Consider the following 227230-nt stretch of genomic DNA (forward strand, 5'->3'; position numbering starts at 1 on the left):
CTCTCCAACGGCACGCGGTTTAAATATATGGGATGCTCCGCCTGCCGAGACTATGACTGCCTTAGCACGGAAAACATAAAAATCACCGGTTCGGACGTTAAAACCGACCGCACCAGAAACCCTATTTCCATTATTTTTATCTTTCAGAAGGTGCGTAACCATAATGCGGTTGTAAACCTCATCCGCAGCCTTACGGGCTGCCTCGGCAACAATTGGCTTGTAACTTTCACCATGGATCATAATCTGCCATTTACCCTCACGCTGGTAGCGTCCAGTCTCGGGGTCACGCATAATTGGCAATCCCCATTCATCAAATTTATGGACAGTTGAGTCCACATGGCGAGCAATGTCATAACTGAGGTCTTCACGGGTTAAACCCATCAAGTCGTTTCGGGCATACCGAACGAAATCTTCTGGTTGGTTCTCATCCCATTGCATTCCCATGTAGCAATTTATTGCATATAAGCCCTGAGCCACCGCACCACTACGTTCTATATTAGCCTTTTCTACCGTGACAACCTTGAGGTCACGGCCCCAAAAACGAGACTCATAAGTCGCTCCACAGCCAGCCATTCCTCCACCGATTATCAATATATCAGTATCAACAGTGATAGTTTTTCTACCTCCAAACAGCCCCATCAAACTGCCTCCTGCTTGAATTGTTTTGATTTGGAGTTATGGCCAACGGCATTCGGCACGCTGTATTTCTCAAGCTGATCTGGCGCCAAGGCCGGCAAGCCATCTTCAAGGTTAAGCGCGTCAGGCTCATGTGATAGTTCCTGGGTTTTATATTCGTTTGATTTCGGTGCGTTGTATGTCTCCGCGGACGGGATTGAGCCCCATTCAGTTGTCCGAATAGGAGACACAAACTCTTTTACGGTACCGTCGCGAAATTTTAATTTCCATGAAATCGTTCCTTTTTCAGGTTCGCGAAGGACGCGAACACTATGTCCCATGGGAGCAAAGTCAGCGTACCCTCGATCATCAATCGCGTTCTGCGGACAAGCCTTGACACAAGAGTAGCACTCCCAACACATATTGGGCTCAATGTTGTATGCACGTCGGTATGTTTTATCGATGTGCATGATATCCGACGGACATATATCAACACAGTGTCCACAACCATCACAGCGGGTCATATATACGAAAGTTGGCATGGGTTTAACTTTCTCCTGATTGAAATAACGAGGCTAATTAATAGTTTGAGGGGTGGCGTCGTGGGTCACCCAGAAGCGCTGGCTTATCAGCTGGCTCCGGAAGATTACTGCGTGATCCATCTGCAATAGCCACACGTTTTTGCAAAGCAGCCGCGGGTTTGAAGAACATATGCGCAAATTTTGTCCAGGGCACCGATCCAAAAAGAGCCGTTGTGAGGATTAAGTATAGTCCGAGAGCTACATTAGCCCATGTACTCTCTATCCCCTGCAAATAGGCCCATATCAAAGCTACCGTGCAGCTCGTCACTAAGAGAACAACAAACAAGTCTGCCCTCATCAAACGGAATGGCGAACCGCCCTCGGCCAATACATCGACACGGATGAAAAACCAAAACCAATATCCACCAACACAAACCATAGCAGCACCTACCCACCAAAGTTGTGGAATGATTGCCGGTGTAGGAGTTGTTGGCGTCGGATACTGAAACACCATAACTGCGGTTGCCACCGCATAAACAGTAAAACCCCACATGCCTAACAAGTGGGCTATGCGACGCTTCTGATTGCAAAACTCACTGGACAGAGCAACATTTGCAACAGCGGTCCTAACAACGTGCCCCACCATTTCTCCACCGCCCAGTGCCCGAGAACTGGATTTTTTGGCTTTTACCCAATTAGAAAAGAAATACTTGGCGCTTCCACGATGTATTGTATCGTAAATGGTCCCCAATGCGACTAAGAGAACCATTATCACAACATAACTCTGCATGACGACGGGCGCTACGGATGATGACAACGCAGCAAATGGATTTATTGAAAACATATACCCCCTCCGAACTAGATACCGCTTATCGTCGACAGCTAATTCCGGTTGACAGATGCTGGTATCGTTTTGCACTCAGAATGGCCTAGGGTCAAGGGGAGATCGCATACGGCCCCATGCTTTGATCCCCTTTAACAGTGCATTCAACTTTTTCTGGGCTTAATTTTTGCTAAATTTTTCGTTAGACCTTAGGACACTGGAGCATATTTTCCGCGCTGGATATTGATTGAGCAAAACTCCCTCCCACTAACGATAATTAAAATTTCTGGTCAGCCTGCCAAATGCTTTGCTAGAAGTGGTCGTGCATGGAAATTTTGGAGTTTGTCGATGGTAACCTTAGTCACACCACATGGGGGTAATAGCCTAAAAGCATTACTACTTGCTGAAAGCGATCGCAGGGCCGCGAGCAAAAGGGCAGACAATCTAATCAAAGTTCCAATGTCTAGCCGTGAAACATCCGATGTGCTCATGTTAGCGATGGGTGCTTATACCCCATTAGAGGGCTTTATGTGTGAAGCTGATTGGTATGGAACCTGTGCCGAAATGAAACTACAAAATGGATTGTTCTGGCCAATCCCAATAACGCTGTCTGTCGACCGGAGTTTGGCAAACCAAATTAAAATCGATGAAGATGTGGCTTTATTTGATGAGAAGACTGGCAAGACTATGGCGATTATGAATGTTTCTGAGAAATTTGAAATCGATAAGGATTTTGAAAATAGGAACATATTTGGGACTACCGATACAAACCATCCCGGTGTCAAAAAAGTCCTAGAACAAGCTGATGTAAACTTGGGCGGATCGGTTAAAGTATTTGACGAGGGTGACATGCCCAATGATTACAAGGACCTTTATCTCAGACCTGCTGAGACAAGAGCACTTTTTAACAAATTAGGCTGGTCTAAAGTGACCGCTTTTCAAACCAGAAATCCCATGCATCGGAGCCATGAGCATCTTGTAAAAATAGCAATTGAGATCACGGATGGGGTTCTCATACACCAAGTGCTCGGAAAACTAAAAGAAGGGGATATACCTGCTGAAACTCGAACGGAAGCAATCGCTGCAATGATCGACAACTATTTTGTTCCTGGGACAGCCGTACAAGGCGGGTATCCAATAGAAATGCGATACGCCGGTCCACGAGAGGCCCTCTTTCACGCATTAATCCGGCAAAACTTTGGTTGTGCCTATCTCATTGTTGGGCGCGATCATGCCGGCGTCGGAGATTATTATGGACCATACGACGCGCAAAACATTTTTGATGAGCTTTGGGAAGGGGCGCTAGAAACCCAACCACTTAAAATCGACATAACCTTCTATTGTAAAAAATGCCAGGGAATGGCAACGGAGAAGACAAGTCCGAGCAAGCCAGAAGATCGCGTTCATATTTCTGGCACCAAATTTCGTGAGATGTTGGAAAATGGTGACGATATTCCTGTCGAGTTTAGTCGCCCAGAAGTTGTAGCGGTGTTGAGAGAATATTATTCCACCTCAAAATAGTCAGCCATCAGAAATGCATACTTCCTCCGGTCGTAGCGATAGGATGATCATAGCTCAGATATCGGACATCCATCTGCGCGACAATGGTATGCTTCTCAAACAAAAAATTAATACCGAAGTAGCTCTTGAAAAGACTATTGATCACATAAATTCTTGGGAAACACCCCCTCATGCAATTTTAGTTACAGGTGATTTAGTTCAACGAGCTAAACGTCAAAATTATGCCAACTTACGTAAAAAACTCGACCAACTTCCCTCGCCGTATTATGTCATACCGGGTAATCATGATAATCGTACTTTAATGTGCGAGCATTTCTCTGATTTGGGGTACTTGCCCAACAGTGGAACATTTCTGCAATACTCGGTTGATACCAATCCACTGCGCCTTATCGGCATTGACACACTAATACCGGGTAAGAATGAGGGCGAAATATGTAGCGACCGCTGCGAATGGCTGCAAAATGTTCTTAATCAAAAACCCGACCAACCTACACTTATATTCATGCATCATCCCCCGTTCAAAACGGGCGTCAACTTTCTTGACAGGCATCATTTTCAAGGAAGTGAACTCTTAGCTAATGTCATTGAACAAAATCCACAGGTTATCAGGATTGTTTGCGGTCATCTCCACCAACAACTACAGGTTACTTGGGCCGGCACAATAGCGTCCGTTTCACCCAGCATTGCATTTCAGTTACCTATGCCGTTGGAGAAAGATGCCGAAAAGGGTTTCAGTCTCGAACCACCTGCTTGCCCGGTCTTTATCTGGCAACGTGATATCGGGCTTATCGCTCATATGAGTTTGATCGGCGATTTTGGCGGCTTACAGCCTTTCGTCGGTGACCCTATTGTTTAAAAAACTATTAGAAAATCACTAGCTACGACTGTGCCCCGAGAATTCACGTAGTTTTTTTGGATCTCAATTATCACAAGTGCTCATTTTATGGTGTTAGTACCGTTCACTTTCCTGCGACGTTTAAGGAACGGGCAAAGGATCAAGGCCAAATCTGCGAGATAGAGCAACCCCGGCATATATCAGTGGCGTATCAATTGCCGCAATTAGTATTTTGAAGAGATACGCCGCGATAATGATTTGTATTACCAGCTGCCACTCAAGTCCCATACCCCATTTGAGAAAAATTGAATTGACAATTATCGTATCTATCAGCTGAGAGAACATGGTTGAGGCGTTGTTCCTAAGCCATAAATGGCGTCCTGATGTAACACGCTTCCAAAAATGGTATAACCGCACATCAATAAGCTGAGCGATCAGATATGCAGTCATGGATGCAAAAATTAAAACGCCTGGCAACGTAAAGACTGACTCATAAGCAATCTGCATTTCCCTGATGGTTCTGAAATCTTCATGACCTGATGACCAAGCAGGGGCGCCAGGCAAGGCTAGAGCAACTTGAATAAATAATAATGTCAGTATACTAAGCCCGAAACCCGTAAAAACCATTAAGTTCGCGCGTCTTCGACCATAGACTTCACAAACAAAGTCAGTGAGAAGAAATGTCAACGGATATGTGATTAACCCAGTAGTGAGCGTTATTGGTTCACCGAAAAGTCCATTGGGCATTGCTGTCGGGAATGCTAAGAATAGTTTGACCCCAATGATGTTTGTAACGACCAACAAAACCACAAAGGTCGAAATTAAGACGCAATAAAGCGTTTCTGAGCGCAACTGTATTTTAGGTTCCATACTCATACATATCCGTTGGCGTTAGAAATTCACGCCAACACGTCCACCATCTGCACGGAGAACAGAGCCATTAATATAACCAGCTGGCATGCCACACAGCATTGCGGCCAAAGCACCCATTTCCTCAATTTTACCATCTCGCCCCATTGGAGCATTCCTAACCATCTGCTTTCGTGCTTCGTCCGCTGAGATGCCGAGGTGTTTTCCACGCACTTCATCACCGGCCTTAACTCGCTCGGTATAAATACGCCCCGGCACCAGGCAATTAACCGTAATACCATCTTTAGCAACTTCCTTGCATAGTGCTTTTGACCAACCAACAAGTGCCATGCGCAACGAACTTGAAAGTACATTCACAACTGACGCGTTGTAGATATTGGAAGACGTCATCGTTAGGACTCGACCCCAACCTTGTTTTTGCATGCCGGGAAGCGCATAACCTGTAGCTTTAATTGCTGCCATCACTATCACATCAAACCAGTCATGCCAGAGTTTTTCATCCGCTTCAGACGGCAACAATCTGGGCGGCCCGCCGCAATTATTAAATTGAATATCAATTCCGCCAAACTTGCTATATGCATCGTCAAGCATCGCCTCTAGCTCACCCGATTTAAGAAGGTCACAGGTGCCGAATTCGACTTGAACACCGAATTCCTTTGAAATATTTTTAGCCTGCTCAGCAAGGAGATCTCCGCTGCGCGCGGTAAGATAAATGTGTACCCCTTCCGCTGCCAAAGCCCGGGCAATGCCATTCCCCATTCCATAGCTTCCGCCCATAACTAATGCACGTTTATCTTCGATGCCAAGATCCATTACGTTTCCTATTTTAGTGTTTACGAGCACATTCAATTAATTCCAATAGTCGAGGTGGGGTAAGGGGAGCCTCTGAAATACGAACACCAAACGGCTCTAACGCATTTTCGATGGCACCAATTATGGCCGCAATAGCTGGAATAGTACCACCCTCTCCAGCACCCTTAACACCCAGTGGATTCTGCGGTGTTGGAATTTCTTGGTGGACTTGCTGAACATCGGGCATATCGCTCGCTAACGGAAGTAAATATTCTCCATAGTTCACTGTAACGGGCTGAGCATTCTCGTCATAACGCATCCATTCAAACAAGGCATTGCCAAGCCCATGCGCAACTCCACCTAACACCTGCCCCTCGACCGTCATTGGATTGATCATCTTTCCACAATCATGTCCCGACCAATATCGCAGAACCTTTGCATAACCAGTTTCAACATCCACCTCTACCTCCGCTAAGTGCGTTCCATTAGCGTAGGCCGCCTGTTTAGGTGTAAAATAACTTAATTCCTGCAATCCCGGCTCGATGCCGACAGGCAACGTAAAGCCCGGTTTGCCATTAACAAATTCAGCAACCTCTCCTAATGTTCTGGACATTTCGGGAACACCTTTCACAAACACAGAACCTTCAGCGAGGTCCATGTCCTCCTCAGCAGCTTCCATCATATACGCAGCCGCTTTAATGATTTTCCGTCTAACAGCTCCAGATGCCTCGTGAACCGCATTACCCGCATTAACAATAGCTCTGCTCGCAAAGGTACCTATTCCGTATGGGCAGCCTTGCGAGTCACCGCCGATGACCGTTATATCAGCCAAATCAACACCTAGCTGATCTGCAGCAATTTGAGCAAAGACGGTTTGATGTCCCTGCCCTTGTGCGGAGGCACCATAATGGATGGTAACTTTTCCCGATGGAGAAACCCGAATATTTGCACCCTCAAAGGGTCCTAGTCCTGTTCCTTCGACATAAGAGGCAATTCCTATTCCTATAAATCGACCTTCTGAACGCGCCACCTTTTGCCTCTCTTTAAACCTGTCATATCCAGATAATTCGATTGCTTTATCGTGACACGCAGGATAGTCCCCGCTGTCATAGGTTATTGGGCTCCCATCTCGGAATATAAGTCCCATTTTGTACGGCATTTGATCGGCAGGAATATAATTTTGACGGCGGAGGCTCGCAGGGTCCCGGCCTAATTCTAGGGCCGCCATATCCATCATGCGCTCCATTGTAAAAGCAGCTTGAGGACGACCGGCTCCCCTTACAGGTGTGACGGCCACTTTATTGGTAAGAACACAGGTAACCTTCATTTCATAAGCGGGCAGAAGATACGGACCAGGCACCGTTGATGCCGCGATATACGGTGTGATAATGCCCCATGGCACGTATGCCCCAGAATCATGAAGGAGGGTTCCACGAAACCCGAGAAGTTTGCCATCATCATTAAAAGCAATTTCAGCTGTCCAAAACTGATCACGCTCATGATGAGTGGCTGTAAAATTTTCACGCCTGTCTTCCATATATTTCACCGGCCGCCGCAGCACCCTAGCAGCGGCAGCAACAGAAAAATACTCAGGATAAGTTTGCCCCTTCGCCCCAAATCCCCCACCAATATCAGGAACAATAACACGCACCTGATTGTCATCCACTCCACGTAATTTAGCATAGATTTCCCGTACACGGTGTGGCGACTGACTTGCTGCATAAAATGTCAGATGATCTGACAATTCATCATAACTAGCCATCATTGCTCGTGTTTCGAGGGGATGGGCTGCCCCACGGTGCTGAAAAAATGTATTTTTAAAAATGTGAGGAGCATTCGCAAAAACTTTATCTACATTACCAAATGACTGAACAAATTCTGCGCATATGTTATCCTCGATCTCGTGATGAGCTGTGGCAGCATTTTTCTTTACAGCCTCACGAAAGTCGCTAGCTACAGGCAATGGCTCATAATCGACTATAACCTTTTCCAAAGCATCCTCAGCTATGTACCGATCTTCAGCCACAATCAAGGCAACAGGTTCACCAACATACCTTACATAATCCTTCGCCAACATATGAGGTGTCACGGGTTTGGTGATTAGAGGGTTTGGCACCATCAATGGCAGCTCTGTAGTCGTGTACTCAAGCGCAAGATCCGAATTTTTCAAAATAAGGTGAACACCATCCAATTCTAGAGCTGTTGCAGTATCAATAGACTTTATACGGGCATGCGCATAAGGGCTGCGCAGCATCGCAGCAGTTAGCAAGCCCGGCAAATGAATATCATCCGTAAACTTGCCCTCTCCCCTCAAAAGTACCGGGTCCTCTACACGTTTAGCTGAAGATCCGAATGATGACATGTGCGGCCTTTTATTTGTAAGTGCTGTGGCGAGACTTAATTGTTGCCATAGTGTATCCCGCTAAATCAGATGCGATGTCAGCTGGCAATCCAGGGGCGGCAGCAATATATTTTTTTACGGTGGCAATATCGATTTGGTCAAAATTTCCTAGTGTTTCCAGAAATCCAGAGACCGTTTCCTCTAATTTTTCATGTAAAACAACTTGACTTATTAAGCCAGATGCTAACGCATGCTGAGCATCAATTTCCTCAGCAGAAAAGATCAAGTGCGCAACGGTTTTTGGGGCAACTTTGGTATGTGCAGAAATCGCTAGTGTAGGCGGCGTCCCATGAAGCATTTCTGGAAGCGCAAAGGTTGCCCTTTCGCTTGCAATAGCAACATCCGAGCCGGCAACAAGTGCGCACGCAAAGCCAAGCGCCTTGCCCTGCACCACAGTAATTATTGGCGAAGGGAACTTCCGGAACGATGCATATACATCCAGAATACGGCTCATAAAACGAGTTTTTGCATCATAAGCATTTACTGGAGGGCCCTCGGATCCAATCGCCTGTTCGCGACCATGGCTAAAATCAGTGCCACTGCCCCTCAAAATAATTCCATTTAGCCCGCCATGTGCGGTTGCTTCATCGACTTTTGCAGCTAGCAAAACAAGCATATCATCAAGAAATTTGTTTCCATCGTCAGGCCTATTTATAGTTACGTGAAGGAATGGTGTTTTTTCTTCAAATATCAAATACTCATCACTCATTAAACTTAGCCTCGATAAATTTTAACAATCTCGCTGTTCTGCAACGGCAAGAGCTGCCGCGACAATACCCTGATAGCCAGTGCATCTACAGATGTTGCCAGATATTGCGTCGCGCACATCCTGTTCTTTCGGGTGGGGGTTTTCCTGCAGTAATTCTGTTAATGTCATCAGCATGCCAGGCGTACAAAAACCACATTGTAGAGCATGATGCTCCATGAATGCCTGCTGCAAATCATTTAACTCACCATTAACTGCTAATCCTTCAACCGTGGTAATTTCAGTTTCATCTGCTTGTACTGCTAACATCAAACAACCACGTGCCGTCTTGCCGTTAACCAATACTGTACATGCTCCACAAACACCATGCTCGCAGCCAAGGTGAGTGCCTGTGAGATTAATGTGATGTCGTAGGAAGTCGGCCAGAGTCAGCCTTCCCTCAACCTCGCAGGCATAGTCTACGCCATTAACTTTTACCGTAATCTCATGCATTGCAGTCATGCAGCTAATGCTCTGATTTTACGCCGATTAGAAGCTTGCTCTAATGCCCGCCTTGCCATTACTACCGCCACCTTTTTGCGATATGACGCAGATGCGTGGACATCATCGATGCCAGCGACTACGGTTGCGTGCTCGGCCGCCTCACGAAACAATTCGTCGCTTGGCATCTCCCCCACCAATAAGTTTTCTGCGTCATTCATACGAACGGGACCCACTTCCACGCCCATGAGAGCTAATGCTGCACGTGATATTACGTCACCATCAAAATCGAGTAGCACTGCCGCGCCCGCCAGCGCAAAGTCACCTTTGCGACGCGCCAACTCGGCAAATCCGTATACATGCTTTGCAGGCCATGTGGCCACCGTAATATCAGTGAGCATTTCATCCTCTGCAAGATTAGGGGCCATGAAACCTTGAGACCATTCAAGTATCGGCACATCGCGCTCACCAGAGCTGCTTTGCACATGTAATGTTGCATCATAAACAGCAAGAAGAGCCGGCCATTCAGCTGATGGGTCCAAGTGAGCCATAGAGCCTCCTATGGTTCCTCGATTTCGTATCTGCGCATGGGCAACATATTCCATGCCAGCAGCAATAAGCGGGCAGTGCTCAAGGACAATTTCTGATTTCTTTGCTTGATCATGTCGAGCCATTGCACCAAAAATTATCCCGTCATGGACTCTTTTAATTTCAGCCAGCTCTTTCAACCGATTAATGTCGACAATGTGCTCCGGCATTACATAACGGAAATTCATCATTGGCATCAATGATTGCCCGCCCGCCAAAATTTTCACATTTCTTAATGTTGCTAAAAGCTCGAGTGCCTCTCTCAGACTTTCTGGTCTATGATATTCAAAAACGGGGGGCTTCATTGGGACAACCTAGCATTGAGAATTTTGGAAATCCATCGTTTCAAGGCACCGATAAATATCGTTACACCTGATGCGCTAGCATCGGTTTGCTTTGCCAATTCGACTTTTTTCCCGCTAATCACGCGCTCCTCAAGACATTTAGAAAATTGACCTACCATCTCTTCCGATACTGCCACTATTATCCCCTGACCTCTGCCGTATTGAGCAACCGGACCGATTAAATTTAAATCGGTCGTTACCCTCACATTTGATCCTCCGTCCGTTTCATCCAAGCTAAACTTTATATTCGCCTCGGCACCCCCGCGGCCTCGCGCTTCACGGCCATCAGCTTTGAGAACTGCAAAATATTTCTCATCGTCCCGTTCAACAAACCTCACATTACCATCAAAAGTTAAGCTGACAGGACCAAGCTTTACGTCAACTTTGCCCCTATAGGCGTTGTCATCCATAACTTCAGTCAGCTTCGCCCCTGGCAAACATGGAGCGATACGCTCAACATCAACAAGGATGGACCACGCCTTCTCTGGAGCAGCAGCAACAGAGAAGTTATTTTCTAATTTCACTGCCTAGCCCTCCAAGAAAAAAACAACGCCCGAAATGTAAACGGTGCATAATTCTCCTGCCAGAAAATAAGAATGTATTTGCGATTTTAGTACGCATTGTAAGTTTTATCATTGTTATTTTTGAAATCACTCAACCTTCGTTGTTTCTACCTCTCAAAATTTTTAGCGCTGGCGCCAATATCCATGGATTCGAATATGGCATGTAAAATGGGCTCATCTAGCATATGTGTCCGCTTCAGAACATTACGGTTAAATTTGTTAGAACATCCTATTTCCTTTTTAAGTTTTTTCCGGCAGCCTTGTCACATGACGGGGCCGACCCCAATTGGAAGCCGTAATGAGAGCCTGAGCGATATCTTCCTCAATCATGTAGCCATCGGCAACAAGGCGTTCACAGGCAACCTTAATTGCAGCAATATATTCATCTGCTGTGGCATAACGCTCAAGTATTGACGACCTAGGATCACGTGTGAAGACCCGCTCCTCGGGAGAGTCAGGGAATGGAATATAACTGCCATTGAATTCATAAGTTGCTCCATAACCGTGCCCCCTCCCCCGAATGTTCCATCCAACGTAAGTTCCCATCGGTGCTTGCACCATCGGCGCACGAATGCCGGGAACATCATTTCCGTCCTCATCGGATGACGGGACTAATATCGTATACCCATCATTATCAATAATTTTTGGTGGAAATGACAGTATTCCCTCGTCTTCTCCGGGACCAAAATCTAACAACTTAAGGCTTGCAGGCTCAGTTGGAACCATATTTGCCGGAATATGGGGAAATTGCGCACGCCATTCCTCGTAGGAAATAAGCGTCCCATCTTTTCGAGTTGGGATTTGTGAGTCAGGTGGTCGTTTCCCGTTGGTTGACCATGCATCCATTGCATCAAGCATGGCACGAAAAATCATTGAAGTGGTCACTATGTTTGAATAGTTAGTACAAATGCCTTTTTCAGGCGCACTATCGATGGGTGACGAACTATGCTGCGAGCTTGCCCAAAGGTAAATCCGAACCGTTTCTGGCTGAGGGAGGTCGTTACCTCGCGTGTCGGTATGAACAAGTGAGCCACGCCGCTGCCAATATTCAGTGGCAGTCTGCGAATGCATAACGAGAGGGTCTGTGTCGGGCCGTGTCAAAATAGCATCCGTTTTCCCTGTTAAATGATCCTCACATTCAGCGTATGAAAATGGAAATCTATCAGCATAAATATAGTGATCTTCGTACTGCTGACCTGCCATCGAAACTGCATTTGCAAACCGATGGTTAAGCCACATCCGTCCAGCGCCAGATACATGGGGCAGCAAACCATCGAAAACTTGGCGACCACTGGAGTCACAATTGAAACCACGATAGATGAAATCTCTAATGCAACGGCCGGTCTGAGAACGTCCCCATCCATAAGCTTTTTTTATTTTCACGGGATTATGATTTCCCTGTGAGTCTTTGTTGCCATATTTCAAAAAACTTACGAGATCGCGAACTGCAACGTGCCCCAACCCCATTATCAAGGGGTCCTTCGCCTCGTAGACAAGATCGTAAATCCAGCCTGGCTGAAAACCACCGTGTAAGTGTATAAATTCATCGGAAGGTAAAATCGCCGTTTCAGAGGACCCGCGTGTGGTCTCACCAGATACTCCTGTGCCACTTATGACCTGCGCATACTCCCAGTCCTCTTCTGGGATAGTAATTCTTTCGCCCTCTGCATAACGCCTTTTAGTCAAGAGTGCCTGTCCAGTATCACGGGAAACAGTCGGATGGCTTCGTGTCGCGGCACGTCCTGACAGAGCAAAACATGCTGTGGGGCTGCCGGGAATAAATTCCTGATGCACTACCCCCGTAATTGGATTTCCCTTTTCGGTAGCTATGGGTATCTTCATTGTTATCCGGCCGTCACCCGGCAAAATATCGCCCTGCCAAGCCCCCCAGATGAAGCTGTACCCTCGACGCATCAAATAACCGTTCCCAGCATCAGTAGCTGATATGGGATCGTTGGAGTGCGGGGCATCATTAAAAAACTGGAGAGCACGAACATTACCGCGATTACCCCAATCGAAAAAAAGTCTCTCGTTACCCCTATCGGGATCAACTGGTAGGAGCATCAAAAACTCGGCTGAAAATTCTACTAATCCCTCTTCGTTTAGTGCTGCTTTGTCGATATCGACGATCGACTTTTGAGCATCGCCTTTGGGATCTACGGCAAAGTGTGCCCAGCCTTTTAGTTTTTCGTAGGGACCAGTCGTCCCAAATTCATATCCGTTTGCAAATGGCACACGGTCAATAATTTCTAAGTTGATCTGATTTTTCAACATGTTCTCCTATTTAGTAAAATCCGCGGCGTCAGCAAAAATAGCCAAATCTAGGATTAAATAGATGTTAGAAATGCTTGCAAATAAAGACCTAACGCAATCCTAATTTTACGGGAAAGAAAACATAAGTTTTTATGTTTTGACATCAATTATAAAGTTGGAGTAGATCCAATTTACTGCACTTTAAATCAAACAAATGTCAGAACCACAGCCAAGTTCCCTGTCCGCATCATCTAGTAATTCATCAAAACCGTCCGGTGTCTTAATTTTTCTACCTACCACCGATGGAGAATTGGCCTGAAACCAGAAATTATGAGTTGGATGCCCTCCACCAGCTACCACAAGTGAAATGTTATCAGGCTCTGCAGTGATAGGCCATGGATCAACGCTGCATGAGTTCTTTACAACTGAGTTAGCATCCATCTCCAGCCACTGTGATAATCCACACAAATCAATATCTTTTTTTGGAATACGACTTCTGCTCCAAAGCTCTTTCTTAAGTCGGTCCTGACCAAACCCGAGCTCTGCAAACTGTTCCACAAGAACACTTGATAGCATCAATATGCCTGGCGTGCCCTTTTCGTATCCCGCAAGATAATGGAAAGTAGCTTGAGATAAATAGCGTGCAACACGATTAAGACTTTGCTCTACCTCTTCTTCAGCAGTCTCCTTGCCAGTTCCACGCCGCATAATATTCATGGCGCCTGAACATGCTACAACTGACACCGCATTGCAAGTTGATGCGAAACCATGTCGGTCAGATGCAAAACACTTCCATCCCTTTGGCAGGTTTTCATCGTCCTCAGCAAACACAACGTTTGTCGTACGCATAGGTCCAAAAATTGCCATAGTTCCAACGCCTGGCACTGCACCACCAACATTTTGCTGCAGGAAGCGAATTGCCCTGCCAATTGATACTCCTGCAGGCCTTTGCGGATTTGACCCCAAAAGGCCGAACCCAGAATTTAGCCGGATTTGTCGACTAATTGGCCCATTCACAATGACAACCGGAAATTGACTGCCGGAGGATGCTTGCCAACTAGCATGCTTTAATGCAGGATCCAGAATTGCCTCGAGCGCCGCCAACAAAAGAGATAGGTACTCTGGTCGACCTCCGGCCATTGCAAGCGCAACCGATGCCGCCTCCACCGTAACCAATCCGCCACGGGGCATAAACTTACCAATCACATGCTCGCGGTCAAGGTCGGTACCACGTAGCATATTGTTTACTAACTTTTTGGTTGGAGGATTTATGGGCAATCCATCTCCCCAATTATTGATCATGAACCAGTTATTAATTTGGGCTGCAACATCCTCAAAATCTTCGCCAGCCAACTTCACGCTAGGGGCTTTATTAACCCCAACAGCAGAGACACTTGGCTCCCATGTTGTTAGGCCTGAAATAAAACCCTCAAAAACCGAATGGATTGAGGACAGATCACTTTCAGCCATGAATAATTCTATTGGGAAACTGACAAGCGCCGCATCGGCATCGAACCCAAATCCAGACATAGTGTTTTTTATCACTCCCACAAACTCGTCCCTAGCAAGCAAGACAGTGGGGATGCCAGCGATCTCTAATCTAGCGGCAGCACGGCCGCATGCAGAAGCGCACCGCCCTCAGGCGGCATTGCCTACTATGATTGCATCTACTTCGAGCTCCTGCGCAACCCTCACAAGCTCTTCTGTGTCAATCAGATCATTTCCTAATGGGAACTTGTCCGGAGCGAGAATTTCAATATCTTTGCACTTTGATTGCAATAAATCTCCAACTAGTGGCAACGTACGATGAGCTTGCCATTCATCATTCGACACAAGTCCAATCTTTTTGCCATTCAGGCTTGCAAAACGAGCAGCATGCAGCTGTTCAATTTCTATTGCCCCAGTGGGATCGAATACTTCAAACTCAGGCATATACTTTCCTCCATTCTTACAGCTCCATTAGACAAGACAAACATTGTCGGCGCAACCAAGATCACGGTCGGCCTGCTCAAGCAGTTCTGACCAATTAGAGGGCGTTTCGACGATTTTCTTGCCAACAGTCAAAGCATTTCCTTGCAGCCAGAAATTATGGGTGGGATGTGCCCCTCCAGCTACTAAGACCATTATACCATCGGGCCTCTGGCAAATAGGCCATGGGTCGATTGAGGCAGCCTGAGCCACAGGGTCAGTTGAAGCTCTTATCCATTGTTCGAGGCCAGATGAAATAACTATTTCCTTTTGGATCTTGGTATTCTCCCACAGAAATTCTTTAATCTTTGTCTTGGTCCAACCCAAACGTGCTAATTGTTTTGCTACCACAGGTGAAATTATCACCGCACCAGCTGTTCCACCAGTCCATCCCCTTATGTAATGCGGATTAGCCGTCTGCATATATGTAGAGATACGCCGAAGACTATCCTCGGCCTCGACAATCAAAGTTTCTTTCCCTGTGCCACGTCGAATAATATTAGCACCACCGGTAGCAATGAACACAGAGACACTGTTGGTGCCGCGCGGCACACCATGCCACTCAGTAGCATGCGTTTCCCAATCATCGGGAAATGTTTCTTCGGCCTCCGCAATTACAGCGTTGGTATATCTCATGGCTCCAAATATCGCCATTGTCCCAACCCCGGGCAATGCCCCGCCGACATTTTGCTGCATCAGTCTTACCGCACGCCCTATAATTCCACCTGCTGGAGCCTGCGGGTTTGGTCCCATTAAACCAAACCCGGAGTTTATCCGAATGTCCGAAGCGACCGGCCCATTCACTATTATAACGGGAAATGTCATACCAGACGTCGACTGCCATTTATCATGATCCATAGACGGATGAAGGATAGCCTCGACCGCGGCAATAAGTATTGATAAATACTCCGGGCGTCCACCCGCCATCGCGAGTGAGATAGCAATGGTTTCGATAGTCACTATGCCCCCACGAGGCATAAATTTCCCTATTTTTTCATCGCGGGCTCTGTCTGTACCTTTGAGAATCCATTCAACCTTATCTGGGGTGGGTGGTATAATTGGGAGCCCATCTGACCAGAGATTCTTTATAAACAAGTTATTAACCGCAACCAGTGCTTTTGCATAATCTCCACCGTCGAGATTTATCATTTCGGCATTGCGCAACCCCAATTTACTAACTGCTGAATTCCAATTGATAAATCCATCGATGAATTTCTTTTTTGCTTTTTTTACGGGAGAGAGGTCACTTTCAATTAAAAATACATCTATAGGAAACTCTACCATAGGTGTATCGCGGGCAAACCCGAGACCCGCTACCGCATTTCTTACCACTCCCGCAAAATCTTCACGTGCGAAAATAGTCGTTGGTATTTTGGAGGCTTCTAGTCTGGCGGCAGCACGGCCGCATGCAGTAGAACAATTACCTCAGGCAGCGTTCCCTATTAGAACGCCGTCAACGGCAAGCTCTTTTGCCCTTATAACGGTAGCATCTGAGTCGATAACAGCATTGCCAATAGGAAATTCCTCATATGGTATTATTTCAATAGAAGGATACTCAGCCTTAAGCATTTCGCCTACCAACGGCAATGTCCGATGGGCCTGCCAACTATCATTCGAAAGTAAAGCAATTTTCTTTCCATCCAGACTATTAAAACGCGGTGAATGTAGTTCGGTTATTTCCGTTGCACCCGAGGGATCATAGATGTCCATTGCGAGTCCTCCCCTCTACCTAAACCAGAAAAAGATCAAAAGTAGCACGCCAGAAGCTGAAGCGAAAAGCCCCCTAGTTTTGCAATCAACCCAAAAAACGTTTTCAACCTGATATTAACAACCAGATTATTCTCCAGATCGAAATCTCTTCAGAAAATAGCATCTAAATCACCCGCACGGCGCCTCCATCCGTCGCAATGCACTGACCAGTGACATAGCTGCCCCGAGGTGATGCAAGAAAATAGATCGCTTCTGCCACCTCTTCTGCCGTTCCTAATCGCTGAAGAGGGACATTTTGTGTCCGTGGTAGAAAGTATTCATCTTCACTCATACCTTTGCCCCAACGTTGATACGCGCTCATCAGATTTGGTGTAACTATCCCACCGACGGATACGATATTAATACGAATATTCTCGGGTCCAAGCTCGAGCGATAGCCCTTGGGTCCAATTCATACATGCTGCCCAAGCTATTGCTGATGTAGCTGTGCGTGGCCCCGGCTGAATACCTTTTGTAGAGGTGATGTTCACAATGCTTCCTGATTGCGCTTTTCTCATCCAGGGAAGTGCTGATTGGGTTACACGCAACATTCCAAAAAATTTACGCTCAAAGGCAACTTGAAATTCTGTTTCGCCCATTTCAGAAAACCGGCTGGTGGGCAAGTAAGAAGCCCCAACAGGGTCTTCCGATAAAACTGGGCGAACAATCTTATCACTTTTATGTTGTTCGGACTCGCCCGCATTATTGACAAGCATATCTATTCGTCCGAACGTCTTGCCAACTTCAGCAGTAAATGAATCCACCGATTTCCGGTCCATAATGTCAGCCACAATAGGCAAAACCGTCGCGCCATATCGTTCCCGCAATTCTTTCGCTGCACGATCAAGAGTGTCGGCGGTGCGCCCGCACATAGCAATTGCCGCACCCTCTTTTGCAAATAATTCGACTGCGGCTCGGCCAATGCCTTTACTACCTCCGGTCAATACCAAGATTTTTCCGTTGAGTTCTCCCATACGTTCCTCTCGATTTAGTTTCAGGTTTTATGTCATAATCAAATTGTTTGGAAAACCTAGAAGGTTGATATGAATCCACAGCGCTTAGCTCCATGGGTTACGCTTTTTGCAGCATTATTGCTGTTCATGCAGTTCGTGTGGCTCATGCATTTAGCCGTTATATCCGGTGGCAAATACGTGTTCCGAGAGATCTATTGCGGCGCGATAATATTGCCAATGTGGCTTTTTGCCCGTGCAGGGTGGGGCCTTCTTTGTGGACATACGAATAAAAAGAATTGTTTGCGTGCGGGATCCATAATCTCAATATTGATTGGTCTCGGGCTCATGATGTTTGGTTCAATGACCTCAATTGCAGTAACTTTGACCACCTTGTTCTGTTTTTTTGCAGCAATTACGGGATGCCTTGCTTTGATATTAATGACGCGGGAACCCAGAAAAGAAAATAATAAATGAGTGTTACAATTACTCAATTGCATCCGAAATTCGCGGCACGAATTGAAGGAATTAATATTGCGGGCCATGTGTCAGAAACTGATTTTACCGATGTCAGAACCGCATTTGAAAAGTATTCCGTAATCGTAATTCACGATCAGGATATTGATGACGAACAACAAATGGAATTCTCAAAACGCTTCGGCGACTTGGAGATGATGGCGCCGCACCTAGGGAATGATGGGAAACCACGCCATGTCTCTGTGATGCATAATGAGGATAGAACTGGGAAGATCATTCCACCGGATGATGAGCGTATGATCTATCAATCGGCAAATATGATCTGGCACTCGGATAGCTCCTTTAAAATCGTGCCATCGCTTTGTTCGATGCTTCACGCACGTGTACTTCCTCCGAAAGGAGGTGAAACCGAGTTTGCAAGCATGAGGGCTGCTTACGATTCTCTGGAACCAGACATGAAAAATTACCTTGAAAACAAGGTAGCAATTCACGACTTCGCAAATACACGCAAAATGGTTGGAGGACAACTCTCCGACTGGCAAAAAAAGAACCTTCCGCCGGTGCGTCAGGCCCTCATCCGAAAAAATCCTGTCACAAATCGCAAGGCAATGTTCATTGGAGGACACGCAACTTCTATCGAAGGAATGGATGAAGAAAATGGAAAATCACTTCTCGCCCAATTGCTAAAGCATGCAACACAAAAAACATTTGTTTATTCCCATCATTGGAAAGTGGGAGACCTAGTCATATGGGACAATAGGGCCGTGCTACATCGCGGTCGAACTTGGGACATCGCGAATTATAAAAGGATTTTGCACCGTACAACCGTCGCTGGCGACGGTCCCACCGTTTAGCCTTCAATGTGCATAGATGGATCAGAAATAACGGCAAACGATGGACGCTTTTTAATATCAGCGTAATATCGCTCCAGGTTTTGCATTTCAGGGCGCTTTATATCCAATAGATTCCAGCGATGGCAGCGTATTGTCATAGGTATGTCAGCCATTGTCCAATGATCCGCCGCTAGAAATCTTGTTTCCGCAAGCTGTTTCTCGATAATGTTAAATTGTTCGATTAACTTAAGCCGCATCTCATCAGCCTTGGCAGCGCTGCGCTCGCTCGCTGGTAATCGTATGAGATGCATCACCAAGTCATGCATTGGAGGGATGAGTTGATTATTCTCCCACATTAGCCAACGAGCAGCAGAAGCAAAAAGCCTCGTATCGTTATTATAAAATAGTACGGGATCATACTGCATACCTAGATACTGTATTATTGCGTTCGATTCCCAGAGCACGTAGCCATTATCATTTATAGTAGGCACTGTGCCGTTTGGATTCATCTGACGGTATTCCAATGTATTTACGATACCGAACGGTGTCCCACCTTTTGCAACGGACCCATTGGGACCCATAGTTGCGCTAGCAAGCACATATTCATACTCAATGCCGAGCTCCGCCAATGCCAACATAACTTTTTGGGTCCGGGCTGAGCTTGGGCGCCCCCATAGCTTGAACTTCATGAAAGCCTCCGTCATTTGAACTTGGACATTATCAACGCAATGAGAATGTCACCAACAACAGCGCGTTATTTTCAAAACTATTTTCTGAAAGGTCGCCACGTCAACATTTCAAGAAATCTTATTTCACTTTACGACGTTTGGAATATGTTGGTTTGCAGGATGAGGATTAATGTAGGAACAAAAACCTACCGTTATAATAATCGCGTTGAAAGTGAAGTATGTACACCAAGTTGCCCAAGATATCATTCGTCAATAGTACTCGTTGCCTAGCATTATGTGGGATTTAGGCTATGTGGGGCAAATAAAATTCAATTCACAGCACTCCGAGGCAATTATCTCGGGCATCTATTGCGGGAGTTGTATTGATTGACTTTACCTAAGAAATTAGTTCAGATTCTTAGTTGAGATAATTTTTGAGGAGGTGGCTATGGGAAGAGAGATCCGTGTTGCAGCAGCTCAAATGGGCCCAAATCAACCAACAGATAAACGATCAGTCATCATCGACCGAATGATAAATTTGATTGAAAAAGGCGCGGCTGAGAAGGCTAACCTCGTGGTATTTCCTGAACTTGCCTTCACTACCTTTTTTCCTCGATATCTCATTGAAGATGAGGCAGTACTAGATAAATATTTTGAAATCGATATGCCTAACAAGGATAATGAGAACCTGTTCAGGGTGGCGAAAGATGCAAAAGTTGGGTTTTATGTGGGCTATGCCGAATTGAGTGTCGAGAGAAATACTAAGCGCCGATACAATACTGCTATTTTAGTGAGCCCTGAAGGTCATATCATCAATAAGTATAGAAAAATTCACCTACCAGGGACCCCTTCTCCTGTGCAGGGATATGCTCGGCAGCAGCTCGAAAAAAAATATTTTTCTATTGGGAATTTAGGCTTTCCAGTCGTAGAGGCTTTCGGGGCAAAAATTGGGATGGCTATATGTAATGATCGTCGCTGGCCCGAGACTTTCAGAGTCCTTGCTCTTAAAGGTGCAGAAATTGTTCTGATCGGCTACAATTCTGTCGCATTGAATAGGCACACTGGAGAAAATGAGGAAGAGCTCTACACGTATCATAGTAATCTTACGGTCCAAGCCGGTGCTTATCAAAATGCGAATTGGGTAGTATCTGTCGCAAAGGCGGGTACTGAGGACGGTTCGCCGATGGTTGGCTCAAGCGTCATCGTTGACCCTAACGGAAAACTCGCCGCACAAACAAAGACGCTCGCCGACGAGATTGTTACGCACACGGTTGACCTTGATGCCGCTGAGGAGTCTAGACGCTTAATGTTTAATTTCGAAAAAAATCGGCGCATAGAAGAGTATGGAATTATTGCAACACAGCGCGGTGCAAATAAATAAAAGTTATTATTCTTATTCCCCAGAAAATAGAGAAGAATTTTAGATATTTTTTAATCCCAACTATTTTTTATTATTTTGTTCTTGGGTTTTAGCACTCATGCCTAATCTTCTTGGCATGATGTCAGGCCTTCGGAGGCATTCTTCCAGACCGATTCTTCAAATGGCCAATGATCTACTGATTATAAGAGTGGTCAGGGACGTCTCCGCCAATTGTTCTTAATATCGCAGGATTGCATTTATTAGGGCTGATTTAAACAAGCCATAAGAAAGAAGAACGCCCGCATCTATGCAGGCGGAACTGCTTGAGTTAGGCTTACTCGAAGTTTTCAACAAAGGAGAGCCGTCATGTCTAACCCGCTTCATGCATCAGCTGCAAAAAACGACTTACCGATGTCCGATCTTGTTGTGCTCGATTTGACACGCGCCCGCGCCGGGCCCACTTGCGTTCGTATGCTAGCTGATTGGGGGGCGCACGTTATAAAAGTTGAAGCCACAGCCAAGGCGGACCCACGCATGAAAGGCCAGAATACTCAACGAAATCAACCCGACTTCTTTAACCTACATAGAAACAAGCGCAGTGTCACTTTGAACCTGAAAAAACCTGAGGGACACGCTATTTTTATGAAAATGGTTGCCAAAGCCGATATCATCGTTGAAAACTTCCGTGCCGATGTTAAGAATCGACTCAAGATTAGTTACCGAGAATGTGAAAAAATTAACCCCAGAATTATTTATGGTTCAATCTCAGGCTTCGGGCAGACCGGTCCTTACGCTCCACGTCCGGGCGTGGACCAAATCGCCCAAGGCATGGGTGGTTTGCAATCAATTACCGGTGAAGCGGATCGAAGTCCGATGCGTGTGGGTATCCCAATTTGCGATTTGACCGCCGGCATGTATCTTGCCATCGGCGTGTTGACAGCCTTGCATGAGCGTCATCGCACTGGCAAGGGACGTTGGGTGCACACTTCACTTTTAGAAGCAATGATTGGCATGCTCGACTACCAGCTGGCTCGCTGGACTATGGTTGGAGATCTACCGCCACAAGTTGGTAATGAGCACCCCATAAATGTACCTACTAATCTTTTCCCAACAAAAGACGGTCATGTGAACTTGGCAGCCGGCGGTGATCATATGTTTAAACGGTTTTGCAAAGCGCTTGACTGCGAAGAGTTATTAGAGGTCGAGAATTTTCGGACTAACGACCTCAGATTTAAGAATAGGATCGCTGTGAATGAAGCAGTCTCTGAGGTCACGAGGCGTTTTTCCACAGCAGAGGTGGTGGAAAAATTGAATGAGATTGGTGTACCCTGCGGCCCACAGTACAATATTGCAGAGCTAGTCGAAGATCCGCAGGTAAAGCACCTTGGTGTTACTTGGAAAGTCGAACACCCAGAACTGGGCGAAACCGAAATTAATGGCAATGCTATCAACATCCAGGGGCACGAAAAAGGTGCTCGGTTAAAGACACCAGAATACGGTGAATATAATGAGGAGGTACTTAAATCGCTAGGTTATGATGATGAGGAAATAATTGAGTTACGCGATAGAGAAGTAATCGTTTGAGCCTCAGCAAGCCAAGCAGATTTAGACCTATATTATTGAAATTATTTTTTTCTGAGAACAACCGAATTAGGTATCATTGAAACGTCTAAACCTAGGCCTTACGATAGTTTTGGTACTTTAGCGAAGGGTATAAAAAATGAATAAACCGCTCACAGGGAAAGTTGCCCTACTTACAGGGGCGGTACGACGTTCTGGCCGCGACGCAGCCATTCGTCTTGCTGAAGATGGTGCCAAAATTGTTATTAATGCCAAAAACTCCAGAGCACTTGCCGAAAATGTTGTCGCTGAGATAAATGATGCTGGAGGCACAGCGATGGTTCATATGGCTGACATAACAGACGAAGCGCAGGTGGAAGAAATGATCGGTCATGTGGCTAGCGAGTATGGAGGTCTCGATATTCTAGTGAATAATGCAGCGAATAGAGGTCACAACAAAATAGTCGATATGTCGTTCACAGAATGGAAAGAGATCACATCTATAGTGTTAGATGGTTCTTTTCTTTGCACTCGATCAGCTGTGAAATATATGATTGACAAAAGATGGGGCCGCATAATTTTCCTAGGGGGTATAGGCCCCCACCTAGGGTACCCAGACCGATGTCATGTATCCACTAGCAAGATGGGATTGGTTGGACTTATGCATTGCCTGACCAATGAACTAGCCGCTGATGGTATCACGGTAAATGTAGTTGCTCCTGGGCGTATTGGCGGCGAGAGAGCGCCCAGTGCCGGAGAACCCTCTGGAAATGTTCCCCCTGTGGGATTTGTTGGCGAGCCCACCGACGTCGGTCGGACCATCCAGTTTCTCTGTAGTCCGGATGCGCGATTTATTTCCGGTCAAACAATACACGTTAATGGGGGGGGCTTTTTAACCTAAATATTATTCGGCTGCACAAATTAAATCTGCGCTCCCATTTTCTACGAGTGAAGAAAAAGTACGAATGCTATCGCACTCTTTGATAGCTTGAATCGCGTCGTACAATGCGTCTGCTTGCTCAGAGGGCAATACCCTTGCTGCACAAGTATGAAATTTGGCTCTCATTTTTTCTGCTGAAATAGGATCAGAAGTTGAACGCCCTCGAGCGGCTTTTGTGGCTCGAACAACCACCGTACCGTCTTCTTTTTCAACACGCACCTCCGCACCAAAATGATCGTAAGATTCAGGATCCATATTCGGATGAGGTGCTGCTTTTAGCCGTCCCATAAGCAATCGCACTGTTGAATCATTGTATGCCTCGTTCTCAAAATGCTCGAGAATAACTCGCCCCTCCAATAAGCATCGGGACACTACATACTGGACTGAAAATTTTGCATCGAGTACTCCCTGAGGATTGGGTTTATTGGTGTGTTTCAAACGACGCGGATGTGTCCAAACATCCACGTGCTTGATTTCGTCAATAGGTATCTTTTCATCTTCGTAAAGCTCTATTGCAACGTCAGCAGCAGAATGTGTTGAGCCGCAACAGGGATATTGCTTAATAGCTATACCTGGGTCCAAAATGTCGAGAGGATCGCCAAAACCATCAAAGGCCTTATCGATATTGTAGTTGCCACTGCCATTGTATACCTCAAAAAACCCCTGACTATGTTCAAAGGCGTCAGGAGCCCCCATGAAACCGGCCTGGGCTAGGCACGCAGCCTGAATTCCATTACGACAGGCAAGTCCCGCATGAAGCGGTTTAGTCATAGTGCCAAAGTTAGACTTAATACCTGATGCCATTGAAGCTGCGATTGCTATCGCATTTTCAATTTGAGCCGGCGCCATTTTAAGGAGAGTGCAACATGCTGCTGTAGCGCCAAATGTCCCCATAGTAGAAGTAGGATGCCACCCCTTCTCATAATGGTGCATATGAACAGCTTTGCCTAACCGAGCTTGCGTCTCAAAACCGACTACGTACGCATGCATCACCTCTTTACCTGTCGCATTAGTATCTTCACCAAGTGCCAGAATTGCTGGGAACAAAACTGCCGATGGATGGCCACCCATCGAATTATTCATATCGTCAAAATCATGAGCATGCGAAGCTGTCCCATTTACAAGTGCCGCATCGAGAGCACTCAGTCTATCCGCTTTACCATAAATGAGAGATTTACCCACTGACCCTCGCCCAAATACTTTGCGCGCAATCTCCGTGCACGGTTCATTTGAGCCCGCCAAAGTTACCGCAACGTAGTCGAGTAACCCGTATGTCACCCAACGATTTACTGCTTCGTTTAAAATATCCGGCCCTAGACTGCCAATACTTTCCGCAAATCTTTTAGCAAATCCCATAATTGCCCCTTTCTTGAAAGAAACTATGACACTATTCGGTTAAAGCCACCCAGTCACATGCTTATTTCAGCAACTTCTAAAACCATGCCATATTAATCCCCGTCATGCACTCGCGATAGCAAAACCCACCGTGCCTTACCTAAGCCCTATTAAATAGATCCAGCAGAGCTGGTGCCATCATAAATGAGACCATGCCGCTTGAGGAGAAACACCTTTTATTTGTGCACGATGCATTCTGCGACGCTCGTTATTATTGAATGACTCTCGATAATGCATGCAACAACGATTATCCCAGATTAGCAAATCACCCACCTGCCATTCGTGTCTACACGAAAATGAACTGGCATCACAGTGGTCCCAAAGCTTATCGAATAACTCTGTATCGGTTTCTCCAATAATATTTGATGCACCTGATTTCCGGCCTAAGAACAAAGCTCGTCTCTCCGTTTCTGGATGAGACACTACCAGAGGATGATGTGCACCGGGAGCTTTCTCGGGGTCTGTGTTGCCATCAAACTCCTCATAAATCTTGCGCACTTCACCAGCACTAGTGTACGTAGCGTCGTGCACGGCTGACTTTCCCCAAATTTTTCCTTTAATATCATTTGGCAGGTTTTCATAGACCTTATACATATCCATAAAATGAGTGCCGCCGCCAGCGCTTGGAATTTCCAAAGCGTAGAGCATGCTCGCCGTTGGCGGGTTATCTATATATGACATATCTGTATGCCAAATTGCTTCACCGTTGCCCAAGCTACCAATAGGCTTTCCATCCTCTTTGATATTAGAAATACAAGTTAACTCGGGAAATTCAGCCAGCCAGGTATTCCCGGACTTGTTGGGTGGAGAGTGTTCTGGCTCTCCAAAATACTCTGCTACGGCCACAAGATTTCTATTGCTGAGTTGTTGGTTGCGAAAAAAAATAACCAAATGATCATACCAAGCTTCTAAAATGCTATGGATCGTATCATCTGATAATGGTTTACTGAGGTCGATACCAACAATCTCAGCGCCTAATGGTGCATCCAAGGGGACGACCCTCATATCATCTTTTGTATTGCCCATTTTCCATTCTCCCTTAAACTCCTTGCGATTCTTCCTATTATAAGGACTACATTTTTGTATCAATAAAACCAGACCATGACATTTACAATCCTGCCAAATCATCATTGGCTTTGAGTGGGCAATATAACGGATTTTTTTGGTTAAAAACCAAATCTTGATGGTTCTGTGACTTACAGGTAGTACTTACGTATTTTGATGCCACTTATTTTCGGAGAGGCGATGTTTAGACCTAATGTTTTTATTATGCGGTGGGTTTGTGTCGCTATATTTCTTACCTCGATGCATATGGTGAATGATACTGCTAGGGCAGCTACTGTCCCTGGTGACGCTAAGCAGTATATGGATAAACTTGCAACAAAGACCCTTAGCATTTTAGCCAACAAGGACATTCCACTCACCGAGCGCGAACAAAAAGTTCGCATACTTTTAGGCGAGAATCTTGCAATTGAAGCAATTGGCCGATTTGTTGTCGGACGAGCCTGGCGCAGCGCCTCTGATGAGCAAAAAAGTGTGTACCGAGACCTTTTTGAAAAATTTATTACAATAACATATGCAAAGAGATTAGGAGGTTACGCTGGAGAAAGGTTTACAATCACCTCCTCTAAAAGTGTTGGGAAAAAAGGTGACGCACTCGTTACGACCGAAATTCAGCGCCCCAGTGGTCCCCCCTTAAAAGCGAGTTGGCGCATTCGCTACTCGAAAGGCGCATTTCTGATACTGGATGTCATGGTTGAGGGAATAAGCATGGTTGTGGCTCAGCGTGCCGAGTTTACCACCATAATAAAGAAAAGCGGCATGCACGGCCTTATAGAAACGCTGCGCGCAAAGGCCTCCTCATTCGGCGTGAGGGCTCCCAAATGACAGGAAGGGAAAGGATGATGATAAGCAAAAGAAGAGCCCGAAATTCTAATGGAACCCACAAGCGTGGGAGATACTCATTTATGCTAACAGCAATGGTAGTAACGATAATAATCGTAACTTCTGAAGTCATTGCGGGTGCTAAAGCTGATTTCAAAGCTGGATGGAATGCATATCAAAATGGTAATTTTATTAGTGCCCTCAAAATCTGGAGGCCTCTGGCTGAGAAAGGAGACACCCGAGCTCAATTCAATATCGGCGTAATGTTTGCAGAGGGAAAAGGGAGAGCGCAAAGTTATAAGCGCGCGGTTCAATGGTGGGAGAAAGCAGCAGAAAATGGAGATGCGGAGGCCCAACATAATATTGCCATGGCTTACATTGTGGGCAACGGTGTGGAAAAAAACTATAAACAAGCCGTTAACTGGTTAAAAAAAGCTTCCAATCTTGGTCTGGTGCGCTCACAGTATGCCCTCGGTAGAATGTATGACTACGGTTTCGGTATCCCCCGGGATCAAGTAGAGGCTGCGAAATACGTTTCTTTGGCAGCCCAAAAAGGCTTCGACAAGGCACAATATAACTTAGGTAAGCGATACCGAGACGGCAAAGGAGTTTCAAGAAGTCTTAAGCTCTCGGCAAAATGGTTTTTAGCGGCGGCAGAGCAGGGTCACGTTAGAGCACAAAATCATATAGGTGTGAGACTTATCCGTGGGGACGGAATAGAAAAAAATCCTGCGAAGGGCCTGATGTACCTTATTTTGGCTTCGGAAAAAGGACACATAAAAGCAGCCGAGCATAAAGCTAAACTCAGCGCGGATATTGCGATCAGAGATAAGGAGATGGCGGAAGAAATGGCCGCCAGTTGGAAACCCATTCGGTAATCATTGTTTTCGTCTAAGATGAGGTTTTTTTATCGGGGGGGGGTCGAACGACCAAGTATCCACGCAGGACATATGGCGATAACGTAGACTACACTGATAATCAGAAATCCGTCTTTAAACCCGAGTGTACTAGCCTGAGCCGAAATTATATCACCCAAATAATGTAAAGCCCCTGGACCACGAATAGCCTCTGGAACTCCAAATTCCCCGAGAAGTTGTCCCACTTGATCCAACAAACCTCTGCTTATCAGGTTTTCAGGAGTTTGAGTCGCTACTAATGCATCTGCATGAAATTGAGTTCGTTGTTCCATAGCCACTACCAAGCCACAGACTCCAAAGGCTCCACCGAGCTGGCGAAGAAAATTCATTGTACCAGAACCCTTATTCAATTCCTCAGAAGAGAGCGCTCTCAAAGCGGCTGTATTAAGAGCAGGTAGTATCATCGACATCCCGAACCGACTGATCATAACGAAGATAGCAAAAGTCCAAAAAGCTGTGTTAACATCGGACCCGTTCATAAGGAGACTGCCGAGCGCAAACATCCCAAGCCCAATCATTACCATATAATGAGGAGACACGAGGTCGGTAAGCCTTCCCATAAAAGAAACTAAGCATACAACCATAATACCCGCGGGAAGTAACACTAAGCCCGACAGCGTAGCGGAAAAATTCTGTACCTCTTGAACAAACACTGGAATTATGTAGTTCGAAGCAAAATTACCCATTCCAAAAACGAAATAAACGATCACTGCAGCACTAAACTGCGCATTATAGAATAGAGAAAAGTCTAATAAAGGCGCCGCACTTCGTAATTGTAGGCGAATAAACCAACCACCCACTATCAATGCCAAGAAGAATAACGTGAGGATATAGTTTGACGACCAGCCATAGCGCTGTCCATTGCTGAGAGCTGTTAACAATAGGAATACTGCCGCTACTAAAAGGATGTAACTTGACCAGTCAAATCGCGGTAGATGACGAACTTTCCATGACCCGGGAAGGAAAAAGAACCCCAAAGCCAAAGCCGCAGCACAAAATGGCAAAGGAAACAGAAAAATATGACGCCAACTCAGTTCGTCTATAATGTACCCACCCGCTACAGGTCCAAGCATCGGGGACATCATGAGGCCGGTGCTATAAATTCCCATCGCCAAACCTCGCTTTTCAGGAGGGAAAGCCCGATAGATCACAGACATCATTAAGGGTTGTATTATACCTGCCGGAATGCCCTGTATCACCCGCCCCAGTATCAAAAAATCCATACTTGGACTAAAGTAGCAAAGCCAACTCCCAAAAAGGAAGACAACTGCAATGACCGTGTAGGTTAACCGTTCTCCCAAAGCATCTATAAACCACGCCGCCAGCAATTGACTAGCAACCATGGTCGCTATGAAGGCAGTTGCCATCCATTGTGCCTGGTCTTGACCAACACCAAATGCGCCCATCGCGCTTGGCACCGCAACATTTACTATAGTTGCTGAAAGCACCATTGATATGGTCCCCGTTACCCCTGCAGCCGCGACTAACCATCGAAACTTTGGGCCATACCGAGCCTCAAGCTCTGCCATATCTCCAGCTGCCATCTTTATTCCTCCGTATGCCGCGGGCGCTCGCGCATGGCATATGCTGGCAGTAATGCCAAAAGGAAAAATAAGGCAAGAACTAGGAAACCGTCTTTAAAACCAAATGTATAGGCTTGCGCATAGATAATTTCGCCAAGATAATGCAAAGCTCCCGGTGTATGTAGTGTGTCTGGCAGGCCGTGTTGCCCCATTATATTGCTAACGGCACCCAACAGTTCGCGGCTAACATTGTTACCAGGCGTCTGAGTAGCGGTCAGACTCGTGCCATGGAACTGAGCTCGATTCTCCATTGTGATAACAAGTATTGAAATACCAGATGCACCACCGAGTTGCCGAAGAAAGTTCAAGGCACCGGCACCTTGATTTAGTTCCTCCGGCTCAAGTGCATCGAAAGCCGCAGTGGTGAGGGAGGGCAAAATAAATGCAAGACCAAATCTACTTATGATTATAAAAATCATGAGACTCAAGAAAGAAGTGTTCACATCTGCTCCGCTCATAAGAATAGCTCCAGCGGCAAATAGTATTAGACCCGACATAACCATGATGTGTGCCGGCACATGATCCGAGAGCCTTCCAGTAAAAGGAAGAGCTGCCGACAGAAGAATTCCGGCCGGCATCATCACAAGACCTGCATTACTAGGTGTAAACCCCTGAACCACCTGGGAAAATACTGGGACCATATAACTTGAGGCAAAGTTACCCATACCAAAGACGAAAGATACCGCCACTGCCGCACTGAAACGTCCGTGGCGGAAAAGAGAAAAGTCTAACATTGGAAGCGTTGCCTGAGTTTGTATCTTTATGAACCATATACCGGTGGCCAAGCCTATTAGAATAGTGTAAATCATGACGTTAGAGTCCCAACCCCATCTCTGACCATTAGATAACATCGAAATGATGCAACACAAAGTTACGCACAGAAGTATGTAACTTGACCAATCAAATCTTGGCAAAGGTCCTCTTGGGCGATCTCCGGGTATGAAAATAGGCCCAAAAATCAGTCCTACAATTGCTAGGGGTACTGGTGCATAAAAGATTGTTCTCCATGAAAAATAGTCGATTACGTACCCACCGAGTAACGGACCGAAGGTCGGCGCTAGAGTTGCTACCATGCCGTATATACCCATTCCGAAACCACGTTTATCAGCAGGGTAGACTTTAAACACCAGCACCATAACTAGGGGTTGCATAACTCCCGCCCCCATGCCTTGAAGCACCCGACCTAAAACCAAAAAATCTAGAGTAGTTGTTGTGGTGCAAACAAGAGTACCAAACAACCAAATACATATTATGATGACGTAGGCAAGCCGCGTACCAAAAGCTCTAACAAACCAATGGCTGAGAAGTTGGCTCGCAACCATAGTCGCAAGATAAGCCGTAGCTACCCATTGGGCCTGGTCTTGACCAACTCCGAAAGCTCCCATAACACTTGGGATCGCTACGTTGACAATGGTTGCCGAAATGAACATGCAAAATGTACCGGACATCGCAACGATGGTTATTATCCAGCGTTCAGTAGGAGTGTATTCCTCTACACGTCCACTATCATCGATCTCGGATATCAATATTGACCTCGACCATCATGCCTGGACGTAGCAGTCCCTTCTGCTGCTCTACCTTTATTCGAACTGGCAACCGCTGCGTAATTTTAGTAAAATTACCGCTGGGATTTGGCGTGGGAAGGAGCGCGAATTCGCTTGTTGTAGAATTGCCTATCGCTTCTACCCTCCCTACAATCTCGAGATCAGGGAAAGCATCAACAGAAATGTCTACGGATTGGCCAATCCTTAGTTTGCGAACCTCGGTTTCTTTGATGTTGGCTTCAACCCAAATCTTATTTGGGTCATGTATGATGGCGAGACGTTGCGCAGGTGTCACATACTCCCCAACATCAACAAAAATTTTATCGACCACACCCTCAATTTTACTCTTAATTGTACGATCCATAAGATCGATTTTCTGACGCTCTAGTTTTGCTCCTAGCTGTTCTATACGTTGTCGTAGGACTTGGCCTTCTTCATCTAATACCTGGACTCGATTGAGATTTGCCGCCGCCTCATCCAACCGGGCCTCTAAAGATTGAAGACTTGCTAATGCTTTTTGGTATTCAACATTGACTTGCTGCGCCCGTGTCATGGCCTGCTCTAATTGAATACGCGGGATAACTTTCTTCTTAAACAACGTCTTTGTACGCTGCAATTCAGCCCGCGCTACCTCACGATGAACCTTCAATGCCTGTACAACTGACTTAGCCCCGTTTAATGACGATACTGCTGTCTGATATTGACTTTCAGATTGTTTCGCCACTAGGTCGCGACGAGCATGCAGACGGTTAAGAGATGCATCGGTAGCCTTAACTTCAGACCCTAGCTGGCGAACTAACAGCTCAGATTCTTGTTTATCTATAACCGTCAGGACGTCGCCCACGCCAATGATTTGTCCCTCACGCACTGGGATTTCAGTAATCCAACCTGGTACACGGCTTGAGATTGTGATGAGATTTCCGGTTATGCGAGCATCATATTCGTAAACATGAGTCATTCGAGAACGTATCTCGAATCCACCCCAGATTAGGCCGAGCATAACTAAGACTGCCGCGGCTAAGTGTTGTGGTTTTAACCTTGGCAACCACTTGTGGACCGATACAAGCGGGGAGAATCTACCCAGACTGGTAGATGAACTTGCCTGGGATTTTTTCTCTTCCTTTTTTGTCACCTCGATATCCTTACTTGCTATTTCATACGCCAAACCAGTCACAGGCGAGATCAATTTGTTTTTTGTTCGTTTCTTAGTTCAGAAAAAATGTTAAACTGACAGGCGCTGGCACAGCGCTAATTAACCCTATTCAAATCTTTTGTCCTACAAGTCGTCTGCAACCTGTCTTCCCAATTTATTTGATTGCCTAAGTAGAATATTAAGTGTCAATATCGTATCTCAGCCAAACCGCATTTCTGAAATCATAGCCGTTGCTCCATCTGGGTCAGCCACCCACATAGTTGCACCATCACCAGCGGAGTTCGGTTTGCCCGACAAACTAAAGGGCGCAAAATCATAAAGTGGCCGAATAAATTTAGTAGCTACTTCTGTCAGAGACCTGCCATTGTTTTTTTCCAAACAAAAATCTATCAAGAGACTAGTTGTTAGCCGTGCATTCACTATCAGTCCTGGATAGCCTTCAATTTCGGTAACATATTTGTAATCATAATGGATTCGAGATGCATTGAAGGTAAGGGCTGAAAACCGAAACATCTGTACGGGGTCAGCTTGGTGAACTTTTTTCCAAACTGCATCGTCTCGCGGAGGCGCGGGCTCTCGTTTTGTATCGCTTGGCTTAGCCGCTTCTCGATAAACTATCGTCCTATCATCTATTAGCGCTGGCCCATCCTCACCTGAAATGGTATTGCGAGTTATAATAAAAACGAGTTGGCCGGTACCACCCATCTTTGGCGTTATATCGTGAATTTCAGTTTTCCGATGTATTTTTTCCCCAACATGGAGCGGCTTCAAATACTCAAGACGGTTGCCTGCGTGCATGCGACGAGCGAGCTGCACAGGAGGCAGGAATTCGCCCCTTTTAGGTAATCCAACCTTACCAAGCTCTGAGTGACGGGTACGGTCATGGAAGAAAAACCAATGAGCGCCGGGTGGAATTTCATCGCCATCCTTAACTTCTGGCACCTCCCAATCCATGGTTGCAGCATAATTCATGATCGGTGCTGCAGTAACTACATCCTCTTCTTCAATGCTACGCCCGATCCAACTTCGCAATTCTTCAGCACTGAGCCCTATTTCTTCACTCATTCCTCATACTCCACATCTACCGTGTAGGCTAATCCACCAGTTGGATTGACCGCCCACAAACTGGCAGTCCCAGGCTCTTCCCCTTCCTTGCCATTAACAGTAAAGGGGGCAATGTCATACAGTGCAGAGCGCGCCATTACTTTAATTTTTTTCAAGATCGCTTTGGGCTTATTTTCATGAAAAAGCTCTAGAAGCATAATCATTGTTAGTCCACCATTAAAAACGAGGCCCGGGTACCCCTCGACCTCAGTCACGTAAGACCGGTCGTAATGTATGCGGTGGCTATTCATTGTCAGTGCCGAAAACCTAAATAACAAAACCGGAGATGGTTCAATTTCTTTAACCCACTGTGCCCCTTCTGGGGGCTGAGCTGGCTTATGACTTGCGGTTGACCCAGCCACGGCTTCTCCGCGATATATTTGCATGCGATCATCTGTAATAGCCACCCCGTCTTTGTCAGCAATCTCTTGACGAACCGTGACAAACATTAAATCCCCAGAACGGCCTTCTTTTGCGGTCACATCTGCTATGCTCATGATCTTGGTTATTGGCTCACCAACCCTAACTGGACGATTAAACGTCATCGTCGTTCCACCGTACATTCGTCGCGGCAACGGACTCGGGGGCATAAATTCCCCGAGTGCCGGATGGCCGTCACGGCCACAGGCAGACAACGGGGACAGTTCAGGAAATCCGAGCCTGTACCACACGAATGGGACATCGTCACCATTCTGGAATTCGAAATTCTTCCGGTCTAACGTCGCCGCCATACAGCTAGCAGCGTACGGTGTCACGATGCCTTCAAGGGTCTTAGACCTTCCTATCCATGCTCTGGCCTCTTCCAAACTTTTTTCATCAATCATAGATTTTCTCCACAATTACGCCCTTTTTTATAATCTATTACGCTTACCACTTTTCGTCGAGAGCCAACATCATTGACGCACACTTATTTCGAGACCATACATTCGGTTCTTACATTAGTGAGTAATTTGGCATGAAGATATGTATATTTGGAGCCGGTGCAGTTGGTGGTATACTTGCTGGCCGAATGATTAGAGGCGGTGCTGCTATTACAATAGTTGCCCGTGGCCGCCATTTGGAGGCGATCCAAAAAAAAGGACTCAAAATCTGCGACAGAAATGGAGAGTGGAAAGTTAAAGTAGAAGCTACCTACAACACTCAATCACTTGGCCAACAAGACCTCTTAATTTTAGGGGTCAAAGCGCATACACTGACGCCGGCACTTGCTCAAATTGAACCTTTGATCGGTGCACATACTACAGTCATGCATATCGTAAATGGCATTCCGTGGTGGTTCTTCCATGGTATCAACAATGATCCGACAGCCGACTATTTGGAAAGTGTTGATCCTGGTGGAATCGTACTAAAAACGTTGGGTCCCGAGAAGGCTTTGGGCTGTGTAGTTCACATTGCAAGCAATATTATAAAACCCGGTGTAGTTGAACATAACGCAGGTGGTACGTTCCTTATTGGTGAGCCAAATAATAGCGAAAGCGACAGAGTGAAGCGTGTAGTCGCTGCTCTCTCTCCAAGCGAACTGAGAATCCAGTCTACAACAGATATACGCTCCGAAATTTGGTCTAAACTATATTCAAATATTACAGGCAACCCCTTGAGCGTGCTGCTGGAAGCAGGATTTGAAGGCGTCTTCGGTGCACCAGGCATGCGGGATGTCTTACACAACATAATTAAAGAAGCCTCCTCGGTGGCTATGGCCTTCGGCTCCAATGCTTGTCCTGACATAGACAAACGCTTGGACGGCCTTGCCACTCTTGGTAACGCCAAATCATCCACACTCCAAGACTTCGAAGCTGGAAAATCACTCGAACTCGATGCGCTTGTTGGCTCCGTATCAGAATTAGGTAAGCTCGCCCAAATAGCAACCCCAACCATTGACTTAGTCTATGCGCTTACCTGTCAAAAAGCTCTGCTGGCTGGGCTTTACTCACCCACGAAAAACAAAGCGACTAGCGTATGAAAGCGATACGGGTACCAGAATATGGCGACTCAACCACTCTCTCTTACGACGAGATTCCAATTCCCGTCCTACAGGAAGATGAAGTCTTAGTTGATATCGAAATAGCAGGTGTAAATTTCATTGATATCTATAATCGAAAAGGGCTTTACGCGAAATCACAAACCTATTCACAAAGTTTACCAATGACGCTTGGGATGGAGGGGGGCGGAATTGTTAAGGCTCTTGGCAAAAGTGTAAAAAACCTTAACCTGGGGAATCGTGTTGCCTATCGCACAGAACTCGGCTCTTATGCCGAATTCGCCAAAGTTGCTGCTTGGAAAATAATTCCGGTATCAGAGGATATTCCTTTAGATATCGCCAACGCATTGATGTTGCAAGGATCAACAGCCCATTATCTCTCCCATTCACTATTCCCTGTAGACCCTCGCCATCGATACCTTATTCATGCCGCGTCAGGCGGAGTCGGACAGCTATTGGTACAACTCGCAAAAGCTCGTGGAGCCGAAGTTTTTGCATTAGTTAGTAGTCAAGAAAAAGCTGACTTAGCTATAGTCAATGGCGCCGACCACACCACTTTGTACAAAAAAGAAAATTTTGCTGAGTCAGTGCTTGAACTAACCAATGGAGAGGGTGTGCATGTGGTCTATGGCTCCATTGGAAAGATGACTATTGCTGAAAGTCTACGGGCCACTAAAAACGAGGGACTTGTGTTAACTATGGGGCTGCATCCGGGGCTGTCGAAGCTATTAGCCCATTAGATCTTGCCGAAGCTGGGTCAGTATTTTTCACTAGCCCACATCTAGCTGACTATATATCAAACCGCGAGGAAAGATTGATGCGATCTGGAGATCTTTTTGAGTTATATTAGGAAAGATAAGCTAAGAGTAAATATCGACAAAATCTTGCCATTAATCATGACAAGAGAGACGCATCAAATCATGGAAGCCGGGTTAACTAGAGGGAAGCTATTGCTGAAAAACAGCTAAGCTTGCAGTGCGCAAGAAGTATGGAATATAAAAAAGCCGTCAATGAGCAAGGCGTTAGATCTACTTTGCTGTCTGCAACTGTGCTGTCTTTGGCATTATTGGGTGATGTACTGATCTATGTCATATTGCCGGTAAATGCGGAGTTGTTTGGCGTTACCATATTTTGGGTAGGAGTTCTCTTAGCTGCAAACCGATTGATACGCATTTTCGCGTATGGCGCTATTGCCGCCTTTGCGGAGCGCATTGGACCCCGTAACCTCGCCATAATATCAGCTATAGCGGCTTCCCTCTCAACTTTTGCCTATGGACTAACAACTGGCTGGCCAATCTTGCTTATTGCAAGGGTTACATGGGGGCTTTGTTTTGCGTCTTTAACGCTCGTAGTTTTTGCATATGCTATTAAGGATAGATCCAAGGCTGGAACAAGAGTAGGTTTTAGCCGCGCAGTCCAGCAAATCTGCCCAGCAGCCGTCCTGTTTCTAGGTCCACTTGGTGCAATAGCCATTGGGCCAACTGAGATATTTGTTGTGCTTGGCGTTATAAGTGCAGTTGCTATTCCGGTCGCCCTACTTTTACCAAAGGAATGGCGGAAACAAAAACCAAAAAAAACCCAGTGGCTTCCCATACCAAACCGCTTTGATTGGTTCATGTTTATTGCTGGTTTTACTGTTGATGGCATATTTGCCATGGCCATAACTTTGAGTATCGCAGAGGTGAGCTCAATTAATTCGGCCATGATTTCTGGGGGTGTTCTGCTGGGGATCCGCCGCGGTTCAGAAGCTTTATTAGCGCCACTCGGTGGTATTTTGGGTGATAAATATGGCACAAATTTACTTCTTTTCTGGTCAACTTTAATTACCGCTGTTGGGTTTGCATTCCTAGCGTATGGCTTTTTGTATGTGGGAGGACTTTTAGCTGTATTAGGACGCTCTTTTATTGCAGCACTCTGGCCCGCAGAAATAGCACTTCGTAATTCTAATAAGACGGCCCTTCGCCGCGTAGCTATAGGTCAAACCTGGCGTGATGTAGGGGCGGCTGGTGGGCCACTCATAGCTGGTAGCCTTATAACGACAGTATCACTAGACCTTATTTATTGGTCGATGAGTGTATTAGTAGTATTGGGCCTTTGGCTGCAACGCCGATGAATAAGATGGTTGGTGCTATGGGTTGAATTCAAAAAGTCCTCTGTTCTTTTGGTTTCTTTACGATTGTTTTTATAAGGGATCCGCTACTTAGGCCAAATATTTGATATTCTTTCTAACTCTAAAATGCATCAAAAATTTTCATTGGGCATAACTTCATTCCCGTTTTTCCAAACGAGCAACAGAATGAGTTAAGGAAAGCCTTGCAGAGCTAAAACAGTCTAATGAAAGGGAAAACTTTTTCTTCAAATAAGAACAAAAAAAGAACACTTTTGAAATTTATTTTATGATACATTGCGACTGAAAGACAAATAATTATAGAAAAATTTACATGTTCATACTCTGTTCTAGGTGACAGAATTGCAATATATGGTATGGTGAATAAATTAAATTACGAAATATAGTGTTTTATGCACAGTTTGTTCTTTCCACAGCTGTGGATAGGAGGGGTTATGAGTGACGCAACCGATACATACATAGGGGAAGAGACCCTTGAAGACACGGTTGTGGATAACTTTTTAGATTTAAACGTAGAGGAAGCCATAAATGGGGCTTTGAAAAAAACCACACAACTGTCACCTGATCAGATTACTGACACAAACTGTGAATTAGATGGGCAACTGACTGAAGACGTTCGAGATACTGTTCAGAATGAGCGTGGTAATCGTATCACCTTAGATCGCGGTCGTGATCAATTGCTAACAACTTTTGGCAAGGAAACGTTATCAGATCGATATTTAATGCCAGGTGAAAGTTTCCAAGATCTTTTTGGTCGAGTTGCACTGCATTATGGAGACGACTCAGCACATGCACAACGACTGTACGATTACTTAAGTAAGTTATGGCTTACTCCATCTACCCCAATCCTATCAAATGGTGGCACAAATAGAGGGCTGCCAATTTCATGCTTTTTAAACGAAGCAGGCGATAGTTTGGATGGTATTGTAGACCTTTGGAATGAAAATGTTTGGCTCGCAGCGCGGGGCGGTGGAATAGGAAGTTACTGGGGTAATTTGCGCTCAATCGGAGAGCAAGTTGGTGCTAACGGGAAAACGTCAGGTATTGTGCCATTTATTCGAGTTATGGATTCTATGACACTTGCTATCAGCCAAGGTTCGCTCCGCAGAGGTTCAGCGGCTGTTTATGTTCCAGTAAGCCATCCTGAAATTGAAGAATTTATTGAAATTAGACGTCCGACGGGAGGTGATCCCAATCGAAAAGCTCTTAATTTGCACCACGGTATTGTAATACCTGATTCATTCATGCGTGCTGTAGAAAATGATGAGGAATGGGGTCTTACAAGCCCTAAAGATGGCACTGTTTTACGGAAGGTGTCTGCGAGAGACCTTTGGATTCGAATTCTGACTGCACGGGTAGAGACGGGCGAACCATATTTAATTTTTATTGATCATGTAAATCGTGCTATTCCCGAACATCACAAGCTTGCTGGATTACATGTTAAAATGTCCAATCTTTGCACCGAAATTACTCTGCCGACTGGCCGGGATAAAAATGGTGGCGAACGAACTGCTGTGTGTTGTATCAGCTCAGTTAACTTGGAACGGTTTGCCGAGTGGGAACATCATCCAAGTTTCATAGAGGACTCAATGAGATTCCTCGACAACGTCTTGAGTGATTTCATAGATAATGCTCATGATGATTTTAAAAAAGCGACTTACTCGGCTATGCGTGAGCGCTCAGTTGGGCTGGGCGTAATGGGCTTTCATTCTTTCTTGCAATCAAAGATGATTCCTTTTGAGAGCGCTATGGCAAAGGTCTGGAATAAACGCATGTTTACTCATATTCGGGATCAAGCTAACAAAGCTTCAGTTAAGCTTGGCAAAGAACGCGGCGCATGCCCAGATGCTGCAGAATTCAATATAATGGAACGTTTTTCATCAAAGATGACCGTGGCTCCCAATGCGTCAACATCCATTATTTGCGGAGGGACATCTCCGGGTATTGAGCCTGTGGCAGCTAATAGTTTTACTCATAAAACTCTATCCGGCTCTTTTAACGTTCGTAACAAACATCTCAAACAATTACTTGCGAAAAAAGGAAAGGATACCGAAGAGGTATGGACCTCAATCACAACCAATGAGGGTTCGGTCCAACATCTGGACTTTTTTAGTCAAGATGAAAAGGATGTTTTTCGTACCGCATTTGAGTTAGATCAACGTTGGATAATTGAGCATGCAGCGGACCGTGCGCCTAAAATTTGCCAATCACAATCAGTGAATCTGTTTCTTACAGCAGACGTTCATAAGCGAGACCTTCATCAGTTACACCTTCAAGCCTGGAAAAAAGGCGTAAAAACACTCTACTACTGCCGGTCTAAATCAATCCAGCGAGCAGAAGTTGTTGCTACGCAAGCGACTAAAGACGAAGCAAATTCCCCGCGTCTTGAAAACACAAATGGCAGCTCTGACGTTAACCAGATTGACTATGAGGAATGTTTGGCCTGTCAATAGAAAGGCCTTAAATAGGTGCCCTTGAGCGCCAAAACCGAGGACTAAGTGAAAAAATGTCGTTATTAAACGCTGACCCAATATATAAACCATTTCAATACCCATGGGCTTACGATGCTTGGCTAACTCAGCAACGAGTCCACTGGCTTCCTGAAGAAGTGCCGCTCGCCGATGACGTTAAAGATTGGCATAATAAGTTATCGGATGCAGAGCGTAACCTGCTGACGCAAATTTTTAGATTTTTCACGCAATCTGATGTTGAAGTCAATAATTGCTATATGAAAAATTATTCACGTGTATTTCAGCCAACAGAAATACAGATGATGCTTGCGGCCTTTTCAAATATCGAAACTATCCACATTGCGGCTTACTCTCATCTATTGGATACCTTGGGTATGCCAGAAAATGAATATCAAGCCTTCTTAAAATATAAAGAGATGAAAGATAAGTATGACTATATGCAGCAATGGGGCGTAGAGACAAAAGAGGATATTGCAAAAACACTGGCAGTATTTGGAGCATTTACAGAAGGTTTGCAACTATTTGCTAGTTTTGCGATCCTCATGAATTTTCCAAGATTTAATAAAATGAAGGGCATGGGGCAAATTGTTTCGTGGTCGGTAAGAGACGAAAGTTTGCATACCGCCTCAATTATCAGACTTTTCCGTACCTTCATTAAAGAAAATAATGAAGTATGGAATGAAAAATTGCAGCAGGACTTATACGTGAATTGCTCAACAGTCGTGAACCACGAGGATGCCTTTATAGATTTAGCCTTTGAACTTGGGGGAGTAGAAGGTATCGATGCCGACGGTGTTAAAAGTTATATAAGATACATTGCTGATCGCAGATTAATGCAACTTGGCTTGCAGCCAATGCATCATATTGAGAAAAATCCATTCCCATGGCTCGACGAAATGTTAAACGGTGTTGAGCATGCAAATTTCTTTGAAAACCGTGCCACTGAATACTCTAAGGCCGCAACTCGCGGCACGTGGGACGAAGCTTTCGACTAGTTCCTCCCTGGAAGAAGCCCTTACTCTTTTTAAGGGCTACTAGCCCCCCAGCTCAATGTCCCGAGCTGGGGGGGCTTTTTAAAAGTTGGGACCCGAGAAATAAAAAATACTCAGCACACTCATTAGCTACACTTTGGTTCCCATGTTAGATGGTTCTTAGGTCTCGAGAACAAAAAGCATTGCGTCCGAAAGCATCAGAAATCTTTTCTGTATTAGACGTGGATTTTTCCGAGATTATAAAACCTTTAAGAATTAAAAAGTTTACCTAGCTTTTTCTGTATTACTCAGTATGAGAGGTACGGCTTGTTCGAGGCTTGCAGCCCTCATTGTGGGCATTAGGTCTTGTTCCAAATCAAAGATAGGATTTCCGGATTCCACAAGAATGGAGCGCAACCCCGCACTCCTAGCACCGGCGATATCTGTCTCCAAAGTGTCACCAATCATAACAATGGAGTCCCGCGAAACGCCGGCGCGCTCAATTGCCAAATCAAAAATCGCTTTCTGAGGCTTACCAAAATTATACGCCTGCTGCCCGCTTGCAGCCTCTAGAAAAGCCACTACTGGACCTGATTCAGGCTCGGGGCCACCTTGAGCGGGAATTATAGCATCGGTGTTTGTAGCAAGAAGTTTAGCTCCGTTAATGAGGTGCCGAACAGCAACCGTCAAATCCCCCACATTGAGACCTAGATCAATCCCTGCGATCACATACTCCGCTTCATCGCTCTCCACAGCTCCTGCAGCAAGAACTAATTCGCGCAAAGCTGTGCTTCCAATGACATGAACTTTTGGAGGAGCATCAAGCTCCCTGACAAAGTTTTCCACTGCCACCCCTGATGTTATAATGTTTTCTGGCTCTATCGTTATCCCAAGTCGTTTGAGTTTCCGAACATACCCATCAGGAGACAGGCGAGCATTATTTGTTAAAAATATGATTTCAATACCTCGTTCTTGAATCAAGCGAATAGCCTCAGGCGAGCCAGGGATAGCTTCTTCCCCGGTATAAATCACGCCGTCCATATCAATCAGCAGGCCCTTGATAGTTTCGTTAACACCAGCGACTGATCCCTTTTTTATTTTTCTAACCGCAGGCCTTGGTGAAATCCAACGTGAATAGAGCTTCTTGCTTGCCACTTTATGAAGCATCCTATCATTCCCATGAACCACACAATGGAGCATCTCGTCTATTGTCAGTTCCGCCCAAGCCTCTGAAGCCATGCCCGCAGTTGTGAAACTTTCGCTTAATGATTGAATGGTCAAATAATGAATCCCATCAATAGTGCTCAATTTGTTCCAATGAGTATGACCAGCAATGCAGAGAATAACCTTGCCCGAGGCCTCTATAATTTCCCGGGCACGGTCAGTATTTTTTAACGATGCCCCATCTACGTTATTTTCAAACCAGAAGTTTCCCACCATGGATGCATTATCGAGTGGTATGTGTGTGAAAATTATTGTTGGCAGCTCAGTGTGATTAAGATCGGTTTTGAGCCATAAAAGATCACTGTCACTTGGAATTTGATTATCAGCATAAGTGTTTGACAAATCGATATTCCAGAAAACTAGATGCTTACCCTTCACATCTATGCTATTGCTGGAAAGGTTCGATCCAAGCAACTTCTCGTTTTCTCTCACCGTCAAATAATGTAAGTCATGATTGCCTAATAAGTGGTGTATAGGGACTTTGATATTTCGAAAAACATCAGCGACTTCATTTGTAAGATCTCCATCTGTTATTTTATCCACATTTGTGATTCGATCGCCCAAATCCACTACAGCATCAAAATTCCCAGCAGAAATCTCGTTCACAAAGGATTCCAACAGAGGTAATGCTTCAGCGCCTTTTTTGGTATAGCGAGGTGGGCCATGATGGATGTCAGTTATGATTGCAAGCTTCAATGATTTCATGGTTTTTTTATTACTGAGCTATTTGACGAAAATGTTACTCACACGGGTTTTGTCTACTTGCGATAAATGAAAACTGTAAAGTCCTGAGGGAGGTAATCGTGCCTCATTTTGACGTTTGCAGTTAGTGTCTTACAAAAGGCTTCCACTTCGAATGGGTCGGCAAACATGAAAGTATTTGGATACTTGCGCGGCGCCAGGGAAGACAAGCAATTGAAAGCAACTCCTCGTTCCGCAACGTAAAACATTTCAGTCACAGTTCTCCTTAGAAGGCTCATATCGGCTAACGAAAATATGCCACTTGCAAATACATATTGTGCTCTGAATTTCTCCGCCACATTCAAAAAATCATTACACTCAAACATGGCATTAGGAAACTTTGACAAAGGATGCTGGGTTCGGGCCAGTTCAATCATTTTTTCTTGAAAATCAATGCCAGTGTAACGACCCTTGTAACCACGTTCAGTCAGCCAATCAAGAAATCCGGCGGCTCCACAACCTATATCAAGTATAGAAGAGTCACTAATGTCGGCGACCGCATACATTGCTTCAAACCGAATGCTCTGAAGGTTATTACTAACCCAACCCATCCCACGATATGACCCACCATGTTTGCGCAACAAAGGGTCATAATAGTCCTTCAATCGAACGTGATGTTGTTCCATATTCATTTGAATTATATACGAGATTTAAGTTAATTTTCCGTGCTTTTTTCTGGTGGGAGTATTTATGGCAATCTATTTTGTACTTTCCTCCACGATTTGTGTTTTCTTCCAATATATGAGCAAATTCTGGTGGTGACCATGTATTTAAGGTTTTACTATACGTTGAGTTTCTTGTTTATGTGAGGCCATGTGACAGAATATTTTTCATTATTGCCCGAGATCGCAAAACTTGCTGATGACGCGGGTGAAGCAATTATGGCGATTTACCGTACAGATTTTGAAACAAAAATTAAAAATGACCAATCTCCCGTAACTGAAGCCGATATTATTGCTGAAAAAATAATTTTAGAGGGGCTTTCTCAATTAACCCCCAATCTGCCCGTCGTAGCCGAAGAACAAGTGGCTGATGGAAAAACACCTATTTTAAGTAGCCCTTATTATTGGCTTGTAGATCCGCTCGACGGCACCAAGGAATTTGTGCGGCGGAATGACGAATTTACCGTAAATATTGCACTGATCAGGACCAAGTCTCCAATACTCGGTGTTGTTTGTGCTCCAGCATTAAAATCAAGTTATTGGGGAGCCGCTGGACATGGCGCTTTTTGCCGTGAAAATGGAAACATTGTGCCGATCGCTGTAAATGTGCCAAAAGATGATGGCGTAAGCATTATCAGTAGTCGACACCATGGTAGCAATCACGAGCTACAAGATTTTCTTGCTACTTTCAACGTTGTTCAAACACTTGAGGCAGGAAGTTCACTCAAATTTTGTATGGTCGCAAAGGGTGATGCAGATCTTTATCCGCGCTTTGGTCCAACATGCGAATGGGATACTGCAGCTGGCCACGCAATACTTGATGCAGCTGGCGGTCAGGTCACAAATGTAGACGGAAGTCCTTTTCTTTACCGAAAAAAGCACTTCCGTAATTCAAACTTCATCGCATGGGGAGGAATCAATCCTTCCTAATTAATTTTGTGCTCGTTTAACCCTTCCCAGCTTAACATAGCACGTTTACGGCTCTGCCCCCAGCGGTAACCAAAAATATCGCCACTTGAGCTGATGATCCTATGGCAAGGGATTAGCCAAGAGATTTGGTTTTTGGCAAGAGCACCACCGACCGCACGGGCGCTTCTGCTTTCGCCAGCCATAGAAGAAAGTTTTTGATAACTTACAACAGCCGCTAAGGGTACTTTGAGTAATGCCTTCCATATTTTTATTTGGAATTGAGTCCCTATCGCTAAAACCTCAGTTTTGTGGCAAGTATCCACATGGTCAATAGCATATGGTTCTGTCTTAGCATGACTCTCTTTTATAACTGCTCTTTTCCAAGAAGCGAAAAGGTTTCTTTCCGTTAAGGACCTATCACCATCTAATTCAAATGCTAATCCACAGATACCCTGATTAGTTACAGCAATAAGATAATTCCCAAATATATTTTCCCGCCAAGCATAGAATATATTAAGTCCTTGCCCTTTATACCCAAACCCTCCCGGCACAGCGACCTCAAATCTGATGCTCAAATTACTCCCAGAAAGCGGCTGCCCCAATGACCTTCCTTCTGATTTATTGCAACAAGCGCGATTTTTCAAAAACCGTTTTCCCAATTGTTCAAGCTTAAGGGATTCCAAAAATTTCTCTACGTCTGTTCCGCCCCAACGATAACAAATCATCTCTAATTCACCATTGGCTAACTTTAGCTCATGCTCTATTACGCGTGGTAGGATATTAGATGGCTCGTTCACATCAATCCAACTCATTACCCTCAAAATTTTTTCATAGAATCCAAGATTTGATTTGTTATTATTCAACCTTCAAATCCTCAGTTAATAGTCGAAGTTTCTAATTTTGAACTATTGATTAAGTCAGATATTTCGAGAGATCAAAGACTGTAATTGGATAAAATGACCCGCCGATGACGTGAAGAAAAAGGCTAATCACTTGAATATTTCTCCGGGAAAAATAACCACCATGGGTGACCCAATTATTTTTTTGGTGGAAATATTGATGCTGTGTGACTATGACCCAAGGGACCATGCCCTGCACCAAACCCAGGAGCCGTCCGGATTGCTTTAAGGACATATTCTCTAGCTCGAAATACCGCCTTATCCAGCACCAATCCTTGTGCAAGGCCGGTCGCAATTGCAGATGCTAAGGTGCAACCTGTGCCATGCGTGTGCCGAGTGTCTATGCGCTCTGTTTCAAACCATTCTGATCCCAGAGACGTAACAAGCACATCATGAAGTTGAGAACCCTTGAGATGTCCACCTTTGAGCAATACCGAACCAGGCCCGAACCCTAGTATTTTTTTTGCTACTGCTTCCATTTGGTCTGGCCCGTCAATACGCATGTTTGTCAGCACCTGAGCTTCCGGGATATTAGGTGTAACGAGGTCTGCTAGTGGAAGCAGTCGCTTCTTTAAAGCGTCAACAGCGCTAATGTCCAGCAAGCTGTGTCCTCCTTTAGCAATCATTACCGGGTCAAGCACGTAGACCATGTCCGCCGACATCATTCGATACACCCCTGCTACAGCTTCTATTACCGGAGCCGAGTGAAGCATACCCGTTTTCAAGACATCGGCACCGATGTCCTCTAAAACAACCTTCATTTGATGAGCAACAAATGCAGGCTCTACCGGCTGAACACTAGCTACACCTGTTGTATTTTGAGCTGTTAACGCAGTAATAGCTGTTGCCGCATACCCCCCGAGAGCCGTAATGGTTTTGATATCGGCCTGGATCCCCGCCCCACCACTAGAGTCTGAACCAGCAACGACAAGCACCCTTCCATTTTTTTTTAAAGACATTAGCTAGCCGCCTTTTTGATTATAGCCGATACATTGTTTACGACCTTACATATAAGTTCCTCATTGTCACCTTGAGCCATAACCCGAACTACAGGTTCTGTTCCCGAAGAACGAATTACTAAGCGACCACTCCTGCCCAATTGGGTTTCCCCGTCCCTAATCGCTTTTTGTACTAATTCATCATTTAAAGAGAAAATACCGCTGCATTTTATATTTTCTAGTTTCTGCGGTACCGGCTCGAAAGCGTGCCCAATATCGCTGAGTGATTTATTTTTTCTTACGAGCACGGCTAAAACCTGTAGTGCAGCTATTAATGCGTCACCGGTCGTAACATAGTCCCTGAGAATGATATGGCCTGATTGCTCTCCTCCAACATTTAAGTCTCGCTTCCGCATTTCTTCGACAACATATCTATCCCCAACGGCGGTTCGAATTAGAGTGAGACCCAACCCGTCGAGAAACCTTTCTAATCCAAGATTGGACATCACGGTTGCCACAATTCCACCACCGCACAAACGCCCTTGTGTTTGCAAGCTTTCTGCAATAATTGCCATCAACTGATCACCGTCAAGTATAACACCTTTCTCATTTGCAATGATAACTCTGTCGGCATCACCGTCTAAGGCAATGCCTATATCAGCTTTTTTCTCACGGACGTGATCACACATATAGCTTGGGTTAGTAGCCCCCAGCCCTTTGTTGATGTTAGTGCCATCGGGCGATATGCCGACCGGTATGACATCAGCTCCCAGCTCCCAAAAAACGCTAGGGGCAACTTTGTAAGCAGCGCCATTAGCACAGTCGACTACAATTCTTAGCCCATCAAGGCGGCTCCCTTTAGGAAAAGTTTGCTTAACAAATTCGATATATCTTCCCGGCGCATCATCAAGACGACGTGCCCTACCAAGCGCTTCGGGTGCTGCTAGTCCTTTACTGCGATCCGCCATCGTCGCTTCAATGGCAAGCTCATCTTTGTCTGAGAGCTTATAACCATCCGGGCCAAAGAGTTTAATACCATTATATTGATGTGGATTATGAGATGCCGAAATAACAACCCCGATATCCGCACGAAGGGAACGCGTTAGCATTGCAACAGCTGGTGTCGGCATTGGACCCACCATCGTTACATCCACCCCCATCGATGTAAATCCTGCTGTCAACGAGGGTTCTAGCATATATCCAGATAAACGTGTATCCTTGCCAATCACCGCTGAATGATTGCCTTTACCACAACAAATATGGCGAGCTGCTGCCATCGCAAGCTGCAACACCATTTCCGGTGTTATTGGCTCGCTGTTGGCGACGCCCCGCACGCCATCGGTGCCGAAAAATCTGCGCCCCATACTCTTTTTCCAAAAGTAAATAGCTGTTTAATTCGCTAAGTCTTAGAGAAGCACAAAGAATGGGGCAAGTGTCTATTAAAACACATTTTATTGCAATTTATTAACTATTTTGTGGTTCAGGAGCGGGACCCACACCACCCGTATTAGGCACAGAAGAGCGAACATTGTCAGCCACAGATTGCTCGTCGTCGGCACGTATTACCGGGTCACCGCGCAAAGCAACCGGGATTTCATCGCCAGTTAATGTTTCATACTCTAGTAAAGCATTAGCCAAATTATGAAGCTCATTTATTCTCTCTGAAACGATTTTACGAGCGGTAGTTTCGCCTTCCTCAACAAACTTCCGAACCTCTTTGTCTATTATGCTCGCTGTCTCATCGGACATGTTTTGCCTCTGGGTAACGGAGTGACCGAGAAAGACTTCCTCTTCATTTTCTGAATACCTGAGTGGCCCGAGTGCATCGGAAAAACCAAATTCAGTCACCATCCGGCGCGCTAGGGAAGTTGCTTGATGTATATCATTGGAGGCACCGGTAGTAATCTTATCTTCACCAAATATCAGCTCCTCAGCAACGCGGCCGCCGAATAGACTAGCCAAGTTCGCCTTGAGTTCCAAAATGGATTGGCTCAACTTATCGCGCTCTGGCAAAAACATCGTAACCCCCAGAGCCCTTCCACGTGGAATAATGGTTACTTTATGAACAGGATCATGGCCCGGAACTTCCAACATGACCAAGGCATGCCCTGCTTCGTGATATGCTGTTAGCTTTTTTTCGTCTTCAGTCATTACCATTGACCGTCGCTCAGCACCCATCATCACTTTATCTTTTGCTTCTTCAAGCTGAGACATAGATACAGCTCGGCGATTTTTGCGTGCTGCCAAAAGCGCTGCCTCGTTCACTAGATTTGCTAGATCCGCACCTGAGAACCCAGGTGTTCCTCGCGCAATAACCTTCGGGTCCACGTCTGGAGTCAATGGTACTTTTCGCATATGGACCCTAAGAATTCGTTCTCGCCCTAGAATGTCGGGGTTTGGAACAACAACCTGCCGGTCGAACCTTCCAGGCCGCAATAAAGCCGGATCTAAAACATCTGGACGGTTAGTAGCTGCGATCAAAATAACACCTTCGTTCGCCTCGAATCCATCCATCTCAACGAGAAGCTGGTTTAAAGTCTGCTCCCGTTCATCATTTCCACCGCCTAAGCCCGCACCACGATGTCGCCCGACTGCATCAATTTCATCAATAAATACTAAGCATGGTGCGTTTTTCTTAGCCTGTTCGAACATATCGCGAACCCGCGATGCGCCGACTCCTACAAACATTTCTACAAATTCTGATCCAGAGATGGTGAAAAATGGGACATTAGCTTCACCAGCTATTGCTCTCGCAAGTAACGTTTTTCCAGTCCCCGGCGGGCCAACAAGAAGCATACCTTTTGGAATGCGCCCCCCTAGGCGTTGAAATTTGTGAGGGTCCTTCAAAAAATCGACGATTTCCTCTAATTCTTGTTTAGCCTCTTCAATGCCAGCAACGTCTTCAAACGTCACCCGCCCGCTCCGCTCCGTAAGCATTCGCGCTTTTGACTTTCCAAATCCCATTGCACGACCACCACCAGACTGCATTTGGCGCATGAAGAAAATCCAAACACCTATCAACAGGAGCATTGGGAACCAATTAAGTAAAACAGCAAAAAGCGTGGGCATGCCTTCCTCAGGAGGCTTCGCTTCAACTGTAACACCATTTTTTATCAGCCTGTTTATTAATCCGGGATCTTCGGGCGCTATAGATGTAAACAAACTGTTGGAGTTTTTGTAAGTTCCGAATATTTTATTTTCTTGAATTGTGACCTTTGCAACTTGCCCCTTGTCTACATCACTGAGGAATGCAGAATATGGAACATCAGTTGTAGTGTTCCCTCCCTGCGGACGCTGGAACAGGTTAAAAAGTCCGAACAATACCACTAAAATAACAGCCCAAAGAGCTACATTACGACCAAACAGCGCATCGTCTCCTTATGAAATAACAAAGAACTAGATTAACAATCTTCAAAACAAACCTCAGTTAGTACCACCACCCGCCACAATTGTCACGGCAACGTGTTGTTTCGGGTAAACGCATTCACCGCATTTACACCGACGATGCCTTTGGTGCCGAAGGACGCTTCAGAGAGTGGCCTTCTAGGCTGAAAAGACGCCTCAAAAGAAATTCCCTCTGATTCTGTCGTTTGCAGTAGCGTTCCTATAACATTGGGCACTAAAGCCTCCCCGTCAAGGCCTGTCAATAACGGTAATGCTTGCCAGAAAGGAATTGGTATTCGCTCTTTTATGTAAGCGCCAAGATTAGGCGGTTTTTGACCATCAGCCAGAAAAAACTTTGATATTCGATTAGGCGGTCCTGTCATTAGAAACCTGCCATCCCACAGCCATTTCTGACCAATTTCAGAAATTTCAGCTCTATTAATTTGCTCGCGATATATGAAAATAGAGCCATCTTTTTCACGCATTTGACAACCACAAAGCGTGCGACAAAACTTCCTTTCGCCTTTCTGGCTCATCACCAAAGACTCGTAACAGTCAACTAATTGTTCGCCACGAGGCGCGTAAAGTTTTCCGCCGACTGTACGCAACACCCGCCCCAAGGCTCTTAGTGCTACTTCGCGAGAGCTTTTCAGGATGGGTTGCGGATTTAGCCGTGCATATCCCTCAGGGAGCACAACAACTGACTCTGCCATAAGAACAGCTGTTTCATCCTCTAATGCTGCTCGTGCTTCCGCCATGCGCGTCGCTACCTTAAACAACCTCTGAGTATTTCCGCCCTCCCGCGCAAGCTCCGGCAATAAAGCCCGAATCCGAACTCGCTTGAAAGCCATGTCTTCGTTTGAGGGGTCTTTCACATAGGTTTGCCGTTCCGACCTTAAATAGGCAATGAGACGAGATTTGGGAACAGACAATAATGGTCTCAATATCCGGCACGCCTCACGCTCTGCAATCGGAGCCATACTCGCCAGACCATCGATGCCACTACCACGCATTAAATTTAGAATAAGGGTTTCAGCCTGATCTTCTTTTTGATGACCCACACAAAGATGCAAAACACCCCTTTCTCTGCACCAATCCCCCATCAGACGATATCGTTCGGAACGAGCCACATTTTGTAACGATGGAGTGGACTTTGTGATATTAGCGCACAAAATTTCACTTTCGAGCCCTCTTTCTGCAAGCCAACTTTTTACTGTAAATGCTTCATCGTGTGACTCTTCTCGAATACCATGATCGACTATTAAAGCAGTTACTCTTCCACCGTTGACCTTGGTCCATTTATCGAGCAATAGAACCAGCGCTAAGCTATCTGCACCGCCTGAACACCCCACGGCTAGATGCGGTGAATGTTCGAAAGGTCCGACCGCCGTCATAAGCGCCTCGAACTCATCCGAAGAAACCTCCGAGTGAAAATTAGGACTAGACCCGACATTCATCGATTAATTACATTTATTCTGTTTAACGGCATCTTTTGCGTTACGTGTCAGACGTGAACCCGAATTGGGATAATCTTTCAGCAACTTCAACCAAGTAGCGCAAGCTGATTTCTTCTCTCCTACCGAATTAAGAGCTTTACCCAATTTTAAGAGATTATCCGGCGCTTTTTTACTCTTCGGGTAACGACGATACCCATCAAGGAATACCCTTGCTGCCTCAGCATATTGTTTTTGATCATAATATGTCTCTCCCAGCCAGTACATCGCGTTTCCCGCAAGCGTATGTTTTGGATTTTTCCGAATGAAGGCTTTGAGTGACCGCGCAGCATTTTCGAAATCGCGTTTTTTTAAAAGACCAAAAGCGTATGCATACTGTTGACTTGGAGTGCCATCTGGTAAAAGCTCTAGATTAGTGGAATTTGCAGGCGTGAGAACCTTAAGAGGCCGTTGCACCCCGGCCGATGATTGAATTTTTGGCTTTTCTTTAAGTCTAGCTGGACTATTGGCCATATCACCCGACGAGATAGTTCCAAGGGTTTTCTGACCGGGTTTCAAACCGCGCGTCGAGGAAACAACATGCTCCGGGGCAACAGGTGGTTTTGATTCTCCAAAGGACTGGCTCACACCAGTTTTTATTTCGATGGCGCGAAGGCGCAAATCCACATCGGAAATAAGACGTTGCAACCTATCTTCATCACGGCCTTGACTATTTTCGATTTCTTCTAACTTCCCAGTCAACGTCATAATTTGTGATTCTAAAGACTGCAGCTTTAAATGCAGCCGAGATACTGCATCAGCAGGCAAAGAATTCGAAGGTCCTACTTCCCCGGGTTTATTGGGTTGGCCACCGCCGGATCCTGAGTAAACATATCGTTGCAGGTCACGTATATCTTGCACCAAGCGGCGCAAATCGTCGGCGTAATCTTTATTCTCTTGTGCTCCCGCTGTGTAACCAGATACCAGTATAAAACCCACAGCGAGCGTAAAAACTGCCTTAAACATCTTCCCGCTCCATCGACCACAGAATGATATTGAGCAATTAAGGCCGTTTTATGGCATGGGAGGGCGCAGAGCAACGTGGCGCTGCACGCCCTCTGCACCAAACCTCAAGCCTATGCTAGTTCGAAGAAGCACCTTTTACCGAGGATACAGACCTTCTATTCTGCGACCAAGCCCAATCGGTTGACCCTGGCACTGCAGGACGAGATTTACCGTAACTTATGGTTTTAACTCTGTTCGCAGCGACACCGACGCTAATGAGATAATCTTTGACAGCGTTAGCACGGCGCTCACCCAAACCCAAATTATACTCGGTCGTGCCGCGCTCGTCACAATGGCCTTCAATGACAAGATTGACACTATTGTGTTTTTTCATCCACGCCGCCTGTTTCTTAAGTGTTGATATACTTTCAGAGTTTAAATCGGCTTTATTTGTACCGAAAAATACCCTATCACCAACGTTCACAACAAAATCTTGCTGCGACCCTGGCACTGCTGCAGGGGCAGGCGCGGTCCCTCCACTAGGCGACGACGTGGCGGCGTCCCCGGAGCCTGCCGTAGAGCCCGTTCCCTCCGACGGCGTTTCACAGCCGGCGACTATGGATAGGGCGGCTAAAAGACTTAAGACTTTAAGTTTCATTTTCAAAACCCCCTGAGTGTGATGGTAAGACGATATGCCTACCATATAGCACATGACGCTAATATTACTATTTATCTAAGAGCAGTTCTATCTCTTAACAGCTTAAACCACGTAGCTCTACGAAGAAACCCCAAGATGAACTTTTTTATGGTAGCAATGGTGACCACGCAGGATGCGCAGCCTCACCTGGCGTTACTACCCTTCGAAGATTATGGCCTGTAAGATCGACAGAGTAGATATAGCTCTCACCGCCGCCACCGCCGCGTTCAGTTCTTTTTTTCCGAAAAAACATCAACACACGACCATTGGGAGACCAAGTCGGACCTTCGTCTAAGAAACTCTCACTTAGCATACGCTCACCAGATCCATCAGGCCTCATTACGCCAATGAAAAAACGACCTTTGTACTGCCGCGTAAATGCTATTAGGTCTCCTCGAGGCGACCAAACTGGGGTTGAATACCTGCCCTTACCAAAACTTATACGTTTTGCATCGCTATCGCTTTTGCTCATGATGTAGATTTGAGGGGAACCACCGCGGTCGGAATTAAACACTATGCGCTTGCCATCCGGGGAAGCACTAGGCGATGTATCGATGGCCGGGTGCCGTGTTATTCGCCGCGCACGCCGAGTACGCAAATCCATCAGATAAATATCCGAATTACCATTTTCGGCATGTGACATTAGCACTTCATTACCATCTGGCGTAAAGCGCGGAGCAAAGGTCATACCTTTAAAAGTGCCGAGAATTTCTTGTCTGCCTGTTTCGATATTAAAAAGATACACGCGTGGAACGTCATTGAAAAATGAAAGATAAGTGATTTCTTGTGTCGTTGGCGAAAACCTTGGAGTCAGCACCAATGCTTGCCCATCTGTTAAAAATCTCTGGTTAGCACCGTCCTGATCCATAATTGCTAACCGCGTAATTCGCCGTGTCTGGGGACCACTTTCCGCTATGTAAACAATCCTTGTGTCGAATATACCGGTCTCACCCGTAATCCGCTTGTAGATTGCATCAGCAATGATGTGGGAAACACGGCGCCAGTTATCTATCTTGGTAAAGTATGCAAGACCAGTCATTTGCGTTTCAGCGACTACATCCCAAAGTCTAAATTCAACACGAAGTCTACCATCATCTTGACGCTTCACATTTCCACTTACAAGCGCCTGCGCGTTGATCACCCGCCAATCATTAAATTCAATCTTTGAACTCAAAGACTCCGGTTGTTGCAAAAAAGCCTTTCTGTCTATTGGCTTAAAAAGACCCGAGCTCTCAAGATCAGACGTTAACACCTGAGCTATATCAGCCCCAACCTGGCGTTCTTGGCCGGATGAACCATGAAATTGAGTGATTGCTATAGGTATTGGGGAAACAACGCCCTGGGTGATATCAATCCGTACTTCGGCGGCGGCAAAAAAGCCATAAAATGTAAAAGCCACGAAAATTTTACTCGCAATACAAAAAGTTAATCTATTCGTAATATTTTTCATCGTCCGAGCATCTCTCTTGGGTCAAAGACTATTGTCATGGTTTTGAATTGTTCATACTTGTCGAGTGGAAATTTTAGTTGACGGCAACGCGGATTGAGGACAGCACGATACGCGCTCTCGACTGCCGCCCTGAAATAAGGATCCGATGCTGCACGCGCCTTGTCTATAACATTTACCGTTTGAACCGTGCCGTCGGGTGTTACGTACAAACGCAGCTCGACAGTTAATTCTTCCGCATTCTTTGCGCCAACCGGCGGATTCCAGCACCGCTCGATTTGCCGACGTATAGCATCTTTGTCGTTTTGTGTGACCCTCCCCAAAATACTTGCAAGCTGGTTCGGTTTTCGGTTTGCGGCCACAGACTTGTGTTTCTCCAATACATTCAGAATATTTTTGTCGAACGCTTTCACCTGTTTTTTCTTCTCCGCTGGTTTTTTCTTCTCTAATTTTTCGACAGACTTCAACACCGATGCAAATAGGTCTCGTGGAGGCGCCTTTGGCTTCATGCGTGGGCGAGGGGGGGACTTTGGCTGTGACCGTTCCTCTGCTTTTTGTCTTGGGGCTGGTTGCACTGGTTTTTTTGAAGCTTTCTTTTCCACCATATTTGAGGGCAAAGGCACAGCAGCTGCCTCGGCGGAGGACGGAGGAAGTGATGGCCGAGGGGCAGCAGACACCGTGGACCGCTTCTTGGGCAATTCTTTTTCTACCCCCGGTTTCTTGGCCTCCAACTCGCTTACAACCTCTATTTCGATAATCTGTTCTGGCTCGATAATCGGTCGGTCGACTGCAGGCAGACCTGCCCAGCCCAATAAAACTACTGATAGATGCAGAAGAACAGAGATGATAATGGGTGTACGCATTAGGGTGGTTCATTTCTTTCGCTTTTTATTTCGGTTCATATTTTTTCTTCTGGTCGGCAGCTGCGCAAGAAGTGAAACTTTTTTAAAACCCGCAGCACTTACAGCACCCATAATTTCCATAACATGACCATATTCTAGGGATTTATCACCTCTTACAAAAATCCTAATTTCCGGATTGGCGTCTGTGACAGCAATGAGACGTGGAATAAATTTTTCTTTCGAGACCTTAGCTTTTTGAACGAAAATTTCGCCCTTCGAATTTACAGATATTACCAACGGTTCATCTGTCTTGTTTAAGACTGCTGCTTTGGTTTTTGGCAAATCGACAGGTACACCCACCGTCAACAGAGGCGCCGTCACCATAAATATTATAAGCAACACAAGCATGACATCAACGAACGGTGTCACATTAATTTCCGCCATTGGCGAACGCCTAAATCGAGATCCGGATCTTGAAAAGCGACTGGTGTCTTGCAGAGATGCGCCCACTTAGCTTTTCCCCTCATCCAAACGACGGGACAGAATAGCACTGAATTCCCCTGCAAATGCCTCAAGCCGGCTGCCATAGGTGCCAAGCTCAGATGTGATTTTGTTGTAGCCAACAACTGCTGGAATCGCCGCAACAAGACCTAATGCAGTGGCTAGCAGAGCCTCAGCAATTCCAGGCGCAACCACAGCAAGGCTTGTTTGCTTGGTAACAGCTATTGCTTGGAAACTATTCATTATACCCCAAACTGTTCCAAACAGGCCCACGAATGGCGCAGTGGAGCCTACTGACGCAAGAAACGTCATATATCGTTCCAATCTTTCCATTTCGCGTCCTAATGTAACTTGCATTACGCGATCAATGCGTTGGCGCAAAGCCTCAGCTACCGATTGTTCAATCTTTCCCTTTGATAACGCCCTACGCCATTCACGCATCGCTGATGAGAAAACTGCCGCCATTGGATCATGAGGATTTTGTCCTATCCGCTCGTAAAGATCGTCTAGTGAACCGCCAGACCAGAAAGCATCTTCAAACTTAAAGGCCCTTTTTTCAAGGTTGCGCATTCGCAAAATCTTTTCGATTATGATAGCCCAAGTCCATACCGAAGCAGCTATGAGCGCAACCATTACTGCTTTAACTACCCAATGAGCACGCCAAAACAGGCTCATTATCGAAAGGTCGGCCGCCTCTCTGGAGCCGGGCAAGGTCACAGCATCAATTACGGTTTGTTCCAATTTTTGTGCTCCTTTCACTTCGCTAGGTTAAGCCAAACGAACTGACCGATTCTCGGATTAGTTTTGGCAAACGGGTTGGCCGTCCAGCCTTGTTGAGGCATGCCATTTGGACGTTCATCTCAACCAGTCTATCGCTCTCCCTATATACCTCTTGGATCATGGTCATTGTGGCACCGCCAATTTTGGCTACGCCAGTGCGCACCTCGAGCATATCGTCAAGTTTAGCAGGAAGTCTGTATTTTATCGCGCAACTACTAACCGCAAACGAAACACCGAATTCAACCATCACTTCAATATTCCCGGAGCCAATCGAGCGTAATAACTCACTACGAGCCCGTTCTGCGAACTTAAGATAATTGGCATAATAAACGATGCCGCCAGCGTCGGTATCTTCGTAGTAGACTCGGGTTGTGTAGATATGCGGCAGGCTACCCATCACCACCCCCCTGCGTATCTAGTAAACTCAATTGCTCGATTGCTTTTGACGGCGCCTCTAAGCCAAGACGCTGCCATGTTTGACTTGTAAGCATACGCCCGCGTGGGGTGCGTTGCAGCAATCCTTTTTGAATAAGGTAAGGCTCTATTACTTCCTCGAGAACATCACGCTGCTCCGCCAAGGCAGCAGCTAAGGTCTCAACCCCGACCGGCCCACCGCCATAATGCTCAGCGATAGCCGTAAGATATCGATGATCCATCCGATCTAATCCCGCAGAATCCACACCCAGCTTTTCCAATGCAGAATCTGCAGCATCTGCATCTACTGTTTTTGCCTCGGCAACCATCGCAAAATCCCGAACTCGGCGCAATAACCTGCCGGCAACACGCGGCGTACCGCGACTTCGTTTTGCAATCTCACTAGCCCCATCGATAGTCAGGTCCATCTGCAGAAGACTAGCGCCACGTTCTACAATTTTAAGTAATTCTGACTCCTCATAGAAATTCATCCGCATCTGTATGCCAAATCTTTCGCGTAAAGGCGTTGTGATCAATCCAGATCGGGTTGTTGCCCCAACCAAAGTGAACTTTGGCAGATCAATGCGAATGGATCTTGCTGCAGGGCCCTCGCCAATCATCAAATCGAGTTGGAAATCCTCCATTGCCGGGTAGAGGACTTCCTCAATTGCCGGGTTGAGTCGATGAATCTCATCTATGAATAAAACATCGTGGGGCTGCAAATTCGTCAGAATGGCGGCCAGATCGCCCGCCTTCGCTATAACTGGGCCGGATGTGGCTCGAAACCCTGCGCCCAACTCGCGAGCAACTATTTGTGCTAATGTCGTTTTACCCAAACCGGGCGGGCCAAAGAGCAAGGTGTGATCGAGTGCCTCGCGGCGTTTTTTAGCAGCATTTATAAAGACCGAGAGATTTTCTCGTACAGTCTGTTGCCCTATGAATTCGCTAAGTTCCTGCGGACGCATTGTATTTTCGGACCGGTCCTCGGTGGCAAAATCAGTGGTTACGGCGCGGTCTGCCGTGTCGCTCATTGACTAAGCTCCTTTAAGCCAGATTTAATTAGATCATCTAAACCAATATCTGCCCCTAATGTTTGCGAAGCACGTGATACCGCTTCAATCGCCTGCATGCGCGAAAACCCAAGGTTCACGAGTGCAGACACCGCCTCCCTGTCAAAACTATTAATGCTTTTCTCCGACAGTGCAAAGTCCGAGATTTGCCCATCAACCGCAAGCTTGCCTATTTTATCATGAAGTTCAGCAACTATACGCTGCGCGAGTTTCGGGCCGATTCCGTTAGCCTGTCCTACGATTGCTTTATCTTTAGCTACCACTGCATCCGTCAGTTCCTTGCAAGTGAGAGTAGTCATGATAGACAGTGCTACTTTAGCACCAACGCCTTGCACTGTTGTTAGCATCCGGAACCAATCACGTTCGGTAACATCGTTAAACCCGTAGAGATGAATGTGGTCTTCCCGCACGTGAGTTTCGATCTGCAGTGTTACCATTTGGCCAAGTGGTGGTAATCCAGACAAAGTACGTCCAGAACAAAAAACAATATAGCCAACGCCACTAACATCTATGGTTGCCCAATTTTCACCCAATGTATCGAGGAGCCCTGTAAGCTTGCCAATCATGTTAATACTCTCTGCAAAGTCATATTCTTTTCCCAACTCATCTCGGTCTCTCGGGTGTTAGCGTGACAGATTGCGACCGCCAACGCATCAGCTGCATCTGCGCTAGAAAATTGACATCCGGGTAAGATCCGCCCAACCATCATTTGAATTTGTTCTTTGCTAGCGTGCCCTGCCCCTACGACCGACTTTTTAATACGATTTGCAGAATATTCTGCTACGGTCAGACCCGCCAACGCAGGCGTTAAGACAACCACGCCTCGCGCCTCGCCCAACTTGATTGTAGATCGCGGGTTCTTATTTAGAAAAGTTTCTTCTACCGCCGCTTCGCTTGGTTTATGGCGGCAGATTGCTTCTAAAAGCCCATCGTGAAGTACACGTAAACGTTCGCCCAACCCATCTTTAGGGCGAGGTCGTACCGTACCATCGGCAACATAAGTTAGATGATTAACCTCAACATCGATGACTCCCCAACCTGTATTTCTAAGACCAGGATCCAAACCAATAATACGCATATTCCTTAAAGCCCTATGCTGTTAATTTTTCAATGACATCATCGGCAATTTCAAAATTTGCTGAAACGGTTTGAACATCATCATTATCATCAAGTGCTTCAAAGAAATTGAGCAGCTTTGGCACATCGTTGTCATCGACTTGAACGGTATTTTGTGGCCGCCAGACCAGCTTCGCCGATTGTGGCTCACCAAAATTAGTCTCCAAAGCGTTTGAAATAGCGTGTAGTTCAGTTGCTGTGCAAATTATCTCATGGCTTTCATCGTTCGTAATAACATCTTCCGCACCGGCTTCTAGAGCCGCCTCAAACATGGTGTCAGAATCTGCTTCACTCAACGCGTAACGAATCTCACCTACATGGTCGAAAAGAAAACTTACGGCGCCCGTCTCAGCAAGTGACCCTCCATGCTTGGAAAAAATCGCGCGCACCTCAGATGCAGTCCTGTTACGATTATCTGTGAGGGCTTCGATAACAATTGCAATACCGCTTGGACCATAGCCTTCATACCGGATTTCCTCAAAATCATCACCCTCACCGCCTCCAGCACCTTTTTTTATGGCTCTTTCCATGTTGTCTTTCGGCATGTTACCGCTGCGGGCGGACGCAATAGCTGCACGTAAACGTGGATTGGAAGATGGATCATCTCCACCCATTTTTGCTGCAACTGTTAGCTCCCGCCCTAACTTAGCGAATAGCTTGGCGCGTTTTTTATCCTGCGCTCCTTTGCGATACATGATGTTTTTAAATTGTGAGTGACCTGCCATGCTTCAAATTCCACTTAAAAAATCGTGTATAACAACATACAGAGATTAACCCCTTCATCTATACCAAATATGGATATAAAAGGCATATTATTTAACTTGGGTAGAAGTTTATTGTGTCAATAATGAGGTGGTTGAGATGCGATTTTGGATTTTAAGGGGTTACGGAACGGCCAAACTCCGCTGCAAGGCTAACTTCTGAATGCCGTGGGCTTGGGCCCCAGACTAATAACATGAACTTTTTCTTATCCCTTACTAGATGCGCCGACTTCTTTTTCTAACCAAGACCACCAAGAGCGTCTTGTTTCGACTGAAAACAACTGGCATCCTGAACTCACAACTGTAATGGACTCAATTAATGCTTTTTGCTCATTCAACACAGCATAGAAACAAAAAGCCACGAGAAGCCCTGTAAATCGCATTGCGACTACTTTTGGCAGACCTAGGTCAAAGAGTAGGTATATGGTTTTGCAATCTACCTCCAATTCGGACGGGTTCTATGCGAGAAGCAAGTCCGGTGGATGGATCAGTCTCAAAGAAAGTTCCGCACAAGGTGGCCTCCCCATTCGCTGGAGATAATCGAACTCTCGGGAATCTTCGATAAAAATTGGCTATTGAACCATCTTTTTGCATGCCAATTACAGAATCATAGTCACCGCACATCCCCGCATCAGCTTGAAATGCCGTACCACCTACTAAAACATGGGAATCGGCCGTCGGCACATGAGTATGCGTGCCAACAACCAAACTAGCATGCCCATCAGCAACGTGTCCCAGAGCCATTTTTTCACTGGTTGCCTCTCCATGCACATCGACAATAATTGCTTCAAAACCCGCTGATTTTGGTGTTCCCAAGGGCAGTTCGCCCTCTAAAGCCGAGAAGGGATCGTCTAGCAGCTCCATAAATAATCGGGCCATAATGTTTATGACCTTGATTTTCCGACCTGACCCGTCAGTATAGATGCCCATCCCTCGACCAGGCGTCTCTGCAGGAAGGTTTAATGGGCGCAATAAACGTTTTTCTTGTGCAATGTAAGGAATGATTTCAGGTTTATCCCAACTGTGGTTGCCGCCCGTTATAACATCCACTCCGATTTCGAAAAGTTCTCCACAAATCTTTTCGGTTATGCCGAAGCCGTGAGCCGCGTTTTCTGCATTAGCGACAACAAAATCCAGTTTTAAGGCACGCCTTAAACTAGGCAACTCTCTCGAAACCACGGCGCGACCGCTTCTAGCTACGATATCGCCTAAAAACAAGACCCTCATTACAACCTACCCATTACTAGACCCTTACTTTTCTATTGTTAGCCTCAGTTACTATCCAATCAAGCCTTTGATCACTTGAACATGTCGGAACTTCGTTTATCTCTTGGCCAGCATAAGCTATCCCAACAGCTGTGACTTTTTTTTCTTTTCGAAGCTCCGCGAGCGTACGATCATAATAACCACCCCCGTAACCCAATCGCCCTCCTGCAGAATCGAACGCTAGAAGCGGTATCATCAATATATCTGGCGCAATAAGAGCGGAGCTTCCAGCAGGTTGCAGGGTGCCGTATGGGCCCTTTACTAATTGCATATTTTCTGACCAGCCTTGAAACACAAGCCTCTTTTGGTCGGAAATAACAGCTGGCAATGAAACTGCGATCCCAGCACACGATAATTTTTGCAAAAGAGGCTTAACATCAAATTCAGTAGAAATTGGCCAATAACCCGCAATGCTACCATCGCCAATGATAGTCAACGCCTCCATGAAATTTTCTGCAAGGTCCGCGGCAGCGCTGGTGGCACTGGCTGATAACAGAGCTCTTTTTTTCTTTGAATAAGCCCTTATTCGGATTTTCTGAGCCGCTACATCGATCATTACCAAGAAAAACACCGCCGCGACGGCCGTTGATCGAGTACATCCTCATGGGACCTGGATAACCAGGTGGGTACCATATGCTGGAGCCACGACCCCAACAGGGACAGTTCCCTGAGAAATGTTATCGCCCCCGGGATATTCGAGACCTCACGAACCGCGCAGCGGATAAACATTCTATACCTCGGTATCTTCGAGCTTGCTAGCAAGAGCTTCAATACGCTCTAAACATAATTCCAAAGAATCAATTGTTTTTATATCCTCACCAGAGGGTGTTTGCTGCCCCTCGAGTCTGGTGAGCAGGTCAACATCTGCCTCTCCTCGTTCGGCTGATAGCGCGGCGTATGCATCACCCAGTTCATCAGCAACTAACAAACTTGCCATCAAAAGCAACCTATTCTCACCTACCTGACCTACTGACCCCGCAATCTCAATCACACGCTTATCGATATATTCAGCCAGGCGAGCTAAATGCTCCTCTTGGCCATCTTCACAGGCAATAACGTACTTTCTGCCATTAATCGTGATCGATAAATCACTCATACTTTCTCTTATTCCGCTCAGATTAATTTCAGCCGTCGTTTGTCAGAATACAGTTCAATCGCTTAATGATAATCCCTACTCGATCGGCCATCTTTTCGTTCTGCAATCGCAGCTGCGCGCATTCTTCCCGAGCTTCGTCTAACTGACGCACACAATGCTCCTGATTAGAAACGACTGATACAACATCCGACTTTTTCAAAGCTACCTGCTCAAGGCGTTCCGTTACATTTTCTAATCTATCGCGTATTTCAGCCAGACGTGACATTGATTAACCCATAGTTTATTGATTGGTTCTTCGACACAGCTACATTGGAGCAATAAGAAAAAGCTACTAGCAATTAATTGCAAGTGTTTTTGCACTAATTGTTTTGTCAAGTTCAACTTAAGATAGTTTTCACAAATAAACCTCACTTCACCAAGCAAGAATTGTTGACGGTTCTTAGGCAACGCGGCATGCTGTAAAAATCAAATAAGATATTAATCATAAGCCACACAGCATACAACATATGACAGATAACTTAGCTATTAATGAAGCTGAACCAAGCCACACGGAAATGGCAAATGCTATCCGAGTGCTATCGATGGACGCCGTTCAGGCAGCGAATTCCGGGCACCCCGGAGCGCCAATGGGAATGGCTGATATCGCTACCGTATTGTTCACTCGCTTTTTAAAGTTCGACCCTAGCAATCCGGACTGGGCTGATCGAGATCGTTTCGTTCTTTCGAATGGCCATGCGTCAATGCTGCTTTACAGCTTACTGCATTTAACAGGCTACGAGGACATGGGCGTTGATCAATTACGCACGTTTCGTCAACTCGGTAGTCGCACAGCTGGCCATCCTGAGTTTGGCCATGCGGCAGGTGTGGAAACCACGACCGGGCCACTAGGACAAGGCATCGCAAATGCAGTCGGAATGGCAATTGCCGAACGACTTTTAAATGCGCGCTTTGGTGATGAAATTGTCAACCATCGCACATATGTATTCGCCGGAGACGGTTGCCTCATGGAAGGCGTGAGCCACGAGGCTATATCACTTGCTGGACATCTCAAGTTAAACAAATTGATTTTACTTTTTGATGACAACCAAATTTCTATAGATGGCCAGACCTCAATCGCCGTAAGCGATGATCAACAAAGGCGGTTTGATGCTGTTGGATGGCACACACAAGCTGTTGACGGCCACGACCCAGAAGCGATCGCAGAAGCAATCGATAATGCCCAAAAAGAGGATCGACCATCGATGATAGCGTGTAAAACAGTAATAGGGTACGGGGCGCCCAATAAACAAGGAAGCGAAGTCACACATGGTGCGCCGTTGGGTAATGAAGAGATTGCGGCAACGCGAGAGCACCTAAACTGGCAATATGACCCTTTTGTTATTCCTGAGGCAGTTTCGAACGCATGGAGTCGTGCCGGCGCGAGATGCCAACAAGAATTCCAATCATGGAGCATGCGCCTAGATGAGCTAGACGAGAAAACAAGAGATCAATTTGAATGTCGAATGGCTGGAGACTTGCCCGAGCAATGGACTGAAGCAATAATAGATTTCAAAAAAGAAGCAGCAGCCAAGCAAGACCGGCTGGCGACCCGGCAGGCGTCTAAGCTTACACTTGATGCACTCAGCCCAGTGATTCCCGAATTAATAGGTGGTTCAGCTGATTTAACTGGGTCCAACCTCACTAAGGCCAATGATATGAAGCCCATCAGCCCTCATGATTTCTCGGGCAACTACATTTATTACGGAGTACGGGAACATGGCATGGCGGCAGCAATGAACGGCATGGCACTTCATGGAGGCGTTATTCCTTATGGAGGTACTTTTCTGATATTCACTGATTATTGCCGTCCTTCAATTCGCCTCTCAGGGCTCATGGGGCAAAGAGTCATTTACGTAATGACACACGATTCTATTGGACTGGGCGAAGATGGCCCTACTCATCAACCAGTAGAACATTTGGCTGCGTTGCGAGCTATTCCAAACGTAAGAGTATTCCGACCAGCTGACGCAACTGAAACGGCTGAATGTTGGGAGCTAGCATTAAAGTGTGCAGCAGGCCCGTCTATAATCGCATTAACCCGACAGGGTGTTGCGTCGGTCCGCAATCGATTCTCCTCAGATAATTTAGCCAGCAAGGGTGCGTATATTCTTAGAGAACCAGATGGTGATCGTCAGGCTACAATAATAGCTACTGGATCAGAAGTTGAGATTGCGTGTGCAGCTCGAAAAAAATTACAAAACGATGGGATTGCAACGGCTGTAGTTTCCGCACCCTGCCTTGAATTATTTGACCAACAGGATGAAAAATATAAAGAGGCGATACTCGGGGTGGGGCACCCCAAAGTCGCCGTTGAAGCGGCGGTGGGATTCGGCTGGGAACGCTATGTAGGCTCAGATGGTATATTCGTTGGAATGACGTCATTTGGGGCCTCAGGGCCAGCCGAAGACCTATACACCCATTTTGGCATTACACCCGAGGCAATTGTTGGTGCAGTGAAAAGTCGCATTTAATTATGGCTGTATCCTCTATGCTTGAACCTCGCCGTCATTCAGTTTACATCAGCGCCACAGTTTAAATAAAGTAGCAGGATCCATCAGTAAAAGGCCGGCTAGTAAATTTGGGGGAGTTCCTATGGTAGTGAAAGTAGCAATAAATGGATTTGGCCGCATTGGCCGTCTGGTTTTGCGTGCTGCTTATGAAGCGGATCGCAATGATATAGAATTTGTAGGAATAAATGATCTGGGTTCGGTCAAAGCCAACGCTCATTTGCTCAAATATGACACGGTGCACGGTATCTTCCCCGGAGACATTACTACAGGAGATGATTGGATTGATTTAGGTAAAGGCAAGATCAAGGTCACAGCTGAACGTGACCCTAAAAAACTGCCTTGGGGAGAATTGGGTGTTGATGTAGCCCTTGAATGTACCGGTATTTTTGTCAGCAAAGAAGATGCATCAATGCACATAGAAGCTGGTGCCAAAAAAGTCCTCATATCCGCACCAGCGAGCGGCGTTGATCTGACGTTGGTGTATGGAGTAAATAATGATCAGCTTTCTGCTGAACATAGCGTGATTTCAAATGCTTCATGTACTACTAACTGCCTAGCACCTGTTGCCTACGTTCTGAATAATGCAATTGGCATTGAACAGGGTTATATGACAACTATTCATTCGTTTACCGGGGATCAGCGGACTGTTGACACACTACACAGTGACCTCCGCCGGGCACGTTCCGCCTCAGAGGCCATGATCCCAACTTCAACGGGTGCAGCAAAAGCCGTCGGATTGGTGTTGCCCGAACTGGACGGGAAACTTGATGGAACGGCCATACGTGTCCCAACTCCGAACGTTTCACTAATTGATTTCAAATTCAACGCAAGCCGCACTACAACTGTTGAAGAAATTAACGATGCCATTGTAAAAGAAGCAAATGGCAAGCTTAAAGGCGTTCTGGCAACTAACGAAGCGCCTCTAGTCTCGGTTGATTTCAACCATAATCCCGCAAGTTCAGTGTTTGATTTAACACAAACCCAAGTTATTGAGGGATCTTTGGTCAGAGTTTTATCGTGGTATGATAACGAGTGGGGTTTCTCAAACCGTATGTCTGATACAGCAGTTGCACTGGGGTCATTAGACTGAGCGGACTTCATAAAGCCGTAACTATTCATAGCCTGGCACATGTGAGGCTGGCATTGAGTGTAGCATCAGCTATTCCAAGACCAATTTTATTATTGAGTGCGCTTGGTGCGGCCGGAACAGTTGGCCCAGGTTGGTTCCAAGCTGTTATAAGAAAGGGTAAGAGCGAATTTCCGGATGTGATCGTGAAGGCAATGCTCGATTGCGGAGACAGCCCCGGGCACGCTCTAGCAGCTTTGCGGCAGGGAGTTGATTATATTCGCTTTGATGGTATTAGTGCCGATAAAGTTGCAGATATCGCCCTTCAAACTGATTCCAAGCTTATTCGCACCCGCCCCGAATCACTCGACTTCTATCACTTAGAGTTAACCGGCCAAAAAATTGACACGGCGTGTCGAACATGGCTTTTGGACGCGAATTGAATACCTTAGCAAGGATTACTCTGACAAGTTGAAAATACTCTCTGGCTCTTGTATTGCTCAATCAGAAAATTGAATCATAATCGATAGGGAATGAGCATGAAAGTTACTCAACGTGTCAAAAAAATACTGGCCAATTATGAAAGCGATTGCGCCGGAACGAAAGCCAACCTAGCGCGTATTCTCATGCATGGACGTCTTGGAGGAACCGGCAAATTACTCATTTTGCCCGTCGATCAGGGGTTTGAGCATGGCCCTGCTCGAAGCTTTGAAAAGAATCCGCCGGCATACGACCCTCATTATCATTTTCAATTGGCCGTAGATGCCGGGCTTTCGGCATATGCCGCGCCACTCGGAATGATAGAAGCAGGAGCTGACAGCTTTGCTGGTGCAATTCCAACTATTTTGAAACTCAATAGCTCAAACAGTCACGCCACGTCTAAGGACCAAGCCGTTTATGGCAGTGTAAATGATGCCTTAAGACTTGGCTGTTCCGCTATCGGTTTTACTATTTATCCAGGTTCAGATGACCAATTCGAATTAATGGAAGAATTTCGGGAGCTTGCAGAGGAGGCTAAGGCGGTTGGCCTTGCTTGTGTATTGTGGTCGTATCCGCGAGGTGGAGATCTTACGCGCGAGGGAGAAACAGCCATAGATGTTTGTGCGTACGCTGCACATCTAGCTGCCGAATTGGGCGCACACGTGATAAAAGTGAAACCACCTACTGGTGTGCTTTTTCAAGCAGAAGCTAAGAAAGTATACGAAGACAACGGAGTGGACATCTCAACGTTGGCTTTGCGCATAGCGCATGTAATTAAAGCGACTTTCAATGGCCGGAGGATAGTAGTCTTTTCAGGAGGTGAGGCTAAAGATTTGGATGGCGTTCTCAAAGAAATACGCGAGGTGCGAGATGGAGGTGGTTCAGGCTCAATAATAGGGCGCAATACATTCCAACGCCCGAGAGGAGAGGCTTTGGAAATGCTGAGCACCATAATTAAAATTTATCAAGGGAAAGCCTAATATTCCTTGCTCAGCTTTGCTTATCTTTCAAAACGTCAGCTTCCGACAATGTCTGCTATCTTGCCTTAAACAACGTATAGTAGGATATTGAGCTAGTACAATTGATTTCTTTGGCTTGATTGGGAGGAGCCTAGTGGCATACGAGACAATTTCAATTGAACCCATCGCAGGATCATGCGGGGCAGAAGTTTCGGGCGTTAATCTTGCAAAACCTATGAACCGCAAAACATTCACCGAGATTTATGAGGCCTGGTTGAAATATCAAGTGCTGTTTTTTCGAGATCAGAAAATCACTTCGGACCAATTTTTAAAATTTGCAAAAAAATGGGGCGGCATTCATGTCCATCCTTTTGTGAGAGGACTTCGCCGATATCCTGAAATACTTGAAGTTAAGAAAACTGAGACTGATACCTATACATTCGGTAATCGTTGGCACACTGACCAGATGTTTGCACCGCGGCCAGCAAAAGCAACCCTATTGTATGCAAAAGAAACCCCGACAGTCGGAGGGGACACTCTGTACGCAAATATGTATGACGCATACGAAGCCCTATCCCCGGGCATGAAAAAAATGCTTGAGCCAATTAGAACGTTTAATGTTGGTGACGGGAACAAACGCAGTGCCAAATATGGGAACCGTGAAAACCGTTACAAAGGCGCGAGTGCTAAACCAAAGGTGCCCCCAAAGGGGGTTAAAACAAACTCCCAACATCCTCTTGTTCGCACGCACCCAGAGACGGGAAGAAAGGCGCTTTATATAGGTGTGCATACGCAGGAATTGGTTGGGTTTTCTGGAGAGGAAGGAAATTTTTTAATTGACATGCTACGTAAGCACTGCACGAAAGAAGAGTTTATTGCGCGTTTTAAGTGGCAAAAAGATTCAATTGCAATCTGGGATAATCGTTGTCTACAACACTACGCCGTCTCGGATTATCCGGGTCAAAGGCGTCGCATGCATAGGATAACCATAAAAGGTGACAAACCCCGCTAGCAACATTGCGAGATAATATGATTAAAGAAAGACGCACCGAATATAAAACGCTGGATGTAGCCCCTTTAGCTGGTGCCATGGGAGGTGAAATTATAGGGGTCGACTTGTCGAGGCCCGTCAAACGTGAAGTGTTCCGCGATATTCATCAAGCTTGGCTCGACCATAGCATGATTTTCTTTCGCAATCAGGATTTATCTCCCACTGGTCTGGTGCGATTTGCCAGAAAGTGGGGTGCCATACACACCCACCCATTTATGCCTACAATGAGAGGCCATCCTGAAATATTGGAATTGATCAAGAACCCGAGTGATAAACGCAATTTTGGTAATTTATGGCATACTGATCAGAGCTTCGTCGCGAAACCAGCCAAAGCAACCATACTACACGCAATAGAAACACCTCCCGTTGGCGGCGATACAATGTATTCTAACATGTATCTGGCGTATGATGCGCTATCTACTGGGCTGAAGAAATTACTTGCTAATATTAGAGTTGAGAACACTGGTAACCGTAATAGAAGACGTGGCGGACAGGACAAGCGCGATCGATATAAAGGTCATAGCCATGTTAAACCCGTTAATCCACCACCTGAAATCGATACCAGAAGCCACCACCCCATAATACGCACTCACCCCGAGACCGGCCGCAAAGGGCTTTATATCAGCTCACACACTGAAGGATTTGCAGATTTCGAATTTGAGGAGTCGTTACCTATAATCGAGTTTTTATTAGAGCATATCAGACGTCCAGAATTTACTGCCCGTCTCCGCTGGCAGCCCGGTACAGTCGCAGTGTGGGATAATCGTTGTGTAATGCATTACGCAGTTAATGACTATCAAGGCCAGCGCCGTTGCATGCGAAGGATCACTATCAAAGGTGATAAACCACGGTAAAAAAGGTTATAATTATGCTAACTCTGCAACAGCCTGCCGTATGACTATATGCGCTTTATCCATAACCTGCGTTCGCCAATTGGAATCTATAGGGTAGAAGATTCTCCCGGTGTTTGTTCTAAGAAATGCTTGTAGAGAATATGTACCGAACTCCATAACTGCTGCACCTAATTGAACCGGGGGCAAGTTGGCAATTAGGCTTTGAGCAAATGGCCCGGGGGCCGCAACAGACAACGTGTTATCTAGTTCTGCTCTAGCACCAAACCAAAGTCTCGCGCACTTGCCTACTGATGTGTCCTTACCAGCACAAGCAATCACATCGCATTCTCCATAAAAACCCGGCCCGGTCCTTACATCGATCACACCTATTCGCTTGGCTCGAGAAAGATAACTGCCAATGAGAGTTCTAAGTTTTTTTTCCGGCGAAAGCTCGGCTTTCCGTTGTATAACCTGTTGCGGTTTTCGCAGTTTTTTACCAGTCCTAACAAATTCTTTATATCGGGTCTCCGCAGCGACTAAAAGAGCATCATTCCAATTGCTTTCAGAATTTGACAGTCTCTTTTTCGGTACAAATTTCCAGTTCGGTGCCACACTATGAATGAGTAGAATGGCAACCTTTCGGGGAAGCTCACGCCTAATAGCTCCTGCCAGGACACAACACTGTATTGCAGAGGCACAAAGGCCCTCACCCTCGCTGGCTCCTGGCGTTAGAACCAACACTGATGGCGCATCCGGAGAACCTATTCTAACAATATCGAGCACATAGCTCATGTCTCCTGTGTCGTCCATCGTCCAAATGTCAAGACCATTGGACTCGCATATACTGCGAAACTTTATTATCGCAGCTTCAGCTGTTTGCTCAAAAAAATTAGCAACTAATTCAGGCAAAACATGGACCCATCTGTGTCAATCGACAAAATGCTAAATCAAAAACCCAAACTTGAGAGCTAGACAGGCCTGGTGAACAACGGTTCGGCAGCAGCCAACCCAAGAGTGAGAGGTTTACTACCCAATTTAGAATAAACATACGCCAGTGATATTCATGTTCCCTAGCATTCTTAAATTCTCTGTCCAGTAAATTGGCCAACACGGGCGATTCTAAGAATGTTGGTTGCTCCCGGCGTTCCAAAAGGAACCCCAGCAGTTATTACAATACGATCTCCTATTTCAGCAAACCCATCAGAGAGCACTCGATCACTTGCAAACCTAACCATCTCTGAAAAATCACGGGCATCCTTGGTATGTACACTGTGGACACCCCACACTGCAGATAGCTTCCGTGCCGTCTCGACAGACGGAGTTAATCCTATTACCGGCACATCAGGCCTTTCACGCGCTGCACGGCGTGTCGTCGAACCAGATGTTGTGTATGTTACGATTGCCTTTGCAGAAAGGGTTTCCGCAACTTGATTTGCAGCTGCGCTGATGGCATCCGCCGCAGTCGCCTCTGGCACGACCCTATCAGCCTCGAGATAACGTCGGTATTGAGTGTCATTCTCGGTATGTTCGACGATCCTATTCATCATAGCAACAGACTCAATGGGATACCTGCCGGCTGCTGTCTCTGCCGAAAGCATCACTCCATCAGCACCGTCATAAACTGCTGTAGCTACATCTGATGCCTCTGCGCGGGTTGGCGTTGGGGCATTTATCATTGATTCTAGCATCTGTGTTGCAACAATTACAGGCTTGCCCATACGTCGAGATAAAGCAACAATTCGCTTCTGGAGGGCTGGAACCTCTTCAGGGGGCATCTCAACGCCCAAATCTCCGCGTGCTACCATCACCATATCCGACATTTCAACGAATTCTGTGAGATGTTGTATTGCGGCAGGCTTTTCAAATTTAGTTAATAATGCCGCTCTATTCTGAATCAGTTTTCTGGCGTCCGCTATATCTTGAGGCCGCTGTACAAATGATAAGGCACAAATATCAACCCCGTTATCAAGGCCGAAATTCATGTCGCGTAAATCCTTCTCCGTCAATGCTGATAACGGAAGTAATACGCCCGGAACGTTTACTCCCTTGCGATCCGAAAGACTGCCACCGACTATCACTTCAGTGTCGGCAAAATCCGGCCCACTTTCTTTGACCTTTAAACGAATTTTACCGTCATCAAGAAGAAGCTCCGTTGGCGCATTGAGTGCAGCAAAAATTTCAGCATGTGGAAGCGTTACCCGTTCCTCACTTCCTTGTTTGTTCTCTAATTCAAGCCGGAAAGCGTCACCTACATTGAGTTCAACGGCGCCCTTTGAGAACTGACCTATGCGCAGTTTTGGACCCTGCAGATCCATCATTATTGCAATAGGGCGGCCAGTTTCCTTCTCAATATCCCGGATGATTTCAATATTTGATTGCTTGTCCGCATGCGTCCCATGGCTGAAGTTTAGGCGAAATACATCAACTCCAGCCTGAAACAAGGCCCGAATAATCTCGGGCCTCTCAGAGGCTGGGCCAAGTGTGGCAACGATTTTTGTAAGGTGTTTGCGACGCATGGTTAGACAGTAGTGGAACTTACATTCGAAATCAGCATTCAAATACATTTTTGGGCATTTTTTTTTATTATAAACTCGGCATGACTCAGGGTTCATAAGACACAAAATAAAAATTGGTCGGTTTAGGTAAAATTTATGTTAATTCGTAGCGGTTCTTGCGGACCATTTTATGAGTGCTTAAATGCAGGCCGTTGGTGTAAATGCTACGTTATGAATGGGTAATGCACGTATTATGCAAACATTAAAATGAGAGATTCTGTATTTAAGTTGGTGCATCGGATGGTATGGTTATAAAAATGGAGGCAATTATGGATGACAACACTGTTGTTGAGCTTGAAGCTGCTGCTTTCCGCAGACTGGTGAAACATTTGCAAGAGAGAACCGACGTACAAAATATCGATCTAATGAATTTGGCAGGGTTTTGTCGTAACTGTATGTCCAAATGGTATCTTGCCTCTGCGAAAAAAAAGGGGCTTCAGATGGACTACGAAGGTGCGCGAGAAATTGTGTACGGCATGCCGTATGACGAATGGCGTACCAAATATCAACTAGAGGCAACGCCGGAACAAATTGAGAAATATAAGGAAACCCAAAATTCCTAAGCTGTTCCTTTTCAAAAGCCAGGGAATAAGATAAGCGTATTTGTTAATTGTATTTTTTGAGGGTTTTTGAAATGGCAGATGTCGGTGGAGTTGCAGGTGATCGTTTGAGAGCTTTTATTGAGCGCATCGAACGGTTGGAAGAGGAGCGGATAGCACTCGGTGATGATTTACGAGAGGTGTATGCTGAGGCCAAGGCCACAGGCTTTGATCCAAAGATAATGCGTCAGATAGTGCGTTTACGCAAAATGGAATCGTCAGACCGTGAAGAACAGGAATATCTTTTAGATACCTACAAAGCGGCGCTCGGAATGATAGCTCTGCCTTTGGGATCAGACAAATCGGTGGTACCCGCATCCCAGCTAATATCTGAGGCGAGGACATCTCCAGAAGCTTGATAAACACCTGACAAAAGCAAGACTACAATTATTTATTTAAATAAAAAATAGTCGTCACCCTCAATTCCATTGTTCGGGGGCGAGCAGAGGAGGTGGCTCTGGCGGCGCTGATGGCCCTGACTGTCCGCACGAAGGCAGCACACAACTACCCGATCGGTTTCGCCCGGGATCAATATTCCATATGATTTTACCGGAATTAATTGGGTCTGGCGGTGGTGGTACGGTCCAATTTATAATATCTTTTTTTTCAGATTGCCCTTTGGATTGTCCCGACCCCATCTCGCCAGACTTATCTATATGGCTGGATTCATCTTTTTGGCCAAGATCATTATTTTTAACGGGAACATTACTTCCTTTGGCTTTACCCCTTTTACCCGACGCACCTTTTTGCCCTTGTTCGCCTTTTTGCATAAGCCTGGTTTTCGCCTCAAGCTGTCCGATTTTTTTTGGCTCACCTTTTTGGCCAGATGAGGCTTGTCCGCTCGATCCTCCCTTCAAGCCCGGCTTGTCTCCCTGCACAGGCTCGCCTTGACGGGCCGAGCCACTTTCATTATTGAGCTTACCCTTTTTTTCGCCTCCACCGGAAGCTACGAAAATAATCTTCGATTTTGCGCCCGCAACTGGCACACCATCAATGAAAGCAAGGATTTGGATAAAAATCGGTTTCTTCGGTGCGATTTGAGGAGCAGTATATGTAGGCTGAAAGTCCCTACTGAGTCTGCCCTTCTGAGCCTCTGCAACACCAACCGCATCTATAGACCAGCTTAAACGTGCGTTCGGGGGTAAATTAGATAGGTTTGCCCCAAGTTTTACTGTCTGGCCTGGATTGACAGCTATAGGGGCGGGCGTAATTTCAACTTTAATAGCTTCTGCATTAACAGGTGACTTGCTTATAAAAAGCGAGAGCATTATGACTACGGTCCTTATCAGCAAGGTTTTTTTATATCTTTTTATCAACCTGAATAACCTTTCGATAATTGGCCAAATTGAAAATTTTTGAATAGTCAGCCCTTCTCAGCAAACAATCATCTTGAAGTATTTTTGAAGAGTGTCTCGTTTTGTAAGCCAAATAACAATCATTTTCTACCAATGCAGCATGCCGTTCTTAAAAATTAATTATGGGTGCCAAATCAACACACCTGGATCAATCTGAAATGTATTTTTTATGGATAAAAAATGCCCAACACTCGTTCCATTGTCTCTTAACGAACAACTTACTGATCTAAATTTTAACCATCCGATTGTCAGAAACCAAAGAAACGTTAGAAAGTGCATGGCAAGGGATGATTTTCGAACCAATCCATTGTATGGTTGAACTGGTCATTTTACCTGGACTTAATTTCTCATGAAGACACTTGTCACTGGCGTAGCCGGATTCATAGGCCATTACGTTGCACTAGCCCTGCTCGCACGCGGTGACAAGGTAGTTGGCATAGACAACCTCAATGACTACTACGATGTTTCACTTAAGGAAGCTCGTTTAAACCGTATTTCTAAGAACAAAAATTTTCAATTCGCCTGCGGCAATGTTGCTGACAGTAACTTTATGGACAATTTGTCAGAGAAGCATCCACAAATTAGCAATGTAATACATTTAGCAGCTCAGGCTGGAGTACGCTATTCGCTTGAGAATCCGTCAGCTTACATAGAAGCTAATGTAATGGGCCAATTAGTTATTCTAGAGTTCTGTCGCGGACTCAAAAATATCAAACACCTTGTTTATGCCAGTTCATCTTCAGTTTATGGGGGCAATACAAAAGTTCCATTTGCTGTTGAAGATAGAACAGATACACCAATTTCTCTGTATGCTGCTACAAAACGCGCTGATGAATTAATGGGGCATTGCTACAGCCATCTTTTCAAAATCCCTAGCACAGGTTTACGCTTTTTTACTGTTTACGGACCGTGGGGCAGGCCAGATATGGCAGCGTACTTGTTCACTAAGGCAATGTTAGAGGGAGAGCCAATTAAAGTCTTCAATAATGGCGATATGGAACGCGATTTCACATACATTGATGATATTATTGCTGGCATCTTATCTTGTCTCGATAACCCACCAAAGCAAAAAACGGGCGAGGCTCCCCATAGAGTTTATAATATTGGCAATAATTCACCCGAGCCGTTAATGCGTTTTATCGAAATTCTAGAGAATTCAACGGGCTGCAAAGCCGAAATAAACTTCCAACCCATGCAACCTGGTGATGTTAAAACAACCTTTGCGGACATAGGACCTATGCAACGCGACTTCGATTACACACCCAAAACGCCCATCGAAATTGGTTTGCCTAAGTTTGTTGCTTGGTTTCGTAAATATCACGGTATCTAGCTAATTATCGAAATGCGTCCACAGTTAGGCTTGGTCCATTCAATGTCAGAAATGCCCCAGTCCACTCAACGTTTAAGGACCATAAAAACTTTTTCAAATTTAATGTAAAAAAAAGGCCTCATTTATCTGCGATAGAGCGCATTTAAATCTTTTCCGTATTGGGAAAGAATATTATGCCGGCGCAGTTTTAAGGTGGGGGTCATCATTTCGTTTTCTACGCTAAATGCCTGTGGGATTACAATAAAGCGCCTTATTCTCTCAATTATCGATAACTTCTTATTTACTCGATCGACCGACTGCTCAATGCCTTTAACGAACTCAATGTCTTTTATAAAAAGTTCTATATCGTGATCGACTTTTTTCTTGGATGCCCACTCTGAAGCATAATCCACTGACGGAACAATCAACGCCACCAAATGTGGTTTTTTGTCCCCAAACACTAATGCTTGTTCGATCTCCATCGTCTCGGTAAGCATAGATTCCACTCGTGCTGGCGATATATTATCGCCGCCTGAGTTGACTATTATGTCCTTTTTCCGATCCGTAATTTCAATATATCCGTCCTCGTCCAGCACTCCAATATCCCCGGTGTAAAGCCAACCATCGCGAATCGTTTCATTTGTCTCGTCTGGTCTATTCCAGTAACCATCCATCAACAGCTCACCCCGAACGAGAATTTCGCCATCATTGGCAATTTTTACCTCTACGCCACTCAAAGGGGGGCCCACAGTACGAAGTTTATTCTTTGCATACGCATTGCAGCTGACGACGGGAGCTGACTCCGTCTGCCCATACCCTTGAAGAATATTTAACCCCAAAGCCAAGAACTCCACTCCAACCTCGTAATTTAATGCAGCACCGCCAGAGACAAAAGTTTTTAGTTTGCCACCGAATCGGGCTCTTATTTTTCGACGCACTAAATATTCTAATGCTGTATCTTGGAGTCTTTCTTTTATTGTTAATCTTGACGTCGATTCATACTTTTTGCGTCCCAAGGCAATAGTCGTTTCAAAGAGCTTTTGTTGCATCCCGCCCACACCCTCAATGCGGCGACGAATACGCCCACGTATCGCCTCATAAAGCCGAGGCACAGCAGCAATAATGGTAGGCTGCACTTCAGCCATATTAGCTACAAGCTTATCAGATCCCTCTGCATAAAAAATTTGTGCACCGATTGATATTGGCAAAAATTGACCACAGGTATGTTCGTAAGAATGCGATAACGGAAGAAATGATAAAAAGATCTCACAACCCTGCTTAAAGCTTGGCACATCCCTCAAAAACATGTGAGCGCCCGTACAATTGCAAAGGATCGCGCCATGACTGAGCAGTACCCCTTTTGGGTTTCCTGAGGTCCCCGAGGTATATATTATACAAGCGGCGTCAGTCCGTTTAATATCTTCAATCAGTTTATCTCGGCCGAGCAACGGACCTTCACTCAACAGATCGCCCCAGTGGCATATCTTAAATTCACCAACATCCGATGTCACTGTGTGATCCATGATCACAACCATTTCAATTGCTGGGACTTTCTGTACTGCAGGCAAAAGGTTTTCAAGCAGAGTTTCTGTCGAAACTATTACAGTCTTTGCTCCACTATCTCGAAGCAGATATAGATGATCTTCAGAGGTATTTGTGGTGTACGCCGGCGTTGTTATGGCTCCCAATGTCATAATTGCCAGGTCAGCAATAAGCCACTCAGGGCGGTTCTCAGAAACAATTACTACCCTATCTCCCCTTTCAATTCCTCTTTCTTTCAATCCACGAGCTAACGCCAAAACATCATTAGCAATCTTGGACCAACTTTGGGTTATCCAGCATCCCTCTTCCTTGATTGACAAAAATGGTGCATCGCGAAATTTTTCAGCCTGCTTGAAAAAAAGGCCCGGAAGGTTTTTTGCTTCCTTTGATTCGATTTTCTGGCTCAATTTTCTTCCCACATCTTTCTCATACTTCTTGTTTTATCGGTCTTAACACAATATATCGCCTTAAGATGCTTGGGAGTAAAGTGATGGCCATGAAAGATAATCTCGGAGTTTTACCAGAGTGGGATCTGAGCGACCTATATTCAGGCAGAGATTCTAAAGAGCTTGCGCGCGATATTGAAAATTCCTCTAAAGCAGCAAAGGCATTCGAACAAACATATAAGCACAAAGTTGGTGTGCTTTCAGGCACCGAATTGGCATTAGCAATTCAAGAATTCGAACGAATAGACGAAAAACTGAGTGCTATCCTTAGCTTTGCCGGACTAGTGCATGCACGCAATGTTAGCGATCCAGATATTGGCCGTTTTTATCAAACATCACAGGAAAAAGTTAATGAAATTAGTTCCTCTTTGCTGTTTTTCACACTGGAAATCAATCAAATTGAAGATACAGCTCTCGATGAGCTGATGCAAACAGATGAACTTAAGTATTACCACCCATGGCTTCGTGACGTGCGAGCCATGAGACCATACCAACTTGACGATAAACTCGAAGAATTATTGCATGAAAAATCGATGTCTGGGCGCACGGCTTGGATACGCCTGTTTGATCAAACGATAGCAGAAATGCGCTTTCCTTTCCGTGGTCGCAAGATGACAGAAACTGAAATTTTAAACTTATTTTCCGATCCAGAGACTGAAGTTCGCAAGGAAGCTGCCGAGTGCTTTGGCCACGTTCTTGGAGAAAATGCAAAAACATTTGCACTAATTACCAATACACTTGCAAAAGATAAGGAAATCGAAAACCGTTGGCGTGGATTTGCTCGACCTATTAGCGCACGCAATCTTTCAAATTTTGTTGAAGATGAGGTGGTTGATGCGCTCCTAGAGGCTGTGAGATCTGCGTATCCCAGGTTATCTCACCGCTATTATGCACTTAAAGCAAAATGGTTCGGTTCAGAACAACTTGATTATTGGGATCGCAATGCCCCGCTGCCTCATTCGGACAATCGCATTATTGCTTGGGATGATGCAAAACAAACTATTATTAACGCTTACGGCGAATTTTCTCCGCGCCTCGCCAAAGTAGGGCAACGCTTTTTTGATAACGATTGGATCGACGCACCCGTGCGGCCAGGCAAAGCCTCTGGCGCTTTCGCTCACCCAACCGTTCCCTCAGTCCATCCCTATCTGCTTCTGAACTATCAAGGTAAGGTTCGTGATGTGATGACGCTAGCACATGAACTTGGGCATGGCGTCCACCAAGTTTTAGCTGCAGAACAAGGTCACCTCATGGCAGACACGCCATTGACATTGGCCGAAACCGCCTCTGTGTTCGGCGAAATGCTTACCTTTAAATCAATGCTGAAAACCACACACAACCCGGCTGAGCGCTGCGCTATGATAGCCAGCAAAGTTGAGGACATGTTAAATACTGTCGTGAGACAAACAGCATTCTGTGAATTTGAGAAAAACGTCCACGCCGAACGGAAAATGGGAGAAATCACGCCGGATCGTATCGGTGATATATGGCTGAGAGGTCAAGAAGAGAGCTTAGGGCCCGCGCTCAAATTTAGCCCTGTTTATAAAAACTATTGGATGTACATACCGCATTTTATTCATTCCCCATTTTATGTTTACGCCTATGCGTTTGGAGATTGTTTGGTAAACTCTCTCTATTCAGTTTATGAAGGCGTTGATCCACACTTTGTCGATAAATATCTCCATTTATTATGTGCTGGGGGCACCTTGAGACACAAGGAGTTACTCGCTCCATTTAATTTGAATGCGGCCGACCCCGACTTCTGGAATAGGGGCTTGAGCGTTATAGAAGGATTTATTGATGAACTTGAGACACTCGACCTGTAAAGGAATGCAAGCTAATGGTAGAACCGAGAGCTACCCGCAATGGAGAGCCGGTAAAAAAGCGTAACGTGATAGTCGTAGGTGGTGGCATAGCCGGTATATCAACAGCCATATTCTTATTAGATGATGGGCACCATGTCACTCTTTTCGAGACTGGCCAGCCTGATAAAGGAACCTCGTCGGGAAATGCTGGAGTAATAAGTGTTGCGAGTTGTGTTCCGACCGCCACCCCTCGCACAATAGCAAATGTTCCGTCTATGCTATTTAATCCCCATGGCCCGCTCATGATTCGATGGAGATACTTGCCTAAATTAATGCCATGGCTTTCACGGCTTGTCCTAAATGCTGCACCAAACCGTGTTCAGCACAATGCGCGCCGCAAAGCCGGGCTTCTTGCCCATGCCAGTGAAAACTACGAACATTTATTATCAATTACAGGTCTAAGTGGGTTAACCCATCAGCCTGGATTGCTTACAGTTTTTGAAACAGAACGTGGCTGGCAGCAAGCACAATGGATCTTGAAACTACTTAGCGATATAGGCCGTGAAGTAGAAATCTTGAATTCGAATGAAATTGGACAAGTGGAGCATGGCCTGAAACCTATTTTCCAACATGCCTTTTTGACCCCAGATAGCGGACATATATTAGACCCTAATAAATTGATGCTTGGGCTCCATGAGGCATTCTTAGCCCGCGGCGGTGTTCGAACATCAGAACGGGTTCTGGGTATCACACGAAGTGATCCAAAGTGTGTAACTGTAAGCTCTGCTAATGGTGAGCATACAGCGGAACGACTGGTAATAACGGCAGGCGCTTGGTCAAAAAAATTACTCGCAACCATAGGAATAAAAGTGCCTCTCGAGGCGGAACGCGGTTATCACGTAATGTTGCCAACACCGGAACCGGGCCTCAGTCATCCCATAAATGTTTTTGAAGAATCCATGTTTCTTTCTCCTATGAACACAGGACTCAGACTAACGTCGGGAGTTGAACTCGCTAGCACTGATGCCCCTCCGGACTTCACACGAGTGCGTCGAATGATACCCAGAGCATTGCGAGCAGTGAAAGGCCTTCATCCAGATGAGCGTCAAATTTGGATGGGTTGTCGACCATCAATGCCGGATTCTGTTCCCCGGCTCGGCAATATAATAGGACATGAGAACATTTTTGTTGGTTTCGGCGGGGGCCATGTTGGCATGACGCTGGGTCCTACTATGGGGCGCATTACTGCTGACTTGATTTCGGGGCGTGAAATCGGCCTTAACCTCAACCCTTACAAATTACAATAAAATGACGGACTCTGATAAAAACAATCTGAGCGGGAGGCTGCGTCGCTATGCCAAGGTAGGAGGCACGATAGGTGGACTGGCCAGCAAAATGGCTACGGCCCGTTTACTGGGGCGCGATCTCAATCAGACTAAAGATGCGCAAGATCTTGAGGTCGCTTTGGGTGGGCTCAAAGGCCCATTAATGAAAGTGGCCCAATTACTCGCAACAGTTCCAGATGCCTTGCCATCAAATTATGTAGAAGCTCTTGGACGTCTTCAGACAAATGCTCCCCCAATGGGTTGGCCTTTTGTCAGAAGACGTTTGGTAAATGAGCTTGGCAAAAACTGGGACCAGAAATTTGAAATCTTTGACAGACAAGCCGCGCACGCCGCGTCTCTGGGTCAGGTCCATAAAGCAAAATCCTTAGAAGGCAAAGATCTTGCGTGCAAATTACAATATCCCAACATGCTTTCAGCAGTGGAAGCAGACTTGAAACAGTTAAAACTCGTATTTTCTATTTACGAGCGCGGGACACGCTCCCTCTCAACAAGTCAAATATATCAGGAGATAGCCGCCCGTTTACGTGAGGAACTTGATTACGACCGAGAGAGGCGCCACATGGAATTATATTCCGACATGTTAAAAGATGAAAAACATGTTTGTATACCCAAGCCTGTTGCTGACCTCTCAACGCCGCGACTTATCACCATGACTTGGCTTAATGGTAAACCGCTTTTAAGCTTTAAGGATGAACCGCTTGAAGTTAGAAATGTAGTGGCGCGAAATATGTTTCGGGCATGGTATGTTCCTTTTTATCATTTTGGTGTGATCCATGGTGATCCGCATCTTGGAAATTATACAATAGCTCCAAACCAAGTTATCAATTTGCTGGACTTTGGCTGCATCAGAATATTTCACTCCCGTTTTGTAAAAGGGGTCATCGACCTTTATGAAGCACTCAGGACTGGCGATGAAATGCTCGCTGCCGAGGCCTACGCTTGTTGGGGCTTCAAAGATATGAACAAAGATTTGATGGATGTTCTTAACATTTGGGCCAAATTTATATATTCACCACTTCTCAAAGATAAAGTAACGCGCATCCAAGAGTCAGAAAATGGTCTTTATGGAGCGCAAGTTGCCACCAAAGTATATAAAGAATTACGCAGAGTAGGTGGCGTTGCGCCACCTCGTGAGTTTGTTTTTATGGACCGGGCAGCAGTTGGTCTTGGGTCTGTTTTTCTACACCTCCAGGCCGAGATAAATTGGCATAAAATGTTTAATGGTCTGATTGAAGATTTCAGAAGCGAACGATTACAAGATCGCCAATCACGAATATTAACGAAATACAAATTACCTTTGCCGGAATAACGCACGATTTCTTTTGTTGGTCATTATAAAAAATTTCAGTACCTTAGATTAAATGCAATACTAATGCGTTCGTCATCTATCTGGCTCGTTTTAACACTGTGCTTTAAGTGACTTCTGAATATTAACATGGTACCGGGTTGAGGCTCGAAGCCAACGGCAGCGTTATTGTAATCATTAAGCTCACTAAACTTCGGGGCTAACATTAAATCACAGTCTGGCGAATGGAACATAATGGGTGATGCTCCTGCCGGGGCTGTTACGAAATAGACCCCGGAAAGAATATTATTAGCATGCGCGTGAATTTCTTGGGAGTGACCGCGACCATAAATATTAACCCAGCAATCGGCTATCCGCAGGAGTTTAGAAGATTGCTCAATGGCCAGCAGGTCTGCAAATTTTTTGGTCTCTACCTCAATATGCCGCACAAGCCCAGCAAATCCGGGACGCTCATGCAGACGACAGTTATTTGAAATTGTTGTATAAACTTCGCATGACCACGAGTTGGGTAAACCATTAGGCGTCACTTTACGCACATCATTAATTTCACTGATGAGGGATTCATTAAGTGTTCTGGAGTTAGCAATCTCGCTCACCTGAACCGGCGTTGGGAACACCAAATTAACTTCAGTTTCAGTCTTATTCGACATCGAATCATCCCTTCCAGAGATCACAAATAAAGCTAGAACGCCTCGCCTTTGCTGTCAAAATTCAATAACTATCACACCTGCGACGATTGGACCCATGCGAATATTTGACATTTTTATTTGTAAAAGCGAGTAAATTCTTGGCAAACCTGAAAGTTTTCGGCAGTGTAGAGAATTATGAACACAAAGGGTCTATTTTTCCCTAACTGTTAGGTCTATCCGATCTTAGGAACCTTTTTAATGAAAATTTCCATATTAAAGGAATTGCGAACCGGAGAAACCCGTGTCGCAGCTTCACCAGAAACCGTCAAAAAATTTGTCGATCTCGGCTTTAACATTTCAATTGAAAAAAATGCTGGCGCTTGTGCCTCTTTTAGTGATGAGGATTATAAAGCAGCTGGCGCTTCCATAGGGGCTAGCGCCGCAGCCACCATAAAAGGTGCTGATGTAGTTCTAAAGGTTCAACGCCCGATGATTGCCGGTGAGAAGAAAAATGAACTCGCTGCATTTACCAAAGGCCAAATTCTTATCTGTCAAATGAATGCGCTGACAGAATCAAAATTTATTTTGGCAATGGCGAAAGCTGGTGTCACTGGCTATGCAATGGAATTGATGCCTCGCATCACGCGCGCACAATCGATGGATATTTTATCCTCACAATCAAATTTGGCTGGCTACAAGGCAGTGCTCGATTCTACTATTCATTATGGTAGGGCCCTGCCTATGATGATGACAGCAGCAGGAACTGTCCCCCCAGCACGTATCTTCGTCATGGGTGTCGGTGTGGCGGGTCTCCAAGCAATAGCAACCGCTAAACGTCTCGGCTCCATTGTAACAGCTACAGATGTACGCCCTGCGACAAAGGAGCAGGTAGAGTCGCTTGGTGGAAAATTCATAGCGGTGGAAAACCAAGAATTCAGGAAGGCACAGACTGAAGGTGGGTATGCGAAAGAAATGAGTGCCGATTATAAGCGCAAACAATCTCGTTTAATTTCCGACCATATAACAAAACAAGATATTGTTATTTGCACTGCACTAATACCAGGCCGACCCGCTCCGAAACTCGTCTCCAATGCAATGCTAAAAATGATGAAACCGGGTTCTATTGTTGTTGATCTTGCAGTCGAAGCTGGGGGGAATTGTGCCGGCTCAAAACTAGGACAAATCGTAAAATACAATGGGGTTACTATTGTTGGTTATGATAACGTTCCAGGCAGGCTTCCAGAGGAAGCTAGTAAACTGTTTTCGCGTAACTTATTCAATTTTCTCGCACCATTTTTTGATAAGAAAATGAACAAACTTGTTTTCGACCCCAAAGATGAAATAATTGATGGCATAAAAGTAACGGAAAACGGAGCGGTTGTGCACCCAAAACTAAAGAGGAAGGTTAGTCGCAAGGCACCCTCAGGAAAAGCATCTTCTAACGTCACGAGGAAAGAACTGTGAAAGCAGCAAAGCAAAAAACTATTAATAATCGCCAAGTACAGCGTTCAAAAAAAGTTGTGAAAGGAGCGTAACGGCCATGGTTCTAGAATCAACGCCTGCTCAAGAACAAAGTGTGACTGAAATACTCAAAGACGGGGCCGAACAAGGTGCCAGCCTCATTCAAACAACCGCCATTGCAAATCCCGACGGTAGCTTTATTTCGATGTTCACCATCTTCATCTTAGCCATTTTTGTGGGATATTATGTAATATGGAACGTGACACCCGCATTACATTCACCCTTAATGAGTGTCACAAATGCAATTTCATCAGTAATAATTGTGGGCGCACTCATTGCGGCCGGTCCCAAAGAAATTGATGTTACTGACGTAAATCCTGCAAAGATTTTCGGTTTCATTGCAGTCGTGCTAGCCTCCATCAATATTTTTGGTGGCTTTATGGTCACACAACGGATGCTTCAAATGTACAAAAAGAAAGCAAGGTAAGGGCCTGAAATGGACGAAAATTTCTCTGCGATCGCTTACCTGATTGCCAGCATATTTTTCATTATGGCACTGCGCGGTCTTTCGTCACCCGAGACGGCGCGGAATGGGAATGTGTTTGGTATTACTGGGATGGTAATAGCCATTGCTACGACACTCGCATCCCCCGGCGTGGTCAGTTATGACTGGATCATAGTCGGTTTAGTAATAGGCGGGGCCATTGGTGATGTTATTGCACGCCGAATTCAAATGACAGCACTGCCTCAACTTGTTGCAGCCTTTCATAGTTTAGTAGGGCTCGCCGCAGTTTTTGTTGCATCAGCTGCATTCTATCAGCCAGCGGCCTACGGGATAGGCGACTTCCTAAACATTCCTACCCCTAGTATGATTGAGATGAGCATCGGAACGGCAATCGGCGCTCTTACTTTCACCGGTTCTATTATCGCTTTTGCAAAATTGCAGGGAATTATGAGCGGAGCCCCTATTGTTTTTTCAGGCCAACACCTGCTGAATGCAGCACTTGGGGTCATTATGGTGGCGCTGGTCGTAATGATTTGTGCCGAGCAATCAGAACAACTTTACTGGACCATTGTCGGCTTAGCCTTATTACTTGGCATTTTAATGATTATTCCGATTGGTGGTGCAGATATGCCAGTTGTTATTTCAATGCTAAACTCATACTCTGGTTGGGCGGCCTGTGGTATCGGCTTCACACTTTCCAATCCAGCTTTGATCATCGTAGGAGCTCTGGTGGGTTCATCAGGTGCTATTCTTAGCTACGTAATGTGCAAAGGAATGAATAGGTCGTTTATGAGCGTAATTCTTGGCGGGTTTGGAGGTGAGATTTCAACGACAAGTAGTGTTACGGGCGATAGAAATGTCCGGGCTGGAAGTGCCGATGATGCTGCATTCATTATGAAGAACGCTTCAAACGTGATCATCGTCCCTGGTTATGGTATGGCTGTTGCGCAGGCACAGCATGCTCTCCGTGAGATGGCAGACTTATTGAAAAAAGAGGGTATCAACGTCCGGTATGCTATCCACCCTGTCGCCGGGCGGATGCCAGGCCACATGAATGTTCTGCTAGCTGAGGCAAACGTACCTTATGATGAGGTGCTCGAGCTAGACGAAATAAATAGAGATTTTCCCAGCACAGATGTGGCGTTTGTTATAGGTGCGAATGACGTTACTAATCCGGCTGCCAAAACTGATCCCCAGAGCGCTATCTACGGGATGCCGATTCTTGACGTGGAGCGTGCAGCTACCGTGCTTTTTATAAAACGCTCGCTCGGGTCCGGTTATGCTGGTGTTGATAACGAGTTATTTTTCCGTGAGAATACCATGATGCTGTTTTCAGATGCGAAGCAAATGTGTGAGGATATTGTTAAAGCACTAGAATAAAAAAAGGCGGGTCCCTAGGGACCCGCCATTGAGCTTGGCTCAAGGGAGGACTTAGCCAAGCTTTTCCATCGCCTGTTTGACGATGTCGTTACGGTTTAAACCGCGTTTCGCGAGCTCTACATCGTTTAACACTGATAATTCGCGATAGGTGTCGCGAGCGTCCATAGCCCTGCCAATTGCTTGCAATACTCTAACACCCACAAATTGTCCGGGTTTACTTCCCGCTCTTGAAGCCGTCATAACCAAAATCCCTTCATGCATTAGTCTAGGTGCTTAATCATATACACTTCGATCTACTTGCAATCCAACAGAATTGCTGCAATGCACCTATGCAGTTTATGCATAGGTCTAGCTTCTAATTCCAACCCAATTTATCTGTTTGCTGCTCTAAAAGGGGATCCAATTAGCACAATTTAGAAAAGATTTATTAAACAGGTAAAGTCAAACGGTCGTTGCATTGACTTATTCAGCAACACCAACCTGTTTACTAATTAATATTCACCCACCCATCACAAGAAGCCACTACTAAGCGATTATTGGCAGGATACCGAAAATGGTCTCTATAACTACCAAAAAAAATGCAAATAGTGCTGCAGCATTTGAAACAAATTAAATCACATCGGTTAGAAAACAAGATCTTGGTTGTTCCCCAAGTTAACAAATTACCGCACTTAAAGATCAATTATAGACGCATCTGTTACACAACCTGCGCAGGGTTTTACAGACTTGGATAACAACATATGCAAGGAGCAAAGGATTGTTACTAAGTAATTGAAGCGGGCTAATACCCTTCACGCTCCAAACGCTTCCGCATAAGCTTCCGATGACGCCGCACTGCCTCTGCCTTCTCGCGAGCACGACGCTCAGAAGGTTTTTCATAGCTACGGCGCAGCTTCATTTCACGGAAAAGGCCTTCACGCTGCATTTTTTTCTTTAGCGCCTTCAAAGCCTGATCGACATTGTTGTCTCTTACCACAACTTGAACTATTTTCCTTACTCCTGCAATTTGCAACGCACTCTAATCGTTGTGATCAAAGATTTGGAGAGCATAACTCCAGTCTAAAGCCGCGCCTTATATCATAGGAGTAATAACCTGTGAAGCGGAAAGAACAGTAGGAAAATAATTTTAAATGTTGTGCTTCCGGGGCTTTACTGTGTGACATCACTTTTGCATATTACATAAATGGCTATACATAAAATTGCGCGTATGGGTCACCCTGTTCTGCGAGAACCTGCTGAACAAGTAATTAATCCCACCGCGCCACATGTCCAAGAGTTAATTAGAAATATGGTTGAAACTATGCGAGATGCTGACGGCACAGGTCTCGCTGCGCCTCAAATCCATGTACCTTTGAGGGTAGTGGTCTTTTTTGTAAGTTATGATGCAAATGAAGAAAATACCGATGAAAAGGACATACCTTTGACAGTGCTAATCAACCCCACAATCGAACCCCTAAGCAATGAGAAAAAATTAGGATGGGAAGGATGCCTTTCACTGCCGAGCCTGATTGGCAAAGTTCCCCGCTACACTGAAATCAGATACCGCGCAACCGCACCAGACGGATCACAGATCGATTGCATTGCTAAAGATTTTCATGCTCGTGTGGTGCAGCACGAATGTGACCACCTGGACGGAATACTATATCCACAAAGAATGGAAGACCTTTCCCTGCTTATGTTCAGAGATGAAATGCGCTACGGTACACCGGACTAGGGCCCACATACAGAACGGCAGAAAATGATGAATAATCAAGCTGACCTTGAAAAACTGAGAACCCAGATTATTGTCGCTAGCTTACAACATGTACCTTTCGACGGCTGGACCATGAAAGCGCTTAGAAGAGGAGCTTCAGATTGTGGCCTTGGTGATGCAAGTGCATTGCTAGCATTTCCGGTCTCCGCAACGGACGCAATCGAGTATTACAGCCAATTGGCTGACAAAAATATGGTCCGGAAGGCGGGTGACTTATCCGCTTTATCTGTAAGAAAACGAGTTGCAAAAGCCATACAATGTCGACTCGAACAAAACTTTGCCCACCGTGAAGCTATCCGAAGGGCATGTTCAGTACTTGCCTTACCTGCAAATGCACCAATGGCAGCACGGTGTCTTTATCGAACAGTCGATACGATCTGGTATGTTGCGGGTGATCGCTCGTCTGACTGGAATTTCTACTCCAAACGCGGGCTTTTAGCGGGCATCTATTGTGCAACACTCATGTATTGGCTTGACGACGCATCTGCCAACACTGACGAAACGTGGGGTTTTTTAAATCGCCGCATAGATAACGTTATGCAAATACCTATAATCAAGCAACGAATTAGCTCATTCATTGAAAAACTGCCGCGCCCACCACAAATATTGCGCCGTTAAAATAAAGCAGAAACAGATAACAGTGCTATAATCCCGATTCCCAGAAACAAACCGAGTTGCAGTCTAAATGTTTTTATGGCTGACACAATCACTAGCCAAAGAGATGATTTGAGATGTATAGGCGCACATGCAAAGCTTGGGCGTTGCTTCATACGTATATAGTACTCTTCAATATTGGGTCGTGCACCGAATGACCACATTCTCTTAAAGCCTACCATCTCCAGACGTGCCAAGAATGCGGTCCAAACTACATCCGCAAGAGTATAATTATCGGTCACGATATAATCTCGGCCGGCAACCTGCTTCTCTAACTCGTCTAGCATTTTATGAATTTGATCTACCAGGCGATCCACAAGGTCTGGATCACGCAACCTCATTTGCCAATCCGCAACAGCCTCGAGTTTTAATTTATATGAATCAGCTAAATCTGGATTAACCACCATATATTTCTCTAAAAGCCTCTTACGACGTTCCATATCCCTTGCAACAATCTTTCCGGTGCCCTGCTCGACCAGCCCATAAGTAAAATCTGCTTCTGGAAATGCGCGCTCCATAGCTACCCACTTCTCCATCGCTGCACGGTTTTCCGCAGCAGGTGGAATCAACTGAGTGCCAGGCCAGTGCTGGTCAAGATAATATAAAATCTCTAGTGTCTGTGTAACCACCTTGTTTTGATGCAGAAGTACGGGCACCTGACCACTTGGGTTGATCCGCATGAAATTAGGTGTAAATTGTTCCATCATGGGCCCAATGTCGACTCGAATGGTTTTCCCCGGAACACCTTTCTCGCACAATGCGAGCCGCACGATTTGGCAATTATAAGAAATTGGATAGTCGTAAAGTACTACTTCATCCGCTCTAGTTTCTTTTTTCATCGCCATTCAGGCTCACACTTTCAATAACTTTTTTATTTTGTAAGTGGCTTTAATTGAGTTACATGACCCATTTTCCTGCCTGAGCGTATTTCTGATTTGCCGTAGAGATGTAAACGGGCATCTGGATTGATGATAGAATCCGCCCAATGGTTCACATCGTCTCCGATCAAATTCTTCATCTCAGCATCAAACAAGCGTTCCGGGGATCCCAATGGTAACCCACAAATTGCACGTATAAGTTGTTGGAATTGGCAAACTTTACAGGCATCTATTGTCCAATGACCTGAATTATGTGGTCTAGGAGCTATCTCATTGACAAGGACTTTTCCATCACTGGTCACAAACATCTCTACTGCTAACAGACCCACTAAATTAAGCTTTTCTGCTACCTTTCGCGCTATCTTTTCCGCCTTTGATGCCACACCTTGTGATATTCTAGCCGGAACAATAGTAGTATCAAGAATATGATTGACGTGACGATTCTCAACGGGACCGTAGGAGATTATTTCTCCATCAGAACTGCGTGCAACGATCACAGATATTTCTAATGTAAATGGCACCCATTGCTCTAAGATCCCTTGCTGTTCCCGTAATTTGGTGAAAGCCCCGCCTATATCGGAGGTATCTCGCAAACGACTTTGCCCCTTACCGTCGTAACCAAAGCGAGTTGTCTTAAGAACAGAGGGCAGGCCAAGTTTTGACACTCCATCAACTAGGTCTGAAAGTGTTTGGATTGCTACATACGGCGTGGTTTCAACGCCGATTGAGTTCATGAAATTTTTTTCAACTAACCGATCTTGAGCAACTGACAATACTTTTGGACTAGGTCTCACTAACGTTCGTTGATCAAGATATGAGACGGGCTCCTCAGGAATATTTTCAAATTCCATTGTCACAACATCCACCGAATCCGCAAAAAACTCGAGGGTCTCGAAATTACTGTAAGATGCCACTGTCACAGTATCAGAGACTTGACCCGCAGGTGAGTCAGCGACATCTGAGAAAATATGACACCGATATCCGAGACGAGCAGCAGCTATGGAAATCATCCGCCCTAGCTGACCACCTCCGAGAATGCCTATGACAGAACCGGGTTTGATCATCGCTATGTTGTCAGCTTTCATCTATGGGCTCTTCGCCAACTGCATTTGACTGCTCCAGCCGCCATTTTCTAAGAGCATCCGCAATATCTTGATCATACAATGCAATAACTGATGCTGCCAAAAGGGCAGCATTGATCGCACCTGGCCGGCCAATAGCAAGGGTTCCTACTGGTATTCCCGCCGGCATCTGTACAATTGAAAGCAGACTATCCATTCCCCTTAAGGTCGCACTCTCTATAGGGACACCGAAAACGGGCAACGATGTCAGAGATGCAATCATCCCGGGCAAATGTGCTGCCCCGCCAGCTCCAGCAATTATCACCTGTAATCCGCGCTCTCGCGCACTCTCAGCATACTTAACCAGCCTCTTGGGTGTACGGTGTGCCGACACAATACGTTTCTCGTTTTTGATGCCTAGGGCCCTTAACGTTTCAGCTGAGCTCGACATTGTCGTCCAATCTGATTGGCTTCCCATAATAATGCCAACAACGGGGTTTTTGGGCATGTAAATATCCCCTCTACTCGTTTAATCCCGAACATATTATTATAAACCTAGCTGAGCTGTGAGCAAGCACCGGTCCATATTTTTATAAGATGGGTTGATCCTTGTTGATTGCCGGCGTATTTTCCAACATTCTATTTTCTTAACATGAAAATACCAAATCCAACATATTCCCAAGAAACCGTTAAACGCGCACGAATGCTTCTTGATAGGCAGCTATATGAAGAAGCACTTACTTGGCTTACTGAATCCCTTCAGGCAGAACCGAATCAGCGTCTAATTTGGCATTTTTTTTTCGAAACACTTGCTCCCAAAGGTAACATAGAGCCGATCTTAAATGTCGTTCAAGATGTGATAATGTCCATTGAGGACCCTGAAACTACCCTTTTGGTAATGGCACAGCATATGCAGCTGCGTGGTTTTCACGATGAAGCGGTAGACATTTTCAATACCATTCTTCACCATCAACCCTCCTCGCGAAAAACCTTCGAGGAATTGTTGCTACATCAGCATCTTAACGGCTTTGATGATGATGTCGCATTCGCGGCCTATTATGAATTCAATCGACGGTTTGCTGCTCCAATTACAGCAGCATCGACACCAGCAGTAACAAAAAAAATAATCGACAAACCACTTAACTTAGGATTTGTCTCAAGAGATTTTGCCAGCGGCCATTCATTAAAAGCTGCCATGGCTGCCTTTTTTGTTCGGCCAGCAGGGCGTAATGACCGTTACATCCTTTATTCATCGTCACCACCAGAACAGCAAGTTGAAGAATTTTTTCGTGGATCAGCTGATGAATTCAGCAATGTTTTCGCCCTCAATGACAGGGAATTAGCTAATAGAATCCGTTCTGATCAAATTGATGTTTTATTTGACTTTACCGGCCACATGCCCGGGAACCGTTTAATGACTTATGCTGAAAAACCCGCGCCTCTCATTTTATGCTGGTCAGGACTTGGCACCTCAGCCGGAATTGAGGCAGTAGATTATTTCATTGCTGACGACGTATATGTGCCAAAAGAGACCGAAGAAAAATATCTTGAGAATATAATATTTTTCGATGGCTCAAGCATTATATGGTGTCCTCCGCCGCGGATGCCTGACACAGTCACCGCCCCCTGTCTCTCCAGTGAGCTAATTCGATTTTGCAACCTTAATCGTACAGTTAAACTCCAGAGAACAACACTTGAACTATTTGCCTCCGTTCTAAATAAAATTCCCAACTCGACCATGACATTCAAGGACACAATGATCGATGATTGGACAATAAAACGTCTAAGCGAGCCCTTTATTTCTATGGGAATAGCGCCGGAGCGAATAGATTTTCGAGGAAAAACCGACCACTATGGCCACTTACAAACCTACAATGAAGTAGATATCGCCTTAGATGGCTTTCCTCAGCAAGGCGGCATAACAACCATTGAGGCTCTCTCTATGGGAATACCGGTGGTCAGTTATAACGAGTCCATCCGTCCCTGTGCTCGCGCGGGTGAGTGGATTTTAAAAATGGTCGGCGTTCCAGCGTTTTCCGCATCATCTAAACAATCCTATTTGGAAATAGCCATAGAATTGAGTGAAAACCGGCAACGTCTGGATGACTTTAGAAAACGTCTCAGACCTGCATTATTAAGCTCACCACTCTGTAATCAATCGCAATTTACCTATAATTTCGGTAAAATGCTAAATGAGATTTGGCGCAGACACTGCGCTGGCCTTAAACCCCACTCATTTTCAATTAAAGAACTTACTAGATAGCAGATGTTTTGTCCGTTTGAACTAACAAAACAAAACCAATATAGTTGGTATAGAAATCTTACATGCTCTAATAACATAAAAGATCCCCTTGATGTTTCTTGGAAAAGATTTCTTTTCATTTACTGATAAGACTTCGTTATCGAGTCTTATTTCTACATAAGTGATCGCAGGTACAGTAATCCAAACAAAAGGCATCACCTGGCTTGTTCAAGTATAGATCGCAAATGACGCAACAGACGTTACGGACGGTCAGAGTTTTTCTGAAATGCCTAGTTTTTGTAAAAATTTGACTTTCGGAATATGAAACTTGTGATGGGAGTTTCTTTGCATAAACTAAGCGCACAGCGATATTTACTTTTTGAATCATTGAGTGACTGAAATCCACGAGACTAGCGGACCAACAAAGCATAATGATATTATCCAGAAATGGGTCGAAGAGCTCAGCAAATAAAAGTTGTTCAATTTTTGGTGCTAATTAATTTTGACAAACATCACTTCACATTTAAATTTTAATTCGACAGGAGATCCGGCTATGCCGGGACCATTGGATGGCTATCAAATACTGGATCTTACTTCAGTAATTATGGGACCTTTTGCTACTCAAACATTAGGCGATATGGGAGCTGATGTTATAAAAATTGAGTCACCAAACGGTGATGTCACACGCCAAATTGGTCCAGCACGTAATGTTGGTATGAGCGCGTTGTATTTGAATGTGAACCGTAACAAAAGGAGTTTGGTGCTAAATCTGAAGAAAAAAAAAGGCCGCGAAATATTACTACGGCTTTCCAAGAGTGCAGATGTAGTTATCCATTCCATGCGCCCAAAGGCAATGGCCCGACTAGGCCTGACCTACGCGGACTTTCAAATTACTAAACCTGACATAATCTATTGCGGTTGCTACGGTTTTGGTAAGGAAGGTCCTTATGCTGATCGCCCTGCATATGATGATGTAATCCAGGGCGTATCTGCTTTATCCTCGATTATGGGATTTAATACTAGTGAACCTAAACATGTGCCGGCATTACTTGCGGACAAGACCACGGGAATGGCAGCAACTCAAGCAATATCCTTTGCGCTGCTGCATCGAGAGCGAACTGGCGAGGGGCAAAGCATTGAAGTGCCTATGTTTGAAAACATGGTACACTTTAATCTGATCGAGCATTTCTTTGGGGCAAAGTTCGATCCCCCCAAAAGCGAGTTTGGCTATACAAGGATCTTGGCCACAGAGCGCAAACCAATGAAAACCTTAGACGGTTATATTAGTCTGATGCCCTACAATAATAAACATTGGCAAGCCTTCTTTGCGGCCTTCGATCGCAACGACATGCTCTACGACCAGAGAGTTACAGATGCAACCTATCGAGCAGAGCACATCTCTGAGCTTTATATAATTGCATCAGATTTGGTAAGGCGCTGTACCAGTGACGAAGTGATAAAAAGATTGGTTTCTGCAGACGTACCGTGCATGCCAGTAAATAACTTATCGGATTTGCTCGATGACCCACATATAAGAGCAACTAATTTTATCTTTGAGGAAAATCACCCAACAGAAGGAAAATTGAAGAGCACCGCTATTCCGACACACTTTTCAAAATCACCCGGCTCGATAAAACGGCATGCGCCCGTACTTGGAGAACATAGTGTGGAGGTGCTATCTGAAGGTGGCTTTAGTAGGGATGAAATAGACTCTTTTGCTGAGAGTGGAATAACAAAAATAGGCTGACTTTTGAGTCCTCCCAGACAAACCTCCCACTTCAGCATCTTTGGGACGGATCTTGGATAATTTTTCGGCTATATTCCTGGGCAAATCTGCTGCCATTAACGACATGAAAACAAAAAAATTGGGCCAATTCACATTTAGGATAAAAACCGTCACTTTTTTATGCTAATCAACCGGGCGAAATAAAACATGTCCGTATTCATTGGTGACGCTTCGATTGGGATGGATTTTAAGAATGCCAAAAAACTATCACGACGTTTACAAGCACTCGCTTGAAAATCCCGAAGATTTTTGGGCCGAAGCAGCCTCGAGCATTTTCTGGACTCAGGGCTGGGATAAAGTGCTCGACGATACACGACCACCTTTTTACAGGTGGTTCACAGGAGCTGAAACGAACACATGCTACAACGCTGTTGACCGTCACGTAGAAGCTGGGAACGGTGATCGCACCGCTTTGATTTACGACAGCGTTATGACAGGAACCAAACGTCACATTACTTATAAAGAACTCCAAAATCAGGTAACTCAATTTGCTGGAGTACTTTGTGAGCAAAATATAAGTGCGGGTGACAGAGTAATCATATACATGCCCATGGTTCCGGAGGCTGTAGTGGCCATGCTTGGCTGCGCTCGTTTGGGGGCCATACATTCAGTGGTTTTTGGTGGCTTTGCTCCTCAAGAATTAGCAACACGGATTGATGATTGTACCGCTGAATTAATTGTCACGGCAACTTGTGGTCTCGAGCCGAACCGTACAGTGGAATATATGCCAATCGTTGATCAGGCTATTGAGTTGGCCTCGCACCGCATTGAAAAGGTTATATTACTTCAGAGAAACGAGCATTTAGTTGACCCTTTACCAGGGCGCGATATTGACTGGCATGAAGCAATGGCACGAGCTACACCAGCAGATTGGGTCCCCGTAAAAGCCACAGATCCACTCTATATTCTCTACACCTCAGGAACAACGGGTCAGCCAAAAGGGGTCGTCCGGGATAATGGGGGCCACATGGTCGGCTTAAATTGGTCGATGAAAAATATATATAATATTGATCAATCAGAGGTCTTTTGGGCAGCATCTGATATTGGTTGGGTAGTTGGCCACTCTTACATCGTTTATGCACCGTTAGTTTATGGGTGCACTACATTGATGTTTGAAGGAAAACCTGTTGGCACACCAGACGCCGGCGTTTTTTGGCGGGTCATCTCTGAACATAGAGTGGCTGCATTATTTACAGCACCGACGGCTTTCCGCGCAATAAAACGAGAGGATCCCAACGGTGAATTTATAAAGAACTATAATCTGGAAAATTTCCGAACTCTATTTTTAGCGGGAGAACGAACAGATCCGGACACGCTCTGTTGGGCAAAGGAAAAAATCGACCGGCCTGTAATAGACCATTGGTGGCAAACCGAGACGGGCTGGGCCATGGCTGCAAATTGCATGGGAATAGAGTATTTGCCAGTTAAGCCTGGCTCACCAACCAAGGCTGTGCCCGGATATGATATACAGATCCTTAGTCCGTCAGGAAAACAGTTGCCCGCCGGGGAAATGGGAGCCATTTGTGTCAAGCTACCATTGCCGCCGAGTGGATTTCCAACATTATGGAATGCTGAAAAACGTTACGTAGATGCATATATGACGGAATTCCCAGGATATTACCAAACAGGTGATGCCGGACATATTGACGAGGAGGGATATATCTATGTGATGGCACGGACAGATGACGTCATTAACGTCGCAGGCCATCGCTTGTCAACCGGGGCCATTGAAGAGGTATTATGCAATCACCAAGACGTTGCAGAAGCCGCAGTAATAGGAGTAACGGACCAATTAAAGGGCCAATTGCCACTAGGCTTTGCAGTTTTGAAAATAGGCGCTACTAAATCTCATGCTAATATCGTCGAGGATCTCAGGCAATCCGTAAGAGAAATAATAGGACCGGTCGCATCATTCAAGACGACAGCAATTGTGGAAAGGTTACCGAAGACGCGTTCCGGTAAAATTCTACGTAATACCATGCAAAAAATCGCAAATAGTGAGAATTACAAAGTTCCCGCAACCATTGAAGATCCAACAGTATTAGCAGAAATAAAAAGTGTTTTGGAAAAGGTAGGTTTCGCGAAGAGTTAGAGAACCCAATTTCAATTATGTGGCACCCTACTTATCAACTTTCACCCAGTCTTCTAACATCGATGATTTCTCTTCCGTGGATGATGAAGGATCTTTAGCCGTAGCAGGCCAAGCAGAGAACACAGGATTTGTCTCGATGGTTTTTGCTTCATCATTGATCGCATTTTCGGACTTATTTAACCCCTGAGATTTTTTCGCCAAAGCTTTCTGTTCCCGTTCGGCTTTACGAGCAGCTCTCTTACGAGCTAATCCTAAATGTTCCTCGAGTTCTTCCATCGAACAAAGGCCAATCTCGACAGGGCTTCTTGGCCTTAGGTTGGGCGCATTCCAATGAGTGCGGTCCCGAATAGCATTTATTGTAGGCTTCGTCGTCCCAATCATCCTTCCGATCTGTGCATCTGATAATTCGGGATAATGCCGAAGTAACCAAGCTACAGCATCTGGCTTTTCTTGACGTTTAGATAGCGGTGTGTAGCGCGGCCCCTTTGCACGCGCTTCTGGGATCGGAGTACCAGAGGTCAGTAGCTTAAGACGAGCTTCTGAATCGTGCTCACATCGATTGATTTCCTCGCGCAGTACCTGCCCATTCGCTATCGGATCTTGACCCTGCATGCCAATCGCCACCTCGTCATCAGCAATAGCCTGTACCTCAAGAGCGTGAAGACCGCAAAAGTCGGCAATCTGCTCGAAACTCAGCGCAGTATTATCTACCAGCCACACGGCCGTGGCTTTCGGCATCAATGGCCCATTCATAGGTGTCTCCCTCATAGAAATTTCCACCATCAATTTAGACAGTATATAAATCACGGTCTGTACTTGTAATATGCTGCTTAGGCGCCCTACCTGCAAGCACCATCAAGCATTTTTCTCTTAATACTTTTTAAAAGAAAATATGGGCCTTCCTTAATCACTCCAATAACGTTACAAAGGCTGACAGATTTGGTCTTGTAAATTGGGTTTCTGAGTTATGGACACAGACGAATTTGAGCCAACCACCAGACCACAGGAATTGAAAGATCTTGAAGTAATGTCGATAGAGGCTCTCAACACTTATATAGCTAAATTAAAGATGGAAATAGAGCGCGCTGAAGCTCAAATCGCTTCGAAAAAATCGCACCGTACCGCCGCAGATTCCTTTTTTGACAAAAAAAGCGAATAACGCCGCTTACCGGCGCTTCACCACTGGCGGACGAAGCTCAGAGTTCGACACACGTTAGGGTAGATGGTGTAGGTCATACGCTACCATTAGAGGTTCCGAAACAGCTTATAATTATACTAAAAAATTTCTAAAAATCATTTTAGGCAAAGGCACAATTACCGATTGGTTATAATAGGATAGCAAAACCACCCGCGGATCCTATAAATTTCAAAAAGCTGAGCCCATTAATTGAGTTTATAACCTAACACGGTTATTAGACGCCAATGCTGATAGTCATGCCTAATAGTTTTTGTAAAAATTACAACTTAGCAAAGATAATATGACTAAAGAAAAACATCCTAATCGGGAAAAATTCCCGTTTTTTGTCGACATACCAACCCGTTGGATGGATAGCGACATGTATGGCCATGTGAATAATGTCGAGTATTACTCCTATATCGATACAGCGGTGAATATGCATCTGGTTAAAAAAATAATGCTAGACCCGAATACTGCTCCGGTATTTGGTGTGGTGGCAGAAACCGGCTGCAAATATTTTAGAGAAATACGACACCCTGATATAGTTGAAACCGGTATTCGTGTCACGCGAATAGGAAACTCCAGTGTGACCTATCAGGCGGCACTATTTAGACGCTCAGACGAGAGTTTGGCTGCTCTTGGACATTTCGTACACGTCTATGTTGACCGTAAGACCCGAAAACCTACAACGATACCAAACGCATTTCGCAAGGAATTGAATAAAATACTTACTTAATGGACATTACGTAGAGCCGGCATGCCCACAAAGGGCATGCCAATTCATATTGTCTAACCTCAGGCCGCTTTCGTTTTAAGTTTCTTTTGCGCGTGCATACCATTTCCGATTGGAATCTGACGTGGCTTCAAACTTTCTGGAATTTCTCGCTCAAGCTCAATATGCAAAAGCCCATCCGCTAGATCAGCACCAGTGACTTTCACGTGGTCTGCAAGACTGAACCTCCGTTCAAATGCTCGCTCGGCTATTCCTCTGTATACTACTGTCGTTTCCACACTAGAAGCATCATTACGCTCCTCCCCGACGCGGCCCGATACTAACAGCTGATTTTCCTGTGCTACAATTTCGAGGTCTTCTATTTTAAAACCAGCGACTGCGATGGTCACCCGGTACGCGTCGTCTGACAGTTTTTCAATATTGTATGGTGGGTAGCTTTGTGTCTGTTCATTTTCTAGGTCACCAATCATGTTGAACAAACGATCGAAACCTACGGTACTTCTAAAAAGTGGTGAAAAATCATAACGCATTTCAAATTCTCCTATTGCCCTCATGAAAGCGGCAGTGTTTTGGGCGCGCACAAACTTGCCACACGCCTGGTTAAGTTAGCGACAGTCCCGCTAAGCAGCAACTGACACTAGTTAGGTATGCATCATACGAGAATTTTCAAGTGCAAAAGATTTGCCAATGTTTCCTGCGTTGGTTCCTGGCAGCTTTTAATCACCCCTTAAGTCCAAAGCTTTCAAAGCGTTTATTGAATTTTGCAAGCTGGCCACCGCTATCAACTAAACGATGTACGCCAGTCCAAGCTGGATGGGAACTAGCGTCGATCTCGAGTTTTAAAGTGTCACCGGGGTTTCCCCAAGTCGACCTAGTCCTATAGGTTGTGCCATCCGTCATTTCTACAACAATTTCATGGTACTCAGGATGTATATCGTTCTTCATAGCGGTACTCCAATTTGAAAAGGAGTTGTAAATTAAACAATGCCTAGTTGGCAACTTAAATCTGGCTTAAATAATTTGGAGTGCATGACTGAATAAATTCGCACACCCGTAATCAAATTTTGTCCCTAAAATAATGCGGAGCACCGTAATTTCTTTGGGTTCCGAATGTACACTAAAGTTTTAGCTCGAATAATGACCATCGCCTAAGGCGTCGGCTTCAAAGCACCCACATCCGGTATCACCTCTTCAACGAGCCGCAACGTCTGCGCCATTAGTTCTCCATCGCTATCCCCTATTGGGCGCAAAACAAACTTACAAACTCCAGCATTTATATACTCTTGGATACGTTCCAGTATGTCATCAGAATTTCCAATCGCCCAACTAGCGTTCAGGTTAGTTTTCGGAGCTCGTTTAAGATACAAAGCGGCCTTGCTTTTAACGCAAGGCTCCTCCCAATTTCCAAATCGAAAAAAGAAACCCGCGCCATAATGATCATAATCAATACTGCGACCTGCGAGTTCAACCTCTTTCTTGATTTCATCTATTACAGGCTTAACTTCTGCGGGCGTTTCTCGACCTGCTTGCCAACCACTAGCAAAACGGGCTGTTCGTCTAATTGCAGGCCGCGATGAGCCTCCAATCCAAATAGGAAGTTTTCTTTGAGCCGGCTTAGGTTCAATGCAAGCATCTTTATATCTGTAGTGTTCGCCTTCGAAACTCACCGATTCTTCTGACCAAAGTCGCGAAATTATTTCCAAAGACTCATCTACTTTCTGACCAACACCTTTAAACACACGTCCAGTAGCTGCCCAGTCAGCAGCATCTTTGCTACCAATTCCGAATGCTGGCAGAAGACGCCCATCGCTCAAATAGTCTATAGTTGCGCATTGCTTGGCCGTCACAAGTGGATCTCGCAATGCGACCGAACAAATATTCATCCCAAATTTTATTGTTTTAGTCGCGCCGGCTATTGCTGCAAGAGCAGAAAGTGATTCAAGGTAGGGTACTTTGGAAATGAGACGATCTGTCTGCCATATTGAATCCACGCCACTTTCTTCGCAAAGCGCAACCCACTCCCAGAATGCTTTAGCGGATGAAAACGGAAAATCCGCAATCCCAAAACCAACGCCAATACTCATACAACCCTCCTGCTCCTTGTTAATTTTCCCTAAAAGTCTGAAAGTGTCTAGGGGATAGAACTAAAGCTTAGATTCCTGTAAACGGCTTATAAACTAATAGGAGAAGCAAAAGTGCCAAAAACACCAAATTATTTCAAAGATAAGACAATCTTCATCACAGGTGCTGCAAGTGGCATAGGGAAATCAACGGCAATGATTTTTGCCAGAGAAGCCTCTAACGTAGTAGCCACTGATATTGATGAGAAAGGTGCCATTATGACTGCCGACCACGTTGTTCAAGGCGGAGGGCATGGAATAGGCCTTCAATGTGACGTTACCGACCGCGGCAGTATTGAAAAAGCGGTTTCTCTGAGTCTCGAAAGATTCGGAAAAATTGACTTCCTCTTTAATTCAGCAGGCTCAGCAATAAAACGGGCAAAGTTTTTAGAGATCGATGAGGATCTGTGGGATCGAACATATGAGTTGAACGTAAAGGGAACCTTTTTATGTATGCAGGTTATAATTCCGCACATGTTAAAGGAAGGAAAGGGTGTGATTGTTAATATGGCTAGCAACGCCACTCGCACAGGCGGTGCCGCCAAATCCCCTCATTACGCATCGGCCAAGGGTGCGGTACACACCCTGACAATTGGTGTTGGCCGCGAATTTGCAGGTAGAGGCGTACGATGTCTATCGTTGTCACCATCCGCAGTTGATACCCCTTTCCAAGATATTTCTAGTAAAGAAATGCTTGATGCTTCAATTGAGGGAAACCCCATGAAACGTATGGGCACACCTGATGAAATAGCGGAAATGGTGCTATTTACATGTTCTGATGCTTGTGAGTTCATTAATGCCGATACGCTATACCTAACAGGCGGATCGAAAGCATAAGGGGGGGGGAGAACTTTTAATGCCTAAAACACCAGATTTTTTTGCGAAAAAAACTCTTTTTCTGACCGGAGCAGCTAGTGGCATTGGCGAAGCAACCGCTTATATTTTTGCTCGCGAGGGCGCTAATGTGATCTGCACCGATATTAATTTAGAGGGAGCTAAAAAAGTTGCCCGCGAGGTGAACCGAAGGGGAGGTAAAGGTCTTGCCATATCATGCGACGTTACCGAGCGAGCAAAAGTCGAGGTGGCCGTTGCCGCCGGCATAAAACATTTCGGGAATATTGATTTTCAATTCAACAATGCAGGATCTGCAATAAAGCGCTCCAAGTTTCTAGATATCGATGATGATTTATTTGAGAAAGCCTACGACCTTAATGTCAAAGGGGTGTTCTACGGTATGCAGGCTGTTTTACCACACATGCTCGAGCGCGGCAGCGGAGTGATAGTAAACACGGCCTCCATGTCTTATATCCGGGGAGGAGGCGGTCACTCAATCCATTATGCCTCAGCTAAGGGTGCAGTCGTTACTATGACAATGGGAGTTGCGCGTGAGTTTGTAAAAGAAAATATACGCTGCGTTTCAATTTCGCCAGCAGCTGCTGATACCCATTTTCAAGATATTTCATCAAATGATTTAAAAAAGTCGATGACCAATGATATTCCCATAGGCCGAATGGCCGATCCAGAAGAAATTGCCGAAGTAGTACTATTCCTCTGTTCTGATGCATGCCCTTATATCACCGCCGATACAATCAGGATTTCTGGCGGTGGTGGATTTCGTTAGGAGAAAAAGATGAAATTAACGCCCTTTGACGCACCCTTAGGCGCCGAAATTACCGGCATCAACCTGGCGGACGACCTCCCCGCGGAAACCATAGAAGAGCTTAATGCTTATTGGGCTGAATATCTGGTATTATGTATTCGTAATCAGAACCTTGCTCCACTAGATTTTCTTAAGGCAGGCCGTATTTTTGGCGATCCCTTCGAACAGCTCTACGGACAATTCAACCATCCAGATTATCCCGACATTGGTCTTCTAACTCATCAAGATGGCGATACGGTTGGCACTGGCAAACGGAAAATACGTGGCACCTCATGGCATACAGACGCTTCCTATTTCGAGTGTCCTCCGGCCGGCACGATGCTTTTCGCCCTTGAAATCCCAAAAGGTGGGGGAGACACCGACTTCATGTCAACTCGGGCAGCATATGAAGCACTGCCTAGCAGAACGAAACAGCAAATAAGCCAGCTTAAAGCTATTCACGTCTATGAAAGCAGCAGGTCACCCCGTAAATTAATTAAGCGTTCTCAAGACCAGGTGGAGAAATTTGGTGAACAAACCAAACACCCAATAGTACGCACTCATCCGGCAAATGGTTGCAAATCAATTTTTCTTAATCCTATCCGGGTTGAGTCAGTGGATGGACTTACCCGGGACGAAAGCAACAAAATTCTTGATGATTTGCATGATCACCTATTCCAACCAGAATTTCATTATCGTCACAAATGGAATGTTGGGGATTTTTTAATTTGGGACAACCGAAGCATTTTACATCAAGCGAATGACGATTACGATTGGCGCAGCCAGCGACGACTTCTATACCGTATAATGGTTAAGGGTGAACGACCTTTTTGACCACAATTCGGTCTCGTGACATATCTTAGAGATCAAGTGTATGCTTGCAGCAATGAAAGGCTTACATGCGCCTTAATTCACAAATGTACAAATCCTACACCACCCCAAGTGCATCCCGAAAACGTGTTTTCCAAACCGAAGCATCACGTTCAGCTGGCATTGCTAATTTTCCAGGGTCAGTGGCCGCAACTTTAAGTAAAATAAACGTGCTACTATTGGCGTTTCGTAGTAATTCACGTGCCTCCTTAAATTGACTTTGTTTTGTAACAGTTCGAACGGATTTGATATTGGCGCCTTCTGCCATTTTCGCCAAGTCTACACCGCGAAGAGTGTGGCTGGGTTGCCATCCAGTCTCCCCATAACGCTGGTTATCGATACATAAAATGCGGAGATTGGGAACCTCCATCGCTCCTATTGCTGCTAGTGTACCAACATTCATGAGAAGCTCTCCCTCTCCAGTAACAACAAGCACAGTTCTATCTGGCTGTGCCAAAGCCAATCCCAATCCAATACTACAAGCTGCACCCATCGCACCACTGAGTGGGAAGACATTGTTCGGATTAGCTCCAGTTGCATTCAGAACGTCGTCTTTAGCTCCTGCAAGCCCAGTCACGATGAGAAAATCATCGGTATCACCGAGTATGGCTTTCGTCGCTTTGCGGCGTTCAAGTTCACCAGCCTTAAGTTTGGCATTAGGTTTACTGACATGTTTCTTTGTGATTTTTTTAGCCATTTTTTTTCCTTCTAAGCGAATTTTTTTGCACCAAGGAGCTTCTGCGTGAGTAAAACAGCCATTGGCTGATTAGACCGAAATGCCATAGCGCCTGCCGCCTGAACAGTAGGCACTACCTCGTTCTCGTAATCACACGTGAGAACGGTCAAACCACAAGCCTCACAAACCGGTTTAACCGCTTGACCCATGGGAACCTGCCAAGGATTGGCTTCGCCAAAGTCACCCCGCATCGAGACAAGCATTAAAAGCGGGATACGGCCATTGGTATTTAAACTAAAAAAGTTCACGCAGTTTCCTACACCACTAGACTGAACACAAAGTGCAGCACGCTCTCCGCCAAGCCAAGCACCTACAGCAACGCCGACGCCCTCCTCCTCAGTTGACAAGGCAATGGAATGAACATCCTTGTCACTCAAAGAATTATCTATAATAGCTTTGTGCCCCGCATCGGGCACGTAAGCAAACTGGGTCACACCAAGGTCTTTTTTGAGTGTTTGATATAGCTTATCCTGCCAAATAGTTTTTTTCTTTGCCGCCATAAGCGTCCCCCTTACCCTTTGCAAATATACGCATGTTTTCGACAACCTCCATAATAATATATTCTGTTGCTTGCGCTAGTCCCAAACGCACGATGTGTACATTTAGATGACTTTACAGACCATAGAATTGGGCTAAAACCAGAGGAATCCTCTCAACGTAGGGCCCAATCAAACTTTATTTTTCAATTCGCCTCATTAGCCGCCTCTTTTTTTGCGATATTATCTGCAATTTTAATCAAATTCTGAGCGCGGTAGACAACCGGGTAATCGACCATCTTTCCATCAACCTCAAGTGACGCGCGACCTGCGTCAATTGCCTTTTGAAACTCCTCAATTATTACCCGAGCCTTTGCAATCTCTCCTTCATTAGGAGTGAACTCTTGATTAAGGATAGGAACTACAGCGGGATGAATACATGATGATCCTGCGAAGCCAAAACGACGGGATTTTTTTACGATCTCCCGCATTTCATCAAGTCTCGTGTAATCAGCCCCCGAACTGACCAAACCCATGGGCAAAACACCTGCCGCTCGTGCCGCTATTATTGATTGCTGTTTTGGAAACAAAAGTGTTTCAGTTGATGGCTCTACACCTATAGAAAGGGTGAAATCCTCGCTACCTAATCCAAATCCTGCAATACGCTCGTGTGATTTAGCAATCTCTGGCATTTTGAAGTAAGCTTCGGCAGTTTCAATACGAACACTCATAATTGTCGAACCCACATCCATACCACGTTCTGCTTCCAATTCCGAAATTGCTTCCGCAATCAACCGCACGTGGCCAGGACCATCACACTTAGGTAAGGTAATTCCAGTTATTCCGTGACCGATAACGGCCTCGAGATCAGGTATGGCGAGCCGTAGCGGACTGTTTATTCGGACAAAAACATCAGCGCCTCTCCTGCTAACAAGCTTTGCTGCATCGGTTACAAGGGAGCGCGCCATAGCTTTTTCAGAGGAAGCTATGCTATCTTCCAAGTCCAAAATTATAGCATCAGCGCCACGGGTATGAGCCTTCTCAACATACTTATCTACATTTACTGGCACGAACAGTAATGAACGCAGCACTAAACCTTCTTTAGCTTTTTCAGTAATTTCAGACATTTTTCCCCTTTACTTTAAAACGTTCCCCCAACCGTCCTCATAGGTGCGCCAAAGTATTCGACTTAGCCTATAAACCGGCAACGCCCTAATCTTAGCGCTGATCAAATTTCATTTCGATACGCCGATTACGGCGGTAAGCAATTTCGTCACTGCGATTGTCGAGAGGATATGAGGCAGCAAATCCGGTTGCGGCAAAACGTTTGGCAGGCAATCCCTGCTTGCGTAAGAATTTCACAACCGAAATTGCCCTAGCAGCAGAAAGCTCCCAGTTCGAAGGAAACTCAATAGTGCGGATGGGCCTTTGATCTGTATGCCCATCAACCCGAAGAATCCAGTCTATATCGTCCGGCACATTGCTGGCTATCTCTTTCAAGGTTCTGCCAAATTTCCTTAACTTATCCTTACCTTTGTTGCCAATAACTGCAGAGCCGCTCTTAAACAAAACTTCCGACTGAAAAACAAATCGGTCGCCAACAATTTGTACATCCCGACGATCACCAAGAACATCCCGCAGACGTCCGAAAAATTGTGATCTATAACGAGCTAGCTGATGCACCTTGCTTGCCAATGCTGCGTTAAGACGTTTGCCAAGATTAGCTATCTTTATCTGAGCATCCTTGTCTTTCCTTTCAGAAATCTCTAATGCCTTCTTAATCTCGAGAAGCTGAATACGAAGTGCGCTCATTTGCTGCTTTATTGACGTAAGCTGCGCTTTGGTGGTCGCAGAAATTTTCTTTTGCTCGTTAAGCGAAGTTGTTCGTTTATTGAGATTAACCTGTAGTTTTGCGGCATCTTGTTGAAATTTTTTCTTCAGCGTCTCAAGTGCCACCAAATCTTTTTTCAACAACATAATATTATTACGCGAGACCCTTATCTCGCCTTTTAATGCATTACGTTCTGTTTCGTTTTTTTCTAATTCGCGTTTAGCAGCCGCAAGGTTAGAAGCTAGAGCGTCTTCTCGCGAAATCGAACTCTCGAGGTCTGCACTTAATGATAGTTTCTCAGAAAGCAATGATGCTTTTGCCTTTTGTTCAACATCAAGAAGATCGGCTAATTCAGCCATCTTCACATTGAGTGACGCTAGAGCCTTATCGCGACCGACTAATGCGTCACTCAGATAGAATTGGGAAACCGCAAAAATCATCAATAAGAATATGATGACCATAAGCAACGTTGCTAGTGCATCGACAAAACCCGGCCAGATGTCAGGATTAGTTCGGTGTCGGCGTACCAAGGCCATGACGTTACCCTATTTCTCGCCCTTGGACAGAGCCGCAAGGGTACGCGCGAGAAGGCGAATTTCCGAACGTATCTCTGCAATTGTTTCGGCGCGCCCACTTTCCAGGTCCCCTGCAATCCTCGCCAAATTAGTTTCGACAGCCTTGTAATCAATACCCACACCGGACATGCCGCCACTTGGCGCCGTCAACCCAGAATTCCCGAGCTTCTCTAAAACGGGCACTAGCTTTTGTTGGCCCTCGGCAAGCTGAAGCATCGTTTGGCGTTCAGTCTTCATTATCTCTCCAAAACTGACAAGCGCATCCGCCATTTCAATTATTTTCTTGTTAGCCTCGAGACGGCTGGCTTCGCCTTTCTGTAGACTACGCTGCAAACTTTCGAGACTATCTGCAGTTTGTTCTAATAAGGCTTGCACAAAGGCCGGCACTGATTGGTCTCCTTCAACGCCGAGAAGCCCAGACCCGAGACGGGTTTGCCCAGAAAGCCAGTCCTCTAGTTCGTTATAGAAACGATTATGAGCCTGCCCTGCCTGCAGAGCTAGAAACCCTAATATTAGTGATCCAGCCAAACCAAAAAGCGAGGAACTAAATGCAGTTCCCATCCCAGCAAGCGGTGCCTTAAGGCCCAATCGTAAATTTTCAAAAAATTTCTCAGTGTCTTCACTGCTTACTGAAAGCCCGCCTATGACCTCGCCGACTGAATCGATGGTTTGAAGCAAACCCCAGAACGTGCCAAGCAACCCAAGAAATACCAACAACCCGATCATGTATCTCGATGTCTCCCTAATTTCATCGAGTCTCGCAGCGATACCATCAAGAAGGGTTCGTAACGCCATGGTGGACAAGCTTAATCGTCCTTCCTGGCGTTCACCTAACATACTAGCCATCGACGCTAACAAAATCGGCTCGGAAACTGAGGTTTTTGCTAATCCATCACGCTGGAAATTTTCGATCCATATGATCTCACGGCGCAGCAACGCAGTGCTGCGGAAACTTTGAACAATGCCAATTGAAAGGGCAAAAACAATGATGCCGTTTAAAACCGGATTGGCAAGGAAAGCCCCTGTCAAGGTGGGGGCCAGCAATCCCATGCCGATACCTCCAAACATTAAAAAAAGCGCCATGCGTAGAAGATACCTTGTTGGCCGCGTCATTCTCTGGTGTACGCCTTTCAAGCTTAAAATTATGAGTTCTCGCTATGAAACAGCGATCACTATTTACTTCTTAATCTCTATATCTACTCGGTCTGGATTCCCCTTTTCAACTTTATTGCCCAGCGCGCGAATATCCATTCGAGTACTGCGAATCCCGCTCTTCATCAAGTAGGTACGGACTGCAAGTGCTCTGAACAATGATACGCGACGGGCTTGACTTACCGAGCCTTCTGAGCTGCCAGCGTACCCTCTCAGCTGCAAGCGTAGAGATTTGTCCGCTTTCACCTGGTCAACCATTTTCTTGAAAAAAGATTCTGTGCCGGGCGGAATATCTGTTGATTTAGTAGCAAAGAACACTGTTACCTTCCCACCGTCAACGCTGCCTTCAGCAGAAGGCTGATTTGGCGACAGAGCACTCGTTTTTTGATTTCTCATTGTCTCTGGAATGCCCTTGACGGGGGGTGCCGTAATTACTGGCGGTGGGGGCACGATCGGGGTTAACGCTTCAGTGTCAGAAGAAGATGACAATGATTTTGGAGCTATAGTCTTAGGCACCTCTACAGTTGGTGGTGTTGGAATTTTAATTCTTGACTGATCTGCGCCAGCTAAGGGGGGAGAAGGAATCGTTTTCATAGATCCTTGTGATTCCGGCGGCACTGCCGGCGGAACAAGAGCATCCGGATTTGCGGTCTGTACTGTTTTTGGTAATGCCGGAACAACTTTAGCCTGGGACGCAGATGCTGCTGGTGCCGACGCTTTCGCCGGCAAAGATGCGGGTGCAGACGCTGTTGGCCTCGACGGCTTATTCTTTCGACCCAAACTGTCAACTTCGCTTTGCTTTACTTGCCCGAGTAGTCCCGGCCCCTTGCCCAACTTTTGCTTTGGTGGCGCGAGTGGTCGACTCGAAGGGCGTACAAGCTTTGTCCGAGGTACAGATCTTGGCGCAGTAACACGAGAACGTGGCGGGCGATCGGGTGCTGGCAAGAGCCTACTAGGCTGCCCTGATAGCTCTGGATCATACCCCTGCTGATATTTGTGAGGCCGCAAATAATCCCGTTCTCCGCGCCTCATCATGCTAGGTAAATTGAATCTTGGTCCTAGATCATCGAGAACAGATTCATCTACTATCACGTTAGGAGTTACCGTGGTCTGACATCTTGCCTGATTAATCATAGATGCGATAAAAATGACCGAAACCAAAAAAATACCAGTCGGTTTACAAGAACATCCGTTGGCTCGGGCAAAGACTGAATTTTTCATATTATTTCACTCGCACAACGCGTAGCACCCATATACTGCCCAAAACAGAGCAATGCTGCTTCAAAAAGTCACTGGCATTGTTCAATGTTAGTGAACATACCCCAGCCAGGGTCTACCAGACAACTGCTCATAATATAGAAAACAATTTAAGTTTAGGGAGACACACTACTTAAAACTGATTGCAGTTTTTGATGAAGGCTGTCATTTGTAGCGAGAATATCCTTCGCCCCCAATTCATACCGTTTCCCGTTGATTTCGCTCACGAATCCGCCAGCTTCACGAACTATAACTATACCAGCAGCAACGTCCCAAGGGTTTAATCCATTCTCCCAAAATCCCTCATATCGGCCAGCTGCGACATAAGCCAAGTCAAGTGCCGCAGAGCCAAAACGACGCACACCCGCAGTTTTGTGCATTACTGATTCGAGCTGATTGACGAATTTTGAGCCTGCGTCAGTGCCTTCGTGCAGCGCGAACGGTATGCCGGTCGCAAGTAAAGCCTCTTCTAAACGTGGTCTATATGATACTCTAATTCTACGATCGTTTAGGTAAGAACCCAGATTACGTTCAGCCCAAAAAACTTCATCCTTGACCGGGTCAAAGACAACTCCTGCGTATACCTCACCATCACGCTTCAATCCAACAGACACGCAAAAGTGCGGCAAACCATGGAGAAAGTTTGAAGTTCCATCGAGAGGATCAATAACCCAGACATTGCTGTTATCTTTTCCATGTACAACCCCCCCCTCCTCCATGAGAAAACCGTAGTCTGGGCGCGCCTTTGAAAGCTCATAACGGACAATTTTCTCAGCCTTTAAGTCTGCGTTAGACACAAAATCAGCCGGCCCTTTTCGGCTGACTTGTAACTGCTCAACCTCACCAAAATCACGAATTAATGCACGGCCTGCCCGTTCAGCCGCTCGAACCATGACATTTATCAAAGGTGTACGGCTCGCCATTTAATCTTTGGCACGCTCCGCATAGGAGCCATCCCCTGTGTTTACTACTATACGTGTTCCAGTCTCAATATGAGGGGGGACCGAAGTGCGCACTCCATTTTCTAAAACTGCTGGCTTGTAAGAAGAAGACGCTGTTTGACCTTTGACGACCGCGTCTGCCTCGGTAACTGTTAAAACAACAGTGTCAGGAAGAGTTACACTAATAGCCGATCCTTCGAAACTCTCAATGCTTACAGTCATGCCATCTTGCAAATATGCTATAGCTTCTTGGCCAATAATCTGCTCGTTCAAGGTAACTTGGTCGTAAGTTTCGTTATCCATAAAAGTGTAGGAGTCACCATCAGCGTATAAAAACTGAAAATCGTTTTGGTCTAGCCTCACACGCTCCACTGTTTCTGAGGAACGAAACCGTTCGTTAAGTTTCGTGCCATCACGAAGCTCTTTGAGCTCCACTTGCAAAAAAGCTCCACCTTTCCCTGGCTTCACATGTTGGGTTTTAATTGCCCGCCAAAGTCGCCCTTGGTGCTCTATGACGTTACCGGGCCGAATTTCGTTTCCATCAATCTTCATACCTGTACCATCGTGGATGTTAGTAAAGCGTTCCGATATAACCTGTCATCCCACGACTAGCAACAGCACGTTAAAATAAAAATGCTATTATCAACTTACAAAAATTCTATTGAAGTCATTGACGGCAGCGGCCGGACCCCCAGCATAGTCCCAAACACCTGACACAACACAAACCATGTCAGCACCCGACTCAACTAGTACTTTGCAATTATCAACTGTGATGCCACCAATCGCAACACACGGGACATTCGTAGTTTGCGTCCACCAAGAGAGTATTTCTGGGTCTGCGCGTTCGGTTTCGGCAGACTGTTTTGTTGATGAGTGGAAAAATCCACCGAACGCCACGTAGTCTGCTCCATCATCTGCTGCCTCAATAGCTAAATGCCTAGATTTCTTGCACGTTACACCCACAATTTTTTCTTCGCCTACAATTGAGCGTGCCTCCTTATAAGGTGTATCCTCTTGCCCCACGTGAACGCCGTCACACCCTAATTCGGCAGCGAGATCCGGCCGATCATTCATAATTACCGCCACATCATAGCTTTGTAGGATGGTCTGAAGACACTCCGTTATTTTTCTGATTTCATCGTCTTCCACCTGCTTCAATCTAATTTGTAGACACGCGACGTCGCCGCCATCAAGTGCTTGTTTAAGTAAATTTGAATATGTCGGCAGTTCAATTTTCGGGGGTGTGATCAAGTAAAGACGACAAGTTGATGCCATATTCCTAATAGCCTATTAGCAAGGACATTCTTCATATGATAGCAATAAAATTAATGGCATAACATGATAAAGATTATATATGAATCAATTACATGCCTAGTTTTTTATTCAGTAACCCTAACGCAACATCCTGAGATGATCCAAATTAAAGGATGAATAATTAGCGCTGCATTAAACCTTTATTTAAGTAGCCGATATTAACTGAGGCGATTAATTAGTGTAAAATTTTCAAGTCCATCACATGAATATCTGATAAAATGAAAGCCCCTAACCGGCGCATTTGTAAGAACTTTTAAATATTGGGTTTTTTTAAGGAGATCCATTAATGAATTTTGGGCAGGGCCCAATGAACCTAGAGAGAATACCCTTTAATGGTGATGGAAAGTACGTCGTGTACTTGCGTTTTGGTTTATCAGATACGAAGATATAAGAATTGACGATCTAAAGGGGAATAGGATGACCGTAAAACCAAATATTCTGAAACAAAAGCTCATTGCTGGCGAAATGGGACTTGGCTTCAGCGTCAATTACCTACGCACACCGGACGTTTCTAAAATTGCTTCTGCCTGCGGTTATGATTGGATCAAACCGGACATGGAACATGCGACGTATGATATTGATATGGTGAGTCAAATGTGTATGTCCGCGCTTGATGTTGGTTGCTCTCCGATAGTGCGGGTCCCAGGCAAACAGCATTTTCACGCTAGCCGAATACTTGATGGAGGGGCACAAGGTGTAATAATTCCACACGTTGACACTGTGGAGGAGGCCAAAGCTGCGGTAGACTGGTGCAAGTTTCCACCCATTGGGCATCGTTCCTCGCCTGGCCCGGTCCCGCAACTCTCTTATTCTAAATATAATCTTGCAGACACGATGCGTCTCTGTAACGAAAACACCCTCGTAGTCATAATGCTTGAAACTTGGGATGCCATTCAATTGGCTGACGATATCGCCGCAATCGAGGGAGTTGATGTTCTACACATAGGATCCAATGATCTCTCAGCGGATATGGGGATACCCGGACAGTATGACCACAATAAATTGATAGAATGCTACAAAATCATGACTGACGCCTGCAAAAAGCATGGAAAATTTGCCGGCATGGGCGGGATTTATGACGAAGAAAATGCTACTCGATTTATCAATATGGGGTGCCGATTTATTAACTCTGGTGGTGATCTCGGCTTCATGACAGCAGGAGCGAATAAGCGCTCTCATTTCCTCAATAATATTCAAGTTTGAAGGAGGGAACCATGTCTCTTATTCCAAATACCACAAAAAATAAACTCTCGGATGGCAAGATTGCTTTCTGCTTTGGTCTGCGCGTGGGACGTACTGTTAATGCGGGCATGATTGCGAGAACCTGTAATTTTGATTGGCTATTTATCGATATGGAACATGGTACGTTCGACGTTGACCTAACATGCCAAATTGCATCGACTTGTCTTAATACTGGCGTCACACCTATCGTTCGCATACCAGGCCATCAGCACTTCCACGTCGCTCGTGTCTTAGATGGTGGTGCGCAAGGTATCATTGCGCCACACGTCGATAATGTCGACCAAGCGAAGGCTATTGTGTGCGCGGCAAAATATCCGCCAATCGGCAAACGCTCTATGAGCAATAATTTACCCCAATTCGGCATGAAGCAAATGCCGGGAGGTGATCTCGCTCAGCAGCTTAATCAAAATACTCTTGTGATAGTTATGCTTGAGACACCTGAAGCTATTGACAACGCAGAGGCCATTGCAGCAGTTGAGGGTGTTGATGTCTTGATGATAGGCACGAACGACCTTTGTGCTGAGATGGGTATACCAGGCCAGTTTGATAATGAACGCACCATCGATGCTTATACCAAGATGATTGGAGCGTGCCAAAACGCTGGAAAATATGCGGGCATGGGTGGCATTTACGATCACACACTAATGGAAAAATATATTCAAATGGGAGTACGTTTTCTTTTAGGTGGGGCCGACCTCGGTTTTATTATGAGTGAGGCCACAATGCGCTCGAAGTTTCTACGAAATCTAGTTTAGTTTGATACGGAACGCACCCGCTATTTGCGGGAAGCAAAACACGTTAAACGCTAACCCCTAGCCTTGGCGTGCTTTGAACCTTGGATTTGTCTTGTTAATTACATACACTCGACCACGACGACGAACCACACGACAATCTTTGTGTCTGCTCTTCATGGATTTTAACGAATTCACAACTTTCATTGGTCTATTCCTAAAAAAATAATATGAAAATTCTAGTGTTGCTTGGCCAAACTGTCAATGGCGGCGAAACCATCTCAAATAGAATCGGTTGGGGCCATTATACTGTGATGATTCACAAACCGCTTTGCAGCACCGACAGGCATTAAATTTATTGAATTAATAATCAGAGCCTCTGCGATAGCTTCGAACTGCATAGATAAGTTTTGTGTTTTAACTCTGAAAAACATGACCCTACAGAATTTTTCGTTTTCTCAAATCAGCCAATTCAGCGTCTGAAAGGCCTAGTTTTTCAAACAGAACTTCATCTGTATGCTCACCCAATAATGGTGGTGGCAGGCGGTAACTCACCGGAGTTTCCGATAATTTAAGCGGACTAGCTATCATTTTCGCCTTTTCATCACCTGTTGCAGGATGCTTCATCTCAATGATCATCTCGCGCGCTAATACATGGGGGTCACTGAAAACGTCGGAAAGACTGTTAATTGGCCCACATCCAATTTTTGACTTTTCAAGGTTTTCTAGCCACCAAGCAGAGGAATTCTGTCTCGTGATTTCATTTAAAACAGGTGTAGTATAATTCCTGTTTTTTACACGCTCTACATTGGTCGAAAACCGCTCGTCTTTTAATAATTCCTTGCAACCTGCGACATCACAGAACCTCTCGAAGGTATCATCATTTCCCACTGATAATACGATATACCCATCAGCTGTGGGCATAACTTGATACGGCAAGATATTCGGGTGATTGTTTCCAAGACGTTCAGGGTTCTGGCCGGTCGCAAGATAATTCATACCTTGATTAGCGAGCCAAGCAACGTGAGTATCTAACATTCCAATATCAATAGCTTGACCTTGACCAGTTGATTGTTTGTGCCGCACAGCAGCCAGTATCCCTACACAAGCATACATTCCAGCCATTAAATCAGCAATTGATACTCCGACCTTCATCGGTTCGCCATCCGGTTCACCTGTTAAACTCATAACGCCTCCCATTGCCTGAATCAGTGCGTCATAACCGGGACGTAAGGCATAAGGACCAGTCTGACCGAAACCTGTTATGGAACAATAAATGAGACCCGGGAAATCTTCCTTAAGTTGCTCGTAACCAAGATTGTATTTTTGCAGCGTTCCCGTCTTAAAATTTTCTGCTAAAATATCGCATTCTGACAGTAATCTGCGTGCTAACGCCTGTCCATCCGGATCTGCCAAGTTGAGTGTAATGGAACGCTTGTTGCGATTGGCTCCTGCAAAATAGGCACTTTCACTGCTATCTTCACCAGCGCTGTTAGTAAGGAAAGGAGGAGCGAAGCTGCGGGTGTCATCGCCTACACCTGGACGCTCTATCTTGATTACCTCAGCTCCCAAATCTCCCAATATCTGGGTGCAACTTGGTCCCGCGAGAATGCGTGTTAAATCTAAAACTTTCAAACCCTCTAACGGACCAGTCATGATAAAGTTCCTTCAATTGTATGTGAATTATAGTAACGCGCCGCTCTTCTACCGCAGCCTGTTAGGTTTCCACAAGACCAAGGTCTAAATAGTAATATGAACGCAATTTTTTTCTTCATTGTTTTAATCTCATTTCTAGTCGCCAGCTGGCGCCAACTCACTGAAGCTGTTATGGCTGGAACGCCTACGGCAATGGAGACGCTGGGGGCAGGGATCATCGACTCCGCCAAAGATTCTGTCACCCTAGTGTTGGGCCTCATAGGCGTGATGGCACTTTTTTTGGGTTTAATGAAGGTTGCAGAAAATGGCGGACTGCTGACAATCATCGCCAAGCTGATGAGGCCTATTTTGGTCCGCTTATTCCCTGATGTTCCAGACGGACACCCTGCAATGGGGGCAATGATAATGAATTTGTCAGCTAACGTGATGGGGCTGGGTAACGCCGCCACCCCTTTTGGTATTCGTGCAATGCAGGAGCTTGATCGCATCAACCCACACAAAGGAACAGCAACAGACTCAATGGTCCTCTTCCTTGCAATCAACACCTCTTCAATAACCATCTTACCGACCGGCGTCATTGCGTTACGTGCTGCTGCCGGTTCAACTGATCCCGCCGGCATAGTGCCGACGACGCTTTTCGCCACGCTTTGTTCAACCATTGTTGCAATAGTAGCAGCAAAATACCTCCCAAGAATTTGGGCAAAGGAGCGGGTCGCAAACTCTGATATAGACGAAGAGAAAGCCGGCAAAGTGTCAAAAACACGGCGACAATCTCAACCAAACCCAATTATCGCAGAGGCTGTTGCGATCGTTGATCAAGGGCAGACCTATCCATTATGGGCAACATTTCTTGCGCTCGGCACAGTGATTTTATTTATCCCCATCACAATTTTTTTTGGCAGCATGATCTCTCCTTGGATCATTCCGAGCCTCGTGTTGAGCTTACTGGCATTTGGCTACATTCGCGGTGTTGCAATTTATGAGTCGTTTGTTGATGGTGCGCGGGATGGCTTCGAGATTGCTGTACGTATAATTCCATTTTTAGTTGCAATACTGGTGGCAATCGGGATGTTCCGCGCAAGTGGAGCAATGGATTTATTGATAAGTCCCCTCGGCTTGGTCACTGCATATATAGGCCTACCTGCCGATGCCTTGCCTATGGCAATTTTACGCCCACTATCGGGTTCAGGGGCATATGGTATTCTTGCATCAACGATCCAAGATCCTGCTATAGGCCCCGATAGTTACACAGGATATCTTGTAAGCACGCTCCAAGGCTCCACAGAGACTACTTTCTATGTACTTGCGGTTTATTTTGGAGCAGTACAGATTCGTCGCATCCGTCATGCACTGGCTGCTGGGTTGCTAGCTGATGTTGCCGGCGTTGCAGCGGCCATCATGATTTGCAGTATTTTGTACGGCAACTAGAGTGCCATGGCACGGGCTTTGCAGCACAAGGTAAATGGGTTTCACAAACTTTACAGGCTAAGAGGGTATTCATGCTGCCAAAAACACGGGGTTCAAGACGATTGAAAGGTTCTGTTAAGTCAAACCTTCAAAAATGGATAAAAAACCTCATAGAACCCGCCACGTTAGAAGCCATTTTTTGCGATAGCAAGGCCCAGTTGACGAAGGGCAAAGATCAAAGTCATTTAGTCGCAATAGCTGATGCCGTGATCAATGAAACGGATGCATTGTGGGCTGAGCTGAAATCGGAACAACCAAATTATGCTTGCCGCAAGGGGTGTTCATGGTGTTGTCACCAAAATGTATCCGTTACATGGCCTGAGTTATTAAAAGTGCTCTCATATATTTTAAAAATAAAAAATGCAAAAGGCATTCTATCGCTTGCGAAGAGAATAAAAAGTCATTCGCAAAAGGTTGCAGGGAAATCCTCTAACAATAGGTTTGATAAAAAGCTTGCATGCGTATTTTTAAAGGGTAACCGTTGCACAATACACTCCGCTCGTCCCTTGCAATGCCGCGGCGGTTTCTCTGAAGAGGAAGAATACTGTCGTGACCTCCTAAAGAATCGAACCATAACTCAATCTACAATCCGAAACCGCACCCGTATTGGAAAATATTTAGTGGCCCCAAAAATGATTTACAACAGCGCACAACTTGGGCTGTCTAAAGCACTAGATGACGAAAACCTTGACGGAAATATATATGAGCTGACAGCTGCCATGACGATTCTCATGGAGCATGTAAAGAAAAAAAGTCTAAATGAAATCACCCCAGATGACCTAGCACCCGCTTTGTTGACAAAGACAAAAGGTGAATATGTCACCCGGAAATTTTAATAATAGTAACTACATTATCGTCGACGGAGCCAGTCTAGAGCATGTTCAAGCTGCGCATCAGTTTTCTCTTTCTTGCCTGACAACACCTCGATATGCGGTGTAATACCACCCTCGACTGTGCGACCCGATGGCGTAAGATAAATAGACGTTGTTAATTTGAGACGCTCCTCAGCCGAAAGCGGCAAAATTGTCTGCACAGAGCCTTTCCCAAAAGTCCGAGACCCTATCAAAGTTGCACGTAGGTTGTCTTTTAAAGCACCTGCTACAATCTCTGCGGCCGAGGCAGAACCTTTATCGATCAGCACTACCAATGGCCTGCCCCTGGAAAAATCACCCTTTGTAGCTCGGTAGTGATAATCACTGCTACGAGCTCGCGTAGAGACGATACGGCCCTTGTCTAAAAATAAATCGGCCACCTCAACCGATTGATCAAATAGCCCCCCCGGGTTTCGGCGAAGGTCTAACACAAAACCTTTAAGGCTATTTCCAAGATTATCCCATATAGTCGAAATAGCCGCTTGGACTTCCGCTCCAGTTCGATCAGAGAACCTACTTACACGTATGTAACCAATATTTTTCTTAAGAGAAACACGAACGGAAGCGACTTTTATAACAGCCCTTTCAATTGACAGATTAAATCTCGGTAGTTTTTGCCGCTTTATAGCAAGTTTCACAATACTTCCCGGACGGCCGCGTAATATCAGCACCGCGTCTCGCAATGCCATTTTTGCGAATGATTTCCCATCAGCACTCAGGATATGATCACCTGGTTGCACGCCGGCAGCTGCAGCTGGTGTTCCATCGATAGGCGAAATAACTTCGATATACCCTTGACCCATGCGGACCTGAATGCCTATGCCCCCAAATTCTCCGCTTGTCTGATCTCTAAGCGCTCGCCAATGCGCTGCATCAAGATAACTGCTGTACGGGTCTAAAGATGCCAGCATGCCTTGGATCGCCGAATCAACTAATACGCGATTACTAACATTATTTGGATCGGGTACGCTCTTACGCATACCCGCTGCTGCCGCTAACAATAGCGACTCCTTATCCACTTCATGAACATACAATGTGCGAACTCGGTCGAAAACTTGAGCGAACAAAGATAAATCCGAGTGTGCCAACCTCACATCCATTGGCATCTGGGTTGATAATTGTCCGACAGAAGAAGTTGCTTGTCTATATCGGGTTATATCCGTAGCAAGCCATCTGCTAGCAGCATCACTCTCTGAATTTAAAGAATAATTATGACACCCCGAAACAAAAGTACATGAAATGATTAATAAGCACGCACGGACTAAATTCATGAAATTGACCTTACACTCCTGTTAAATAGGTACGCCCAAGTGGCGGTAATCACGGTGCTACGGAGCAATAACAAAGACTAAGATTTGAGTTCAAAGCTGAGGTTAAACTCCAAAAAACTAAACTAGAATATCCCCCCACGCTAAAGAAGTGACAAAAGTCAGAATGCTCCGGTAAAAAAATGTTGAAACCTCTCTATTTTCAGACGCATTTAGTTTTTTTATTCTTGTAGCGTAGATTTTCACGGTTGAGTTCGTCGAGCTTTGTTACCCCCATGAGTTTCATCCCACGCTCTATTTCGTTTCTTAAGTTTCCTAGGGCTTTTTCTACCCCGGCTTGACCTGCAGCTGATAAAGCATAGAGATACAAGCGCCCGCCAGAACATGCCTTCGCGCCCATCGAAAGGGCCTTTAGCACGTGAGTACCCCGCTGGATCCCTCCTTCACAAATAACATCAATTTTGTCGGCTACTGCATCACAAATCTCAGCAAGTTGGTCAAACGGCGCTCTTGACCCATCCAACTGGCGGCCCCCATGGTTAGAAACCATGATACCTGTGCATCCGATATCAACAGCACGCTTTGCATCCTCTACACTCATTACGCCCTTCAATGCAAAATGACCATTCCATTGAGAGCAAAGCCTTTCAGCATCCTTCCAATTCATCGATTGATCGAGCATGGTTGAAAAATAATCACCCACGGATACGGCCATATTGGTGCCAGCCTCTACATGGCCTGAGAGATGCGGCATATCAAATTTTTCTTTTGTCAAGAAGTTCCACGCCCATCCGGGATGAGTCACAAAACTCAGCAACGAGCCCGGCGTAAGCCTCGGAGGCGAGGTAAACCCTGTACGCAAGTCACGTTCTCTATTCCCACCTGTAATTGTGTCAACAGTCAATGCGAGAATACCAAAGTTAGCTGCTCGTGCCCTCTCTAGCAATGCATCATTCAATCCACGATCTTTGTGAAAGTAAAATTGAAACATCTTCGGCGTATCTGTGATTTTTGCAATCTCCTCAACAGTGACAGTAGCTAATGAGGAAACTCCAAACATAGTTCCATATTTGGCTGCTGCTCGAGCTACGGCTCTCTCACCTTCATGATGAAACAATCGCTGAAGAGCGGTAGGGGCGCAATAAAGCGGCATATCAAGTTGCTGCCCCATTACTTCCACTGACATATCTACGTGTTGCACGCCCGCAAGGACATTTGGAACGAGGTCAACATCGTCGTAGGCCTCAGTGTTACGTCGATATGTCAACTCATCATCTGCAGCACCATCAATATAATGAAAGATCGGCCCGGGCAAACGTCGTTGTGCTAGCAATCTAAAATCATTGAAATTATGACAGTTTTGTAAACTCACCAAATTGTACCTCCAACCATCCCTAGTGTTAAAAAAGTAGACGCAGCAAGTATAGGTAAGCTACTCATCGAATTCGTACACAATACAGTACAAAGTTATAGCCTTAAATTGAAGAAGCGTTTCTATCTGTCACATGCATGATCATTGGACTAAGCTGCATTAAATTAACTATGGCAAAGTTGTTATAAACTAACCTGATTAAGTTGAAGTACCCAGGATTATTCCGGCCGTCAAACGCCTTTGATCCGTCGGCAACTAGCGAGTATCCATAATGTTAAACAAGGCCAAAACAGCATTCAAAAATCTCTTGCTTACAGTAATTAGCCTTCTCGTTACCTTGGAAATATTCAGTGCACTCGCGACACGTCTGTTCGATCTTCCGGCTAATTTACCAAATTATAAAATCCCAGCTTTTAAACCATTTTGGTCCGACATTAACCCTATTTGGGGTGTTTGGCATGAACCACACTCACGCTATGACCATGTTCGAAAATGTTATCGCGCAGTCTATACGGCTAATTCCCACGGGATGCGCGACCGGGAGCGCGCTATTGATAGTCTGGAAAAAAGGGTAATAGTTCTCGGCGATTCATTTACAGAAGGATTTGGACTTAAGGATGAAGAGCGTTGGACTAACATGCTGGAGGAGACGACAGGCATAGCGCATATGAATTTTGGCAATGCCGGCATATTTGGTCCTACACAATACATGTTACTCTACAAAAATTTCGCAAAAAAATTTAAACACGATGGTATTATAATAGGTCTTTTCCCAGGCAATGACTTCCTCGACGACAGCCCCAAGTTTGGCCATTCGGCCTTCGGTCATCGCTATCGTCCCTATTTTGCCGAAACAGACTACGGTTATAAACTTTATTATTTCAACGAAGCTGAACTCGGTGATGCACCTGAGCGTCAAAAAAGAAAATCATTCTCGCGTGGCGCTCGTCAAGTGTTCCGGAATTTCACTCACTCGGTAAATGTGATCGAATACGTAATTGGGTTGGTACGCCAGTGGAGCGGAGCAAAAATACACGGTCGGAATTTTATATTTAATTATTCTGGATATGCCGATTATGATGATTCGGACTGGAAGCGTTTCTCATACATTTTTGGACAATTGCGAAAATCTGCAGGTAAGCGGCCTATACTCATCGTGCTAATTCCAAGGCCTGGTGATTTTCTTTACATGAGGCAAGGTAAGCCCCTTAAACTACAACGAGACCTTGAAGCGCTAGTATCGCAATACCCGAATACCAGCATGATAGACTTGCTACCAGTTCTCGCAGAACCTGAGGACTGGACGCGATATTATCAAATTTGTGATGGACATTGGACCCCTCTTGCTAATCGATTGGCAGCTAATGAGATTGCGGCTGCACAATTTTACCAGGCATTACAGGCCTTTTACCTCAATCGAGTTAAGACCACACAGAACCAATAGCATTATTGATTTTGAACTTCATAGGATCAGCCGCCATCCTTCAAAATAGATTTGAAAACAATTCCGGCCTTATTCGGCGTTTAGGTCCACGCATGTTCACAACGAAAACAGCCTTATGGGACAGTTAAACGCCAGACCGTAGCCATACTAAATGAATTTGTTTATTGTATTGTCAGCAATTTGAAGCAGAATAGATGGGTGCAATAATTAGAGGGTTTTAGGTATGAATGGTGGTGAAGTAGTTGTTGATGTAATGCTATCGCGAGATGTGGATACGGTTTTCTTTGTTCCAGGCGGAACTAACACTACGATTTTAGAAGCACTCAGCCGCAATCGAAACAAGGTCCGCGCAATTCCCACTAGGCTAGAGTCCTCTGCGGCTTTTGCATGTGAGACCTACTCAAAGTTCGCCAAAAAACCTGCTTGTATGCTCGCAAGCCGTGCGCCTGGTGCTTGTAACGCCACTGTGGGAATTCACACGGCAATGCAAGCCTCACGACCACTTGTTTTCTTCATTTCAAATATTCCAAAACCACAGCAAGGGCGCGAGGCTTTCCAAGAAATAAATTATCATCTCATGTATCAACCGATAGCTAAAGCGGTCTTTGATGTCCACTCCTATGATGAAATTGCTGAGGTCACTGCACGGGCCCTTGATCTCTCAATCAGCGGCCGACCGGGCCCTGTAGTCGTTGCTATATCAAAAGATATTCTAGACGGACCCGAAGGAGAACCCGTTATCCCAGCAAAGGCTGCTGTTGTTCGTGCAGGAGTAGATCCAATAGCAATTAAAGAGGCAATAAGGCTGATTGACACGGCCCGCCATCCCATCTTGATAGCCGGGGAGATGATTAGCTGGGAAATAGCGACGCAGGCGTTGGTCGATTTTGCAGACGCAAGTGGTGTTGGAGTTCTTACTGCCTACCGACAGCAAGATACGTTTCCAAGTGATCACGGGGCTAATTTTGGACACCTTGGTATCAATCGAATTCCTTTTCAAGAAGCTGCTCTATCAGATTGCGATTTGTTGATAGCCATGGGCACTCGGCTGGATAGTGTTACCGTAAACGATTATACTATGATCCGATCTAATCAAAGGTTAGTAATGGTCTATCCCGAACCATCAGAGTTTTCTCAGTGGCAAGCTGATGTTGCAATAGCATCCAATGTGATGCCGGCCCTTGAGGCACTCACAAAAGGGGTTGCGGCTCCATCTAAAGAGAGAATTCAATGGCGGGATAAGGTTCATCATGAAGAAGTTAAGTTTGCCCAGCCAGGTGAAATTGAGGTTGCGGGCGCAGTAGATATGGCCAAAGTAATTACGCACTTTATTGATAAGGTGCCGCAAGACTGCATCAATATATCGGATGCTGGCAGTTTTGGGCGTTGGATTTCTCGTTATTACCGATTTAACCAACCGGATATTGAGGCCTCACCAGTGTCCGGTGCGATGGGCTATGGTGTGCCAGGTGGGATAGGTGCCCAGATTGCGAAACCCGATACAACGGTATTCGTTTGGGTTGGAGATGGAGGTTTCACTATGACAGGGCATGAGTGCGCTGCCATTGTACAAGAGGGGCTTCCGGTTAAAGTTATCGTATGCGATAACAGCGCTTGGGGATCCATTCTGACCCATCAACAAAAACGTTTCGGAGCCGATTTTCATTACGGAACATTGCTGGATAGCCCGGACTTTGCGAAGCTTGCAGAGGGCTATGGAATGGCGAGTTTTAAAGTTGAGAAGACAGAAGAATTTCCCGATGCCCTAGCCGGAGCAATGGCTCATGACGGGCCAGCATTAATCCATTTAGTGCTAGATAGTCGTGATGTTTCGCCATTCTCAAGCAGTGCGCAGTAAATGTCTACCTAGATAGTCGCATAACCGTTGCGCGAGCCTACAGGGTCCTCCTTCATCTGATAATGATACAATGGCGAGGTCAGCAAGAACCCATGCCACTGATTTACGTGCTTATTTTTTCTAAATAGAAATGATGAACTTGACCATACACTCCAAATCTTTTTGCCTTTGTATTGGGCATCATAGATGCTACCGAGATTCGAGTATAATTGACGTTTATAGAGATCAACAATGACAGAAGCACGACAAAAAAATAATCTCCGTGGTATTTGGTTGATGATTGTTGGCTCAGCTGTACTAGTCGCCAGCGACGCAGTGAGTAAAATTTTAACAGAAACATATCCGGTTTGGCAGGTACTGACCCTGCGCCATATAGGCGCGCTTGTCGCTATCTTGATTTACGCCCTATTTGTAACAGGCTGGGAAGCGTTGCGGGTAAATTACTGGCCTGGTCAAATCCTTAGGGGTGCAATTTTTTTTGGGACAGCAATATTTGTTATATGGAGTTTACAGGTTCTACCGCTTCCCACTTTCACAGCAATAGTCTTCACTGGGCCATTCTTTGTAGCGGCTATGTCGGGGCCGTTACTCAATGAAAAGGTGGAATGGCGGAGATGGATGGCAGTCCTTATTGGTTTTGCTGGGATGTTAATAATCGTGCGCCCTGGCGCACCGAATTTTGAATGGTTTCTCGTACTCCCGATCTGTGCAGCGATTTTCGCTGCATTCCGTGATATTATCACACGGAAAATATCTGGCTCTGAAACGTCAATTGCTATTTTGTTCTGGTCCACCATCATAGTCACTTTTGCAAGTCTCCTTGCTATTCCGCTTGGTTGGAACAGTCTGAGCTGGGCAGATGCGGGTCTATTCTTTATTAATGGTATTCTGAATGCCGGTGCCCATTTTTTAATTATTGAGGCATTGCGCTACGGAGAAGCTGCGCTAATTTCACCCTTCCGGTATTCAGCCCTTTTATGGTCAATCCTCTTTGGCTTAGTGATTTGGAACCATATACCTGATCCGTGGGTGTTTTTAGGAAGTGCCGTGATCGCAGCTAGCGGAATTTACATGATAAGACGCGCATCTTACCTAACCTCAAAAACGCATTAGGCTGCTACCGCTTGTTCTTGCCAACTCTTAGTCAAATCAAGGACACGATCCACGTCTTCATCATTGTTGTAAAAGTGTATACCGAACCGCAATACCCCACGTCTGATTGAAAGCCGAACATCATTGGCCCACAAGTAATCAAACAGCGACTGTAATTCCCCACTGCCTGCGCCTTCGTGATTTTCCAGATCCATCTCCCCTACTGTAACAATGTGTGTACGAAGTGGGTCGTCAAGATCACCGCAAACGTCAAGGCCGAGTTGATGCATGCCGCTTGCAAGTCGGCGCGCCAATCGACAATTTCTTTCTTCAATTGCCGCTGAGCCAAGCTCAAGCATACGATCTAGTGCTGGTTCAGTTGCAGCAGCGGCGGGAAAATTATAATTGCCCACCTCAAAGCGTCGTGCGCCCGGCATCAGGTCGAATTCTTGATCGCCAGCCGCTGCCTCGTGTGTGTCATCACCGAGATTAACGCCAAACCTCGCCAAACGTTCCGGGCGAAGCGCGTTGGCTGCTTCCATTCTACAATACAAAAATCCCATACCGTAAAGACCCTGCAATCCTTTCTGGGTTGAGACGGCCATGGCATCCACCATTAGCTCTTCAACATCTGTCTTCAAAACACCGCAAGACTGCACTCCATCTACCAGAAAAAATACACCACGGTCCCTGCAGGCCTTCCCAAGTTTAGGCACATTAGTCCGCATGCCAGGCGAGTATGTTACGGTAGAGCAGGTTACAAGCTTGGTGCTGGGGGTTATGGCATTTATCATGCCCTCAACATCAATCTGGCCATTTACGCTCGGTACATCGATTATTTTCACCTGCGATTTGTCACGAACGTTGTACCAAGGGTAAACATTATTTGGATGTTCGAGATCAGACGTAAGAACAACATTATCATTCGGTTTAAAAGGAATTGAGCCGGCAATTGTATTCAGACCATCTGAAACATTCTTCATAAAAGCAATTTCTTCCGAACTTGCGTTGATTAAACGAGCAAACTTTTCCCTAACACGTTCAATAAGGCGAAACATTTCCGGCTTGTCGCCACCTTCGTAAAATTGCGAGTCAACCACTTTATCAAGCGCGGCACGAGTCTGAACCGAGATCAGTGACCTAGCACCTACATCAAAATATGTTAACTTTTTTGTTGCCGGATAATCGCTACGGATTTTCTCGAAGACAGCTTCATCGTTCATAGTGCAGACCCTTTTCTAAAACTTGGGTTTTAATTTAACAGATTTTCCTATCAAATGGGAGAAATGATACATTAATCATTATTATATCATCATAAAACATGTGGGCTTAACTTAGAGGCTCTTCGAATATGAATAATGAAATTATTAACCTTTTGCAAAAGGGTTTTGATCTAATCCCCCACCAACAAAATGTCAGCGTCTCGTAATGGACGACAGAGTACGCCCCATCTTGGAAGCTGGATTTGGCGCCCATCAAGCGGGTGAACTTGAAATAGCTGAAGGTAATTATCGTCATGCCCTAACGATTGAACCGGCCAATAGCGACGCACTTCATCTACTTGGTGTTTTATTGATGCAGAAAGGTAATATTGAAGCTGCTATATGCTCCATCAAGGATTCTATTGAAATTGATCCTGAAAACCCGAGTGCGCTAGATCACCTTGGCGTGATGTTAGCAGACACCGGCGAATTGAAAGAAGCGATTGTTTGCTTTACCCAAGCCCTTTACCTTGCACCCGACTACGGTTCGTGTTGGCGCAACTTTGGCTACGCAAAAGAATTAGCTCGAGACTGGTCCGGAGCAATTGAAGCTTACCAAAAAGCTATTGAGCTCGAACATAACTACGCTGCTGCTCACGCTGCACTAGGTGGAGCCTTATTACATATTGGAGCTTTTGAAGACGCATTAGAAACCTTTAACACTGCGATTTTACTCGATCCCTCGCATAAGCCAACTTTGGTAAAAAGGGCGGAAGTACTGCGCAGGCTCAAACATTTTAGCGAGGCTATAATTGCATATCGTGAGATTTTTTCTCAGCCCTCGGATAAAGCATACCTTGCTCAATACCTGGGGTTCTGCCATCTGGAAGGTGGAAATGACATCGATGCGCTTACCGAGTTTAATGCTGCGCTCAGATTACAGCCTAATATGGTTGACTCAGCTCTTGGCGCAGCGGGTTGTCTTATGCGCCAAGGTAATCTTGAAACAGCGGCAATGCGCTTGAACACTGTTCTCAGACATACCCCAGGCCATACTCAAGCTATGACTTATAAAACAATACTTCACCAATTAGCAGGCGAGAAAGATAAGGCTGCCCAAATTACTAATCTTAATCGTGATATTTCAATTGTAGAGTTGCCGTTGCCCGAAGGTTATGTCAATAAGCTAAATTATACTAGTGACTTGGCTGAAGCGTTAAATATAAATCCAACGCTACGAACGGACCCTCCCGCAAAATCAACACGCGGCGGACAACAAAGCGGTGAGCTCTCTATCTTTGATAACCCCATCGTGGAGAGTTTTGTCTCGACACTCCATCAATTTTTACAAGAATATCTGGCATCACTTACACCACAACCAAATCACCCGCATTTCCGGGCTAAACCAAATAAATTTCGCCTGGATTGCTGGTCAACCCTATTGAATGCAGAGGGCTATCAGCTGCCCCACAACCATCCAAGCGCGTGGCTTAGTGGCGTATATTACGTCCAATTACCACCCGAGATTAAATCTGCAGATGAAACTCACGCTGGATGGATCGAATTTGGTGCTTCTGGATATGGGCTACCTGACCATTCGGGACCGCTGCGGCTTATTACACCAAAAGTCGGGCATATGGTGTTGTTTCCATCCTATTTTTTGCATCGGACCGTGCCGTTCCATTCTGACACACAAAGGATCAGCATAGCCTTCGACATCGTGCCCATTTAGAAATCTGAAACTCCGAGAGGACGCAATGGCATTTGAAGAGAAGATTAAAGAGCATGAAGAACGGCGCAAAAAAGCTACTGCAATGGGAGGTGCTGAAAAACTCAAAAAACGAAAAGCTTCTGGTCATCTCAATGCCACAGAACGTGTTGATTACCTTTTCGACAACGAAACCTTCAGGGAAACCGGGTTATTTGGGACGTCTTATCTTGACGACATAAAAGACCAGACACCCCGTGATGGTAAAATCTGTGGATTTGGACAGGTGGCTGGCCGCAAAGTTGGAGCTGTAGCATATGACTTCACTGTGAAAGGATCTTCTTCCAGTTACACAAACAATAAAAAAATGTCCCACGTCAAAGACACAGGAAACAAGAGGGGTATACCCGTAGTTTTTCTGGGAGAATCTACTGGCGTACGAATGCCAGATGTCATGGGTGAAGGTATGGGGTTCACAGCTGAAGGCCCTCGCTTCCTCCGGCGTCGAAAAGCACCTTGGGTGTCAGCCCAACTAGGGATGTGTTTCGGCTCGAGTGCCTGGCACGCAGTATGCTCAGATTTCAATGTTATGCGTAAAGGCGCAGTGATGGCTGTTGCTAGTCCACGCATGGTGTCAAAAGCTGTTGGTCACAATGTAAGTGGGGAAGATTTAGGTGGCTGGCGTATTCATGCATCCCAAACCGGTTTTGCAGACGTAGTAGCAAACACCGACGAAGAGGCGATTGATGTTATAAAACAATTTCTGAGCTATTTGCCCAGCCACCAAAATGAAACTGCACCGATCGCCCCCGTTCCCGAAGGCTCTGGCGATGGTTGCAAAGATATTTTGAAAATGATGCCAGAGTCGCTCGCGCAAACTTACGACGTTCGGAATATCATTCAAGTTATTACAGACCAAAATAGTTTTTTTGAAATCAAAGAACAATTTGGTCGCTCGATTACCACGGCATTGGCTCGCATTGACGGCCAGTCTGTTGGCTTTATTGCAAATAACCCACAATTTAAAGGCGGCTGCATGGATGCACAGAGCTGCTCGAAAGTAACAAATTTTCTTGTTCTTTGTGACTCCTACAATATCCCTCTGATCTTCCTGCAGGACCAACCAGGCTTTCTTATTGGTCCGGACATTGAGAAATCTGGGATCATCGGAAAAGTGATCAACTGGATGAACGCAATGCTACAGACTACAGTGCCAAAGATATGTATCATCCTACGAAAAAGTTATGGTAGAGGGTTTATCAACATGGGGGCTGGAGGCACAGCCGAAGAAGTAGCAGCGTGGTTCACAGCTGAGGTGAGTTTCATGGACCCTCGCTCCGCGGTCTCTGTGGTTTATGGAGAAAATCTAGAGAAAGAAGATCCTGATCAATTTGCACAACATCTAGAAGAAATGGCCCGCGATACTTCCGCCTACGGCCTCGCCTCAGTTTATGGTGTCAAGGAAGTTCTAGATCCGCGCGACACCCGAGATTATTTGATTGATATGCTGGATACCCAACGAGATCGTCTTTCAAATGGCATAGGAGAACATTTACTTGAAGCTTGGCCCACCAGTTACGTATGAATGCACAACGCAACCTGAACGTTGGTCAAGCCAGACAAATCAACGAATAATCCCGAGAACCCCTACATCATTGCAAGAGCATTCCAACTGACGCCATATTCAGCTTCAAATAATTCTTTATTAAACCTAGACTAGGCCCTTGAAGTCAATGCGATGGGAATGGAATGGAATAATGTTCTTATTGTATTACATGCGTTTCTGTATAATTGCAGAGCTAAATCATAAGAGGCATCTTTCCTGTAACTTTGCCAATTAGTTAATTCTGTAAATTATAGACCCACACTAGTTTTAGGAGAAATCTTTGTACGTCGACCTTCTCTCTGTGTATCCAAGGACTGATTAAATGCAACAGTTGAAGATACCAGCAGCTTTTGTTCGTGGTGGCACTAGCAATGGATTAGCATTTTTACGAAAAAATCTCCCCGAAAATAGGGATGATTGGAAACAAATTTTTCTGGCTGCCATGGGTAGTCCAGACCCCCACAGCCGTCAGCTGGATGGCATGGGAGGGGGTATTTCTTCGCTTTCTAAAATTCTAGTAGTTGAAAAATCCAAGGTTCCAGGAGTGGATATCGACTACACATTTTGTCAGGTCTCTCCAAGAGAAAGCTGGGTTGCATATAGTAATATCTGTGGCAACATGGCCTCAGCAGCGGCACCCTTTGCATACGACGAAGGACTTATCAGTCAACAAAGTGGCGAAATTGTGGTTCGAGTGCGCAGTACCAACACAGGTGTACTTTTTGACTCACGGTTTCGTATTGATGATGGAAAATCAGCAGTAGATGGAGATTTCGAATTGCCGGGTGTAGCAGGATCCCATTCGCCTGTACGAAATGAATTTCTCGACCCTGGCGGTACAAATGCCGTCAGTTTACTGCCCAGTGACAATATTATTGATAAGCTCACCAAACGTGATGGTTCACTAATAGAAGCCTCATTAGTTGACGCAACACTTGCTGTCGCTTTTATACGCGGTAAAGATATAGGCATGACAGGCAAAGAACTTCCTGCTCAAATTGATGATGATAAAAATCTTATGTCAGAGCTTGAATATTTAAGGTGTCAAGCTGGTGTACTTATGGGATTATCAGAAAAGCCACAGAATGTGCCTGCAGTGGTGCCAAAAATAGCTTGGGTGAACCCTCCTCAAGACAGCCCATCACTCTCGGGCGAAGTTTATAAATCCACCGAAAGCGACTTTACTGCACGTATGATATCAGCGGGGAATTGCCATAGAGCATTACCATCCACCGGCTCTATCTGTACAGCCGTCGCGGCACGCATTACGGGTTCAGTAGTGCATGATATCGCGAGGCCCTCAAAAGATAAGGAAGATGATGTCAGAATCACTCATCCATCTGGTATACTAGCAGTGTCGGTCGATGTAAAAAAAATAGCAACCGGATGGCATTGTAATAAAGCTGGCGTGTATCGTTCGCAAAGGCGTCTTTTTGATGGACATGTTCTTGTGCCTGCCTCAAAAATATCAGCTTCCTTAGCACGTGAATTAAGAACAAAAATAGAAGCCAAAAGGGACAACAAAAATGACAAATGATAGTACTCCTAATTGGGAAACAATTCGAAATTTATTCCCGGCAACTAGGGAATATATTTATCTTGATGGTGCAAACAAAGGTGCCCTACCCACGTGTGTTGCCGAGGCCACGCAGGAGTGGCTGCAAATGGTTTATGACCATGCAGGAATCGGTGCATTTTCAATGGATGAGATAGAACGCACGCGGGCTGCAGTTGCCTCCACCTTCGGTGCGCCAAAAGAATGTATAGCTTTAACCAAAAATACCTCCGAGGGCATAAATATTCTTGCTCAAGGCATTGGACTGAAAGCTGGCGATAACGTCATTCTAAGCTGCGGAGAGCATGAGAATAATACCTTCCCATGGAGGCACTTGGAAAGTCGAGGGGTAGAAATACGTTGGGTGCGAGAGGATAAGAACAATATATTTCCTATAGATTCATATGAAAAACTCATAGACGCTAAAACCCGTGTTATTACAGTTGCGTGGGTCACATATGGAGTAGGCCATCGTGCTGATTTGCAGGCGCTTTCATCACTAGCTCATGAGCACGACGCCTTATTGTTCGTGGACGGAGTTCAGGGCGTTGGCATCATTAACCAAAAGATCGCCGATTTAGGAGTAGATGCTCTTAGTGCGGGGGGACACAAGGCAATGTTTAGCCTTGCCGGAGCTGGTTTTCTTTATGTTCGTAAGGAATTGATTCCTCAAATTGATCCTCCATATGCTGCAAAGTTTTCATTTGAGTCCAATGACAGAATGAAAAATAATAATGCGTTGGCTTCAGATGCGCATCGATTTGAATACGGGAACCCAAATTATCTTGGAACCTATGTGCAACGGCGTGGATCAGAATTTATAAGTAATATTGGGCTTGAGCATATCGAATCGCGTGTCCAAGCGTTGAGTACATTTCTCATAGAAAGTGCGCTTCAACGCGGTCTCAAAGTTCGTACTCCTCGCGATTGGAATAAGCGGGCAGGAATTGTGAGTTTGGACCTTGGCCATGACGCAGAACAGGTGGTCTGCGGATTGGCAAAGAAAAAAATTCGCGTGAGCTATAAAGATAGTCATTTACGCGCGACCGTTCATATATACAATAACGAAGAAGATATAATTAACTTTTTAGATGCCTTGGAGAAAGTTTAGTTCCCCCTCGACGGGACCTACAGCCATTTGCGAACTTAGGCTGTAGCAAAAGCCCCAAATATTTGTGCTCCTATGAAACCGAGTGCATCCGTTGGCTTTATTCCTGAAATACTATTAGTCATGGTTCGTCCAATAGTCACTGCGGAATATAAATACGCGCCTCAAACGGGCTAAAGATAAAAATGAATACAACAAGTATGCAGTCGGTAGGTATCGTGTTGCCCAGCAGGGTAATTGCATTCTTCCTTTGCGATAGGGAAGTCCCGATTATCCCTGACCCAAAATGGTAGCCAATAATAAGCTGGCACCAATAGTCTCGGCTGCTATTTTTTGGCTGGGAGAAACTTTTTGCACTACACAATACCAATTACTGATTAAATATCTTGCCAATTGCAAAAAAGAATTGAAGATAACAGCATCCAACTTTGAAAAACCGCAAATTTTCTACCGTAGTAAGGTCGTAATTATTACTTAGCCACATTCAATCTCTTGGTCCCCTTGCAACACGTCCAGCCCCGCTATCTCGACTGCTGCAATGTACACAGAACTGTCGCCAACCCCTGACCAGGAACCATGAGACCAATGCCTGGGGCGACGCCGAGCCAACCTTCAACTAAAGATGAAAAAAAATTCTCGAACGGTATTTACGAGAATGTAAGCAACCAATCCTTATGCTAGTATATGCGCACGCAGCCTACATAAACCTTTGCAATCACTGCAGTTGGTGGGCGCGGCTGGGATTGAACCAGCGACCCCTACGATGTCAACGTAGTGCTCTCCCGCTGAGCTACGCGCCCATTTTTCAACCAATGGTTAGTCATCATTATCGCATTAGCACCGAAAAGCAAGTCATGGCAAGAGCCTGAAACTTTTGTGCATTGGATAGAAAATCAATTTTCCTATGTACGCCCGTATGTCAGTCGCATTCATAAACATAGAGAAATACTCTCGCACCGACAGTGGCATAAGGTTTGCTTTTAATATGAAATTAAAGGAGAAAATTTTGGACGACTTGTTAAAGCGTTGTAAAATTTGGCTTTTGGCGGCAGCCTTAGCATTAATAATCATTGCTGCCCCATTGCGGCTAACTGCTGCACCTTTAAGTTATTCCAACCTATTGAAAAATAGTAATTTTTGTGCTCGTTCGATTGCTAAAGAGGAGCGCCGTTTAGGTATCCCCCATAAACTACTACATGCATTATCACTTAAGGAGAGCGGGAGATGGGTAAAAGAAGACCGGGCAAACATTACCTGGCCTTGGACAGTTAATGCCGGCGGTAATGGGAGGCATTTCAATAATAGGCAAAATGCAATTCGGCACGTTCTGAAGCTTCAAAAAGAGGGACAGAGAAATATCGATATTGGCTGCATGCAGATTAACCTCCATTATCACCCGAACGCGTTTAAAACTATAGAAGCCGGCTTTGACCCTGCGACCAATGTGGCATACGCAGCTAAGTTTCTCTCTGCCCTTAAGGAAAATCACGGCACCTGGCAGTTAGCCGTTCGACACTATCACTCCGCCAACCAAACCAAAAGTGGCCCTTATCAAAATAAAGTGTTCCAAATTTGGAAAGCTGCACTGCGAAATGGGAATACTAGCAGTGCCATAGCTGACGCCCAAGAAAACAAAAATTATTCTCACACAGCCCGCATAGACTACGGCAAACAGGCTGCAAAACGCACCTATGGGAAATTTTTTGCAGAGCTCAAAAGAAAATTTCCACACCGTTTTGGAACGTTCAAGAGAAGTGGCACTCCAAATATCAAACACCGAGCAGCAAACTTACTGGCTGTATGGCCTCCCAGAGGCTATGCAGCCCAACGCCGTGCTGAAAACCTCGCGCGAGCCTGGTCATTCTCAAAGCGCTCGCGCGTCAAACCAGCAAAGCTAACCCCATAACAATTCACTGGGTGGCGATACCGAGCTTCCTAAGAATTCAAGGCCATGTATACGATCCTCCGCCAAAAGTAATGGACCGTCAATATCAACGTAATCAGCACCGTGTGCGACTACGTAAGCGGGGGCCATGGCGAGCGATGTAGATATCATACAACCAACCATAATTTTAAAACCTTTTGCCATAGCATTTTTCTTCAAGCGAAGAGCCTCGGTTAATCCCCCGGCCTTATCCAATTTTATATTCACAACATCGTAAAGCCCCAATAGATGCTCCAAGTCTTGGCTGGTATGACAGGACTCATCGGCACAAAACGGAATTGTATGCGGAATGTTTGCCAGCGAACCATCTGCATCTTTTGGAAGCGGCTGTTCGATCATTTCAACACCAAGACTCTTGAGCTGTTTAGACAGTGGTTCGACCATATCCTCAGTCCATGCCTCGTTCGCATCAACAATTAAACGGGCATTTGGAGCTCCGTATCGAACAGCTTTCACGCGATCAACATCCCCATCGCCACTTATCTTCAATTTTAATAACGGCCTTGCTGAATTTCGGTGGGCAGCAGCAGCCATTTTATCAGGCGTATCTGCACTTATCGTAAAAGCAGTTGTTACAGTTCTACTCTTATCAAGCCCAACTAATTCCATGACTCTTTTCCCAGCCCGTTTAGCTTCGAGGTCCCAAAGTGCACAGTCAATGGCATTTCTAGCAGCGCATGCGGGAAGAAGGGTTTGCAGTTTCTGCCTGTCAATATGATCATCAATATCGATTTTCTTTATGCATGCGAGCACACTTTCTTGAGTTTCATTGTATCGAGGATTGGCCATGCATTCCCCACGTCCCTCAAAAGTTCCATCATCCAGTGTGACTGTTACGAGCTCGGTCTCGGTTCGGCTTCCACGAGAGATTGTAAAAACCTCTGCGAGTTTCCATTTCTCTGCTTTGGCTACAAGCTTCATGAAATGATTTTATCCACAAAGGAAGCAACTCCTTCACGCAAGGGATCAACCGCAGGGAGCCCCGTCTCTGCAGTTGCTTCTGCAAGCTCTTGTAGGCGCTCTGTGTCTGACATTCTCGAAGTATTTATCGCAACGCCGATTGTCTTAACATTCTTATTTGTTAAGCGAGCCGCTTTTTCACAAGCTTCAATAGTTTCACTCAGACTGTGAATAGGAATACTTGGAGTGCCCCTCATATGCGGGCGACCGGGGTCATGGCATAAAACCAAAACATCGGGCTGTGCACCATGAATAAGGCCAAGGGTAACTCCGGCATATGCCGCGTGGTGGATAGAGCCCTGACCCTCAATCAAGTCCCAATGTCCAGGGTCATTAGCCGGGGAGAGAGATTCAGTGGCCCCAGATATAAAATCTGCTACTACTGCATCCACGGAAACACCATCACCAGCAATAAAAATTCCCGTCTGACCAGTAGCACGAAAGCTGCAGTCAACACCGCGCGCAGACATTTCTTTTTCAATAGCAAGCGTAGTAAACATTTTACCCACCGAGGTATCTGTTCCTACAGTTAATAATCGTTTACCCGACCGCTTGTGGCCACGTCCGACATCAAATATTTTGTCAGGTTGACGGACATCAAAAAGCTGACATCCCTTTTTCTCCGCAGCTTCTTCAAGGCCGGGCACGGTGCGTAAACTGACATGAAGTCCACTAGCTATATCCAACCCTAGATCAACTGCTTTGTGCAAAGTTTGCGACCATTCATCACTTATGTAGCCACCTTGATTAGCAACCCCAATGACAAGCGTTTTTGCTCCATTCTGCATAGCGTCCTCTAGCCCCATATCAGGCAATCCAACATCTGCCATACACCCCTTGAGCCGTACCTGCCCCAAGCACCAATCTGGGCGCCAGAACGCTACACCATTTGCGGTTTTTGCTGCAAGCTGATCACCCGCATCTCCAAGAAACATCAAATATGGTGGCTTAATTTTCATTGTTTTATTCCTAAATCACCATTTTTACCCAAAATACATATTTGTTATTAGCCCTAGATAGCAATATAGCTCGCAAAAAGGCAACTTAGCCCGTTTTTCGCCTCCGATTTACCTCGGGTCCAGACTATCGAAAAACCATATTTATTGGTTGCCTTGGGTTCCGAAACTCAATTAATCCGCTACGAGCGCACTGCCATTCTTAAGATACCAATCATAGGTTTGTGCTAGCCCATCACGAAGTTTAATTTTCGGCTTCCAGCCAAGGTTGAACAATCGAGAGACATCAAGAACTTTTTTAGGTGTCCCGTCAGGACGCCCATGATCGTATTCAAACTGTCCTTTGAAGCCAACCACGTCAGCTATAGTCATGGCCAAGCCTTGGATGCTTATATCTTCGCCACAGCCAACATTTATTGGGGTTGATGAAGAATAAACATCCATTAAAAAAATACAGGCATGAGCTAAATCGTCGACATGAAGTAATTCACGCATTGGAGTGCCTGTTCCCCAAACTGAAAGTCTTTTCAACCCACATACTTTTGCTTCATGTGCTTTCCGTATCAATGCAGGAACAACGTGGCTAGTTTCGAGATCAAAGTTGTCACCTGGCCCGTAGAGGTTGGTCGGCATTATCGAAATAGCATTGAAGCCATACTGTTGTTTATAGGCTTCACAAAGCTTCACTCCAGCAATCTTCGCTATAGCATAAGCCTCATTGGTTGGCTCCAATGGCCCAGTTAACAAACTATTCTCTAGAATGGGCTGCTTCGCTAATTTTGGATAAATGCAGGATGACCCTAGAAAAGCGAGCTTTTTAACTCCGTGACGGTAAGCAGAGTCAATTACATGATTTTGTATAGTTAAATTCTGATAAAGAAATTCTGCTGGAAACGTATTATTAGCATGAATTCCACCAACGCGAGCAGCCGCCAAATAAACGTAATCCAAACGCTCCACATCAAAAAAACTATCTACGGCTTTTTGATTAGTAAGCTCTAATTCGTTCCGAGATCTAAGGATAAGATTTCCAAACCCTGCTCTCTCTAGGGCCCTTACAATTGCGCTTCCCACCAAACCTGAATGACCAGCAACAAAAATACGAGCGGTGCGATCAATTTTAGCCATTTGGCAAACCTAAAGGGCCGACTGAATGACCAGCATCGACAAGAAGCTTTTCACGTTCAGCGTGAATCATATCGTGATCAACCATCATTTCCACGAGCTCCTTAAAACCTACCTTCGGCTTCCAATTTAAGACTTGAGACGCTTTTGAAGCATCACCCAACAAATGATCCACTTCAGTCGGACGAAAATACCGTTGATCAATCACAACATGGCTTTTCCAATCAAGGCCTGCGTGTTCGAAAGATGACTCCAAAAATTCTCGCACCGAGTGAGCTTCACCGGTAGCAATAACAAAATCATCCGGCTTATCATGCTGTAACATTTTCCACATCACCTTAACGTAGTCACCCGCAAACCCCCAATCTCGTTTGGCATCCAAGTTACCGAGATATAATTTATCCTGTAATCCCAACTTGATGCGTCCAACCGCACGGGTAATTTTACGGGTTACAAATGTTTCTCCTCGCAACGGACTTTCGTGGTTGAATAAAATGCCATTGGCAATAAACATGCCGTAAGCCTCACGATAATTTTTTGCAAACCAATAGCCCGCAACTTTGCTTACAGCATATGGGCTTCGAGGTTCAAAGGCCGTAGTTTCCGACTGTGGTGGTAAAGCGCTGCCGAACATTTCCGAGGATCCGGCCTGATAGATACGCACAGATGCTCTATCCTCCTGACAGTAATCGCGAACTGCATCGAATAGTCGAAGGGTTCCTGTTGCTACAACATCTGCTGTATACTCAGGCTGCTCAAATGAAACTTTTACGTGGCTTTGTGCGGCCAGATTGTAGACCTCGGATGGCCGGACCTCCTCCAGTATTCTGCGTAATCCCGTGCCATCAGACATGTCGCCATAGTGCAAAAACAAGCGAGAGTCAGGGTCGTGGGGATCACGATATAAAGAATCAATCCGTTGTGTATTGAATATGCTAGCCCGGCGGATGATCCCATGCACCTGATAGCCTTTCTTCAATAGCAAATCCGCAAGGTAAGCCCCATCTTGCCCAGTGATGCCAGTAATTAATGCTTTCTTCATAAATTTTCCCGTTACCTTTTTCTCTCTGCTAAAGGCTAAAACCGCCGCGGTCAAGCGAGACGCTCCAAGGCGATTAAGAGCCTGAACCCTCCTTGCCGGCCAAAAAGCGGCTCCAGCGCACGTTCCAATGTCAAAAGCATCCCTACAGCAAAACCTGGTACGAGACACCAATTCCGAAACCCACCAGTCATCGGGTATGTCGCAAGCCCAAAGTATTCACGCTTCACTAGTTTTAAAGATGGATATTTTGCCTCAAATGCAGTGGTGCGCGCTGGCGTCCCGAACATAAGTGTGAGCAACGCCTGGTTCGAATCAAACGGATCAGAGCCCGATTGCGAACGGTCCGGGAGAAGCGGGTCAACCGACATATTTACTGGTTCAGGATGAAAGTATTTGTATATCAATCCACTTAGCGGAGTTATTGCTGGATCAAGTATCACTAACCGGCCTCCCGGTCGCAGAACTCTTGACACCTCAGAAAAAAAGTTGAGAGGCCTCGATATATGATGCAATACATCAAGCATAACTATATTAGTGAGTGAAGCTGATGCAAATGGTAAAGATTCGGCATCTGTAGCAAGATCCAGCCATGGAGCCGGCAAAATATCGGCCATGTAAATTTCTCTTACATGATCCCGCACATGCCCCGAGCCAGAGCCTATTTCCAACGTAGGACCATCTATTAAAAATTTAGCCATGCGCCGGTAGTAATCAGCGTAAATCATCCGCAGCGCAGGTTTTTTATTCCATATTTTACGATGGGCGACGAGACGCGGGTCGACCAGCATATCAAAAAGCCTTGAGTTTGTGCCAAGCAAAAACAATCATCTTGATAAGTTCCCAACCATCCCGAAAACGTGAAATTTGTGTTTCACCGTAGGTCCTATCAGCATAGCGAATCGGTATTTCCGTAATTTTCATGTTTAATTTGGCTGCGCCGAATATTAGATCGAAGTCTCCAAACGGATCGAAGTCACCAAAGTAAGACCGATTCTTTGCGATGCGTTGATAATCTACCTTCCTAAGTACTTTAGTGCCGCACAGAGTATCCGTAAAACGTTGGTTGAGCAAAAATGAAAAGATCTGAGCAAAAAGACGGTTCGCGATTAAGTTTAGAAATCGCATGGCGCCACGTTCCATAGGGTATACAAGTCTCGTTCCGTTAATAAACTCGCCTTTTCCATTGGATATAGCATTGTAAAATTTCGGGAGTTCTTCAGGTGGAACTGTCAAATCTGCATCAAGGATCATCAAGACATCACACCTTGCTAAATCAAAAGCCTTCCATACCGCATCACCTTTACCCTTACCGTCTTGGGTGATTACCTTTATGTCCATATCGGTATAAGCTTTTTGCACCCTTTCACACTCTTCAAGCGTCCCATCGGAACTATGGCCTTCGACATAGATAACCTCCATATCATCGGCAAAGCGCTTGATACGCTGTATGGCAGGCTCTATGTTCCCTTTCTCATTACGACAGGGGATTATAATACTCACTGATAAATCTGGTTTTTCTGATCCTTTGAGCGGGCGAGCTACAACATACGTTTTAAGACAAAATCGTCTTATCAACGGCAATGTACCTACGAATCTATTGACCAGTTTACCAATACCAAAGAGCGCTTTCGGAACAAGTTGACGCCACTCAACTTTAATCACCTCAAAATCTGATAGATGTAATAGGTTTGCAATATCCACTGTCGAGAGATAATTCACCTCCGGTTGTGGCATTCGGAGACCAAGCTTATCTCCAAGACGGAGTAACGGTTCCCAATAAGGGGAATAATAGGACACAATTAACCGGGTATCGGGCGTAGAGACGGAATGCAGTAGCCTTAAACTAGCTTCACAATCATCAAGTAGTCCAATGGTATCAGACAAGACGATAATATCAAACGGCCCATCCAATTCATCAATAAATTTCGGATCTTCGATATCACCGGCACTGAAATGTAATTCTGGATATTTACCTCTGGCAATATTAATCATGTGCTCGCTGAAATCTACGCCAACTCCCTTCGATGGTTTAAGGTTGGCGAGCAAGTCACCTGTCCCACAACCAAGGTCCAGAACACGCAAACCTGGAGGGGTAAGGAATCTCATGTATTCAGCATCTTGTTGATAGTAAAAAAAGTTACGCGCTATCCAGCCATCGCGCTGACTTGCTATTCTGTCGGAAGCAGCGCGTATGGTAGTTTTGCGGTCTCTTATTCTTGCTTCCTTCATGTCAAGAATCTCGACCCTGCAAGCTCGCTGCATCGGAAATATGATGGTCTGAATTCAAAAACCATAGTATTCCCCCGGGTAAGCTTACTCCAATGAAACAAAAACCAAATGCCACAGAAAGTGCAGCAACTTCAGCAGCGGGCGCCCCTAGTAATCCAAATGCAGTCACCATAGCACCTTCACGTAACCCCCAACCACCAATTGATATCGGAACTGTTGCCACAAGCATAACCGAGGGTACGATAATGATACAGTCAATGATGCTAACGCTTATTCCAATATCGACAGCAATAAGAAAGGCTGCTGACACCATTAACAGATGACCGATCAAAGAATATCCAAGAACAGGTATTGACCGACTTGGTGTTTTGAGTAACTGACGTGCTCCAAAAGATAACTTTACCAAACCACGAATAGCCCGCCAACGACTTAATGTTGATGGAAGAGATCCCATCGCTAATAACATTATAATCGCAAAAAGCCCGAAAGCTGTTATTAGCCAAAATGCAATTAGTGCTTGGGGTTCCTGAATTTTCCGGAACAGAATTGGTTGGGCTACCACTACCAGAATTATTAGGCTGATAAAACCGGCTACTCGGTCAAGCAATACGCCATTAAACGCTGCTCCAAATGGCAGACCAAGCTTGAATACGCGGTATATTCTAATGCCATCACCACCAACAGTGGAAGGCAACGCTTGGTTAAAAAACAAGCCCTCAAAATAGATCCTAACCGTCAGAGCCAATGATAATACTCTATCAAAAAGCGCCATAACGATTCGCCAACGGATGCCTGCTAATAACGACTGGACACAAAGTAATGCCAGAACGTAAATGATCGTTATACCTTTTATATTACTGAAGTGTTGTTTAAGCTCGACAAAATTGACCTCCGTAAAAACCAACCAGATTAAGAAACCGGTAACCGCAGCCTTTGAGGCGAACAGCAGATATTTTTTCGGTGACGTTTTTTTCATTGGTTGCAGATCAAAACTAGTTTATTTCGCCGCGTAGGATGACCGGGCTGAAAATGGCGAACGAGTTCTATGGGTAGACCGAGGCCTTGGTAAGAGAGAAAAAAAATTCAAACGACGATATCGACAAGTTTGCTGCCGCCACCTTCTCCAATAGCAGCCGTTTCCGAAACTGACTGAACGGCCTCCTCAACGATTGTCGCGGTTCCAGACTCCTGTTGCAATTGAAGACGCAACGTCGATATGCCCGCCTGTAACCTGCCGGCCAATGAAGATGCAGCTGCTATATCATCCATATTTTATTTCCCGCTAATAACTCGTTCTTATGCCTAGATTATTCTCATTTGGTGGTAACATAAACTGTTTATCTGCGCTAATCGAACGCGACTGTGGTTTATATCAGGTTTTAGGTTAACTATTTCGAGTCTTTTTCTAAGTCAGCTGCAACGCGCATTTGTACAATGCTGTCCGGGTTATCAACTGATCCGTTCCGATCACTATCGCCCTTTTTAATTCCATGAACATATTCCATACCCTCTATAACTTTCCCCCAAGCTGTATATTGCCCATCAAGATGTGGTGCTGGCTGAAAAACAATGAAAAACTGGCTATTAGCGCTATCTGGATTCCCCGAGCGAGCCATAGATACAGTACCCTCCACATGAAATGCACTGTTAAATTCTGCTGGTAAATCCGGAAAGCTGGACCCACCAGTGCCTGTCCCCGTCGGGTCGCCGGTTTGTGCCATAAATCCATCTATTACCCGATGAAATACTACGCCATCATAAAATTTTTGACGTGCCAATGTTTTGATTCGATCCACATGTTTCGGCGCTAAATCAGGCCATAACTCGATAACCACGCGTCCATCCTTCAAGTCCATGTAAATGATGTTTTCCAAACTAACCGTCCGTCCTGTTGAGGGTTGAATAATGAGCAAAATTGCCACACACCATGCAGACACCCAAATTTGCCACTTAATTGTACTCATTGCCTTTTATACTCCGGAAATAATGCTGTTAACCCGGCATAACTCGCTTCAGTGATACCTCGCTCCGTAATGAGCCCCGTTACAAATTTAGCCGGCGTAACATCAAATGCATAATTCTCGACTGGCGTTCCTTCAGGGACAATACAAACGCGCTCCATTTTTCCTGACTTAGTTTTTCCACTTATCCATGCCACTTCCTCTGATTGGCGCTTTTCAATTGGAATATCTTTTACACCGTCAGTGATCTTACAATCAATCGTTGAGGACGGAAGTGCCACAAAGAATGGTATTCCATTGTCGTGCGCCGCAAGAGCTTTCAGATACGTGCCAATTTTATTTGCCACATCTCCATTTAAAGCTGTTCGATCGCTGCCAGTAATGCAAACGTCGACTTTACCATTTTGCATCAAATGGCCACCGGCATTATCGGAAATAACAGTATGTGGCACGTTATTGCGACTGAGCTCCCATGCGGTAAGGCTGGCACCTTGGTTGCGTGGCCGCGTTTCATCAACCCACACATGTAAATTTAAACCTTTTTGATGGGCAAGGTATATTGGTGCTGTCGCCGTTCCCCACCCCACAGTAGCAAGAGCTCCAGCATTGCAATGAGTGAGCACATTGATTGGTTCAGATTCTTCTTTCTTTTTCTTTTTGATATCCTTCAAAATAGGTAGGCCATGCTCGCCTATCGCCAAATTAGTTGCAACATCTTTGCCTGCCATCTCATTAGCTCGCTGATAGGCTGCTTTACACCTCGCACTATGTTCTAATGGTAGCAGTAGCTTTAGCATTTGATCGACTGACCACGCTAAATTGATAGCTGTTGGGCGGCTATTCAGCAATATTTCTGCAGTACCTCGTAGATTTTTATTTCCCGCATCCTCGTTCATTGCAAGAGCCATTGTGTAAGCCGCTGTTACGCCTATCAAAGGAGCTCCACGCACTCGCATAGCGGATATGGCTTCCCCACCCTCCGTAGCTTTCGTCAGCCGTTTTATAACGTGATCATGAGGTAGGAATGTCTGGTCAAGGATGTCTATAGCCCAGCCATTCTCAGCGACCGCGATGGTGTCGAATGCCACCGCGTCATGCGTTTCTGTAATCATGCTCATAGAATGTAACCCCTCATCTAAAAGAAAAAACCCCGTTGCTCCTATACCTTTTCCTCTTTGTGTTATTTAGAACCCAAAGTCAAAAAATCCCCACGAGCGTGGTTCACTATGTAAAATACAATTGCTTCTGATAAGATATCTTCCCGTGTTGAGAACTTTTGGTTATTTTCGCGTTGGTTTCTTAAGAGGAAGTGTACCTCGCATTTTTAAAAGATTTCCAATAGGTTTATTTATGACGACAATTAATCCAATGCAAAATGACTTTATTGCGCAAATTATTGGCGTTGACCTTGCTGGGCCGATCGAAGAGAAAACATTTGCCAAAATTCAAACGGCATTGCATGAATTTGGAGTGATCCATTTTCCGAAGCAAGAATTAACACCATCAGCACTATCCTCATTTACCAAACTCTGGGGGAAGCCTGACGTTCACCACCTTGCTGAGCATACATTCCCCGAACACCCCGAGGTACGGGTACTTTCTAACGTAAAGAAAGACGGCAAGCTGGTTGGCGCATTCAGGGGTGGTAACTATTGGCATTCAGATCTTTCCTATTTGAAGAAGACCGGCTACGTAACGCTGCTTTATGGAATTGAGTGTCCATCCGAAGGGGGCGATACTCTTTTTGCCGACATGTGTCGCTTATACGAAAACCTCCCCACCGCTATCCGAGTACAGATTGAGGGTAAAATGGCAGTGCACGATCGAAATTACCGCTATTCAGCTCTATACCCCGAGCGCCCCCCGTTAACCGAATCTCAATTGGCAAGCGTACCACCGGTGGAACATCCAGCGGTAATTACGCACCCAGTAACGAAGAAAAAATCAGTATTTCTTTATAAAGAAATAATTCGAACCATTGGCGACTTAGATCAGGAAACCACATGGGCACTGATGGAAAAGATTGAGGGCCTTTTAGACAATGACGATTTCGTTTATCGCCACGAATGGGAACCTGGCGACCTCGTAATATGGGACAATAGGTGCACTCTTCATTCAGCCACGCCCTACGATTCAGAAAAATTTCGCCGCGTCCTTTACCGAACACAAGTCAGTGGCGAATTACCGGCTTACGTTGCTTAAAGCAACTAATGTAAATAAAAGTTTCAAAAGGAGGGAATTCATTGTCAAATAAACATTCGACTTATAACGAAGGCAAAATCCAGTATGTCTACAAGATGGATGCGCTCGACACGCAACCAGACAATACAACAAGCGCAAATATACAACCTAAAAAACGGTTATCTGGAAAATCTTCCTCGTTTGGTGGAGCGCTATTCGGCGAAAAAGTGATTGTTGGATATATTCACAAGGCTGCCGGGACCGGGTCTAAACGTCACACCCATCCCAACGAACAGTATAATTTTGTACTTCAGGGCACACTTCAGTGTGACATTGACGACCAAACAGTACTCTGCCCTAAAGGCCATTGCGTCCACATTCCAGCGGGGACTGAGCATAGCTGCGTGGCTACCCCTGAAGAAGACGTGATATTCTTTGTGGCTAAAGACACCCGCCACGGCATTTCTGGGCCAGCGGTAGATGGAATTGAAGATGGTCCGCGCATGCATCCCGATGCTAAAGACGGTCAAGAGAAACTCAGTGAGAAACCAATCTAAAGAGGGGTAAGTGCAAGGAAACCGAGATGCCTTATTATCGTTTCGAGAATATGGAGCAACTTCGAACCAATCCACACCTGTCATCAGGTAAGGGAGCAGTGGTAAAAGGCAAGTTCCTGACGCTACGTAATAATAACAAAGATGCGGGCACTGGATCGCAACTACATTACCACCCTAATGAATTAATGATCTATCCGATCTCGGGTAAAATCAACTCAGTGGTTGGGAAAGACCACCGTATTGTTGAACCAGGCACATTCGTTCATGTACCGCCAAATGCTCGCCACTCGATGAAAGCTTGCGAGGACGGGCCAATTAGCTACCTTTATTGTAAGGATAACACTTGGACGTTGGCTGGAATTGCCGCAGATGAGGCCCCGCCTGATGAGGCGCCGAGCATTGATGAGCTTACAGCAAAACACGATGCGGGTATTTATCCCGGTAAAGAGAAAATGCCCGAAGCGTCGGAAGCCTTGGTAGAGGGGCTCAATAACTGTTTTTATCACCTCAGTGAAGGCCCAGACGCACCAACCCAATCGACCCGTGCTATCAAAATAATCGAAGGCCACCGCATCAACTTTGTGCTTGTCGATTCTCCTGATGGAAAGTTGGAAAAAATGAGTGCCGCTCCTCATGAGCGTTTCTTGTATATTATGAGTGGTGCAGCGAATTCAGAAATAGAAGGTGAAAAGAAATCTGTTGGAAGTGGAGACCTTCTGCATATTCCAAAAGGTTCGTCATACAGTCTCATGACCAAAGTTGAGCCAACGCGTTATTGCTATTTTGAGTCCACAGACTTCCTTGAGGTTCAGATCCAAGACTAAATATATATAAAAATTTAACGGAGGAAAAAATGGATTTTAAAGATATAAAGTATGAGGTGAAACGTCCCCATGTTGCAACAATAACTCTCAACAAACCAGAGATCAATAATGCAACTACCGGCGATAGTTTTGTGGAGATCATGACCGCATTTCATGAAGCAGATTCAGACACATCAATCGGTGTTGTTGTGTTAACGGGAGCAGGGGATACCCATTTCAATGAGGGGGGCCAAGTTAAGCAGCATTTGACCAAGCGTCCAGGGACACATCGCACACATTTTCGGAAATTACTCGGAGCGGCGCAGGCCATTCGCGGGTGTGGTAAGCCAGTCATTGCTGCGGTTAATGGGCGTGCTATCGGTAGTGGCAACCAATTACAGATGCTTTGTGATCTCGCCATAGCTTCCGACCGAGCAATCCTGGGACAACACGGATCAAAACGCGCCGGAGCTCCAATGTTTTGGGGAACCACATTGATGTCACATTTTGTTGGTGAAAGGAAAGCACGTGAAATAATATTCTTATCACGTGAATACTCGGCACAAGAGGCATTGGAAATGGGCCTAGTGAATAAAGTTGTACCTCATAATGAACTTTACGATGAAGTGGACCGTTGGTGCGATGAGGTGCTCGATCAAAGCCCTACTTCCCTTCGCATTCTTAAAACTTCTATGAACTTGAAGCATGACATGCAATATCCTGCGTTATTTCATGCTCGCGACATGATCGACCTCTTTTCTGACGCACCAGAACGGATGGAGGGCACAGCAGCATGGGTCGAAGGACGCAAACCTGACTTTAACAAATTTCGGACGAAATCAGATTGATTTAAAAAAATGCTATAGTACTTCCAAGAGTTGGAGACTTCTCTCTAAGGTTGGGCAGTAGCTCAATCCCTATAACCTGTCACTCAATACTTTCGGGCATTATCTATGGAAACGGTTTTCAGTCCAGCAGTCATTGCTTTTTTCCAAGTTATCGCTATCGATCTCGTACTTTCTGGTGACAATGCGGTTGTTATCGGGCTAGCCGTGGCTGGTTTGCCGTCAGATTTGCGGCGAAGAGCTATTGTATTTGGTATCGTTACTGCCACTATTCTCCGTATTATTTTTGCAGCACTTACAGTGTATCTTCTTAAAATCCCAGGTCTCCTTTTGGTTGGCGGTTTACTATTGGCTTGGGTGTGCTGGAGCATGTGGAAGGAGATTCGTCCGGGCCGGCAGGATGAAGGATCTCAGATTCCTCAGGATGGGATGGGCCAAAGCATAAGTATGCGTAAGGCCCTACTAAATATCATAATAGCGGATGTTTCGATGTCGCTTGATAATGTCCTTGCGGTAGCTGGAGCAGCAAGAGATCATATTGAAATTCTTATTTTCGGGTTGGTGCTTTCAATCGCTTTAATGGCGTTTGCAGCTAACTTTATTGCGTCCTTACTTGATCGTTTCCGTTGGATCGCTTACGCCGGCTTAGCTATTATAGTGTGGGTTGCAGGGGATATGATTTATCGCGGAGGCATTGAAGTTTATACAAAATTCATGGTTTGACAGTGAGAAGAAATTGGCTTTCAGCCTTCCAAAATTTATAGGACATCGAGGAGCGGCGGGTTATGCCCCGGAGAATACACTAGCAAGCATCCATCAAGCCGCTCACCTCGGCACAAGCTGGGTAGAGTTTGATGTCCGACTAACCTGCGACAGTGAGTTGGTTCTTTTTCACGATAGCTCTTTGGAACGCACAACAAATGGCAGAGGACTCTTAGCCGATCGTTGTCTCAAATCCCTGAAAGATCTTGACGCTGGAAGCTGGTTCGGATCCGATTTCACGGGTGAGGGTATTCCTACACTTAATCAGGCTTTAAGTGCTGCCAGAGAATTGGATCTTGGCTGCAACATAGAAATCAAGTCATCTTTTGGCAGGGAACGTGAAACTGTGTGTGCAGTCACCCGAACAGTAGCCAATTTTCCCAAATCACCACCGATGTTGGTTTCAAGCTTCTGCCACAAAACTCTTCAAATGTTAAAATATAATTTGCCCGAGGTGCCTCGGGCATTAATTGTCCATGAAATTCCCGCAAACTGGCATTTGTTGATTAAGCAGTTGCAGTGCTCATCACTACATGTCAGTGAAGAAAGCTTAGATCAGCGCCAAGTCCGAATGGTGCAATCAACTGGAATAAAGCTTCTGGCATTCACGATAAATGACAGAAAAAGAGCCGAGAGCCTATTTGCGATGGGCGTTCCAAGTATTTTTACTGATGTCCCAGGGACAATATTTGCGCCCATGAGTATGGCTGATTGAAAACAACAGCATCAAACTACAACAACTAAGTTTGTACAGATTATTCGAAATATTGAAAAGTAGGGACTGAAAAGGTGACAAACAAATATAGAAACACACTGTTTCGTTTTGCCGTCATTGCTGATACTCACATTACAGAAAAAGATGCGCCCGCGATTGATGGTTTAGATCAAGAGACCGTGCCATTGAGCGTTAAACGATTAGCACATATCGTTCGCAAGCTTAAGCGACTTTCCCCCGACTTTGTTATTCATCTTCGCAATACAACGCATCCGAGACCAGACCACCCTGCCTATAATAGGTCCGCTAAGGCATTTTATGAGGTTTTTAAGAATGTAGGTTGTCCTTTTTATCTCGTTGTCGGCAATCATGATATTGGACAAAAACATTATTTAGGCGTCCCCATCCATCCTGAGATGTCACAAGGCTTCGTTAATAATAAAATGATCGCCGCCTATGAAGAACAATTCCAGAAGCATTTCCTTCATTTGAACATGAAGGCTGGTTGTTTGTAGTCATCAATGGCATGGTTAGTAATTCAGGGTTGGATTGCGAAAAAGAGCAACGTGAGTGGCTTGAAACTATGCTGGCCACGAATTCAGGAAAGCGCATATTCGTATTTTCACACTACCCACTATACCTCTCCGAGGCAGATGAGGATGTTAACTTCGACAACACCGTTTTGCCTGAGCGTAAGTGGCTTCTCGATCTATTTTCTGGATATAAGGTAGAGGCTTTTTTTCCGGCCATATTCACAATTGCTTCTTTAACTACTTCGACGAAACTAGCCTCTATGTCTTACCTTCAACTTGTTTTTTGCGTCACAATTACCACGAATTGTTCCGAGCAGCACCTATAGACCTCAAACAAGGACGGCATGACACAGCAAAGCTAGGTTTTGCCTAAGTAGATTTTAATAAGGTGGGACATCTTACGCATATCGTGCGGTCTAAGAGCCAAACTTCGGAACCCTTTGAGAATGAGATCTTGCTACCACCTGCACATGGTCTGTCACCAGCTTACGGAGCTCTAGGCATATCGCTACATCAACCGTGGTGTGAAAAAGCCAATATCACCACACCATGGGGCCTAGATTCTTTCAGCGCAAAATAGATCCGTAATGATTATCCTCTTTTAGCACTGTGGGAAATAGGCATAAGCGAATTACGGAAACCTCTTGACGACCTAATGAAAAGAGATACGTGTAGGCGCGTGCGAGAATTGGCGGCTCGGGGCCATCGGTTTACTGTTTTCTCTTACAGATTACCGAAAAACGAAGGCAGGAATGTCTTAAACGAGTTTGGTGAAATTCTAAATGCGTGGGAGCTCATTATGCCAACTTGCTGCGTTGGCGATTTGATGTCGGAAATTGAAAAACTGGTGAGCAAGGTAACGATTTTCTCAAACTCTTATCGTCAAAACAGAGAAACTCTAAGCCTCAGCCATGGGTTTAACGTAGATGATTTTAATTTGGTAAACGAGCTGATGGCTCTTGACGGTGCAAAAGAAGTCTTCAGCGGCGTTGTATTTGGCGTAGGCCCAAAAGAATGCCCCATAAAAACTTTAAGTGAAATTCAAAAATATTCTACCAATTTTAACATTCGAACAGCAGCCCATGTGCAATTTGCCCGGCGCCAACCATTGAACTCGAAGAAACTTGAGGAGTCGCACCATAAACGCATCGTTGAAGCAACGATCGGGGCCTTAGGTCATACAAAAGTAAGTGTCTTTGTCGATAATTTCATTGGAATAGACCGCGGATATTTTTTTGCGAAGGCTTAGTCGACCGCCTTTATAACCCACAAACAGGGGCTCGCATAATCAAAACGCTCCATAGCGTAATTCCAAAAGGCTGTCGGATTGGAGAAGAATTCATCGAAGGAAAAACAAGGTTAATCCAGTTTCATGAGCCAGATGGTGTGGTTGTATTGTCAACAACTGGCACCTATCCATTGGAAATACCCGCCAAAGTATTTCCACTTAAACGAGGAATGTGGATTGATCTGCCAACGGGACATAAAGCGGGAAGCCTACTGCTTGGCCCAACACTAATCGTTGAATGAAACACATCTGTAAGATAAAGAAATCCCCCTGTACCGTGCACATCAACTAGTCCCGTTTTCTTGCACTGCAAAAAATAGATGTCCGTGGGGGATTAGACGTATATTACTAATCCTGCGATTTTAATAAATCAGCTTCACCGGTTTGTTGGCATTGTAAATTGTGCACCACCCTCTATACCGCTTGGCCAGCGAGCAGACACAGTTTTCAGTTTTGTAAAAAAGTGAATGGATTGAGGACCATGCATTTGAGTATCACCGAATTTCGAGCGTTTGGAACCACCAAAGTGGTGGAACGCCATAGGCACCGGGATCGGAACGTTGACACCAATCATTCCGACATCAACTTGTTTTGAAAATGACCGCGCAACGTCACCACTTTGAGTGAAAACTGCGACACCGTTACCATATTCGTGTCCATTCACCATTTCTATAGCCGAGTCAAAATCTTGCGCCCGAGCAATACTAAGAACAGGGCCAAAAATTTCCTGCTTGTATAGGTCCATATCCGTTGTTACTCGGTCAAACAACGAACCGTTAAGGAAAAATCCGTTTTCATATCCTTGTAGACTAACGTTCCGTCCATCAACAATAAGTTCTGCCCCCTCGTCCTCACCTTTAGCAATTAATTTTTCAATGCGGTCTTTTGCCTGGCTCGTTATGACCGGCCCCATATCAGCTTCCATGTCAGTATATGGGCCGACTTTGAGTGCCTGAACTCTCGGCTTCAAGCGCTTGACCAGCTCATCCGCCGTGCTTTTTCCAACGGGAACCGCTACGGAAATCGCCATACAGCGCTCACCAGCGGAGCCATAGCCTGCACCCATTAATGCATCAACGGCTTGATCCATATCAGCATCAGGCATTACCACCATATGGTTCTTTGCACCACAAAAAGCCTGAACACGTTTATTTTGCGCTGTGCCGGTTTGGTACACGTATTCCCCAATCGCCGTTGAACCAACAAAACTTATTGCCGGCACATCGGAATGCATCAGCAATCCATCAACAGCTATTTTATCGCCATTTAATACATTCCAAACACCATCCGGCAAACCAGCTTCCGTCCATAGTTCCCCCATCATAAGAGGTGCTGATGGATTGCGTTCCGACGGCTTGCATATAAAAGAGTTTCCGCAGGCAACCGCCATCACTCCCATCCAACAAGGCACCATGACTGGAAAATTAAATGGTGTTATTCCTCCAACCACACCAAGTGGCTCGCGAATGGAAAAAGTATCTATTCCACCCCCTACATCATTTGAAAGCTCACCTTTTAAAAGATGTGGTATGCCGCAGGCAAACTCAATCACGTCAACTCCTCGCTGCACTTCACCGAGAGCGTCATCAATAGTCTTTCCATGCTCTGAGCTAATAACTGTGGCAAGCGCTTCGCGCCTCTGGCTCATGATTTCCCGCATTGCGAACATTACTGCTGCACGCTTGGGGGAAGGTGTTTCTGCCCAATCAGAAAATGCAGCCTGAGCATTTTCAATGGTTTGCTGTACTTCTCCAATTCCTGCCAGTGGCACTTTACTCGCCACTTCGCCTGTAGCTGGATTGAAAACCTCGAGAAAGCGTCCGCTCTCACCCTTGATATGTTGGCCACCCACATAATGGGTCAATTCTTTCACCATTCCTAATCCCTTTCAGCGATATAGTACAAGTTACTATAATTTGGACAAACCCGAGTGATATGAGATAACAATCTCATCACATGTAATTAGCAAAAAGATTTCACATCTCTAAAATTTCTAAAAGACTATGATCCTCACGATCCTCAATCTCAACAATCCAAATATCGGGGTCATATTTAGCCTGGCGGTCAGTGAAAGAATCAGCTTCAGGATCTTGCACACGACGTCCGTCAAGTGCGGGTTGCCAAATAAAGTTTCCTGATAAATCACGTTCCTGCATGAAAATATCGACACCGGTCTCAACCCGATTTATTTTCAAGATTATAACACCACTATTTTTATCTCCCCGCTTGAGCACTACAGCCGGAACCCCTTTTCTTGACAAGCGAGCAAGGTGGGCTTGTATCCAAATGTTGGTCGGCATGCGAACATCAGACATTTTTATTTAGAGTACCGCGGTACGCAGCTTTTTGCCTCAATGAACAGTTCGCTTACTGTAGCCATTGGCCTTTCCGGTTGAAGTGCTTAAGGGGTTATCAATAGATTTTTTAAGTCTTTTCTGCTTTGGACGGCCCGTTCTAACCCTGCCAAGTACCTCCCCAGCAGAGGACTTTGTAGTGGTGCCTTTACTCGAGACATTTAGATCATATTGCCTGCAAAAGCCGTCAATTACAGCGCCAGGCTGAATACTGAGCGTTTTATGGCTTACATCGCCAATTACCTTTGCAGTTTTAGCCAATACAACATCGGTTGCCGATATGGCACCAACGACTTTCCCATGTATCTCAGCCTCTTTGCACTTAACTTTCCCGTTGATATAGCCATCACGGCCAATTATCAACTGCTCGCAGCTAACATTGCCGTTGATGCCTCCATCAAGATAAATTTCACCATCGCCAAAGATATCCCCTTGGAGAACTAAATCTTTGGATAACACAGAAGTTCTTTCCTGGGTGATGCGACGACTTCCCAGCTTATTCGCGCGAAGAAGACATTTTAATTTTTCCGAAATCGCCATAAAGGTGCCCCTACTATGTTTATTTTTATGAATTTTTATAATACTAAATAACTTGCACAAGAACAAGGAAGTCGATAATTCAAAAATTCAAGCTTTTAGGAAAATAACATTCATATATTATTTTATTAATATTTGATATATTTAAGATATCATCTAATAATAATTGAGTAATAGGAATAATTACATGAAAATAGGATACGTCGGTCTCGGAAATATGGGGCGCCCGATAGCCGCAAATCTCGCACGCGCTGGCAATGAAATGATTGTTTTTGATTTGAACCGAGAAGCAGTTGATAGCTTTGTCGATGAGTTTGGTGCGCGCGCCGCCAACAGCCTCCATAGCCTTGCACAAAGCTCCGATGTAGTTATTGCCATTGTTCCGACAGGCAAGGATGTCAATCGAATATTGCTAGGGGACGTCAATTGCGAGGACGGACTTATTGGTGGGCTCGATAGCAGTAAGCTATTCATTGACATGAGCTCATCAGAGCCGGAGGGAACGCTGGAAATCGGTAAAATCATGAAAGATAAAAATATTCCCTTTTTAGATGCTCCTGTTTCTGGTGGAGTGAAACGGGCAGTTTCAGGCACCATCTCTATCATGGTGGGCGGAGAGAGCGCCACAATAGCTCGGGCAAAGCCTATTTTTGAAGCAGTAAGCAGTGATATTTTTGAATGCGGGCCACTTGGTGCCGGCCATGCAACCAAGGCAATGAATAATATGCTTTCAGCTCTAAGCGTCCTAGCAACTACGGAAGCACTCTTGATAGGTCGACGTTTCGGCCTGGATCCGTCAACACTAACTAACGTCATAAACAAGTCATCAGGCCGAAACAATGCAACCGAACTGAAAATGCATCAGTTTGTTTTAAAAGAGAATTGGGAATCGGGGTTTACGAGCGGCTTAATGCTTAAGGATCTAACTATTGCTCAAAATTTAGCGCGTAATGTCGGCTTGAGTGCACCGTGCACGGCACTAGTGCGAGATGCATTTGCAGAAACGGTTGACCATTACGGGCCTTCGTCTGATCACACTATGGTAGCAAAGCTTCTTCAGGAAACACGAAAAACCAAGCTTTAAGGTAAATAAATGGATCTGATTCAGACGGGTCTATTCCGCTGCCGTGGGCATCTCGTGCTCGGCAAGGAACTTCTCAGCTTCTAAAGCAGCCATGCAACCCATCCCAGCAGCCGTAACTGCTTGCCGGTAGGTCTTATCTTTTACATCACCGGCAGCGAAGATACCGGGTATGCTGGTTACCGTACTATCGGGCTTGGTTAGGATATAACCTTCATCATCCATATCAATTTTATTCTTGAAGACCCCGGTTGCTGGGTCATGCCCAATAGCTATGAAAACACCCTGTAATTCAATATCCATTTTTTGTTCGGATTTCACATTTTTAATACGAGCCCCAGTGACCTTAAGTGGATCACCACCCCCTAGCACCTCATCGACGACACTGTTCCAAATCACTTCAATTTTTTCGTTCTGAAGTAATCGCTCCTGTAGTATTTTTTCCGCTCGGAACGAATCTCGCCTGTGTATGACTGTGACTTTTGCGGCATGGTTTGTTAGATATAATGCCTCTTCGACAGCAGTATTACCTCCTCCAACCACCGCAACGCTTTGATCCTTGAAAAAGAAACCATCGCATGTAGCGCATGCGGAAACACCAAAACCCTGAAATTTTTGTTCTGATTCGAGGCCAAGCCAGCGTGCTTGGGCACCAGTGGCAATAATAACAGTTTCACCACTGTACGTATCTCCCATATCGCCAGTCATTTGAAAAGTATCCTGATTAAAATCAACATCGTTAATCATGTCATAAATTATCTGGGTTCCGACACCCTCAGCCTGCTTTTGCATCTGCTCCATTAACCATGGACCCTGTATTACCTGCTCAAACCCCGGGTAATTCTCAACATCCGTAGTTATGGTCATCTGCCCGCCAGGCTGCATTCCAGCAACAATAAGTGGCTTGAGATTGGCGCGCGCCGCGTAAATTGCGGCAGTATAGCCCGCAGGACCAGATCCAATGATCAAGACTTTACTGTGATGATGACCCATTTTCATAACCCTCTCTATAAGTGCGCCATAGTGTCGACGTAGCGTTTCAGCGATTATCTTTCAAGTAATCAATTCCAATGGTTCGGAACAAGATCAGCCCGAACCGCAAATTCCTCTGCACCAGGAACTTTCGGAAATCTATTTAAAACCAGTGGATCGTGACCAGGGATAATATGTTCCGGTGAGTCTGCCAATTTGGCAATGGTACTATACCCATTCAACATGTCAGCAACGTTTAAAACCAATGGAAAAGGATTTTTTTCTTCGATATTGGCATACAGATGGATTGCATCAACTGCAAGCACTACCCAACCACGCTGAGTATTAACACGCACCACCTGCAGTCCATCGGTATGCCCACCAACATGGTGTAGCGTTATTCCAGGTGCTAATTCCTTGAAGCCGTGGACAAACTCGACCCTGTCACCGAAAAGTGCGCGAACCATATCAACCACATAATCAACAGCAAAAATATCACGGAAAACCGGATGTTGCATATTAGGCCCTGTAGCAAAAGCCATCTCACGTTCTTGTATGTGAAATGTCGCTTTGGGAAACTCATGTGCATTGCCGCAATGATCGTAATGCATGTGGCTGACGACGAGGTCCTCGACTTCGCCAGCGTCGATCCTAATCTTCGCGAGCGCCTCCGCCGGCGTGCGAAGCAATCGCCGCCCCCGCTTTTTTGCCTCTTTTTCTTCAAACCCCATATCCACTATAATCACACGGCCTTCTTCATTCTTAAGTGCCCAAATAAAATAGTCCATTGGCATCGGACCATTGTGCACATCCGTAAATAAAAAATGTTCGTGCTTTAGCGCATCAGTGCGCTCCGCATATTTGAGCACATAAATTTCCCACGTATTCATTTTGGCTATTCTCTAAACAGCTAGTGTGGGCCGAGAACCACGAACCGTGGTGCGATGCATCCGACGACGGGCATTTTTCTCATCAAATGGAAGAGCTTTATGCAACACGCTTCGATTATCCCATATGATGACATCACCTGGCGTCCACCGATGTACATATTCAAATTTAGCCTGACTCGCAAACTCCATCAGCTCATGGATTATTTTTTGGCTTTCCACATCTTCCATGCCTTCGAAACGGCGAACAAAAACAGCTGACAAATAGAGTGCCTTACGGCCCGTTTCGGGATGACTAATCACTGCAGGATGCGATTGAGGCGGTGTGGATGTCTTTTGCTCATCGGTTAGAGGAGGTCGGTCCTTGTGATGATTCTCAAAATTCCATACATAGTCGTGCACTCCCATTCTTTTAAGAAGCCATTGTTTGCGCTCCTCAGGCAACGCTTCATAAACTGCAAACATACTTGTAAAGCAAGTTTCGCCTTCACCCTCGGGACATTCAAGGCAATGGAAAATAGAACCTAGACTTGGCTCTTTCATATATGACAGGTCAGAGTGGTACCGTTTCGAACCCCCGAATGCACCAACATGCTTTCCGTTTTCTATTATATTTGAAACGACAAATATTTCTGGGTGTCCTGGCAGACAATAATTGCTTAAAACATGGTTTTCCAATAGACCGAACCGCTTGGAAAACTCAATGTGTTCGTCTGGTGACCAATTTTGGTCATGAAATATGAGAACGCTGCGATCGTGCAACTCTCTCTGGATTTGTTGAAAAACTGAATCAGGCAATGGGTTGGCCAGATCAATCCCTGACACCTCAGATCCTATATGCTCCGTAGCAGGCGCGAATGCGACCTCTTCATTAAAAACCTTTTTAGCAACTCCCATGAATTCCTCCCTTAGTCCTAAGTCTTAATCCTTGAAAGGATTCTAACAATTCCTCGTGCTGGAACAATCTCAATCTCATCACCGGTGGATATGGCGGTTGTAATGTCCACATCGAAGCGATCCATAAACGGCATTTTTGCAAATGCCGCCCCCTGCGCCATAACAGGATTGCCATCATTGAGGAGAAGGCCAAGAGGAGCTTTTTCTTTTTTGACCATCTCACGCAGCATCCATGCTGATGCTACACCCCCTTTTGCTGCGTTAAGCACCAAAATACGACCGACAAATTCTTCCCCATACAGTTCATGGCTTGGGCGTGAAAATATGCCGCGATCACGATCTAAGTCGTAACGCGTGCTGAAATCATCAGGTGCTGATAGAGCAATACCATGTACTGTTGGACCTATCCCTGAATGGCCTTTAATTTCCAATAAACTCATCCAAGGACCTTTCCCTCAATAGCCGATTGTATGCAACGCTGAATGGATGCTGGGGTCGGTCGATAGCCATATCCTGCACAAATATTTACCATTTTTACTGAATGAGTCATTAACCGCTCCCATTTATGTGCCAAGCGTATTTCTTTCGCAAAGGTCGCAAAAAAATCATGACCGTGCACCAACCTCGCACCTGCCTTTTCGATTATCTGAGTAAGACCGATACGAGCGCATGCTTGTTTAATTTCTTTGGGAGTGTATATCAGCAAAGTGGTTCGTTCATGAACCCTTTTGCCATCAAGCAACGCGGCAATTTCGATGATTTCAGTTACATTCATCTGTGGTGTGGATAGAGCAACCACATCTAGTTCATCACCGATACCACCCCACTCCTGATAAAACGTTCTTACATCGTCGAAATTAATGGTTTTTACATCAAGTTTTTTCCCTCCTGCCGCAGCTCCCCAATCGGGAGCTTCAGGTGTAACATTCACAACGTGAAACATTGCGATCGAGCCATAACTCGCCATTGCCAATGCCATATGATTTAGCTCCAATACCGTGGGTGGTGGCCCAGTTAGCTCAAGAGCTGGCACGCACCAATATGAGTTTAGCTCTCTGCCGATAAGTGCGCCGACAACCCCCCAATCGACTATGTTTGCTGGGGAAAAATCAAGCTTAAAGCCATGAGTGGCAAACCGTTTAGAATCCAAGTGAAAACCATATCGAGGAACACGACCAGTAAAGAAAGCTGCTAAACTTGATGGGCCCGCCTCAAAATTACAACGCGCTCCAACGATACTGTTCATATATATAACCGAGGGTGTGCCACTATAACCGCAAGCTTCGCCGAAACCAGGAGCAGTGACAGAGTGGTCATTGACATAGGCGTGGTTGGTGACAACCCCAAGTTTGCCGAGGGCGTCAACTGCCTGCCTACCCTCTACCTCCAAGTTTCGTCCCGGCAGAAGAAAATTAAAGTTTTCCTTATCAAAACCTCGAAAATCAGCGGCGGCATACGCTCGCGGATAACGTTCGCTCGGCCTAAGACTGCCCAGCTCTTCTATGAAGGCAATACCACTGTCACCCATCGTCTCTCTATCAGTGCTAATATGAACGAGCCTTATGGGAACAAAATCTTCGGCATCAAAGAAAGTGCCGACATCTTTTTGAAACCCTATCGCCCAAGCGGCGGCCCTGCCGTGTTTTCCATCGAGCATAGCCTTTTCTACGTCATCAAGTTTCATATTTTTTTCATATCACGAAGTCGCAAACATGCAAGGAGACTCGTCCCAACATCTTCCCAGTCTGGCATGTTCTCTTTTTTGGCTATAATTTCAACTCGACTATCTCGGCGGTAGGCGATAGTGGCCTTTCCCATTTCATCGTCGGATCGGTTGATCAACATCCAATGGCGTCCTGTCCGAAAAACGCCCTTCAAACGTGAGATGCCATTTATATGCTCAGCCCATGCGATCAAACTGCGTCGATTAAATATATCTGACGGTGAGAATAACCAACCACATGACACGTACCCATCTCCCTCAGTTTTGAAGTGCAGAGGTCGATTTGGAGCCAAATCAGATTCTTTCTTTGTTTTGTGCCGATGATTTGCCGAATGAGCTTCTGGAAAAAGAGGGGCTCGAGTAGGATCAAGATCGAGATCGAGAAGCTCCAAATCAATAGACCCATTACTAGCCGAGGTAAAGTGAACTTTGGAGGGGAACAACCCTGACGCCCATTCCTGAAATGTTTTTTTATTCACATCATTTGATAGATCCCATTTATGTCCAATGAGAACATCTGCCATATGGATTTGATCTTGAAATACCTCCGATCCACTATGACTCAGCTCTTTAATCCTCCGCGGATCTACAAGACACAGCGTTGCACGCAAGTCAATTTGACCAGATTGTTCGGAGTTACGTAAAAGGTCTAGTACACCAGCGGGGTGACCAAGACCCGTGGGCTCAATGAGAACTCGGTCGGGCCGCTGACGTCGTATAAGATCTGTAAGGGCCACTCCCATCGCAACATTAGATACACAACAAATACATCCACCCGGCACCATACGGACATGCTCAGATTCTCCATCCAACATAATACCATCTATGCCAACTTCTCCAAATTCATTTACCACCACTGCCCATTTCTCATAGTGTGGTTTGCGCCCTAAAATAGAGCGAATGGCCGTTGTCTTCCCAACACCAAGAAATCCAGTTATTAGATTGGTTGGTACCGAAGTCAGCATAAAAGCGCCCTACCGACCCACAGCATAGCCTTGCATCCCACGTGGATTAGCAGCAGCTTTCAAGACGCCTCCATCAGTCGCTACAGCGCACATTCGACCTTCAGACCAATCACCTGCAATTTCAAGATCGTGACCACGATTTTTTAGATCGTTTTGAGTATTCTCCGAAAATCTTCCCTCAATCACAAGGCGCCCAGGCGAGGCCTGCCGTGGGTAAAACGAGCTTGGATGGTGTTCGTTATGAAAGGAGGGCGCATCAATTGATTCTTGCAAATTAAGACCATGCGTCACATGCCTGATCAAAAAATTCGTCTGCCATTGATCCTGTTGATCTCCTCCTGGCGTACCGTACGCCATGTACGGCTTTCCGTCACGGTATGCCATCGAGGGGGTGAGGGTTGTCCTAGGACGTTTCCCAGGCATTAAACTCGCCGGCTTGTCGTCCTCGAGCCAAAACATCTGCATACGTGAACCAAGGCAAAAGCCGAGCGCTGGGATAATCGGAGAGCTTTGCAACCAGCCGCCGGAGGGCGTCGCCGCAATCATATTACCATCCTTGTCAATTACGTCGATGTGGCAGGTATCGCCATTTGATGGTCGGCCAACAGTAGGCTCGCCAATTCCAGCCAGGTTTGACCTCGCAATGGCTGCACTATTTATGGCAGCTTGATAATTTACAGAACCCCCGTATCCATCTACCTGACCAGGCCGGAACTCCAGTGAGGCGCTTTCACCAATCAGTTTACGTCTTTTATCGTTATAAGAATCAGACAGTAATATCTCCATTGGCACATCTACGAACTTTGGGTCGCCGTAGAACGTCTCCCGGTCAGCAAACGCAAGCTTTGCGCACTCCGTTACAGCATGAATAAATTCGCTACCCTCAGTATCCATGTCCTCAATCCCGAGCCCTTTCAGCAGAGCTAGTTGCTGGAGTTGAACGGGCCCTTGGCTCCAAGGACCTATTTTAAAAATGGTGTGATCACAGAAGTCGTACGCTAACGGAATATCATATGATGCCCGCCATTTTGCCATATCATCACCGGTAAGCACGCCACGATGAGGCTTCCCTGAGGCATCCATTACTTCATTTTCCCGGCAGAACTTATCGATTTCTTCAGCAATAAAACCGTTGCCCCAAGCATCTCTTGCTGCCTCGATCTGCGCCTGCCGATCACCCCCCGCTGACTTAGCCTCAGTGATCAATCGCCTCCACGTCTTGGCAATCCCCTCATTCCCTAGAAGAGACCCAGGCTTCGGCACCTCTCCATTTGGCATATATACTGGCTGTGAGGTAGGCCAATGATTACGGAATATCTCTTCCACGCCACTTATGGTTTTGTAAATATTAGGCACGATAGGTGCGCCATGCTCTGCGTAGTAGATCGCTGGAGCAAGAACATCCTCAAGATCGAGAACACCATAATCCCTCAAAATCAACAAGTAACCATCAACTGCACCCGGCACTGCTGTTGCCAAAAGGCCGGTGCCTGGCACGAGTTCTAGACCTAGTTTATCGCGATAATACGCCATTGTAGCACCCGCCGGAGCAGGCCCCTGACCACAAACAACCTTAGGCTCCCGCTCACCTGCAACATGAATTATCGCCGGCATATCACCTCCGGGACCATTCAGGTGAGGTTCAGCAATATGTAGAACAAATCCTGCACAAACTGCAGCATCAAAAGCATTTCCACCCCTCTCTAGCATCGATATTCCAGCAGCCGAAGCGAGCCAATGAGTGGTAGACACCATGCCAAATGTGCCTAGTAGTTCAGGACGCGTTGTAAACATTAAATATGCCTCTTATTTGAAATGGAATATTAAATTTAGCCTTATCTGACTATCCCCACAATCCAAACTACATATAACTTAGTCGATACCCTTGACAGGGACAATTGATGAAGCCTAATGCAAACAATAATAACGAGGGCTTTGTATATGGGACAACGAGTAATAATTCCCCACAAACGGGATTTTAAATTCGAATATGGCGTGCCAGATGTGCTATCACCCTTAATCCGCAGGGTGATTGCCGAAAACCCCAGCCCATTTACCTTCCGTGGTACCGGCACCTTCATCGTTGGTCATGGTGACGTAGCGGTGATTGACCCAGGACCACTCGACGAAAAACATATCGATGCAATACTGGCTGCCACAAAAGGCGAGAATATTACTCATATTTTCATTACACATACCCATTCCGACCATTCCCCTAACACCCAACTACTTAAACCTGCTACCGGAGCAACTACTTATGGCTACGGACAGCACGGCAAAGATCGAGGGCTTCAAATTGGCGACGGAAACGGTGATTACGACTTTCAACCGGATATCCTTTTGAAGGACGGAGATATTATCCGCGGCAAAACCTGGTCTCTTGAAGCAGTGCATACACCCGGTCATGCTTCGAATCATCTTTGCTATGCTCTGAAAGAAAATAAAGTGCTGTTCAGTGGGGATCACGTAATGGGATGGTCAACCACAGTGGTCTCAGCGCCCGACGGTGATATGGGCTCTTATATCCGTTCACTTGAGAAATTACTGAAGCGAGATGAGACACGATATTGGCCAAACCATGGGACTTTTATCGACAAACCTCATGCATACGTCAATAAGCTTATTGCTCATCGCCGTGACCGTGAAAAACAAATTAGTGCCCATCTTGAAAAAGGGATTGAGAGTGTAGAGATGCTGGTTGCTGAAATGTACAAGGGTTTAGACCCGCGGCTCTACCGAGGCGCTTGTCGAGCTGTACATGCCCACTTAGTGCACATGGTCGAAACCAAGCGAGCTCTCTGTCACGGCAAACTCGAGGAAACAGACCGCTTCACCCCACCGGGCGGAATGAAATGAAGACCGAGCTCCCAATTCCTATTTTACTCGCCGATTATCAGCAGCCGAACTTTCTAATAGATGACGTGTTTCTTGATATTAAGCTTGGGGAAACATCTACTGAAGTAGTAGCCAAACTTCACATACACCGGAATCCAAATGCCGCTCACCCACATGCGGCGCTAGTGCTTAATGGTGAACAACTTAAAACTCAGTGGGTTGCACTTGACGGCCATAAGTTGGATCGCAAAAAATATACGGTCACAAAAAATGAACTTTTTGTCCGTGAACTGCCAGAGAATTTTGTCCTCGAGACTTCTGTAGTAATAAAACCACAAAAAAATACCCAGCTTGAGGGAATTTATAAATCAAATGGGATCTTCTGTAGCCAGTGTGAAGCCGAGGGCTTCCGTCGCATCACGTGGTACTTGGATCGACCGGATATTCTTGCGCGATACAGAACACAAATAACTGGAAGCAAAAAAAAGTACCCAGTACTTCTCTCAAATGGAAATTGTACCAACACCAAGACTTTCAGGGATGGGACGCACTCAGCATTATGGGAAGATCCATACCCAAAACCATCGTATCTTTTCGCATTGGTTGCAGGGAATCTTGGCTGCTTGCAAGACGAGTTTATAACCGCGTCAGGACGTAAAGTAGCACTCAAAATATTTGTTGACCTTGGGAAAGAGGCCCAGGCTTGTCATGCTATGAAGTGCCTTATAAGGGCGATGAGGTGGGATGAGGAAGTTTTTGGTCTCGAGTATGATTTAGATGTTTACATGATCGTAGCCGTAAGCGCATTTAATATGGGGGCCATGGAGAATAAAGGTCTTAACCTCTTCAATGACAAATATGTTCTCGCCGACCCTGAAACCGCGACTGACATGGATTATGCTCTGATTGAGTCAATAATTGCACATGAGTATTTTCACAACTGGACTGGCAATAGAGTAACCTGCCGTGATTGGTTCCAACTCAGCCTCAAAGAAGGACTAACGGTTTTTCGTGACCAAGCATTTTCTGCTGACATGTCGTCGGTAGCCGCAGAGCGCATCAAGGCAGTCAAGACACTGCGTGCTCGGCAGTTTCCAGAGGATGCGAGTCCACTCGCCCACCCTATCCGACCCGACTCATACATAGAAATAAATAATTTCTATACCGCAACGGTTTACGAAAAAGGCGCTGAAGTTATCCGAATGATGCACACATTACTAGGCGCAAACGGTTTTCGGGCAGGAATGGACCTGTATTTTGAACGCCATGATGGCCATGCGGTTACTTGTGATGATTTCATTTCTGCAATGGAAGATGCCAGCAATTTCGATCTGAGCCAATTCCGTATTTGGTATTCACAGTCTGGGACCCCTTCGCTTTTCGTTGGTGAAACCTTTAACGAGGATAAGCAGTCTTACACCATCACTATTCGTCAGCACACAGAACCAACGCAGGGGCAGACCAAAAAAAAGCCTCTTCACATTCCTATTCGCGTTGCGCTGCTAGACGCTGATGGGGATCGAATGCAACTCACTGCAGACGGCACAACGGAAAAAATCCTCGAATTAAAAAAAAGTAAGCAGTCTTTCACATTTAAAAATATAAATAATCCGCCTAAACTATCTCTACTCCGTAACTTTTCAGCTCCAGTTAAGATAGAGTGGATATCAAAAGAAGACCCTTCATCAGAAAAATTAGCTTTTCTGATGAGAAATGATGACGACCCTTTTAACCGATGGGAAGCATCGCAGATGCTTGCAAAACGTTTAATTTTTAGAACAATTGATGATGGGGCACCGAAAGAAAAAACTATTAGGATATATACTGACTCCTTAAGGGAATTGCTTGAGGATGAAGAGACTGACCCGGCGCTGCTTGCCGAAATTCTAGGATTGCCGCTGGAAACTGAGCTTGCCGACATGCAAAAGCCAGTTAACATTGATGGCATCCATATGGCTCGCGAAACTATTCTTAAACAAGTCGCCAATAGACTTGAAAAACAGCTATTTAGTCTTTATCAGCGCCACGCCACGCAAGAAACTTACCGTTACACTGCTATCCAAGTTGCTCAAAGGCGTCTAAGGAATGTAGCTCTTTACTACCTTGCTGCGCTTGATCGGCACGACACTGTAAAAATTGCCAAAACACAATTCGATAACTCGTCCAATATGACAGACTGTATGGGTTCGCTTATTGCATTGAACAATTGTGGTGCGGCCGAACGAGACGAAGCGCTGAAGATATTTCATAGGAAATGGCAAGGTAATTCTTTAGTTATAGATAAATGGTTTACGTTACACGCTACATCCTTCAAACATGGTACGCTGACCCGAATAAAAGAATTAATGCAAAATGATAGCTTCTCAATTGAATCGCCTAACAGGGTTCGCGCCCTTGTCGGTGCATTCAGCAATTCCAATCAAATTCAATTCCATGCCAAGAGTGGTGCAGGGTATGCATTTCTTACCGAGCAAATTATCAAGCTGAACACTATTAACCCTCAAATCGCAGCCAGGCTCTTGATGCCCTTATCACGCTGGCGGCATTTGGATAAAGAAAGACAATTTCTCGTCAAAACTTGCTTGAAAAATATTCTTAATACCAAAGAGATATCTCGCAATGTCTTTGAAATAACTTCTAAGATGCTAGGAGATGACTAAACCCGATTGCAATCGTTTCGTATAATTACAAGCAAATCCATAAGCAGCAGAAATCAGTATTTATTGAGCAAAAAATATGTCCATTCAAACCTGATAACCGCGGAAACTTTATCAATGGCTGAATTACTCACACCTGACATTTGCATTATTGGTGCTGGATCAGGCGGTCTTCTGGTTGCAGCAGGCGCGTCGCAGTTAGGTGCAAACGTGGTCCTTTTGGAACGTAACAAGATGGGTGGAGACTGTCTTAATTATGGCTGCATTCCTTCAAAAGCAATCATCGCGGCAGGCAAGGCTGCACAAACGGCACGCAAAGCATCACGATTTGGTATCGTAGGATTATCGCCTAGGATTGAGTTTCAATCAGTCCACGACCACGTACATGATGTAATAGCCAACATCGCTCCTAATGACTCCATCCAGCGGTATGAAGGTCTAGGCGTACATGTAATTCGGGAGGAGGGACACTTCGTTGATTCCCGCGAAGTAAAGGCCGGCAATATTCGAATCCGAGCGAAAAAATTTGTTGTTGCGAGCGGTTCATCGCCGAGAATCCCTGCTATAGATGGTATTAACGATGTTTCCTTCCTTACTAACGAAAATATCTTTGAATTAAAAGAGGCTCCATCACACCTAATTGTTGTCGGTGGCGGTCCACTTGGGTGTGAGCTTGCACAAGCCTATCGAAGGCTCGGTGCTGAAGTCACAGTCTTAGATGAACGGGCGATTCTGAGCAAAGAGGATCCAGAGGTTGCCACGGTGGTCAAGAAACAACTATTGGAAGAAGGGATAGAGATCAAAGAACATGCAAAAATTCAGGCGGTTAAAAAGAAAAATAATGCCGTAACAATTATATCAAGCTGCTCCAGCCAAAAAGAGGAGGTAGAAGGGTCGCATTTATTAATTGCAGCAGGTCGCGTGCCTAATCTCGCTGGTTTGGACCTTGAGGCTGGAAGAATAGAGTATGCCCAAAATGGCATATTGACTAATAAGAGGCTCTTAACTTCCAATAACCGAGTATATGCACTTGGCGATGTTATTGACGGCCCGCGGTATACGCATGCTGCAAGTTACCAAGCAGGTGTTGTCATTCGTAACATACTTTTCAAGCTTTATGCACGGGTCAATTATACTGCTTTGCCACGTGTCACCTACACAGACCCGGAAATAGCACAAGTTGGTATGAGCCAATCTGAGGCACTTAAACAAAAAGGTAGTAGTATTCGTATCCTTAGACTAAGCCTTGCGGATAATGACCGTGCTGTCGCTGAACGCACACCAGAAGGAATCATTAAAGTACTAAGCGACAAACGAGGTAAAATTCTGGGTTGCTCAATCGCCGGTGCGGGAGCAGGGGAGTTAATAATGCCATGGGCTCTTGCAATTTCCCAGAAGCTGAAAGTAAGCGCCATGGCTTCAACAATTGCACCATATCCCTCCTTAAGTGAAATATCAAAAAGAGCGGCTAGTTCATTTTATATACCCACTTTATTCAGTGAAAAAACTAAGAAAATTGTCCGCGCCCTTCTCAAGTTCTCTCCTTGAACCTGAATTTCATAAATCTCTCAGTACCACTTCATGACTTATATTTGCTGCCTTGCCAAGCATGATAGAAGCAGAACAATATTTCTCTGCCGACAAGTTCACCGCCCGCTGAACCTTATCGCGTGACAAATTTTTGCCGCTAACGATGTAACGTATTTTTATTTGCGTGAATACCTTGGGGTCTTCTTTCGCACGATCAGCTTCGATCTCCAACTCACAATCAATGACGGTTTCTCGGGCTTTCTCTAAAATATGGACAACATCAAATGCCGTGCACCCACCCATTCCTAGTAGCAGTGTCTCCATAGGACGTACGCCAAGATCTCGGCCGCCAGCATCTGGCGCGCCATCCATCACTACGCTATGCCCGCTGCCAGACTCCCCCAAAAAAGTTCGCTTCTCTACCCACTTCACCCGTGCTTTCATCGTATTTGACATCATTACCGCTCCGCATTTAACCCATAGGGTATGGCCCAGCTCAATCCCTCCCAACTATCGCCTTTAGGGCCGTATTCGCAGCCCACCCAACCGTTATATCCCACGCTATCAAGGTGTTCGAACAAAAATCCAAGATTGACTTCACCATATTGCGGTTCATGACGGCCCGGCAAGCTCGAAAATTGTACATGCCGTATGATGTCAAGATTTGCTTCAAGATTTGCTGCGAGTGAGCCCTGCATAATTTGCATATGATAATAGTCGTATTGTAATGCGATATTAGGCGCATTAGTGGCCCCGATTAGTTTTCGAGTGTGGTCTGTCGTTGTGTGTAAATATCCAGGCACATCTATAGTGTTGAGTGGTTCTAAAAGTAGGGTAATGCCCTCAGCTTCGGCTACGGGGGCCACCACCATTAAGTTTCTTATAAAAGTTTCTTCACATGCCTCCACAGCTATGCCGGTTGGAACACGCCCTGCCGTAACATGAATGAACTGTCCTTCAAGATGGGTGACATACTCTAATGCCAAATCAAAAGCCTTTCTAAATTCCGCCTCACGTCCCGGCAGAGTTCCAAAACCACGATCAGCATCACCCTCACCCGGCTGAGTATTCAAAAGTAGAAATTCAAGCCCGTTTTCGTCGAGCCATGATTTAACCACTGTCTTTTTAAATTCATAGGGCCGCAGAAATTCGACTGCCTTAAACCCTGCCTTAGCAGCGGCTCCAAAACGACCTCTCGGCTCCAGTTCGGGAAACATCGTTGTCAAATTAGCTGCAAATTTTGGCATCTTACCTCCTGACACTTACCAGCGCCCAACGTAGGCTTATAAGTCTAGAGAATTTTCACGATTACGTGTTACATCATAATCACTTTTTTAAATGTGAACACCGGACAATTTATGCAATTTGAACAACCATGGATTTTAGTTGGTGTTGCAATTGCAATGATGGTTGGTGGATTTTGCAAGGGAGCCTCCGGAATTAGTCTAGCTCTGGTTTCGGTTTCTCTAGCAGCAATTTTTGTTGATATCACAACAGCAGTAGCACTAATGACAGTTCCGATATTGATTGCCAATATATGGCAGGTAAGCAGCAATAAATTTGTAGTTGAGACCTAGCGAGAATATAAGTCCCTATATTTAGCTATACTTCCTGGGGTTGCTTTTGGAGCTAAGGTGCTGACCTCAGTGGATCCTACCCATATTTCCGGTATTGTCGGAGCGTTGGTGGTAGCCTTCGCGTTTCTTATCTACAACCAGCCGGATTGGCACCTTAATCCGGGGACCGCTCGACGCATTAGAATACCAGTGGGGCTCACCGGAGGCGTCATCGCCGGAATATCCAGACTTGTGCCGCCTGTTCTTATTTACATGGTAGCACTCAAGTTGCCTAAGGAGCGCTTCATCTGCGCTATTGGTATTGGCTATTTAACAGCTGTTTTGGCTTTGATCTTTTTCCTCTCTAGTTACAAATTTTTTACATCGCAATTGTTATTTTGGTCGGCTGTTGTGTCGATTCCAATGTTTGTAGGCCAACTTGTGGGCCAAGGAATTCGACGTTACATAGACGATACACTTTTCCGTGCCATCATAGTTATTTTAATGATTTTCAGTGGCGCAAACCTTATTCGAAAAGCATTCTATTGAATCAGCCGATGGTCTTTAATCTGGGTCCGGTGCATTATACGCCGCTTAGTTGCGTCGAAGCTATCAAGCCTGTGCATGACACAACGGTTTTCCCACATTATCACGTCACCTTCTCGCCATTGATGGTGCCAAGAATATTTTGGCTGTGTAGCGTGAGCTCACAGATCGTCAAGCAATGCTTCCGAATTTACTAAAGGAAGACCCATAATATATGCATTCCGACGCCGACCGAGGTAGAGCGCCTGACGTCCAGTTTCCGGATGGGTGCGGACGACAGGATGGATGGCGCCGGGGCAAGCCGTAACATCGGTCACTAAATCTGCCCCCTTGCGAAGGAGGTCGGCACTATTGGTAGAGCTATCGTGCTTGATTTGAAGGCCATCAATCTGCCGACGGAGCAAATCCGGCAACTCTTCCAAAGCAACATACATATTGCAAAATCCAGTATTACCGCCCTGATCGGGGACCTCAACACCAAACAAGACACTTCCTAAGGGGGCTGATTGATATAATTCGTATCTGTATGCCACTACGCCTCGCCGTTGCCGAGCGCACCGATAGGCCGGCCGTTTTCTTTGATATTTTACAGCACGAGCACTTCTGGAAAACCGTCTACACCTACCTGCCCGTTTTCGTTTGGTGGTGCGATATCAAGATCGCCGAAGTGCTTACTGAATATAACCAACTCTCTAGGAGTAATTTGCTGACCGCGAAACAACAAAACCCAATGGGAAATCCACGATTGGTGAATTTGGTCAAGAGTATTCGTATCTATGTAGCCAAGGTTAACACCGCGTATTTCAGCACCTATAGCTTCCGAAACTGGCACTACATCAATCATAATTTGATATCTCAACTAAATTGCCGTCCGGATCGCGAAAATAAATCGAAGTGATTGATCCGATGGCTCCAGAACGCTTATCAGGGCCTAGCTCAATGCATACACCTTCAGACTTTAAATGTTTGGCTACATCTGCCATTGAATCTTTGGTTATAAGACAAAAATCCGAGCCACCAATTGCTGGTTTGCCGGCGCGATGACTGGGGCCAGTACCGACAGGCGGATGCACGTTAATCTTCTGACTACCAAAATAGAGTGCTTTCCGCCCTTCGCCAAATGTCTTCACCGTCATACCTAGCACGCGCTCGTAAAATTCACAGATAGTGTCTACATCTCTTGCGGTAAGAACGAAATGATCTATACGATGTATTTCCATCTATCCTTCATTTCCTGCTATTGCCCTAGGCCCCGTCTGCGCCCATCGTAACGTTTTTGGATCAATTGCCACCAATGTCGATTCTCCAGATACCAACTTATAGTCTGACTCAGGCCTTCTTCAAAACTTCTGCTCGGGGTCCAACCAAGTTCATTTTTTAGCTTATCGCAGGAGACCGAATAACGGTAATCATGCCCGGGTCGATCAGGAACAAAATGAATAAGGTCACGATAGGAGGCAAAACTGCCGCGTGGAATTAAAGAGTCGAGCACCTCGCAAATACTCTCGACCACTTCTATATTCTGCCTCTCGGCCTCCCCACCTATGTTATAAACTTCACCTGGCACACCCTTTGTTAAAATGCAGTGTAGCGCCGCAGCGTGATCCTCCACGTGCAGCCAATCCCTTATATTTTTCCCATCCCCGTAGACTGGTAATTGTTGACCTTCAAGAGCAGCTAAGATCATGGTAGGGATCATCTTTTCAGGAAACTGGAATGGCCCGTAATTATTTGAACAATTGGTAACAATGACGGGTAATTCGTACGTATGATACCAAGCACGGGCAAAATGATCTGCCGCTGCTTTTGAGGCAGCATAGGGCGAGTTAGGCCTGTATTGGCTATTCTCGGTAAATTGCCCCTCTGCCCCGAGTGCCCCATATACCTCATCAGTCGAGACATGGAGAAACCGGAATTTGTCTCGTGTTGAAACTGGCAAACCACACCAATACGAACGAGCACATTCTAATAAAGTAAAGGTACCTCTCACATTTGTCTCTAAAAATGGTGCCGGCCCATCGATCGAACGGTCAACATGAGACTCCGCAGCTAAATGTATTACTGCATCTGGTGTATGGGCTCTGAAGATCCTGTCAACTGCTGCTTTATCACAAATATCGTGATGTTCGAAAATATAGTTTGGGAGGTTTGACACTGACCCTACAGAAGACAAATTACCGGCATAAGTAAGCTTGTCTAGGTTGATAACTCCGAAACCACAGTCTCGGGAAAAATGGCGCACCACTGCTGAGCCAATAAACCCTGCTCCTCCTGTAATAAGAATTTTCATTCCTATTGATTGGGACAAATGAACTCGTTGGTCAAGGGCTATTGCCATTGAGCAAATAGCGGGGCAGGATTACATTGATCTTGAAAAATAACCCCTTGGAGGTCTTCGCTATGCTCAGCAACACTAATTTTACTCCCGTGTGGCGTTCTTTAATGTTCGTGCCAGTAAACGTAGAACGCTATGTCTCCAAAGCCCATACCCGTGGCGCAGATGCGATCCAACTCGACGTTGAAGATAGTGTAGCTATCGCCGACAAGCCAGCGGCAAGGAAGTTAATTCAGGAAGCTGCGGAGTCTGTCAGCCAGGCGGGTGCTGATGTAGTTGTCCGAATTAATCAGCCTCTTCGTATGGCGATACCTGACCTCGAGGAGTCCATCTCCCCTCGGGTAAAAGCAATAGCGGTTACAAAAGTTGATGGTCCCGGCCATATTCGTCTGCTTTCTGAGGCAATTGATGAACTCGAGAGTGAGAGGGGTATGGATGTTGGTCATACCAAGCTGATCGCAATGGTTGAAACAGCAGCAGGTTTCCTTCGAATTGAAAATATTGCGAAGGCACATCCACGCGTAGTTGCCATGAGTTTAGGAAGCGAAGATTTTGCAACTTCTATTGGTACTGACCCAATAGCAGAAGTTCTTACCTATCCTAAACAACAGGGAATTATTGCAGCCCGGGCAGCAGGAATTATCCCTTTGGGACTTATCGGAACGGTTGCAGACTATCAAGATATCGATGCTATGCGCGAGACAATACGTCGTTCTCGTCGATTCGGTTTTCAGGGGGCGTCTTGCGTTCACCCCAAAATTGTAGGGCTTCTAAACGAAGAGTTCAGGCCAACTCCTCAAGAAGTTAAAAATGCAAAAAAAATTATCACCGCGTTTGAGGAGGCTGTTGCCGCAGGCCGCGCATCTTTAGAAGTAGATGGAAAAATGGTCGATTATCCAGTGGTTTACCGAGCAGAAAATCTCCTTGCAGCAGATAAAAATATTAAAGAGCGTGAAAAAATGATGAAGAATACTGCATCCTAAGAACATGAATAATCCTAGTTGACACAGGAGGGCGTCCGCCATACCGTTATGGTTCGTGGTGATTTGGCCCGGCCGGCTTGCGACCACGGAAATAATTCAGCTAAAAGGTCGGCGTGTCTTCTTGAAAAGGCTCCGACCCTATAGTAGGGCATCATTTTTAGGGTCTCCTGCGTTTAAGTGAGTTCCCTCTGAAGGAGTATGACATGGCGGGTGACGGTAAAAAGATTGATCCCACTTGGCGAACTCAAACAAAGTTAGTCCGAGGCGGACTGGGGCGGAGCGAATACCGCGAAACTGCCGAGGCAATATATATGACCTCGGGTTTCGTGTACGATTCTGCGGAAGATGCAGAAGACGCATTTAATGGCAGTGCTGACCGTTACATCTATACACGCTATGGCAATCCAACAGTAGCATCTTTCCAAAAACGAATGTGTTTGCTCGAAGGAGCAGAAAACTGCACGGCAACATCAAGCGGCATGTCGGCAGTTTTCTATTCACTCCTGGCGCTTTTAAGAGCAGGCGACCGTTTAGTTGCTTCAAAAGCCTTATTCGGATCATGTGATTATATCGTTTCAGAATTGCTCCCCCGCTATGGAGTGGAAACAGAGTTGGTCTCCGGGACAAATATAGAACAATGGGAAAGGGCACTCTCTAAACCAACTCAGGCTGTGTTTGTTGAGACACCCTCAAACCCGACGCTCGAGATCATCGACTTACCAAAAGTAGCCGAGTTGGCACACACGGCCGGGGCAAAACTCGTAGTTGATAATGTGGTTGCAACACCAATTTTGCAGAAGCCACTCAAACTTGGTGCCGATGTTGTTATATATTCAGCGACAAAACACATTGATGGTCAGGGACGTGCCTTGGCAGGGGCTATTCTCGGCACTCAAGAGTATTATGAGGAATGTCTACAGCCATTCATTCGTCATACCGGGCCGTCCTGCAGTCCGTTCAACGCGTGGCTAATGTTAAAGGGGCTTGAAACGTTAGAACTTCGCGTAGAACGCCATTGTAGAAATACAACTGACGTAGCACACTGGCTAGAGAAACAGCATGGAATAGATAATGTCATATATCCTGGTCTTCAAAGTCACCCACAATATGATATAGCCAAGAAACAAATGAGCGGCTCTGGGTCGGTTTTATCATTTCAACTGGAAGGCGGCAAAAAGCGCGCTTTCTCAGTGCTCAATGCTCTTAAAATGATAGACATATCAAACAACTTGGGTGACACAAAAAGTATCGTTACACACCCGGCGACCACTACCCACCAAAGATTAACACCCGAGGGACGGGGCGAACTCGGCATTACTGATGGGCTAGTAAGACTTTCAGTGGGGCTCGAAGATCCGCAGGACATCAAGGACGATTTAGCCCAAGCATTGGCTCGATAGTTACTTTAGGCAACTTGCGCTCCAGCAAGATGTGTAACCTGAAACTGCTCTACGTGTTTAAGTGCTTTCAGAGCTATTGCAATGTTGCTAAGCTCGGCAAAAACAGGAATGCCGACACCCAAGGCCATCTCCGTGTATTTTGTCTTGCTCGCCTCCACATCAGGGTTTCCGTCAGAACGGAGGGCCAAAAGAAAATGGGATTGCCCGGGGTATTTCTTCTGGATTCGAAGTGCTGCGCCGATTAGATTTTCAAGCGGGTCAATCGGCCCACGCCCTACAAAAGCAGCCAGATTCAGATGCATCGCGACCGCATCCGGCTTAAAATTTGTATAAACGGCGTCCAGAACTTTTTCTGCAATAAGACCATCGTCCTGTTGCAACGTACCAACCGGCGCATCCACAGGGTTTGCAATTGAGGTGCCTGGCGGCATTTGTAAATCTGCCAGTGCCTTGATCGTATCCGCCTCAAATGGCTCTACCGATAAACTATGCCGAGCAAAATAATCGGTAGCCAGAACGCTGGTGCCGCCGCCATTGCCAAACATCGCGATACGATTAGTTGGACGTTCACTTCGTGGAGAAAGTACCTGTAATGCCATTAAACAATCAAGGAAGTCATCTAATGTTTCAGCAAGTACACACCCGGTTTGTCGTTCCAAAGCTTCCCATACCTGTTCATTGCCAGCGAGTGAACCAGTATGTGAAGCCGCAGCTTTACGGCCCTCCTCGGTTCGTCCACCCTTTAGAACCACAATCGGCTTTTTACCTTTTGCCCGATTAAGCAGTTCAAAAAAACGACGTCCATCCTGCACACCCTCTAAGTAGAGGCCAATCACCCTCGTTTGTTCATCGGCAAGGTAAAACTCTAATATATCATTTGGATTAATGTCAGCGCAATTTCCAACAGTTACGAGTCCACTGTAAGAAATTCCGCGCATTTGACCACGTTTAACTATATCAGTCCCAAGACCTCCCGACTGACTTATTACCCCAACATTCCCGAGGGTGCGCGGCGCGTTTTCAGGGAAAGTAAGACCTCCTCGCGGCGAATAGGTACCTAGACAATTTGGCCCAATTGCCCGACATCCACCAGAGCGCGCTGACTCAACTAGTTCCGTTTGTAACGCTACACCCTCTTCAACTTCACCAAATCCGCTAGATATTACCTGTGCATAGGCAACTCGCCCATTTGCAGCCTCTATCAATGGTGGCACAGCGCCAGAACTTATTGCGATATATGCATAGTCAACGGGGTCCGGTGTCTCGCCGAGTGATGGATATGCTTTCAAACCGTCAACCTCCGAAGCTTTTGGATGAATGGGATAGATACTTCCCTTGTAACCAAACTCCGTGACCCGTCGGATAAAAGTGTTGGCTATTGTATGTCCGGTGGCCGATGCGCCAATGACCGCGATAGTCTTCGGGTTAAAAAGCGGCTCGAACCTTTTTAGGACGCTCTTATCGGGAAGTGGCTCCTGTGCGGGCCTGGCTGCAGGTGTGTCAGCAAGAATAAATCTGGCATCTACGGCAACGGCACCACTGTTAGAAACTATTAACGGGTTGATATCTGCCTCAGCTATATCATCCGCCAATTCAACTAACAAGCCGCCAGCTCCACCCATTTTCATCATCACATCAATAATAGCATCTCGATCTGCTGGCGATCGACCACGCGCACCATCTAAAAGGGCTCTGCCTTTCAATTCGTTAAGCATTTCTGTCGCATCGGATCGATTGATCGGACACACCCGAAATGTTACATCGGACAACACTTCAACGAAAATACCGCCGAGACCAACCATAATCAGCGGGCCAAACTGGGGGTCTCGCACTCCGCCTACAACCACCTCTTGTCCGGTAGGCGCCATCTCTTCAACAAGATAGCCTTCCACCGTAGCTTGAGCTATCGAAGGCTTCTGCGCCATTTCAGTAATTGCAGCTTTAACTTCTTCCGAGTCCTGCAGCCCAACCGCAACCCCCCCAGCGTCGCTCTTATGCAAAATATCAGGGGACACCACTTTTGCCACAAGCGGAAACTTGAAACCCTTTAATGCATCTGTGACTTTCCCAACATCACTGACCACAGTACTCTTCGGCACTGAAATACCATATTCTGAAAGCAACTTCTTGCCGTTCCCTTCGTCCAGCGCCGCTTGGCCGGTATCCCTTGCTTTCTTAATTATTTCTGTATTTTTCATTTTTTCCTCAGTAACTAGTTGGCCAGGTGCGCATCAGATGCTCTCCGACCCCATTAGTCTTACGCAATTGGTATACATCAAGCATTCTTATCAAATAGTCCCTAGTCTCCTCAGGTTTGATAATATCCTGCACAGCAAAGATTGATGCCATATCCCATGGTTCTATATCCTGCTGAATTTCCGACAGTGCCTCGTTGTAACCATCATCACCATCCTCAACCCCATGCACTATTCGCGTTGCGAAACGAGGGTCCATGAAACTTACCTCAGCACTTGGCCATGCGACGAGGTCATCAGAATGCCGGCCGCCGCCCATAGCCACATAAGCACGACCATAACTCTTGCGCATGATGACAGTCAGAGTAGGCACAGTAAGGAGACATGTAGAGTTCATAAAATTCATTATTCTTCCAGGTGCTCGCTTCTTTTCTGCCTCAACACCGATAATGAAACCTGGCGTATCTACTAATTTAATGATTGGAATGTTAAAGCTGTCACACATAACTTGGAAATCAGTACACTTCTCGCATGCATCTGTATCCATTGCACCGCCACGATGCAGAGGGTTGTTCGCAATCACACCAACAGTTTGGCCTCCTAAACGAGCTAAGCACGTAACGACGGCCTTACCAAAGCGGCGTTTCATCTCGAAAACACTATCTTTGTCTACGATGGCATCAATAATCTTATGGACATCATACACTTGGCTCCGCTTATCCGGTATAATATCCGCGATATTTTTCATTTCTGACCCTGAGCCTTTGGTCACAGCTTCTTTTGGTGGTGCCTCCATGTTGTGTGCGGGCATGTAACTCAGGAATTTTTTTATAGAATCTAATGCTTCCTCATCTGTATCCACCACCAGATCAATAAGTCCAGTTGTATCAGCGTGAAGTCTCCAACCACCAAGCTCTTCGAGATCAACCTCGGCGTGTATAGCCATCGATATTAACCGTGGACTTGAAACAGCCATAGTCGAGCCCTTACGCATAACCGCAAAATCAGAACAACATGAAAGCCATGCGGAAGAACCAAACGAATAACCTAGTGCTGCAGCACACCATGGCGTATCTCTCATTCGCTGAAATTGTGTGATGTCGTTACCGAGTAGGGCTCCCATACCCTTCGAACCCATAGCATCGGGTAACCGCGCGCCAGTCGATTCGCCAATAAAAATGACTGGCATACCACATTCAGTGGCATATTTGCGGACATGACCTACTTTTTTTGAGTTTGTGGCGCTGGTAGATGAGCCCTTAACCGTAAAATCATTAACACTCACTGCAACTTCACGGCCGTCGACTTTTCCAAACCCCGTTACTTTTCCATCTGCCGGGGTTTTCCCTTTATCAGAGGGGTTTACGCTTGCTTCACCTAACAGGCCAGTTTCAATAAAGGTTCCGTCGTCCAGCAAATATTCCATTCGCTCACGCGCGTGCATGACACCTTGTTGTTTACGTTTAGCAAGCTTTTCAGGCCCTCCCATACCCAATGCTTTTTTTCTTCGGCTCACCAAGTCCTTTGTCAGCTCACCTAAGCTTTTTTCTGAAACGCCCATTTTATACCCCCCAATTCCGCACTTTTTTAGTTACCGATAGATAATGCAATGGATTGAAAACCGCCACCGTGTACTTTGAACATTTTTACGGAAGATAAAGCCCGCCATTTACATGAATCGTTTGTCCGGTTATGTAAGATGCCTCCGGTGTACAAAGATAGCGTATCATACTCGCTGGCTCTTTTGGACTACCCTCGCGTCCCCATAAGGGCGTGCTTCCTGAGGGATGTTGAATGCGGGTATCGCGAGAAGTACCCTGCTTCGTGTTTATATTACCCGGAACCACACAGTTAACGCGAATGCCAAAGGGTGCAAGTTCTACCGCAAGTCCTTTAGAAAAGCCAATCACACCTGCCTTTGCTGCTGTTACATGACAGCGTTCAACATGCCCTTGATGTGCCGAAACACCACCCATATTAATTATAGCTCCGCCCCCAGCCGCTTTTATGTGCGGGACCGCTGCATGAGTGCAAAGAAAAGCCCCCTCTAATATAACTTTATGTGCATCTCTCCATCTTTCTAATGTCATGTCCTGAAACGCAAAATGCCGCCGTACTGCGGCACTATTTACAAGACAATCGAGACGCCCTAGGTTTTTTACAGTGTCTGCTACAAATTTACGAACTTGCTTTTCGTCTCGTACATCCATCAAACGATGGAAACAACGAGACCCACAAATGTCGACCAGTTGGGCAGTCTCGTCTAGCCCATCCTTATTTTGTAATGTGCAGATAGAAACATCTGCACCTTCCTCAGCCATCATTACGGCTGCTTCCCGGGCGATATTGTTAGCCGCGCCCGTTATCATCACTACTTTTCCTCGGAGTTTTCCCTCTTTCTTCATAATCGTTATTACCTATTCGAGTTCATAACCATGTTTCCTCAAAAATTTTGAGAATTCAGGTCGCTCGGGCAACGAGAGTTGACGAGTTACATTCTCCGACCATGAACAAAAATCACTAACTCCATAAATATCCACATGTCGTTGTTTTTCAGCTGCTATCGGTTCTCTTTTATGTCGACGCTTATCATACGTGCTCACCAGCTTGGCTAGATCCTCATCAGAATATTTGTCCCAATGAACAACCACATCTTGAGGTAACCGCATCGAAATACGTGGCTTCGGATATTTTGGCCAACCCAACGCCAGACCTGCGATTGGAAAAACGCCTGAAGGAATTGAAAGAATTTTTGTTACGGAACTCAAATCATTTCTTATTTGACTGATTGGACAACAGCCGAGCCCTACACCCTCAGCAGCACATATGAAGCACTGCATTGCTAAAGCCGCATCAACAACTCCATTCATAAAAGTATCAAGATTATTATTCTGATGTTTGTGCCCACGCAATTTAGCCAATTTCTGATTGCGCCTCATGTCTGCACACCAAGCCATAAAGACCGTTGCATTCGTCGGCCAAGTAAGGCCGCTATTCAATTTTCCTAATTTTACAAGCCGATTTTTTTCTGTAACGACAATGACGGAATATTGCTGGAGGTCTGATTTGGTCGGCGCTGATTGCGCGCATGCCATTAGAGTTTTCAGCATACTGACATTTACCGGTTTATCGGTAAAATGTCGTTGAGATCCTCTTCCCAAAATTTTTCTCAAAATATCTGAGGACTCTATTTCGATGCCAAAGTCGACCTCAATCCCGTATCTGTCGGCTAGCAATTGGTTTGTAGACTTCATTGTTCGTTGATTACCTTTTAACTGTAGAGTGTTCTTTGGATTAAACAGTTTCATTTATATCAAGGCTGGCTAAATCTGCGATGGCAGGGATGTCCAGGTGTTTTTCCAAGTGCTCAGCCAATCCATCTAACGTTGCCTCCACCACATTTTCAAAATTAACATTCCCACGATCCTGTCCAGTAATTTGCGATAAAAGATGGCTTCGGTAGATATCATTATTGAATAAGCCATGTAGGTAGCAACCCATAACTCGCCCTAGTGAGCATATAGAACCTCCATCTAGCTGCTCACCGGGTAGAGCTAACAACATTGGGTGAGAAGTGCCTGGTCCATTTGTTTGTCCCATATGCATCTCATACCCAGAGATTATGTGATTGCCGTCTGCAGTGGTTCCCTTTGCTGGTAGTAGTGTCTTATCGCCTGCGATAATCGTTTCAACATCGAGATAACCAAGCCCCTTGCTTGTTCCAGCTGGGCCCTCCACGCCATCAGGGTCAACGATCTTTTTTCCTAGCATCTGATATCCGCCACAAATGCCAATAACCCAACCTCCTCTACGAACATGGGCATCAATATCGACGTCCCAGCGCTCCTTGTATACGAGTTCGAGATCGGAACGGGTTGATTTTGAACCCGGCAGTACGATTAGGTCTGCGTCGCCGGGCAGCGCATCTCCTGGGCTTACAAATTCCACAGAAACTCTTGGTTCTATGCAAAATGGGTCTAAATCATCAAAATTAGCAATCCGCGAAAATACAGGCACCGCAATTTTAACCACATACTCGGCCGCTGTCCGCGCAGGCTGTTGAAGTCGAACGGCATCCTCAGCGGGCAATTTTCCCGCTTCCTTCAAATAAGGCACAACACCAAGACATGACCATCCTGTTCGATTTTCAATCTCAATCGCGCCCTTGTCAAATAGACTCTTATCCCCACGGAATTTGTTGATGATAAATCCTACAACACGCTTACGTTCGCTATCGCTAAGAACTTCGTAAGTACCAACTAAGTTTGCGATAACCCCCCCACGCTCAATATCAGCAATTAAGATGACAGGGGTGTCAGATGCCTCAGCAAAACCCATGTTTGCAATATCGCCATCTCGCAAATTTATTTCGGCTGGGCTGCCTGCCCCCTCCACAACCACAACGTCTGCTTGATCTGATAACAAAGAGAAACTTTCCAAAACCGGCCCCAAAAGAGTTGGTTTTATTGACGCATAATCACGTGCTTCAAAATTCCCAATAACATGCCCTTGAACCACTAACTGAGCCCCGATTTCAGTTTGAGGCTTGAGCAAAACCGGGTTCATATGCAAAGATGGTGAAACCCCACATGCGCGAGCTTGCAATGCCTGAGCCCGCCCAATCTCACCGCCATCCAAAGTTACGGCCGCGTTATTTGACATATTTTGAGGTTTGAAGGGACGTACGGTGTATCCTCTCCGCATGAGAACACGGCATAACCCCGCCGTAATAATGGATTTACCAACCTCAGAGCCTGTGCCCTGTACCATGAATGCAGGTGCACTCAAAATTCTATGCCTTTCTGGGCCATCACATTTTGCTCACGAAAGGGATGCTTTATTTGCATCATTTCCGTTACAAGGTCAGCAATCTCTATCAATTCTGGCTTAGCATTACGACCAGTAACAATGAGATGCAGATCTTTTGGTTTTCGTTTGAGCTCTTTAATCACCTCTTCCAAGGGCAAATAGCTATAGCGCAAAACGATATTGAGCTCATCTAACAAGATCATGTCATACTTGGGAGAAGACCCGCGCGCGTCATCTATCATTTTCTTGGAGACTTTCCATGCGGCCTCAGCAGCAGCAATATCGCGAGCCCGATCTTGCGTATCCCACGTAAAACCCTCGCCCATTGTGCGTATATCAACTTGCTCGGGAAATTTTTCCAACACATGCCTCTCTCCCGTTTCCCATTTCCCTTTCACAAATTGAACTACTCCCACACGCATTTGGTTCCCAACGGCTCGCGCAACTAATCCAAATGCCGCAGTAGATTTTCCCTTTCCTTTCCCAGTGTGCACAATGAGAAGTCCTTTTTCGACAGTCTTTGTGGCGAGCATTTTGTCACGGACAGCCTTGCGCTTTTTAGACTTTTCATTAGCACGATTATTTAATTCCTCTTCACTCAGGTGCTTTGGCATAATATTTATTCCCCTGCCCAACGGCTTTGCTATCGGTTAGAGCCATAAGTGTCGCAGGCGCAGAATTTAATTTTGGCTGCCATAGGCCCCGATCTAAGGCTTCTAAGAAGCGCTTCGCTATTTCCCCCAGCGCATCAGCGTTCGATCCTTTAAGAAATGTTAGCACTTTGTCATCCTCTATATACGCATCAAAAAGGAGATCAAAATGTTTGTCCTTTACAGCGCCGGTGGTTGCAGCAAAAGCAAAAAGGTAGTCCACTGTTGCCGCTATTTCGAAAGCTCCTTTATATCCATGCCTCATTACCCCAGAAATCCATTTCGGATTTGCCCCTCGGGCACGAATAGTTCGAGCGATTTCCTCATCAAGGGTGCGTATTTTTAAGTTTTCAGGACGAGAATGATCATTATGGTAAGCGACAGGCTTACTGCCAGAAGTATGCTCAACTGCTGTAATCATGCCTCCTTCGAATTGATAGTAATCGTCTGAGTCTAGTAAGTCGTGCTCGCGATTATCCTGGTTATGCAACACCGCCTCAATAGCTTTTAAACGACGTTCAAGCTGGCTCTTGGCTTTAACTCCGCTCGTTCCGCCGCCGTAGGCATAACTACTCCATGCTATATATGCTTTTGCAAGATCATCCGATTTTTCCCAACCGCACTCGTCAATCAATGCTTGCAAGCCAGCGCCATATGCGCCGGGCTTGGAGCCAAAAATCCGATAGGCAGAATGTAGGTCAGCAGTCTTGGGGTCAATCCCTATCCGAGTCATTTCTCTTTTTTCTCTCTTCACGGCAGCCGCAATTGGGTTGTCTTCGGCGTTTTCTTCTAGTTTGGCCACCGCTCTTACCGCTGAGTCGAATAAGTCAATCTGCGCCGGAAATGCATCACGAAAAAACCCGGATATACGTAAAGTGACATCAACCCGTGGCCGTCCCAAAACATCAAGCGGCATAATCTCAAAATTAGTCACTCGCCGGGATACTGGTTCCCAGACTGGCCGCACCCCTAACAAAGCTAAAGCTTGAGCTATGTCATCACCACCTGTCCTCATATTTGAAGTTCCCCAAACCGACAGCCCAACGTGCTTGAGCCATTCCCCATGGTTCTGAGCATGACGCTCCATAATTAGAGCGGCAGATTTCCAGCCCAAGGTCCAAGCTGCCGGCGTAGGAACAGCGCGCGTATCAACGGAATAAAAATTCCTCCCAGTAGGCAAAACTTCTGGCCTTCCCCTACTCGGCGCTCCCGAGGGGCCCGGCAAAACAAAGTTTCCCCTGAGTCCGGAAAGTAACCCATAAATTTCAGAATTCCCTGAGGACAAAACTGCTGGCCGCAAAGAGGAATCAATCTCAGCTAGCACTTCCCCCGAAGATTTCCACTCTTTTGGTACTTGAGTATTGCCAGAAACTAAACTTGAGGCCAAATCCTCTATGTGCTCTACAAGGTCTCCCTGAGTGCGAATATGTATGCCATCAATCTTATGCCCATCCCATACTTCACCCATGTTACAATCAAGAGGATCAAAACCCACTAGACCCAAATCATTCGCTAAAGCACGATGCAAAGACTGGCGTTTGGCGCCCGGAACGCGAGCTAAGGCAACTAGAAGATCGGTCAATTGACGGTCTGTTGGCGCCTTGCCAAAAACATGAAGGCCGTCCCGTATCTGTAATTCTTTAAGCTCACATAAATAAGCGTCGAGCTTCGAGAGGGCACTCGCCGGCTCCTCATCCAGAGATATTCCGCATTCCTCGGAAATACCAAGTTCTATACTTTTTTCAATTATTGACTCACCAAGAATATCGCAGCGCCCCGGATCAATGCCTGCTGCATCGAAGTATTCATCGATCAGCTGCTCTAGTTCGGCCAACGGCCCATATATTTCTGCACGAGTCAGAGGCGGAGTAAGATGATCAACTATCACAGCTTGCGCCCGACGTTTAGCCTGGGCACCCTCACCTGGATCATTAACTATAAATGGATAAAGATGCGGTATTGGTCCGAAAACCGCTTCGGGAAAGCATTCATCGGAAAGTGCTGTGGCCTTTCCCGGAAGCCACTCGAGGTTTCCATGTTTACCAAAATGGATTACTGCATGCGCCCCGAAGTGCTCTCGGAGCCAAAAATAAAAAGCGAGATATCCATGTGGAGGTGGCAAATCAGGATCATGGTAGCTGGCTTTAGGGTCTATATTGTAACCGCGCGCTGGCTGCAACCCTATAACGAGTTTACCACAGTGAAAAACTGGAACAGCGAAACTTTTCTTTTGAGATAAAAAAAAGGAATCGTTGACTGGATTACCCCATCGTTCTTCTATCTTACATTGCGTCACCGCCGGCAATCTCTCGAATGCTCGAATATAATCCTGCAATGGGAGCACAGCTTCTATGTTTCGTCCTAAAACTCCTACGTTTGTCGGTCCAGCTAGCAATTTTGCTATCAGTTGGCTTCCATCCAAATTAGGATCGGCTATATCATAACCCGCTTCAGCTAAAATATTGATGACATGGCTGACGCTTGCGGGAGTATCGAGGCCAACTCCATTGCCAATCCGTCCGTCACGGTTGGGATAATTAGCCAATACAATTGCGATGCGGCGCTCCTTTGTTGGCGTTTTAGAAAGGCGACACCAATTGGCTGCCAATTTAGCGACGAATTGAACACGATCACGCTTTGGCTCATAGTTGACGGTCGAATGCTCTGTCAGTGGATCGTGTTTAGCTTGATCTTTAAAGGAGATAGCCCTCGTGATTATACGTCCATCAACTTCAGGAAGAGCAACATTCATGGCGATATCGCGTGGTGACAAACCTTGTGTATTTTTATGCCATGCCTCCTTGGAGCCACCCGAAAGAATAACCTGGAACACGGGGCAATTACAGCCTTCCAATGCGGACGACACGTGAGCAGTTCCAGGCGTAGAAGCGGAAAATCCTGTAGTATTGAGAATCACCTGCGGTGGCGCATCAGCAAAGATCTGCTGCAGGATCTTATCCGACAAAGGGTCTTTAAGACTCGAAATAAATAAAGGAAGAGGTGACAACTCCTCAGCCTCTAGCGCTTTAATAAGCTGTAGAATAGGCTTTAAGTTCCCTGATTGAAGGTGGGCACGATAGAAAACAATTGCAGCTACTTGGGCTTCCACTCTCCAATTATTCGCTATCGTAGCCAAGTCCACAGAATCTATACCTGGCCAATAGAGCCCCGCTCTCAAAAGAGGTCTTGGCTCACGCCATTGTTTAGAACCGTCGAGTATTGAGGAGGCAAAATTTAGAAATTCGCGCGCATTCTCTGATCCACCATGCACAAGGTACTGCCAAAGCCGGTGGCAGCTTTCCGAAGGTAAATTTGAACGTGAGGTAAGACCTTCATCAGGTTGATCATCTCCGGGAAGAAATACAAGTGCCGAACCATTTGAAGCACACATACTAGAAATCTGTTCAACACCATATTGCCAATAGCTAACGCCACCTAAAAGTCGCACTATAATAAGTTCCGCTGCCTTCACCATCTTTTCACAGTACAGATCAACTGACATATTGTGTGAGAGCTGCATTACGTTCGCAAGTCGGAGAGAGGGGAAGTTCGCTCCAAAACTCGCTCGCGCAGCTGAAACGACCGCGAGATCTGTATCTGCAGCGGACAGAAATAATATTTGTCCCGGCGACTGTCCTAGATCGATCGCTTCTGAACCATCAGCCATTACGCCCGGCTGGGCATTTAGAAGATGCATTCTAGCCCGCCAATTCAGTAAGAATTGCTGCCTTATCTAAACCACGTAATCCAATAACAACCAATTCAGTGTGGCAATCTTCGCCGGATTTCCAGAATCTATCGTAATAGAACGAGAGATTTGTCCCAACTCCTTGAATCACAAATCTAAGAGATTTCTTTTCAATGGCAGCAAAGCCTTTGACTCTAAGAATATCATGGTTCTTGACGAGTTGCTTGATGCGTTGCTCAAAAGCTTTGGCTGATGGCAGGACACCTAATCTTATTGAGAACGATTCGAATTCATCGTGAGTATGGCTATGCTCCATCTCATCATGATGAGAAAGTCTCGTTTCTAAATGTTTTTCTGCAGTTGCTTCAAGTCCCAGAAGCAGTTGAGTGTCAACCCGACCGTATACCGTATTGATTATCTTAGCATTTGGCCTAGCAGTGCTTTCAACTATTTGCATAGCTTTGACCAACTCATGCTTGCCCATAAGGTCTGTCTTGTTAATCAACACTATGTCAGCACTACCCAGCTGCTCTTCAAATAATTCCTCTATAGGGTTCTCATGATCTAGTTTGCCGTCACCAGATAGACCTTCTTCAAAAGGCTTGTCGCTTTCTGTGAATGACCCTGCTGTTACTGCGGGTCCATCAACAAGGACCACAACCCCATCTACTGTGACTTTAGACCGCACCTCAGGCCAATTGAAAGCTTTAACTAAGGGTTTTGGTAAGGCAAGACCTGATGTCTCGATTATTATATGATCAGGGGGATCTGAACGGGAAATTAACCCGTTCATAGCCGGGATGAAGTCATCTGCTACGGTGCAACAAATGCACCCATTGGCCAACTCGACAACATTTTCGTCTTGGCATTCGGAAATGCCGCAACCTTTTATAATTTCGCCATCAATGCCAAGATCGCCAAATTCGTTGATAATCAACGCCAACCGAGTTCCAGCAGAATTTTGCAAAATGTGCCGGATCGTACTGGTTTTACCAGCCCCTAGAAACCCGGTTAAGACCGTTGCCGGTATTTTACTTTTTAAACGCATAAGTTCAAACCTCCTACGGAGCCTTAAGCAACTGAGGAATGCCGGCTGTCACCAGGACAACGGATGTAGCCTCCGATGCTAATAACTGGTTCATTTGACCAGCAGCGTCACAAAATTTTCGCGCTAATGCATTCTCGGGGATTATTCCTGATCCAACCTCATTTGAAACAAGGAAAACGTTACCTTCGGCCTGCCTTAGCTCTAATGCCAGCTTGGATACGGATCCTTCAACATCGTGATCTGCAAGTATTAAATTAGTAAGCCATAGCGTGAGACAATCAATCAAAATAGCAGACTTTCTATGAGCCTTTAGCACACCAACTAGATCGATTGACTCTTCCACTGTCTGCCATGTAGGTCCGCGTCGCTCTCGATGCCGTTTAATACGCTTAATCATCTCGGGATCACCGGGTTCAGCTGTAGCGATATAAACTGGTTGCTGCGATACATTTTCTATGCACCGCTCAGCATAACGGCTCTTACCCGAACGCGCACCACCCAACACCAACGTTATCGCCGGTAATGCTCTGTTTGTAGACAACTTCTAAACAGACCCAGTTAGGAAATGACTTGCCCGAAAAGTGTAGCAGCACCAAATCCACCTATGGTCATGCCTGCCATTCGTACACCAAAGTCTGTTCGGCTAAACTTTGGCCCTAAGTATCGGAATCCACAGTACACCAACGCACCAATGCAAAACTGCACAAGACTAAAACCCATAAGGTATGCACCGAGCACCGAGCCCTCTGCTCCTATAATTGCCTCGCCATATGCATAACCGTGGAAAAGACCAAATATGCCAATTGCTGGTCCAAACACATATTTCGATAACGCATAGCGATAGGCGATTATGACCCCCGCTAAGATAACAGACGATGCGATAATTGGTTCAACTAGGGGCAAATCGAGGGAATTAATATGCATAATGCATCCTACCAAGCAGCCTACAATGAAAGAGCTCAAAGCGGCGAGACCGCTCGGGAACAGCGCACTTATAAAACCCAACCCAACAACAAAAGCTAAGTGATCTAAACCAATAATAGGATGCCCAAACCCTGAAAGCAGTCCTTGAAGAACCGTTTGAGGTGTTTGAAAATCCATCGGATGGTGCGCCTCCGCTGGCCCGATGCCAAACCCAAAAATACTGAAGACAAGAAATGCTAAGGCGAACTTTTGCAAAAATGACTTTGAAAAAAACATATCAACACTCCCAACGAACGTTGTTTCACCGCTAACGCCATTTTTCTCCTCCCGATTCGCCAAATTTGACCTCGTGGATTGTGCTCGTACACCCCGCCGAACAGATTTGCGATAGCGCGTCAACGGTAGGTATACTGGCTCACGGGTCATCGCCCACATCCTGCCTTCCCAGGTTTCCCCAGTGGCGTATGTTGGATGGGGCTCTCCGCCTACAGTTGCGGGGGCAGCCACGGCTTTGATCTTCTAAAAGAGATTTAGAAGACCGCACCGTGTTCCCTTGACACGTTCGATCATGGGAACCATTGACAACCAACTTGTATCGAAAGGGGAAGGCCTTTGTCAACGAATGGTGAAACGAAATCTACCTCGCCACCATTTCAATGTTTTACCGAAATGCCGGCTTCTACGTTACCAAGACATGGAGGTTCAATCGCACTTGCTGAAAAAGTATTCGGGGTGCCCACTGAAGGTTGGTTGGATCTTTCAACAGGTATTAATCCCGATTCATATCCGTTCTCTGAAGTGCCTAATGAGCTATGGCAGAAACTTCCCGACACAACATTGACAGACGCTTGTATCGATATAGCAGCCAAATATTTTGGTTGCAATTCACGCGACTACATCGTGCCGGGTCCTGGGACGCAAGCCTTGATTCAATGGCTACCCTGGTTGCGGTCCCCTAGCAAGACGGGGATTATTGGGCCAACGTACACAGGGCATGCGAGTGCTTGGCAAGCTGCGGGCCACGAAGTAATAGAAATTACCGACCTTCCAAATTGGGGCGATTTTGCAACAGTAATAGTCACTAATCCAAATAATCCTGACGGCAAACAATTTAAAGCCGAAGACTTGGCTTCACTATCAGAGAGACAAGCTTATGGCGGAGGGTTTTTAGTTGTTGACGAGTCATTTATTGACGCATCCCCAACCAACAGTGTTTCCGGGATTACAGGGAATAAAGGTCTGATCGTTCTGCGTTCTTTTGGCAAATTTTTTGGACTTGCTGGATTACGTTTAGGTTTTGCATTAGCAGACATAGAAACTGCTGAAATCCTGCGTAATGCATTAGGGCCATGGCCGGTAAGTGGACCAGCCCTTGAGATTGGAAAACAAGCGATGGCTGATTTGAGCTGGCAAAAAAACATGCGCATATCGCTCAAAAAACGTTCTAAAAAGATGACAGAACTTCTAGATCTCCATAATTTTGAAATTTTAGGAGGCACTTCATTATTCCTTTTAGGTGGCCACCCTAATGCCCATAGTCTCTATCGCCACCTAGCGAAAAGTGGAGTGCTCACACGAGCCTTTGAAGACCAGCCTGATCGCCTTCGTTTTGGAATTCCAAGAGATGAGAATGATTTTATTAGAACCGAGCGCGCTCTCTCTCAATTTGAGAGGGAAAACTAGCTTGGCGGATTTTCCGCCAACATTCCACCTACTCTCACTGCCCCATGAGATGCATTTGTTTGGCCGGGTAACGCGTGCCTGTCGCCGCACCCAAAGGAAAGGCTTCTTCGAGAGCAACAATTTCCTCGACACTTAGATCAGCAGTGCAAGCTTCAATATTTTCCCGCAGGTGCGCAGGGTTAAGGGTGCTAGGTATTGGCACAATATCGTCTCCTTTCGACAATAACCATGCTAAAGCAACTTGGCTCTGCGTCAAACCACGCACTTTGGAGATTTGGTCGATCGTTCCAAGTAACTTTGCATTTTGTTTTAAATTCTTTTCTTCAAACCGTGGATGATCGTTGCGCCGATCACCCTGAGCAATATCTTCAGAGTTACGAATACTGCCAGAGAGAAATCCGCGCCCTAAGGGTGCGTATGCGGTACATGCAATCCCCAACTCACGACAGGTTGGCAAAATATCTTGTTCTATCTCACGCGTCCAAAGTGAATACTCAGTTTGTAACATTGTAATTTTTGCAACCTTTGCTGCACGCCTTATCGTTCCAGCTCCCGCCTCACAAAGCCCGATGTACCGAACTTTGCCCTGTTCAACCAAGCGGCTCATAGCACCCACTGTGTCTTCAATGGGCGTCTCCGGGTCAACACGGTGTAGCGTATAAAGATCGATTATATCTACACCAAGACGCTCGAGGCTCGCCTCACATGCGCGCTGTACATAATCTGGCTTTCCGTTCGTTCCTCCCCGTTCACCATTGGGACCTCGAATATTGCCGAACTTTGTTCCAATTGTAACTCGATGTTTGTCTTCGCCCAAATTAATGCCCAGAAATTCCTCATTGTGCCCGTTACCATAGGCATCGGAAGAGTCAAAAAAACTAATCCCTGAATTAACGGCTAAAGACAAAATTTTGGCTGCACGTTCTTCATCTCTTGGGCGATACCCTCCAGATAGTGACGCACAGCCAAAACCTAGGGCAGAAACGTTCAGGTCTGTTCCCCCGACTTTCTTTGAGATCATAAAAGCGTACCCCTTACCAGTAAGTTTGCATTAGCCTTTAAGCGGGTCCTTGCGTTCTGGCATAGTAAAGAATCCGTGCAACACATGAACTGCGCGATGACGATTATATCCAAGCCATGTTGAATGAGCCTGCCCCGCCATAGTAATAAGAACTTTATCTCTCGTTGGTAGCTTTTCATAAAAAGATATAAGATCCTCCGGTGAAGCTATCCCATCGTGCTCTCCACGAATGATCATTACAGGACAGGAGATTTTTTCTGGGTTACATACTGGTAAATTTGCACACATATCGAGATAAGTTCCCGTGGGCACGAAACCACCAAAACGACTTTCGGATTTTGCCATAGCCATGGCTACATCTTTATCTGCTAATCCATCGATATCTCGACTAAAGATGGTCTCAAAGAATTCTCGATTGACAGGGCGTTTATTCGATGATCTCCACTGATCGAGCTTCTTAGACCGCTCTGCCAAAGTTGGCGACCCTTTACCTGTCCACACCATGGCTCCGAGAGCTAATCGCGCGACCCGCTCTGGGTATGCTTCGGCGAATGCAGCTGCTCTCAGCGCTCCTGACGATTGCCCCGAAAATAAAAAAGACGAGACGCCAGTCTCTGTCATGATAATATCGGTCGCTGCTTTCAAATCCTCAACTCCCGATGCGATGTCAGAATTTGCTCCCTCGCGTAGCCCTGAAAAACCATAACCCTCGTGATCCATACTCCAAACGTCGTAGCCAAGCCTTGCAAACGTATTCATCAGTGAGTAGTCCTCACGGCCTGGCACCTCAAGATCGTGACCAGTGATGCCAGCATAGGAGGATCCGTGCACAAAGAATGCTATTGGTTTGGGACTGCCATCCGCCGAAGTAGATGCTAGCTGTCGGCGAAATATATGTAGCTTAATGCTATCTTTTTCTGCCCAGTATTCTTTCCGAATAAATTCATCACCCATTTCTTTCATCCTTATATAACGCCTGCACTACAAGTTTTTTCAAATCTCAAATCAAAATGAAGTCGAATGCACCTAAGAGCCTGCAACTATCAGCGCCGTATCACGCTCTGCACAGAAATGTGAATAGGATTCGATATTCCTTAAATGACACACGACATCGGCTTTTGAATTAATTCTTATTTGGGGAATTATTGAGAAATTCTATAATTACCTCAAAGCCCTCGCCTTCTATGCTATTAATCTCGATGTTACCGCCGTGGCGTTCAACCACCTCCTCATGCACAAAAGCAAGACCCTGTCCTGTACCATCACCATATTCTTTTGTTGTAAAATAGCGTTCAAAAATTCGACCTTTGATATGTTCGGGAATGCCAATACCGTTGTCTTCAATTGTTAATTGAATGTTATCTCCAATCCGCTCCGTACGCAGTCTTATCCTGCCTGCTTCGGGTTTTCTCTCGCTAATGGCATGAGCAGCGTTGACCATTAAATTTAGCACTGCCTGGATGAGCGCGCGCTCATCCCCGATAATTTTTGGAAGGTTTTTGGCAAGGTCAAGCTCAATATTAGCAACATCTTTCCATTCGCCAACACCAATTGTACATGCGCGTTCAACTATACGATTTAGGTCAACGGGAATCATTGCTCTGTGGGTCGGGCATGAAAAATCCCGTATTGCCCTAACTAAAGTCAAAACTTGGTCAGTACCTTCAATTGCTTGATCCAATGCAGAAGGTAATTCCTTGCGTATGAAATCGATGTCCCTTTGTTTATATTCTGTTCGATATTTAGAGATTATATCATCCAACGATTTCTCACTCTTCATACGATCGACTAACTGGTCAATCACGTCAAAGATCATGAGAAGGTCTTTGGTTGCTTTGCGGCAATAACGGAGATTATCTCCTACATATTGGACGGGAGTGTTCATCTCGTGAGCAATCCCTCCAGCAAGCTTACCCAAATTTTCCATTATATAATGCTGTTTAATTCTATTTTCTCGTTGTGAATTTTCGCCTCCAACTTCGATATGTTCCTTAATTGGAGTTTGGTCCTTTCCATCAGCACTTTGTTTCTTTTCAGCCATTATTTATTTCCACCAAATTCAAAGAGGGTCTGAATCTCATCGAGGCGATCTTCAATCTGAAGTGGGATAACCTGTGCGAACGTATCGAGAATCGTCAATGCGTTAAGTTCTGAAAACTCACCGGACGCACGCAACCTCTTGGCTATAGACGAATTCACAATCGACATTTCCGAGTAAAGAGACGCAAGATTTGACAAGTTTAAACCACTGGTATCGCCGCGTTTAACCTTGAAATATTGGTGTAAAAGAAAACCCCCGGTTATTCTGGTTAAAGTCTCCTCTGCTGTTGCAAGAGGCAAATGAAAGCGTGCCATGGGCTTCAAATAATCCGTGTGCGGGCAGGCACTGGTGGCTATTTTCAGACCCATTAATGAGCTAATCGCCTCTTGAGACGTTGTTTTTTTGCCAACCCATCGCTCCTCAGAAATTACCACCATTTCAACTTCAGAGTGCGAGACCACCTTGCCAACACGTCTAGCGATGTCGGCCAGGGCTACAGCAGTTGGACAGTTTTCTGATTCTTTCTTTTCTAGAGGACAATTTGGGCATTGTTCAAAATCGAGTTTAGCCCATTCTGGTATCACACTGGGCGGTGGCGCTGACGAACGCCCGGTAAGTCTATCAATTACAATATCAAATTTTTCTGTGTGTGAGCTATCAAACTGAAGAATGTACCTAATCTTGGTAGAGGCGGTTCCTGCAGAGCCCATCATAACCATCCTCAATCGTTAAGTCGCCATTTATCACTCAGGATAGGTAAACCCACAATGACTGCTTGCTTTATGACTTTAATTTGCGGAGGTTGACTTTGAAATAGCATCTGCATCAGGTTCCGGCACCGAGATCAAATCACAAATAAAGTTGTAAAATTTTTCCATATTATCAGCTTTCGGCCTTGGATAATTTCCGTGGTTCGTCAGCGATTTCCATGCATTATTAACATGCCCAAAACTTCCAACGCACGTGCCCAATTGCTCAAAATGAACGGGAGCATTATTTAAAAAAGTGTGAAATGGTCTAGGGTCTTGGTGTCGAATCAGGTTCACATATGACTCATCATAATCTCTCATGATAGCGCAAGCCTTCTGATATGCGGTCCGAAGCACTGATTTTGCCCTTTTGCGCACATTAAGGATATCGGCAGCGTGGTTTGGGCCCATCAAGCCTATGTCGCTCGGGTAGGAGTTTTCACTTCCCAGCCAACTGAGCATATTGAGATAATCTGTTCTAAATTCATTAAGCATGTATTCATAATACGATATGCCCTTCCAAGCGAGGAGAATAGTATCTTCCTGATCCAATGGAATTCCCATCTCTTGGAATACTCTGCTAGTTCCCTCGTTTGTTTCTGTAAGCCAGATTGCATCCTCCAGCTCAAGCGCCGTTGCATTGATCTTATCGCTTTTGATTCCGGAATTAGCCGCAAGTTGAACTAGTTGACGCGCCTTTACCGAAATTATTGCACGCACCTCGCTAGCTGTGGATGCTGCAACAGCAAAATGCTTATCGCCAACAGACCGTATTTTTTGAATATACCCCCGCTGAGACATAAGCATAAAAGGGTCAAACGTTGGAGTTTTATTAAACACATCAAGCACGCAATTATCGTGGCTTGAAAGTTGCACCCGTTCTCCCCCATAGTAGTCTGTTAGATATTGGTCCAATTTGCCTGAGATTTCAAAGGAGGCCCCACCTTCAAGAATATTTTCGTCATTAAAAGCCATTAGGAATCGAGTTGATGTGTACATCAAGCCGGTACGATGATCCGTCGACACCTCTTTAAAAAATACCGAGTCTCTGAGAATTGGGGAGTCGAATAGATCCTCTACTTCAGCATCATCATCCGCAGCCACAGCTGCACCCCCAACCATTTCTTCTTCCTCTTCCTCACCCTCACCCTCCACTTCAATCTCTGTAGGGTTAAAGCAAAGGTACTTCCCTGAGCTTAGCAAATAAAATAGAGTTTCACGGTCCATGTGTATTTCAAAAATGAAGTTGTTAAAATGTATTTATTATCGGCATAAATGCATAAATAACATATTTTATAGTATAGAAAAGTATTTTATTTTCAAAATTCATGTAAATCTTTTATTCATTTTTATTTTCACTCTATCTAATCAAATTAGCAAGCCAACAAAATCTACATACCGGTTTTTGTAATCAGAAAATCGACATTAGTGACTTGAATGTTGCGGCCAACTATCCGTATTGCGCCAGCCTTACGAAATTTATCTAACGTAACCGTTACCCATTGCCTAGTAGCCCCCACCATACTAGCAAGTTCCTCGTGAGTAAGGACGCGGCTAATTATAGGATTATCATTTTCCACAGGCCCCTCTGACTGGGATAGGATTAGCAGAAGTTGGGCAAGTCTCTCAACTACCGATCGCGTTCCCAACATTTGCAAGAGGGCCGAGTAACATTTACCCTTCTGAATTGATCCTTCTAAAAGGCAAACAGCTAAAATATTCGACTTCTCTACCAAACTACGGAAAGCGTCACCTCCCAGTTTTAAAAGCTTACAATCATCAGCAGCAATACCAGACCAAATATGGTGCCCCCCACCAAAAATTTCCGGGCCGCCTACAAAGTGGCCACGAGACCAATGGGCGAGGGTAATCTCTCGGCCGTTAGGACCGACATAGAAAGTTCGGACCACCCCCGTCTCAATCAAAAATATACCGTTATGCTGCTCCCCTTGACTGAAAACCGTATCGCCAGCCGACACCTGCAACTCTATGCCAATATCTTTAAGCTTTTTGTATACACCCGGCCCCATACGAGAAAATAAAGATGCGGACTTACCGTCTGCAGGTTCCTCAGCTAAGATTAGTGCTGAGGGCCCTTTTTCTCCTGAGTTATTCTCTCTGTTGATGTCTGTACCGTCGTCTTTAATCGAAAATGATGTTTTCTGTGCCATAATATTTTTTTCGCCGTATTTTATCATGGTGCAGACTTAAGAACGCGAGCCTGCCTTGCTATATATTGCGCCAAATTTTTTATCTCTTCCGTTGTTAACGCCTTCGCAATTTTTTGCATTACACCATTGTTATCATTCATGCGTCGACTTTTACGGAAATCACTGAGTTGCTTTTGCAAATAACCAGCATGCTGAGCTTTTAAGCGCGGAATGATAGGATCGACACCGTGGCATTGGCCGCAACCCGGAATCCCGCGACTGGGATCACCACGCTTAAAGAGATTTTTGGTAATCTTTGAAACCTTAGCGTTATTACTTGAAGGTTCTGGGGCTTGTAATTCACTAAAATATCGAGCCGCTTCTAGAAGTTCAGGCATTGATTTTGCCTCAGTCATTCCTGACATCATACCACCATCATTTCTACGGCGTTTCATTTTGAAATCTCGAAGCTGCTTTGCGAGGTAATCGTATGGCTGACCTGCTAGCTTTGGAAATTTTGCCATATGGCTATCACCATCGACACCATGGCACATTGCACAAGTTTCCCAAGCCTGCAAACTTCCAGTATCGATCATGTCTCCCCTCACCATACTATTAGCAAATCCAATCACCCCAAAAAACATGCCGAAGAGTACAGGTTTGTATTTTATTATTTGTGAGTGGGTCAATTAGTGGCCCATGTGGCTGTGCGATTTAGGAATGTCATTCGATCTCTTAACCACAGCTGAGAAGCTCTGGCTTGCGCCATCCAAAAAAACCAATATCATTTTTATTTTATCTCCCATTTTTATCCCAGTGACCGGATTTAGGAGCATCAGATGTAGGCTCCCTGGCATTAATTTAATTTCTCCGCCTGCTGGAATCGTAAGGCTTTTTTTTTTCCTCATAGTAGCCACACCATTTTGTACTTCAGATTGATGAAGTTCTACTTTTTGATAATCTGGACTTCTTACAGAAATAAATGTTACGGAATGTTTTGATTTATTTTTAAACACTCCATACCCTGCATGGGCTTTCGCGTTAGGAGGAGCCTCCCTCACCCAGGCGTCGCGCACTTCGAGTTTATCCGCCGCTAAAAGCGACGAATTAAAAAAGAAAATGCCTAATGTTATTGCCAAAATGTAGTGCATATTGCCGGCGCCCCTTAAGAAACTTGCCTATGTGACAATTCAGGTGAATATTTTTTTTGTAATAACATTATTATAAAGGTGGCGCGTTAGTTTTCTGAAATAAAGAAATCATTTTTTGAAAACGCGCAGCAGTAACATGGGGTACAAGAGGCGGGTTAAGGCTCTCAACCACATGACCTAGCGGATCAACCACAAATACCTCTGCGCTGTGGTTTACTCTGTAGGTATTATCATCCTTTTTTGGAACAAATTCATAGAAGCCCCCAATCCCCTTAACGAATTGATCAATCATTTTTTTTGTGCCGGTGGCTGCACGAAACTTAGGATTAAAATGCCTTACATAATTCCTGAGATCTGCAATTTTATCTCGATTAGGGTCAACGGATATTAGCAATACAGTGGGTATGTCTTTTGGCACAGCATGTTCCGAAATTTTGTCATGAACGGCTGAAAGATTTGCTAGAGTAAATGGACAAACATCGGGACAGGAAGTGAATCCTAACAATACTAAATGCCACTTTCCTTGGAACGATGACGGGCTAAGTTGCCTACCCTCATCATCAACAAGATTTATAGAGGTGAGTTTCTTTACCTTTTTTGAACCGACACCGATCACCTTCGGTGAAAGTCCAGCTTTAATAGCATTAGGTGAGGCCAAATATTGTCGTGCCAGGTTAACCGACACTCCAATTACTATTATGATTGCAGCGGACCACAAAAATATTTTAAGTGAGACTAAATTTCGCCAATTCATTCCAAACTGTTGCCTTACCTCTTTTTACTGCTCAATTCCGGATTCTGTTGTTCAAAAGCGCGCATGCTTTCTGCCTTTATAATTTCAATGCATTGTTTTTTTGAATCAATGAACTCATCTTTGGTTGTCATCTCCAACGTGCGGGGACGTGCCAGTTCAATATCGATATCAGCGATAATCCGACCAGGCGATGCACTCATTACCAGAACACGATCAGCGAGGAAAATGGCCTCATCGATGTCGTGAGTGATGAACATGACAGTAATGCGAAACTCCGACCAAATTTGCAGCAGGTTCTCCTGCATCATAACGCGCGTCTGGGCATCCAAAGCACCAAACGGTTCGTCCATCAACAAAACGCTTGGGTAGTTTGCCAGCGCTCTTGCAATACCAACCCTCTGCTTCATTCCGCCTGAAAGTTCCGCAGGATACCTGTCTGCATAGTCGTAGAGACCAACCATTGACAAAAAGGTGTTAGCGGTTCCTTCGGCAGCAGCACGGCCTGAGCCAGTCTGCAACGGACCAAATGCAACATTTTCCCTGATTGTTTTCCATGGGAACAAGGAATACTGCTGAAAAACCATTCCCCTGTCAGGGCCAGGTTTCTCAACTATGTTCCCGTCAACAGATACCGAACCCTGTGTAGGCGAAATGAAACCTGCTACCGCATTCAATAAAGTGGATTTGCCACACCCTGATGGGCCGAGTATGCACACAAACTCGCCAGGCATGATTTTGATGGAAGTGCTGTCGATTGCAATATTTTTCACCCCGTCACGCTCAAATATCACACTAACATCATCAATAATAATATTGCCCTGTTTCAGCTTCTTCATGACTTTATCGCACTGGATAGGACCTTCTTCCTTAATGAGCTGTAACATTTAACAAATTACCTTATTTTATTATTCATTGCAAAATTGTTCGCCGAGAATTTTTTTGCTCACGTGTCAAATTAAAAATACCGATAAACAATAAGGCAAATCCTGCCATTGATAAAATTAAGCCCGCGGGCTCTAGCCATAATGCAGTAGATGCACTCAACCCAAGCATAGCGAGGCTCACCACCCAAGTAGATGACGCACAACAAACTACCCAGCTTAAGGTTGCGCTAGTGAACCCCACAAGGAATGCCCCGCCACCAACAGCTGAGGCATCCCGAATTTTACATTTTGGAGAAAACTTTACCGCACCCAAATCAATCCAAAGCACAATCGCAGCACCGACCATCATGCCTGCCAAGCACTGCAATATTAAATAGGATGGAATTATGTTGAGACTCCACTCCGAAATGCCGTGACCGTAGTCATAATTCATAAATCCAATCTCGAGTAACCATTCATCGCGAATTATTGGCAGTGTATCTACGATATCGGGGGTTTCACGCAGAATGGTGAAAACGTTACTGATATAATCGTAAAACGTAACATAATTAGGAAAATTATCGAAACGTATGACCAGCATCGCCAGCAGGAAAAGATAATAAAGCAAGACAAAACCGGCTGTTGATGCAAGCCAGACAAGTTTTTGGTGGCGAATTACAGCAAAGACTGTTTTCAAACCCGATATCATCGGCCGGTCTCCAGTGCCTGCCAGCGCAGCAATGGGCGAGCCAATAATCGTATCAAATATGTAGACAATGTACCCAAGGCGCCGATTATCAGCATGCCAACAACAATATCTGTGTATTTGATTAAGGAATAAGCGTTCCACGTAAAGTAGCCAATCCCATACTGGCCAGAGATTATTTCACCCGCTAATAATGAAAACCATGAAACACCCATCCCGATCGCAAGCCCCGCAGCAATACTGGGCAAAGCTGCCGGGAACACAACGTGCCAGAAGATTTCGAAGTTCTTAGCTCCCAATGAGCGCGCCGCCCTTACTAAAATCTCCGGAGTAGCTTCAACACCTTGTATCGTATTCAAAATAATAGGGAAAAAAGCGCCAAGAAATGTAATAAAAATGATGCTGGATTCTTCAGTTGGCCAGATAAGGATTGCTAATGGTATCCACGCAACAGCTGGGATAGGCCTTAATATTTCTACATATGGAATACAGAAGTCCTCAGCCATCCGGAAGCGTCCCATTAGTAAACCAATTAGAATGCCCAAGACAGCTGCCGCCGTATATCCAATAAGAATGCGTTTCACACTGACAATAATATGAATGTAGAATTCTTGGGTCTGAGCATGGTGAATGAAATTAAGTAGCACCAGAAGTGGCTCTGGTACATTCTCGAAATTCACCCCATTATTGAAATCATATTCTGTTAGGTAATGCCAAACCGCAATAGCTGAGATAATTGCCATGATCCGAATGGTCCAACGCGACCTCACCACTCTGGAAAAAACTATCTTTTCCCACACACTGGCCACAATTTGAGTACTAAACCGCTGCTTTTTGGTCTTATCATCAGCAGAGTCTACTGATGGTCCAATAATTTTTTCATTTAGAAGTTTGTTCACAACCATTTTTTGCCACCATCTTCGATTCACACTTTTTGAAATGCCCGCTGGAAAGCTCGAAAAGAACAAAGGCCCCCTTGGATATCGAACTTTGGTATTTTTTGAGAGGGCGGTAATACAGTTAGGGAGGAAGATAGACCTGTCTTACCGCCCGCCCACGGGACAAGTTAGGTGGCTGCAGAAGCAATTGCTTCTTTAAAACTTATCGTCTTTGAACCTATCTTTTTGGCATACTTGTCGGCTTCATACTTCCGCAAAAATGCCTTAAAAGATGTTTTTGTCGGAACATAAAAGGCCATTTTGCCAAACAGCTTCAAGCCTGTCACATCGTCGTAAACGTAAGTGGCGTTTAACTTTTGAGCAACAGATTGAAAGCTTCCAACTGCCTTCAAAAACTTATTCATATTTTTATATGTTTTGATCCCTTCTTTGGCGTGCCAGACTTCAGCCGGCAAACCCACGTGTGCCACTTTGGGATCATGCATCATTTTAACTTGCTTATTGTAATCTAAGTCCATTTCTTTAAAGGCTTGGCGAATATACTTATCCTGTATCCACGCCTTCAAATCCAATGGCGGGATTTGTTTTTCGCGTTCCAACACTCCGTGGTCAAATTTCAACGCCTTATACCATTCGTCTTTAATTGTTGGTTCTAATGTAAGATGACCACCCTTGCTGAAGTATAAATACTGAACTTCTTTTTCTATACCTGTCCATTTTTCCAGAAGTTCTGCAGCCCGCATCGGATCACTATCTACCCATTGCCCAGCCTCTATTACTGCTTTCAAGAAGGCTACGACTACCTCTGGATATTCGGTAGCGAGCTTCTTTCTGACGACTACTCCGTGTAAATACGGAATTCCAGCCTCACTACCATCGAAAATCTTTCTGCCTGTGCCTCTGAATTCCATCAATTCCGACCAAGGGCAAAAATCGGCGTGTGCATCAATCTTACCTTTAGCGATGTTCGCCGCGCCAACAGCTGGGCTTTGATTTTTAATTGTTATCTCCGAGGATTTTATTCCCGCATCCTGAAGAGCCTTTAATGTCATCCCCCAAGCAGCACTGCCGACAGGCACAGAGATCGATTTACCCTTCAATTCTTCAAAATTTTGAATTTTAGACTTTACTGGAACTACAACTGCGTTCCCGGATCCCTTTAGGTTGTAGCCAGTGCCCGCTACGTAAAGAGTTCTTAAACTCTTTGTCGCTTGGAACTTCGCCCCGTTTACAATTAATGGGTAATCACCCATAACCCCAATATTTAATTTGCTCGCGAGCATTTGGTTGGTAATCGGCCCTCCCGAACTATAATCTGCCCACTTTATATCATATTCTACACCTGCGTATTTACCGGTTTTAGGTAGGTGCTTTTCCAGTAATTTTAACTCTTTAACAATAATTCCCGCAGTATAGGTATCGGAACACATACTTTGATGGCCAATACCAATTTTTATGGTTTTCGCATCCACAGCAGTCGCGTAGCTAAACACCAATACAATTAATGCTAATATTGTTCCTCTTTTCATGAAATAGCTCTCCTCGCAATGATCGTTACCCTTCTAACGTCTCTTTGCGAAAGGGATGCCAACTCTCTAATACGGCGGGAAAAATTTTTAAACCATTGATAAATATCATTTTATATCCCTTAGGAAAAAGTTTACGTATACGCACAAGTCATCTAAAAGATTAAATATTAGGCAGCATAAAAATTATGATTATATTTTAACCAAATCCGTGGCACCAATTGAAGTACAACTAGGAAGTGAAGGAAATATCCTCACTGGACCTAGTTTATTGATGAATCAGTTAAGAGAAATTAAAAGATCTAATATGGGCTTACTTGCCCAATCTCTCTCACCAACTGCGCCGTAGACAATTTTTCCTCTGCCATCTACAACGTAGGTGGTGGGCATTCCGAGCAGTTGCCATCTGTCCCGAAGCGAGGAAGACGGATCAACAAGTATGGGAAAACTGAGCGTTTGATCGCTCAGAAATCGCCGAACGTGGTCTGCTTGCTCTCCCAGATTTATTGCGAGGACCACAACTCCATTTGGTTCAAGCACTTTGTATGCCCTTTGCAGAGCGGGGAGTTCGCGGCGACACGGTGCACACCAAGTTGCCCAAAAGTGGACGAGCATTGGTCGCCCCTGATACTGTCCTACCGTATGCAATTTACCTGATAGGTCGGTGATATCCAGAGCGGGTGCACTGGGAGGCTCTGGCATTCTGACGAGGCTGGCATTAGTACTGTTAATACTCAAAATTGGATTTATTTGCCAAAGCACAGCAATAAGCCCAAAAAAAACTACGCTGAGTACTTTTACCATCGCTGAACTCGAATTCCCAATTGCAAAGCATCCGTGTGCCCTCTGAAATTCTTAAAGTCAATTGGCCTGCCACTGCCGTCATGCGTCAGCCGTTTGATTTGTAGGGTTTGACTTTCTGCGCTTATTTGCAATTGTTAAGCAATCCTAAAACAAGTATCTTTCACACAGGATAGCAGATCTCCAATATCAACCGAATGCCCATGTAACTTTCTTACCGTAGAAGATGCAGTGATTTTACTAAAGGAAAGTACCTTGGATAAAACCTCAAAGCCTGTTTCTGATACAGTTTCTCCTAAGCTAAAAATCTGGTCTAGACTTTGAACCGTCGGACAATGTGCTACAGAACAGCTGTCAACCGTATGGCTCTCGATAAGGTTATCATTAGAAAGATACTCCATAGGCATGCAATAGGTCCTTCCCCATGGCCACCAAGACTTTATGTCTAACTCTTTATAAATGATCCGATTCCTTGGATTCCGGAATACAGCTTGGTAAAGCTCCATCCTGAAAGCTTTGCCCCGCGTTAGAAAACCAAGGCGCTGTAAAGCAGGGGTCGGGCATCACCCTCTTAAGTATCTTTCAAAACCGTATCTCATCTGGTCATGCAGCTTTTATCTGACTTATTGCCCAGCGAATGTTCTTGTTTACATCTGGGTCGGGATCGCCTTCTGCTTTTTCCAGATATGCAAGAGCGCTCGAATGCGCGATTTCTCCGAGAGCTGCTGCAGCCTCTTTCCTCAGATTGCTAATATCGTGCGAAAGCGACGGGGCTAAAGCGTGTACCGCACTCACAGCCTTTATTTGGCCCAAGCTACGAGCTGCTTTCACTCGGACCTGCCAATATGGATCTTCCAGTGCAGCAATCATTTCATTTGTAGCTGACTTTCCTTTTACACGGCCTAAAGTTTCCGCTGCGGCTTCACGAACAGACCAAACCTCATCAGAAAGTCCTTTCAGAAGTGCTTTTACCACCAAGTCTTCATCACAAAACGCCAAAGCACGAATAGCTGAGCGACGTACATCAGCACTCTCATCCTGAGTAACCTGGATAAGCGCTGGAAGCGCCGTTTTATCCTGCAGGTAGCCAATTACGGTTACAGCCTCCACTCGGACAGAAGCGTGATCATCGGCAAGCGCCTTCAATGCAACAGACAGGGATATAGGATTGCGAAGTTCACGTAACGCTCTGAGAACAGATGCGCGCACAAACATGCTATTACTACTAACGAAATCAACTAATGGAATTGCGCACTCCGGGTTTTTAAATTCGGCTAGGCTGTAAGCCGCTGCCTCGCGCGTCGCTTCGTCACTATCATCTAGCGCTTCGGCCAAACATTGCGCGGCTGCTGGATCGTCAAATGCCTCAAGTGCTCTAGCCGCTTCTAACCTAACTTCGGCGGCTTTATCATTAAAACAATTAATTAGAACGTTTAGGCTATTTGCATCGGTTTTTTCAGCGAGATCAAGAACTGCCACCTTACGAACCAAGGAGTCATCATCTTTTAAACGTACAAGTATATCTTCGAGGTCTGTCTCATCCTCCAACTCTTCAAAAATTGGCATCACGAGTCAACGCAGTAGATATGGCAAGCTGACATTAACTGCCCCAGTCGGGCAATCTGCTTCACAAGGCATGCAGTACCAGCATTCATCATACTTCATATAAGCCTTCTTAGTTTCTTCGTGGATACGCAACACATCCAATGGACAAACATCCACACAAACAGTGCAACCTTTATGGGCTATACACTTATCGTCGTCTACCGTCACCGGCACGGTGCTGGCTGAATGAGCTAATGGCATTTTACCCTCCTAAACACTAATGTTACTCAAGCAGAGACAGCGCCTACGCTTGGACACGCTGTTTGTCATAGGCATCCTTTTCAGCGTCATCAATTGGTACCACATAAGGATCTACCTGCCTCTTTTTTATGTCCATGTGTCCGTCCGCATTTTTGTAGAGCTGGCTAAAACAAAACCAATTTTCATTATCGCGTTCGGGGTAATCGAGATAGTTATGATATAAACCCCAACGGCTTTCCTTACGGAAAAGCGATGCACAAGCTGCCATGTCAGCACAGTCTAGTATCGAATGAGCTTCCAAAGCCCGCATCAACTCGTGAGAGTCACGAGCAGACATGTTCTTCATGTCTTCACGAATCTCAGCAAATCGCTCCTGTGCCAGCTGCATTTTGCGCGTCACTTTAGGTGGCTGCAAATAATCATTCACCAATCGGCGCGTTTTGTATTCCACCTGATTTGGAGGGATACCATCCTCGACTTTAGTCGGAGCCAAAACGCGCGTTTTCTCATTCTCCACCTGCTCTTCATCATATTCGGCAAAATCTACCTCTCCAGCATGATCAATTGCATCCTCTCCAGCAAACCATCCATTGGTAAAAGCTCCCAACATATAATTGTGTGGAACGCTTGCCATATCTCCAGCCGCGTAAAGACCCTGCACAGTCGTCCGTGCATTTTCATCTACAAAAACACCCGACGCACTGTGGCCTGAACAGAAACCAATCTCGGATATGTGCATTTCAATCATTTCGTGGCGATAATCAACCTTACGACCATGCTGAAACCTTCCCCGGGTAGGTCGCTCCACATTGTGAAGAGTGTTCTCGATTTCTTCGATGGTTTTTTCATGAAGATGGTCAAGTTTCAGAAAAACCGGACCCTTTCCCCCTTGCAGTTCATTGTAAAACTCTTGCATCATCATGCCGCTCCAATAGTCACATTCGATGAAGCGCATTCCCTCGCTATTGGCCGTGAATCCTCCGAATGGTCCTGCGACATACGCGCAAGCAGGCCCGTTGTAATCCTTGATTAGAGGGTTAATTTGATAACATTCGAGGTTAGAAAGCTCGGCCCCCGCATGATAAGCCATTGCATACCCGTCCCCGCTATTTGCCGCATTTTCGTAAGTGCCGTACAAGTAGCCGGAAGTGGGCAAGCCTAGTCGGCCGGCGGCTCCCATGCAAAGGATGACTGATTTGGCTCTGATCACCAAAAAAGTAGCATCACGGGTATTTACAGCGATAGCTCCCGCAATACGACCATCTTTACCAGTCAACAGACGTGTTGCCATAAAACGATTTGTCATCAATAAACGCGCTTTACGAAGTTGCCGATATAACGCCTTTTTGACCGTATCACCGTTCGGCATTGGTAGAACATAGGTGCCAATATGATGAACCTTTTTAACATCAAAGTTACCTGTCTCATCTTTCAAAAACCGAATGCCGAATGAGTCAAGCTCCTGTATCATTTCATAACAATTTTGAGCATATCGATAGACTGCCGCTTGATTTACTATTCCGTCGTTTGCAACAGTAATTTCCTTGGTATACTGCTCCGGTGTTGCATAGCCAGGTATCACAGAATTGTTTAATCCGTCCATGCCCATAGAGATAGCTCCGCTGCGTTTAACGTGAGCCTTCTCCAATAAAACAACTTTTGCCTCGGGATTCTTGCGTTTAGCTTTATACGCGGCCATCGGCCCTGCGGTGCCACCACCGATCACCAACACATCACAGTCGAAGGTCTCTGTCCCAGTGCCTATTTCATCCATAACCTTTCCCTTTTTTCCCTTGCCAAGGCGTGGCGAGACGCCGAATTCTATTTAACACTAACGCTTAACCTATCGAAAGCGCTCGCTCGCATGCCTTTTCCGCCACGCCACGCATTAGTCGTTCGTAACACAGTTCTCTCAGGTAGGACCAAGGGTATATTCCACGGTCGTGCCCATCAGAGAACACTAAGTTGATCGCATAAAGTCCTACAGAGCGTATTTCTGCAATTGTTAAATGCTCTGTTTTCAGCTCCTCAGCGCCGTCAATACGGGATCGTTTGGAACTAGCTGAATTACAGCGCTGCCGTAATAGCAGAGCAGATAACTCTACCTTATCCCCATCCGGCCAGCTGATAATGATTTTTGACTTATCCCGAGATAATTTGATTTCAGTTGGGGTCACGGTTGTTACTTCAAATTGTTAGCGTTCCGCATAAAATATTTTTTTTAAAAAGAAATGTAAGCAATTAATTGCCAGACGCTCAAGTATTTGGGACAACGTCTTGTTTTGTAGCAAGGGAGGTGGCCGAATCACTAACAGCAGTTGAATTATTAGTGCAAAAGAAACACTTAGTAGGCAGATAAAAAAACTACATCGAAGAGCGAATAATACGAATGCGACTTATAACACTTCTCATCACTCTATTTAACCTGATGCCTACCAAAGCAATTGAGGCGCGTGGTACAGCCTATCAATTCTCCTTCAAATCGATAGATGGCCGCGACTTGCCCCTCAAAGCATACAAAGGAAAGGTGATACTATTGGTTAATACGGCGTCACACTGTGGTTTCACATCTCAGTACAAATTATTGCAAGCCCTTTGGGAATCATATAAGGAGAAGGGATTGGTAGTTATTGCTGTACCATCCGGTAGTTTCGGCGGCCAAGAATTCGATACAAATGCAGAAATTAAGTCCTTCTGTGATGCTAATTATGGTCGAACATTTCCAATGACCGATAAGACTCCCGTTAGAGGTCAAAAACGCCATCCATTTTATGCTTGGGCGGAAACGCAACTCGGCAGCCTAGCTAAGCCGAGGTGGAACTTTCACAAATACCTGATCAATCGCGACGGCTTACTGATAGATTGGTTTTCTTCACCAACACAACCGACGTCTACAAAGGTGCGAAGAGCAATTGAAAGAAGCCTCGAAAAATGAACGCGCGCCAGCATCAAGACTAAAAATTGAAAGTCGGTTGATAATTGTCGGGTGCTGTAACCAAGTTTGCTCTTTTTGAGCGGCTCACTTTGCGTAACTTTCGGCTGCCGTGGCGTTTCAAAATTGCGTCAGCTTCCTCTCGGAAAAGAGGCTCTTTTCTAATTGCATATATTAGTTCTCTTGCCCTCTTAGCCGCAACAAGATGATCTATGATTGGGAGAGGATAGTCTTTACCGAGTTGTAATTGTAATGCCTCTTGCTCAAGCGGACCCATTCGCCAAGGTTCGTGTATATAGCTTTCTGGCACACCCGATAACTCTGGCACCCAATGCCGTATAAATTCCCCGTGAGGATCATGATCGCGCGATTGTTTGACGGGGTTGTATATTCTCACCGTATTTATGCCCGTCGTTCCGCTTTGCATCTGTATTTGGTTCCAATGTATGCCAGGCTCATAGTCATTAAAGTATCTTGCCAGATGAAGGCCGGGTTCACGCCAATGCAGCCATAGATGATACGATGCAAAGGAAGTAAGCATCGCGCGCATTCGGAAATTAATCCAACCGGTTGCCTTCAAAGAACGCATACAAGCATCTATGAAAGGAAAGCCAGTTTTTCCTGCAACCCAAGCATCAAAGAGGGTCTCATCAAACCCTCTATCACGTAATTTATCGAACCCTCTGTGAACATTTTGAAACTCATGTGACGGTGAATTTTCTAACTTTTGCATAAAGTGACAATGCCAATGCAACCTCCCAATAAAAGCGCTTATCGCACGGCCCCAGTCACCGCGTTCCTCACATGGCAATGATGCGATGTATTTTTGCCGATTCGAGGCAGCTTGGCTGACTTCCCTCAGAGAAACAGTGCCGTTAGACAGGTGAACTGAAAGCCTCGAACAGCTCGTTCCTGCGGTCAAAGGACTAGACATTTCCTTATGGTATCGTGCCCCACGGCAGTTGAGAAAGCTTTGCACAAGCGCTAAACCGCGCGACCGTTTCCCAAGTTGTGCGTCAAAGACCCCATCTGCTTTTAATCCAAGTATGCCAGGCTTTGGGATACAAACGGACTGCATTTTCTTTTTTACACTTTTCAGGCCGGCTGGTCGGGCCGATACAGGATATTGCATAAACTTATCCCAGCTCTTGCTCCATCTGGCTCTGTCTTTTAGGCCTCGCACAACACCGAACTGGGGATATTCATGCCAAGGAATACCCTCAGAGCGTGCCCATGCGGCAACGACAAGATCTCGGTTATAGGTCCAGCCATTGCCAGTCTCTTCGTGAGACCATAAGCCTCCAATACCTGTTTGCGCCTTAATTTCAGATAAAACATCAGTAACTACACCAATGCGTATAACAAGTGGGCTACCCAAGGCGGCTAGTTCACTCCGTAACTCTTGTAGGGCGTTCGAAGCAACCAACCATTGGCGGGCAGATTTATCGGCCTGTTTCCAAAGTTCTGGTTCTACGACATACAAAGGCAAGACGGGTCCAACCTTAGAAGCCATTAATAACGGCGCGTGATCCTTGGTACGAAGATCTCGTTTAAACCATACGATTTGGTTTTGCATGAAGCGGATCCTCAATGTTTTCTGTTTGCCAAGAGTACTATGAACGCCCCGCAACCGATGCATATACAATACTATAGCAACGGCAGATATTAGCTCTTGGATCACATTGACAAACGAAGTGGAAGTGACCTTTGAACCTTTTTCAGGCATTTACCAGTCTGCATCCATTGCCAGCTGCGGACAACAAGTGAACCTTAATCATCAAGGGGATAGATGCTCATCAAATACGTTACTTTTGATGCAACTTGTAGATGCTATCTAAAATGAATTTTTGTAGTAGGTAAATGTGGTGTCTTCCCCCAACAGAGGTAGAATGCTGTTGAGCTACATAATGAGTATCAGCAGTCCGCTGAGGAGCCAAATAAACATGTTTAGTGCCTGCAAGTAAAAGATACTTTCCGCATCACAAGAACCACACTGATCTAAATAAAATAGGATTACTGATGACAAAAAAATGGAAATACCAGATACGGATCTTTTTGAGTGAGGAGAGAGCAAAGCTTGCCCGCAAAGATCCAATTGACACTTCTTTTACCCGATTAAACAAAGTACTATCAAAGCATCAAGCTTGTCTCAAATGCCAATACGATGCTTTCTCAGAATATTGCGCGTTAGCCGAGGAATCAGGCGAAACTAATCAGCCGCTCTATAGATGGACAAAAGCAACTCTTGCTGACCCAAAAAAAGTAAAGAAATTCATGCAATCTTTTTCTTGTTATATAAAAGGCGATGAGATCTATGAAAAACACAAGGCAGATGCACTTGAGATTGATTTAGCACCTCTGGTTAATGAAGGTCTCATCGAAAGCCTGAAAAAACACGACTCAAATCCTTTAAAAAACCCGCAACCTCCATCGAAATTTACCATGTAACGTGAGGGTCGTTAGATATACAATGCAACCGGCCCAATATAGAAAAAATAGGTTTCCATTTATATTTTTGATGCGTGTTCTTATCCAGGATTAGTAAAAATTAATGCACAAAAGCATTCTTTCATTCGTTTCAACATAGATTTTTGAGAGCGCGCATTCCTTTTCTTCAAATTATAGCCACGCTTTTACATAATCATTTTTAATCTGAGAAACTGACCTCATGAGCAACGAATTCCCAAACTTCGACTTCGAAGTGTCGGACATAATAAAAACCAACAATGGGATACTTGAAGAAGATTGGAAAGTTTTACGCCGACTGAAAATACCCAACATGTTCAATCGACCGTCTGGCTCGAAAGTCAAGCGTGGGGTTGTGCTTGACGTCGAAGCCACTGGACTTTCCCTCGAAAACGATGATGTAATTCAGCTGGCAATGCTACCTTTTGAATATGACCCAGAAGATAATAGAATCACTAATGTCTGCAAAAAAATGTCATTCGAAGGGCTGCGGGAGCCCTGCACTTCAATATCGGAAGAGGCGAGTTTAGTTACTGGCATAACCGACCAAATGGTTCGTGGGAAAACGATAGATAATTATGCCGTAGATAATATTGTTAAAGACACGGACATCATTTTTGCTCACAACGCACAGTTTGATCGAGTAATGGTTGAAAAACATTGGCCGTGCTTCTCAAAAAAACCGTGGGCTTGTACTTTCCGCGCTGTTGATTGGCTCCGCGAAGGATATGCTGCCGGCAAGCTGGATTACATAGGAGCGCAATTTGGTTGGTTTTACGACAGCCACACAGCGTTAGCAGATTGTGAGGCGTGCTTAGCTATCCTGGCTCAAACCCTACCAAAATCAGGCAGGCCGGTTTTAGAGGTTGTTCGAGCAGCGGCTCAAAAAATCGAATACCTTATTTGCGCTTTCGATGCTCCATTCCACAAAAAGAACCTATTACGCGATCGAGGATACCGTTGGCGCCCAGCTGGACTCCCAAATGGAAGAGTATGGTGGACTGTATGCTCCGATGAGAAAAGCGAGATTAACTGGTTAAACTCGAATGTTTATGACACAGAACGGGAGATTGCACCCCGCAAGGTAACGGCATTCAATCGCTTCTCAAACCGTATGTGGGAGTTTTAAATTTCATATTTGTGCAGTAACCGTTATGAGTGACTAATGTTGTCAGATCCGCGAAATATGGTCAAAGAGCCGGCTCATGCTAATTTCTTATCCGGACTTTGCGGATATTTCTAACATTTCTTTGCCGAGCAATCGGAACTCTTCACCCCTAGTTGAAGTCTTTCGCCAAACAAGTCCAATTTTTCGAAAACCAGCTGACTTGACCAACGGAACTAGTGCTATGTTTAACCCTTTTGTAATGCCAGCATCAATTGCCATTTGGGGCAGTAGGGTCAAGCCAAGCCCCAACGAAACCATCTGCACTAACGTAAACATAGAAGTTGCTTCAAGTTTTCTACTTTTTGATTTGTCCACCAAACTACAAGCCTCCAAGGCATGACGCCTCAGACAATGTCCATCCTCAAGTAAAAGCAGTTTCTCATCAGCCAGTGTACTTGTTTTTACCGAATCACGGGTTGATAAACGGTGATCTCTCGGGCAAGCTAATACAAAACGATCCTCAAATAGGATTAACTCTTCCGCGTCCCCAATTTCAAATGGTAATGCTAGTAATAGAACATCTAACTCGCCATTATTGAGCTCACTTAATAGATGATCTGTAAAATTTTCCCTAAGGTACAATTCAAGCTTTGGGTGGCTTTGCTGTAAATCAGACAGAATATTTGGCAGCAGATATGGTCCTATGGTTGGTATGACACCCAAACGCACGGTACCTGTCAACGGAGTAATCGCCCCTTTTGCCATATCAACTAAATCTTCAGCACGACTCAGTACGTCTTTTGCTGCTCTAGATAAGCTTTCTCCAAAAGGCGTCATAATCACTTTTCTATTACTGCGCTCGGCGACCTGTATGCCTAGGACTTGCTCAAGATCACGTATGCCCAAACTCAAAGTTGATTGAGTCACATGACATGCTTCGGCAGCAAGGCCAAAATGGCGGTGAATACTCAACGCAGAAAGATACTGAAGTTGTTTTAATGTTGGCAAACGTCGCATGGAAAAAGCCTACTATAGTGATGAAATGTCGATTGATTTTTCCAATCAATATAATGAAAATAAGTTATTTTCAAATCATGCGCTTCTTGATCATTATGAAAAAAGTTATAACTATTATGTGATTTTGTAGTGTTACAAAACTTTCAGGCTTAATGAGGTAGCAAAAATGAATATGATCAACAAATCGATTCCAGAATTTACCGCTCAAATGTTTCATTCAGGCGAATTCAAGGAAGTGTCTTCCAATGACGTCAAGGGCAAATGGTCGATCTTTCTTTTTTATCCGGCAGACTTTACATTTGTTTGTCCAACCGAGCTAGAAGACATGGCAAAACAGTATGACGAACTGAAAGGTTTAGGCGTAGAGGTGTATGCCGTTTCGACGGACACACATTTTGTCCATAAGGCTTGGCATGATACTTCCGATGCCATCGGCACACTGAATTACCCAATGATTGGTGATCCAACAGGAGCCATAACACGGGGATTTGGAGTAATGATCGAGGAGGAGGGTGTTGCATTGAGAGGCACCTTCTTGGCAAACCCTGAGGGAATAATCAAAGTATGTGAGATTCACGACTTGGGCATTGGGCGTTCAGCCAAAGATATGGTCCGTAAAGTTAAAGCGGCCCAATATGTTGCGGATCATGATGGCGAAGTCTGCCCAGCAGCGTGGGAAGAGGGCGAGAAAACCTTAACGCCAAGCCTAGATCTTGTCGGCAAAATCTAGTCGACAAAGCACGCGTAGGTAGAAAATCATGGCGCACACGTCGCGGCTTTTTTGTCGGGGCGTGTGTGCTTTTTATCGCTTTATCAGGGGCAGTGGACACGGCATATGTTGACACAAGAAATTAAGGACGCACTTACGACCTATACTGCAGCAATGAAAAACGACTTAGTTTTTGTATTGCAAAAGGGTGTGCATGAGAAGCGTGAGGAATTATTAACATTCCTATCTGAGGTTGCCAGCACAAGTGAAAGGCTGTCTGTTGAAGAACGCGATTCCTCTAACACTCTGCGCGGACCAATCAGTTTTTTACTCGAGGTCGACGGACAGGAAACCGGGATTCAATTCTCCGGCATTCCAAGCGGGCACGAATTCAACTCTTTGATATTAGCGGTGCTCAATACCACTGGCACACCTAGTAAATTAGATGAGAGTCTCAAAACCCTCATCAAGGGTATCGACACTCCCCTTAAGTTTGAGGTATTTGTAAGTCTAAGCTGCCACAACTGCCCGGATGTTGTGCAAGCCCTCAATCAATTCAGCAGCTTAAACCCTCTGATCAGCTCTGAAATGATCGATGGGGGTCTATTTCCGAAGTTAGTGGAAGACCGGAATATTCAGGGGGTACCAACAGTTTTTCTCAATGGTGATATTTTTGCGAACGGAAAAATTGACCCCTCTACATTAGTCGATCGTTTGTTGGAACGAGTTCCCAGTGTTGAACCAATACACCTAAAATCCGAATTGCCATTACAGGATGTAACTATAATCGGCGGGGGTCCAGCTGGAGTTTCAGCGGCTATATATGCGGCACGTAAAGGGTTGAAGGTGACAGTCATTACAGACCGGCTTGGTGGCCAGCTTAAAGATACACTGGGGATAGAAAACTTTATCTCAGTCTCAAAAACAACGGGCCCAGACCTTACTTCCGACTTGCTCTCCCACATGCAAGATTATGAGATCACCTTAAAGGAGCATCTAAGAGTAACGAAGATAGATGACGGAGAGATAAAACTAATCCATATTTCATCCGGTGAGATAATTGAAACGAAAACAATTGTCATCGCTAGTGGCGCTAAATGGCGTGAACTAGGTTGCCCAGGGGAAAAAGAAAATATTGGAAACGGTGTTGCATACTGCCCACACTGCGATGGCCCCTTTTACAAAGGCAAGGATGTGGCAGTGGTCGGAGGGGGTAATTCTGGAATGGAGGCCGCACTCGATCTTGAGAATATTGTTAATTCAGTTACCGTCTTGGAGTTTTTGCCCGAATTAAAGGCTGATCAGATACTAGTTGACCAAGCTAGCACCAAAGAAAAAATCAGAATCATAAAAAATGCAGAAACAAAGCAAGTTCTAGCTGCTGATGGTAAGGTTACGGGCATTGAGTATATTGATCGTGACACGAAGAAGATTACAAAGTTAAATTTATCGGGTATTTTTGTTCAGATAGGATTAGTGCCAAATAGCGAATTTGCTAAGGACTTGGTAAAAACCACCAAGTGGGGCGAAATCGTCATTAACGACCGCTGTGAAACTAATGTTAAGGGAATTTTTGCTTGCGGAGATGTGACTACCGTCCCGTATAAGCAAATTGTAGTAGCAATGAGTGAGGGTTCAAAAGCTTCATTATCAGCATTCGATCATATGCTAAAGAACTAGCCTCTATCTTTGACTTTGCATGAGACCCCACAAATAACCTAACCCTGATAAGCCCATACATTGCGCTTAAAATAGTTGCTATGTCATTAATTTTTTTTGGGCGGCTGAGGCCTTGAGAAAACCAGTTCAAACTCAGTGGATGCGGGCGCGTCTAGAATGTATCCATCTGAATTAAAATCTTTTAAGCCTTCCGCCCGGTCAACACGATTTTCCATGATCCAACGCGCCATCGAACCGCGCGCATGTTTAGCATAGTACATAAGAGACCGGGGTGTGCCATTTTTGATATTGAGGAATTTGGCAGTAATCACGGGCCGTTTTAACACATCGCGATCAACCACCTTAAAATATTCATTTGAGGCAAGATTAACCACAGTCGCGTCATTGTGGTCGGCAAAATCAGCATTCAATTCATCTGCGATGCGCGTCCCCCAAAACTCATAAAGGGACTTCCCTCTATGATTTTTCAACTTAGCGCCCATCTCAAGACGGTAGGGCTGTATCGCATCCAACGGTCTCAAAAGACCATAAAGGCCTGAGAGGATGCGTAAGTGCCTTTGCGCGTACTCCAACGTATCTTTTGAAAGACTATCTATCTGCAACCCCCAATAAACATCTCCGTCAAATGCGAAACCAGCTGGCTTTGCACTATTACTCATATTATCCAGATTGAACGCTTGGAACCGTTCATAATTAATGGCGGCTAATTTGTCACTTATGTGCATAAGTTCTTTTAAATCGGAAGCTGTCTGCTTTTTGGCAATACTTGCTAGTTCAACCATGTCATCAGATAACTGCGGTTGAGTAATAGGAACACCGATCGTAATAGGCTCCATATCAAGTTTTTTTGCTGGAGATAGTAAAGTAAGCATATGATTTCCTTTCCTCCTAACATCAACCCGGCCGGCCCGGGTTAGTACGCGTGGGTAGGTTGTGACCTAAATATGACACCTGCACACCAATATCAATTGTTTGGTGCACAAAACCTCAACATTAAAGTTGTACCTGCCGCCTTTTTTAATCGTTATATTACGACACAAATGCAGATAAGTTTTGTGTTTTTGCCCATCTTATTTGACAAAAGAAAAACCACCATTCGACCGAATACCACTTGGCTCTTTAAGTTGGTCTGCTTTTAAGAAAATACGAGATGATTCTTGTTTTATTTTCTCGTCTTCTCGCCCAAGAGAGTCGATTTCTAAATTTTTACAAACTACTGTCACACATAACTTCAATTAAATTTGGGCCTTTTTTATTGGCAAAAGCACTTTCAAGTGCATCTCTTAAATCTAAGGGATCTTCTATGCGGCGAGCTTCGACCCCCATAGACATCGCAAGCGCTGTAAAATCAACCTCAGGATTCTTGAAGTCCATACCAATAAAGTTATCATTTTTATGAAATGCTACCAGTCGCTGCTTTATAATTCTGTAACCGCCGTTGTTTACAATGATATATGTCATGGGAAGTTTGTGATTAGCCGCGGTCCAAAGCGCCTGAATGCTATACATTGAGCTGCCGTCACCTATGATAGCACAAACGGGTCTTCTGGGATGGGCCAATTGAACCCCAACGGCGGCTCCCATACCCCAGCCAATGCCCCCAGAAGCAAGTCCGTGATAATCATGCCTCTCACGATATGGCCAGAGGTCATTGAGAAACCGTGCCGCGGTTAACCCTTCATTTACAATAATAGTATTGCTGGGCAATGCTTCTGTTAATTGCAGCATAAGCCAATCGGGATTGATTGGAATGCCACTGCCTTCATTAGATATTCGGTGTGTGAGTTTCGTCCGTTTTGTAGACCAATTTTTGTTTAAGAGAGCTTTAAGACGCTCTTTCGCCAAAACGTCTAAAGCAGTTCCGCCCGTTTCTTTTAATAGAGGGATCAACGCTCGGAGTGTTTCACGGATATCACTGCCAATCGCCATTTCAGTTGGATAATTCTTACCCATCTCCCAATCATTCAAACCAATCTGTATAATGGGAAGATCGGCAGGCATAGGATCAACATCATCCCAAACCGACATACGCAGTACATCAGCTCCCAACACAATCATCAGGTCAAAAGCTTCTAGAATTGACCGGACTTCCCTCTGGTTGCGTGAAAGTGCACCCATAAAACATGGTTTTTCAGAAAGAAAATGGGAACCATAGGGTACTGTTTGCTGATAAACCGGAACTCCCAGCGTTATCGCAAAGTCCGCAGCCTCGATCAATGCGTTGCTCGTCACGATTTCATTACCACAAATCACTACCGGATTTTCAGCACGGAGTATACGCTCAGCAACACTGGCCAATGCCTCTACTGACGGCCTATTCCGCGTATCTATACGAGTTATCGAACCAATTTCAATTCCGGCTTTGTGGTTTAGAATATCACCGGGCAAAGATAGGAAAACGGGGCCAGTGGGTGGCGTTAAAGCAATCTTAGCGGCACGATGTATAATACGTGGCATGTCTTCTAGGCGAGTAATCTCGGTAGCCCATTTAACCAAAGGCGCTGCCATTGGCACCAACGGGTCGTAAAGCAACGGCTCTGTCAAGCCGTGTCCTAGTTCTTGTTGTCCCGCTGTTATTATCAATGGCGTTCCGGTAAACTTGCAGTTGTAGAGTGAACCCATAGCATTGCCGAGGCCAGGCGCCACGTGCACGTTGCACGCAACCAACTCACCCGTTGCCCGGGAATACCCATCAGCCATCGCAACCACAATCGCTTCATGCATTCCCATAACGTAGGTTAGATCTGGATGGTCCTTAAGGGCATGCATAATTGGCAGCTCTGTAGTTCCAGGGTTACCAAAAAGATGGGAAACACCTTGAGCTTTTAGCAGCGTAAGGAATGCCGATCGTCCGGAAATCTGGTTCGCAGCCATGACACGCCCTTTCAGGCAACAGAGAAATTAAAATATTGCTCTTATTATATCGCAATATTTATACATTCGCCTAAAGAGCTGAGTCTAGGCTGCTCTATCCGACACGCAAGAAGCCGTGATAAAGGTTTGAGCGCTCCCTAGCAAAGAACGAGAGTTAGTGAAGGTTTCTTGCACCCAATGCTAGCCTCTACCAATATCTGGTGACAGGCAAACTACAAGCTTATTGACTGGCAGAGAAAACCTGCATTGATTACCCTTCCCCTGCTTTTCAAAAAATCTCTCAAGCTGCATTAGCATATGATCTTTTTCCTGGGGGGCTACCACAAACGATGCATAGAAGAACCCTGCTACTTCCCTTGCTAAAACATCAGGCGTAGCATCCAAATAAAAGACCATAGGCTCGATTTCCACTTCCGCATCAGTAAAAGTTTGTTTCGCAAGTCGCGCGAGAGATGCCCCCTCACGTACACGAGGGTCACCCAAGTCGATCCCACCGTATCTAGGGTGCTGCTGTTTAACAAAAGAATAAATTATCTTGTGTAATTCATCATAACCTGGTGCGGTTTTGGGATCTCCATCCACAATAGCTGCGAAAACTCCATTCTTTTTCAGCACCCTCTTAACTTCCCGTAACACCAAAGGAACCTGGTCCATCAGTGTTAAAGCCCAATGACACAGAACAATGTCAAAGAAATCATCGTCTATAAAATGTAGGTCCTGTGCAACACCCACATACAAATTATTTTCTAATTCAGGGTTGCGTTGTCGAGCTAATACTAGCTCCTCAACACTCATATCAACACCAATTAATTCTGAGCTTGGTTCACACCGCTGTCGACATAATTCAAGTAAAACACCGCTGCCGCAAGCAAGATCCAAAATATGTGAGTGTCGTTTTGGGTCCATAACGCCTGCGAGTAATTCGTAACTGTTACGACCCAAACTGTCCCGGCACTTTAGGGCACAAGACTCTGCAAAGCCGGGATGATTACGATGAACCAATAAAAGGTGCTCGCGTAGGGATTCATCACTTGGCTGCTCTCCCCTCATCAGGCACTGCATCCAGTATGACTCATCGTAGATAGGTTTATTCATTATTAAGAGAGTCCATACTATTGAATCTAAGAGATATTCCCGGCAGTGATCCTGTTACGTATTGCGTATGCCTTTATGCGTGGCGTGGCGGTGACTGTCTTATTGAGAGGGTTCGCCTCATCCACCCGAAGACAGCAGCACAAATAAAAACGTACAGAGAAAGGACTAAAAATTGTGTTTCTAATCTAATACCAACATCAATCAACGCCCCCAGTAACGCTGGCGCAACAGCAGTTGAAAAGACCTGTAGCGTCACGCTCAGAGATCTAATGGACCCAAGGTTTGCAGTGCCATACATCTCAGCCCATAACGCTCCGAATAGGACAGTCGCCCCCCCAGCTGAAGCACCAATCAAGGCCATAAATACTGGAGCTACGTAAAACTCGTCAATACAGGCTATCAAGGCAAGGCCGAAAGCAAGGGGTAGCAAGTAAAACTGCAAGAGATACACCGCACCAAATCGATCTACCATCCATCCAGCCACTAGAGTAACTATCGTCGCACTTATCGCATAAAGCGGATAACAAGAAGCAAATTCGGGAAGTAACCATGACTTCATTTCGACAAGGTGGACCTGATGGAACAAAACGCCTGTGATGATGAAAGGGGGGGCGAGAAGACCAGGCAATAATATATAAAAACGTTGGTCACGCAGGACTTGCGCACGGGTCCAACACTTAAATCCTTCTTTTGTCTTTTCGGGTAATAATTGCTGATGCCGATCGAGGTTTCGTGATCGTAAAAGATGGCTACTCCAGAGCATAGCAGGCAACAGAATGATGAGTATAATAAGAGCACCGTGTGCCCAGATCTCACGCCAAGTCAAGAATGTTAAGAAAGTAGCAACAAGAATTGGCAGCAAGGCCTCCCCAACTGGGTACCCAAGCGTCGCAATACTAATCGCACGCCCGCGCTCCGCCGAAAACCAACGCGCCATAGCAGTGATTGCGATATGACCTGGAAGTGCTTGACCTAACAAACGCATTCCAAAAAGGGCCAAGCAGAGCACAAAGACTGAGTATGTGTTGGCTATAACTATCATACACCCGCTTAGACCTAATAAAGCGATAGCGCCAAGCAGACGCAAGTCATACTTGTCTGTTGATTTTCCAAGCCACAAGAAAACTATCGCACTGCCAAGTGTTGCCGCGGAGTAAATGGCCCCAAATCTCCCGTGAGATAGCTCCAAGTCATTTCGAATTTCCCCTGAAAAAAGAGCAATAAAAAAGGTTTGCCCAACATTAGAACTAAAAGCTAATAGGAACCCAAAAAAGAGAGCCGGTGCTGCGCGCTTCAACAAACTACAAGCATTCATACGATTAAAATAAATTCCAAAAAGTGCCATCGCCCCATGACATGATGAATTAAATGGCGGCGACCTTTATAAAAAATAGCATAACCTGTTGATCAAAGCGCCATATGCCATTTTGCAGACATTCCTTTAAATAAGGACCAGTCACCGGGCTTTTAAGCATAGCTTCAAGACCAATTGTATCGTCAAAAATACAGCGCTGCAGGTATCCTTCTACATGTTCACTCGCATTTTCGAGCGCAGTGTTTTGATAAGAAATCTGTTTGACCTTGAAATCTACTCCCATAGCCTTCAATGTTTCAGCTATTAACTCAGCGCTCGAAAATGGCACTCCCGCACCATCCTTAATGCCATTGATATAATGTCTGTAGAACCTCAAATAGTGCGAATTACTAGTAGCGTGAGCAATAAAGCCAGCGCCGTCCAACGCGAGAACAAACCTTTCTAGAGCAGCCTGAATCTCTTCTTTAGGTACCGCATAAAGCGCATGAGTAGCCCAAACTATGTCAAAAGCGCCTGGCTCACACGCCAACGCTTGCAGCGTCATTTCAAATTCAGCGCTGCAGTGGAATGGCGGAAAAAGAGCTTTCCGCGCTTCGGAAATTGAAAATGCCGATGGATCAAGGAGAGAGTATTCAACAGGCAATATACTTGCTTCAGACAAGCGGCCAAATTGCTTGAGTGCAGAGGGAAACTTACCGGAACCGCAAGCCACATCCAATAGCTTTAAATTGCGCTGACCAACCACTTTTTGGCGTTCTTCAAACCAATTCTTCCAATCGATGGCTTCAGCAAGGTGTTTATAGTCAACAGAGGCAAGAGCATAGAATCTGTCCATTTCAGCACGGCCAGCCTCACTCCAGTGCGCACAACTTCGTTGGAAGGTATCTGTCATTTGTTTAATCCTTGGCCTGCCAACAAATCGGGTTTAATTCACTTGCGGCTTTATCACCCGGACCAGCACCAGGAATAAATTTTCCCCAGTCACCTGACACCATTGTCGGCTTATCGACAATCCGAGCTCCATCTGCAAAATAGGTGCTTGCAAGCACAACTCTGCTTTGACTTGTTCTGTTGGAAGCCGCCGTATGAAAACTCCGGTTATGGTGGAAGCTGACCTCTCCGATGTCAAAAGCACTATCCTCGACTGCAACATTTTTTTTCTTAAAAACTTCGTTAATTTTCTTATCGTAACTTGTGTCAAATTTATTAAATTCAATATCCTTAACGAACTCAAAAACACTCAACGGTTTTGCAAAAGATAAGGGGCCCATTTCAACTGGAATTGGTTGTGCCGGAATCCAAGCCGTAACAACATCGTCTGTAGCTAGAGGAAAATGGTGGTCGTCGTAATGCCACGGTGTTCTGCCGCAGCCTGGCTCCTTGGACAAAATATTATCATGATAGAGACGCACACTATTTACATTTAAAAGTTCGGCACAAATCTTACCAATCCTTTCACTAAGCACGAAAGCTTTGATAAGTGGATTGTTAAGCCACGCCATCTCAAGGCTTAAGAAGCGATCACGGACATCACCATCAAGGGAAGACTTAAAAGACTCACCTAATAACCTAACTAACTCTTGACGTAATCGGACTACCGCCCCATGCGTCAGAATTTTTTTTAGTTTAATAAAACCATTTTGTTGGAATTCCCCTCGATCCTTACTCGATAAGGGAAAAGGGGTTCTTAACTCTTCGATGATGGCTTCATCGCTTGGCAAGTCTTTAACCTGAACAGAGGACATGGGCATTAGCTCGACTGGCTGCTCTTCGATGTTTTCAGCTAGTGTCACATACCAATCCCACCACGCTTGATTGTCTTGTTCCCAAGGCTGATTGACATCTGCTTGAAGAGCATTTTCGCCCACCAACAAACCAGCAGAATGCTTCTGCGTATCTTTTTTTTTCAAGGCTAACTACCTTTTTTTATGGGAAGTTTGTGTTCGGTGAAATGTTATTGAAACTCAATCTTCAGACTTTTATGCGGGTCTGATGCGGAAAGTAGAATCTTATAATATTAGGGTTTTGGCAAGTTAAAATCTATAACTTCATGCCAAAGGATCTAGCACTCTCTATGATGAGAAGGGCCACAAGACTTGGCGGCTTATTTAAAGTTCACATTATTTCACGATCAGGCCCGTATAATTTCTTTTCGCATTCTAAAAAAATAGCATGGCGATATTTTGGAAAGCCAGAATTGTTAAGTTCTCTTTTTATCAGACGGGCACATCAATCAAGTCAGCTAAGAGACCGGCTTGTTAACGATCACGCCAGACGCGGCCATTTCTGAAATTTCGTCTTCCGAGTAACCCAGTTCGGCCATTATTTCCCCGGAGTGTTGACCAAGACCAGGCGCCAAAGTCTGACCGCGCTCCCATTCGACAGAAAACTCAGTAGGTTGCTTCATAGTATAGACCTTGCCCTCAATTGGGTGCTCCTGCTGTCGAAACATTTCCACATCTAACATATGCGGATCGGACATCAAATCCTCAAAGGTATTGTAGCGCATAGCAGGGACATCCAGTCGGTCAAAAATCTCCATCCATTCGGCTGTCACTTTATTCTTCAAGGCATTGTTACGGATACTATTATACTCAGTCACATTTTTGAAACGGTTTGCGACAGAGTTAAAGCGTTCGTCTTCAATCAACTCAGGCCGCCCAATAGCCTCGAATAATCCGGCCGCTTGTTTCTGGGTGTTAGCAGCAATGCAAATGAAGCTATCTTTGGTCTCAATCGGAACTGCAAATTGATCAAGCACACGCAGGTCACCGCTGGGTCCGTCAGAATCAGGATAGATTAACTGTCCCATGTGCTCAATTAGGACAAACTCAGCCAAACTTTCAAACATAGGCACTTGCATGAAAATGCCTTCATTATCCCGGTTTCTATACATGAGGGAAACCAAAATCGCTTGGCATGCCATCAAACCAGTCAATCGGTCCGCGACGACCATCGGCATGTATTTTGGCCGCCCGCCTTGACGGTGATGGCAAGCGGCAATCCCGCCGGAACCTTGAATAACATTGTCATACGCAGGCCTATTCTTGTATTGTCCCTTTTGGCCAAAACCAACGATTGAACAATAGACAACCTTCGGGTTTAGTTTTTTGTAGGATGGATAATCGAGACCAAGCCGCTTTAACGCTTGTGGGCGAACATTGCTCAGAAAAACATCGTGGCTCTCTATGAGCTTTGTTAAAATTTCACCAGCGTTTTCGTGCTTCAGATCAATCACTATAGAGCGCTTGTTGCGGTTCAAGTTCATGAATTTTGGTGACAGCTCTCCAGACTTGGAGGGCCCGCCCATTTTCCTAAGTATGTCTCCTCCAGGGGCCTCGATCTTAGTAATTGAGGCACCATAATCAGCTAGGAATTGTGAGACATAAGGGCCTACAACAACAGATGAAAGGTCAAGGACTCTTACGCCATCGAGAGGTGGTTTCACCATTTCTACGAACTCTTATATTGAAAGACAAGAAGTGCAGAAATAACCGTTATTAAGACGACTAGGCAAATTAAAAATCGTACGATGTTTAAAAGCACCAGGGATTTGTTTCAAAATCATAGCGAGTGGACTACAAGCAATATAATTAAGCGTGCCGAAACTCCCTCAGATTGGGCATTTAAGAGGTGGAAGTATTAAAGATAGAATATAAATTTCAACCCCTAACCTTCAGGTGTCAAACCTGCAGGTGACAAAATGACTTGCGAACGAACGCAAAAAAGCCGCCCCGCAGGGCGGCTAAGGCATTGATTCTATTGGTCGCGAGGGCAGAATTTAAACCTACGACTTCCAGGGTATGAGCCTGACGAGCCACCAGACTGCTCCACCCTGCGCTAAAGCATTCTTGTTTCCGCACGGGCCGCAAAAATCTGCTGCATGTTGATCACAATAAGTTTCAATAGGCATCATAATGCGGCCTAATTAATTGACTTGGGGTTTACATAATTAACGCGTGACACCGATAAGCCGGTCCCGAGTGACGAGGGTTTCCATCTCCGCTTCATTCATGTCGGCTAAGTTTTTTGGCGGCTCAGGTAGTACAAGATACCGCATATCGGCGTTGCTATCGTGAACTATCAATTCCATGTCATCCAGCAGAATTGTACCGAATTCAGCTAACACCTTGCGAGGTTCACGGACCGCGCGAGCGCGATACGCCTTTGAGATATACCATGATGGTGGCTGGCCCAATATGGACCGTGGGTAGCACGAACACAGAGTACAAGTGATTAAGTTGTGTTTCTTTGGCGTGTTTTCGACGACAATGATTTGCGCTTCGCCAACATTGATACCGATAGAACCTATAGCCTGCTTGCCGTTCTCGAGTAGCTTCGCCTTGTAGTCAGGGTCGGACCATGCGCGCGCAACAATTTTTGCGCCTAGATGAACGCCCGGAGATTCAAGCTTCTCAATCTCTTTGAGAACCTCGGGTGCTGTCAATAAGCCATGCGCAACCAGGACCTCCTGCAGCGCGTCAATAATTATTTGTCCTTCTAGGTTTCCAGCATCATCTTCGACAACTAACGCCTCATGATTTTCACAGGAATTGTCGTCTATAGTATTACTGCTGGGCATTATTGCCTTCCTTTGCTGCTTTCTGCAGACGATAGCCAGTGGTCATAGATTTCGATCACTAAATGATCGTGCTCTGGGATCCCTTCATCCGGCCAAAGGTCGCCTTGAGCGAACTTAACACGATACAAATCGATAGCCGGACCTGCTGTATTTCCAATTGCAAGATCTTCGGGATTAAGATATCGGCCACAAAAATTGACAATTTCGCCGCGTTTGCCGCGGACATAGAAAGGAATACGCACATGGCCGGATTTGCAAAGATGTTTAACCTTGACCCAATCACCCTCGTGAAATCGCCGATAATGTGCCGCCATACCCATTAAGGGGTCTCCCCCCTAGCAACCTTTGACCAGACGACGCGTTTCTCACTAATTGCCGCATCCAATTCTTCGCGAGTAATCACCTGCTTTTCGATCAGTACATCGATCATGGCATCGAGTCGGCGACGGTAAAATGATAAAACCTTGTATTTCTCAGCCCCGAAACTCTCGAACCCACGACGCATTTCATCTAGCGAAACGATACGCCTCGTTCCATCGCCTAAAAGATTGCGGATTGCTTCCGTCTGCTTTTCCCAGTGCAGCCATGGCAACTCGGTCTTCGGAATTGCGCCAGCGGGGTCGCCGCCAATGTCATGATAGCCGCGAGGGCTGTTTTCGCTTTTATTTCTGCTATTCATACAACGTTCACCAACTCAAACATTCAATTCGACAGTTCATTGACCTGCGCTTCTTTTTGGAAAATTTTCAGACACTCGCTGCGCAAGTCTACAAATTCAGACTCCGTCAGGGTGCCAGCATCCCGCGGCCGCGGCAGCGGGTTTTCGATCAAGGCCGCCACTTGGGTCGGACGCCTTGAAAGCAAAAGGACCTTGTCAGCCATTTGCACAGCCTCTTCAAGATCGTGAGAGACAAGGATCATGGTCGTTTTTGTCTTCTCGAAAATTGATTGCAGCTTCTCGCGCATGAGCAATGTCATTTCATAATCAAGTGCCGAGAATGGCTCATCCAAAAATAGCACATCGGGCTCAATAGCAAGTGCGCGCAAAATTGATACGGCTTGCTGTTGGCCGCCAGACAGCATATAGGGATAAGCGTTTAGGTCGATGCGAATACCAAAATCTTCGATAAGTTGCTCAATCCGACTCTCCTGTTCTTTCTTCGAATAACCATTCCGAGCCATAGGATAGCGAATGTTGTCGATGGCTCGGCGCCAGGGGAATAATGCCTCTCGATAATTTTGAAAAACATAAGATATGCTTGTTTCCGCGATCGTCCTACCGTCGTATAGCACACTGCCGCCGTCGCGCGGCATCAACCCCGATATCATATTAATCAAAGTACTTTTACCGCAGCCGTTTGGGCCGAAGACACTGGTGAAAGTGCCAAGTTCCAGTTCAAGATCGAACCCATCGTAAACGACCCTCCTGCCAAATGACTTTTGCAAACTCTTAATCACAAGTTTGCCGCGGCGACGAACAGCTTTGACCTTTGCCACGGTGTCAGTTTTTGCCATAGACATAATTTGATCCATAACCTTTGGGCGATGTAACATTAACAAGTTTATTGGAGACATCCTACCGAGAAAGCACACCCCTCGCACCCCATAATTTGTGCGCGCGGGGAGACACAGTAACATGTGCCTCCCAGCCTACAATCGGTTTTAGCTATCTCCAAAATCGCTCATTTTGAGGATTTTCGTGCGTACATTCATTTTCTTCTTCATGACTCCTTCAGAAAAAAACACATCGACAAACGCTTGATAAGAGTTAAGGTCAGTCTCGTTCAGATCAGAGAAGCTCCGTAGGTATGGCTTCGCGAGTAAGTCCAGTTGGGTATTTCGAATCGCCGTGTATTTCGGAATGATTGTCTTGTATTTGTCGAAGTCAGCCATCGCCAGCGCGGTTGCTTTATCAATGATCTTAACGATCTTACGCGCAACGCTTGGGCGTTCTTTGATGAACTTCATTGTCAGGACAGCGGCACCTGAATAGAACGGATCGGCAATCACCATGGCGACTGGGTTGACAACGGCACGATCGACGCCGTCAGTTGCCGCTGCAATTGACCCCACGGGTTCTAGCGACAGTGTTGCGTTAACGCTACCGCCAAGCACCGCGGGCACCTGCTGCGGCACGGCAAGGTCGACCAGCTTGACGTCTTTGTTTGGATCAAGGCCGGCCGATCTAACAAGGTGCTTCGTTATAGTTCGCCATTGAATGCCGGGTACGTGGCCAATCGTGTAGCCCTTCAAATCGGCAAAGCTTTTGATCGGGGAACCTGTTTTAACAATTAAGCCGTCGTTTATGAGATTGACTTTAATGCCGCCGCCTTGCAAACCGAAAACTTTGAACGTTCCTGGAAACTTTTCTTCAGCGAGCATAGCAATACCTGCAGCCGCACCTGGCGGGCCGAAATCGGCGCGCCCACCCACCAAAGCGTCGATAATATGATTAGGCGACTGCATTTTATTAGATTTGACCTTTATGCAAGCTTTTTCGAACAGATTCTCTTCTGTTGCCACGTAATAAGCTGTGGTTTGCATTATAGGGAGCCACGCGGAAGTGACCTCTTCGTATTTATCGCACGCGGCATAGGTAGGCCCTGCGCCGAGAATAGTAAGAAGGCCAGTTACGGCGAAAATTTTCCTTAGCATTTATTACTTTCCTTTTCTGTTAGCATTAAGATTGACTAAATATGCATTCGCAGGTGTCAGTGTCCGGACCAGTGAACGAGTCGCTTCTCAATGGCGAGAAATAAGACGTTGAGGCCATACCCCATTGCCCCCGTAACGAGGATAGAACCATACATGTCAGTTAGGTTGTAAGAGATCTGGGCGTCGATAATTCTGTGCCCAAGACCATCCGTAGCGCCGATAAACATCTCGGCCACGATGATGACAACGAGCGCGATTGATATCCCGGTGCGGACGCCGACAAAAGTTTGGGGTAACGTTTCAAAAAATATTACATCGAAAAAGATACGAAGTGGGGACGCCCCCATGGATTTAGCCGCTAACATCCGGGTACGGCGCGCGTTCATGACCCCATAGGCGACATTAAAAACGACGATGAGCCAACCGGCGAACGCCGCTACCGCAATTTTCGAAAAGTCACCTAACCCAAAGAGTAGCAGGAACAGCGGAAACATGGCTGTCGCTGGCGTCGATCTGAAAAAATCGATGATAAATTCAACTGATCTGTAAACCTTTTCATTGACACCGAGTACAATACCGATGGGGACACCGCCAATGGTCGCAAGGGCAAAAGCGTAAAAAACACGTTCGAATGTATACCAAAAATCCTCCATCATATTACCAAAGACGATGTTGTTCCCGGTATCTGCCAAGGTGGCGAAGGGTGAGGGCAGCAATTTAGAATCAACAAGTTGGAATTCGTATGCAATCCACCAAACGGCGACTAATACAAGGGGGCCGGTTATCATTATAGAGAGAGAAGAGATCATCGGCCTGAATGAGACCCACTCTTCACCCCAATGCTTCCGCGACTTGGTGCTTTTGGCAGAATGGCTTGTGTCAAAAGACATAATTTTTGCTCTCCGGCATTACAGGTTCGGTGAACAGGCTATTTCTTTAGGCTTTATACGTGTATACGTGACAAGTGTTGCTGTCTGCTGTTAATTTTGACTATTACTGGTGCAAAAATTCGTACATAAACCGTTTCGGCATTCCAGTGAGGTTGTGGGATTGATGGATAAAGCCTTTATAAACTTTAAGTATATTGACGCGATTGTCCGGGCAGGGTCCATCCGGCGCGCAGCGGAGGCACTTTCGATCACTCCTTCGGCCCTTAACAGGCGACTCATATCCATAGAAGACGAACTTGAAGTACAGATATTTGAAAGATTGCCACGCGGAGTGCGTTTAAATGCAGCGGGCGAAATTCTGATCCAGCATATACGAACGCAACTGTCTGACTTCGAAAGAATAAAATCGCAAATTGCCGATTTATCTGGTTTTCGGCGCGGCGAAGTGACAATCGCTTGTAGCCAAGCACTGTTGCCATTTTTTCTTCCTGAACAAATCGATCGGTATCGAACTGAACACCCAAGGATTCAGGTTTGTGTTTTGCCAAGGGATCGGTCCTCTGCGGAGGCCGCCTTAGCGGATTTCACCGCCGACCTCGCAATCGTCTTCGAGCCTATCAAAATGTCTGATTTCCACCCGATAATCACCGTTCGCCAAGAAATTCTTGCAGTCATGGATAGATCTCACCCGCTGGCAAGAAAAACTAAATTACGACTTCACGACTGTCTGGAATACCCATTGGCGCTGCCAACGAAGGCCTACGGTGTCAGATGGCTATTTGACCAAGCGATTGCCAAACTCAACCAATCCATATTGCCATCCTTGGAGTCGGATAGCTTTGAGTTCTTGCGCATGGCTGTTAGCAACACAGACCTAATAACGCTTCAGATAGAAGTTGGTTTGGCTGCGAATGAAACCGAAAAATCAGTCATAAGCCGACCGATTGCCTCCTCAGATATAGCAACTGGACTTTTGCATTTTGGGCATCTACGCGGCCGTGTTCTCTCTGTCGCGGCAGCAAAATTTGCCACGCAATTGGCACAGGTTTTATCCAAAAGATATCAATCCGTTTAGTCGGCTCAGACAGAACCAGCCTAAGATAATTGATTATTTTTTTAATATATTTACTTTGCCCCCTTAAAAATAGCACAAATATTGATGGTTGCGCAGTTCGCCGACAAGAGCGAACATAGCCGTTTTCGATGATTTGCTGACAGAATTCGTTAGGGATGATAACAGACTAATGCGCTTTTTATCTGTATGAGCCCAATTCGATTACCGTTGGGCTCGTGTGCTGCTGTTCTATAGCTTCCATAGCCTGATCAACAGCGGTAAGCATTTTATTAATCAGTTCTGTAAGCTCATTGATCACGCCTGATGGAGCGGGATTGCGATTGATCGACCAACTTCTTATCGTGTCGAGACGTACGTCATGGTAGGCCGCAGCCTCTCTGTGAGAGAGGCCTGCGACTAGCATTAGATGTTTAAAGATGTTCATGCTGTTTGCCTCTCGGATAGTAACTGGACATTATTAGTTTTCCCAACTAGCACTGTCCTCTACAATACAACTACTGCCAAATTTCAGGCTTCAATGTGCCAAGACTACATCCACTTTCTCTAAAAAACACACCGACCGTCAGGCGTCTGCCCTGCAGGTCACAAAATGACGTGCGAACAAACGTGCGAACAAACGCAAAAAAGCCGCCCCGAAGGACGGCTAAGTCGTTAATTTTATTGGTTGCGGGGGTAGGATTTGAACCTACGACCTTCAGGTTATGAGCCTGACGAGCTACCAGACTGCTCCACCCCGCGCCAGAAAAAGTGTTATAGAAAGAACCGCACAGGTAACGTGCGCATCTCTCTTATCCCTTGGCAAAAAAGAACACAAAATTAGAGCTCAGTGTGTTACGCACTAACGATTATGTCACTGTTGCCCAACTGCATGGAAGGCTTGGCAACGACCTACTCTCCCGCGTCTTAAGACGAAGTACCATCGGCGCTGGGGGCTTTCACTTCCGAGTTCGGAATGGATTCGGGTGTTGAGACCCCCGCCAGGGCCACCAAACCATCCATGAAGTTGGACGGGTTTTACAAACCAACGATGCCTTGCATATACTGTTTCTTATATATGCTGTTAGCAGATCGTCACGGATGATCTTGAAATCAAGCCAATCGAGTGATTAGTACCAGTTAGCTTCACACATTACTGCGCTTCCACACCTGGCCTATCGACGTGGTGGTCTTCCACGACTCTCAAGCGAGACCTAGTTTCGAGGGAGGCTTCCCGCTTAGATGCCTTCAGCGGTTATCCCTTCCGTACTTGGCTACCCGGCGGTGCGGCTGGCGCCACAACCGGTACACCAGAGGTACGTCCACCCCGGTCCTCTCGTACTAGGGGCAGCTCCTCTCAAGTCTCGAACACCCACGGCAGATAGGGACCGAACTGTCTCACGACGTTCTAAACCCAGCTCACGTACCACTTTAATCGGCGAACAGCCGAACCCTTGGG

The 227230-nt window shown here is 45.5% G+C and carries 219 protein-coding genes, 3 tRNA genes, 2 rRNA genes, 1 other RNA gene, 2 pseudogenes and 2 riboswitches (1 of these 229 running past the window's edge); of the genes and pseudogenes, 76 read left to right on the plus strand and 151 right to left on the minus strand.

The features are described 5' to 3' along the window. The 3 genes in view from aprA to VX941_00530 are tightly spaced (at most 37 nt apart) and all read right to left on the minus strand, a layout consistent with a single transcriptional unit that may run on beyond the window. A protein-coding gene (aprA, locus tag VX941_00520) for an adenylyl-sulfate reductase subunit alpha (GenBank protein ID MEE2931891.1) crosses the window boundary here: on the minus strand, window positions 1-639 show its beginning. It extends 1203 nt beyond the left edge of the window; only the first 639 of its 1842 coding nucleotides appear in the window; it begins with the start codon at window positions 637-639; its stop codon lies off the left edge, out of view. After that, window positions 639-1157 (minus strand): adenylyl-sulfate reductase subunit beta, encoded by a 519-nt coding sequence (gene aprB, locus VX941_00525; GenBank protein MEE2931892.1) that lies wholly within the window; start codon window positions 1155-1157, stop codon window positions 639-641. Before aprB ends, aprA begins: the two co-directional genes overlap by 1 nt. 37 nt (window positions 1158-1194) lie before the next feature. Then, the gene (locus VX941_00530; GenBank protein MEE2931893.1) at window positions 1195-1980 is read right to left on the minus strand and encodes an adenylyl-sulfate reductase; all 786 of its coding nucleotides are present in this window, start codon (window positions 1978-1980) and stop codon (window positions 1195-1197) included. A gap of 327 nt (window positions 1981-2307) precedes the next feature. On the opposite strand from VX941_00530, the gene sat reads away from it, so the two are divergent. Both sat and VX941_00540 read left to right on the plus strand, forming a co-directional pair. Next, entirely contained in the window at window positions 2308-3480 is a 1173-nt protein-coding gene (gene sat, locus VX941_00535) for a sulfate adenylyltransferase (protein MEE2931894.1), read from the plus strand. 13 nt (window positions 3481-3493) lie between these two features. Beyond that, complete coding sequence (locus VX941_00540) at window positions 3494-4336, plus strand: phosphodiesterase (GenBank protein ID MEE2931895.1); 843 nt, start codon at window positions 3494-3496, stop codon at window positions 4334-4336. A gap of 120 nt (window positions 4337-4456) precedes the next feature. On the opposite strand, the gene VX941_00545 is transcribed toward VX941_00540, so the two are convergent. The 13 genes from VX941_00545 to VX941_00605 all read right to left on the minus strand — a co-directional run bounded on the left by VX941_00545 (window position 4457) and on the right by VX941_00605 (window position 18002). Next, on the minus strand, window positions 4457-5191 hold the full coding sequence (locus tag VX941_00545) for a queuosine precursor transporter (protein MEE2931896.1): 735 nt from the start codon (window positions 5189-5191) through the stop codon (window positions 4457-4459). A 15-nt stretch (window positions 5192-5206) separates the two neighbouring features. Beyond that, window positions 5207-5998, minus strand: coding sequence for an SDR family oxidoreductase (locus VX941_00550; protein MEE2931897.1), 792 nt, complete (start codon window positions 5996-5998; stop codon window positions 5207-5209). A gap of 13 nt (window positions 5999-6011) precedes the next feature. Continuing rightward, window positions 6012-8339: a xanthine dehydrogenase family protein molybdopterin-binding subunit gene (locus tag VX941_00555; GenBank protein ID MEE2931898.1), complete on the minus strand. Its 2328-nt coding sequence runs from the start codon at window positions 8337-8339 to the stop codon at window positions 6012-6014. A gap of 10 nt (window positions 8340-8349) precedes the next feature. Beyond that, window positions 8350-9087 carry an enoyl-CoA hydratase/isomerase family protein gene (locus VX941_00560; protein MEE2931899.1) on the minus strand — a complete coding sequence of 246 codons (738 nt, stop codon included), beginning with the start codon at window positions 9085-9087 and terminating at the stop codon, window positions 8350-8352. 21 nt (window positions 9088-9108) lie between these two features. Then, a complete protein-coding gene (locus tag VX941_00565; protein ID MEE2931900.1) occupies window positions 9109-9585 on the minus strand; it encodes a (2Fe-2S)-binding protein in 477 nt (158 codons plus the stop codon). Continuing rightward, window positions 9582-10457: a xanthine dehydrogenase family protein subunit M gene (locus tag VX941_00570; GenBank protein MEE2931901.1), complete on the minus strand. Its 876-nt coding sequence runs from the start codon at window positions 10455-10457 to the stop codon at window positions 9582-9584. Before VX941_00570 ends, VX941_00565 begins: the two co-directional genes overlap by 4 nt. Then, window positions 10454-11020: an SRPBCC family protein gene (locus VX941_00575; GenBank protein ID MEE2931902.1), complete on the minus strand. Its 567-nt coding sequence runs from the start codon at window positions 11018-11020 to the stop codon at window positions 10454-10456. Before VX941_00575 ends, VX941_00570 begins: the two co-directional genes overlap by 4 nt. 279 nt (window positions 11021-11299) lie before the next feature. After that, window positions 11300-13330 (minus strand): alpha/beta hydrolase domain-containing protein, encoded by a 2031-nt coding sequence (locus VX941_00580; GenBank protein ID MEE2931903.1) that lies wholly within the window; start codon window positions 13328-13330, stop codon window positions 11300-11302. 183 nt (window positions 13331-13513) lie between these two features. Continuing rightward, window positions 13514-14863 carry a hypothetical protein gene (locus VX941_00585; protein ID MEE2931904.1) on the minus strand — a complete coding sequence of 450 codons (1350 nt, stop codon included), beginning with the start codon at window positions 14861-14863 and terminating at the stop codon, window positions 13514-13516. A gap of 87 nt (window positions 14864-14950) precedes the next feature. After that, window positions 14951-15244: a hypothetical protein gene (locus VX941_00590; protein ID MEE2931905.1), complete on the minus strand. Its 294-nt coding sequence runs from the start codon at window positions 15242-15244 to the stop codon at window positions 14951-14953. 27 nt (window positions 15245-15271) lie between these two features. Next, window positions 15272-16612 (minus strand): hypothetical protein, encoded by a 1341-nt coding sequence (locus VX941_00595; protein MEE2931906.1) that lies wholly within the window; start codon window positions 16610-16612, stop codon window positions 15272-15274. Window positions 16613-16705: 93 nt separating this feature from the next. Next, window positions 16706-16990, minus strand: a complete 285-nt coding sequence (locus VX941_00600; GenBank protein ID MEE2931907.1) for a hypothetical protein — start codon at window positions 16988-16990, stop codon at window positions 16706-16708. Between the two features lie 163 nt (window positions 16991-17153). Further along, window positions 17154-18002, minus strand: a complete 849-nt coding sequence (locus VX941_00605; protein ID MEE2931908.1) for an SDR family oxidoreductase — start codon at window positions 18000-18002, stop codon at window positions 17154-17156. A gap of 69 nt (window positions 18003-18071) precedes the next feature. On the opposite strand from VX941_00605, the gene VX941_00610 reads away from it, so the two are divergent. Further along, a complete protein-coding gene (locus VX941_00610; GenBank protein ID MEE2931909.1) occupies window positions 18072-18455 on the plus strand; it encodes a hypothetical protein in 384 nt (127 codons plus the stop codon). Further along, window positions 18452-19309 (plus strand): TauD/TfdA family dioxygenase, encoded by an 858-nt coding sequence (locus VX941_00615; protein MEE2931910.1) that lies wholly within the window; start codon window positions 18452-18454, stop codon window positions 19307-19309. The genes VX941_00610 and VX941_00615 overlap by 4 nt, the downstream gene beginning before the upstream one ends. Here VX941_00615 and VX941_00620 read toward each other — a convergent pair. After that, window positions 19306-19977, minus strand: coding sequence for a glutathione S-transferase family protein (locus VX941_00620; GenBank protein MEE2931911.1), 672 nt, complete (start codon window positions 19975-19977; stop codon window positions 19306-19308). The genes VX941_00615 and VX941_00620 overlap by 4 nt on opposite strands. A 427-nt stretch (window positions 19978-20404) precedes the next feature. Here VX941_00620 and VX941_00625 point away from each other — a divergent pair, with 427 nt between their 5' ends. From VX941_00625 to VX941_00635, 3 genes are all read left to right on the plus strand, one after another. Further along, window positions 20405-21337 (plus strand): nitrilase-related carbon-nitrogen hydrolase, encoded by a 933-nt coding sequence (locus VX941_00625; GenBank protein MEE2931912.1) that lies wholly within the window; start codon window positions 20405-20407, stop codon window positions 21335-21337. A 345-nt stretch (window positions 21338-21682) separates the two neighbouring features. Then, window positions 21683-22900, plus strand: a complete 1218-nt coding sequence (locus VX941_00630) for a CoA transferase (protein MEE2931913.1) — start codon at window positions 21683-21685, stop codon at window positions 22898-22900. A gap of 136 nt (window positions 22901-23036) precedes the next feature. Then, window positions 23037-23777, plus strand: a complete 741-nt coding sequence (locus tag VX941_00635) for an SDR family oxidoreductase (protein MEE2931914.1) — start codon at window positions 23037-23039, stop codon at window positions 23775-23777. Between the two features lie 3 nt (window positions 23778-23780). On the opposite strand, the gene VX941_00640 is transcribed toward VX941_00635, so the two are convergent. After that, window positions 23781-25172, minus strand: coding sequence for an MmgE/PrpD family protein (locus tag VX941_00640; protein MEE2931915.1), 1392 nt, complete (start codon window positions 25170-25172; stop codon window positions 23781-23783). Between the two features lie 177 nt (window positions 25173-25349). Then, window positions 25350-26237 (minus strand): TauD/TfdA family dioxygenase, encoded by an 888-nt coding sequence (locus tag VX941_00645; protein MEE2931916.1) that lies wholly within the window; start codon window positions 26235-26237, stop codon window positions 25350-25352. A gap of 219 nt (window positions 26238-26456) precedes the next feature. Here VX941_00645 and VX941_00650 point away from each other — a divergent pair, with 219 nt between their 5' ends. Both VX941_00650 and VX941_00655 read left to right on the plus strand, forming a co-directional pair. Continuing rightward, on the plus strand, window positions 26457-27098 hold the full coding sequence (locus tag VX941_00650) for an ABC transporter substrate-binding protein (protein ID MEE2931917.1): 642 nt from the start codon (window positions 26457-26459) through the stop codon (window positions 27096-27098). Between the two features lie 17 nt (window positions 27099-27115). Beyond that, entirely contained in the window at window positions 27116-27973 is an 858-nt protein-coding gene (locus VX941_00655; GenBank protein MEE2931918.1) for a tetratricopeptide repeat protein, read from the plus strand. 29 nt (window positions 27974-28002) lie between these two features. Here VX941_00655 and VX941_00660 read toward each other — a convergent pair whose 3' ends face one another. The 5 genes from VX941_00660 to VX941_00680 form a co-directional block, all read right to left on the minus strand. Next, a complete protein-coding gene (locus tag VX941_00660) occupies window positions 28003-29556 on the minus strand; it encodes a DHA2 family efflux MFS transporter permease subunit (protein ID MEE2931919.1) in 1554 nt (517 codons plus the stop codon). Window positions 29557-29558: 2 nt separating this feature from the next. Beyond that, on the minus strand, window positions 29559-31121 hold the full coding sequence (locus VX941_00665) for an MDR family MFS transporter (GenBank protein ID MEE2931920.1): 1563 nt from the start codon (window positions 31119-31121) through the stop codon (window positions 29559-29561). After that, window positions 31102-32271 carry an HlyD family secretion protein gene (locus VX941_00670; protein MEE2931921.1) on the minus strand — a complete coding sequence of 390 codons (1170 nt, stop codon included), beginning with the start codon at window positions 32269-32271 and terminating at the stop codon, window positions 31102-31104. The genes VX941_00665 and VX941_00670 overlap by 20 nt, the downstream gene beginning before the upstream one ends. A gap of 219 nt (window positions 32272-32490) precedes the next feature. Further along, the gene (locus VX941_00675) at window positions 32491-33357 is read right to left on the minus strand and encodes a MaoC family dehydratase N-terminal domain-containing protein (protein ID MEE2931922.1); all 867 of its coding nucleotides are present in this window, start codon (window positions 33355-33357) and stop codon (window positions 32491-32493) included. Then, the gene (locus tag VX941_00680) at window positions 33354-34220 is read right to left on the minus strand and encodes a MaoC family dehydratase N-terminal domain-containing protein (protein ID MEE2931923.1); all 867 of its coding nucleotides are present in this window, start codon (window positions 34218-34220) and stop codon (window positions 33354-33356) included. The genes VX941_00675 and VX941_00680 overlap by 4 nt, the downstream gene beginning before the upstream one ends. Before the next feature lie 131 nt (window positions 34221-34351). On the opposite strand from VX941_00680, the gene VX941_00685 reads away from it, so the two are divergent. The 5 genes from VX941_00685 to VX941_00705 all read left to right on the plus strand — a co-directional run bounded on the left by VX941_00685 (window position 34352) and on the right by VX941_00705 (window position 40968). Beyond that, entirely contained in the window at window positions 34352-35356 is a 1005-nt protein-coding gene (locus tag VX941_00685; GenBank protein ID MEE2931924.1) for a 2-dehydropantoate 2-reductase, read from the plus strand. After that, window positions 35353-36114: a zinc-binding dehydrogenase gene (locus VX941_00690; GenBank protein ID MEE2931925.1), complete on the plus strand. Its 762-nt coding sequence runs from the start codon at window positions 35353-35355 to the stop codon at window positions 36112-36114. The genes VX941_00685 and VX941_00690 overlap by 4 nt, the downstream gene beginning before the upstream one ends. Window positions 36115-36362: 248 nt before the next feature. Further along, window positions 36363-37487, plus strand: coding sequence for an MFS transporter (locus VX941_00695; GenBank protein ID MEE2931926.1), 1125 nt, complete (start codon window positions 36363-36365; stop codon window positions 37485-37487). Window positions 37488-37936: 449 nt separating this feature from the next. Further along, window positions 37937-39955 carry a ribonucleoside-diphosphate reductase subunit alpha gene (locus VX941_00700; protein ID MEE2931927.1) on the plus strand — a complete coding sequence of 673 codons (2019 nt, stop codon included), beginning with the start codon at window positions 37937-37939 and terminating at the stop codon, window positions 39953-39955. Window positions 39956-40008: 53 nt separating this feature from the next. Further along, the gene (locus VX941_00705; GenBank protein ID MEE2931928.1) at window positions 40009-40968 is read left to right on the plus strand and encodes a ribonucleotide-diphosphate reductase subunit beta; all 960 of its coding nucleotides are present in this window, start codon (window positions 40009-40011) and stop codon (window positions 40966-40968) included. Between the two features lie 261 nt (window positions 40969-41229). Here VX941_00705 and VX941_00710 read toward each other — a convergent pair whose 3' ends face one another. Both VX941_00710 and VX941_00715 read right to left on the minus strand, forming a co-directional pair. Continuing rightward, window positions 41230-42873 carry an HAD-IIA family hydrolase gene (locus VX941_00710; GenBank protein ID MEE2931929.1) on the minus strand — a complete coding sequence of 548 codons (1644 nt, stop codon included), beginning with the start codon at window positions 42871-42873 and terminating at the stop codon, window positions 41230-41232. Window positions 42874-42926: 53 nt separating this feature from the next. Continuing rightward, entirely contained in the window at window positions 42927-43541 is a 615-nt protein-coding gene (locus tag VX941_00715; GenBank protein ID MEE2931930.1) for a class I SAM-dependent methyltransferase, read from the minus strand. Window positions 43542-43724: 183 nt separating this feature from the next. Between VX941_00715 and cysQ the strand changes: the two genes are divergently transcribed. Continuing rightward, window positions 43725-44501, plus strand: a complete 777-nt coding sequence (cysQ, locus tag VX941_00720; GenBank protein ID MEE2931931.1) for a 3'(2'),5'-bisphosphate nucleotidase CysQ — start codon at window positions 43725-43727, stop codon at window positions 44499-44501. On the opposite strand, the gene VX941_00725 is transcribed toward cysQ, so the two are convergent. The 21 genes from VX941_00725 to VX941_00825 form a co-directional block, all read right to left on the minus strand. Further along, window positions 44498-45343: a methylated-DNA--[protein]-cysteine S-methyltransferase gene (locus tag VX941_00725; protein MEE2931932.1), complete on the minus strand. Its 846-nt coding sequence runs from the start codon at window positions 45341-45343 to the stop codon at window positions 44498-44500. The genes cysQ and VX941_00725 overlap by 4 nt on opposite strands. Before the next feature lie 173 nt (window positions 45344-45516). After that, window positions 45517-46338 carry a bifunctional hydroxymethylpyrimidine kinase/phosphomethylpyrimidine kinase gene (gene thiD / locus VX941_00730; protein ID MEE2931933.1) on the minus strand — a complete coding sequence of 274 codons (822 nt, stop codon included), beginning with the start codon at window positions 46336-46338 and terminating at the stop codon, window positions 45517-45519. Then, window positions 46338-47681, minus strand: coding sequence for a phosphoglucosamine mutase (glmM, locus tag VX941_00735; protein MEE2931934.1), 1344 nt, complete (start codon window positions 47679-47681; stop codon window positions 46338-46340). Before glmM ends, thiD begins: the two co-directional genes overlap by 1 nt. Before the next feature lie 100 nt (window positions 47682-47781). Next, window positions 47782-49683, minus strand: coding sequence for an ATP-dependent zinc metalloprotease FtsH (gene ftsH / locus VX941_00740; GenBank protein ID MEE2931935.1), 1902 nt, complete (start codon window positions 49681-49683; stop codon window positions 47782-47784). A gap of 86 nt (window positions 49684-49769) precedes the next feature. After that, window positions 49770-51158: a tRNA lysidine(34) synthetase TilS gene (gene tilS, locus VX941_00745; GenBank protein ID MEE2931936.1), complete on the minus strand. Its 1389-nt coding sequence runs from the start codon at window positions 51156-51158 to the stop codon at window positions 49770-49772. A 3-nt stretch (window positions 51159-51161) separates the two neighbouring features. Then, window positions 51162-52160 (minus strand): tol-pal system protein YbgF, encoded by a 999-nt coding sequence (gene ybgF, locus VX941_00750; GenBank protein ID MEE2931937.1) that lies wholly within the window; start codon window positions 52158-52160, stop codon window positions 51162-51164. 115 nt (window positions 52161-52275) lie between these two features. Then, window positions 52276-52797, minus strand: a complete 522-nt coding sequence (pal, locus tag VX941_00755) for a peptidoglycan-associated lipoprotein Pal (protein ID MEE2931938.1) — start codon at window positions 52795-52797, stop codon at window positions 52276-52278. Between the two features lie 145 nt (window positions 52798-52942). Further along, complete coding sequence (tolB, locus tag VX941_00760; GenBank protein MEE2931939.1) at window positions 52943-54286, minus strand: Tol-Pal system beta propeller repeat protein TolB; 1344 nt, start codon at window positions 54284-54286, stop codon at window positions 52943-52945. Further along, a complete protein-coding gene (locus VX941_00765) occupies window positions 54283-55146 on the minus strand; it encodes a hypothetical protein (GenBank protein ID MEE2931940.1) in 864 nt (287 codons plus the stop codon). The genes tolB and VX941_00765 overlap by 4 nt, the downstream gene beginning before the upstream one ends. A gap of 9 nt (window positions 55147-55155) precedes the next feature. Next, window positions 55156-55569 (minus strand): protein TolR, encoded by a 414-nt coding sequence (gene tolR / locus VX941_00770; GenBank protein MEE2931941.1) that lies wholly within the window; start codon window positions 55567-55569, stop codon window positions 55156-55158. 66 nt (window positions 55570-55635) lie between these two features. Further along, window positions 55636-56367 (minus strand): protein TolQ, encoded by a 732-nt coding sequence (tolQ, locus tag VX941_00775; GenBank protein ID MEE2931942.1) that lies wholly within the window; start codon window positions 56365-56367, stop codon window positions 55636-55638. A gap of 22 nt (window positions 56368-56389) precedes the next feature. Further along, on the minus strand, window positions 56390-56803 hold the full coding sequence (gene ybgC / locus VX941_00780) for a tol-pal system-associated acyl-CoA thioesterase (GenBank protein ID MEE2931943.1): 414 nt from the start codon (window positions 56801-56803) through the stop codon (window positions 56390-56392). Continuing rightward, window positions 56796-57851, minus strand: coding sequence for a Holliday junction branch migration DNA helicase RuvB (gene ruvB, locus VX941_00785; GenBank protein MEE2931944.1), 1056 nt, complete (start codon window positions 57849-57851; stop codon window positions 56796-56798). The genes ybgC and ruvB overlap by 8 nt, the downstream gene beginning before the upstream one ends. After that, window positions 57848-58492: a Holliday junction branch migration protein RuvA gene (ruvA, locus tag VX941_00790; protein ID MEE2931945.1), complete on the minus strand. Its 645-nt coding sequence runs from the start codon at window positions 58490-58492 to the stop codon at window positions 57848-57850. Before ruvA ends, ruvB begins: the two co-directional genes overlap by 4 nt. Beyond that, window positions 58453-58968, minus strand: a complete 516-nt coding sequence (gene ruvC / locus VX941_00795) for a crossover junction endodeoxyribonuclease RuvC (protein ID MEE2931946.1) — start codon at window positions 58966-58968, stop codon at window positions 58453-58455. Before ruvC ends, ruvA begins: the two co-directional genes overlap by 40 nt. 13 nt (window positions 58969-58981) lie before the next feature. Beyond that, window positions 58982-59731, minus strand: coding sequence for a YebC/PmpR family DNA-binding transcriptional regulator (locus VX941_00800; GenBank protein MEE2931947.1), 750 nt, complete (start codon window positions 59729-59731; stop codon window positions 58982-58984). A gap of 444 nt (window positions 59732-60175) precedes the next feature. Further along, window positions 60176-60994 carry a TIGR00282 family metallophosphoesterase gene (locus VX941_00805; GenBank protein MEE2931948.1) on the minus strand — a complete coding sequence of 273 codons (819 nt, stop codon included), beginning with the start codon at window positions 60992-60994 and terminating at the stop codon, window positions 60176-60178. Between the two features lie 16 nt (window positions 60995-61010). Further along, window positions 61011-61589 carry a 5-formyltetrahydrofolate cyclo-ligase gene (locus VX941_00810; GenBank protein MEE2931949.1) on the minus strand — a complete coding sequence of 193 codons (579 nt, stop codon included), beginning with the start codon at window positions 61587-61589 and terminating at the stop codon, window positions 61011-61013. Window positions 61590-61599: 10 nt separating this feature from the next. After that, window positions 61600-61757, minus strand: a non-coding RNA gene (gene ssrS, locus VX941_00815) — 6S RNA. Between the two features lie 6 nt (window positions 61758-61763). Next, window positions 61764-62129 carry a cell division protein ZapA gene (locus VX941_00820; GenBank protein ID MEE2931950.1) on the minus strand — a complete coding sequence of 122 codons (366 nt, stop codon included), beginning with the start codon at window positions 62127-62129 and terminating at the stop codon, window positions 61764-61766. Between the two features lie 28 nt (window positions 62130-62157). Further along, window positions 62158-62394 (minus strand): hypothetical protein, encoded by a 237-nt coding sequence (locus VX941_00825; protein MEE2931951.1) that lies wholly within the window; start codon window positions 62392-62394, stop codon window positions 62158-62160. Window positions 62395-62635: 241 nt separating this feature from the next. On the opposite strand from VX941_00825, the gene tkt reads away from it, so the two are divergent. The 6 genes from tkt (at window position 62636) to VX941_00855 (ending at window position 69088) form a co-directional block, all read left to right on the plus strand. Continuing rightward, window positions 62636-64639: a transketolase gene (tkt, locus tag VX941_00830; GenBank protein ID MEE2931952.1), complete on the plus strand. Its 2004-nt coding sequence runs from the start codon at window positions 62636-62638 to the stop codon at window positions 64637-64639. A 121-nt stretch (window positions 64640-64760) separates the two neighbouring features. After that, complete coding sequence (gene gap, locus VX941_00835) at window positions 64761-65768, plus strand: type I glyceraldehyde-3-phosphate dehydrogenase (GenBank protein MEE2931953.1); 1008 nt, start codon at window positions 64761-64763, stop codon at window positions 65766-65768. Window positions 65769-65821: 53 nt separating this feature from the next. Continuing rightward, entirely contained in the window at window positions 65822-66187 is a 366-nt protein-coding gene (locus VX941_00840) for a hypothetical protein (protein MEE2931954.1), read from the plus strand. A 96-nt stretch (window positions 66188-66283) separates the two neighbouring features. Continuing rightward, entirely contained in the window at window positions 66284-67204 is a 921-nt protein-coding gene (locus VX941_00845; protein ID MEE2931955.1) for a class I fructose-bisphosphate aldolase, read from the plus strand. 133 nt (window positions 67205-67337) lie between these two features. Continuing rightward, on the plus strand, window positions 67338-68195 hold the full coding sequence (locus VX941_00850) for a TauD/TfdA family dioxygenase (protein MEE2931956.1): 858 nt from the start codon (window positions 67338-67340) through the stop codon (window positions 68193-68195). 17 nt (window positions 68196-68212) lie between these two features. Next, window positions 68213-69088, plus strand: coding sequence for a TauD/TfdA family dioxygenase (locus tag VX941_00855; protein ID MEE2931957.1), 876 nt, complete (start codon window positions 68213-68215; stop codon window positions 69086-69088). A gap of 12 nt (window positions 69089-69100) precedes the next feature. Here the strand turns inward: VX941_00855 and VX941_00860 are convergent, their stop codons facing one another. Together VX941_00860 and pyk are read right to left on the minus strand one after the other, a co-directional pair. Then, complete coding sequence (locus VX941_00860) at window positions 69101-69976, minus strand: DUF2817 domain-containing protein (GenBank protein ID MEE2931958.1); 876 nt, start codon at window positions 69974-69976, stop codon at window positions 69101-69103. 170 nt (window positions 69977-70146) lie between these two features. After that, a complete protein-coding gene (gene pyk, locus VX941_00865) occupies window positions 70147-71583 on the minus strand; it encodes a pyruvate kinase (protein ID MEE2931959.1) in 1437 nt (478 codons plus the stop codon). Window positions 71584-71891: 308 nt separating this feature from the next. Between pyk and VX941_00870 the strand changes: the two genes are divergently transcribed. Next, on the plus strand, window positions 71892-72185 hold the full coding sequence (locus tag VX941_00870) for a DUF1244 domain-containing protein (protein ID MEE2931960.1): 294 nt from the start codon (window positions 71892-71894) through the stop codon (window positions 72183-72185). 71 nt (window positions 72186-72256) lie between these two features. Then, window positions 72257-72580, plus strand: a complete 324-nt coding sequence (locus VX941_00875; GenBank protein MEE2931961.1) for a DUF2312 domain-containing protein — start codon at window positions 72257-72259, stop codon at window positions 72578-72580. 60 nt (window positions 72581-72640) lie between these two features. Here VX941_00875 and VX941_00880 read toward each other — a convergent pair whose 3' ends face one another. Beyond that, a complete protein-coding gene (locus tag VX941_00880; protein MEE2931962.1) occupies window positions 72641-73489 on the minus strand; it encodes a hypothetical protein in 849 nt (282 codons plus the stop codon). A 436-nt stretch (window positions 73490-73925) separates the two neighbouring features. Here VX941_00880 and VX941_00885 point away from each other — a divergent pair, with 436 nt between their 5' ends. Next, entirely contained in the window at window positions 73926-74906 is a 981-nt protein-coding gene (locus VX941_00885) for an NAD-dependent epimerase/dehydratase family protein (protein MEE2931963.1), read from the plus strand. Window positions 74907-75028: 122 nt separating this feature from the next. On the opposite strand, the gene VX941_00890 is transcribed toward VX941_00885, so the two are convergent. Beyond that, entirely contained in the window at window positions 75029-76834 is a 1806-nt protein-coding gene (locus VX941_00890; protein MEE2931964.1) for a long-chain fatty acid--CoA ligase, read from the minus strand. Window positions 76835-76923: 89 nt separating this feature from the next. Between VX941_00890 and VX941_00895 the strand changes: the two genes are divergently transcribed. The 3 genes from VX941_00895 to VX941_00905 are packed head-to-tail and all read left to right on the plus strand — an operon-like array spanning window position 76924 to window position 81333. Then, window positions 76924-78699, plus strand: a complete 1776-nt coding sequence (locus VX941_00895; protein MEE2931965.1) for a M3 family oligoendopeptidase — start codon at window positions 76924-76926, stop codon at window positions 78697-78699. Window positions 78700-78713: 14 nt separating this feature from the next. Beyond that, the gene (locus VX941_00900; GenBank protein ID MEE2931966.1) at window positions 78714-79985 is read left to right on the plus strand and encodes an FAD-dependent oxidoreductase; all 1272 of its coding nucleotides are present in this window, start codon (window positions 78714-78716) and stop codon (window positions 79983-79985) included. Between the two features lies 1 nt (window position 79986). Next, window positions 79987-81333, plus strand: coding sequence for an AarF/ABC1/UbiB kinase family protein (locus VX941_00905; protein MEE2931967.1), 1347 nt, complete (start codon window positions 79987-79989; stop codon window positions 81331-81333). A 35-nt stretch (window positions 81334-81368) separates the two neighbouring features. Here VX941_00905 and VX941_00910 read toward each other — a convergent pair whose 3' ends face one another. Then, window positions 81369-81980 (minus strand): TIGR02466 family protein, encoded by a 612-nt coding sequence (locus VX941_00910; GenBank protein ID MEE2931968.1) that lies wholly within the window; start codon window positions 81978-81980, stop codon window positions 81369-81371. 237 nt (window positions 81981-82217) lie between these two features. Here VX941_00910 and VX941_00915 point away from each other — a divergent pair, with 237 nt between their 5' ends. From VX941_00915 to VX941_00925, 3 genes are all read left to right on the plus strand, one after another. After that, window positions 82218-83423, plus strand: coding sequence for a Re/Si-specific NAD(P)(+) transhydrogenase subunit alpha (locus VX941_00915; GenBank protein MEE2931969.1), 1206 nt, complete (start codon window positions 82218-82220; stop codon window positions 83421-83423). A 76-nt stretch (window positions 83424-83499) separates the two neighbouring features. Next, the gene (locus VX941_00920) at window positions 83500-83907 is read left to right on the plus strand and encodes an NAD(P) transhydrogenase subunit alpha (GenBank protein ID MEE2931970.1); all 408 of its coding nucleotides are present in this window, start codon (window positions 83500-83502) and stop codon (window positions 83905-83907) included. A 9-nt stretch (window positions 83908-83916) separates the two neighbouring features. Next, a complete protein-coding gene (locus tag VX941_00925) occupies window positions 83917-85305 on the plus strand; it encodes an NAD(P)(+) transhydrogenase (Re/Si-specific) subunit beta (GenBank protein MEE2931971.1) in 1389 nt (462 codons plus the stop codon). A gap of 51 nt (window positions 85306-85356) precedes the next feature. Here VX941_00925 and VX941_00930 read toward each other — a convergent pair whose 3' ends face one another. Beyond that, on the minus strand, window positions 85357-85545 hold the full coding sequence (locus tag VX941_00930; protein ID MEE2931972.1) for a hypothetical protein: 189 nt from the start codon (window positions 85543-85545) through the stop codon (window positions 85357-85359). A gap of 541 nt (window positions 85546-86086) precedes the next feature. Beyond that, a complete protein-coding gene (rpsU, locus tag VX941_00935) occupies window positions 86087-86293 on the minus strand; it encodes a 30S ribosomal protein S21 (GenBank protein MEE2931973.1) in 207 nt (68 codons plus the stop codon). Between the two features lie 195 nt (window positions 86294-86488). Between rpsU and def the strand changes: the two genes are divergently transcribed. Together def and VX941_00945 are read left to right on the plus strand one after the other, a co-directional pair. Then, entirely contained in the window at window positions 86489-87019 is a 531-nt protein-coding gene (def, locus tag VX941_00940; GenBank protein MEE2931974.1) for a peptide deformylase, read from the plus strand. A gap of 27 nt (window positions 87020-87046) precedes the next feature. Next, window positions 87047-87676: a COQ9 family protein gene (locus VX941_00945; protein ID MEE2931975.1), complete on the plus strand. Its 630-nt coding sequence runs from the start codon at window positions 87047-87049 to the stop codon at window positions 87674-87676. On the opposite strand, the gene VX941_00950 is transcribed toward VX941_00945, so the two are convergent. The 3 genes from VX941_00950 to purE are packed head-to-tail and all read right to left on the minus strand — an operon-like array spanning window position 87673 to window position 90159. Beyond that, entirely contained in the window at window positions 87673-88557 is an 885-nt protein-coding gene (locus tag VX941_00950; GenBank protein MEE2931976.1) for a glutathione S-transferase family protein, read from the minus strand. The genes VX941_00945 and VX941_00950 overlap by 4 nt on opposite strands. A 26-nt stretch (window positions 88558-88583) precedes the next feature. Then, complete coding sequence (locus VX941_00955; GenBank protein ID MEE2931977.1) at window positions 88584-89675, minus strand: 5-(carboxyamino)imidazole ribonucleotide synthase; 1092 nt, start codon at window positions 89673-89675, stop codon at window positions 88584-88586. After that, window positions 89665-90159 carry a 5-(carboxyamino)imidazole ribonucleotide mutase gene (purE, locus tag VX941_00960; GenBank protein MEE2931978.1) on the minus strand — a complete coding sequence of 165 codons (495 nt, stop codon included), beginning with the start codon at window positions 90157-90159 and terminating at the stop codon, window positions 89665-89667. The genes VX941_00955 and purE overlap by 11 nt, the downstream gene beginning before the upstream one ends. Window positions 90160-90267: 108 nt before the next feature. Between purE and VX941_00965 the strand changes: the two genes are divergently transcribed. From VX941_00965 to VX941_00975, 3 genes are all read left to right on the plus strand, one after another. Then, window positions 90268-91914 carry a hypothetical protein gene (locus VX941_00965; protein MEE2931979.1) on the plus strand — a complete coding sequence of 549 codons (1647 nt, stop codon included), beginning with the start codon at window positions 90268-90270 and terminating at the stop codon, window positions 91912-91914. Between the two features lie 532 nt (window positions 91915-92446). Further along, on the plus strand, window positions 92447-93640 hold the full coding sequence (locus VX941_00970; GenBank protein MEE2931980.1) for a CoA transferase: 1194 nt from the start codon (window positions 92447-92449) through the stop codon (window positions 93638-93640). A gap of 232 nt (window positions 93641-93872) precedes the next feature. Then, entirely contained in the window at window positions 93873-95771 is a 1899-nt protein-coding gene (locus VX941_00975; protein ID MEE2931981.1) for a propionyl-CoA synthetase, read from the plus strand. Between the two features lie 27 nt (window positions 95772-95798). Here VX941_00975 and VX941_00980 read toward each other — a convergent pair whose 3' ends face one another. Then, complete coding sequence (locus tag VX941_00980) at window positions 95799-96524, minus strand: cell cycle transcriptional regulator TrcR (GenBank protein ID MEE2931982.1); 726 nt, start codon at window positions 96522-96524, stop codon at window positions 95799-95801. A 214-nt stretch (window positions 96525-96738) separates the two neighbouring features. Here VX941_00980 and VX941_00985 point away from each other — a divergent pair, with 214 nt between their 5' ends. Then, window positions 96739-96930 (plus strand): DUF1192 domain-containing protein, encoded by a 192-nt coding sequence (locus tag VX941_00985; GenBank protein ID MEE2931983.1) that lies wholly within the window; start codon window positions 96739-96741, stop codon window positions 96928-96930. 319 nt (window positions 96931-97249) lie between these two features. After that, the gene (locus VX941_00990; GenBank protein MEE2931984.1) at window positions 97250-97684 is read left to right on the plus strand and encodes a thioesterase family protein; all 435 of its coding nucleotides are present in this window, start codon (window positions 97250-97252) and stop codon (window positions 97682-97684) included. Window positions 97685-97743: 59 nt separating this feature from the next. Here VX941_00990 and VX941_00995 read toward each other — a convergent pair whose 3' ends face one another. From VX941_00995 to VX941_01005, 3 genes are all read right to left on the minus strand, one after another. Continuing rightward, entirely contained in the window at window positions 97744-98211 is a 468-nt protein-coding gene (locus VX941_00995) for an Hsp20 family protein (protein ID MEE2931985.1), read from the minus strand. 190 nt (window positions 98212-98401) lie between these two features. After that, window positions 98402-98626 carry a 50S ribosomal protein L31 gene (gene rpmE, locus VX941_01000; protein MEE2931986.1) on the minus strand — a complete coding sequence of 75 codons (225 nt, stop codon included), beginning with the start codon at window positions 98624-98626 and terminating at the stop codon, window positions 98402-98404. Between the two features lie 203 nt (window positions 98627-98829). Continuing rightward, complete coding sequence (locus VX941_01005) at window positions 98830-99765, minus strand: LLM class flavin-dependent oxidoreductase (protein ID MEE2931987.1); 936 nt, start codon at window positions 99763-99765, stop codon at window positions 98830-98832. A gap of 111 nt (window positions 99766-99876) precedes the next feature. On the opposite strand from VX941_01005, the gene VX941_01010 reads away from it, so the two are divergent. The 3 genes from VX941_01010 to VX941_01020 are packed head-to-tail and all read left to right on the plus strand — an operon-like array spanning window position 99877 to window position 102274. Beyond that, entirely contained in the window at window positions 99877-100638 is a 762-nt protein-coding gene (locus tag VX941_01010; protein MEE2931988.1) for an SDR family oxidoreductase, read from the plus strand. Between the two features lie 19 nt (window positions 100639-100657). Beyond that, window positions 100658-101422 carry an SDR family oxidoreductase gene (locus VX941_01015; GenBank protein ID MEE2931989.1) on the plus strand — a complete coding sequence of 255 codons (765 nt, stop codon included), beginning with the start codon at window positions 100658-100660 and terminating at the stop codon, window positions 101420-101422. Window positions 101423-101431: 9 nt separating this feature from the next. Continuing rightward, window positions 101432-102274 (plus strand): TauD/TfdA family dioxygenase, encoded by an 843-nt coding sequence (locus VX941_01020; GenBank protein ID MEE2931990.1) that lies wholly within the window; start codon window positions 101432-101434, stop codon window positions 102272-102274. Window positions 102275-102368: 94 nt separating this feature from the next. Here VX941_01020 and VX941_01025 read toward each other — a convergent pair whose 3' ends face one another. The 9 genes from VX941_01025 to thiE all read right to left on the minus strand — a co-directional run bounded on the left by VX941_01025 (window position 102369) and on the right by thiE (window position 110553). Then, the gene (locus VX941_01025) at window positions 102369-103007 is read right to left on the minus strand and encodes a thiamine pyrophosphate-dependent enzyme (GenBank protein MEE2931991.1); all 639 of its coding nucleotides are present in this window, start codon (window positions 103005-103007) and stop codon (window positions 102369-102371) included. A gap of 11 nt (window positions 103008-103018) precedes the next feature. After that, complete coding sequence (locus VX941_01030) at window positions 103019-103546, minus strand: phosphonopyruvate decarboxylase (protein ID MEE2931992.1); 528 nt, start codon at window positions 103544-103546, stop codon at window positions 103019-103021. A gap of 182 nt (window positions 103547-103728) precedes the next feature. Further along, complete coding sequence (locus VX941_01035; GenBank protein MEE2931993.1) at window positions 103729-104649, minus strand: CoA ester lyase; 921 nt, start codon at window positions 104647-104649, stop codon at window positions 103729-103731. 91 nt (window positions 104650-104740) lie between these two features. Further along, window positions 104741-105889, minus strand: coding sequence for a peptidoglycan -binding protein (locus VX941_01040; GenBank protein MEE2931994.1), 1149 nt, complete (start codon window positions 105887-105889; stop codon window positions 104741-104743). A 9-nt stretch (window positions 105890-105898) separates the two neighbouring features. Continuing rightward, window positions 105899-107041 carry a flagellar motor protein MotA gene (locus tag VX941_01045; protein MEE2931995.1) on the minus strand — a complete coding sequence of 381 codons (1143 nt, stop codon included), beginning with the start codon at window positions 107039-107041 and terminating at the stop codon, window positions 105899-105901. 63 nt (window positions 107042-107104) lie between these two features. After that, window positions 107105-108301, minus strand: coding sequence for an OmpA family protein (locus VX941_01050; protein ID MEE2931996.1), 1197 nt, complete (start codon window positions 108299-108301; stop codon window positions 107105-107107). A gap of 152 nt (window positions 108302-108453) precedes the next feature. Beyond that, the gene (locus VX941_01055; protein MEE2931997.1) at window positions 108454-109260 is read right to left on the minus strand and encodes an inositol monophosphatase family protein; all 807 of its coding nucleotides are present in this window, start codon (window positions 109258-109260) and stop codon (window positions 108454-108456) included. Next, a complete protein-coding gene (gene efp, locus VX941_01060; GenBank protein MEE2931998.1) occupies window positions 109261-109830 on the minus strand; it encodes an elongation factor P in 570 nt (189 codons plus the stop codon). A gap of 90 nt (window positions 109831-109920) precedes the next feature. Next, the gene (gene thiE / locus VX941_01065) at window positions 109921-110553 is read right to left on the minus strand and encodes a thiamine phosphate synthase (protein MEE2931999.1); all 633 of its coding nucleotides are present in this window, start codon (window positions 110551-110553) and stop codon (window positions 109921-109923) included. A 456-nt stretch (window positions 110554-111009) separates the two neighbouring features. On the opposite strand from thiE, the gene VX941_01070 reads away from it, so the two are divergent. Both VX941_01070 and VX941_01075 read left to right on the plus strand, forming a co-directional pair. Beyond that, window positions 111010-111795, plus strand: coding sequence for an aldolase/citrate lyase family protein (locus VX941_01070; GenBank protein ID MEE2932000.1), 786 nt, complete (start codon window positions 111010-111012; stop codon window positions 111793-111795). Between the two features lie 11 nt (window positions 111796-111806). Then, on the plus strand, window positions 111807-112589 hold the full coding sequence (locus VX941_01075) for an aldolase/citrate lyase family protein (protein ID MEE2932001.1): 783 nt from the start codon (window positions 111807-111809) through the stop codon (window positions 112587-112589). Between the two features lie 57 nt (window positions 112590-112646). On the opposite strand, the gene ykgO is transcribed toward VX941_01075, so the two are convergent. After that, entirely contained in the window at window positions 112647-112772 is a 126-nt protein-coding gene (gene ykgO / locus VX941_01080) for a type B 50S ribosomal protein L36 (protein ID MEE2932002.1), read from the minus strand. A 231-nt stretch (window positions 112773-113003) separates the two neighbouring features. Next, window positions 113004-114221 carry a CaiB/BaiF CoA-transferase family protein gene (locus VX941_01085; protein ID MEE2932003.1) on the minus strand — a complete coding sequence of 406 codons (1218 nt, stop codon included), beginning with the start codon at window positions 114219-114221 and terminating at the stop codon, window positions 113004-113006. A gap of 96 nt (window positions 114222-114317) precedes the next feature. On the opposite strand from VX941_01085, the gene VX941_01090 reads away from it, so the two are divergent. Beyond that, complete coding sequence (locus tag VX941_01090; GenBank protein ID MEE2932004.1) at window positions 114318-115649, plus strand: nucleoside recognition domain-containing protein; 1332 nt, start codon at window positions 114318-114320, stop codon at window positions 115647-115649. 71 nt (window positions 115650-115720) lie between these two features. After that, window positions 115721-116524 (plus strand): YkgJ family cysteine cluster protein, encoded by an 804-nt coding sequence (locus VX941_01095; protein MEE2932005.1) that lies wholly within the window; start codon window positions 115721-115723, stop codon window positions 116522-116524. Window positions 116525-116538: 14 nt separating this feature from the next. Here VX941_01095 and VX941_01100 read toward each other — a convergent pair whose 3' ends face one another. Next, on the minus strand, window positions 116539-117831 hold the full coding sequence (locus VX941_01100; protein MEE2932006.1) for a S41 family peptidase: 1293 nt from the start codon (window positions 117829-117831) through the stop codon (window positions 116539-116541). Window positions 117832-118030: 199 nt separating this feature from the next. Beyond that, complete coding sequence (locus VX941_01105) at window positions 118031-119200, minus strand: alpha-hydroxy acid oxidase (GenBank protein MEE2932007.1); 1170 nt, start codon at window positions 119198-119200, stop codon at window positions 118031-118033. Between the two features lie 271 nt (window positions 119201-119471). On the opposite strand from VX941_01105, the gene VX941_01110 reads away from it, so the two are divergent. The 3 genes from VX941_01110 to VX941_01120 all read left to right on the plus strand — a co-directional run bounded on the left by VX941_01110 (window position 119472) and on the right by VX941_01120 (window position 123615). Continuing rightward, window positions 119472-120644 (plus strand): hypothetical protein, encoded by a 1173-nt coding sequence (locus tag VX941_01110; GenBank protein MEE2932008.1) that lies wholly within the window; start codon window positions 119472-119474, stop codon window positions 120642-120644. Window positions 120645-120867: 223 nt separating this feature from the next. After that, window positions 120868-122502, plus strand: a complete 1635-nt coding sequence (locus tag VX941_01115) for a thiamine pyrophosphate-dependent enzyme (GenBank protein MEE2932009.1) — start codon at window positions 120868-120870, stop codon at window positions 122500-122502. Between the two features lie 231 nt (window positions 122503-122733). Then, window positions 122734-123615, plus strand: coding sequence for a DMT family transporter (locus VX941_01120; protein MEE2932010.1), 882 nt, complete (start codon window positions 122734-122736; stop codon window positions 123613-123615). On the opposite strand, the gene VX941_01125 is transcribed toward VX941_01120, so the two are convergent. Beyond that, entirely contained in the window at window positions 123612-124817 is a 1206-nt protein-coding gene (locus VX941_01125; protein MEE2932011.1) for an aminotransferase class V-fold PLP-dependent enzyme, read from the minus strand. The two genes, VX941_01120 and VX941_01125, sit on opposite strands and share 4 nt — an antisense overlap. Before the next feature lie 205 nt (window positions 124818-125022). On the opposite strand from VX941_01125, the gene VX941_01130 reads away from it, so the two are divergent. From VX941_01130 to VX941_01145, 4 genes are all read left to right on the plus strand, one after another. Further along, complete coding sequence (locus tag VX941_01130) at window positions 125023-126528, plus strand: putative 2OG-Fe(II) oxygenase (protein ID MEE2932012.1); 1506 nt, start codon at window positions 125023-125025, stop codon at window positions 126526-126528. Window positions 126529-126553: 25 nt separating this feature from the next. After that, window positions 126554-128089 carry a carboxyl transferase domain-containing protein gene (locus tag VX941_01135; GenBank protein MEE2932013.1) on the plus strand — a complete coding sequence of 512 codons (1536 nt, stop codon included), beginning with the start codon at window positions 126554-126556 and terminating at the stop codon, window positions 128087-128089. 343 nt (window positions 128090-128432) lie between these two features. Continuing rightward, window positions 128433-129647: a PrpF domain-containing protein gene (locus VX941_01140; protein ID MEE2932014.1), complete on the plus strand. Its 1215-nt coding sequence runs from the start codon at window positions 128433-128435 to the stop codon at window positions 129645-129647. Next, window positions 129637-130776, plus strand: a complete 1140-nt coding sequence (locus VX941_01145) for an aminotransferase class V-fold PLP-dependent enzyme (protein MEE2932015.1) — start codon at window positions 129637-129639, stop codon at window positions 130774-130776. The genes VX941_01140 and VX941_01145 overlap by 11 nt, the downstream gene beginning before the upstream one ends. A 722-nt stretch (window positions 130777-131498) precedes the next feature. On the opposite strand, the gene VX941_01150 is transcribed toward VX941_01145, so the two are convergent. After that, window positions 131499-131573: transfer RNA gene (locus tag VX941_01150), tRNA-Val, on the minus strand. Window positions 131574-131779: 206 nt separating this feature from the next. Between VX941_01150 and VX941_01155 the strand changes: the two genes are divergently transcribed. Continuing rightward, window positions 131780-132679 carry a hypothetical protein gene (locus tag VX941_01155; protein ID MEE2932016.1) on the plus strand — a complete coding sequence of 300 codons (900 nt, stop codon included), beginning with the start codon at window positions 131780-131782 and terminating at the stop codon, window positions 132677-132679. Here VX941_01155 and dgcA read toward each other — a convergent pair. The 10 genes from dgcA to mtnA form a co-directional block, all read right to left on the minus strand. Continuing rightward, window positions 132668-133639, minus strand: coding sequence for an N-acetyl-D-Glu racemase DgcA (gene dgcA, locus VX941_01160; protein ID MEE2932017.1), 972 nt, complete (start codon window positions 133637-133639; stop codon window positions 132668-132670). The two genes, VX941_01155 and dgcA, sit on opposite strands and share 12 nt — an antisense overlap. After that, window positions 133636-134637 carry an N-acetyltransferase DgcN gene (gene dgcN / locus VX941_01165; GenBank protein ID MEE2932018.1) on the minus strand — a complete coding sequence of 334 codons (1002 nt, stop codon included), beginning with the start codon at window positions 134635-134637 and terminating at the stop codon, window positions 133636-133638. Before dgcN ends, dgcA begins: the two co-directional genes overlap by 4 nt. Before the next feature lie 171 nt (window positions 134638-134808). After that, the gene (locus VX941_01170) at window positions 134809-135753 is read right to left on the minus strand and encodes a GDP-L-fucose synthase (GenBank protein MEE2932019.1); all 945 of its coding nucleotides are present in this window, start codon (window positions 135751-135753) and stop codon (window positions 134809-134811) included. Window position 135754: 1 nt separating this feature from the next. Continuing rightward, window positions 135755-136801, minus strand: a complete 1047-nt coding sequence (gmd, locus tag VX941_01175) for a GDP-mannose 4,6-dehydratase (protein ID MEE2932020.1) — start codon at window positions 136799-136801, stop codon at window positions 135755-135757. A gap of 50 nt (window positions 136802-136851) precedes the next feature. After that, window positions 136852-137589: a class I SAM-dependent methyltransferase gene (locus VX941_01180; protein ID MEE2932021.1), complete on the minus strand. Its 738-nt coding sequence runs from the start codon at window positions 137587-137589 to the stop codon at window positions 136852-136854. 1 nt (window position 137590) lies between these two features. Next, window positions 137591-139030 (minus strand): glycosyltransferase, encoded by a 1440-nt coding sequence (locus VX941_01185; GenBank protein MEE2932022.1) that lies wholly within the window; start codon window positions 139028-139030, stop codon window positions 137591-137593. Window position 139031: 1 nt separating this feature from the next. Then, window positions 139032-140006, minus strand: a complete 975-nt coding sequence (locus VX941_01190; GenBank protein MEE2932023.1) for a lysylphosphatidylglycerol synthase transmembrane domain-containing protein — start codon at window positions 140004-140006, stop codon at window positions 139032-139034. 107 nt (window positions 140007-140113) lie between these two features. After that, a complete protein-coding gene (locus VX941_01195) occupies window positions 140114-140299 on the minus strand; it encodes a hypothetical protein (protein MEE2932024.1) in 186 nt (61 codons plus the stop codon). Between the two features lie 119 nt (window positions 140300-140418). Further along, window positions 140419-140886, minus strand: coding sequence for a peptidylprolyl isomerase (locus tag VX941_01200; protein ID MEE2932025.1), 468 nt, complete (start codon window positions 140884-140886; stop codon window positions 140419-140421). Window positions 140887-140990: 104 nt separating this feature from the next. After that, complete coding sequence (gene mtnA, locus VX941_01205; GenBank protein MEE2932026.1) at window positions 140991-142109, minus strand: S-methyl-5-thioribose-1-phosphate isomerase; 1119 nt, start codon at window positions 142107-142109, stop codon at window positions 140991-140993. A gap of 232 nt (window positions 142110-142341) precedes the next feature. Between mtnA and VX941_01210 the strand changes: the two genes are divergently transcribed. From VX941_01210 to VX941_01250, 9 genes are all read left to right on the plus strand, one after another. Beyond that, on the plus strand, window positions 142342-143193 hold the full coding sequence (locus tag VX941_01210) for a TauD/TfdA family dioxygenase (GenBank protein MEE2932027.1): 852 nt from the start codon (window positions 142342-142344) through the stop codon (window positions 143191-143193). 41 nt (window positions 143194-143234) lie between these two features. Next, window positions 143235-143729, plus strand: a complete 495-nt coding sequence (locus VX941_01215; protein ID MEE2932028.1) for a cupin domain-containing protein — start codon at window positions 143235-143237, stop codon at window positions 143727-143729. A 26-nt stretch (window positions 143730-143755) separates the two neighbouring features. Continuing rightward, window positions 143756-144553 carry a cupin domain-containing protein gene (locus VX941_01220; GenBank protein MEE2932029.1) on the plus strand — a complete coding sequence of 266 codons (798 nt, stop codon included), beginning with the start codon at window positions 143756-143758 and terminating at the stop codon, window positions 144551-144553. 29 nt (window positions 144554-144582) lie between these two features. Further along, window positions 144583-145380, plus strand: coding sequence for an enoyl-CoA hydratase-related protein (locus VX941_01225; GenBank protein ID MEE2932030.1), 798 nt, complete (start codon window positions 144583-144585; stop codon window positions 145378-145380). Between the two features lie 105 nt (window positions 145381-145485). Next, entirely contained in the window at window positions 145486-146100 is a 615-nt protein-coding gene (locus VX941_01230; GenBank protein MEE2932031.1) for a TerC family protein, read from the plus strand. Then, window positions 146072-146854 carry a glycerophosphodiester phosphodiesterase family protein gene (locus VX941_01235; protein MEE2932032.1) on the plus strand — a complete coding sequence of 261 codons (783 nt, stop codon included), beginning with the start codon at window positions 146072-146074 and terminating at the stop codon, window positions 146852-146854. Before VX941_01230 ends, VX941_01235 begins: the two co-directional genes overlap by 29 nt. Before the next feature lie 74 nt (window positions 146855-146928). Beyond that, the gene (locus VX941_01240; GenBank protein ID MEE2932033.1) at window positions 146929-147369 is read left to right on the plus strand and encodes a metallophosphoesterase; all 441 of its coding nucleotides are present in this window, start codon (window positions 146929-146931) and stop codon (window positions 147367-147369) included. Window positions 147370-148042: 673 nt separating this feature from the next. Then, window positions 148043-148636, plus strand: coding sequence for a hypothetical protein (locus VX941_01245; protein MEE2932034.1), 594 nt, complete (start codon window positions 148043-148045; stop codon window positions 148634-148636). Between the two features lie 137 nt (window positions 148637-148773). Continuing rightward, window positions 148774-148917 carry a hypothetical protein gene (locus VX941_01250; protein ID MEE2932035.1) on the plus strand — a complete coding sequence of 48 codons (144 nt, stop codon included), beginning with the start codon at window positions 148774-148776 and terminating at the stop codon, window positions 148915-148917. 134 nt (window positions 148918-149051) lie between these two features. On the opposite strand, the gene VX941_01255 is transcribed toward VX941_01250, so the two are convergent. The 3 genes from VX941_01255 to VX941_01265 form a co-directional block, all read right to left on the minus strand. Further along, window positions 149052-150551: a CoA-acylating methylmalonate-semialdehyde dehydrogenase gene (locus tag VX941_01255; protein ID MEE2932036.1), complete on the minus strand. Its 1500-nt coding sequence runs from the start codon at window positions 150549-150551 to the stop codon at window positions 149052-149054. Window positions 150552-150651: 100 nt separating this feature from the next. Next, entirely contained in the window at window positions 150652-150975 is a 324-nt protein-coding gene (locus tag VX941_01260; GenBank protein MEE2932037.1) for a DUF1491 family protein, read from the minus strand. Window positions 150976-151026: 51 nt separating this feature from the next. Next, the gene (locus tag VX941_01265) at window positions 151027-151569 is read right to left on the minus strand and encodes a polymer-forming cytoskeletal protein (protein MEE2932038.1); all 543 of its coding nucleotides are present in this window, start codon (window positions 151567-151569) and stop codon (window positions 151027-151029) included. Between the two features lie 184 nt (window positions 151570-151753). Here VX941_01265 and VX941_01270 point away from each other — a divergent pair, with 184 nt between their 5' ends. After that, entirely contained in the window at window positions 151754-152650 is an 897-nt protein-coding gene (locus VX941_01270) for an NAD(P)-dependent oxidoreductase (GenBank protein ID MEE2932039.1), read from the plus strand. Between the two features lie 30 nt (window positions 152651-152680). On the opposite strand, the gene trxB is transcribed toward VX941_01270, so the two are convergent. From trxB to VX941_01305, 7 genes are all read right to left on the minus strand, one after another. Next, a complete protein-coding gene (gene trxB / locus VX941_01275) occupies window positions 152681-153640 on the minus strand; it encodes a thioredoxin-disulfide reductase (GenBank protein ID MEE2932040.1) in 960 nt (319 codons plus the stop codon). 68 nt (window positions 153641-153708) lie between these two features. Then, window positions 153709-154509, minus strand: coding sequence for an N-acyl homoserine lactonase family protein (locus VX941_01280; GenBank protein ID MEE2932041.1), 801 nt, complete (start codon window positions 154507-154509; stop codon window positions 153709-153711). Between the two features lie 12 nt (window positions 154510-154521). Continuing rightward, on the minus strand, window positions 154522-155403 hold the full coding sequence (locus VX941_01285) for a TauD/TfdA family dioxygenase (protein ID MEE2932042.1): 882 nt from the start codon (window positions 155401-155403) through the stop codon (window positions 154522-154524). Window positions 155404-155420: 17 nt separating this feature from the next. Further along, complete coding sequence (locus tag VX941_01290) at window positions 155421-155843, minus strand: DUF126 domain-containing protein (protein MEE2932043.1); 423 nt, start codon at window positions 155841-155843, stop codon at window positions 155421-155423. Next, window positions 155840-157087: an aconitase X gene (locus tag VX941_01295; protein MEE2932044.1), complete on the minus strand. Its 1248-nt coding sequence runs from the start codon at window positions 157085-157087 to the stop codon at window positions 155840-155842. The genes VX941_01290 and VX941_01295 overlap by 4 nt, the downstream gene beginning before the upstream one ends. After that, window positions 157084-158091 (minus strand): GTP-binding protein, encoded by a 1008-nt coding sequence (locus tag VX941_01300; GenBank protein ID MEE2932045.1) that lies wholly within the window; start codon window positions 158089-158091, stop codon window positions 157084-157086. Before VX941_01300 ends, VX941_01295 begins: the two co-directional genes overlap by 4 nt. Before the next feature lie 9 nt (window positions 158092-158100). After that, window positions 158101-159885 carry a gamma-glutamyltransferase family protein gene (locus VX941_01305; protein ID MEE2932046.1) on the minus strand — a complete coding sequence of 595 codons (1785 nt, stop codon included), beginning with the start codon at window positions 159883-159885 and terminating at the stop codon, window positions 158101-158103. Between the two features lie 147 nt (window positions 159886-160032). Here VX941_01305 and VX941_01310 point away from each other — a divergent pair, with 147 nt between their 5' ends. The 3 genes from VX941_01310 to VX941_01320 all read left to right on the plus strand — a co-directional run bounded on the left by VX941_01310 (window position 160033) and on the right by VX941_01320 (window position 165131). Then, window positions 160033-160947, plus strand: coding sequence for an MBL fold metallo-hydrolase (locus tag VX941_01310; GenBank protein ID MEE2932047.1), 915 nt, complete (start codon window positions 160033-160035; stop codon window positions 160945-160947). Continuing rightward, window positions 160944-163586 (plus strand): aminopeptidase N, encoded by a 2643-nt coding sequence (gene pepN, locus VX941_01315; GenBank protein ID MEE2932048.1) that lies wholly within the window; start codon window positions 160944-160946, stop codon window positions 163584-163586. Before VX941_01310 ends, pepN begins: the two co-directional genes overlap by 4 nt. 114 nt (window positions 163587-163700) lie before the next feature. After that, window positions 163701-165131 carry an FAD-dependent oxidoreductase gene (locus tag VX941_01320; protein ID MEE2932049.1) on the plus strand — a complete coding sequence of 477 codons (1431 nt, stop codon included), beginning with the start codon at window positions 163701-163703 and terminating at the stop codon, window positions 165129-165131. 9 nt (window positions 165132-165140) lie between these two features. On the opposite strand, the gene VX941_01325 is transcribed toward VX941_01320, so the two are convergent. After that, a complete protein-coding gene (locus VX941_01325; GenBank protein ID MEE2932050.1) occupies window positions 165141-165557 on the minus strand; it encodes an OsmC family protein in 417 nt (138 codons plus the stop codon). Between the two features lie 14 nt (window positions 165558-165571). Beyond that, window positions 165572-166360 (minus strand): TIM barrel protein, encoded by a 789-nt coding sequence (locus VX941_01330; protein ID MEE2932051.1) that lies wholly within the window; start codon window positions 166358-166360, stop codon window positions 165572-165574. Window positions 166361-166471: 111 nt separating this feature from the next. Between VX941_01330 and VX941_01335 the strand changes: the two genes are divergently transcribed. Both VX941_01335 and VX941_01340 read left to right on the plus strand, forming a co-directional pair. Then, complete coding sequence (locus tag VX941_01335; GenBank protein ID MEE2932052.1) at window positions 166472-166690, plus strand: hypothetical protein; 219 nt, start codon at window positions 166472-166474, stop codon at window positions 166688-166690. Window positions 166691-166714: 24 nt separating this feature from the next. Then, window positions 166715-167218 (plus strand): annotated as a pseudogene (locus VX941_01340) (sulfite exporter TauE/SafE family protein). Here VX941_01340 and VX941_01345 read toward each other — a convergent pair. The 4 genes and pseudogenes from VX941_01345 to rfbB all read right to left on the minus strand — a co-directional run bounded on the left by VX941_01345 (window position 167212) and on the right by rfbB (window position 169505). Continuing rightward, a pseudogene (locus tag VX941_01345) lies at window positions 167212-167748 on the minus strand (TauD/TfdA family dioxygenase). The pseudogenes VX941_01340 and VX941_01345 sit on opposite strands and share 7 nt — an antisense overlap. Window positions 167749-167801: 53 nt before the next feature. Further along, a complete protein-coding gene (locus tag VX941_01350) occupies window positions 167802-168059 on the minus strand; it encodes a TauD/TfdA family dioxygenase (protein MEE2932053.1) in 258 nt (85 codons plus the stop codon). Then, complete coding sequence (locus tag VX941_01355) at window positions 168052-168435, minus strand: VOC family protein (GenBank protein MEE2932054.1); 384 nt, start codon at window positions 168433-168435, stop codon at window positions 168052-168054. Before VX941_01355 ends, VX941_01350 begins: the two co-directional genes overlap by 8 nt. A 17-nt stretch (window positions 168436-168452) precedes the next feature. Further along, window positions 168453-169505 carry a dTDP-glucose 4,6-dehydratase gene (rfbB, locus tag VX941_01360; GenBank protein ID MEE2932055.1) on the minus strand — a complete coding sequence of 351 codons (1053 nt, stop codon included), beginning with the start codon at window positions 169503-169505 and terminating at the stop codon, window positions 168453-168455. A gap of 110 nt (window positions 169506-169615) precedes the next feature. Between rfbB and VX941_01365 the strand changes: the two genes are divergently transcribed. After that, a complete protein-coding gene (locus VX941_01365) occupies window positions 169616-170533 on the plus strand; it encodes a CoA ester lyase (GenBank protein ID MEE2932056.1) in 918 nt (305 codons plus the stop codon). Between the two features lie 45 nt (window positions 170534-170578). After that, window positions 170579-170657, plus strand: a riboswitch (SAM riboswitch). Window positions 170658-170736: 79 nt separating this feature from the next. Further along, window positions 170737-171933 (plus strand): O-succinylhomoserine sulfhydrylase, encoded by a 1197-nt coding sequence (metZ, locus tag VX941_01370; GenBank protein MEE2932057.1) that lies wholly within the window; start codon window positions 170737-170739, stop codon window positions 171931-171933. A gap of 5 nt (window positions 171934-171938) precedes the next feature. On the opposite strand, the gene VX941_01375 is transcribed toward metZ, so the two are convergent. The 10 genes from VX941_01375 to VX941_01420 form a co-directional block, all read right to left on the minus strand. Beyond that, entirely contained in the window at window positions 171939-174131 is a 2193-nt protein-coding gene (locus VX941_01375; GenBank protein ID MEE2932058.1) for an acetate--CoA ligase family protein, read from the minus strand. Between the two features lie 7 nt (window positions 174132-174138). After that, entirely contained in the window at window positions 174139-175689 is a 1551-nt protein-coding gene (locus tag VX941_01380) for a carboxyl transferase domain-containing protein (GenBank protein MEE2932059.1), read from the minus strand. A gap of 85 nt (window positions 175690-175774) precedes the next feature. Further along, window positions 175775-176533 carry an SDR family NAD(P)-dependent oxidoreductase gene (locus VX941_01385; protein MEE2932060.1) on the minus strand — a complete coding sequence of 253 codons (759 nt, stop codon included), beginning with the start codon at window positions 176531-176533 and terminating at the stop codon, window positions 175775-175777. Window positions 176534-176545: 12 nt separating this feature from the next. Then, entirely contained in the window at window positions 176546-177382 is an 837-nt protein-coding gene (locus tag VX941_01390; GenBank protein ID MEE2932061.1) for a nitroreductase family protein, read from the minus strand. Between the two features lie 40 nt (window positions 177383-177422). Next, on the minus strand, window positions 177423-178898 hold the full coding sequence (locus VX941_01395) for a cobyric acid synthase (protein MEE2932062.1): 1476 nt from the start codon (window positions 178896-178898) through the stop codon (window positions 177423-177425). A gap of 14 nt (window positions 178899-178912) precedes the next feature. Next, window positions 178913-179551 carry a cob(I)yrinic acid a,c-diamide adenosyltransferase gene (gene cobO, locus VX941_01400; GenBank protein ID MEE2932063.1) on the minus strand — a complete coding sequence of 213 codons (639 nt, stop codon included), beginning with the start codon at window positions 179549-179551 and terminating at the stop codon, window positions 178913-178915. Continuing rightward, on the minus strand, window positions 179532-183284 hold the full coding sequence (cobN, locus tag VX941_01405) for a cobaltochelatase subunit CobN (protein ID MEE2932064.1): 3753 nt from the start codon (window positions 183282-183284) through the stop codon (window positions 179532-179534). Before cobN ends, cobO begins: the two co-directional genes overlap by 20 nt. A 1-nt stretch (window position 183285) precedes the next feature. Then, on the minus strand, window positions 183286-184323 hold the full coding sequence (gene cobW, locus VX941_01410) for a cobalamin biosynthesis protein CobW (protein ID MEE2932065.1): 1038 nt from the start codon (window positions 184321-184323) through the stop codon (window positions 183286-183288). 13 nt (window positions 184324-184336) lie between these two features. Next, complete coding sequence (gene cobU / locus VX941_01415; protein MEE2932066.1) at window positions 184337-184864, minus strand: bifunctional adenosylcobinamide kinase/adenosylcobinamide-phosphate guanylyltransferase; 528 nt, start codon at window positions 184862-184864, stop codon at window positions 184337-184339. 17 nt (window positions 184865-184881) lie between these two features. Beyond that, window positions 184882-185673, minus strand: coding sequence for a HupE/UreJ family protein (locus VX941_01420; protein MEE2932067.1), 792 nt, complete (start codon window positions 185671-185673; stop codon window positions 184882-184884). Continuing rightward, a riboswitch (cobalamin riboswitch) is annotated at window positions 185630-185842 on the minus strand. It overlaps the preceding gene by 44 nt. A gap of 17 nt (window positions 185843-185859) precedes the next feature. Between VX941_01420 and cobD the strand changes: the two genes are divergently transcribed. Next, a complete protein-coding gene (gene cobD, locus VX941_01425) occupies window positions 185860-186930 on the plus strand; it encodes a threonine-phosphate decarboxylase CobD (GenBank protein MEE2932068.1) in 1071 nt (356 codons plus the stop codon). A 34-nt stretch (window positions 186931-186964) separates the two neighbouring features. Here the strand turns inward: cobD and VX941_01430 are convergent, their stop codons facing one another. From VX941_01430 to VX941_01520, 19 genes are all read right to left on the minus strand, one after another. After that, window positions 186965-187951, minus strand: a complete 987-nt coding sequence (locus VX941_01430) for an aldo/keto reductase (GenBank protein MEE2932069.1) — start codon at window positions 187949-187951, stop codon at window positions 186965-186967. A 30-nt stretch (window positions 187952-187981) separates the two neighbouring features. Continuing rightward, window positions 187982-188905, minus strand: a complete 924-nt coding sequence (locus VX941_01435; protein ID MEE2932070.1) for an alpha/beta fold hydrolase — start codon at window positions 188903-188905, stop codon at window positions 187982-187984. Between the two features lie 169 nt (window positions 188906-189074). Then, window positions 189075-189992, minus strand: coding sequence for an ATP-binding protein (locus VX941_01440; protein MEE2932071.1), 918 nt, complete (start codon window positions 189990-189992; stop codon window positions 189075-189077). Continuing rightward, complete coding sequence (locus VX941_01445; GenBank protein ID MEE2932072.1) at window positions 189992-190705, minus strand: hypothetical protein; 714 nt, start codon at window positions 190703-190705, stop codon at window positions 189992-189994. Before VX941_01445 ends, VX941_01440 begins: the two co-directional genes overlap by 1 nt. Window positions 190706-190780: 75 nt before the next feature. Beyond that, a complete protein-coding gene (locus VX941_01450) occupies window positions 190781-191968 on the minus strand; it encodes a hypothetical protein (protein MEE2932073.1) in 1188 nt (395 codons plus the stop codon). A 164-nt stretch (window positions 191969-192132) separates the two neighbouring features. Next, entirely contained in the window at window positions 192133-192912 is a 780-nt protein-coding gene (locus VX941_01455; protein MEE2932074.1) for a Crp/Fnr family transcriptional regulator, read from the minus strand. 23 nt (window positions 192913-192935) lie between these two features. Beyond that, the gene (locus tag VX941_01460; GenBank protein ID MEE2932075.1) at window positions 192936-193580 is read right to left on the minus strand and encodes a c-type cytochrome; all 645 of its coding nucleotides are present in this window, start codon (window positions 193578-193580) and stop codon (window positions 192936-192938) included. After that, window positions 193581-194042: a copper chaperone PCu(A)C gene (locus VX941_01465; protein MEE2932076.1), complete on the minus strand. Its 462-nt coding sequence runs from the start codon at window positions 194040-194042 to the stop codon at window positions 193581-193583. 70 nt (window positions 194043-194112) lie between these two features. Beyond that, entirely contained in the window at window positions 194113-194796 is a 684-nt protein-coding gene (locus VX941_01470; protein ID MEE2932077.1) for an SCO family protein, read from the minus strand. A 14-nt stretch (window positions 194797-194810) separates the two neighbouring features. Continuing rightward, complete coding sequence (locus VX941_01475) at window positions 194811-195632, minus strand: ABC transporter ATP-binding protein (protein ID MEE2932078.1); 822 nt, start codon at window positions 195630-195632, stop codon at window positions 194811-194813. 73 nt (window positions 195633-195705) lie between these two features. After that, window positions 195706-196368: a hypothetical protein gene (locus VX941_01480; protein MEE2932079.1), complete on the minus strand. Its 663-nt coding sequence runs from the start codon at window positions 196366-196368 to the stop codon at window positions 195706-195708. Beyond that, the gene (locus tag VX941_01485; GenBank protein MEE2932080.1) at window positions 196365-197108 is read right to left on the minus strand and encodes an ABC transporter permease; all 744 of its coding nucleotides are present in this window, start codon (window positions 197106-197108) and stop codon (window positions 196365-196367) included. The genes VX941_01480 and VX941_01485 overlap by 4 nt, the downstream gene beginning before the upstream one ends. A gap of 323 nt (window positions 197109-197431) precedes the next feature. After that, entirely contained in the window at window positions 197432-198793 is a 1362-nt protein-coding gene (locus VX941_01490) for an ABC transporter substrate-binding protein (protein ID MEE2932081.1), read from the minus strand. Between the two features lie 276 nt (window positions 198794-199069). Then, complete coding sequence (locus VX941_01495) at window positions 199070-199594, minus strand: TlpA disulfide reductase family protein (GenBank protein MEE2932082.1); 525 nt, start codon at window positions 199592-199594, stop codon at window positions 199070-199072. Between the two features lie 134 nt (window positions 199595-199728). After that, a complete protein-coding gene (locus VX941_01500) occupies window positions 199729-200097 on the minus strand; it encodes a hypothetical protein (GenBank protein MEE2932083.1) in 369 nt (122 codons plus the stop codon). 97 nt (window positions 200098-200194) lie between these two features. Then, complete coding sequence (locus tag VX941_01505; GenBank protein MEE2932084.1) at window positions 200195-201157, minus strand: HEAT repeat domain-containing protein; 963 nt, start codon at window positions 201155-201157, stop codon at window positions 200195-200197. A gap of 6 nt (window positions 201158-201163) precedes the next feature. Then, entirely contained in the window at window positions 201164-201397 is a 234-nt protein-coding gene (locus VX941_01510; protein MEE2932085.1) for a ferredoxin family protein, read from the minus strand. 43 nt (window positions 201398-201440) lie between these two features. Beyond that, window positions 201441-203171 (minus strand): fumarate reductase/succinate dehydrogenase flavoprotein subunit, encoded by a 1731-nt coding sequence (locus VX941_01515; GenBank protein ID MEE2932086.1) that lies wholly within the window; start codon window positions 203169-203171, stop codon window positions 201441-201443. Between the two features lie 64 nt (window positions 203172-203235). Beyond that, window positions 203236-203574 (minus strand): gamma-butyrobetaine hydroxylase-like domain-containing protein, encoded by a 339-nt coding sequence (locus tag VX941_01520; GenBank protein MEE2932087.1) that lies wholly within the window; start codon window positions 203572-203574, stop codon window positions 203236-203238. 212 nt (window positions 203575-203786) lie between these two features. Here VX941_01520 and VX941_01525 point away from each other — a divergent pair, with 212 nt between their 5' ends. Next, window positions 203787-204332: a glutathione peroxidase gene (locus VX941_01525; protein ID MEE2932088.1), complete on the plus strand. Its 546-nt coding sequence runs from the start codon at window positions 203787-203789 to the stop codon at window positions 204330-204332. A gap of 19 nt (window positions 204333-204351) precedes the next feature. Here the strand turns inward: VX941_01525 and VX941_01530 are convergent, their stop codons facing one another. Then, the gene (locus VX941_01530; GenBank protein ID MEE2932089.1) at window positions 204352-206055 is read right to left on the minus strand and encodes a deoxyribodipyrimidine photo-lyase/cryptochrome family protein; all 1704 of its coding nucleotides are present in this window, start codon (window positions 206053-206055) and stop codon (window positions 204352-204354) included. A gap of 293 nt (window positions 206056-206348) precedes the next feature. Between VX941_01530 and VX941_01535 the strand changes: the two genes are divergently transcribed. Further along, entirely contained in the window at window positions 206349-206777 is a 429-nt protein-coding gene (locus tag VX941_01535) for a hypothetical protein (GenBank protein MEE2932090.1), read from the plus strand. 220 nt (window positions 206778-206997) lie between these two features. Next, complete coding sequence (locus VX941_01540) at window positions 206998-207924, plus strand: 3'-5' exonuclease (GenBank protein MEE2932091.1); 927 nt, start codon at window positions 206998-207000, stop codon at window positions 207922-207924. Between the two features lie 87 nt (window positions 207925-208011). Here VX941_01540 and VX941_01545 read toward each other — a convergent pair whose 3' ends face one another. Further along, entirely contained in the window at window positions 208012-208920 is a 909-nt protein-coding gene (locus VX941_01545; GenBank protein MEE2932092.1) for a hydrogen peroxide-inducible genes activator, read from the minus strand. 166 nt (window positions 208921-209086) lie between these two features. On the opposite strand from VX941_01545, the gene ahpC reads away from it, so the two are divergent. Continuing rightward, window positions 209087-209650 (plus strand): alkyl hydroperoxide reductase subunit C, encoded by a 564-nt coding sequence (ahpC, locus tag VX941_01550; GenBank protein ID MEE2932093.1) that lies wholly within the window; start codon window positions 209087-209089, stop codon window positions 209648-209650. Window positions 209651-209755: 105 nt separating this feature from the next. Next, window positions 209756-211309 carry an alkyl hydroperoxide reductase subunit F gene (gene ahpF / locus VX941_01555; protein ID MEE2932094.1) on the plus strand — a complete coding sequence of 518 codons (1554 nt, stop codon included), beginning with the start codon at window positions 209756-209758 and terminating at the stop codon, window positions 211307-211309. An 86-nt stretch (window positions 211310-211395) separates the two neighbouring features. On the opposite strand, the gene yaaA is transcribed toward ahpF, so the two are convergent. The 14 genes from yaaA to VX941_01625 form a co-directional block, all read right to left on the minus strand. Further along, the gene (yaaA, locus tag VX941_01560) at window positions 211396-212181 is read right to left on the minus strand and encodes a peroxide stress protein YaaA (protein ID MEE2932095.1); all 786 of its coding nucleotides are present in this window, start codon (window positions 212179-212181) and stop codon (window positions 211396-211398) included. 334 nt (window positions 212182-212515) lie between these two features. Beyond that, a complete protein-coding gene (locus tag VX941_01565; GenBank protein ID MEE2932096.1) occupies window positions 212516-214183 on the minus strand; it encodes a thiamine pyrophosphate-binding protein in 1668 nt (555 codons plus the stop codon). A gap of 180 nt (window positions 214184-214363) precedes the next feature. Beyond that, window positions 214364-215278, minus strand: coding sequence for a class I SAM-dependent methyltransferase (locus VX941_01570; protein ID MEE2932097.1), 915 nt, complete (start codon window positions 215276-215278; stop codon window positions 214364-214366). 73 nt (window positions 215279-215351) lie between these two features. Further along, complete coding sequence (locus tag VX941_01575; GenBank protein MEE2932098.1) at window positions 215352-216623, minus strand: MFS transporter; 1272 nt, start codon at window positions 216621-216623, stop codon at window positions 215352-215354. Window positions 216624-216642: 19 nt separating this feature from the next. Then, on the minus strand, window positions 216643-217485 hold the full coding sequence (locus VX941_01580; GenBank protein ID MEE2932099.1) for a class I SAM-dependent methyltransferase: 843 nt from the start codon (window positions 217483-217485) through the stop codon (window positions 216643-216645). 4 nt (window positions 217486-217489) lie between these two features. Next, complete coding sequence (locus VX941_01585; GenBank protein ID MEE2932100.1) at window positions 217490-218503, minus strand: phytanoyl-CoA dioxygenase family protein; 1014 nt, start codon at window positions 218501-218503, stop codon at window positions 217490-217492. Between the two features lie 332 nt (window positions 218504-218835). Further along, a complete protein-coding gene (locus tag VX941_01590) occupies window positions 218836-220044 on the minus strand; it encodes a CoA transferase (GenBank protein ID MEE2932101.1) in 1209 nt (402 codons plus the stop codon). Window positions 220045-220356: 312 nt separating this feature from the next. Then, a tRNA-Met gene (locus tag VX941_01595) sits at window positions 220357-220433 on the minus strand. A 112-nt stretch (window positions 220434-220545) separates the two neighbouring features. Beyond that, window positions 220546-221175, minus strand: a complete 630-nt coding sequence (locus tag VX941_01600) for a nitrile hydratase subunit alpha (GenBank protein ID MEE2932102.1) — start codon at window positions 221173-221175, stop codon at window positions 220546-220548. Continuing rightward, window positions 221175-221495: an SH3-like domain-containing protein gene (locus VX941_01605; protein ID MEE2932103.1), complete on the minus strand. Its 321-nt coding sequence runs from the start codon at window positions 221493-221495 to the stop codon at window positions 221175-221177. Before VX941_01605 ends, VX941_01600 begins: the two co-directional genes overlap by 1 nt. Further along, entirely contained in the window at window positions 221495-221854 is a 360-nt protein-coding gene (locus VX941_01610; GenBank protein ID MEE2932104.1) for a nitrile hydratase, read from the minus strand. The genes VX941_01605 and VX941_01610 overlap by 1 nt, the downstream gene beginning before the upstream one ends. Window positions 221855-221877: 23 nt before the next feature. Continuing rightward, a complete protein-coding gene (locus tag VX941_01615) occupies window positions 221878-222696 on the minus strand; it encodes an ABC transporter ATP-binding protein (protein ID MEE2932105.1) in 819 nt (272 codons plus the stop codon). A gap of 141 nt (window positions 222697-222837) precedes the next feature. Then, entirely contained in the window at window positions 222838-223830 is a 993-nt protein-coding gene (locus tag VX941_01620) for an ABC transporter substrate-binding protein (GenBank protein ID MEE2932106.1), read from the minus strand. 56 nt (window positions 223831-223886) lie between these two features. After that, window positions 223887-224618 carry an ABC transporter permease gene (locus VX941_01625; GenBank protein MEE2932107.1) on the minus strand — a complete coding sequence of 244 codons (732 nt, stop codon included), beginning with the start codon at window positions 224616-224618 and terminating at the stop codon, window positions 223887-223889. Between the two features lie 265 nt (window positions 224619-224883). Here VX941_01625 and VX941_01630 point away from each other — a divergent pair, with 265 nt between their 5' ends. Then, entirely contained in the window at window positions 224884-225795 is a 912-nt protein-coding gene (locus VX941_01630; protein ID MEE2932108.1) for a LysR family transcriptional regulator, read from the plus strand. A gap of 178 nt (window positions 225796-225973) precedes the next feature. On the opposite strand, the gene VX941_01635 is transcribed toward VX941_01630, so the two are convergent. The 4 genes from VX941_01635 to VX941_01650 form a co-directional block, all read right to left on the minus strand. Beyond that, window positions 225974-226219 carry a hypothetical protein gene (locus tag VX941_01635; GenBank protein MEE2932109.1) on the minus strand — a complete coding sequence of 82 codons (246 nt, stop codon included), beginning with the start codon at window positions 226217-226219 and terminating at the stop codon, window positions 225974-225976. A gap of 237 nt (window positions 226220-226456) precedes the next feature. After that, window positions 226457-226533, minus strand: a tRNA-Met gene (locus tag VX941_01640). Between the two features lie 137 nt (window positions 226534-226670). Then, a 5S ribosomal RNA gene (rrf, locus tag VX941_01645) occupies window positions 226671-226786 on the minus strand. 94 nt (window positions 226787-226880) lie between these two features. Continuing rightward, window positions 226881-227230: ribosomal RNA gene (locus tag VX941_01650) — 23S ribosomal RNA — on the minus strand; the annotation flags it as partial.

It is taken from the genome of Pseudomonadota bacterium, from assembly GCA_036339585.1.
GTDB lineage: Bacteria > Pseudomonadota > Alphaproteobacteria > UBA8366 > UBA8366 > UBA8366.

Coding starts and splice junctions, on each gene's coding strand:
- VX941_00570 (MEE2931901.1), bottom strand. CDS start 10,457: ATGAAGCCCCCCGTTTTTGAATATCATAGACCAGAAAGTCTGAGAGAG.
- VX941_01200 (MEE2932025.1), bottom strand. CDS start 140,886: ATGGACTTGAAGGATGGACGCGTGGTTATCGAGTTATGGCCTGATTTA.
- VX941_00695 (MEE2931926.1), top strand. CDS start 36,363: ATGGAATATAAAAAAGCCGTCAATGAGCAAGGCGTTAGATCTACTTTG.
- VX941_01025 (MEE2931991.1), bottom strand. CDS start 103,007: ATGGCTAAAAAAATCACAAAGAAACATGTCAGTAAACCTAATGCCAAA.
- VX941_01195 (MEE2932024.1), bottom strand. CDS start 140,299: ATGGATGATATAGCAGCTGCATCTTCATTGGCCGGCAGGTTACAGGCG.
- VX941_00800 (MEE2931947.1), bottom strand. CDS start 59,731: ATGGCAGGTCACTCACAATTTAAAAACATCATGTATCGCAAAGGAGCG.
- VX941_01420 (MEE2932067.1), bottom strand. CDS start 185,673: ATGACCCGTGAGCCAGTATACCTACCGTTGACGCGCTATCGCAAATCT.
- VX941_00590 (MEE2931905.1), bottom strand. CDS start 15,244: ATGCCTGAGTTTGAAGTATTCGATCCCACTGGGGCAATAGAAATTGAA.
- VX941_01365 (MEE2932056.1), top strand. CDS start 169,616: ATGCTCAGCAACACTAATTTTACTCCCGTGTGGCGTTCTTTAATGTTC.
- ybgC (MEE2931943.1), bottom strand. CDS start 56,803: ATGGGTAGCCTGCCGCATATCTACACAACCCGAGTCTACTACGAAGAT.
- VX941_00710 (MEE2931929.1), bottom strand. CDS start 42,873: ATGAAATCATTGAAGCTTGCAATCATAACTGACATCCATCATGGCCCA.
- VX941_01180 (MEE2932021.1), bottom strand. CDS start 137,589: ATGCTGGTCGACCCGCGTCTCGTCGCCCATCGTAAAATATGGAATAAA.
- VX941_01320 (MEE2932049.1), top strand. CDS start 163,701: ATGGCTGAATTACTCACACCTGACATTTGCATTATTGGTGCTGGATCA.
- VX941_00885 (MEE2931963.1), top strand. CDS start 73,926: ATGAAGACACTTGTCACTGGCGTAGCCGGATTCATAGGCCATTACGTT.
- VX941_00875 (MEE2931961.1), top strand. CDS start 72,257: ATGGCAGATGTCGGTGGAGTTGCAGGTGATCGTTTGAGAGCTTTTATT.
- VX941_01245 (MEE2932034.1), top strand. CDS start 148,043: ATGAAAAGAGATACGTGTAGGCGCGTGCGAGAATTGGCGGCTCGGGGC.
- VX941_00945 (MEE2931975.1), top strand. CDS start 87,047: ATGAATAATCAAGCTGACCTTGAAAAACTGAGAACCCAGATTATTGTC.
- tolB (MEE2931939.1), bottom strand. CDS start 54,286: ATGAAAAATATTACGAATAGATTAACTTTTTGTATTGCGAGTAAAATT.
- VX941_01110 (MEE2932008.1), top strand. CDS start 119,472: ATGTTAAACAAGGCCAAAACAGCATTCAAAAATCTCTTGCTTACAGTA.
- VX941_00630 (MEE2931913.1), top strand. CDS start 21,683: ATGTCTAACCCGCTTCATGCATCAGCTGCAAAAAACGACTTACCGATG.
- VX941_01600 (MEE2932102.1), bottom strand. CDS start 221,175: ATGCCCAGCAGTAATACTATAGACGACAATTCCTGTGAAAATCATGAG.
- VX941_01260 (MEE2932037.1), bottom strand. CDS start 150,975: ATGCCGACCAACATTTGGATACAAGCCCACCTTGCTCGCTTGTCAAGA.
- VX941_01100 (MEE2932006.1), bottom strand. CDS start 117,831: ATGAATTTAGTCCGTGCGTGCTTATTAATCATTTCATGTACTTTTGTT.
- VX941_01455 (MEE2932074.1), bottom strand. CDS start 192,912: ATGGCACAGAAAACATCATTTTCGATTAAAGACGACGGTACAGACATC.
- ykgO (MEE2932002.1), bottom strand. CDS start 112,772: ATGAAAGTTGTGAATTCGTTAAAATCCATGAAGAGCAGACACAAAGAT.
- def (MEE2931974.1), top strand. CDS start 86,489: ATGGCTATACATAAAATTGCGCGTATGGGTCACCCTGTTCTGCGAGAA.
- purE (MEE2931978.1), bottom strand. CDS start 90,159: ATGCCCAAAAACCCCGTTGTTGGCATTATTATGGGAAGCCAATCAGAT.
- pal (MEE2931938.1), bottom strand. CDS start 52,797: ATGAAACTTAAAGTCTTAAGTCTTTTAGCCGCCCTATCCATAGTCGCC.
- VX941_00625 (MEE2931912.1), top strand. CDS start 20,405: ATGGGAAGAGAGATCCGTGTTGCAGCAGCTCAAATGGGCCCAAATCAA.
- VX941_01445 (MEE2932072.1), bottom strand. CDS start 190,705: ATGATGGGCTCTGCAGGAACCGCCTCTACCAAGATTAGGTACATTCTT.
- VX941_01095 (MEE2932005.1), top strand. CDS start 115,721: ATGCTGCCAAAAACACGGGGTTCAAGACGATTGAAAGGTTCTGTTAAG.
- VX941_00600 (MEE2931907.1), bottom strand. CDS start 16,990: ATGGACATCTATGATCCCTCGGGTGCAACGGAAATAACCGAACTACAT.
- VX941_00560 (MEE2931899.1), bottom strand. CDS start 9,087: ATGAGTGATGAGTATTTGATATTTGAAGAAAAAACACCATTCCTTCAC.
- VX941_00950 (MEE2931976.1), bottom strand. CDS start 88,557: ATGGCGATGAAAAAAGAAACTAGAGCGGATGAAGTAGTACTTTACGAC.
- VX941_01190 (MEE2932023.1), bottom strand. CDS start 140,006: ATGAAAAAAACGTCACCGAAAAAATATCTGCTGTTCGCCTCAAAGGCT.
- cobW (MEE2932065.1), bottom strand. CDS start 184,323: ATGCGTTTAAAAAGTAAAATACCGGCAACGGTCTTAACCGGGTTTCTA.
- VX941_01130 (MEE2932012.1), top strand. CDS start 125,023: ATGGACGACAGAGTACGCCCCATCTTGGAAGCTGGATTTGGCGCCCAT.
- VX941_00880 (MEE2931962.1), bottom strand. CDS start 73,489: ATGCTCTCGCTTTTTATAAGCAAGTCACCTGTTAATGCAGAAGCTATT.
- VX941_00870 (MEE2931960.1), top strand. CDS start 71,892: ATGGATGACAACACTGTTGTTGAGCTTGAAGCTGCTGCTTTCCGCAGA.
- VX941_01530 (MEE2932089.1), bottom strand. CDS start 206,055: ATGCCTGAAAAAGGTTCAAAGGTCACTTCCACTTCGTTTGTCAATGTG.
- VX941_00970 (MEE2931980.1), top strand. CDS start 92,447: ATGCCGGGACCATTGGATGGCTATCAAATACTGGATCTTACTTCAGTA.
- VX941_01605 (MEE2932103.1), bottom strand. CDS start 221,495: ATGGGTATGGCGGCACATTATCGGCGATTTCACGAGGGTGATTGGGTC.
- VX941_01565 (MEE2932096.1), bottom strand. CDS start 214,183: ATGGCTGCGAACCAGATTTCCGGACGATCGGCATTCCTTACGCTGCTA.
- VX941_01630 (MEE2932108.1), top strand. CDS start 224,884: ATGGATAAAGCCTTTATAAACTTTAAGTATATTGACGCGATTGTCCGG.
- VX941_00550 (MEE2931897.1), bottom strand. CDS start 5,998: ATGGATCTTGGCATCGAAGATAAACGTGCATTAGTTATGGGCGGAAGC.
- VX941_01525 (MEE2932088.1), top strand. CDS start 203,787: ATGCGACTTATAACACTTCTCATCACTCTATTTAACCTGATGCCTACC.
- sat (MEE2931894.1), top strand. CDS start 2,308: ATGGTAACCTTAGTCACACCACATGGGGGTAATAGCCTAAAAGCATTA.
- VX941_01350 (MEE2932053.1), bottom strand. CDS start 168,059: ATGATTGATGTAGTGCCAGTTTCGGAAGCTATAGGTGCTGAAATACGC.
- VX941_01490 (MEE2932081.1), bottom strand. CDS start 198,793: ATGAAAAGAGGAACAATATTAGCATTAATTGTATTGGTGTTTAGCTAC.
- VX941_00605 (MEE2931908.1), bottom strand. CDS start 18,002: ATGGGAGAACTCAACGGAAAAATCTTGGTATTGACCGGAGGTAGTAAA.
- VX941_01290 (MEE2932043.1), bottom strand. CDS start 155,843: ATGAGTTTATTGGAAATTAAAGGCCATTCAGGGATAGGTCCAACAGTA.
- VX941_01210 (MEE2932027.1), top strand. CDS start 142,342: ATGACGACAATTAATCCAATGCAAAATGACTTTATTGCGCAAATTATT.
- VX941_00545 (MEE2931896.1), bottom strand. CDS start 5,191: ATGAGTATGGAACCTAAAATACAGTTGCGCTCAGAAACGCTTTATTGC.
- thiD (MEE2931933.1), bottom strand. CDS start 46,338: ATGTCTTTAAAAAAAAATGGAAGGGTGCTTGTCGTTGCTGGTTCAGAC.
- VX941_01145 (MEE2932015.1), top strand. CDS start 129,637: ATGACAAATGATAGTACTCCTAATTGGGAAACAATTCGAAATTTATTC.
- VX941_01575 (MEE2932098.1), bottom strand. CDS start 216,623: ATGGCACTTTTTGGAATTTATTTTAATCGTATGAATGCTTGTAGTTTG.
- VX941_01545 (MEE2932092.1), bottom strand. CDS start 208,920: ATGCGACGTTTGCCAACATTAAAACAACTTCAGTATCTTTCTGCGTTG.
- VX941_01475 (MEE2932078.1), bottom strand. CDS start 195,632: ATGAAGAAGCTGAAACAGGGCAATATTATTATTGATGATGTTAGTGTG.
- VX941_01005 (MEE2931987.1), bottom strand. CDS start 99,765: ATGAGTATTGGCGTTGGTTTTGGGATTGCGGATTTTCCGTTTTCATCC.
- ahpF (MEE2932094.1), top strand. CDS start 209,756: ATGTTGACACAAGAAATTAAGGACGCACTTACGACCTATACTGCAGCA.
- VX941_01185 (MEE2932022.1), bottom strand. CDS start 139,030: ATGAAGGAAGCAAGAATAAGAGACCGCAAAACTACCATACGCGCTGCT.
- VX941_00635 (MEE2931914.1), top strand. CDS start 23,037: ATGAATAAACCGCTCACAGGGAAAGTTGCCCTACTTACAGGGGCGGTA.
- VX941_00895 (MEE2931965.1), top strand. CDS start 76,924: ATGAAAGATAATCTCGGAGTTTTACCAGAGTGGGATCTGAGCGACCTA.
- VX941_00565 (MEE2931900.1), bottom strand. CDS start 9,585: ATGACTGCAATGCATGAGATTACGGTAAAAGTTAATGGCGTAGACTAT.
- VX941_01325 (MEE2932050.1), bottom strand. CDS start 165,557: ATGAAAGCACGGGTGAAGTGGGTAGAGAAGCGAACTTTTTTGGGGGAG.
- VX941_01505 (MEE2932084.1), bottom strand. CDS start 201,157: ATGCCAATTTTTGAAGAGTTGGAGGATGAGACAGACCTCGAAGATATA.
- metZ (MEE2932057.1), top strand. CDS start 170,737: ATGGCGGGTGACGGTAAAAAGATTGATCCCACTTGGCGAACTCAAACA.
- VX941_01500 (MEE2932083.1), bottom strand. CDS start 200,097: ATGGAGCTTTACCAAGCTGTATTCCGGAATCCAAGGAATCGGATCATT.
- VX941_00910 (MEE2931968.1), bottom strand. CDS start 81,980: ATGTCGAATAAGACTGAAACTGAAGTTAATTTGGTGTTCCCAACGCCG.
- VX941_00705 (MEE2931928.1), top strand. CDS start 40,009: ATGTCGTTATTAAACGCTGACCCAATATATAAACCATTTCAATACCCA.
- VX941_00765 (MEE2931940.1), bottom strand. CDS start 55,146: ATGCGTACACCCATTATCATCTCTGTTCTTCTGCATCTATCAGTAGTT.
- dgcA (MEE2932017.1), bottom strand. CDS start 133,639: ATGAAGCTTGTAGCCAAAGCAGAGAAATGGAAACTCGCAGAGGTTTTT.
- mtnA (MEE2932026.1), bottom strand. CDS start 142,109: ATGAGCATGATTACAGAAACGCATGACGCGGTGGCATTCGACACCATC.
- VX941_01030 (MEE2931992.1), bottom strand. CDS start 103,546: ATGGCGGCAAAGAAAAAAACTATTTGGCAGGATAAGCTATATCAAACA.
- cobN (MEE2932064.1), bottom strand. CDS start 183,284: ATGCATCTTCTAAATGCCCAGCCGGGCGTAATGGCTGATGGTTCAGAA.
- VX941_00615 (MEE2931910.1), top strand. CDS start 18,452: ATGAGTGTTACAATTACTCAATTGCATCCGAAATTCGCGGCACGAATT.
- VX941_01295 (MEE2932044.1), bottom strand. CDS start 157,087: ATGAAACTTGATGACGTAGAAAAGGCTATGCTCGATGGAAAACACGGC.
- VX941_00845 (MEE2931955.1), top strand. CDS start 66,284: ATGAAAGTTACTCAACGTGTCAAAAAAATACTGGCCAATTATGAAAGC.
- tilS (MEE2931936.1), bottom strand. CDS start 51,158: ATGAATGTCGGGTCTAGTCCTAATTTTCACTCGGAGGTTTCTTCGGAT.
- VX941_01620 (MEE2932106.1), bottom strand. CDS start 223,830: ATGCTAAGGAAAATTTTCGCCGTAACTGGCCTTCTTACTATTCTCGGC.
- VX941_00530 (MEE2931893.1), bottom strand. CDS start 1,980: ATGTTTTCAATAAATCCATTTGCTGCGTTGTCATCATCCGTAGCGCCC.
- VX941_00900 (MEE2931966.1), top strand. CDS start 78,714: ATGGTAGAACCGAGAGCTACCCGCAATGGAGAGCCGGTAAAAAAGCGT.
- VX941_01485 (MEE2932080.1), bottom strand. CDS start 197,108: ATGGCAATTATCTCAGCTATTGCGGTTTGGCATTACCTAACAGAATAT.
- VX941_01305 (MEE2932046.1), bottom strand. CDS start 159,885: ATGTTTACAACGCGTCCTGAACTACTAGGCACATTTGGCATGGTGTCT.
- VX941_01225 (MEE2932030.1), top strand. CDS start 144,583: ATGGATTTTAAAGATATAAAGTATGAGGTGAAACGTCCCCATGTTGCA.
- cobO (MEE2932063.1), bottom strand. CDS start 179,551: ATGCCAAAGCACCTGAGTGAAGAGGAATTAAATAATCGTGCTAATGAA.
- VX941_01375 (MEE2932058.1), bottom strand. CDS start 174,131: ATGAAAAATACAGAAATAATTAAGAAAGCAAGGGATACCGGCCAAGCG.
- VX941_01040 (MEE2931994.1), bottom strand. CDS start 105,889: ATGGCCTTGGTACGCCGACACCGAACTAATCCTGACATCTGGCCGGGT.
- VX941_01515 (MEE2932086.1), bottom strand. CDS start 203,171: ATGGATGAAATAGGCACTGGGACAGAGACCTTCGACTGTGATGTGTTG.
- tolR (MEE2931941.1), bottom strand. CDS start 55,569: ATGGCGGAAATTAATGTGACACCGTTCGTTGATGTCATGCTTGTGTTG.
- VX941_00915 (MEE2931969.1), top strand. CDS start 82,218: ATGAAAATTTCCATATTAAAGGAATTGCGAACCGGAGAAACCCGTGTC.
- VX941_01510 (MEE2932085.1), bottom strand. CDS start 201,397: ATGCCATTAGCTCATTCAGCCAGCACCGTGCCGGTGACGGTAGACGAC.
- thiE (MEE2931999.1), bottom strand. CDS start 110,553: ATGGCATCAACTTGTCGTCTTTACTTGATCACACCCCCGAAAATTGAA.
- VX941_01055 (MEE2931997.1), bottom strand. CDS start 109,260: ATGGCGAGCCGTACACCTTTGATAAATGTCATGGTTCGAGCGGCTGAA.
- VX941_00610 (MEE2931909.1), top strand. CDS start 18,072: ATGAATCCACAGCGCTTAGCTCCATGGGTTACGCTTTTTGCAGCATTA.
- ruvB (MEE2931944.1), bottom strand. CDS start 57,851: ATGAGCGACACGGCAGACCGCGCCGTAACCACTGATTTTGCCACCGAG.
- VX941_01395 (MEE2932062.1), bottom strand. CDS start 178,898: ATGGTACAGGGCACAGGCTCTGAGGTTGGTAAATCCATTATTACGGCG.
- VX941_01125 (MEE2932011.1), bottom strand. CDS start 124,817: ATGAACGATGAAGCTGTCTTCGAGAAAATCCGTAGCGATTATCCGGCA.
- VX941_01570 (MEE2932097.1), bottom strand. CDS start 215,278: ATGAATAAACCTATCTACGATGAGTCATACTGGATGCAGTGCCTGATG.
- VX941_00925 (MEE2931971.1), top strand. CDS start 83,917: ATGGACGAAAATTTCTCTGCGATCGCTTACCTGATTGCCAGCATATTT.
- VX941_00975 (MEE2931981.1), top strand. CDS start 93,873: ATGCCAAAAAACTATCACGACGTTTACAAGCACTCGCTTGAAAATCCC.
- VX941_01615 (MEE2932105.1), bottom strand. CDS start 222,696: ATGTCTATGGCAAAAACTGACACCGTGGCAAAGGTCAAAGCTGTTCGT.
- VX941_01265 (MEE2932038.1), bottom strand. CDS start 151,569: ATGGCGATTTCGGAAAAATTAAAATGTCTTCTTCGCGCGAATAAGCTG.
- VX941_00980 (MEE2931982.1), bottom strand. CDS start 96,524: ATGAATGGGCCATTGATGCCGAAAGCCACGGCCGTGTGGCTGGTAGAT.
- VX941_01335 (MEE2932052.1), top strand. CDS start 166,472: ATGCAATTTGAACAACCATGGATTTTAGTTGGTGTTGCAATTGCAATG.
- VX941_00715 (MEE2931930.1), bottom strand. CDS start 43,541: ATGAATATGGAACAACATCACGTTCGATTGAAGGACTATTATGACCCT.
- VX941_00990 (MEE2931984.1), top strand. CDS start 97,250: ATGACTAAAGAAAAACATCCTAATCGGGAAAAATTCCCGTTTTTTGTC.
- VX941_01090 (MEE2932004.1), top strand. CDS start 114,318: ATGAACGCAATTTTTTTCTTCATTGTTTTAATCTCATTTCTAGTCGCC.
- VX941_01020 (MEE2931990.1), top strand. CDS start 101,432: ATGAAATTAACGCCCTTTGACGCACCCTTAGGCGCCGAAATTACCGGC.
- VX941_01070 (MEE2932000.1), top strand. CDS start 111,010: ATGACCGTAAAACCAAATATTCTGAAACAAAAGCTCATTGCTGGCGAA.
- ybgF (MEE2931937.1), bottom strand. CDS start 52,160: ATGTTTAAGGCAGTTTTTACGCTCGCTGTGGGTTTTATACTGGTATCT.
- VX941_01470 (MEE2932077.1), bottom strand. CDS start 194,796: ATGAATTGGCGAAATTTAGTCTCACTTAAAATATTTTTGTGGTCCGCT.
- VX941_01355 (MEE2932054.1), bottom strand. CDS start 168,435: ATGGAAATACATCGTATAGATCATTTCGTTCTTACCGCAAGAGATGTA.
- VX941_01440 (MEE2932071.1), bottom strand. CDS start 189,992: ATGGCTGAAAAGAAACAAAGTGCTGATGGAAAGGACCAAACTCCAATT.
- VX941_01495 (MEE2932082.1), bottom strand. CDS start 199,594: ATGGTAAAAGTACTCAGCGTAGTTTTTTTTGGGCTTATTGCTGTGCTT.
- VX941_00640 (MEE2931915.1), bottom strand. CDS start 25,172: ATGGGATTTGCTAAAAGATTTGCGGAAAGTATTGGCAGTCTAGGGCCG.
- VX941_01535 (MEE2932090.1), top strand. CDS start 206,349: ATGACAAAAAAATGGAAATACCAGATACGGATCTTTTTGAGTGAGGAG.
- pyk (MEE2931959.1), bottom strand. CDS start 71,583: ATGCGTCGCAAACACCTTACAAAAATCGTTGCCACACTTGGCCCAGCC.
- VX941_00660 (MEE2931919.1), bottom strand. CDS start 29,556: ATGGCAGCTGGAGATATGGCAGAGCTTGAGGCTCGGTATGGCCCAAAG.
- VX941_01075 (MEE2932001.1), top strand. CDS start 111,807: ATGTCTCTTATTCCAAATACCACAAAAAATAAACTCTCGGATGGCAAG.
- VX941_01590 (MEE2932101.1), bottom strand. CDS start 220,044: ATGGTGAAACCACCTCTCGATGGCGTAAGAGTCCTTGACCTTTCATCT.
- dgcN (MEE2932018.1), bottom strand. CDS start 134,637: ATGAAAATTAAGCCACCATATTTGATGTTTCTTGGAGATGCGGGTGAT.
- VX941_01270 (MEE2932039.1), top strand. CDS start 151,754: ATGAAAATAGGATACGTCGGTCTCGGAAATATGGGGCGCCCGATAGCC.
- efp (MEE2931998.1), bottom strand. CDS start 109,830: ATGAAGATTGATGGAAACGAAATTCGGCCCGGTAACGTCATAGAGCAC.
- VX941_01015 (MEE2931989.1), top strand. CDS start 100,658: ATGCCTAAAACACCAGATTTTTTTGCGAAAAAAACTCTTTTTCTGACC.
- VX941_01115 (MEE2932009.1), top strand. CDS start 120,868: ATGAATGGTGGTGAAGTAGTTGTTGATGTAATGCTATCGCGAGATGTG.
- rfbB (MEE2932055.1), bottom strand. CDS start 169,505: ATGAAAATTCTTATTACAGGAGGAGCAGGGTTTATTGGCTCAGCAGTG.
- VX941_01625 (MEE2932107.1), bottom strand. CDS start 224,618: ATGATAACCGGCCCCCTTGTATTAGTCGCCGTTTGGTGGATTGCATAC.
- VX941_01220 (MEE2932029.1), top strand. CDS start 143,756: ATGCCTTATTATCGTTTCGAGAATATGGAGCAACTTCGAACCAATCCA.
- VX941_00855 (MEE2931957.1), top strand. CDS start 68,213: ATGATTAAAGAAAGACGCACCGAATATAAAACGCTGGATGTAGCCCCT.
- VX941_00555 (MEE2931898.1), bottom strand. CDS start 8,339: ATGTCATCATTCGGATCTTCAGCTAAACGTGTAGAGGACCCGGTACTT.
- VX941_01450 (MEE2932073.1), bottom strand. CDS start 191,968: ATGGACCGTGAAACTCTATTTTATTTGCTAAGCTCAGGGAAGTACCTT.
- VX941_00645 (MEE2931916.1), bottom strand. CDS start 26,237: ATGGGCAATACAAAAGATGATATGAGGGTCGTCCCCTTGGATGCACCA.
- VX941_00810 (MEE2931949.1), bottom strand. CDS start 61,589: ATGATCGATGTAGCGGCTCAGAAAATCCGAATAAGGGCTTATTCAAAG.
- VX941_01310 (MEE2932047.1), top strand. CDS start 160,033: ATGGGACAACGAGTAATAATTCCCCACAAACGGGATTTTAAATTCGAA.
- VX941_00675 (MEE2931922.1), bottom strand. CDS start 33,357: ATGAGTGAAGAAATAGGGCTCAGTGCTGAAGAATTGCGAAGTTGGATC.
- VX941_00825 (MEE2931951.1), bottom strand. CDS start 62,394: ATGTCACGTCTGGCTGAAATACGCGATAGATTAGAAAATGTAACGGAA.
- VX941_01140 (MEE2932014.1), top strand. CDS start 128,433: ATGCAACAGTTGAAGATACCAGCAGCTTTTGTTCGTGGTGGCACTAGC.
- VX941_00690 (MEE2931925.1), top strand. CDS start 35,353: ATGAAAGCGATACGGGTACCAGAATATGGCGACTCAACCACTCTCTCT.
- VX941_00920 (MEE2931970.1), top strand. CDS start 83,500: ATGGTTCTAGAATCAACGCCTGCTCAAGAACAAAGTGTGACTGAAATA.
- VX941_00955 (MEE2931977.1), bottom strand. CDS start 89,675: ATGAAAGCTGACAACATAGCGATGATCAAACCCGGTTCTGTCATAGGC.
- VX941_01610 (MEE2932104.1), bottom strand. CDS start 221,854: ATGAATAGCAGAAATAAAAGCGAAAACAGCCCTCGCGGCTATCATGAC.
- VX941_01390 (MEE2932061.1), bottom strand. CDS start 177,382: ATGAAGTCTACAAACCAATTGCTAGCCGACAGATACGGGATTGAGGTC.
- ruvC (MEE2931946.1), bottom strand. CDS start 58,968: ATGCGTATTATTGGTTTGGATCCTGGTCTTAGAAATACAGGTTGGGGA.
- VX941_00685 (MEE2931924.1), top strand. CDS start 34,352: ATGAAGATATGTATATTTGGAGCCGGTGCAGTTGGTGGTATACTTGCT.
- trxB (MEE2932040.1), bottom strand. CDS start 153,640: ATGGGTCATCATCACAGTAAAGTCTTGATCATTGGATCTGGTCCTGCG.
- pepN (MEE2932048.1), top strand. CDS start 160,944: ATGAAGACCGAGCTCCCAATTCCTATTTTACTCGCCGATTATCAGCAG.
- VX941_00805 (MEE2931948.1), bottom strand. CDS start 60,994: ATGAGGGTCTTGTTTTTAGGCGATATCGTAGCTAGAAGCGGTCGCGCC.
- VX941_00905 (MEE2931967.1), top strand. CDS start 79,987: ATGACGGACTCTGATAAAAACAATCTGAGCGGGAGGCTGCGTCGCTAT.
- VX941_01540 (MEE2932091.1), top strand. CDS start 206,998: ATGAGCAACGAATTCCCAAACTTCGACTTCGAAGTGTCGGACATAATA.
- VX941_00540 (MEE2931895.1), top strand. CDS start 3,494: ATGCATACTTCCTCCGGTCGTAGCGATAGGATGATCATAGCTCAGATA.
- VX941_00820 (MEE2931950.1), bottom strand. CDS start 62,129: ATGAGTGATTTATCGATCACGATTAATGGCAGAAAGTACGTTATTGCC.
- VX941_01135 (MEE2932013.1), top strand. CDS start 126,554: ATGGCATTTGAAGAGAAGATTAAAGAGCATGAAGAACGGCGCAAAAAA.
- VX941_01120 (MEE2932010.1), top strand. CDS start 122,734: ATGACAGAAGCACGACAAAAAAATAATCTCCGTGGTATTTGGTTGATG.
- VX941_01285 (MEE2932042.1), bottom strand. CDS start 155,403: ATGGGAGTTGCTAAAAAGGTTTTTAATGAAGAGGTCGCATTCGCGCCT.
- VX941_01580 (MEE2932099.1), bottom strand. CDS start 217,485: ATGACAGATACCTTCCAACGAAGTTGTGCGCACTGGAGTGAGGCTGGC.
- rpmE (MEE2931986.1), bottom strand. CDS start 98,626: ATGAAGAACGATATACATCCTGAGTACCATGAAATTGTTGTAGAAATG.
- VX941_01435 (MEE2932070.1), bottom strand. CDS start 188,905: ATGGGTGATGAATTTATTCGGAAAGAATACTGGGCAGAAAAAGATAGC.
- VX941_01635 (MEE2932109.1), bottom strand. CDS start 226,219: ATGAACATCTTTAAACATCTAATGCTAGTCGCAGGCCTCTCTCACAGA.
- VX941_01230 (MEE2932031.1), top strand. CDS start 145,486: ATGGAAACGGTTTTCAGTCCAGCAGTCATTGCTTTTTTCCAAGTTATC.
- VX941_00620 (MEE2931911.1), bottom strand. CDS start 19,977: ATGAAGTTCAAGCTATGGGGGCGCCCAAGCTCAGCCCGGACCCAAAAA.
- yaaA (MEE2932095.1), bottom strand. CDS start 212,181: ATGCTTACTTTACTATCTCCAGCAAAAAAACTTGATATGGAGCCTATT.
- tkt (MEE2931952.1), top strand. CDS start 62,636: ATGACAGATAACTTAGCTATTAATGAAGCTGAACCAAGCCACACGGAA.
- gmd (MEE2932020.1), bottom strand. CDS start 136,801: ATGAAGAAAGCATTAATTACTGGCATCACTGGGCAAGATGGGGCTTAC.
- VX941_01035 (MEE2931993.1), bottom strand. CDS start 104,649: ATGTCTGAAATTACTGAAAAAGCTAAAGAAGGTTTAGTGCTGCGTTCA.
- VX941_01300 (MEE2932045.1), bottom strand. CDS start 158,091: ATGCTGACTTCGGTACCAACCAATCTAATAACTGGATTTCTTGGTGTT.
- VX941_00680 (MEE2931923.1), bottom strand. CDS start 34,220: ATGATTGATGAAAAAAGTTTGGAAGAGGCCAGAGCATGGATAGGAAGG.
- VX941_01380 (MEE2932059.1), bottom strand. CDS start 175,689: ATGGGCGTTTCAGAAAAAAGCTTAGGTGAGCTGACAAAGGACTTGGTG.
- glmM (MEE2931934.1), bottom strand. CDS start 47,681: ATGGGGCGCAGATTTTTCGGCACCGATGGCGTGCGGGGCGTCGCCAAC.
- VX941_01465 (MEE2932076.1), bottom strand. CDS start 194,042: ATGCACTACATTTTGGCAATAACATTAGGCATTTTCTTTTTTAATTCG.
- VX941_01050 (MEE2931996.1), bottom strand. CDS start 108,301: ATGAAAAATTCAGTCTTTGCCCGAGCCAACGGATGTTCTTGTAAACCG.
- VX941_00650 (MEE2931917.1), top strand. CDS start 26,457: ATGTTTAGACCTAATGTTTTTATTATGCGGTGGGTTTGTGTCGCTATA.
- VX941_00985 (MEE2931983.1), top strand. CDS start 96,739: ATGGACACAGACGAATTTGAGCCAACCACCAGACCACAGGAATTGAAA.
- gap (MEE2931953.1), top strand. CDS start 64,761: ATGGTAGTGAAAGTAGCAATAAATGGATTTGGCCGCATTGGCCGTCTG.
- VX941_00930 (MEE2931972.1), bottom strand. CDS start 85,545: ATGACGGCTTCAAGAGCGGGAAGTAAACCCGGACAATTTGTGGGTGTT.
- VX941_01430 (MEE2932069.1), bottom strand. CDS start 187,951: ATGATCTCAAAGAAAGTCGGGGGAACAGACCTGAACGTTTCTGCCCTA.
- VX941_00655 (MEE2931918.1), top strand. CDS start 27,116: ATGATAAGCAAAAGAAGAGCCCGAAATTCTAATGGAACCCACAAGCGT.
- VX941_01480 (MEE2932079.1), bottom strand. CDS start 196,368: ATGATATCGGGTTTGAAAACAGTCTTTGCTGTAATTCGCCACCAAAAA.
- VX941_01085 (MEE2932003.1), bottom strand. CDS start 114,221: ATGACTGGTCCGTTAGAGGGTTTGAAAGTTTTAGATTTAACACGCATT.
- ahpC (MEE2932093.1), top strand. CDS start 209,087: ATGAATATGATCAACAAATCGATTCCAGAATTTACCGCTCAAATGTTT.
- VX941_01255 (MEE2932036.1), bottom strand. CDS start 150,551: ATGGTGAAAGAATTGACCCATTATGTGGGTGGCCAACATATCAAGGGT.
- VX941_01280 (MEE2932041.1), bottom strand. CDS start 154,509: ATGAATACGTGGGAAATTTATGTGCTCAAATATGCGGAGCGCACTGAT.
- VX941_00995 (MEE2931985.1), bottom strand. CDS start 98,211: ATGCGTTATGATTTTTCACCACTTTTTAGAAGTACCGTAGGTTTCGAT.
- VX941_01045 (MEE2931995.1), bottom strand. CDS start 107,041: ATGACGCGGCCAACAAGGTATCTTCTACGCATGGCGCTTTTTTTAATG.
- VX941_00700 (MEE2931927.1), top strand. CDS start 37,937: ATGAGTGACGCAACCGATACATACATAGGGGAAGAGACCCTTGAAGAC.
- aprB (MEE2931892.1), bottom strand. CDS start 1,157: ATGCCAACTTTCGTATATATGACCCGCTGTGATGGTTGTGGACACTGT.
- VX941_01330 (MEE2932051.1), bottom strand. CDS start 166,360: ATGCCAAAATTTGCAGCTAATTTGACAACGATGTTTCCCGAACTGGAG.
- VX941_01385 (MEE2932060.1), bottom strand. CDS start 176,533: ATGAAGAAAGAGGGAAAACTCCGAGGAAAAGTAGTGATGATAACGGGC.